General features: G+C 58.2%; 226 protein-coding genes, 2 tRNA genes, 1 rRNA gene, 1 pseudogene and 2 riboswitches (1 of these 232 cut by a window edge). Of the genes and pseudogenes, 102 read left to right on the top strand and 128 right to left on the bottom strand.

Annotated features, from left to right (window positions below; translation table 11 throughout):
- The 5 genes in view from JHC09_RS07340 to JHC09_RS07320 are tightly spaced (at most 60 nt apart) and all read left to right on the top strand, a layout consistent with a single transcriptional unit that may run on beyond the window.
- Positions 1-573: the 3' portion of an ABC transporter permease gene (locus tag JHC09_RS07340; protein ID WP_349236527.1), read on the top strand. It extends 432 nt beyond the left edge of the window; 573 of the gene's 1005 nt are visible here — the last part of the coding sequence; its start codon lies off the left edge, out of view; its stop codon occupies positions 571-573.
- Positions 570-1472, top strand: coding sequence for an ABC transporter permease (locus tag JHC09_RS07335; RefSeq protein WP_199531391.1), 903 nt, complete (start codon positions 570-572; stop codon positions 1470-1472). The genes JHC09_RS07340 and JHC09_RS07335 overlap by 4 nt, the downstream gene beginning before the upstream one ends.
- Positions 1472-2305 carry an ABC transporter ATP-binding protein gene (locus JHC09_RS07330; protein WP_199531390.1) on the top strand — a complete coding sequence of 278 codons (834 nt, stop codon included), beginning with the start codon at positions 1472-1474 and terminating at the stop codon, positions 2303-2305. The genes JHC09_RS07335 and JHC09_RS07330 overlap by 1 nt, the downstream gene beginning before the upstream one ends.
- On the top strand, positions 2302-3030 hold the full coding sequence (locus JHC09_RS07325; protein ID WP_169194598.1) for an ABC transporter ATP-binding protein: 729 nt from the start codon (positions 2302-2304) through the stop codon (positions 3028-3030). The genes JHC09_RS07330 and JHC09_RS07325 overlap by 4 nt, the downstream gene beginning before the upstream one ends.
- Positions 3031-3090: 60 nt before the next feature.
- A complete protein-coding gene (locus tag JHC09_RS07320) occupies positions 3091-3585 on the top strand; it encodes a GAF domain-containing protein (protein ID WP_169194597.1) in 495 nt (164 codons plus the stop codon).
- A 152-nt stretch (positions 3586-3737) separates the two neighbouring features.
- Here the strand turns inward: JHC09_RS07320 and putA are convergent, their stop codons facing one another.
- Positions 3738-7115: a bifunctional proline dehydrogenase/L-glutamate gamma-semialdehyde dehydrogenase PutA gene (gene putA, locus JHC09_RS07315; RefSeq protein WP_199531389.1), complete on the bottom strand. Its 3378-nt coding sequence runs from the start codon at positions 7113-7115 to the stop codon at positions 3738-3740.
- Positions 7116-7239: 124 nt separating this feature from the next.
- On the opposite strand from putA, the gene JHC09_RS07310 reads away from it, so the two are divergent.
- From JHC09_RS07310 to JHC09_RS07300, 3 genes are read left to right on the top strand one after another with little or no spacing between them, the layout of a single operon-like run.
- A complete protein-coding gene (locus JHC09_RS07310) occupies positions 7240-7707 on the top strand; it encodes an Lrp/AsnC ligand binding domain-containing protein (protein ID WP_199531388.1) in 468 nt (155 codons plus the stop codon).
- 49 nt (positions 7708-7756) lie between these two features.
- Positions 7757-8635, top strand: coding sequence for a hypothetical protein (locus tag JHC09_RS07305; RefSeq protein WP_199531387.1), 879 nt, complete (start codon positions 7757-7759; stop codon positions 8633-8635).
- Positions 8628-8990 carry a hypothetical protein gene (locus tag JHC09_RS07300; RefSeq protein ID WP_199531386.1) on the top strand — a complete coding sequence of 121 codons (363 nt, stop codon included), beginning with the start codon at positions 8628-8630 and terminating at the stop codon, positions 8988-8990. The genes JHC09_RS07305 and JHC09_RS07300 overlap by 8 nt, the downstream gene beginning before the upstream one ends.
- Here the strand turns inward: JHC09_RS07300 and JHC09_RS07295 are convergent.
- The 7 genes from JHC09_RS07295 to JHC09_RS07265 all read right to left on the bottom strand — a co-directional run bounded on the left by JHC09_RS07295 (position 8987) and on the right by JHC09_RS07265 (position 15863).
- The gene (locus JHC09_RS07295; RefSeq protein WP_199531385.1) at positions 8987-9934 is read right to left on the bottom strand and encodes a BadF/BadG/BcrA/BcrD ATPase family protein; all 948 of its coding nucleotides are present in this window, start codon (positions 9932-9934) and stop codon (positions 8987-8989) included. The two genes, JHC09_RS07300 and JHC09_RS07295, sit on opposite strands and share 4 nt — an antisense overlap.
- A complete protein-coding gene (locus JHC09_RS07290; RefSeq protein WP_199531384.1) occupies positions 9931-10596 on the bottom strand; it encodes an N-acetylmannosamine-6-phosphate 2-epimerase in 666 nt (221 codons plus the stop codon). Before JHC09_RS07290 ends, JHC09_RS07295 begins: the two co-directional genes overlap by 4 nt.
- Positions 10597-11472, bottom strand: a complete 876-nt coding sequence (locus JHC09_RS07285; protein WP_199531383.1) for a carbohydrate ABC transporter permease — start codon at positions 11470-11472, stop codon at positions 10597-10599. It abuts the gene before it with no gap.
- Positions 11469-12389 (bottom strand): sugar ABC transporter permease, encoded by a 921-nt coding sequence (locus tag JHC09_RS07280; protein WP_169194589.1) that lies wholly within the window; start codon positions 12387-12389, stop codon positions 11469-11471. Before JHC09_RS07280 ends, JHC09_RS07285 begins: the two co-directional genes overlap by 4 nt.
- Before the next feature lie 127 nt (positions 12390-12516).
- A complete protein-coding gene (locus JHC09_RS07275) occupies positions 12517-13758 on the bottom strand; it encodes an extracellular solute-binding protein (RefSeq protein WP_199531382.1) in 1242 nt (413 codons plus the stop codon).
- Between the two features lie 51 nt (positions 13759-13809).
- On the bottom strand, positions 13810-14871 hold the full coding sequence (locus tag JHC09_RS07270; RefSeq protein WP_199531381.1) for an ABC transporter ATP-binding protein: 1062 nt from the start codon (positions 14869-14871) through the stop codon (positions 13810-13812).
- 143 nt (positions 14872-15014) lie between these two features.
- On the bottom strand, positions 15015-15863 hold the full coding sequence (locus JHC09_RS07265) for a MurR/RpiR family transcriptional regulator (protein ID WP_199531380.1): 849 nt from the start codon (positions 15861-15863) through the stop codon (positions 15015-15017).
- 110 nt (positions 15864-15973) lie between these two features.
- On the opposite strand from JHC09_RS07265, the gene murQ reads away from it, so the two are divergent.
- From murQ to JHC09_RS07225, 8 genes are all read left to right on the top strand, one after another.
- Positions 15974-16900 carry an N-acetylmuramic acid 6-phosphate etherase gene (murQ, locus tag JHC09_RS07260; RefSeq protein ID WP_169194585.1) on the top strand — a complete coding sequence of 309 codons (927 nt, stop codon included), beginning with the start codon at positions 15974-15976 and terminating at the stop codon, positions 16898-16900.
- A gap of 1 nt (position 16901) precedes the next feature.
- Entirely contained in the window at positions 16902-17390 is a 489-nt protein-coding gene (locus tag JHC09_RS07255; protein ID WP_169194584.1) for a GNAT family N-acetyltransferase, read from the top strand.
- Positions 17391-17395: 5 nt separating this feature from the next.
- Positions 17396-18421 (top strand): glycoside hydrolase family 3 protein, encoded by a 1026-nt coding sequence (locus tag JHC09_RS07250; RefSeq protein WP_199531379.1) that lies wholly within the window; start codon positions 17396-17398, stop codon positions 18419-18421.
- A gap of 28 nt (positions 18422-18449) precedes the next feature.
- Positions 18450-20108 carry an ABC transporter substrate-binding protein gene (locus tag JHC09_RS07245; protein ID WP_199531378.1) on the top strand — a complete coding sequence of 553 codons (1659 nt, stop codon included), beginning with the start codon at positions 18450-18452 and terminating at the stop codon, positions 20106-20108.
- Positions 20109-20190: 82 nt separating this feature from the next.
- On the top strand, positions 20191-21168 hold the full coding sequence (locus tag JHC09_RS07240) for an ABC transporter permease (protein ID WP_199531377.1): 978 nt from the start codon (positions 20191-20193) through the stop codon (positions 21166-21168).
- Between the two features lie 3 nt (positions 21169-21171).
- A complete protein-coding gene (locus JHC09_RS07235; protein ID WP_199531376.1) occupies positions 21172-22059 on the top strand; it encodes an ABC transporter permease in 888 nt (295 codons plus the stop codon).
- Complete coding sequence (locus JHC09_RS07230; RefSeq protein ID WP_199531375.1) at positions 22056-22874, top strand: ABC transporter ATP-binding protein; 819 nt, start codon at positions 22056-22058, stop codon at positions 22872-22874. The genes JHC09_RS07235 and JHC09_RS07230 overlap by 4 nt, the downstream gene beginning before the upstream one ends.
- Positions 22871-23776 carry an ATP-binding cassette domain-containing protein gene (locus JHC09_RS07225; protein WP_199531374.1) on the top strand — a complete coding sequence of 302 codons (906 nt, stop codon included), beginning with the start codon at positions 22871-22873 and terminating at the stop codon, positions 23774-23776. The genes JHC09_RS07230 and JHC09_RS07225 overlap by 4 nt, the downstream gene beginning before the upstream one ends.
- Positions 23777-23778: 2 nt before the next feature.
- Here the strand turns inward: JHC09_RS07225 and JHC09_RS16890 are convergent, their stop codons facing one another.
- Complete coding sequence (locus JHC09_RS16890) at positions 23779-25014, bottom strand: O-antigen ligase family protein (RefSeq protein ID WP_199531373.1); 1236 nt, start codon at positions 25012-25014, stop codon at positions 23779-23781.
- A gap of 76 nt (positions 25015-25090) precedes the next feature.
- Positions 25091-25840: an SDR family oxidoreductase gene (locus JHC09_RS07215; RefSeq protein ID WP_199531372.1), complete on the bottom strand. Its 750-nt coding sequence runs from the start codon at positions 25838-25840 to the stop codon at positions 25091-25093.
- A gap of 348 nt (positions 25841-26188) precedes the next feature.
- Between JHC09_RS07215 and JHC09_RS07210 the strand changes: the two genes are divergently transcribed.
- Positions 26189-27238, top strand: coding sequence for a D-TA family PLP-dependent enzyme (locus tag JHC09_RS07210; protein WP_349236522.1), 1050 nt, complete (start codon positions 26189-26191; stop codon positions 27236-27238).
- Positions 27239-27241: 3 nt separating this feature from the next.
- Here JHC09_RS07210 and JHC09_RS07205 read toward each other — a convergent pair whose 3' ends face one another.
- Both JHC09_RS07205 and JHC09_RS07200 read right to left on the bottom strand, forming a co-directional pair.
- On the bottom strand, positions 27242-28018 hold the full coding sequence (locus tag JHC09_RS07205) for an SDR family oxidoreductase (protein WP_169194576.1): 777 nt from the start codon (positions 28016-28018) through the stop codon (positions 27242-27244).
- A gap of 20 nt (positions 28019-28038) precedes the next feature.
- Complete coding sequence (locus JHC09_RS07200) at positions 28039-28422, bottom strand: RidA family protein (protein WP_169194575.1); 384 nt, start codon at positions 28420-28422, stop codon at positions 28039-28041.
- 179 nt (positions 28423-28601) lie between these two features.
- Between JHC09_RS07200 and JHC09_RS07195 the strand changes: the two genes are divergently transcribed.
- Entirely contained in the window at positions 28602-30059 is a 1458-nt protein-coding gene (locus JHC09_RS07195) for a M81 family metallopeptidase (protein WP_199531371.1), read from the top strand.
- A 352-nt stretch (positions 30060-30411) separates the two neighbouring features.
- Here the strand turns inward: JHC09_RS07195 and JHC09_RS07190 are convergent, their stop codons facing one another.
- The 6 genes from JHC09_RS07190 to JHC09_RS07165 form a co-directional block, all read right to left on the bottom strand.
- Entirely contained in the window at positions 30412-31260 is an 849-nt protein-coding gene (locus JHC09_RS07190) for a MurR/RpiR family transcriptional regulator (protein ID WP_169194573.1), read from the bottom strand.
- A gap of 46 nt (positions 31261-31306) precedes the next feature.
- Positions 31307-32383, bottom strand: a complete 1077-nt coding sequence (gene ugpC, locus JHC09_RS07185; RefSeq protein ID WP_199531370.1) for a sn-glycerol-3-phosphate ABC transporter ATP-binding protein UgpC — start codon at positions 32381-32383, stop codon at positions 31307-31309.
- Between the two features lie 81 nt (positions 32384-32464).
- Complete coding sequence (locus JHC09_RS07180; protein ID WP_169194571.1) at positions 32465-33685, bottom strand: extracellular solute-binding protein; 1221 nt, start codon at positions 33683-33685, stop codon at positions 32465-32467.
- A 38-nt stretch (positions 33686-33723) separates the two neighbouring features.
- Positions 33724-34566, bottom strand: coding sequence for a carbohydrate ABC transporter permease (locus JHC09_RS07175; RefSeq protein ID WP_182395917.1), 843 nt, complete (start codon positions 34564-34566; stop codon positions 33724-33726).
- 89 nt (positions 34567-34655) lie between these two features.
- Positions 34656-35543: a sugar ABC transporter permease gene (locus JHC09_RS07170; RefSeq protein WP_169194570.1), complete on the bottom strand. Its 888-nt coding sequence runs from the start codon at positions 35541-35543 to the stop codon at positions 34656-34658.
- Positions 35544-35555: 12 nt separating this feature from the next.
- Complete coding sequence (locus JHC09_RS07165) at positions 35556-36710, bottom strand: Gfo/Idh/MocA family oxidoreductase (RefSeq protein ID WP_199531369.1); 1155 nt, start codon at positions 36708-36710, stop codon at positions 35556-35558.
- A gap of 355 nt (positions 36711-37065) precedes the next feature.
- Between JHC09_RS07165 and JHC09_RS07160 the strand changes: the two genes are divergently transcribed.
- Together JHC09_RS07160 and JHC09_RS07155 are read left to right on the top strand one after the other, a co-directional pair.
- Positions 37066-37554 (top strand): hypothetical protein, encoded by a 489-nt coding sequence (locus JHC09_RS07160; RefSeq protein WP_199531368.1) that lies wholly within the window; start codon positions 37066-37068, stop codon positions 37552-37554.
- 187 nt (positions 37555-37741) lie between these two features.
- Entirely contained in the window at positions 37742-39175 is a 1434-nt protein-coding gene (locus tag JHC09_RS07155; protein WP_199531367.1) for a M81 family metallopeptidase, read from the top strand.
- Here JHC09_RS07155 and JHC09_RS07150 read toward each other — a convergent pair.
- Positions 39172-39891: a copper homeostasis protein CutC gene (locus JHC09_RS07150; RefSeq protein WP_199531366.1), complete on the bottom strand. Its 720-nt coding sequence runs from the start codon at positions 39889-39891 to the stop codon at positions 39172-39174. The genes JHC09_RS07155 and JHC09_RS07150 overlap by 4 nt on opposite strands.
- Complete coding sequence (locus JHC09_RS07145; protein ID WP_199531365.1) at positions 39888-40802, bottom strand: ROK family protein; 915 nt, start codon at positions 40800-40802, stop codon at positions 39888-39890. The genes JHC09_RS07150 and JHC09_RS07145 overlap by 4 nt, the downstream gene beginning before the upstream one ends.
- A 364-nt stretch (positions 40803-41166) precedes the next feature.
- On the opposite strand from JHC09_RS07145, the gene ugpB reads away from it, so the two are divergent.
- The 5 genes from ugpB to JHC09_RS07120 all read left to right on the top strand — a co-directional run bounded on the left by ugpB (position 41167) and on the right by JHC09_RS07120 (position 46134).
- A complete protein-coding gene (gene ugpB / locus JHC09_RS07140) occupies positions 41167-42486 on the top strand; it encodes a sn-glycerol-3-phosphate ABC transporter substrate-binding protein UgpB (RefSeq protein ID WP_199531455.1) in 1320 nt (439 codons plus the stop codon).
- Between the two features lie 65 nt (positions 42487-42551).
- Entirely contained in the window at positions 42552-43436 is an 885-nt protein-coding gene (gene ugpA, locus JHC09_RS07135; protein ID WP_199531364.1) for a sn-glycerol-3-phosphate ABC transporter permease UgpA, read from the top strand.
- A gap of 9 nt (positions 43437-43445) precedes the next feature.
- A complete protein-coding gene (ugpE, locus tag JHC09_RS07130; RefSeq protein ID WP_199531363.1) occupies positions 43446-44285 on the top strand; it encodes a sn-glycerol-3-phosphate ABC transporter permease UgpE in 840 nt (279 codons plus the stop codon).
- 5 nt (positions 44286-44290) lie between these two features.
- Positions 44291-45388: a sn-glycerol-3-phosphate import ATP-binding protein UgpC gene (locus JHC09_RS07125; protein ID WP_199531362.1), complete on the top strand. Its 1098-nt coding sequence runs from the start codon at positions 44291-44293 to the stop codon at positions 45386-45388.
- Complete coding sequence (locus JHC09_RS07120) at positions 45388-46134, top strand: glycerophosphoryl diester phosphodiesterase (RefSeq protein WP_199531361.1); 747 nt, start codon at positions 45388-45390, stop codon at positions 46132-46134. Before JHC09_RS07125 ends, JHC09_RS07120 begins: the two co-directional genes overlap by 1 nt.
- Positions 46135-46189: 55 nt before the next feature.
- Here the strand turns inward: JHC09_RS07120 and JHC09_RS07115 are convergent, their stop codons facing one another.
- The 5 genes from JHC09_RS07115 to JHC09_RS07095 form a co-directional block, all read right to left on the bottom strand.
- A complete protein-coding gene (locus JHC09_RS07115) occupies positions 46190-46666 on the bottom strand; it encodes a GAF domain-containing protein (RefSeq protein ID WP_248305927.1) in 477 nt (158 codons plus the stop codon).
- 120 nt (positions 46667-46786) lie between these two features.
- Positions 46787-47329, bottom strand: a complete 543-nt coding sequence (locus JHC09_RS07110; RefSeq protein WP_169194559.1) for a biotin transporter BioY — start codon at positions 47327-47329, stop codon at positions 46787-46789.
- Positions 47330-47336: 7 nt separating this feature from the next.
- A complete protein-coding gene (locus tag JHC09_RS07105; RefSeq protein ID WP_199531359.1) occupies positions 47337-47993 on the bottom strand; it encodes an energy-coupling factor transporter transmembrane protein EcfT in 657 nt (218 codons plus the stop codon).
- On the bottom strand, positions 47990-48664 hold the full coding sequence (locus tag JHC09_RS07100; protein ID WP_199531358.1) for an energy-coupling factor ABC transporter ATP-binding protein: 675 nt from the start codon (positions 48662-48664) through the stop codon (positions 47990-47992). The genes JHC09_RS07105 and JHC09_RS07100 overlap by 4 nt, the downstream gene beginning before the upstream one ends.
- 67 nt (positions 48665-48731) lie before the next feature.
- On the bottom strand, positions 48732-49784 hold the full coding sequence (locus JHC09_RS07095) for a LacI family DNA-binding transcriptional regulator (protein WP_199531357.1): 1053 nt from the start codon (positions 49782-49784) through the stop codon (positions 48732-48734).
- Between the two features lie 91 nt (positions 49785-49875).
- On the opposite strand from JHC09_RS07095, the gene JHC09_RS07090 reads away from it, so the two are divergent.
- On the top strand, positions 49876-50343 hold the full coding sequence (locus tag JHC09_RS07090) for a hypothetical protein (protein WP_349236521.1): 468 nt from the start codon (positions 49876-49878) through the stop codon (positions 50341-50343).
- A 124-nt stretch (positions 50344-50467) separates the two neighbouring features.
- On the opposite strand, the gene JHC09_RS07085 is transcribed toward JHC09_RS07090, so the two are convergent.
- The 5 genes from JHC09_RS07085 to JHC09_RS07065 all read right to left on the bottom strand — a co-directional run bounded on the left by JHC09_RS07085 (position 50468) and on the right by JHC09_RS07065 (position 54087).
- Positions 50468-51169 carry an ABC transporter permease subunit gene (locus tag JHC09_RS07085; RefSeq protein WP_199531356.1) on the bottom strand — a complete coding sequence of 234 codons (702 nt, stop codon included), beginning with the start codon at positions 51167-51169 and terminating at the stop codon, positions 50468-50470.
- 3 nt (positions 51170-51172) lie between these two features.
- Positions 51173-51856, bottom strand: coding sequence for an ABC transporter permease subunit (locus JHC09_RS07080; protein ID WP_199531355.1), 684 nt, complete (start codon positions 51854-51856; stop codon positions 51173-51175).
- A gap of 6 nt (positions 51857-51862) precedes the next feature.
- The gene (locus tag JHC09_RS07075; protein ID WP_199531354.1) at positions 51863-52624 is read right to left on the bottom strand and encodes a transporter substrate-binding domain-containing protein; all 762 of its coding nucleotides are present in this window, start codon (positions 52622-52624) and stop codon (positions 51863-51865) included.
- A gap of 75 nt (positions 52625-52699) precedes the next feature.
- A complete protein-coding gene (locus JHC09_RS07070; RefSeq protein WP_199531353.1) occupies positions 52700-53467 on the bottom strand; it encodes an ATP-binding cassette domain-containing protein in 768 nt (255 codons plus the stop codon).
- A 26-nt stretch (positions 53468-53493) separates the two neighbouring features.
- On the bottom strand, positions 53494-54087 hold the full coding sequence (locus tag JHC09_RS07065) for an XRE family transcriptional regulator (protein ID WP_199531352.1): 594 nt from the start codon (positions 54085-54087) through the stop codon (positions 53494-53496).
- A 291-nt stretch (positions 54088-54378) separates the two neighbouring features.
- Here JHC09_RS07065 and JHC09_RS07060 point away from each other — a divergent pair, with 291 nt between their 5' ends.
- Both JHC09_RS07060 and JHC09_RS07055 read left to right on the top strand, forming a co-directional pair.
- Positions 54379-55287 carry an arginase family protein gene (locus JHC09_RS07060; protein WP_199531351.1) on the top strand — a complete coding sequence of 303 codons (909 nt, stop codon included), beginning with the start codon at positions 54379-54381 and terminating at the stop codon, positions 55285-55287.
- Between the two features lie 197 nt (positions 55288-55484).
- Positions 55485-57203 (top strand): ABC transporter ATP-binding protein, encoded by a 1719-nt coding sequence (locus JHC09_RS07055; protein ID WP_199531350.1) that lies wholly within the window; start codon positions 55485-55487, stop codon positions 57201-57203.
- 84 nt (positions 57204-57287) lie between these two features.
- Here the strand turns inward: JHC09_RS07055 and JHC09_RS07050 are convergent, their stop codons facing one another.
- The 14 genes from JHC09_RS07050 to JHC09_RS06985 form a co-directional block, all read right to left on the bottom strand.
- A complete protein-coding gene (locus tag JHC09_RS07050; protein ID WP_169194546.1) occupies positions 57288-58529 on the bottom strand; it encodes an NAD(P)/FAD-dependent oxidoreductase in 1242 nt (413 codons plus the stop codon).
- A gap of 134 nt (positions 58530-58663) precedes the next feature.
- Entirely contained in the window at positions 58664-59509 is an 846-nt protein-coding gene (locus JHC09_RS07045) for a nitrilase-related carbon-nitrogen hydrolase (protein ID WP_199531349.1), read from the bottom strand.
- Positions 59506-60201, bottom strand: a complete 696-nt coding sequence (locus tag JHC09_RS07040; RefSeq protein ID WP_199531348.1) for a DUF1028 domain-containing protein — start codon at positions 60199-60201, stop codon at positions 59506-59508. The genes JHC09_RS07045 and JHC09_RS07040 overlap by 4 nt, the downstream gene beginning before the upstream one ends.
- Positions 60201-61484, bottom strand: a complete 1284-nt coding sequence (locus JHC09_RS07035; RefSeq protein ID WP_199531347.1) for an FAD-binding oxidoreductase — start codon at positions 61482-61484, stop codon at positions 60201-60203. The genes JHC09_RS07040 and JHC09_RS07035 overlap by 1 nt, the downstream gene beginning before the upstream one ends.
- A 14-nt stretch (positions 61485-61498) precedes the next feature.
- A complete protein-coding gene (locus JHC09_RS07030; RefSeq protein WP_199531346.1) occupies positions 61499-61846 on the bottom strand; it encodes a RidA family protein in 348 nt (115 codons plus the stop codon).
- Between the two features lie 68 nt (positions 61847-61914).
- Positions 61915-62721: an ABC transporter permease gene (locus JHC09_RS07025; protein WP_169194541.1), complete on the bottom strand. Its 807-nt coding sequence runs from the start codon at positions 62719-62721 to the stop codon at positions 61915-61917.
- The gene (locus JHC09_RS07020) at positions 62721-63578 is read right to left on the bottom strand and encodes an ABC transporter permease (RefSeq protein ID WP_169194540.1); all 858 of its coding nucleotides are present in this window, start codon (positions 63576-63578) and stop codon (positions 62721-62723) included. Before JHC09_RS07020 ends, JHC09_RS07025 begins: the two co-directional genes overlap by 1 nt.
- Positions 63578-64657, bottom strand: coding sequence for an ABC transporter ATP-binding protein (locus tag JHC09_RS07015; protein ID WP_199531345.1), 1080 nt, complete (start codon positions 64655-64657; stop codon positions 63578-63580). Before JHC09_RS07015 ends, JHC09_RS07020 begins: the two co-directional genes overlap by 1 nt.
- Positions 64658-64963: 306 nt before the next feature.
- Positions 64964-65629, bottom strand: a complete 666-nt coding sequence (locus tag JHC09_RS07010) for a GntR family transcriptional regulator (protein WP_169194538.1) — start codon at positions 65627-65629, stop codon at positions 64964-64966.
- A gap of 87 nt (positions 65630-65716) precedes the next feature.
- The gene (locus JHC09_RS07005) at positions 65717-66901 is read right to left on the bottom strand and encodes a M20/M25/M40 family metallo-hydrolase (RefSeq protein ID WP_210338118.1); all 1185 of its coding nucleotides are present in this window, start codon (positions 66899-66901) and stop codon (positions 65717-65719) included.
- Between the two features lie 288 nt (positions 66902-67189).
- Positions 67190-68545 carry an amidase gene (locus JHC09_RS07000; RefSeq protein ID WP_199531343.1) on the bottom strand — a complete coding sequence of 452 codons (1356 nt, stop codon included), beginning with the start codon at positions 68543-68545 and terminating at the stop codon, positions 67190-67192.
- Positions 68546-68628: 83 nt separating this feature from the next.
- Positions 68629-69627: an extracellular solute-binding protein gene (locus JHC09_RS06995; RefSeq protein ID WP_169194535.1), complete on the bottom strand. Its 999-nt coding sequence runs from the start codon at positions 69625-69627 to the stop codon at positions 68629-68631.
- Positions 69628-70549: 922 nt separating this feature from the next.
- Positions 70550-71227: a sugar transferase gene (locus JHC09_RS06990; protein ID WP_199531453.1), complete on the bottom strand. Its 678-nt coding sequence runs from the start codon at positions 71225-71227 to the stop codon at positions 70550-70552.
- A gap of 339 nt (positions 71228-71566) precedes the next feature.
- Positions 71567-71641, bottom strand: a tRNA-Gln gene (locus JHC09_RS06985).
- Positions 71642-72177: 536 nt separating this feature from the next.
- Between JHC09_RS06985 and JHC09_RS06980 the strand changes: the two genes are divergently transcribed.
- Positions 72178-72681, top strand: a complete 504-nt coding sequence (locus tag JHC09_RS06980) for a hypothetical protein (protein WP_169196926.1) — start codon at positions 72178-72180, stop codon at positions 72679-72681.
- On the opposite strand, the gene JHC09_RS06975 is transcribed toward JHC09_RS06980, so the two are convergent.
- Complete coding sequence (locus JHC09_RS06975) at positions 72678-73310, bottom strand: biotin transporter BioY (protein WP_199531342.1); 633 nt, start codon at positions 73308-73310, stop codon at positions 72678-72680. The two genes, JHC09_RS06980 and JHC09_RS06975, sit on opposite strands and share 4 nt — an antisense overlap.
- A 100-nt stretch (positions 73311-73410) precedes the next feature.
- Between JHC09_RS06975 and JHC09_RS06970 the strand changes: the two genes are divergently transcribed.
- Positions 73411-74316, top strand: a complete 906-nt coding sequence (locus JHC09_RS06970) for an MBL fold metallo-hydrolase (protein ID WP_282567667.1) — start codon at positions 73411-73413, stop codon at positions 74314-74316.
- Here JHC09_RS06970 and aroC read toward each other — a convergent pair.
- Positions 74313-75428 (bottom strand): chorismate synthase, encoded by a 1116-nt coding sequence (gene aroC / locus JHC09_RS06965; protein WP_199531340.1) that lies wholly within the window; start codon positions 75426-75428, stop codon positions 74313-74315. The two genes, JHC09_RS06970 and aroC, sit on opposite strands and share 4 nt — an antisense overlap.
- 108 nt (positions 75429-75536) lie before the next feature.
- Positions 75537-76178 carry a histidine phosphatase family protein gene (locus JHC09_RS06960; protein ID WP_199531339.1) on the bottom strand — a complete coding sequence of 214 codons (642 nt, stop codon included), beginning with the start codon at positions 76176-76178 and terminating at the stop codon, positions 75537-75539.
- Positions 76179-76295: 117 nt separating this feature from the next.
- Between JHC09_RS06960 and JHC09_RS06955 the strand changes: the two genes are divergently transcribed.
- The 3 genes from JHC09_RS06955 (at position 76296) to JHC09_RS06945 (ending at position 78941) form a co-directional block, all read left to right on the top strand.
- Entirely contained in the window at positions 76296-77711 is a 1416-nt protein-coding gene (locus tag JHC09_RS06955) for an FAD-binding oxidoreductase (RefSeq protein WP_248308916.1), read from the top strand.
- A gap of 157 nt (positions 77712-77868) precedes the next feature.
- Entirely contained in the window at positions 77869-78300 is a 432-nt protein-coding gene (locus tag JHC09_RS06950; RefSeq protein ID WP_248308915.1) for a DapH/DapD/GlmU-related protein, read from the top strand.
- Between the two features lie 80 nt (positions 78301-78380).
- The gene (locus JHC09_RS06945) at positions 78381-78941 is read left to right on the top strand and encodes a hemerythrin domain-containing protein (protein WP_182394868.1); all 561 of its coding nucleotides are present in this window, start codon (positions 78381-78383) and stop codon (positions 78939-78941) included.
- On the opposite strand, the gene JHC09_RS06940 is transcribed toward JHC09_RS06945, so the two are convergent.
- Positions 78942-79697 carry an SOS response-associated peptidase gene (locus JHC09_RS06940; protein ID WP_199531337.1) on the bottom strand — a complete coding sequence of 252 codons (756 nt, stop codon included), beginning with the start codon at positions 79695-79697 and terminating at the stop codon, positions 78942-78944. It abuts the gene before it with no gap.
- A gap of 67 nt (positions 79698-79764) precedes the next feature.
- Here JHC09_RS06940 and JHC09_RS06935 point away from each other — a divergent pair, with 67 nt between their 5' ends.
- The 5 genes from JHC09_RS06935 (at position 79765) to JHC09_RS06915 (ending at position 83298) form a co-directional block, all read left to right on the top strand.
- Complete coding sequence (locus JHC09_RS06935) at positions 79765-80166, top strand: NUDIX domain-containing protein (protein ID WP_169196919.1); 402 nt, start codon at positions 79765-79767, stop codon at positions 80164-80166.
- Between the two features lie 68 nt (positions 80167-80234).
- Positions 80235-80582, top strand: a complete 348-nt coding sequence (locus JHC09_RS06930) for a TIGR02301 family protein (RefSeq protein ID WP_182394865.1) — start codon at positions 80235-80237, stop codon at positions 80580-80582.
- 84 nt (positions 80583-80666) lie between these two features.
- Positions 80667-80945, top strand: coding sequence for a hypothetical protein (locus tag JHC09_RS06925; RefSeq protein ID WP_169196917.1), 279 nt, complete (start codon positions 80667-80669; stop codon positions 80943-80945).
- 772 nt (positions 80946-81717) lie between these two features.
- On the top strand, positions 81718-82356 hold the full coding sequence (locus tag JHC09_RS06920; RefSeq protein ID WP_199531336.1) for a dihydrofolate reductase family protein: 639 nt from the start codon (positions 81718-81720) through the stop codon (positions 82354-82356).
- A 390-nt stretch (positions 82357-82746) separates the two neighbouring features.
- A complete protein-coding gene (locus tag JHC09_RS06915; RefSeq protein ID WP_199531335.1) occupies positions 82747-83298 on the top strand; it encodes a hypothetical protein in 552 nt (183 codons plus the stop codon).
- Between the two features lie 249 nt (positions 83299-83547).
- Here the strand turns inward: JHC09_RS06915 and JHC09_RS06910 are convergent, their stop codons facing one another.
- Positions 83548-84876, bottom strand: coding sequence for a dihydroorotase (locus tag JHC09_RS06910; protein WP_199531334.1), 1329 nt, complete (start codon positions 84874-84876; stop codon positions 83548-83550).
- Positions 84877-84949: 73 nt separating this feature from the next.
- Between JHC09_RS06910 and JHC09_RS06905 the strand changes: the two genes are divergently transcribed.
- The 3 genes from JHC09_RS06905 to JHC09_RS06895 all read left to right on the top strand — a co-directional run bounded on the left by JHC09_RS06905 (position 84950) and on the right by JHC09_RS06895 (position 87213).
- On the top strand, positions 84950-85777 hold the full coding sequence (locus JHC09_RS06905; protein ID WP_199531333.1) for a folate-binding protein YgfZ: 828 nt from the start codon (positions 84950-84952) through the stop codon (positions 85775-85777).
- A 203-nt stretch (positions 85778-85980) separates the two neighbouring features.
- A complete protein-coding gene (locus tag JHC09_RS06900) occupies positions 85981-86595 on the top strand; it encodes an HD family hydrolase (RefSeq protein WP_169195917.1) in 615 nt (204 codons plus the stop codon).
- A gap of 114 nt (positions 86596-86709) precedes the next feature.
- Positions 86710-87213, top strand: coding sequence for a hypothetical protein (locus JHC09_RS06895; RefSeq protein ID WP_199531332.1), 504 nt, complete (start codon positions 86710-86712; stop codon positions 87211-87213).
- On the opposite strand, the pseudogene JHC09_RS16885 reads toward JHC09_RS06895, so the two are convergent.
- From JHC09_RS16885 to JHC09_RS06880, 3 genes and pseudogenes are all read right to left on the bottom strand, one after another.
- Positions 87210-87623 (bottom strand): annotated as a pseudogene (locus JHC09_RS16885) (cell wall hydrolase); the annotation flags it as partial. The gene JHC09_RS06895 and the pseudogene JHC09_RS16885 overlap by 4 nt on opposite strands.
- Positions 87624-88472: 849 nt before the next feature.
- On the bottom strand, positions 88473-89027 hold the full coding sequence (locus JHC09_RS06885; protein WP_169195914.1) for a hypothetical protein: 555 nt from the start codon (positions 89025-89027) through the stop codon (positions 88473-88475).
- Positions 89028-89110: 83 nt separating this feature from the next.
- Complete coding sequence (locus JHC09_RS06880) at positions 89111-91399, bottom strand: putative PEP-binding protein (protein ID WP_199531331.1); 2289 nt, start codon at positions 91397-91399, stop codon at positions 89111-89113.
- Positions 91400-91498: 99 nt separating this feature from the next.
- Between JHC09_RS06880 and ispH the strand changes: the two genes are divergently transcribed.
- Genes ispH through rnhA form a run of 3 tightly spaced genes read left to right on the top strand, consistent with a single transcriptional unit; the run spans position 91499 to position 93429 of the window.
- Positions 91499-92470 carry a 4-hydroxy-3-methylbut-2-enyl diphosphate reductase gene (gene ispH, locus JHC09_RS06875; RefSeq protein ID WP_199531330.1) on the top strand — a complete coding sequence of 324 codons (972 nt, stop codon included), beginning with the start codon at positions 91499-91501 and terminating at the stop codon, positions 92468-92470.
- Complete coding sequence (locus JHC09_RS06870; RefSeq protein WP_199531329.1) at positions 92467-92985, top strand: GNAT family N-acetyltransferase; 519 nt, start codon at positions 92467-92469, stop codon at positions 92983-92985. The genes ispH and JHC09_RS06870 overlap by 4 nt, the downstream gene beginning before the upstream one ends.
- 3 nt (positions 92986-92988) lie before the next feature.
- Complete coding sequence (gene rnhA, locus JHC09_RS06865; protein ID WP_169195910.1) at positions 92989-93429, top strand: ribonuclease HI; 441 nt, start codon at positions 92989-92991, stop codon at positions 93427-93429.
- 250 nt (positions 93430-93679) lie between these two features.
- On the opposite strand, the gene JHC09_RS06860 is transcribed toward rnhA, so the two are convergent.
- From JHC09_RS06860 to JHC09_RS06845, 4 genes are all read right to left on the bottom strand, one after another.
- A complete protein-coding gene (locus JHC09_RS06860; protein ID WP_199531328.1) occupies positions 93680-94669 on the bottom strand; it encodes a DUF808 domain-containing protein in 990 nt (329 codons plus the stop codon).
- Positions 94670-94847: 178 nt separating this feature from the next.
- On the bottom strand, positions 94848-96872 hold the full coding sequence (gene glyS / locus JHC09_RS06855) for a glycine--tRNA ligase subunit beta (protein WP_199531327.1): 2025 nt from the start codon (positions 96870-96872) through the stop codon (positions 94848-94850).
- A 63-nt stretch (positions 96873-96935) separates the two neighbouring features.
- Positions 96936-98837 carry a DUF2207 domain-containing protein gene (locus JHC09_RS06850; protein ID WP_199531326.1) on the bottom strand — a complete coding sequence of 634 codons (1902 nt, stop codon included), beginning with the start codon at positions 98835-98837 and terminating at the stop codon, positions 96936-96938.
- Positions 98838-98842: 5 nt separating this feature from the next.
- Complete coding sequence (locus JHC09_RS06845; protein ID WP_199531325.1) at positions 98843-99397, bottom strand: LemA family protein; 555 nt, start codon at positions 99395-99397, stop codon at positions 98843-98845.
- A 305-nt stretch (positions 99398-99702) separates the two neighbouring features.
- Between JHC09_RS06845 and rnk the strand changes: the two genes are divergently transcribed.
- Both rnk and JHC09_RS06835 read left to right on the top strand, forming a co-directional pair.
- Positions 99703-100110 (top strand): nucleoside diphosphate kinase regulator, encoded by a 408-nt coding sequence (gene rnk / locus JHC09_RS06840; protein WP_199531324.1) that lies wholly within the window; start codon positions 99703-99705, stop codon positions 100108-100110.
- A 198-nt stretch (positions 100111-100308) separates the two neighbouring features.
- The gene (locus JHC09_RS06835) at positions 100309-101055 is read left to right on the top strand and encodes a hypothetical protein (protein WP_199531323.1); all 747 of its coding nucleotides are present in this window, start codon (positions 100309-100311) and stop codon (positions 101053-101055) included.
- A 60-nt stretch (positions 101056-101115) separates the two neighbouring features.
- On the opposite strand, the gene JHC09_RS06830 is transcribed toward JHC09_RS06835, so the two are convergent.
- Positions 101116-102039 (bottom strand): glycine--tRNA ligase subunit alpha, encoded by a 924-nt coding sequence (locus JHC09_RS06830; RefSeq protein ID WP_199531322.1) that lies wholly within the window; start codon positions 102037-102039, stop codon positions 101116-101118.
- A 116-nt stretch (positions 102040-102155) separates the two neighbouring features.
- Here JHC09_RS06830 and JHC09_RS06825 point away from each other — a divergent pair, with 116 nt between their 5' ends.
- Positions 102156-102899: a hypothetical protein gene (locus JHC09_RS06825; RefSeq protein WP_169195902.1), complete on the top strand. Its 744-nt coding sequence runs from the start codon at positions 102156-102158 to the stop codon at positions 102897-102899.
- Here JHC09_RS06825 and JHC09_RS06820 read toward each other — a convergent pair whose 3' ends face one another.
- Genes JHC09_RS06820 through JHC09_RS06810 form a run of 3 tightly spaced genes read right to left on the bottom strand, consistent with a single transcriptional unit; the run spans position 102900 to position 104677 of the window.
- Positions 102900-103124, bottom strand: coding sequence for a hypothetical protein (locus JHC09_RS06820; RefSeq protein WP_169195901.1), 225 nt, complete (start codon positions 103122-103124; stop codon positions 102900-102902).
- Between the two features lie 3 nt (positions 103125-103127).
- Positions 103128-103970: a S49 family peptidase gene (locus tag JHC09_RS06815; protein WP_199531321.1), complete on the bottom strand. Its 843-nt coding sequence runs from the start codon at positions 103968-103970 to the stop codon at positions 103128-103130.
- A 47-nt stretch (positions 103971-104017) separates the two neighbouring features.
- Positions 104018-104677, bottom strand: a complete 660-nt coding sequence (locus JHC09_RS06810) for a methyltransferase (RefSeq protein ID WP_199531320.1) — start codon at positions 104675-104677, stop codon at positions 104018-104020.
- 252 nt (positions 104678-104929) lie between these two features.
- Here JHC09_RS06810 and JHC09_RS06805 point away from each other — a divergent pair, with 252 nt between their 5' ends.
- Positions 104930-105907 (top strand): polyprenyl synthetase family protein, encoded by a 978-nt coding sequence (locus JHC09_RS06805; protein WP_169195936.1) that lies wholly within the window; start codon positions 104930-104932, stop codon positions 105905-105907.
- A 42-nt stretch (positions 105908-105949) separates the two neighbouring features.
- Here JHC09_RS06805 and JHC09_RS06800 read toward each other — a convergent pair whose 3' ends face one another.
- The 3 genes from JHC09_RS06800 to JHC09_RS06790 all read right to left on the bottom strand — a co-directional run bounded on the left by JHC09_RS06800 (position 105950) and on the right by JHC09_RS06790 (position 110306).
- Positions 105950-106828 carry a 4-(cytidine 5'-diphospho)-2-C-methyl-D-erythritol kinase gene (locus tag JHC09_RS06800; protein WP_199531319.1) on the bottom strand — a complete coding sequence of 293 codons (879 nt, stop codon included), beginning with the start codon at positions 106826-106828 and terminating at the stop codon, positions 105950-105952.
- A gap of 10 nt (positions 106829-106838) precedes the next feature.
- The gene (locus JHC09_RS17170; RefSeq protein WP_199531318.1) at positions 106839-108566 is read right to left on the bottom strand and encodes a tetratricopeptide repeat protein; all 1728 of its coding nucleotides are present in this window, start codon (positions 108564-108566) and stop codon (positions 106839-106841) included.
- 96 nt (positions 108567-108662) lie between these two features.
- A complete protein-coding gene (locus tag JHC09_RS06790) occupies positions 108663-110306 on the bottom strand; it encodes an electron transfer flavoprotein-ubiquinone oxidoreductase (protein ID WP_199531317.1) in 1644 nt (547 codons plus the stop codon).
- 67 nt (positions 110307-110373) lie between these two features.
- Here JHC09_RS06790 and JHC09_RS06785 point away from each other — a divergent pair, with 67 nt between their 5' ends.
- From JHC09_RS06785 to moaB, 3 genes are read left to right on the top strand one after another with little or no spacing between them, the layout of a single operon-like run.
- Positions 110374-111192: a uracil-DNA glycosylase gene (locus JHC09_RS06785; protein ID WP_199531316.1), complete on the top strand. Its 819-nt coding sequence runs from the start codon at positions 110374-110376 to the stop codon at positions 111190-111192.
- Between the two features lie 47 nt (positions 111193-111239).
- Entirely contained in the window at positions 111240-112625 is a 1386-nt protein-coding gene (locus JHC09_RS06780; RefSeq protein ID WP_349236520.1) for an MFS transporter, read from the top strand.
- Positions 112603-113139: a molybdenum cofactor biosynthesis protein B gene (moaB, locus tag JHC09_RS06775; RefSeq protein WP_199531315.1), complete on the top strand. Its 537-nt coding sequence runs from the start codon at positions 112603-112605 to the stop codon at positions 113137-113139. Before JHC09_RS06780 ends, moaB begins: the two co-directional genes overlap by 23 nt.
- A 43-nt stretch (positions 113140-113182) precedes the next feature.
- Here moaB and JHC09_RS06770 read toward each other — a convergent pair whose 3' ends face one another.
- Positions 113183-114688 carry an MDR family MFS transporter gene (locus JHC09_RS06770; RefSeq protein WP_169195893.1) on the bottom strand — a complete coding sequence of 502 codons (1506 nt, stop codon included), beginning with the start codon at positions 114686-114688 and terminating at the stop codon, positions 113183-113185.
- A 353-nt stretch (positions 114689-115041) separates the two neighbouring features.
- Between JHC09_RS06770 and JHC09_RS06765 the strand changes: the two genes are divergently transcribed.
- Entirely contained in the window at positions 115042-116190 is a 1149-nt protein-coding gene (locus JHC09_RS06765) for a PA0069 family radical SAM protein (RefSeq protein ID WP_199531314.1), read from the top strand.
- Here JHC09_RS06765 and JHC09_RS06760 read toward each other — a convergent pair.
- Positions 116187-116864, bottom strand: coding sequence for an HAD-IA family hydrolase (locus JHC09_RS06760; RefSeq protein ID WP_182394838.1), 678 nt, complete (start codon positions 116862-116864; stop codon positions 116187-116189). The genes JHC09_RS06765 and JHC09_RS06760 overlap by 4 nt on opposite strands.
- A gap of 61 nt (positions 116865-116925) precedes the next feature.
- Entirely contained in the window at positions 116926-117507 is a 582-nt protein-coding gene (locus JHC09_RS06755) for a hypothetical protein (protein ID WP_199531313.1), read from the bottom strand.
- Positions 117508-117683: 176 nt separating this feature from the next.
- Here JHC09_RS06755 and JHC09_RS06750 point away from each other — a divergent pair, with 176 nt between their 5' ends.
- From JHC09_RS06750 to JHC09_RS06740, 3 genes are all read left to right on the top strand, one after another.
- The gene (locus tag JHC09_RS06750; RefSeq protein ID WP_211200587.1) at positions 117684-118292 is read left to right on the top strand and encodes a ribonuclease HII; all 609 of its coding nucleotides are present in this window, start codon (positions 117684-117686) and stop codon (positions 118290-118292) included.
- A gap of 160 nt (positions 118293-118452) precedes the next feature.
- Positions 118453-119511, top strand: a complete 1059-nt coding sequence (locus tag JHC09_RS06745) for a site-specific DNA-methyltransferase (protein ID WP_248306034.1) — start codon at positions 118453-118455, stop codon at positions 119509-119511.
- Between the two features lie 80 nt (positions 119512-119591).
- Positions 119592-120083 carry a GNAT family N-acetyltransferase gene (locus JHC09_RS06740; protein ID WP_199531310.1) on the top strand — a complete coding sequence of 164 codons (492 nt, stop codon included), beginning with the start codon at positions 119592-119594 and terminating at the stop codon, positions 120081-120083.
- Here JHC09_RS06740 and JHC09_RS06735 read toward each other — a convergent pair.
- Positions 120080-121117: an A/G-specific adenine glycosylase gene (locus tag JHC09_RS06735; protein ID WP_199531451.1), complete on the bottom strand. Its 1038-nt coding sequence runs from the start codon at positions 121115-121117 to the stop codon at positions 120080-120082. The genes JHC09_RS06740 and JHC09_RS06735 overlap by 4 nt on opposite strands.
- A 118-nt stretch (positions 121118-121235) precedes the next feature.
- Here JHC09_RS06735 and JHC09_RS06730 point away from each other — a divergent pair, with 118 nt between their 5' ends.
- From JHC09_RS06730 to gcvPB, 12 genes are all read left to right on the top strand, one after another.
- On the top strand, positions 121236-121751 hold the full coding sequence (locus JHC09_RS06730) for a DciA family protein (RefSeq protein WP_199531309.1): 516 nt from the start codon (positions 121236-121238) through the stop codon (positions 121749-121751).
- An 86-nt stretch (positions 121752-121837) separates the two neighbouring features.
- Entirely contained in the window at positions 121838-122512 is a 675-nt protein-coding gene (locus JHC09_RS06725; protein ID WP_169195886.1) for a thioredoxin domain-containing protein, read from the top strand.
- Positions 122513-122599: 87 nt separating this feature from the next.
- Entirely contained in the window at positions 122600-126055 is a 3456-nt protein-coding gene (locus tag JHC09_RS06720; protein ID WP_199531308.1) for an AAA family ATPase, read from the top strand.
- 223 nt (positions 126056-126278) lie between these two features.
- Complete coding sequence (locus JHC09_RS06715; protein ID WP_169195884.1) at positions 126279-126671, top strand: AtpZ/AtpI family protein; 393 nt, start codon at positions 126279-126281, stop codon at positions 126669-126671.
- Positions 126672-126679: 8 nt separating this feature from the next.
- Positions 126680-127450: a F0F1 ATP synthase subunit A gene (locus JHC09_RS06710; RefSeq protein ID WP_169195883.1), complete on the top strand. Its 771-nt coding sequence runs from the start codon at positions 126680-126682 to the stop codon at positions 127448-127450.
- 64 nt (positions 127451-127514) lie between these two features.
- Positions 127515-127742 carry a F0F1 ATP synthase subunit C gene (locus JHC09_RS06705; protein ID WP_169195882.1) on the top strand — a complete coding sequence of 76 codons (228 nt, stop codon included), beginning with the start codon at positions 127515-127517 and terminating at the stop codon, positions 127740-127742.
- Positions 127743-127843: 101 nt separating this feature from the next.
- The gene (locus JHC09_RS06700) at positions 127844-128440 is read left to right on the top strand and encodes a F0F1 ATP synthase subunit B (RefSeq protein WP_199531307.1); all 597 of its coding nucleotides are present in this window, start codon (positions 127844-127846) and stop codon (positions 128438-128440) included.
- A gap of 5 nt (positions 128441-128445) precedes the next feature.
- Positions 128446-128934, top strand: coding sequence for an ATP F0F1 synthase subunit B (locus tag JHC09_RS06695; RefSeq protein WP_169195880.1), 489 nt, complete (start codon positions 128446-128448; stop codon positions 128932-128934).
- A 268-nt stretch (positions 128935-129202) separates the two neighbouring features.
- Positions 129203-129290, top strand: a riboswitch (glycine riboswitch).
- Positions 129291-129386: riboswitch (glycine riboswitch) on the top strand.
- Between the two features lie 50 nt (positions 129387-129436).
- On the top strand, positions 129437-130600 hold the full coding sequence (gene gcvT, locus JHC09_RS06690; RefSeq protein ID WP_199531306.1) for a glycine cleavage system aminomethyltransferase GcvT: 1164 nt from the start codon (positions 129437-129439) through the stop codon (positions 130598-130600).
- Between the two features lie 8 nt (positions 130601-130608).
- Positions 130609-130974, top strand: a complete 366-nt coding sequence (gcvH, locus tag JHC09_RS06685) for a glycine cleavage system protein GcvH (RefSeq protein ID WP_169195878.1) — start codon at positions 130609-130611, stop codon at positions 130972-130974.
- Positions 130975-130982: 8 nt separating this feature from the next.
- The gene (gcvPA, locus tag JHC09_RS06680; RefSeq protein WP_199531305.1) at positions 130983-132326 is read left to right on the top strand and encodes an aminomethyl-transferring glycine dehydrogenase subunit GcvPA; all 1344 of its coding nucleotides are present in this window, start codon (positions 130983-130985) and stop codon (positions 132324-132326) included.
- The gene (gcvPB, locus tag JHC09_RS06675) at positions 132323-133867 is read left to right on the top strand and encodes an aminomethyl-transferring glycine dehydrogenase subunit GcvPB (protein ID WP_199531304.1); all 1545 of its coding nucleotides are present in this window, start codon (positions 132323-132325) and stop codon (positions 133865-133867) included. Before gcvPA ends, gcvPB begins: the two co-directional genes overlap by 4 nt.
- Before the next feature lie 82 nt (positions 133868-133949).
- On the opposite strand, the gene JHC09_RS06670 is transcribed toward gcvPB, so the two are convergent.
- The 3 genes from JHC09_RS06670 to JHC09_RS06660 form a co-directional block, all read right to left on the bottom strand.
- Entirely contained in the window at positions 133950-134534 is a 585-nt protein-coding gene (locus tag JHC09_RS06670) for a hypothetical protein (protein ID WP_182394833.1), read from the bottom strand.
- Positions 134535-134554: 20 nt separating this feature from the next.
- Positions 134555-135043, bottom strand: coding sequence for a peroxiredoxin (locus tag JHC09_RS06665; RefSeq protein WP_199531303.1), 489 nt, complete (start codon positions 135041-135043; stop codon positions 134555-134557).
- Positions 135044-135156: 113 nt separating this feature from the next.
- A complete protein-coding gene (locus JHC09_RS06660; RefSeq protein ID WP_282567666.1) occupies positions 135157-135963 on the bottom strand; it encodes a protein-disulfide reductase DsbD domain-containing protein in 807 nt (268 codons plus the stop codon).
- A 116-nt stretch (positions 135964-136079) separates the two neighbouring features.
- Here JHC09_RS06660 and JHC09_RS06655 point away from each other — a divergent pair, with 116 nt between their 5' ends.
- On the top strand, positions 136080-136655 hold the full coding sequence (locus tag JHC09_RS06655; protein WP_169195872.1) for a YqgE/AlgH family protein: 576 nt from the start codon (positions 136080-136082) through the stop codon (positions 136653-136655).
- Positions 136656-136671: 16 nt separating this feature from the next.
- Here the strand turns inward: JHC09_RS06655 and JHC09_RS06650 are convergent, their stop codons facing one another.
- From JHC09_RS06650 to coxB, 11 genes are all read right to left on the bottom strand, one after another.
- The gene (locus tag JHC09_RS06650; RefSeq protein ID WP_199531301.1) at positions 136672-139551 is read right to left on the bottom strand and encodes an EAL domain-containing protein; all 2880 of its coding nucleotides are present in this window, start codon (positions 139549-139551) and stop codon (positions 136672-136674) included.
- Positions 139552-139723: 172 nt separating this feature from the next.
- Positions 139724-140344: a GNAT family protein gene (locus tag JHC09_RS06645; protein WP_199531300.1), complete on the bottom strand. Its 621-nt coding sequence runs from the start codon at positions 140342-140344 to the stop codon at positions 139724-139726.
- A gap of 5 nt (positions 140345-140349) precedes the next feature.
- A complete protein-coding gene (locus JHC09_RS06640) occupies positions 140350-141612 on the bottom strand; it encodes a pitrilysin family protein (protein ID WP_169195869.1) in 1263 nt (420 codons plus the stop codon).
- Between the two features lie 41 nt (positions 141613-141653).
- Positions 141654-143048, bottom strand: a complete 1395-nt coding sequence (gene thrC / locus JHC09_RS06635) for a threonine synthase (protein ID WP_199531299.1) — start codon at positions 143046-143048, stop codon at positions 141654-141656.
- A gap of 78 nt (positions 143049-143126) precedes the next feature.
- Positions 143127-143906: an SURF1 family protein gene (locus tag JHC09_RS06630; RefSeq protein ID WP_199531298.1), complete on the bottom strand. Its 780-nt coding sequence runs from the start codon at positions 143904-143906 to the stop codon at positions 143127-143129.
- Between the two features lie 63 nt (positions 143907-143969).
- Positions 143970-144806 (bottom strand): cytochrome c oxidase subunit 3, encoded by an 837-nt coding sequence (locus tag JHC09_RS06625; RefSeq protein ID WP_199531297.1) that lies wholly within the window; start codon positions 144804-144806, stop codon positions 143970-143972.
- Positions 144807-144808: 2 nt separating this feature from the next.
- Positions 144809-145372 carry a cytochrome c oxidase assembly protein gene (locus JHC09_RS06620; RefSeq protein WP_199531296.1) on the bottom strand — a complete coding sequence of 188 codons (564 nt, stop codon included), beginning with the start codon at positions 145370-145372 and terminating at the stop codon, positions 144809-144811.
- The gene (locus JHC09_RS06615; RefSeq protein ID WP_169195864.1) at positions 145372-145557 is read right to left on the bottom strand and encodes a hypothetical protein; all 186 of its coding nucleotides are present in this window, start codon (positions 145555-145557) and stop codon (positions 145372-145374) included. The genes JHC09_RS06620 and JHC09_RS06615 overlap by 1 nt, the downstream gene beginning before the upstream one ends.
- A gap of 2 nt (positions 145558-145559) precedes the next feature.
- Positions 145560-146453, bottom strand: coding sequence for a heme o synthase (locus JHC09_RS06610; RefSeq protein ID WP_169195932.1), 894 nt, complete (start codon positions 146451-146453; stop codon positions 145560-145562).
- Between the two features lie 101 nt (positions 146454-146554).
- Positions 146555-148249, bottom strand: a complete 1695-nt coding sequence (ctaD, locus tag JHC09_RS06605) for a cytochrome c oxidase subunit I (RefSeq protein ID WP_169195863.1) — start codon at positions 148247-148249, stop codon at positions 146555-146557.
- Between the two features lie 23 nt (positions 148250-148272).
- Complete coding sequence (gene coxB / locus JHC09_RS06600) at positions 148273-149130, bottom strand: cytochrome c oxidase subunit II (protein ID WP_248308925.1); 858 nt, start codon at positions 149128-149130, stop codon at positions 148273-148275.
- Between the two features lie 426 nt (positions 149131-149556).
- Here coxB and JHC09_RS06595 point away from each other — a divergent pair, with 426 nt between their 5' ends.
- Positions 149557-150009, top strand: a complete 453-nt coding sequence (locus JHC09_RS06595; RefSeq protein ID WP_182395898.1) for an invasion associated locus B family protein — start codon at positions 149557-149559, stop codon at positions 150007-150009.
- Positions 150010-150220: 211 nt separating this feature from the next.
- Here the strand turns inward: JHC09_RS06595 and JHC09_RS06590 are convergent, their stop codons facing one another.
- On the bottom strand, positions 150221-150484 hold the full coding sequence (locus tag JHC09_RS06590) for a DUF1127 domain-containing protein (protein WP_199531295.1): 264 nt from the start codon (positions 150482-150484) through the stop codon (positions 150221-150223).
- A gap of 151 nt (positions 150485-150635) precedes the next feature.
- Between JHC09_RS06590 and JHC09_RS06585 the strand changes: the two genes are divergently transcribed.
- The 4 genes from JHC09_RS06585 to JHC09_RS06570 are packed head-to-tail and all read left to right on the top strand — an operon-like array spanning position 150636 to position 154601.
- Positions 150636-151523, top strand: coding sequence for a LysR family transcriptional regulator (locus JHC09_RS06585; RefSeq protein WP_199531294.1), 888 nt, complete (start codon positions 150636-150638; stop codon positions 151521-151523).
- 39 nt (positions 151524-151562) lie between these two features.
- Complete coding sequence (gene xseA / locus JHC09_RS06580) at positions 151563-153176, top strand: exodeoxyribonuclease VII large subunit (RefSeq protein WP_199531293.1); 1614 nt, start codon at positions 151563-151565, stop codon at positions 153174-153176.
- A gap of 47 nt (positions 153177-153223) precedes the next feature.
- Positions 153224-153445: a DUF2093 domain-containing protein gene (locus JHC09_RS06575; RefSeq protein WP_169195858.1), complete on the top strand. Its 222-nt coding sequence runs from the start codon at positions 153224-153226 to the stop codon at positions 153443-153445.
- Complete coding sequence (locus tag JHC09_RS06570; protein ID WP_210338116.1) at positions 153396-154601, top strand: hypothetical protein; 1206 nt, start codon at positions 153396-153398, stop codon at positions 154599-154601. Before JHC09_RS06575 ends, JHC09_RS06570 begins: the two co-directional genes overlap by 50 nt.
- Before the next feature lie 3 nt (positions 154602-154604).
- Here JHC09_RS06570 and JHC09_RS06565 read toward each other — a convergent pair whose 3' ends face one another.
- A complete protein-coding gene (locus JHC09_RS06565; RefSeq protein ID WP_169195856.1) occupies positions 154605-154844 on the bottom strand; it encodes a DUF4170 domain-containing protein in 240 nt (79 codons plus the stop codon).
- A 12-nt stretch (positions 154845-154856) separates the two neighbouring features.
- Entirely contained in the window at positions 154857-155696 is an 840-nt protein-coding gene (locus tag JHC09_RS06560) for a 3'(2'),5'-bisphosphate nucleotidase CysQ (protein ID WP_169195855.1), read from the bottom strand.
- A gap of 255 nt (positions 155697-155951) precedes the next feature.
- Here JHC09_RS06560 and JHC09_RS06555 point away from each other — a divergent pair, with 255 nt between their 5' ends.
- On the top strand, positions 155952-156464 hold the full coding sequence (locus JHC09_RS06555; RefSeq protein ID WP_199531291.1) for a DUF6101 family protein: 513 nt from the start codon (positions 155952-155954) through the stop codon (positions 156462-156464).
- 170 nt (positions 156465-156634) lie between these two features.
- On the opposite strand, the gene ubiA is transcribed toward JHC09_RS06555, so the two are convergent.
- The 3 genes from ubiA to mutL all read right to left on the bottom strand — a co-directional run bounded on the left by ubiA (position 156635) and on the right by mutL (position 161325).
- A complete protein-coding gene (gene ubiA / locus JHC09_RS06550; RefSeq protein WP_199531290.1) occupies positions 156635-157561 on the bottom strand; it encodes a 4-hydroxybenzoate octaprenyltransferase in 927 nt (308 codons plus the stop codon).
- Positions 157562-157702: 141 nt separating this feature from the next.
- Positions 157703-159250 carry a VOC family protein gene (locus tag JHC09_RS06545; protein ID WP_199531289.1) on the bottom strand — a complete coding sequence of 516 codons (1548 nt, stop codon included), beginning with the start codon at positions 159248-159250 and terminating at the stop codon, positions 157703-157705.
- A 170-nt stretch (positions 159251-159420) separates the two neighbouring features.
- The gene (mutL, locus tag JHC09_RS06540) at positions 159421-161325 is read right to left on the bottom strand and encodes a DNA mismatch repair endonuclease MutL (protein WP_199531288.1); all 1905 of its coding nucleotides are present in this window, start codon (positions 161323-161325) and stop codon (positions 159421-159423) included.
- Between the two features lie 245 nt (positions 161326-161570).
- On the opposite strand from mutL, the gene JHC09_RS06535 reads away from it, so the two are divergent.
- From JHC09_RS06535 to JHC09_RS06525, 3 genes are all read left to right on the top strand, one after another.
- Positions 161571-163172 (top strand): alpha/beta-hydrolase family protein, encoded by a 1602-nt coding sequence (locus JHC09_RS06535; RefSeq protein WP_248308914.1) that lies wholly within the window; start codon positions 161571-161573, stop codon positions 163170-163172.
- Positions 163173-163192: 20 nt separating this feature from the next.
- A complete protein-coding gene (locus tag JHC09_RS06530; protein WP_169195930.1) occupies positions 163193-163627 on the top strand; it encodes a nucleoside deaminase in 435 nt (144 codons plus the stop codon).
- Between the two features lie 118 nt (positions 163628-163745).
- Positions 163746-164714: an NAD(P)-dependent alcohol dehydrogenase gene (locus JHC09_RS06525; RefSeq protein WP_199531286.1), complete on the top strand. Its 969-nt coding sequence runs from the start codon at positions 163746-163748 to the stop codon at positions 164712-164714.
- Position 164715: 1 nt separating this feature from the next.
- Here the strand turns inward: JHC09_RS06525 and JHC09_RS06520 are convergent, their stop codons facing one another.
- From JHC09_RS06520 to JHC09_RS06480, 9 genes are all read right to left on the bottom strand, one after another.
- Entirely contained in the window at positions 164716-165597 is an 882-nt protein-coding gene (locus tag JHC09_RS06520) for a patatin-like phospholipase family protein (protein ID WP_199531285.1), read from the bottom strand.
- Between the two features lie 142 nt (positions 165598-165739).
- A complete protein-coding gene (purD, locus tag JHC09_RS06515; RefSeq protein ID WP_199531284.1) occupies positions 165740-167014 on the bottom strand; it encodes a phosphoribosylamine--glycine ligase in 1275 nt (424 codons plus the stop codon).
- A 64-nt stretch (positions 167015-167078) separates the two neighbouring features.
- Positions 167079-168446, bottom strand: coding sequence for a glutamate--cysteine ligase (locus JHC09_RS06510; RefSeq protein WP_169195846.1), 1368 nt, complete (start codon positions 168444-168446; stop codon positions 167079-167081).
- Positions 168447-168518: 72 nt separating this feature from the next.
- On the bottom strand, positions 168519-169268 hold the full coding sequence (locus JHC09_RS06505; RefSeq protein ID WP_169195845.1) for a 16S rRNA (uracil(1498)-N(3))-methyltransferase: 750 nt from the start codon (positions 169266-169268) through the stop codon (positions 168519-168521).
- A 163-nt stretch (positions 169269-169431) separates the two neighbouring features.
- Positions 169432-169968: a spermidine N1-acetyltransferase gene (speG, locus tag JHC09_RS06500; protein ID WP_199531283.1), complete on the bottom strand. Its 537-nt coding sequence runs from the start codon at positions 169966-169968 to the stop codon at positions 169432-169434.
- Positions 169969-170276: 308 nt separating this feature from the next.
- A complete protein-coding gene (gene edd, locus JHC09_RS06495) occupies positions 170277-172091 on the bottom strand; it encodes a phosphogluconate dehydratase (RefSeq protein WP_199531282.1) in 1815 nt (604 codons plus the stop codon).
- 121 nt (positions 172092-172212) lie between these two features.
- Positions 172213-172908 carry a 6-phosphogluconolactonase gene (pgl, locus tag JHC09_RS06490; protein WP_248308913.1) on the bottom strand — a complete coding sequence of 232 codons (696 nt, stop codon included), beginning with the start codon at positions 172906-172908 and terminating at the stop codon, positions 172213-172215.
- Position 172909: 1 nt separating this feature from the next.
- Positions 172910-174391 carry a glucose-6-phosphate dehydrogenase gene (zwf, locus tag JHC09_RS06485; RefSeq protein WP_199531280.1) on the bottom strand — a complete coding sequence of 494 codons (1482 nt, stop codon included), beginning with the start codon at positions 174389-174391 and terminating at the stop codon, positions 172910-172912.
- 11 nt (positions 174392-174402) lie between these two features.
- Positions 174403-175344 carry a BadF/BadG/BcrA/BcrD ATPase family protein gene (locus JHC09_RS06480; RefSeq protein ID WP_199531279.1) on the bottom strand — a complete coding sequence of 314 codons (942 nt, stop codon included), beginning with the start codon at positions 175342-175344 and terminating at the stop codon, positions 174403-174405.
- Between the two features lie 280 nt (positions 175345-175624).
- Here JHC09_RS06480 and JHC09_RS06475 point away from each other — a divergent pair, with 280 nt between their 5' ends.
- The 4 genes from JHC09_RS06475 (at position 175625) to JHC09_RS06460 (ending at position 178098) form a co-directional block, all read left to right on the top strand.
- A complete protein-coding gene (locus tag JHC09_RS06475) occupies positions 175625-176140 on the top strand; it encodes a bifunctional adenosylcobinamide kinase/adenosylcobinamide-phosphate guanylyltransferase (protein ID WP_248306024.1) in 516 nt (171 codons plus the stop codon).
- Between the two features lie 203 nt (positions 176141-176343).
- Positions 176344-177240 (top strand): cation diffusion facilitator family transporter, encoded by an 897-nt coding sequence (locus tag JHC09_RS06470; RefSeq protein ID WP_199531278.1) that lies wholly within the window; start codon positions 176344-176346, stop codon positions 177238-177240.
- A gap of 80 nt (positions 177241-177320) precedes the next feature.
- Complete coding sequence (locus JHC09_RS06465) at positions 177321-177656, top strand: DUF4282 domain-containing protein (protein ID WP_169195839.1); 336 nt, start codon at positions 177321-177323, stop codon at positions 177654-177656.
- On the top strand, positions 177574-178098 hold the full coding sequence (locus JHC09_RS06460; RefSeq protein WP_199531277.1) for a hypothetical protein: 525 nt from the start codon (positions 177574-177576) through the stop codon (positions 178096-178098). Before JHC09_RS06465 ends, JHC09_RS06460 begins: the two co-directional genes overlap by 83 nt.
- On the opposite strand, the gene JHC09_RS06455 is transcribed toward JHC09_RS06460, so the two are convergent.
- From JHC09_RS06455 to JHC09_RS06445, 3 genes are all read right to left on the bottom strand, one after another.
- The gene (locus tag JHC09_RS06455) at positions 178079-178507 is read right to left on the bottom strand and encodes a hypothetical protein (protein WP_199531276.1); all 429 of its coding nucleotides are present in this window, start codon (positions 178505-178507) and stop codon (positions 178079-178081) included. The genes JHC09_RS06460 and JHC09_RS06455 overlap by 20 nt on opposite strands.
- Positions 178508-178512: 5 nt before the next feature.
- Positions 178513-178731, bottom strand: a complete 219-nt coding sequence (locus JHC09_RS06450; RefSeq protein WP_169195836.1) for an alkylphosphonate utilization protein — start codon at positions 178729-178731, stop codon at positions 178513-178515.
- Positions 178732-178846: 115 nt separating this feature from the next.
- A complete protein-coding gene (locus JHC09_RS06445) occupies positions 178847-179536 on the bottom strand; it encodes a hypothetical protein (protein WP_199531275.1) in 690 nt (229 codons plus the stop codon).
- A gap of 2 nt (positions 179537-179538) precedes the next feature.
- Between JHC09_RS06445 and JHC09_RS06440 the strand changes: the two genes are divergently transcribed.
- Entirely contained in the window at positions 179539-179889 is a 351-nt protein-coding gene (locus tag JHC09_RS06440) for a DUF2164 domain-containing protein (protein ID WP_349236519.1), read from the top strand.
- Between the two features lie 111 nt (positions 179890-180000).
- Complete coding sequence (locus JHC09_RS06435) at positions 180001-180357, top strand: DMT family protein (protein ID WP_282567665.1); 357 nt, start codon at positions 180001-180003, stop codon at positions 180355-180357.
- Between the two features lie 16 nt (positions 180358-180373).
- Here the strand turns inward: JHC09_RS06435 and JHC09_RS06430 are convergent, their stop codons facing one another.
- Both JHC09_RS06430 and JHC09_RS06425 read right to left on the bottom strand, forming a co-directional pair.
- Positions 180374-181555, bottom strand: coding sequence for a hypothetical protein (locus tag JHC09_RS06430; RefSeq protein WP_199531274.1), 1182 nt, complete (start codon positions 181553-181555; stop codon positions 180374-180376).
- Positions 181556-181679: 124 nt separating this feature from the next.
- A complete protein-coding gene (locus JHC09_RS06425; RefSeq protein WP_199531273.1) occupies positions 181680-182657 on the bottom strand; it encodes a zinc ABC transporter substrate-binding protein in 978 nt (325 codons plus the stop codon).
- Positions 182658-182824: 167 nt separating this feature from the next.
- Here JHC09_RS06425 and znuC point away from each other — a divergent pair, with 167 nt between their 5' ends.
- From znuC to JHC09_RS06405, 4 genes are all read left to right on the top strand, one after another.
- Complete coding sequence (znuC, locus tag JHC09_RS06420) at positions 182825-183613, top strand: zinc ABC transporter ATP-binding protein ZnuC (protein ID WP_199531448.1); 789 nt, start codon at positions 182825-182827, stop codon at positions 183611-183613.
- Between the two features lie 89 nt (positions 183614-183702).
- Entirely contained in the window at positions 183703-184521 is an 819-nt protein-coding gene (locus tag JHC09_RS06415; protein WP_199531272.1) for a metal ABC transporter permease, read from the top strand.
- Positions 184511-184921, top strand: coding sequence for a Fur family transcriptional regulator (locus tag JHC09_RS06410; protein WP_199531271.1), 411 nt, complete (start codon positions 184511-184513; stop codon positions 184919-184921). Before JHC09_RS06415 ends, JHC09_RS06410 begins: the two co-directional genes overlap by 11 nt.
- 94 nt (positions 184922-185015) lie before the next feature.
- The gene (locus JHC09_RS06405) at positions 185016-185666 is read left to right on the top strand and encodes an outer membrane beta-barrel protein (protein ID WP_199531270.1); all 651 of its coding nucleotides are present in this window, start codon (positions 185016-185018) and stop codon (positions 185664-185666) included.
- A 31-nt stretch (positions 185667-185697) separates the two neighbouring features.
- Here the strand turns inward: JHC09_RS06405 and rsmD are convergent, their stop codons facing one another.
- The 8 genes from rsmD to JHC09_RS06365 form a co-directional block, all read right to left on the bottom strand.
- A complete protein-coding gene (gene rsmD, locus JHC09_RS06400) occupies positions 185698-186261 on the bottom strand; it encodes a 16S rRNA (guanine(966)-N(2))-methyltransferase RsmD (RefSeq protein ID WP_169195828.1) in 564 nt (187 codons plus the stop codon).
- A 97-nt stretch (positions 186262-186358) separates the two neighbouring features.
- The gene (locus JHC09_RS06395; protein ID WP_199531269.1) at positions 186359-188311 is read right to left on the bottom strand and encodes a pseudouridine synthase; all 1953 of its coding nucleotides are present in this window, start codon (positions 188309-188311) and stop codon (positions 186359-186361) included.
- A 128-nt stretch (positions 188312-188439) separates the two neighbouring features.
- The gene (locus JHC09_RS06390) at positions 188440-189153 is read right to left on the bottom strand and encodes a hypothetical protein (RefSeq protein ID WP_199531268.1); all 714 of its coding nucleotides are present in this window, start codon (positions 189151-189153) and stop codon (positions 188440-188442) included.
- A gap of 74 nt (positions 189154-189227) precedes the next feature.
- Entirely contained in the window at positions 189228-189788 is a 561-nt protein-coding gene (gene lspA, locus JHC09_RS06385; RefSeq protein ID WP_248308912.1) for a signal peptidase II, read from the bottom strand.
- Between the two features lie 159 nt (positions 189789-189947).
- Complete coding sequence (gene ileS / locus JHC09_RS06380) at positions 189948-192872, bottom strand: isoleucine--tRNA ligase (RefSeq protein ID WP_199531267.1); 2925 nt, start codon at positions 192870-192872, stop codon at positions 189948-189950.
- A 156-nt stretch (positions 192873-193028) separates the two neighbouring features.
- Positions 193029-194000, bottom strand: coding sequence for a bifunctional riboflavin kinase/FAD synthetase (locus JHC09_RS06375; RefSeq protein ID WP_169195823.1), 972 nt, complete (start codon positions 193998-194000; stop codon positions 193029-193031).
- Between the two features lie 4 nt (positions 194001-194004).
- Complete coding sequence (locus JHC09_RS06370) at positions 194005-194871, bottom strand: TIGR01459 family HAD-type hydrolase (RefSeq protein ID WP_199531266.1); 867 nt, start codon at positions 194869-194871, stop codon at positions 194005-194007.
- An 80-nt stretch (positions 194872-194951) separates the two neighbouring features.
- A complete protein-coding gene (locus JHC09_RS06365) occupies positions 194952-196166 on the bottom strand; it encodes an EAL domain-containing protein (protein ID WP_199531265.1) in 1215 nt (404 codons plus the stop codon).
- Positions 196167-196344: 178 nt separating this feature from the next.
- Between JHC09_RS06365 and JHC09_RS06360 the strand changes: the two genes are divergently transcribed.
- Positions 196345-197778: a sigma-54 dependent transcriptional regulator gene (locus tag JHC09_RS06360; protein WP_248306552.1), complete on the top strand. Its 1434-nt coding sequence runs from the start codon at positions 196345-196347 to the stop codon at positions 197776-197778.
- 84 nt (positions 197779-197862) lie between these two features.
- On the opposite strand, the gene JHC09_RS06355 is transcribed toward JHC09_RS06360, so the two are convergent.
- From JHC09_RS06355 to JHC09_RS06340, 4 genes are all read right to left on the bottom strand, one after another.
- Positions 197863-198264 carry a hypothetical protein gene (locus tag JHC09_RS06355; RefSeq protein WP_199531264.1) on the bottom strand — a complete coding sequence of 134 codons (402 nt, stop codon included), beginning with the start codon at positions 198262-198264 and terminating at the stop codon, positions 197863-197865.
- A gap of 4 nt (positions 198265-198268) precedes the next feature.
- The gene (locus tag JHC09_RS06350; RefSeq protein WP_199531263.1) at positions 198269-199234 is read right to left on the bottom strand and encodes a DMT family transporter; all 966 of its coding nucleotides are present in this window, start codon (positions 199232-199234) and stop codon (positions 198269-198271) included.
- Between the two features lie 20 nt (positions 199235-199254).
- The gene (locus JHC09_RS06345; protein ID WP_169195818.1) at positions 199255-199446 is read right to left on the bottom strand and encodes a hypothetical protein; all 192 of its coding nucleotides are present in this window, start codon (positions 199444-199446) and stop codon (positions 199255-199257) included.
- A 105-nt stretch (positions 199447-199551) separates the two neighbouring features.
- Positions 199552-199911, bottom strand: a complete 360-nt coding sequence (locus tag JHC09_RS06340; protein ID WP_199531262.1) for a DUF427 domain-containing protein — start codon at positions 199909-199911, stop codon at positions 199552-199554.
- Positions 199912-200097: 186 nt separating this feature from the next.
- On the opposite strand from JHC09_RS06340, the gene groES reads away from it, so the two are divergent.
- The 3 genes from groES (at position 200098) to JHC09_RS06325 (ending at position 202528) form a co-directional block, all read left to right on the top strand.
- Positions 200098-200388 (top strand): co-chaperone GroES, encoded by a 291-nt coding sequence (groES, locus tag JHC09_RS06335; protein WP_169195816.1) that lies wholly within the window; start codon positions 200098-200100, stop codon positions 200386-200388.
- A gap of 58 nt (positions 200389-200446) precedes the next feature.
- Positions 200447-202087 (top strand): chaperonin GroEL, encoded by a 1641-nt coding sequence (gene groL / locus JHC09_RS06330; protein WP_169195815.1) that lies wholly within the window; start codon positions 200447-200449, stop codon positions 202085-202087.
- Positions 202088-202294: 207 nt separating this feature from the next.
- Positions 202295-202528, top strand: coding sequence for a BrnA antitoxin family protein (locus JHC09_RS06325; protein WP_169195814.1), 234 nt, complete (start codon positions 202295-202297; stop codon positions 202526-202528).
- Here JHC09_RS06325 and JHC09_RS06320 read toward each other — a convergent pair.
- Positions 202525-203274 (bottom strand): TSUP family transporter, encoded by a 750-nt coding sequence (locus JHC09_RS06320; RefSeq protein ID WP_199531261.1) that lies wholly within the window; start codon positions 203272-203274, stop codon positions 202525-202527. The two genes, JHC09_RS06325 and JHC09_RS06320, sit on opposite strands and share 4 nt — an antisense overlap.
- 66 nt (positions 203275-203340) lie before the next feature.
- Here JHC09_RS06320 and JHC09_RS06315 point away from each other — a divergent pair, with 66 nt between their 5' ends.
- Both JHC09_RS06315 and JHC09_RS06310 read left to right on the top strand, forming a co-directional pair.
- Positions 203341-204288, top strand: a complete 948-nt coding sequence (locus tag JHC09_RS06315) for a glycosyltransferase (protein WP_169195812.1) — start codon at positions 203341-203343, stop codon at positions 204286-204288.
- A complete protein-coding gene (locus tag JHC09_RS06310) occupies positions 204285-204680 on the top strand; it encodes a GtrA family protein (RefSeq protein ID WP_199531260.1) in 396 nt (131 codons plus the stop codon). Before JHC09_RS06315 ends, JHC09_RS06310 begins: the two co-directional genes overlap by 4 nt.
- On the opposite strand, the gene JHC09_RS06305 is transcribed toward JHC09_RS06310, so the two are convergent.
- From JHC09_RS06305 to JHC09_RS06285, 5 genes are all read right to left on the bottom strand, one after another.
- Positions 204677-204841: a hypothetical protein gene (locus JHC09_RS06305; protein WP_199531259.1), complete on the bottom strand. Its 165-nt coding sequence runs from the start codon at positions 204839-204841 to the stop codon at positions 204677-204679. The two genes, JHC09_RS06310 and JHC09_RS06305, sit on opposite strands and share 4 nt — an antisense overlap.
- A gap of 2 nt (positions 204842-204843) precedes the next feature.
- A complete protein-coding gene (gene hisG / locus JHC09_RS06300) occupies positions 204844-205536 on the bottom strand; it encodes an ATP phosphoribosyltransferase (protein ID WP_199531258.1) in 693 nt (230 codons plus the stop codon).
- Entirely contained in the window at positions 205533-206597 is a 1065-nt protein-coding gene (locus tag JHC09_RS06295; RefSeq protein ID WP_199531257.1) for an ATP phosphoribosyltransferase regulatory subunit, read from the bottom strand. Before JHC09_RS06295 ends, hisG begins: the two co-directional genes overlap by 4 nt.
- A gap of 112 nt (positions 206598-206709) precedes the next feature.
- Positions 206710-208206: a histidine--tRNA ligase gene (gene hisS, locus JHC09_RS06290; RefSeq protein WP_169195807.1), complete on the bottom strand. Its 1497-nt coding sequence runs from the start codon at positions 208204-208206 to the stop codon at positions 206710-206712.
- Between the two features lie 167 nt (positions 208207-208373).
- Positions 208374-208637, bottom strand: a complete 264-nt coding sequence (locus tag JHC09_RS06285) for a hypothetical protein (protein ID WP_199531256.1) — start codon at positions 208635-208637, stop codon at positions 208374-208376.
- Between the two features lie 501 nt (positions 208638-209138).
- Here JHC09_RS06285 and JHC09_RS06280 point away from each other — a divergent pair.
- Positions 209139-211001, top strand: coding sequence for a pilus assembly protein (locus JHC09_RS06280; protein WP_169195805.1), 1863 nt, complete (start codon positions 209139-209141; stop codon positions 210999-211001).
- 134 nt (positions 211002-211135) lie between these two features.
- A complete protein-coding gene (gene rpsU / locus JHC09_RS06275) occupies positions 211136-211393 on the top strand; it encodes a 30S ribosomal protein S21 (RefSeq protein WP_169195804.1) in 258 nt (85 codons plus the stop codon).
- Positions 211394-211468: 75 nt separating this feature from the next.
- Here the strand turns inward: rpsU and JHC09_RS06270 are convergent, their stop codons facing one another.
- Both JHC09_RS06270 and JHC09_RS06265 read right to left on the bottom strand, forming a co-directional pair.
- Entirely contained in the window at positions 211469-211726 is a 258-nt protein-coding gene (locus tag JHC09_RS06270; RefSeq protein ID WP_199368606.1) for a hypothetical protein, read from the bottom strand.
- A gap of 365 nt (positions 211727-212091) precedes the next feature.
- Positions 212092-212168, bottom strand: a tRNA-His gene (locus JHC09_RS06265).
- Between the two features lie 305 nt (positions 212169-212473).
- On the opposite strand from JHC09_RS06265, the gene JHC09_RS06260 reads away from it, so the two are divergent.
- The 5 genes from JHC09_RS06260 (at position 212474) to JHC09_RS06240 (ending at position 220292) form a co-directional block, all read left to right on the top strand.
- The gene (locus tag JHC09_RS06260; protein WP_199531255.1) at positions 212474-215269 is read left to right on the top strand and encodes an ATP-binding protein; all 2796 of its coding nucleotides are present in this window, start codon (positions 212474-212476) and stop codon (positions 215267-215269) included.
- 132 nt (positions 215270-215401) lie between these two features.
- Positions 215402-216877, top strand: a complete 1476-nt coding sequence (locus JHC09_RS06255) for an ABC transporter substrate-binding protein (protein WP_199531254.1) — start codon at positions 215402-215404, stop codon at positions 216875-216877.
- A 75-nt stretch (positions 216878-216952) separates the two neighbouring features.
- The gene (locus tag JHC09_RS06250; protein WP_199531253.1) at positions 216953-217900 is read left to right on the top strand and encodes an ABC transporter permease; all 948 of its coding nucleotides are present in this window, start codon (positions 216953-216955) and stop codon (positions 217898-217900) included.
- A complete protein-coding gene (locus tag JHC09_RS06245) occupies positions 217897-218724 on the top strand; it encodes an ABC transporter permease (protein ID WP_199531252.1) in 828 nt (275 codons plus the stop codon). Before JHC09_RS06250 ends, JHC09_RS06245 begins: the two co-directional genes overlap by 4 nt.
- A gap of 2 nt (positions 218725-218726) precedes the next feature.
- Complete coding sequence (locus JHC09_RS06240; protein WP_199531251.1) at positions 218727-220292, top strand: ABC transporter ATP-binding protein; 1566 nt, start codon at positions 218727-218729, stop codon at positions 220290-220292.
- On the opposite strand, the gene JHC09_RS06235 is transcribed toward JHC09_RS06240, so the two are convergent.
- From JHC09_RS06235 to JHC09_RS06215, 5 genes are all read right to left on the bottom strand, one after another.
- Positions 220289-221602, bottom strand: a complete 1314-nt coding sequence (locus JHC09_RS06235) for a GH1 family beta-glucosidase (protein WP_199531250.1) — start codon at positions 221600-221602, stop codon at positions 220289-220291. The genes JHC09_RS06240 and JHC09_RS06235 overlap by 4 nt on opposite strands.
- A gap of 145 nt (positions 221603-221747) precedes the next feature.
- Positions 221748-222806 carry an Mrp/NBP35 family ATP-binding protein gene (locus JHC09_RS06230; protein ID WP_199531249.1) on the bottom strand — a complete coding sequence of 353 codons (1059 nt, stop codon included), beginning with the start codon at positions 222804-222806 and terminating at the stop codon, positions 221748-221750.
- Positions 222807-222888: 82 nt separating this feature from the next.
- Positions 222889-224073 carry an amino acid aminotransferase gene (locus JHC09_RS06225; RefSeq protein WP_199531248.1) on the bottom strand — a complete coding sequence of 395 codons (1185 nt, stop codon included), beginning with the start codon at positions 224071-224073 and terminating at the stop codon, positions 222889-222891.
- Between the two features lie 96 nt (positions 224074-224169).
- Positions 224170-225096 carry an electron transfer flavoprotein subunit alpha/FixB family protein gene (locus JHC09_RS06220; RefSeq protein WP_199531247.1) on the bottom strand — a complete coding sequence of 309 codons (927 nt, stop codon included), beginning with the start codon at positions 225094-225096 and terminating at the stop codon, positions 224170-224172.
- Positions 225096-225854 (bottom strand): electron transfer flavoprotein subunit beta/FixA family protein, encoded by a 759-nt coding sequence (locus tag JHC09_RS06215; protein WP_199531246.1) that lies wholly within the window; start codon positions 225852-225854, stop codon positions 225096-225098. Before JHC09_RS06215 ends, JHC09_RS06220 begins: the two co-directional genes overlap by 1 nt.
- Before the next feature lie 247 nt (positions 225855-226101).
- Here JHC09_RS06215 and JHC09_RS06210 point away from each other — a divergent pair, with 247 nt between their 5' ends.
- Positions 226102-227271 carry a M20 aminoacylase family protein gene (locus JHC09_RS06210; protein ID WP_199531245.1) on the top strand — a complete coding sequence of 390 codons (1170 nt, stop codon included), beginning with the start codon at positions 226102-226104 and terminating at the stop codon, positions 227269-227271.
- Positions 227272-227374: 103 nt separating this feature from the next.
- The gene (locus JHC09_RS06205; protein WP_199531244.1) at positions 227375-228445 is read left to right on the top strand and encodes an AbrB family transcriptional regulator; all 1071 of its coding nucleotides are present in this window, start codon (positions 227375-227377) and stop codon (positions 228443-228445) included.
- A gap of 48 nt (positions 228446-228493) precedes the next feature.
- On the opposite strand, the gene JHC09_RS06200 is transcribed toward JHC09_RS06205, so the two are convergent.
- Both JHC09_RS06200 and rrf read right to left on the bottom strand, forming a co-directional pair.
- The gene (locus JHC09_RS06200) at positions 228494-230158 is read right to left on the bottom strand and encodes an alpha-glucosidase family protein (RefSeq protein WP_349236518.1); all 1665 of its coding nucleotides are present in this window, start codon (positions 230156-230158) and stop codon (positions 228494-228496) included.
- Between the two features lie 416 nt (positions 230159-230574).
- Positions 230575-230686 (bottom strand): 5S ribosomal RNA (gene rrf / locus JHC09_RS06195); the annotation flags it as partial.

The raw sequence follows: 230686 nt of genomic DNA, 5'->3' as shown, positions 1-230686 counted from the left end.
TGGCTCGGTCTCGTCGGCCTCGCCTTGTTCTACGCTCACCTGAAGTGGGTTGGCGGTCCGGGCCGATTGGACATTTTCTATGATGGTCTAGTGCCCCCGATCACTGGCATGATCCTGATCGATAGCGTCATCTCCGGCGATTTCGACATCTTCTGGAATGCGGTTTCTCACCTCATTCTCCCGGCGTCTGTCCTCGGCTTCTTCTCGCTTGCTTACATCGCCCGCATGACGCGTTCCTTCATGCTCGATCAGCTAAGCCAGGAGTTTGTCACCACGGCTCGCGTCAAAGGTGTGCCGGAGCGCGTCGTCATCTGGCGCCATGCGTTCAAGCCCATTCTCGTGCCGCTGATTACTGTTATTGGTCTGTCCTATGCGGGTCTGCTTGAAGGCTCGGTGATGATCGAAACCGTGTTCTCCTGGCCCGGCATTGGTAACTATCTGACCTCTGCACTGCTCAACGCCGACATGAATGCTGTGCTGGGGTCTACCCTTGTCATCGGCGCCGTGTTCATCGTCATCAACAAAGTTTCGGACGTGCTTTATCGCGTCCTCGATCCGAGGGCCCGTTCATGACCACTCGTGATTGGCTACTTGCCGATTCCCCGACTTCGAAGCTTCAGGCCAATGTGGGTCGCGCCTATCGCGTCTTCACCGCTCTGCTGCGCAATCCCCTCTCGGTTCTGGGTGGTGTGATCATTCTGGTGCTGCTGTTTACCGCAGCTTTTGCGCCATGGATTGCCCCCTATTCGCCAACCGGCCAAAACCTTGGCAATCGTCTTCTGCCGCCTTCGGGTGACCACTGGATGGGCACCGATGAGCTTGGGCGCGATATCTTCTCGCGCGTCGTCTATGGCTCGCAGATTACCCTCACCATCGTCATGCTGGTGGCGCTGATCTCGGCTCCACTCGGTCTCTTGATCGGCGCCATTGCTGGCTACTTCGGCGGCTGGGTCGACAAAATCCTCATGGGCTTCACCGACATCTTCCTGTCGCTCCCTAAGCTCATCTTGGCTTTGGCCTTCGTGGCGGCGCTTGGCCCTGGCATCAACAATGCCATTATTGCCATCGCCATCACTGCTTGGCCGGCCTATGCCCGTATCGCGCGCGCTGAAACTCTCACCATTCGCAATGCCGAATACATCTCGGCAGTCCGCCTATCCGGTGGTGGTCCATTCCGTGTGATCGTCAAGCACATCCTGCCGCTTTGCACCTCGTCGATGATCGTTCGCGTCACCCTCGACATGGCAGGCGTCATCCTTACCGCTGCCGGTCTTGGCTTTATCGGCCTTGGCGCACAGCCGCCGCTGCCAGAATGGGGCGCGATGATTTCGCGTGGCCGTACCTTCATTCTCGATCAGTGGTGGGTCGCTACCATGCCGGGCTTCGCCATCATCATCGTCTCCTTGGGCTTCTGCTTCCTCGGCGATGGTCTGCGCGACGTGCTTGACCCCAAGAGCGAGGGCAAGAGCTAATGGATACTCTTCTCAAAGTTGAAAACCTGCGCGTCAGCTTCCCAACCAATACCGGTCGCGTCGAAGTGGTGAAGGGCTTGTCCTTCAACCTGGGTCGCGAACGGCTGGGCATCGTGGGCGAAAGTGGTTCGGGCAAGTCGATGACGGGCCGCTCCATCCTCAAGCTGATCCGCAAGCCCGGTCAGGTCACTGCCGACAAGCTTGAGTTTGATGGCATCGACCTCATGGCCCAGTCCGACAAGCAGATGCGCGCCATTCGTGGCGCCCGCATTTCCATGGTCATGCAGGACCCAAAGTTCTCGCTCAATCCAGTCATGACCGTAGGCGATCAGATCGCTGAAGCTCTGGTCACACACCAGAAGCTACCGCGTAAGGATGTTCACGCACGCATTATCGAAATGCTGCATGCTGTCCGTATCAACGATCCAGAACATGTCGCTAAGCTTTACCCGCACGAAGTCTCGGGCGGCATGGGCCAGCGCATCATGATCGCCATGATGCTGATCCCCAAGCCTGAACTGCTGATTGCGGACGAACCAACCTCGGCGCTCGACGTTTCGGTGCAGGCTCAGGTGCTCGACATCATCGACGACCTTGTCACCAGCAAGGGCATGGGCTTGATCCTAATCAGCCACGACCTCAACCTCGTTAGCCGCTATTGCGACCGCATCCTTGTGATGAACTCGGGCCAGGTTGTTGAAGAATGCGTCGCCAGCGAACTGCACAATGCCAAGCATCCGTATACGCGAAGCCTTCTGGCCGCCATGCCGGTGCTCAACGAAACCCGTGACGAACTTCCTGTGCTCGACCGCACACTATGGGCTGGCACATGACCGCGATTGAACTCAAAAACCTCGACATTTCCTATGGCGACAGCAAAGTCGTACATGGGGTGAACCTCTCCATTCCTGAGGGCGAAAGCTTTGCCCTCGTCGGTGAAAGTGGCTCGGGAAAATCCACGATTTTGCGCGCCATTGCTGGTCTTGCACCAGAATGGACTGGCGAGATTTCGGTGCTCGGCAAGCCGCGCAGCCACAGCATTGACCGCAGCGTTTCGCGTCAGGTCCAGATGGTGTTTCAGGACCCCTATGGGTCGCTGCATCCGCGCAAGACCATTGACGATGTGCTCACTGAGCCTTTGGCCATTCACGGTATAGGCAATCGCGATGAGCGCGTTGAAGAAACCTTGCGCAATGTCGGTCTCGACAAGCGTTTCCGTTTCCGCTTCCCGCACCAGCTTTCGGGTGGTCAGCGCCAGCGTGTTGCTATTGCGCGCGCTTTGATGCTCGAACCCAAAGTCATGCTGCTCGATGAGCCGACCTCGGCGCTGGACGTTTCCGTTCAGGCCGAAATTCTCAATTTGCTCAAGCGCCTCCGTAAGGAACAGGGCCTCACCTATCTCATGGTGACGCACAATCTGCCGGTGGTGAGCTTCCTCTGCGACCGCCTTGCGGTCATGCAGAAGGGTCGGATTGTCGAGATTGCTGACGTCGCAGATCTTAAGCGCGGCGAGCTCAAAGAACCCTACTCGCGCGAATTGATGGCCGCTAACCACTAGGCGCGACCATTGGCCTTTCCCTGCCCTGCTCCAGGGCGCATCTCAGGACTATTTTGAGACATGACTGACCATACTAAAGCTCTTGTGGCCTTCGACGCCGCTATTGCCAAGGCAACCACTGCCGACGACGCCTTCTCGGCTCTGCAGACGTTGGTGCGTGACGTTGTTGGCGCAAAGCTCTTCACCGTCATGCTGGTCGACTGGGACCTCGAGGTCTCCCGCCGCGCCTATACCAGCCACCCGGAAACCTATCCAACTTCTGGCACCAAGCCGCTTAACTATGGTCCGTGGTTCGACATCGTCCATGGCAAGCGTGAATGCTATGTCGCCAACACCATCGAAGACATCGCCAAGGTTCTGTTCGACCACGAAACCATCAACGCGCTGGGCTGCCAGTCGGTGGTGAACTATCCGGTTATCGTCAAGGACAAGCTCATCGGCACCATGAACATGCTCGATGTTGAGGGTCACTTCACTCCTGAGAAGGTTGAAACCATCCGCAACGTACTCGGCACCCCAGCCAAGCTCGCTGTACTGGTCGCCACCACGCTCTAAGGCCTTAGGCACACAAAGTTTGAAGCGCTCCCTTGGGGGCGCTTTTTTGTGCCTGCCATCCATAAGAACGTCGTCAAGGCTGCTCCACACACCAAAAGGCCCTCCCGTGGGTCAACACAGGAGGGCCTCGCAGGTCGAAACCTGAAGCGCGTTTAGACGGCCGCAGAAGCCATCAAGGTCGCATTGCCACCAGCAGCAGTGGTGTCGATGCAGACATGACGCTCATGCTGCAAGCGCACGATATCCTGCGGGCCTGTGAGCAGCGGGGTAATCACGCCTTGTCGCTTAGCCAAATCCTGACGGATCGTACGCAGCGTGTCGGCGTCACCGAACCAAGCGATTGCGTCGAAATGCTCGCCGCAAGCACGCCAGTCTTTTTCGGTCTTGTCGGCAAAGAACACGCAGCCAGTTGCTTCTGCCATTGCCTTTTGCGCCGCAATGTCGGCGTCCGTTGGTCCAAGACCGAGGAAGACACCACGCGGGAAGACATGCAGCGTATTGGTTTCACCGGTCGGACCAGGCAACTCGATCGCGGCCGTCTGCAATGCACCCGCACCCTTGGTGAAGCGTGGCAGATAGTTCGGGCCACCCGCCTTGGGGCCTGTGCCCGAGAAGCCTTCGCCGCCAAATGGCTGGCTACCAACAACTGCACCGATCTGATTGCGATTGACGTAGATATTGCCGCAATGAACCTGTTCGGCAATCGACTTCACGCGGGTCGAGATACGGGTGTGCAGTACAAAGGTCAGGCCATAGCCCGATGCATTGATCGCTTCGATGACCTTGGGTAGGCCCTCGGCCTTGAAGGTGGCGACATGTAGCACGGGGCCGAAGATTTCTTCTGGCATGTCTTCGATACCGTTGACCTTCAGAATGGTCGGAGCCACGAAAGTCCCGCCCGCAGGAGCCTTCATCTGGTGGAAGATATTGGCCGTGCGCTCGGTCACATAAGCATCAATCTTGGCCTTTGCGGCAGCGTCGATGACCGGGCCAACGTCATTGGCAATGTCCCAGGTATTGCCCAGACGCAGCTCATCCATCGCCCCCTTGATCATGGAGATGGTCTTGTCCGCACAGTCTTCCTGAACGTAGAGAATGCGCAGGGCCGAGCACCGCTGACCAGCCGACTGGAAGGCCGAAGCGAGGATGTCGCGCACCGCCTGTTCGGTTAGCGCCGTGGTGTCCACAACCATAGCGTTGAGACCACCGGTTTCCGCGATAAGCGGCGCGGATGGATCGAGGTACTCCGCCATCGAGCTTTCGATGCGCTTGGCTGTTGGCAGCGAGCCAGTGAAGGCAACACCCTTCACATCTGGGTTGGAGGTCAGAGCCGCACCCACGTCCGGACCACCCGGCAGCAATTGCAGAGCATCAACCGGAATACCCGCGAGACGCATCAGCTCAACCGCACGGTAAGCCACCAGCGGGGTTTGCGGCGCAGGCTTTGCTAGAACCGGATTACCGGCGACGAGAGCTGCCGCGATCTGGCCGGTGAAAATGGCCAGCGGGAAGTTCCAGGGCGAAATCGCCACGAACGGACCACGGGCTTCGCCGCTCAGGTTTTTCGCTTCCGCTGCGTAATAGTGGAGGAAATCGACTGCTTCACGCACTTCCGCGATCGCGTCATTCCAGCTCTTGCCGGCTTCACGGGTGAGCAGGGCAAAGAATTCTGCCGTATTGGCCTCAAACAGTTCTGCCGCACGGGTCAGCGCCGCAGCGCGATCTGCGACCGGCACCTGTGCCCAGTTGGACTTAGCGGCATAGGTCGCCGCTTCCGCCACTTGCTCCGGTGTCGCGTCAATCACTGTGCCAACCACATCGCTGTGGTCTGCAGGGTTAATCACTGGCTTTGCAGCGGTGTCCGCGCGGCTCATCGCGCCATAAGGGGCCGCCACCCACTGATGGGTGCGGAATGCTTCGCGTGCTGCATCGAGCTGACCGAAAGCTATTGGGTCGGTCAGGTCATAGCCACGGGAATTAGCGCGGTTGGGGAAGATATCTCCCGGCATTGGGATCGCTGCATTGTGCAGTTGGTCGCCGAGCGCTTCGAGCTTAGCAATCGGGTCTTCGGCAACGGTCGTCGCTGGAATGTCCTTGTCGGCGATCTGATAGACGAACGAGCCATTGGCACCGTTTTCGAGCAGACGGCGAACGAGATAGGCGAGCAGGTCTTTGTGTGGGCCGACTGGTGCGTAAATACGCGAGGTCGTCTGGTGCTGCTGGCGCACGACTTCATGGAGCTGATCACCCATGCCATGCAGACGCTGCAATTCCCAAGTGTCGGTGCTGCGACCAGCTGCCTGCGCTAGGTGTAGAATAGCGGCAACGGTGTGTGCGTTATGGCCCGCAAACTGCGGATAGATGTTCTTGGAGGCAAACAGCTTCCGCGCTGCAGCCATATAGCTGACGTCCGTAGCGGCCTTGCGCGTGAACACGGGATAGCCTTCAAGGCCCATCACCTGCGCGCGCTTGATTTCGGCGTCCCAATAGGCGCCCTTAACGAGGCGGACCATGATACGGCGACCAAGGCGTTCGGCGAGCGCATCGAGCCAGTCAATGGCAGGCAGTACGCGCTTGCCATAGGCCTGCACGACAATGCCGAAACCATCCCAGCCCGCCAGTTCTGGAGTTTCCAGAACAGCTTCGATGACGTCGAGCGACAGATCGAGACGATCCGCTTCCTCCGCGTCGATGTTGAAGCTCATGTTAGCCTTCGCAGCGACAATGGCGAGCTTACGGGTCGCATCGACGAGTTCGGTCATTACGCGGTCGCGCTGCGCCACTTCGTAACGCGCATGCAGCGCTGAAAGCTTGACCGAAATACCCGGATTGTCGCGAACTGAACCGTGGACACAGTGAGGGGCCAGCGAGGTGATCGCATGCATATAAGCATCGAAATAGCGCTTGGCGTCCTCCGCGGTGCGGGCCGCCTCGCCCAGCATGTCGTAGCTATAGCGATAGCCCAGAGCGTCTGGCTTCTTAGCATTGGAAATCGCTTCGTCAATCGAACGGGCGAAGACGAACTGACCACCAAGAATACGCATCGCCTGCTGCACGGCAGTACGGATCACCGGTTCGCCCAGACGTGCTACAACACGGTGGATGACATTGGTTGGGCCAACTTCTGGCTGACCGAGAACCTGCGAGGTAAGATTTAGCGCCCAAGAGGAGAAATTGACGAGGTTGCTTTCCGACGCCCCAAAGTGGCTCGCCCAGTTCGCGCCGCCAATCTTGTCTTGGATCAGCGCGTCAACGGTTTCATTGTCCGGCACGCGCAACAGCGCCTCTGCCATGGACATGAGCGCCAGGCCTTCTTCAGTGTCGAGACCATATTCGGAGAGGAAGCTCTCCATCAGGCCAAGCTTGGCGCCGCTGCGCACCGCTTCCACCAGTTCTACCGCGCGGGCCGAAATCGCCTTGCGATCTTCCGTGGTAAATTCGGTGGCAGTGATCAGTGAGCGGACGAGGCTGGACTCGTCAGCGTAAATGCGTTCGTGCAGAGCGCGACGGGCGTCAGAAGCGGAAACCATGGGGCGAGACCCTAATAAGAAATCCGGATGATATTGCCAGAACGCGAATAGGCGATTTCACTGATGATATGGATTTTTCGCGACATACGTGCGATTGTTTAGCCGCACTGCAGGACAATCACCCATGAAAGATGCCATCAATAGTCCAATCGACCAGATCGATCGTAAGATCTTGGACGAATTGAGCAAAGACGGCCGTATCAGCGTGACTGAGCTGAGCCGCCGGGTGAACCTTTCGAAGACGCCGTGTCAGGCCCGAATTAAACGGCTCGAAGACCAAGGCTATATCCTAGGCTATCGCGCGGTGATCGATCCTAAACGCCTCGGTCTGCCACACGTTGCCTTTGTCGAAGTCAAACTTAGCGATACGCGCAAGGCGGCGCTCGAAGCCTTTAACAAAGCTGTCCGCGCCCTGCCTGAGGTCGAACAGGCCCATATGATCGCCTCAAGCTTTGATTATCTGCTCAAAGTCCGAACTAAGGACATAGCCGCATACCGCGAAGTTCTGGGCGAAAAGCTCTCGGCGCTTCCGCATGTGGCGCAAACCTCCACCCATGTCTCGATGGAAGCGGTCAAAGACGACGCGGAGTGAATGTACTGTCGCAGTAGTGTTGGCCGAATAAGCTTGCTATGACGCGCCCATGGCCATTAGCGAACTTATCACCAGCCCAGAAGATGCACGCCAACGTGGCGCCTATCCGAGCATTTTCAAACCCTTGGTCACGACCGAAGGGCTGCTGTTCCGCCTGCCCATTTCCAGCCGCGTACTTACGCCAGTACAGCTCTCAAAGCTCAGCGAGATTTTGCTCCCCCTAGGCGCCGCCCGCGTTGGCATCTGTTCGCGCGGCACTTTAGAGGTTTCCAGCATCTCGCCAGAGGTTTTCACCCCCGCTATACGCGATGCAATTGTGGCAACCGCCGAGGTCGAACCAGCATTCTTCGTCGACCATAGTCCCCTATTCGGGCTCGACCCAACTGAAGACCCAGCCACTGCCCGTCTCGTCACACTTTTAAAAGAGCGCACTGCGCCTCTCGCCGCCCGCCTCGGCAATACGGTTCACCTCATCGTTGATGGCAGGGGTGCCATCACACTCGATGGTCTCGATGCAGATGTGTGCGTGACGGCACAAGGTAATGATCTCTGGGCCGTCACCATTGGCGGCGGCAAACCGCAAACCGTCGATTTCGATACTGCGGTGTCGACAACTCTGGCTCTTCTCAGCGCCCTCGCCGCACTCGGCCCCGAGGCCTGCGCCAGCGATCTCTTCGTGCCATATTCCAACAAGACAGCGTCTACAAAGTCTCCGCGCTTGGGTCGCATTGGCCTGCTCGGCGGAGGCACCAGCTTTGCGCTGAGCCTTCCCAAAGACGGTCTGCCGGCATCCGCGCTACAAAAGCTCGCCCAAGCGGCCAGCTCGGCATATGTCCCTGCCCTTCGTCTCGCGCCTCATTCTGTGCTGATGATCGACAGCGCTAGCGATGCAATCATTGCTTCTGCCCGGGAGTCGGGTCTTGTTTGAACACGCGGCCGCAAAGCTCAAGTGGGACCTGGATGAGGTGAAAACCTTGGATCTCCGCGACCAAGATGTAGAAACAGCCCTCAGCGCGGTCGCACCGGGCACGCGCCTGATCCTTGCCCTTGGCGAGAGCAGCGATAGCCAAAAGCTCGCAGCACTTCTCACCGCCAATGGCTATGGCCGTTCGATCCTCACCATTATCGAAAACCTCGGCCAGGGCGACGAGCAATTGCGCTCGCAAATGGCCGAGTTCTTTATGCTCGCTGATGTCGGCCGAAATGCCATTTGCGCCGTCAGCGTTGTCGCCGTGCCGCAAGGTGCACCAATAAGCACTGCCACGCCGGGGCCTTGGGGCTAACCGAGCGTCGGCTTATGCGTTAGCGTCGCTTTCCACGCAGCTTCACCACTTGACTGCAGCCGCGCCGCCGTCAAAGCCGCATTGGTCTCAAGACGCGTGACATCGGAACCGCGCAGTGAGGCGCGGATGGTGTCGAAAATGATCGGGTGCAGATTAAGTACGCCGCCGATATAGCCCACCGGCTTAGTGCCGACCCGCGAAATAAGCGCCTCGCCCAAAGCGGCAAGTTCTTGCCCAGCTCGCACGAGAATACCCCGTGCAATCTCATCGCCCTCATCGGCCGCCCGCACCACGCCGACGGCCAATTGGCCAATCCGGCCACGGTCCCCAGCATAGACAAAGCTGCGAACAAACTCCCAGCCCTGCCCGCCTACAAGCTCGAACATGTGTTTACCAAGCGGGCTCGCTTCAGCCGTAGGACCGAGCCGGTCGATCTGGCGATAGAGCGCATCAAGCGCACGTAGTGCAATCCAGCTGCCCGACCCGCCATCATCGATGAGGATGCCTCGGCCACCAACGCGAATATTGGGTGCGTCACCTGCCGCAATATGCACCCCAATCGAGCCGGTGCCGGCAGAGATGAGGTGCCCCTCACCCGGCGCGAAAGCACCCATATAGGCCAGCACAATATCGTCGATCAGCACTATAGCGTCGCTGGGCAGCGCAAAAATGCCAGAGACCAGCACCAGCATATCGTCGCGCACTGCCGAGCCAAAGCCGGTCATACCGACCGTCAGCGACTGAACCGCATATCCAGCAGCCAACACCTCGGCAGCGATAGCTTCAAAGGCGGCCGTGATCCGTAGCTTTTCAGCTGGGTTGAACAGATGCGCCGTTGCACCGGAAGTTTTGCCCTGCGCTACTTCAACACCGGTTTCATTCACGGCAACCCAGCGGCTTGCCGTGCCGCCAATATCAAGCCCGAGGTGCACCGCAGTGCTCATTTGGGGACGCCTTGGGAAACAAAGGCTCGGGTAATTTCGCGCGGATTGGTAATCATGGTGCCGACAACAACTGCGTGAGCGCCAGCGCTAAAGGCGCGCTGAACGAGGTCAGGTGTGTTGTAGCGCCCCTCGGCAATCACCGGAAGCGTTTGCTGGGCCGCTAATGTTTCGAGCAGCAGATAGTCTGGCTCAGTTGGCTTAGGCTGGGTGTATTCGGTGTAACCAGAAAGCGTGGTGGCGAGATAAGTCGCCCCCCAATCTGCGGCTTTCAGTCCCTCATCCACCGTGGAAATATCGGCAAAGACCTCGGCACCTAACTCGTCCCGAATTCGACGGATGAGAACACTAGGATGTTCGCCATGACGCGGGCGCTCGGTACAATCGAGCGCCACCACCTCCGCCCCTGCCGCAACGATAGCCGCAGCGGCCTCGAAGTTAGGAGTGATGTAGACCGGGCGGTCGTCTGCAAACACTTTGTGAATGCCGATCACCGGCAGACCCGCAGCTTTGACAGCCGCAATATCGGCCGGGCCATTGGCTCGCACCGCGACAGCACCACCGTCGCGAGCAGCAAGCGCCATAGCGCCCATGAAGTGAGGCCCGTGAAGCGGATTATCCGCACGCGCCTGGCAAGAAACGATGAGGCCTTTTGGTAGGTGCACTTATTTAACCGCGCCTGAAGTCATGCCAGCGATGAACTGCTTGGACAGAATGATGTAGATCAGAATGATCGGCGCAGCGGAGAGAGTCAGCCCCGCAAAGAGCACGCCCCAATCGGTCGTGTACTCGCCCATAAAGGTGGTGAGACCCTGCGGCAGGGTTTTCAGATCGTCATTCTGGATAAAGACCAGCGGGAAGAAGAAGTCATTCCAGATTGGCACGACGTTCTGAATGGCAGCGATCACCATTGCCGGACGCACCAGAGGCAGCATGATCGACCACATGATCCGCGCTTCCGATGCGCCATCCATACGGGCGGCGTCTTCCAGCTCATTGGGCAGAGTACGGATGAAGCCGGTCATTATGAAAATTGTCGTCGGCAGGCCCATCGCCGTATAGACGAAGATCAGTGAGAGCTGATTGTTGAGGATCTGCAGATCACGCAAAAGCATGAAAAGCGGAATGATCGCTAGCTTCAGCGGCAGGGTCAGACCCGCGAGGAAAAACATCAGAATAAAGGTCAAGCCTTTGAACTGATAACGCCCCAGCGCATAAGCGGCCATAGTGCCGAGCGTCAGAATCAGCGCCATGGACGAGCCGGTGACGATGAACGAGTTCATCAGATAGCGCAGGAAATTGGTCTGCGTCCAAATCTTCATAAAGTTGGCGATCTGCCCAAAGTCCGGCAGAGCATAAGGCGACTTGAAGATTTCCGGCGTCGTCTTAAACGCCGAAAAGACCATGATGACGATCGGCCCGAGCATGATGATGGTGTTGGCGATCAGAATGACCTGCAACAGACCATCACGCCCCAAGGTGCCGAGCAGGCCCTTACGCTGATAGAATTTGTTATCGGCAGCAGCGGAAGCAGAGGTCATATCTGGATCTCACGAGCGCGCAGGCGGGTGGTGATGACAGCAGCCACGACCGCAATAAAGACGAAGATGAGCACAGCCAGCGCACTGCCAAGGCCAAAGTCCTGTTGACCGGCAGAGACGTTGCCGAAGGCGGTTCGGTAGAAGTAGAGGCCGAGCACGTCCGAGGAACCGAACGGCGACCCATCAAGGCCTGCCATGATGTAGGGCAGCTCGAACCAGTTGAATGCGCCCACGAAGAGCAAGGTGAAAACGATTGTCGCGGATGGCGCGACCAGCGGCCACACGACCTTGGTGATCTTCACCCATTCGCTCTCGGTTTCCATGCGGACGGCGTCAAGGATTTCGCCCGGAATGCGCTGCATGCCCGCAAGGAAGACGAGCGTTGGGAAACCAACCATATGCCATGCCTGCGCGACAATGATCGACCACAGGGCCGTGCCCGACTGGCCGAGCCAGGGTTGTGCCAACCAGCCCAATCCTACCGACTTCAGCGTCAAATTCACCACGCCGAACATTGGATGGTAGAAGAGCTTGAAGAGGTAAGCCACGATAATGGTCGAGAGCACCACGGGCAGGAAGACGGCGATCCGGTGGAAGCGGGCGCCGGGCAGTTCACGCCATAGCGCATAGGCGAGGATGAAGCCCAAGCCGTTCTGCAGCACCATCAGCGCGAAGAATACTATGACGTTGTTCTTGAAGGCATTCATTGTCCAGCTGCGGTAAGGCTCGACGAAGAGCACCGTGTGGAAGTTCTCAAGACCAACGAAGTCGCCGCGCTTCAGCCCCTGCCAATCAAAGAAGGAATAGGCGAAGGCGGACAGAATTGGATAGACGATAAAGAGCGCCACGAAAGCCAGCGGCGGCACAATCAGCATGGTGATCCAGAGACCGCGACCGGTCATACGGAGTTGAGGCATTTTGGTGCTCGCTTGGGCTTAATAGTCAGGCTCTATGCGCTGGCCTTGCCTCCCCCGACCAGCGGGAGAGGAAGGGCAGGTGCATGCCGATGCACCGAGGCACAGCCTCGGTGCGAGGGATCAAGAGTTACTTCTTGAACGGTTCATACCAAGCAGCCAGACCGGTGGTGAGCGCTTCACCAATAGCTTCCGGAGTGGTTTCGCCCGAGAACAGCTTCTGCATTTCGCCCTGGATCAGGACCGAACCCGAAGGTTCGCCAAAGCGGAAGTGTGCCAGCATCAGGTAAGGAATCGAGTTCTGGTTAAGCTCGTTGATTTCAGCCAGATCTTCGGTTTCGAACTTCACGCCTGGAACAGCCGAAAGGGTCTTCAGCTCATCAGCCATAGCCTGACCGAATTCGGTCGAAGCGAGGTAGTTGAGGAACTTGAAGGATGCTTCCTTGTTCTTGCCAGCTTCGTTGATGGCATAGCCACCGTCGAAGTAAATGGCGACGAGCTTTTCGTCGTCAGCGGCCTTGCCCGGAGCGGCGAACATGCCGGTCTGGATGTCTGGGTTCATGGTCTTGAAGGTCGAGAGTTCATACGAACCACCGACGAACATTGCCGCCATGCCCGAAGCGAAGAGCTGCTGCATCGACGGATAGTCGAGACCGATGAAGCCTTCTGGGAAGTAATCCTTAGCGAGGGCTGCGATATCGCCGAGCGCGCCAGTGAAGCGTGGATCGTTGAAATCGGTAGTACCAGCGACCAGCTCGTCATAGAAAGCGCGACCGAACAGGGTCGAACCAAGACCGAATGTGACGGTTTCGTTCTGCCAAGCAGTTGCGGTGCCGTTGGCGAATGGAATAACACCAGCGTCCTTGAGCTTTTGCGAAGCGGCAATCAGCTCTTCCCAAGTGGTCGGCTCAGCAATGCCGTGCTGGTCGAAGATCGCCTTGTTGTAGATGACGAGCTGGGTCTGCGATGCGAATGGGATCGCATACAGAGTGCCGTCAGCGCGCATCGATTCAGCCTTGAGAGCGGCTGGATTGAAGTTGGCAATCGCAGGAACGTTCTCAACGGTCAGCGGCTCAAGATAGCCACCTACGGCGAGGTTTTCGAGGCCACCATAGGCACGAACCTGAGCAATATCAGGACCGGTGCCGCCAGCCAGAGCGGTGGCGAGAATGGTGTTGTAGTTCGTTGCTTCGAAAGTTTCGAACTTGACGGTGATGCCTGGGTTGGCTGCTTCGAAGGTCTTGATAAAGCCTTCGTACGCAGCCTTGTCTTCCTGACGCCACGACCAGAAGCTGAGTTCCTGAGCGAAAGATGGGGCAGCAATCAACATGGCGGCAAGTGCCGAACCGATGCGGAGCATATTGGTCTTCATGAGTTTTCCCTCCTCTTGAAATTGACCTACTGAAAATTCTGTGGTCGGGGGCTAGAGCCTCCGACCATCCTCGGCAGAAAACAGATGTGCAGAACCGGCTACAACCGAAACAGTCACGGCGGTGTCAGGTTCGTACAGGTCATCCGGGCCAGTGCGGGCAGCCAGAAGCGTGCCATCAGCTAGGCGGACATAAACATAGGCGTTGTCGCCTAGGTATTCGGTGTAAACCACGTGGGCAGCAAAGCCTCCCGAGGTGATATCGCGGCTGAGAGTAACTGCGTCAGAGCGCAGGCCCAACTTGAATGTATTGCCCTCTGGCAGCGCTCCAACGAAGACGGAACCGCCATTGCCGGCAAGCTCAAGCTTATCCCCGTCCCGCACAACATCCACTAAGGTCATGCGCGGGGAACCGATAAAGGTCGCAACGAAGGTATTGGCTGGAGTTTCATATAGCTCGCGCGGGGAGCCGACTTGTTCGATACGACCGGCGTTCATGACCACGATCTTATCGGCGAGCGTCATCGCTTCAACCTGATCGTGGGTCACGTAAATCATTGTGCCGCCAATCTGGCGATGTAGACGAGCGATCTCGAGGCGAACTTCGGAGCGCAGCGCCGCGTCAAGGTTAGAAAGTGGCTCATCGAGCAGGAAGACGCTTGGCTTACGCACCAAGGCGCGACCAATAGCGACGCGCTGACGCTGACCACCCGAGAGTTCGCGCGGCCTACGCTTCAAGAGCGGCTCAAGGCGCAGCATGCGGGCAGCTTCAGCAATACGGCTTTCGACTTCTTCTTTGCTTAGCCCCATGAGGCGCGCGCCAAAGGCCATGTTCTCGTAAACATCCATATGCGGGTAGAGCGCATAGGACTGGAACACCATGGCGATGCCGCGCTTGGACGGGGGCACGTCATTCATCAACTGACCGTTGAGATAGAAGTCGCCACCGGTGAGCGGATCGAGACCAGCGATCAAACGCAGGAGTGTCGACTTACCGCAGCCTGAGGGGCCAACAAAGACGACAAATTCTTTGTCGCCAATTTCAAGATCGACGCCATGCAAGACGTCAACGCTTCGGAAGCTTTTCTTGATGCCACGTAGCGAAAGTTGAGCCACGTTAAATCTCCCCTACACCTCAGAAAGACTTCCCGGGTCTTTCAACGTCCTACTTAGGACATGTGATCTTGGAATAGTAAATTCCACAAACCCACATGTGTCAAGAATATAAAATTACAACTCAGACGACGAATTCCGACAGTTCAGACTTTAAGGATCGTCACGGCTGACTCGCTGCCCAGAATGTAATCGGTCGATCCTGGCTGGCGGCGTAACAGCAGGATGAAAAGCATATCTGTGAGAATGAATTGGGCGTCGCGCGAGGTTATCGCTGACGAGCGCACGCGTTCTTCATCACCCACCGTAAAGAGGTGAATATCGGCCAGATCGATCAGTGGGTTCGGCTGCAGGCCGGTCACCGAAATGACCGTTGCACCGCGTTTCTTGGCAACTTCCGCCGTGCGCAGTGTTTCCAAGCTACGGCCGGAATGGGATAGCGCCACAAAGACATCGTCCTTTGTGAGATTGGCCGCGTTCACAAGCTGAATATGGGTGTCGTTGTCGAGCATAACGACACGTCCAAGCTTCATCAGCTTGTAAGAAAAGTCCCGCGCCACAAGGGAGGACGCGCCAACACCGCTGAGTTGAATGCGGTTGGCGCCATGCAAAGCCTCAAGCGCCAAATCAATGGTTTGCTCGGAGTTTGCGGCTGTGGTTTCACGCATAGACAGAAGCTTAGAGCCGATCAGCTTCTGCAAAATAGTCATGTAGTTATCGGCAGAATCGATCGAACCGTGGATGACGCCACCGGGCGCCTGCCATTCCATCGCCTTGGCTTTGTTCACCGCCAACTTGAGCTGCTGATAACCGGAATAGCCGAGCTTCTGGCTGAACTTGACGACCGCCGATTGGCTACGCCCCGTTGCCTCCGCTAAGCCTGAAGAGGATAGCGCCAACATCTGTTCAGGCTGGTCTATAATGAATTGTGCGATCTGCCGATCAGCCTGCGTTAACGTGTCCAAATGGGCACTTAACAACCTGAGAACTGACATGCTCGCTCCCCACGATCATCGTTTCCACATATGGAATACATAATTCCAAGTTTGATTGACAGCCGGAATATTCGCTCCTAGCATCAAATCAATCCATGAGTGAAGGCACGATGTCCAAAAGCACCCTAATTGCAGAACTTGAGCACCTCGTGTCGGAAGCTCGCAATCCGGAAACCATGCAGATCGACTTGATGTCGACCGAGCAGATTCTTGCCGCGATGAACGCGCAGGACGCAAAGGTTGCGGAAGCTGTACGACACGAACTCCCACAGATCGCCCAAGCCGTTGATCGCATTGTTGATGCGTTCCGCAAGGGCGGGCGCCTGATCTATATGGGCGCAGGCACTTCGGGCCGTCTTGGTGTTCTCGACGCCTCTGAATGTCCACCAACCTTCGGCGTGCCGGACACTATGGTGGTTGGCATTATCGCGGGTGGTGACACTGCCCTGCGTTATCCCATCGAAGGCGCGGAAGACGATCGCAGCGAAGGTCAGCGCGATCTCGTTCGTGTGAACGCCACTGCCAATGATGTTGTAGTCGGCATCGCCGTCAGCGGCCGTACCCCTTATGTCATCGGCGCGCTGGATTATGCCAAGTCGCTCGGTGCCGTAACCGTTTCGCTCACCTGCAATCCGAATTCGCCAATCGCCAACATGGCTGACATCGCGATCTCGCCGCTGGTTGGCCCAGAATCATTGACCGGTTCGACCCGTCTCAAGTCGGGCACCGCGCAGAAGCTCGTGCTCAACATGCTGACAACCGCCAGCATGATCCGTATCGGCAAGTCCTATGAAAACCTCATGGTCGACGTGTCAGTGAGCAATGAAAAGCTGGCCGCCCGTGCGGTGCGCATCATCGGTGAAGTGACCGGCCTCGATACTGCCGAAGCTGAAATTTATCTCGACCGTTCAGGCAATAACGTTAAGCTCGCTATTCTCATGGCCCTTACTGGCCTCGATAAGGATGCGGCGACAACTGCTCTGACAAGTGCAGATGGCTTCCTTCGTCGCGCTGTCAGCGAGAACAAGGCGGACTGAAATGGACCTTCTGGTCAACCTCTATAGTCGCAAACTAGAAGAGCTTGGCGAGCGCACTACGGGTGTGGAGGCGACCATTCGGGTCGCCCTGCCCCCGGAAATGCATATTATTCAGAATTGGGTGCGTGAGCATTTTTCTGAATACTGGGTCAGTGAACTGACAGTGGCCATGGCGCATCAGCCGCCAGGGTGCCTCGTAGCTATTGTTGACGGCAAGCTCGTCGGCTTTGCTTGCTACGATGCGACCGCCAAGGGCTTTTTTGGGCCAACCGGCGTTGACGAAAGCCAGCGCGGCAAAGGCATTGGCCTCGCGCTATTCCATCGCACACTCGTCGCCATGAAAGCCCAAGGCTACGCCTATGCGGTGATTGGCTCGGCTGGACCGATCGATTTCTATAAAAATGCGGTAGGCGCCCTACCCATCCCCTCTGACAACGAAGACATTTACCAAGGGCTGCTTCGGATTAAGAAGCCGCTCGTCGAGGACTAGTATCTATGTCGACCTCAACTCCACTCGCACTTTTCGTTGGCATGCCCAGCCCTGAGTTGTCGGAAAATGAGGTCGCGTTTTTCAAAGATGCCAACCCGTTTGGCCTGTTTCTGTTCAAGCGCAATGTACAGAACAATGACCAGGTTCGCCGCCTCGTCGCCCAGTTCCGCGAAGCTGTTGGGCGCGACAATGCTCCGGTCTATATCGATCAGGAAGGCGGGCGCGTGCAGCGCCTCGACAATGGCAACTGGCCCCTATTCCGCCCGCTTGGTCATTTCGGCCAGTTGGCAAAAATAGATTTGGACCTTGCCAAGCATGCGCTGCGTCAATCCCATCTTGCGATGGGCTCGATGATGAGTGAAATGCATATCGGCTCCGGAACGGCCCCCGTGGTCGACCTCGCCCGCGCCGGAACGCACGCCATCATTTCCTCACGCACGTTCAGCTCCGATCCGGAAATGGTCGCCACTCTTGGGCGCGTTGCCATCGATGCCCTGCTCGAAACTGGCTCTATGCCGATCATGAAACATGTCCCCGGCTATGGCCGTGTTGAGGTCGATCCACACCACGATCTTCCCGTGGTGCATGCCGATGTGGCCGATCTCATGGGTACAGACTTCCTGCCCTTCATGCGCCTCAAGGACACGCCTTGGGCCATGGTCGCGCATCTGATTTTCACCAAGATTGACCCAGAGCTACCGGCGTCAATCTCGCCGAAAGTCTGTGATCTCATCCGCAATACTCTCGGCTATGACGGCGTTCTGACCACCGACTGCCTCACCATGGACGCCCTCTCGGGCACATGGGACAGTCGCGTCACTGCCGCGCTCAATGCCGGTTACGATATCGCCCTTCACAGTCAGGGCGACCTTTCTCAAAGCGAAGCTGCATGCAAAGCTGCTCGTCCGTTGAGCGAGGTAAGTCTGAAGCGCATTGCTCGCGCCGAAGCCAGACTGGGGACTACTCGCGTGGACGTACAAGCGCTCCATGCCGAGGTTGAAGAAATTTTCAGGGAGAGTGGCATCGCCTAAAGCGAGCCGCCAAACAAGGAGACTGAAAATGAAGAAGCTCATGCTTCTCGCGGCAACGTCCGCAGCAGTGTTGACCATGGCTGCGCCTGCTTTTGCGCAGAACGTGCTGACCATCTCGTCGGAACAGACGACAACCTTTGTTCGCAACTTCAATCCATTCGGTCAGACATCTGCCCGCTTCACCACGCTCCACTTCATGTATGAGCCGTTGGTGGTGTTTAATCGCCTTAACGGCAACGAGCCGCACTTCCGTCTTGCCGAAAGCTTTGAGCTGGCTGACGATCTGATGTCGATAACCTTCACCTTGCGTGAAGGCCTCAAGTGGTCGGACGGTGAAGCCCTCACTGCTGACGACATCATCTTCACCTATGACTATATCGCCAAGTTCCCGGCTCTCGATTTTATATCGGTCACCCAGCAGCTGAACTCGGTTGAAAAGGTCGATGATCGCACCGTTCGCTTCAACCTCAAGGAAGCCAACTCGCTGATCGCCAACACCATCGTCGACATGCCGATCGTGCCAGAACACATCTGGGCATCTATTGAAGATCCGGTGACCTTCGCCAATGAAACCCCCGTGGCTTCCGGTCCAATGACCGAAATCACCCGTTTCACCCCGAACGTCTACGAACAGTGCCGTAACCCGCACTATTGGGACAATGACAACCTTGCCGTTGACTGCCTGCGCATGCCGCAGCTGGCCGACAACCCGCAGGTTCTCGCGGCTCTCGCTGAAGGGTCGCTCGACTGGGCAACCAGCTTCATACCGGACATCGACAACACCTTTGTTGCCAAGGACCCGGAACACCACAAATATTGGTTCACCCCATCGAGCCTCGTCTCGCTGCAAATGAGCCAGGTGTCGCCGGACGAGAACGCTCGTAAGGCTTACACCGACGTCAACTTCCGTCGTGCGCTGAGCATGATCATTGACCGTCAGACCATTGTCGACATCGCTGGCTATGGCTACCCGCTGGTCAATGGCGATCCATCGGGCCTAGGCGAACTCTATGCTTCCTTCGGCAATCCCGAAGTGAAGGCACAGTTCGGCCAGTATGGCGAATTCAACTATGAGGCTGGCGTCGCTCTTCTGGACGAAGCTGGTTATGTCGACGCCGACAAGGATGGCTTCCGTGACAATCCGGATGGCTCCAAGCTCGAAATCGACTTCATGGTTCCAAACGGTTGGACCGACTGGATCGATGCCGTGCAGATCTCTATGGAGACCATGCAGCAGGCTGGCCTCAACGTGAAAATGAGCACGCCAGAAGCCGCAGTGTGGACCTCGGCGCTGATCTCGGGTGAATACTCGATGACGCTGAACGCGCTGGCTTCTGCCGCTGATCCGTACTTCCCATACATCCGTTCGTACAACCCGGACGATTTCGGCAAGTCGCGCTTCACCGCGCCACACTGGTCGAGCGAAGAAGTGTCCAAGCTCCTGTCTGAATACAAGCAGAGCAAGGACCCGTCTGCGCGTAAGACTGCGATGGACAAGATTCAGCTGATCATCGCTGAAGCCCTGCCAATCGTGCCGCTCTACAACAGCCCGTCGTTCTACGAATACAACACCAAGCGCTTCACGGGTTGGGCAGATGCCGAAAATCCGAAGTACTCGCCTGTTGTCTCGAACGCCAATCCGGCGCGTGTTCTGCAGCTGCTCGACCTCGACCCCGTCGCTCAGTAATCACCACTAAAAGGGAGGGCGTTGAACAACGCTCTCCCCACCCCGCGGCGGTACGCGCGGGACAGAGAAGGGATTACAGCTGATGGCTTTCCTGCTTCGGCGCCTCGCATTCTATTTCGCCGCCTTTATCGTTGCTGCGACAATCAATTTCTTCCTGCCGCGCCTTATGCCCGGCGATCCTATCCAGATCATGTTTGCGAGCGCGGGTTCTGAACTCAGCCTCGAAAATCTGAACGCTCTGAAGCTGACATTTGGCTTCATCGATGCGCCGATTGGCGAGCAATATCTGGCCTATCTCAAGAGCGTGTTCACCGGCGATCTCGGCCGCTCAATCAAGTTCTTCCCCCTGCCCGTGACCGAGCTGCTGATGCGCGCTCTGGTCTGGACGCTTGGGCTAATGGGCCTCGCCACCATTTTGTCGTTCGCGCTGGGCACTTTCCTCGGCGTTATGGCCGCCTGGCGTCGTGGCACGATATTCGACTCCTTTGTGTCCCTGCTGGCGATTTTCGCCAGCTCGGTTCCGGCCGTTGTGGTGTCGCTGGTGATGCTGTTCATCTTTGGCTACACGCTCACGTGGTTCCCCAATGGCTATGCTGCAGACCCTATGCTCGATCCCGCCTTCAGCGGCGAGTATATCTGGAGCGTCATTCGGCACGGAACGCTGCCGCTGCTGACCATGCTGTTTGTCATGACCGGCGGCTTCGCCGTGACCATGCGCAACAATATGATCAATCTGCTCGGTGAAGATTACATCGTCATGGGTCGCGCAAAGGGCCTGTCCGACAATCGCGTCATGATCTGGTACGCGGCGCGTAACGCGCTCCTGCCGACCGTGTCGAGCCTTGCCATTGCGCTCGGGACTGTGCTCGGTGGCGCGCTGGTGGTGGAGGTGGTGTTCAACTACCCCGGCCTCGGCAACACGCTCTACCAAGCAATTCTGGCTCGCGACTATCCTGTCATCCAAGGGCAGTTGCTGATCATGACCGCCGCAATGCTGGTCTCCAATTTTGTCGTCGATCTGAGCTATGTCCTGCTCGATCCGCGCTTGAAGAAGGCGTAAGTCATGGACCTGCTCAACCAACTCAAACACAACAAGAAAGCCGTGATTGGGCTTTCGCTGCTGTTTCTGATCATCCTTGTCGCGATCTTTGCGCCGTTCCTGACGGAATACAGCCCAACCCAGCGCGTTGGCCGTCCGCACCAGCCGCCTTCTGCGGACCACTGGCTGGGCACAACCCGCCTTGGGCATGACGTGTTCACCCGCCTGATCTATGGCGCCCGCGTTTCGCTCGCCGTGGGCTTTGGCGCGGGTCTGCTCATCACCGTAATCGGCACCGTTCTGGGCATTGTTGCGGGATATAAAGGCGGTGTGGTCGATGAAGTGATCAACTTCTTCACCAACATGGTCCTCGTCGTCCCGAACCTGCCACTGCTGCTGGTTCTGGCCGCCTTCATTGGCCAGGCGAGCCCACTGGTTATCGCGCTCATCCTAGGCTTCACCTCTTGGGCCTGGGGCGTGCGCGTCACCCGTTCGGAAACCCTTTCCATTCGCCAACGCGACTACGTCAAATCTGCCGAAATGCTCGGCGAACCGGCATGGCGTATCATGGCGCTCGAGATATTCCCGAACCTGATCTCCATTGTTGGCATCAACTTCATCGGCTCGGTTATTTACGCCGTCATCACCGAAGCAACCCTCGAATTCCTCGGCCTTGGCGATCCGAATACCGTCTCTTGGGGCATCATGTTGTTCAACGCGCAGAACGCTTCAGCGCTCTCGGTTGGCGCGTGGTGGGATCTGCTGTCGCCCTGCTTTGCTCTGGCAGTGCTTGGCCTCAGCTTGGCGCTCATTAACTTCGCCATCGACGAGATCGCCAATCCGCGTCTGCGCACCGGGGGCATGCTGACACGTTGGACCAAAATGGTCCGTCTTGGAGAGGGCAAGCTATGACCGATCCCGTCCTCTCAGTTCGCAACCTAAACATCGACTATATCGGCGCGGACAAGAATTTCAGCGCCGTGAAAGACGTCAGCTTCGACATCGCACCGGGCGAGTTTTTTGGCCTCGCTGGCGAGTCCGGCTGCGGCAAGAGCACGATCGCTTTTGCCATTAGCCGTCTGCACCGTCCCCCGGCCCTGATCCGTAAGGGCAGTGAGATTATCGTTGGCGGCCGCGATGTGCTGCAGCTCAACGACAAGGAGCTAAAAAGCTTCCGTTGGCGCGAAGTGGCCATGGTGTTCCAGAGCGCGATGAACTCGCTCAATCCGGTTTTGACCATCGCAGACCAGTTCTACGATGTGCTGAAAACTCACACCAAGGTCACCCGCGTCGAAGCCCATGAGCGGGCAGCAGAACTGTTGAAGTTGGTCGACATCTCGCCGGATCGTCTCGACGCATACCCGCACCAATGTTCGGGCGGCATGCGCCAACGTATTGTTATTGCTATCTGCCTGTCGCTCAATCCAAAGCTGCTGATCATGGATGAGCCAACGACAGCGCTCGACGTGGTGGTGCAGCGCGAAATCCTCCAGCGCATCGACGTGCTACGCAAACGCTTGGGCTTCTCCGTCCTGTTCATCACCCATGACCTGGGTCTGATGGTGCAGGTCAGCGATCGCATTGGCATTATGCTCAATGGCGAGATGGTCGAATGCAACGACAGCCAGACGATCTATAATTCGCCCCAGCACGACTACGCCAAGAAACTCTGGGCCTCGATGCCCAAGCTCCATGGCGAGCAAATCCGCCCGGAGGCATCGGCATGAGCCAGTCACCCGTTCTCGCCCTCGACAATGTCTCAAAAGTCTTCGGTCGGGCCACCAATCCGGTCTATGCCGCACGCTCGGTCAGCTTTGGCCTTCATGCCGGTCGCACCCTCGCCCTGGTGGGCGAAAGCGGCTCCGGCAAGACCACGGCTGCACGCCTCATCATGCGAGAGTATACGCCAGACGAGGGCCAGTTGATGTTCAATGGTCAGCCGCTCGGCAAGGCCAATACCAAGGCCCTCAAAGACTATCGCGCTTCGGTGCAGATGGTGTTTCAGGACCCATTCTCGTCGCTGAACCCAACGCATACGATTTTCTATCATCTCGAACGCCCGCTCAAACTGCATCAGAAGCAGCTCAATAAGGCGCAGCGCCAAGAGAAGGTCGAAGAGCTGCTGCGGCGCGTCCGCCTCGACCCCGAACTGGTGATGAAGAAGTATCCGCACGAGCTTTCGGGCGGTCAGCGTCAGCGTATTTCGATTGCCCGCGCCTTGGCAGTGAACCCCAAGGTCATCGTCGCGGATGAGCCAACGTCTATGCTCGACGTATCAGTGCGTCTCGGCGTTCTGAACCTACTTAACGATATGAAAAAGAACGATAATCTCGCTCTTCTTTATATCACCCACGACATCGCCACTGCCCGTTTTGTGGCCGAGGACATCATGGTGATGTACGCAGGGCAGATTGTTGAATGGGGCGCAACGGACAGCGTGCTGACCAATCCGCAGCACCCCTATACCCGCCTCTTGTTGGCGGCAGTGCCGGACCCGGACCGACGTTTCGATGCGGCGCAACCAGGTGAGCTAGAGCAGATCGAAGACATTCGTCGTCGCTCTGCCTTGCCCCAAGTTAACATTCACCAGATTGCCGGGAACCACTTCATCCGCCCGATGGCGGAGTGAGTTTAGGAACGCGCGGGGGAAACCTCGCGCGTTGCTTGTTCGGCGAGGATCGCCGTCAGCACGCAGATCAGTGCGTAGTAATTGGTGAGGGTTAGAATGCCGAACATGGCATTAGTCAGCCCCATTACGAAATATCCCGAAACCATCATGAGTGCATATGCAATGAGTGCAGGACCTTGAGTGGTCATGCGGACACGCCAGGCTTCTGCAATTGGGGCCAGCATAAGAAGTGCGAAGGCAACAAGACCGACGACACCCGCGCTGGCGAGGAAGTCAATAATGTCGTTATGGAGATGCGGAACCGGGGCATAGGGGATATCGCCAAAGCGTTCTGCCGCACCCTGGAAATTGAGCGGACCATGACCAAAGATCGGGCGCTCAAGAAAGGCGCCCCAACCACCGATGATCATCTGAACGCGCTCATAATTCTGCGACCCGGGCGGGACACCATTGGCAAGCATGGTTTGAACATCAACTAGTATGCGCTGAATTCCAGAAACCTGTGTGCCACCAAAGGCTATTCCGGCAACTCCCATTACGAACACAGCGGCGGCGCTGATGAATACTGCACGTCGAGGTAGCACGTTGAGCGCGCCAGCCGCGATGTATCCAGTTGCGAGCATTGCGGGGATGGTGATGATGGCACCGCGCGAACCCGACATGAGCACCGCGACGCAACCAAAAACAGTTCCACCCAGATAAAACCAGCGTCGACGATCAGCCCGCAGCAAAACTGCCACTATCGGGATAAAACCCACGAGCAAGGCAACATCGGCAAAGTGGATTGGATTTGCGACACTCTCCCCCGCACGAATTGTACCCGTGTGAAGATAATCAGAAATAGTTACCACCATTGCAGCGGCTGCGCCCATAGTCGCCAACACCGCCGGCCAAGTGAGGTGCCAACGCTCGGACTGCACTTTTTGGGCTGCAATCGCCAATGGAAAAATGGTCAGGATGGGCGCGAAATAAATCAGGCCGATCAAACCATCGATGGAGCCGTGACCAAAACCATAGGCGATGGCGATCAGCGCAAACGCTACCAATGGCATCCAGATAACGGGTCTGTGCCATTCGCTGGCAAGCTTGGGCAGAGTGAGGAGCAGCGCCAGTCCACTGATGCTGAGATAGGCGATATTGCCCACTTCCGGATTGAAGGGAGCAACAAAGAGCATTGCTGCTAGCGCCAAAAGGAGCAGTATAAAGCTCGGGTTCAACATCACACTCCTACTAGCCACTTTAACGCTCCTGCCCTTGGCACAAGTTTGGCCGTTGGTATAGGGCGAGCGGCCGTTCGTACATGTGGTCTGTGGATCAGCCACGCCCTACGAATGGCATTGTAGTGGCCATTACGGTCATGGTGAGTACATTTGCGTCTAGGGGCAAATTTGCCATGTAGCTCACGGCCTTAGCGACGTGTTCGACGTCCATTGTTGGCTCAACCATGGTCTGGCCATTGGGCTGTAAAATGCCGGTGGTCATGGCTTTGGTCATGTCGGTCTGGGCGTTGCCGATATCGATTTGGCCAACCGCAATGTTGAAGGCGCGACCGTCTAGCGAGGAAGCCTTGGTCAGGCCGGAAATCGCATGTTTTGTAGCGGTATAGGGCGAGGAGTTCGGGCGGGGCGTTGTGGCTGAGATGGAGCCATTGTTGATGATCCGGCCGCCCTGTGGGGACTGCGCTTTGAACTGCTTAAAGGCGAACTGGGTGCAGAAAAATGCCCCGTCTAGGTTAGCCGAAACGACATTGTGCCACTGTTCTTTTGTCAAATCTTCCAATGGGATAGGTGGCGCGCCCATGCCGGCGTTGTTGACCAGAAGATCAAGCTGGCCCCAATGGGTGATGACGGTTTGGAAGGCCGCTTCGACGGCGTCACGGTCGCCGATGTCGACTGGTACGGAGAGAGTCTGCTGGCCACTCGGGTCGAGTTCGTGCGCGGCATCGTCTAGGACGGCCAGGCGGCGGCCGAACAGGGCGACGGAAAAACCATCTGCGAGCAAGGACTTAACGATTGCCTTGCCGATCCCTGTTCCGCCACCAGTGACGATTGCAACCTTGGTCATGACGCCCTCCCGTTTTCGCTCAAAGCCATATTCCACGGTTCCGGTTTTGTGTCTCTAGTCTTGTAACCCTTGGGCGTTTGAGTGGCATTTGGCTGGCATTTATGGGCCTGTGGGTGGGCCTTCACTTGGCACTTTGGTGCATTTTTGGGGCCATCGCGTCGCATTCACATCGCAGCGCCGTTTCAGTGTAATTGAACGGCGCTCCGGGTGGAAAATGAACGGCCCATTTTCAAGAATCCAAGACGGAATGAAAATCGGCACAACCCGCACTATTGTGTTGTTTGAGGCTGACGGCACACCCAAGGCAGGTTAGTTTTGGCCAACCCAAGTTCATGCTGAGAGTGTATCGTGCTCACTATTGAAACGCCGACCCCCGTTGTCGATCTCGACCGTGTTGATGCCAATCTGACCAAGATGCAGGCTTATGCCGATGCGCACGGGTTGAAACTGCGCCCGCATATTAAGACGCATAAGATCGTACAGCTGGCGAAACGCCAATTGGAGCTCGGCGCTGTCGGCATCACCTGCCAGAAATTGCAGGAAGCCGAAGTGATGGCGGATGCGGGGATCACCGATATTCTGATCTCCTATCCGCAGATCGGGTCGTTTAAAGCAGCACGCCTGGCTGAACTGGCAAAGCGCGCGGACATGACCGTCGCCGTTGATAGTGTCGAGGGCATTGAGACCGCCGCTGCTGCTGCCGAGGTCGCGGGAAAGCCGATCAAGATTCTCGTTGAGTTCGATAGCGGCATGAAGCGCACGGGCGTGCAGACCGTGGAACAGGCCACGGCTTTGGCGGTCGCGGTTGCGGCGGAGAAGAACCTTGTTCTCGAAGGTCTCATGACCTACCCGACCACGGAGCAGACCGCGCCCTTCGTGGCGGAGGCTAAAAAGCAGTTCGCGGACAAGGGCCTTGAAATTCGCACGGTCTCGAGCGGCGGCACGCCGAGCGCTTTCCAGACCCACAAGAGCGCGGGCGTGACCGAATTACGCGTCGGCACGTATATTTTCAATGACCGCATGATGATGGAAGTGGGCGCGGCAACGCTTGAAGACACCGCTTTGCATCTTTACGCGACAGTCGTCAGCCGCCCGACGGAAGACCGCGCGATTATCGATGCTGGCAGCAAGACGTTCACCAGCGACATGGCAGGCGGCAATGCCAAGGGGCATGGCTTGGTGCTGGGCTACCCTGACGCGATTATTGAACGCATTAGCGAAGAGCATGGGATGCTCGACGTTTCGGCTTGCGCGACAAAACCGGTGGTTGGCGAAGTGCTGGAAATTGTACCGAACCACGTCTGTCCGGTTGTGAACCTGCATGACCGCCTCACGATTGTGCAAGGCGGCCAGGTGATTGGTGAGTGGAAGGTGGATGCACGAGGGCTGACGCGCTAAGCGTCAGCGACCGCGCAGGACCTCATCCACAAAGCGCAGATTGCCTGCGGTTAGACCGGCGTCGACAGGAATGGTGACGCCGGTGACGCCCGATGCAGCATCGGAAATCAGGAACAGCGCGGCATTAGCCACTTCGGTTGGGCTGACCATGCGGCCCAAAGGATAGTGCGGCAGCACATTGTCCAGAAGCGTACCATCGGCCGCGAGGCGATGATCCCAAGCCGGAGTGCGAACGGAACCGGGGGCAACGGTGTTGGCGCGCACATTCTTCTCGCCATATTCAACAGCAATGCCCTTGGCATAGGCAACAAGGCCAGCCTTCGCCGCCGAATAAGCCGGGTTGCCGTAATGGCCTAGTGCGTTGACCGAGGTGACAAAGACAATGCTGCCCTTGTTGGCCGAGGCCATGGCTTCGGTGATCGGGTCAACCAGCGCATAAGCGCCGTTGAGATTGATCGCCATCTCGCTGGCCCAGACATCATCATTGAGATGACCGAAGTGTTCAGCGCGGGTGAAGCCTGCATTGGCGACCACGCCATCAAGCGGGCCGTTGGCTTCCAGATAGGCGGAGATGGCGGCGCGCGTGGCTTTGGCATCGGCCTGATCGAACAGGACCGAACCTGCAATTGGCAGGCCCTCTAGATCTGCGGCGGTGCGGTCTGCACCGATGACCTTGGCACCAGCATCGGCAAAAACCTGCACCAGCGTGCGGCCAATGCCGCCACCAGCGCCAGAAATCAGAACGGTTTTGCCATCAAGGCGAAACGGCGATTGGGACATGGGAGACGTCTCGGTTTAACTTATGGGCCTTTATAGGCGATGCAGTCGATTTCGACCTTGCAGTCGACCATCATGTGGCTCTGAACGGCGGAGCGCGCTGGCGGGTGTTCGCCAAAATAGCTCTTGTAAACCGCGTTAAAGCTCCAGAAGTCGCGCGGGTCATCGAGCCAGACGCCACACTTGACGACATGCTCAAGGCCGTAGCCCGCTTCTTCGAGGATCGCGATGAGGTTCTTGATGGTCAGATGGGTCTGTTCGACAATCCCATGCCCAACAATTTCGCCATCTTTCATCGACACTTGGCCAGAGACAAAGAGGAAGCCATTGGCTTCAACAGCGCGGGCAAATGGCAAGTTTTGGCCACCAGCGCCTGCTTTCTCGGCTCCATAACGCTTGATCGGCATTCTGCACCTCCAAAACACGGGTTTTATGTAACGGAATTTCGTTATTGAAGGCAGCATAACGGCAATTTCGCATCTGCGGCGATAAAATCGAACTCAGAATGTAAATTTCTTACGTGATCAGCGCAAAAACATGGTGTAGCGTTTGAGGACCTCAGCGCGACCAAAGTTTGGATAGAAAATTGCGCCTCTTCACTGCGGCCCTAGCGACCGAAACAAACACTTTTTCTCCCATCGCCGTCGATAAGCGCGCTTTCGAAGCATCACTTTATGCAAAACCGGGTGAGCACCCGGCGACGCCTACACTGTGCAGCGCACCGATCACTGTTGGCCGTGAAGTGTGTGCGCGCGAAGGCTGGACGCTGATTGAGGGCTCGGCCAGTTGGGCAGACCCAGCTGGCATGGTGGCGCGCGCCACCTACGAAGAACTGCGCGACGAAATTCTGGAGCAGATCAAAGTTGCCCTGCCGCTCGACGGTCTGGTGCTTGGCCTCCACGGCGCGATGGTGGCGCAGGGCTATGACGACCCGGAAGGCGATTTCCTCTTCCGTGTGCGCGAAATCGTTGGGCCAGACGTGCTGATCTGCGCCGAGCTTGATCCGCATAGCCACCTCACCGCCAAGCGTGCGGCGCAGGCCAATTTCTTCGTCTACTTCAAAGAATTCCCGCACACTGATTTCGTTGATCGCGCGCGAGACCTTTGGGACATCGCGGTGAAGGCGCTCAAGGGCGAAGTCACGCCCCATATGAGCATTTTCGATTGCCGCATGATCGATGTGTTCCCAACCTCAAAGCAGCCGATGCGCGGCATTGTTGACCGCATGATGGAGATGGAAAAGACCATTCCGGGTCTGCTCTCGCTCTCGGTGGTGCATGGTTTTATGGCTGGCGACGTTCCGGAAATGGGCACCAAGGTTGTCGCCATCACCGACAATAATCCTGCCCTCGGCGCAGAACTGACCGAAAAGATCGGCCGCGAACTGTTCGATCTGCGGGGCACATTTATGGTGGCGCAGGTGGATGAGAAGACTGCGGTCGATCAGGCGCTGGCAGCGACCGCGTTTCCGGTGGTGATTGCCGACGTTTGGGACAATCCGGGTGGTGGCACTTCGGGCGACGCGACTGTGCTCTTGGAAGAATTCATAGCGCGTGGCGCAACTGGGCTCGCAGTCGGCACGATCTGGGACCCGATTGCGGTGCAGATTTGCTTTGCGGCTGGCGAAGGCGCGGAAATCCCGCTGCGCTTTGGCGCGAAGTCGGCGCCGTTTACCGGCAGTCCGGTGGATCGCACGGTGCTGGTGAAAAAGCTGGTGCGCAATGCCGAGATGAAGTTTGGCGATAGCCTGGCGCCGTTTGGCGATAGCGTGTGGATCCAGTTCGATGGGATCGATGTGATCCTCAACTCAACCCGTGCGCAGAGCTTTGATCCGAGCCTTTATTCGGTGATGGGGATTGATCCGACCCAGCAGAAGTATCTGCTGATCAAGTCGACCAATCATTTCTACGACAGTTTTTCAAAAATCGCGTCGCAGATCATTTATTGCTCGGCAGGCAAGCCCTATCCGAACAAGCCAGCGGAGACCAACTACCGCAAGGCACGCAAGGATATTTGGCCAATGGTGGCCAATCCTTGGGCGTAAGCAGAAGTTTTATTGAGTTGAGAAGCGGGGTTTTGGCCCCGCTTTTTTTGTTTTTGGGGGGAGTTCTCGGGGATGGGAAGGCCCCCTCACCCGGCCCTCTGGGCCGACCTCTCCCCCAGAGGGAGAGGTGAAGAGGTGTGCTCGCGTGGCGCCGGCATGGGCTGGCTTGGCGGACGATCTGGTTCGTCGCGGGCACGGTCTGGATCACCCGATCAAATCGGGTGATGACGGGGTGGAGGGGTGTGGGGAAAGTTGTGGGGGCTGAAGGCCCCCTCACCCGGCCTGCGGCCGACCTCTCCCCCAGAGGGAGAGGTAAGAAAGGGAGAGGTGAGAAAGAGACGGGTAAGGAGCGTTAGTCGCCTAGCGGTTGGGCGTCGTCGCCGTCGCGGTGGATGACCAACTGGTGCTTAATGCGGCGCATGCTGACGACGGCTTGCGGGCCGAGGCGGGCGGCGACGGTCTGGGAGAGAATGTCGAGCACGGCCAGGAAGGAGTAGCGGCTCGGCGTGGGGCGGAGAATGTCCTGATTTTCACGCCAGGTTACAGGCACGAAAATGTCGGCCTGCGCGGCCATGGGGGAATTGGCACGGGTGAGCACTACGCAGGTCGCGCCGTATTCCTTGGCCACCGAGATCGCATTGACCAGCGGCATGTTATTGCCCGAGAGCGAAAAGGCGACGACCACGCTTTCCGCTGGAGCGGAGGCAGCCCGCATCATCTGCATTTGATGGTCAACCGAGGATGCCACCTTAAGACCCAGCCGGAAGAAGCGGGCTTCGGTTTCCGTGGCCAGCATGGAGGAGGCGCCGCCAGAGCCAAAGGTCATGACGAAACTGGCCCGCACGATGGCTTCGGCCGCGCTATCGATGGCATCGAAATCGCAGGTCTCGAAGGTGTCGTACACCGTCGATTGAATGCCGTTGATGACGCCCTGGGCGATTTCGCGCACGCTGGATGGACCAGACGAGGGCGCAAAATAGCGCTGACCGACGAAGCGGGACTGTGCCAGACGGACTTTAAAATCGGCGTAGCTGTCGCAGCCGAGGCGGCGGCAGAAACGTGTCACCGTTGGCGGCGACACGTCAGCTTGGGCGGCCAAGTCCACGATGGACATTTTGAGAGCGCCATCGACGTCTGCAAGAACGATATCCGTCAACACGCGCTCTGAGCGTGTGAAGCTATCCTTCTCGGTCTGTAGCATTCCCACTAGGTCCAGCATGAACTTACCCCGCTAATGTCGTAGCGGCTTAGTACACAGCCAGACCGTTGGCGTCGAACAGGTGAACCTGTGCCAAATCGAAGCCCTGTGTAACCTTCTGCCCATCGGCCAAGTTCGGATTGCCTTCGAAGAGGCCGATGAAGTTCTCACCAGCAGGCAGGGTCGAATAGGTAATCGAGTGAATGCCAAGCTGTTCGACAATGCTCGGAGTGACTTCGATTTTGAAATCGCCGCCGTTGAGCTTGAGGTGTTCAGGACGAATGCCCAGGGTCACCTGCTGGCCAACAATAGCGGTGCTGGTGCGCGGCAGACCGATGGTGCCCAGAGCACCTAGGTCGACCTGAGCGGTCGTGCCATCAGCCGAAGTCACCTTGCCGGTGATGAAGTTCATCTTGGGCGAGCCAATGAAGCCAGCCACGAAGAGATTGTCAGGCTTGTGGTACAGCTCGAGCGGGGAGCCGACCTGAGCAATATTGCCGTGATCAAGGACGACGATCTTGTCGGCCATGGTCATGGCTTCAACCTGATCGTGGGTCACGTAGATCATGGTCGAGCCGAGGCGCTTATGCAGCTCCATAAGCTCGATACGCATTTCCGAACGAAGCGCTGCGTCAAGGTTGGAGAGCGGTTCGTCGAAGAGGAAAATCTTAGGCTGGCGGACGATCGCGCGACCGATCGCAACGCGCTGGCGCTGACCACCAGACAACTGGCCCGGACGGTGCTGCAAACGGCTTTCCAGCTGGAGCACCTTGGCGGCGGCGGCGATGCGCTTGTCGACTTCGGCCTGCGGCAGTTTTTCAACGCGCAGCGGGAAGGCGATGTTTTCATACACCGACATATGCGGGTAGAGCGCATAGGACTGGAACACCATGGCAATGCCACGCTGAACCGGGGGAAGATCGTTGACGGGCTTACCGCCAATTTCGATGGAGCCCGAGGTGACGTCCTCTAGGCCCGCAATCATGCGGAGGAGCGTGGACTTGCCGCAACCAGATGGGCCGACGAAGACCACGAATTCGCCTTCGGCGACGTCCAGATCAATGCCTTTAATGATGCGTGCTTCATTAAAGGACTTTTCGAGGTTTTTGAGGCTCAACTGCGACATGGTTGTCGGCTCCCGACGGCATTATTCTCTCTTGGGTGCCGCCGCCCCGGTTGGCAGGGCGGCGACTAGGTCGGACAGACCTTACTTGTACTGCTCGAGTTCGCCGGCAGCCTTTTCGAGGGCCGCAGCTGGCTCAGCAGCGCCGGTGACAACCGACTGAACCAATTCGATCATGACGTTCTGCAGGCCGATGTAGTCAGCAAACAGAGGCTCTGGACCACCAAACTCGATACCGTCGAGGAATGGCTTCCAGTATGGCTTGGCAGCAACCATTTCGTCGGTCTGTGGCTGGAGTGGACGCAGTGGGGTCAGACCCTGAGCCATTTCAGCTGCGAACTGGCGTTCGCCGTCGGTGAGGAACTTGGCAAGGCTGATAGCCTGTTCTTCAACACCGGTGCCCTTGAAGATTGCGAGAGCGTCGGTGATCAGGAGCGTGCCTGGACCCTGTGCATCTGGACCACGTGGAAGGTCAGCAACACCCCAGTTCATGCCAGCTTCGGTCGCCAGGTTTGCAGCACCTGGGGACGCTTCGATCATGGCAACGCCACCATCGAGCCAGATCGCGCGAACTTCGTTCTGTTCGTAAGCGGTTGGGCCTTCTTCCGAGTAAGGAACGATTGCCTTGATCGCTTCGAGAGCGGCCAGAACCTGTGGCGAGTTCAGGGTGATGTTGCCTTCAGCATCGATCACCGAACCATTGTTGGTGTAAACCCAGTGGAGGAACTGGTGCATGGTGTTGTCGAAGGTCTTGGCGACCAGACCATAGCCAGCAGCGTCGGTCTTTTCGGTGATCTGCTTAGCGAAAGCGATCTTTTCTTCCCAAGTCTTCGGTGGGGTTTCTGGATCGAGGCCAGCTGCGGTGAACAGGTCCTTGTTCCAGTAGAAAGCCTTGGTCGAGAACGCGACTGGAACGCCCCACTGGGTGCCGTCGAAGGTTACGGTGTCCGGTACGTAGTTGTAGTAGGACGCCTTTTCTTCTTCAGTCATTGGGACTTCGACGATGAGGTCGTTGTCAGCAAACTGCTTGAGAGCGCGCGAACCGACGTAAGCCATAGCAACTGGGGTACCAGCAGCAGCAAGCGTGGTTACCTTGTCCTGGCACTGGCCCCAGCCAACGATTTCAGGAACGATCTTGAAGCCTGGGTTGGCAGCTTCCCACTCAGCGAAGCTTTCAGCATAGCCTTCAGTGAGTTCGTCACCGCAGTTGATGAAAGTGATTTCTTTGTCCTGCGCATAGGCAGCGGGTGTGGCAACGGCCACAGCCAGCAGGGATGCAGCAAGCAAACCAGAGGTCTTCAGCATTATTAGTCTCCCTTAAAAATGGGCCCCTTCGCCCATAGTTACTGTTTCACGGCACCAGCTGTGAGGCCGGCGACGAGATATCGCTGCAGGAACACGATGACGATCATGACCGGCAGAATTCCGATGAAGGACGCAGCCATCAACTCGTTCCAGATGACTTCCTGCTTGCCGAAGAAGGCGAAGAGGCCAACCGGCAGCGGCATGAATTCGGTCTTGGAGTTGAAGGTCAGCGCGAAGATGAACTGCTGCGCATAAGCACCGATGAAGGTCATGATGGCGACCACAACAATGCCCGGCATAGCCAATGGCAGGATGACGCGACGCAGGGTGTAGAGACGGCTCGCGCCATCGACCCATGCAGCTTCGTCCAGCTCCTTGGGAATACGCATCATATAGGTGCGCAGCAGCCAGATGGAGGACGGGATGAGGAAGGCCGCACCCGGCACAATCATCGCCCAGTAGGTGTTCAGAAGGCCCAGGCCGCGCATCAGACGGAACAGCGGGATGAGCAGAACTGCACCCGAGAACATGTTCACGGCCAAGAACGCGCCCAGCAGCATTGCCGACCCGGTGAACGGGAAGCGGGCAAAGGCATAGGCCGCAGGCACCACCACCGCGATCACCACAATGGTGACGACTGTGGAGATAAAGAACGAGTTGAAGATGTGCATGCCCAAGGCCGGCACAGACTTCCACATGGTGAAGTAGGCGTCGAACGAGCCGTTCTTCGGGATGAAGCTATAGGGCGTCGAGAACAGCTGCGAGAGTGGCTTGAGCGAGACCAGGAACCCTTCAATGAAGGGCGCCAGGACGAAGAACAAGAACACAGCAATACCAGCGTAGAGCGACGCGATTTCGTACCATTTGTAACGGTCGATCATCGGCTTTGAAGAGCGAAGTTTTACACGCTTTGGCTTGACGGTTGCAGGGCTGTCGACAGCCGCGACTTCGGTGGTGCGAGCGACGTCACTCATTTGGCTTCTCCCTGCTGGAGCTTACGAACGGCACGGAAGTAGACGAGGCAGAAGGCAATCACGAAGATAGAGATCACCACAGCACGCGCTGCGCCTTCGCCGTATTTGCGGCTACCAATTGCAGTCTTGTAGGTGTCGATGATCATCGTGGTCGTCGAGTTAGACGGACCGCCCTGCGTCAAGATCCAGATGATGTCGAACGAATTGAAGGTTGCGATCAGCGACAGCAAGCTCATGGTGATGATCGCAGGGATCATCATTGGAACGGTGATGCGGCGGAAGCGATAGAAGCGCCCTGCCCCGTCGGTCCAGGCAGCCTCATAGAGGTCCTTCGGTATCGACTGCATTGCCGCGAGGAAATAGATGGTGACCATCGGTACACCGATCCAAACGTCGGTGACGATTGTTGCCCAGAATGCTGTGTCGCCATAAGCGAGGAAGGCAATCGGACCATTGGTCAGGCCGAAGTTCTGCAGCAGACCGGAGATCATGCCGAACTGGCCGTTATACATCCAACCCCACATAAAGATGCCGATCGACATGGGAACAACCCAAGGCGGCATGGTGAGGATACGGAATAAGGTCTGGCCCGGGATGGCGGCGTTCAAAAGTACCGCGCCAAACATGCCGACGATCATCTTGATGGACACCGAGAAGAAGGTCCAGATGAAGGTACGGATGATGACTTCAGTGAAATTGCCCGCACCAAAGATGCGCTGGTAGTTGGCCCAGCCGACCCAATCATAACTCGCCTTCAACGATGCGTTCGTGAAGGAAAGGACAATCGTGTCTACCAGCGGGTAAGCCACGATCGTTAAAATGTAGATCAACGCCGGGGCCAGCAGTGCCAGAGCGAAGAGGGTTGCGCTGCGGGTACTGGTCATATGGCGTTCTCCTTACGCGTCGTTGCCGAGAGCGGCGTCGAAACGACGCCAGATCGGGGCCATATCGACCACGGTTTTAGTATTCATCGCTTCGTCCATGCACAAAGCGACCAAGCCTGCTTCAAGAGCGTCAGTCACCGAAACCGGGAGCGGCGCGCCTTCCAAGCAATGCTTGAGAATGTCTACTGCCATCTGCTCATCGGCACCGTAGTGCGAGGAGAGGTCAGAGACGATGTATTCCTTGTCGATGAGGCGCTCAGAGGTGCGCGCATCGGTGACCTGGAAGTAATTGCGGACGAAATCACCTTCAGCCATGCCCTTGGCGCCAATGACGGCGAAATGACGGAAGTCATGGGGCACGTTGAGGTTGGTGTGGAAGCTCAGGGCTGCGCCATTTTCGTATTGAACAATAGCGGCCTGATAGTCGATGAGATCACCATCACTATCGAAAACACTGTCGCCAGCTTCCCAGCCGGAAGGCTTGCGGTAGTAGACCTCAAGATCGTTGATGCCAGCGTTCTGCGGAGCGTTTTCCGGGGTGAAGCTGCGACGGCCGCCAAAGCTGGAGACGTAGCGCGCACGGCACCCCATGACACCATTATAGAGATCAATGTCATGGCAGCATTTTTCGAGCATGAAGCCGCCAGCATATTTGCCGTGACGACGCCAATCGCGCATGAAGAAGCCACCGTGATAGGGCGGAATATGTTCGGACGCTTCGATGGACGCAATATTGCCCAGCTGGCCTTCGGCCTGCGCACGGCGGAGGTCGACATAAAGGGGCGCATAGCGCAGCACCAGACCAACCATGACATTGTCTGAGCCGTACTGAGCAATCAGCTCAGCCAGCGCCATTGTGTCTTCGACCGAGGTCACCACTGGCTTTTCAGAGAAAATTTTCATTCCGCGCTCGAGACCGATGCGGATGTAGTCGAGATGGGTGTGATTGGGCGATCCAATCATCAGCAGGTCCAGATTGCCCTGATCGATCAGGTCTTCGATGCTGTCGTAGGCCTGGCCGACGTTGACGCCATGTTCTTGTGTATAGGGAAGGCCCGCAGGAGCAGGGTCCACATATCCGACGATCTCAAATTCGGACGAAGCCAGAGTGAATACTCTGGAGAGATAACCCAGCCGATAACCGAGGCCGACGATACCTACGCGCATACTTTGAATTCCCTACCCTGATCGTTCTCCGGTCAGCCCCTCAGCCCACCAGATTTGTGTAAACGATTTTCAAGACTAGTCAGCGAGGGTAAGGATTGTCAACTGGGTTTACGGTTGAAAATAATACCAATCTGAACCGCCCGGAATTCCGCCAGTTGTGCTTGTATAACTGCAACTTAGCCTAAGAATTAGGCGCGTTGCTCACACAATCCTTGTAGACAAGAAACAAATGCGGAGGCACAGTCATGCGATTGGCATCATCCTAACCCTTTCAGAGGGAACAGGTATCCTGTCGATGACTGAAAATTTTTAACAGAGAAGACGCACGTCCCTCAACCGCTATGGCAAGAGTATAATGTCCCTGTCGCAGAACCCATTTCCCAACGATCCTGATCGCAGTGCAATCTGGACCATGCTGGTTCCGCGCGATATCGAGGCCTATGTTAAGGCCGATTGGTCGATGGTGGAAGACGACTTCGTCACCACTGATTTCTTCGGCGTCAACGGGAATGGCAAGGACAATCCAGACGGCTGGACGATCAGCTATCCGACCCTTGAGCTTTATCGTGATGAATGGCTTCGGCAGGCGCGCGAAGGTCAGTCGGTTGTTTATGCCGAAGACCAAGAAGCCGGTATTCACCGCGCCACCAGCCTGACTGAAATTGAAATCAGCGGCGAGCGGGCGATCGCACACAAGAAGTTTGATGGCGAGATCAAGCGCGCGGATGGTGGGGTTGATCGCCTCAATTGGCAGACCGTCTATTTCTGCCGCAAAGTCGAAGGCCAGTGGAAGCTCACAGGTTTTGTTGGCTACCTGCCCTATCCAATGGGCAAGCCGGTTTAATCAGCGCACTCCAATCGTTCCGCTCGGCGCTCACGGCATGAGCGCGGGACGCCGAGCCACTGAAAGTAAACCACACACAATTGTTCGGCATCGCCTTTTGCCCTGCCGTTCTTCATCATCAGCCTCATTCTGACGAGGCGCTTTGAGAAGCGCTCGACAGTGCATTCTACCCAAGGGAGGAAAAGCCATGCGTATTGCTGTTGCGGGCCTGCACATCGAATGCAGCACTTATAATCCGGTTCTGAACCGGCAGGCCGACTTCCGCACGCTGAAGGGCCCGGCCATGCTCAAGGATATCTATTTTGATTTCCTGACGCATTTCCCGGCTGAGTTCGTCACCATTTTCCACGCCCGCGCCATTGCTGGCGGCCCTGTCGCCCGCGACACCTATGAAACATGGAAGGCGGAAATCCTTGAGGGGATCAAGGCTGCGCTGCCCGTCGACGGCGTTTACCTGCCAATGCATGGGGCGATGTTCGTTGAGGGCATGTTCGACGCCGAGGGCGATTTCATCGCTGCGGTGCGTGAGGTGGTCGGGCCGGATGTGCTGATTTCTGCAAGCTATGATTTGCATGGCAATGTCAGCCAGAAGATCATCGACAATCTCGACATGTTTTCGACCTATCGCACCGCCCCGCATATCGACGTGCAGGACACCATGCGCCGGGCGGTGACCATGCTGGTGCGGGCGCTGCGGACGGGCGTAAAACCTGTGCTGGGTTGGGTAAAGGTCCCGGTTTTGCTGCCGGGGGAACGCAGCTCGACGCAGGATGAGCCGGCGCGCACCTTCTACACCACTATCCACGAGACCGAAGAGCCGATGGGCATTTGGGACGCATCGTTCCAAGTGGGCTATGTGTGGGCGGACGAGCCGCGTTCGACCGCTTGTGCGATTGTGACGGGCACGGATAAGGCGGCGCTGGAAGTGGCGGCGAAATCGCTGGCGCAGAAATACTGGGACCTGCGCGAGCAGTTCGTCTTCGGCATGGAGGTGGGCTCGATTGAGGAATGCGTGGCCAAGGCCATCGCCAGCCCCACGGCCCCGGTTGTTCTGGCCGAATCTGGTGACAATCCAACTGGTGGCGGCGTATCCGATCGCGCTGAAGTTTTGGCCGAACTGATCAAGCAGAACGCACAAGGCGTCATTTTTGCTGGCATCACCGATAAGGCTGCGACGGAAGCCGCTTATGCGGCAGGGGTGGGCGCGAGTGTGCAATTGCATATCGGCGCGAGCCTTGACCCGGCGAGCACGCCCGTTGATGTCGAGGCCAAGGTTAAGTTCCTGCTCGAAACCGAAGACGCCAAGCTGCGCGAAGCTGTGGTGACCATCGGTGGGATCGATCTGGTGGTGACCATCCGCCGTCGTCCGTTCCACAACATCATCGACTTCAGCAAGCTTGAGCTTGATCCGAAGACGGCAAAGATTGTGGTGGTGAAGTCGGGCTATCTCTCGCCAGAGCTTGGCCCTATCGCCAACCCCGGCATCATGGCGCTGTCGCCGGGTGTGGTGGATCAGTTCGTAGAACGCACCGAGCGCAAGCATACGCCGCGCCCGACCTATCCGTTCGACAAGAATTTCGACTATACGCCAGAAATGAAGTGGTCTCAGCGCGCTCTTTAGTGCGCTGAGAGGACGGCTCGAAGTTCGAGCACTTTATCGCGGGAGGTGACGCGGCGGTTGGGGCTGACAAAGCCCAAGCGCTTCGCGCCTTCCGTGTCCTCTGCCGGAGCGCGCTCCGAGCACGAGGCGTGGACAACCGACACCGGCACACGGTTGAGAATGCGACGGGCATTGAGCGAGGACACGCCTGAACCCGGCATAATGGTGATCCGGCCCTTGGCGGCTTCGTGCATCTTGGCGATGTCTTCAATGCCAGCCTCTGCAGAAAGCTGACGCCCTGACGTCAAAATCGTATCGAAGCCGAGCGCAATGGCCTGTTCGACGGCTTCTTGAACATCGGGCACGAGATCGACGCAGCGATGCAGTGTGCGGGGGGTGTCACCCGCCATCTGGCAGAGGATTTCGAGGCGGCGCATATCGAGCGCGCCACTGGGCAGGCTGGCGCCCAAGACAACACCAAGCTTATTGGTCCGGGCGGTTTCGATATCGCTGATCATAATGGCCAGCTCGTAATCGTCGAAGACGAAGTCTCCGGCGCGGGGGCGCACCATCATGCGGACGGGGATCGGCGTGCTCGATGCCAGTTTTGCCAAGCCAGCAAAGGGCGTGAGGCCGCCATATTCGAGCGACGAGCAGAGTTCGATGCGGTCAGCGCCGCCCTCAACTGCCGCTTGAATGCCCGAGAGGCTATCAACGCAAACTTCTAGCAAGGTCATACCACGCCCTCCGAATAGGCCAAGCTTGCAGCGCCGATGAGGCCTGCATCGACAGTCAGTTGGGCTGGAACGATGAGTGGTCGGTCAAGCTTGCGCAGAATGCGCGGGCGAACGGCGGCGTCAAGCGCTGCCACTAGCTCGGGACTATTCCCCAGGCCACCGCCGACGGGGATAATGTCGGGGCCAAGCACGTTCACCAGCAAGGCGAGCGGGGCCGCGAGGAGCTCGGTGTAAAGCGTCATGGTCTGGGTTGATGTTGCATCGCCCTGCCCCCATGCGGAGACAATGTCGAGGCTCGAGAGGGTTTGGCCATGGATTTGCGCATGAAGGCGCTCCAAACCACGAGCGCCGCCGATGGTGTCGGTGCAACCAAGCTGGCCACAACCGCACGCCATATGCGCAATTTTGTGCGGCCAAGCCTGAGTTTCAGTTTGGACGATGGTGGCGTGGCCCCATTCGCCCGAAAACCCGCCAGCACCGCGGATGAGACGTCCATCGGCAACAATGCCGCCACCGACGCCCGTGCCAAGGATGACGCCGAAGACGACGTTAAAGCCCTTGCCCGCGCCCGCATGGGCTTCGGCCAAGGCGAAACAGTCTGCATCATTGCCGACGATGACTGGGCGAGACAGCTTGGAGCTGAGATCTGGCCCGAGGGCACGACCGTTGATGCACGGGATATTGGCGACCGTGGCGACATTGGTTGCAGGGTCAACGACGCCAGCAATGGAAATGGCGATGGCTGAACCAGTGGGTGCGCCGCCTTGGGCGATGAGTGCCGCGATGGCATCGGCAAAGGCGTCAAAGTCGTGCGCTGGTGTGGCGACGCGACCGAGCGAGACAATGTCTGTCGCACTGTGGGCAACTGCGGCCTTAATCGTGGTGCCGCCAATATCGAAACAGGTGATCATGAGAGGCTGGCGACTTCCCTATAAGGCACGGCCGATGCTTACGGCGTGTGACATGGGTTTGCCTGCGCCGCAAGAGTCCGCAGCGTAATCCAGACCACCGCGGCGTCCGGCACCCCATATTCGATCACAAACACAGCTGCGACGGATGGTTGTGCACTGTCATGGTAACGTCACCAAAGCTTCAAGGAAGCGTCAAGCAGCATCGTTAGAGGAGCCATGCCCGCAGAAAACGTCGGCGGGTACGACACCAAATTCGGTGAGCTGAAACGGAAAAATCCGCAGCTCAAATGTCGTTCACGAAATCCAGTCTGGCGGGACTTGGGTCGATGCTGACCTGTCCTATGGGAGACAGAAGATGAAGACGATGAACCGCGCGGCACTTGCCGCTATCACCCTTGCCCTGAGCACCTCGGTTGCCTTTGCGCAGACCGAACTCAACTGGTGGCACTCCATGGGTGGCGAACTGGGCGAACGCGTGGAAGCGCTTGCTGCAGACTTCAACGCCAGCCAAAGCGAATTTAAGGTCGTTCCGTCCTATCGTGGCGAATACGAAGAATCCATGATCAGCACCATCGCCGCCTTCCGCGCTGGCGAGCAGCCGCATCTGGTGCAGGTTTACGAAGTTGGCACTGGCACCATGATGGCTGCCAAGGGCGCTGTTCTGCCCGTTTACGAACTGATGGCAGCACATGGCTCGAACTTCGATCCATCGGCGTTCCTGCCAGTCGTGACCGGCTATTACACCGACACCGAAGGCAATATGCTTTCGATGCCGTTCAACTCCTCCACCCCAATTCTCTATTACAACAAGACCGCTTTCGAGAAGGCTGGGCTTGATCCAAACGTCGCGCCAAAGACCTGGGCCGATATCGAAAACTTCGGCAAGAAGATCGTTGAATCGGGCGCTGCCACGTGCGGTACGGCCATCAGCTATTCGGCCACCTGGATCGGCACCGAAAACCTCTCGTCGCTGCACAACGTGCCATACGGCTCGCTGGAGAACGGCTTTGGTGGTCTCGGCACCGAACTGACATTCAACCACGACCTCTCCGTTCGCCTCTGGGAAAAGCTGGCTGAATGGCAGAAGACCGGCATCTACCAGTATGGTGGTACCAGCGGCGGTTCGGACAATGCGCCACGCTTCTACGCTGGCGAATGCGCGATCTTCATGGGTTCCTCGGCTTCCCGCGCTGGCGTTCTCGCCAATGCCAAGGACTTTGAAGTTGGCTTCGGCATGCTGCCATACTTTGACGACGTCGACGGCGCACCGCAGAACTCCATCATTGGTGGCGCAACTCTGTGGACCCTGGCTGGTCACGAAGACGCTGAATACAAGGGCGTAGCGCAGTTCCTGAACTACCTCTCTTCGGCTGAAGTTCAGGCCAAGTTCCACCAGGAAACAGGTTACCTGCCTGTTACTCAGGCGGCTTATGAGCTGACCAAGAGCCAGGGCTACTACGACGCAAACCCAGGTTCGGACATCGCTATCCAGCAGATCAACCTCAACCCACCGACTGAAAACTCGAAGGGCGTTCGCTTCGGCAACATGCCGCAGATCCGTACCGTGATCGACGAAGAGTTCCAGGCCGTTCTCAATGGCTCGAAGTCTGCCAAGGAAGCGCTTGATAGCGCCGTTGCCCGCGGCAACGACATCCTTCGCGAATTTGAAGCTGCCAATCAGTAAGCAGTCTTAATCCGGAAGGGCCGGCGAAAACCGGCCCTTTCTTTGTTTTGCGGATACGGCGGACGATGGAAACAAAACGTACGACATTCCCGAATAAGGGCCTGCCATTTTTGATGGTCGCCCCACAGTTGATCATCACGCTGGTGTTCTTCATCTGGCCGGCGGCACAGGCCGTCAAATCTTCTTTCGAACGCGCAGACCCATTTGGGCTTTCGACCAAGTTCGTCGGTTTAGCGCATTATGCGCGCCTGTTTAGCGACCCGCTCTACCTGGCCTCTATCGGCCGCACGGCGCTGTTTGCAGCATCGGTTACGGCAATTTCGATGGGCTTTGCGCTGATCCTGGCAATTGCCGTCAGCCGCGTTATCCGTTCGGCACAGACCTACACCACGCTGCTGGTCTGGCCCTATGCTGTGGCCCCCGTGGTTGCGGGCATTCTGTGGTGGTTCCTGTTCAACAACGCCACCGGCATTCTTCCCTATTTCATGCGCTATGTGGGGATTGATTGGGATTCTGCACTCAACGGCGATCACGCCATGACCTTGGTGATCATCGCTGCCAGCTGGAAGCAGATTTCTTACAATTTCCTGTTCTTCGTGGCTGGCATGCAGTCGGTTCCACACGCGCTTACCGAAGCTGCGGCGATTGATGGTGCGAGCCCATGGAAGCGGTTCTGGACCATTATCTTCCCGCTGCTCTCGCCGACCACGTTCTTCCTCTTCATCGTCAACATCAACTACGTGATGTTCGACACTTTCGCGATCATCGCGTCGACCACTGAAGGCGGGCCAAACCAGGCCACCAACACGCTGGTCTACAAAGTATACGCCGACGGCTTCATCGGTCTCAACCTGGGCTCCTCTTCAGCGCAGTCCGTGGTCCTGATGCTCTTCGTTATTGTCCTCACCTTCGTGCAGTTCCGCTACGTGGAACGCCGCGTGCAGTACTAAGGCCCACTCATGGTCGAAAACCGTCCATTTCTCACCATCCTCACGCACCTCGTTTTGGTGCTGGGGGTGCTGATCATCGCCTTTCCTGTCTATGTCGCGCTCATCGCGTCGACCCACGACGAGGCCACGCTGAACATTGCAGCGCCTTTGCTGCCAGGCGGGCATTTGTGGGATAATCTGGTCACTGTCTGGACCTATGATCCACCGGGCCTGCCGCCATTCTGGACCATGGTCTGGAACTCCACGATGATGGCTTTCATCATCATGGTGGGCAAGGTGGTGATCTCGATCATCTCCGCCTATGCCATCGTCTACTTCAAGTTCCCCTTCCGCGTACTCGCCTTCTGGCTGATCTTCGTCACGCTGATGTTGCCGGTCGAAGTGCGCATCATTCCGACCTATGAAGTGGTGGCAAACCTTGGCCTGCTCAACAGCTATGCGGGCCTGACCATTCCACTGATCGCGTCGGCAACAGCGACCTTCCTGTTCCGTCAGTTCTTCATGACGGTGCCTGACGAATTGATGGAAGCTGCACGCGTCGATGGCGCAGGGCCGATCAAGTTCTTCATCGATATTCTGCTGCCGCTCTCGCGCACCAATATCGCGGCGCTCTGCATCATCCTCTTCATCTACGGCTGGGTGCAGTATCTCTGGCCCCTGCTCGTCACCACACGCGAAGAGCATTTCACCCTGATGATGGGCGTTAAACAAATGGCTGGGGCGCAGGAAGTCGACCCACAGTGGAACCTCATCATCACCGCGGCCGTGCTGGCCATGCTTCCCCCCGTCCTCATTGTTATTTTCATGCAGCGCCTGTTCGTTAAGGGCCTCGTGGACACGGAGAAATAATCGAAATGGCTGGTATTGAGCTCAAAGAAGTTCGTAAGGTCTATCCGGGCAATGTCGCCGCAATCCACGGCGTCGATCTCTCGATCAAAGACGGCGAGATGGTTGTTCTCGTCGGCCCATCAGGGTGCGGAAAGTCCACTCTCTTGCGCATGATCGCAGGTCTTGAAGGCATCACCTCAGGCACCATCTCGATTGATAATCAGGTGGTGAACCAGAAAGAGCCCGCCGAGCGCGACATCGCTATGGTGTTCCAGAATTACGCGCTCTATCCGCATATGAGTGTGCGTCAGAACCTCGAATACGGCCTCAAGAACCGCAAAACTCCGCGTGACGAAATCGACCGTCGCGTGGCCGAGGCAGCACGTATTCTGGAAATCACGCCGTTCCTCGATCGCAAGCCGCGTCAGCTTTCGGGCGGTCAGCGCCAGCGCGTCGCAATGGGCCGCGCCATCGTGCGTCAGCCTAAGGCGTTTCTGTTTGACGAACCACTGTCGAACCTTGACGCCAAGCTGCGCGGTCAAATGCGCATCGAAATCCGTCGTCTGCAGCGTTCGCTCAAAACCACCAGCGTCTATGTCACCCACGATCAGCTCGAAGCGATGACCCTCGCAGACCAGCTCGTAGTGATGAACGGTGGCCGGATCGAACAGGTGGGCACGCCGACTGCGATCTACGACCGCCCTGCATCGCTGTTTGTTGCCAGCTTTATCGGCTCTCCGCCGATGAATTTGATCTCGACGAGCGCGCTGAACTCGTTCTCGGCGCTGCGTGCCTTCCCTGAGGGGACGGACATTTTGGGCATTCGCCCCGATGTCTTGACGCTCGAACGCCCGACTGAGGCGCATTTGAGTTTTGACGTGGTCGCTGAGCTGATGGAGCCCATTGGCGGCGAAAGCCATTTGCACCTCAAACTCAAGCACTCTGAGCAGTCGATCATTCTCACAATTGCAGGCCGTCCGGCTATCGCCGAGGGTACGAGCATGACCGTGTTCGCCCGCACCGCCGATATTCACCCCTATAGCTCTGCCACAGGTCGCCGTACCGACGACGCACCAGCCACGCAGACGCAGTCGTCCCATTCCGCTCAAGTTGAGATTGCCTAATGACCAATACGCTTCCAACCGGCCCCATTCGCGAAGAAGTTCAGGCCCACCGCGGCTCGTCGGCACTCGCGCCGGAAAACACCATCGCGGCCTTTCGTCGTGCCGCAGAAGATGGGGCGAAGTGGGTTGAACTCGACGTCGCCCTCAATGCCGACGGCACGCTGATCGTCATCCACGACGATACTGTCGATCGCACGACCAATGGCACCGGAAATCTCGGTGCCCTAAGCACTGCAGACATCGAAACCCTCGATGGTGGCAGCTGGTTTGGGGCTGAGTTCGCGGGCGAAAAGATCCCGACGCTGGATGAGGTGATCGTGGCGCTGGGTGAGTTTGGTCTCAACATCAATGTCGAGATCAAGCAGCACCCGCATCACCAATCGGTGGAGCAGCTCACCTCGGCTGTTGCCGCAGCGCTCGCTAAGCGTCCGGCACACATGCAGATCATGATCTCGAGCTTTGATCCTGATTGCCTCAAGGGCATGCATAAGCTGATGCCAGAACTGGAACTGGCCATGCTCTGGGGCCGCATTCCGGATGATTGGGAAGCGCTGCTCGCCGCTATTCCGGCGACCACCATCCATGCCCATTTCAAGGGGCTCAGCATTGGGCTCTTGGAACAGACCTCGGCCAAGGGCATCAAGGTTCGTGCCTGGACGAGCAATGACACGGTGGAGCTTGCCAGTTTCTGGCGCGCGGGCCTTACCGGGGTGATCACCGACGATCCGCGGATCTATCTCAAGTAAACAAAAAGGGCGGGTGTTGCGACACCCGCCCTTTTTATTTGATCTCGACGCGCTCTTAGGAAAGCACGAGGACGACGGCTGCTGCGGCGCTCAGCGCATAGGCCTTGGCCACCACGTCTGGGGTGAAGTGGCCTTCGACGTTGAGCATGTTGAGCGTGCCAATAGTGGTGCCAGCGACAACGATCGGCAGGTTCAGCATGGACTTGGCGTTACGCGCGAACAGGGCTTCATGCTCAGGGAGCAAAGACGCCACTTCGTCAGCAGAATTGAGCACCAGCGCTTCGCGCTTTTCGATCAGGGTCTGCTCCCAGATGCTATCGCCGATCTCATCGACACCTGGCGCTGGATAGAGGTCCTGCGTGTCGGAATAGGCGCGGTACATCAGGCCTTCTTCGTGGTCCAAGGCCAGAATGGTGAAGATGGTGGTGCCGACCAAAGTGTTGGCAAGCGCATGGAGCGCAGCATAGGCCACTTCCGGCTGGTTTTCAGGCTCCGCCATGGCAGCGGCGAAAATGGCGTGGGGATCGGTCATGGTGGTCAAGGGAGTGTCTTTCAGAATATGCGCCAGAGCGCAGGTGGCTTTGCCGGATCGCTCTGGCAAAGCCTTTGTCTTTGAACGGGGTTTAGCCCGTAGTCGTCACCGAGGACAAGATTAGCGAGCGGTAATAAGCGGGTAGGACTGCTTGACGGTGAGCGCAACGGCGGCTGCAACACCGGCTTTGAGCAGATCGCCGGGCACGTAAATGGCCATCGCCATCAGCGCCTTATCGAGGCCAATGCCAGCCACTGCGGCCATCCACGGCGTGCCGATTGCATAGCTGAGGACAACGCCGCCGAGCACGCAGAACACGAATAAGTTGAGGAAATTGAGCTTGCCCCACGCGCGTTCGGTGAGGAAGCCAATGAGGAAGGCGACCGGGATCCAGCTGAGGAAGAACCCACCCGTTGGGCTGGCCAAGACGCCCAAGCCACCGCGACCGCCCGAAAGCAGTGGCAGGCCGATACAGACCAGAACTGTGAACAGCACCAGCGACAGCGCGCCCCGCTTGGCGCCCAGAATAGAGCCCGCCAGCATGGCCCCCATGGCCTGCGCCGTGATCGGCACGCCGATGGGCAAAGCAATGGGCGGAATGATGCCAAGGGCAGCAACGATAGCGGCAAAGAGGGCGATATAGGCGAGATCTCGAGTGTTCATGGTCTTCCTATGGCTTGGGAGGGGGCCGCAGGCGCGAAAACAGATCTTTCGGGCTCTTGGCATCGTCCGGATCAAATGACCGGGCTTCAATGGCGTCACCGATCTCGGTTGCCATTTTGAGGGTCCGAACCAGAAGCGGCACCACAAGCGCAAGCACGTTGCGCTCAAGGCCACGGGCGCGTTGGGCCTCGCGCACCTCTTCGAGTTGTTCGGCAATCAGGGGGATGAAACGCAGGGCCAGCGAGATGGTGAGGCCAATCTTGGTGGGGCTAATGCCCAGATAGGCGAGCGGGCGCACGGCCCAGCTTATGGCCTCGATCATGGCACTGACCTTGGTGGTGATGGACACCAAAGCGGCGAGCAAAACGAGCGCCGACAAGCGCAAGGCGACCGAGAGCGCCGACACCGGCTCAACGGTGAACCATTGGACGGCGAGCAGAATAAGGATGATCGGCAGGACGGGACGGATTTGCTGCCAAGCCAGGTTTAAATCGAGCCTGGCGAGACGGAACAGAAGCAGCGCTGTGACCACAGTCGCGAGCTGTAGCCAGATGTTGGGTGTGAGCACCAAAGCGGTGCTGACAAGGGCCAGCGCGAGGAGTTTTACGCCTGGGGGGAGCGCATGAAGGAGGGATTGCTGATGGACGTAGACCCCAACGCTCACGCCATCATCTCCTCATAGCGCGGGATGATCTCACGCGGGGTGCCGTCGAGTACCACCCTGCCCGCTTCAAAGGCGATCATGCGATCAAAATCGGCCAGAAGGTCAAGATCGTGCGAGACGACAATGGTTTGCTGGGGGAGCTCGGCGATGAAGCGGGAGATGAGGCGTTTGTTGCGCAGATCGAGCGCTGTGGTCGGCTCGTCAAAGACGATGATCTCGGGCTCCATGATCAGCACGGAGGCGATGGCCAGCATCTGCTTTTGCCCGCCACTGAGCAAATGCGCCGAGCGATTGCGCAGTTCGCCTAGGCCGTAGCGATCGAGCGCCGCATCAACGCGCGCTGTGACCTCGTGCTTGGGCAGCTTGAGGTTTTTCAAGCCGAAGGCGAGATCTTCCTCCACCATGGGAAAGACGATCTGATTGTCGGGATTTTGGAAGACGAAGCCGACGCGGCGGCGTATGGCTTTGCTGTCTTTGGCCGTCGATAGACCGTCGAGTGTGACGGTGCCGTCTGTGGGGACAACGAGGCCATTGAGCAGACGTGAGAAAGTGCTTTTGCCCGACCCGTTGCTGCCAACGATGGCGATGCGCTTTTCCGATAAAGTAAGGTTCACATCCGACAGCACGGCGACGTCGCCAAAGCGGTGTGAGACCGAGCGCAATTCGATCAATCTCGTTCCTCGACTAACCGCGCCTCCAGTGCGCGGCCATAGGAATAGGCGGGATGTGATGCAGTAATCAAGCCGAGGGAAGGCTTTTAACAGACTGTGCCAACAGAGCGGCGTTATCAAAGCTGCCTGAGGATTGACGGATAAAAAGCCGGGGCTCCAGCACGACGCTTGCCATTTGGTCAGCGCCCGCCGTTTTTGCCATGCATACAAGTTCTACCGCCTTTGCGCCCATAGCATCGGCGGGCATGTCGACGGACGTCAGGGATGGGCGGACGAATTCGGAGGTGTGGTAATTGTCAAAGCCAACCACCGCCATGTCGCTGGGCACGCGCAAGCCCGCGTCGGCCAAAGCAGCCATAGCCCCCAGAGCTTGGCGGTCGGTGGCGGCGAGAATGGCCGTTGCTGTGGTTTTCTCGGCCACGAGTTTGGTGACAGCGCGATAGGCCTGGGCTTCGTCGAATACGCCTTCGATGACCTCGCCTGTTGCCCCTTCGCCCTCGGCGAGGCGCTCTTGGAACCCTGCGAGCCGATCTCGGAAATCGGGCCACTCATTGTTGCTGGTGAGGAAAATAATGTGGCGATTGCCTCGCGACACCAGATGATCGGTCGCCTCATAGCTGGCGCGGCGATTATCGACGGTGACGGTTATGTAGCCCGTGTTCGGTTGCTGGCCCACAATCACTGCTGGAATGCCGAGTTGATCTGGCGTGCGGCGCAGCGGGCCGTCTTTGGCGCCAGAGCAGATAATCATGCCGTCGAGCTGTCGCGCCAGAAATTGATCAATGGCCTTTTCGCGCCGTTCGTCACTCGCCCCAACGATAGTGAGCAAGATGGACAGCCCGGCTTTGGTCGCCTCGCCTTCAATGCCCGCGAGCATTTTGGCGTAATATGCGTTCAGCACTGGCATAGCCACGCCAATGGTGTCGGTGCGCGACGTGGCGAAGGTTTTGGCCAAGAGATTGGGGACGTAGCCCAAGGCTTCGGCAGTCACCAAAACGCGCTGTCGGGCCTCTTCTGACACCGGGTATTCGGCCTTGGCGAGGACGCGCGACACGGTCGCCACCGACACTCCCGCCGCTTTGGCAACGTCCCGAATTCCGATCTTTTTGCGCGTATCCATTGGCGCACAACACCAGAGATGGCGTTATCTGGCAATGTCAGTGGCGTGTGGATTTTGCGGTTTCAATCGCTCTTGGGCTTAGGGCAAGCCGGTGCGGCTTGACGGCACCAAGCGCAGCGCTGAAAAGCGCGGGACGTTAAGTGTTTACGCGAGCACCGCTATGAGCCATTTCGAGCCCAGTTTCCCCCTGAATTTTATCACCCAACGTCCGCGGGAAGATGGCTGCGGCGGGGTGGTGTTGCAAATGCTGACAGAACGGCCCTTTGACGAGATCATGGCTCGCATCGGCTGGGGCGAGAATGATCTGCGCCGCTCGACCTGGGACGATCTCATCCACATCTTGGGCGAAGACGGTTGGCAGTTCGGCACGCCGGTCGAATGCACGCGCTGGGATGAGGTTCGGGGCATTGCAATCGTCCACGTCCATGACGATCACTTCATGCTCTATGATGCCGAAAATGGGGTTTTCTACGACCCGTTTGAGTTCGAAGGCCCGCAGGCGACCAGCAAGCGGATCCCCATGCGCTATTTGACCGTGGCCCGCCCGGCCGCTGCTTGAGCAATCGCTCAGGCTAAAAAGAATGGAGCAGGAGGCAAGGGGCAGCCTCCTGCTCTAGGGGTTCGACAGTGCTCCGGAAAGCACCCACTTCGAACCTGACTGTTGCGCAACCTTTGGGGCGCTCTTAGCGCGCCGACTGTTGATCGCGACGGAGATAGCTGGCCCAACGTCGTTCGGCGAAGCGGAAGATGCCAACGAGCACGAGGGACAGGACGAGGTAAATGACGCCGATGGCGACATAGGGCTCAAGCATAACGTAGCGGTTGAGCGAGATATTGCGCGCTACACCGGTCAACTCGAGCAGAGTAACCGTGGATGCGAGCGAGGTCGCATGCATCATCAAAATGGTTTCATTGCCATAGAGCTGCAGCGAACGTGTCAGCATGGCCGGCAGCAAAATGTGTCGCGTCATGGCGAGCGGGCGCATGCCGAAAGATTTTGCGGCTTCAATTTCACCAACCGGAATGTGGCGCAGGCTGCCTGCGAAAATCTCGGTGGTATAGGCGGTCGTGTTCAGCACGAAGGCGAGGATCACGCAGATCAGCGGGCTGGACAGCCACGGCCAGAGGACGCTCTCGCGCACCAGATCGAACTGGGCCAGCCCATAATAAATCAGGAACAGCTGCACCAAGAGCGGGGTGCCACGGAAAAGCAGCGTGTAGCCCGCAACGGCGCCCGAAACATATCGATTGGCGGAATTGCGCGCTAAGGCGAGCGGCACTGTGGCGACGAATGCCAAAGCCAGTGACGCAATGGTGAGGAAAATCGTGAGCTGCGCACCCTGCGCGAAGAAGCCGAGATTGTCCCAGATGAGCTGAAAATTCATGGCTTATGCTCGCTTCTGACCAATGTCGGCACGCTTGGCAATGGAGCGGAGCACCAGAAGGGATAGCGCCGCGATCGTGAGATAGAAAGCGCAGGCGACAAGGTAGAAGGTGAAGGGCTGGCGGGTCGCCTCAGCCGCGCCTTTGACGCGGAACATGATATCCTGCAGGCCGATCAGCGAGATCAGAGCCGTCGCCTTAAACAGCACGAGCCAATTGTTGGTGAAGCCCGGAATGGCGAGGCGCACCATCTGCGGCAGAACAATTGAACGCCAGATTTTGAACGGCCCCATGCCGAAGGCTCGCCCGGCCTCGATCTGGCCTTCTGGGATGTTCAGAATCGCCCCGCGGAAGGTTTCGGTCATGTAAGCACCGGAGACCACGCCAAGCGTGACGGCACCGGCCACAAAAGAGTCGAACTCAATATAGGTGCGAATGCCAAGGCTCTTGGCGATCATCATCAGGAGCGCGGGCAGGCTGTAGTAGATGAGCAGCATCAGAACGAGGTCTGGAATGCCGCGCACGATGGTGGTGTAAACTTCTGCCGCGCCTCGCAGAGCCGCGTTGGAGGAGAGCTTGCACAGGGCAAAGCTCATGCCCAGGACTACAGAGATGACAAGCGCAACCAACGCCACCTGAATGGTGACGAGGCCTGCTGCCAGTACAGTGACAATGTAGTCCTGGATCACTTAGGCTTACTCTACCGTGAGGTACTTGGTTTCGATGGCAGCGAGCGTGCCATCGGCAACGACCTTGGCCAGACCTTCATTGATTTTGGCGAGAAGCTCGGTGTTGTCTGGCGCGAGCGCAATCGCAACGCCTTCGCCGAACTCAGGGGCATCGGCACCGGTGTAGGATGGCCCAACCAGCTCAAAGCCTGCGCCGCTTTCGTCCTTGAGGAAGGATGCGATGATCTGGGCTTCGTAGCTCATATGCAGGTCTGCACGACCAGCGGTGAGTTCGAGGTAAGGGGCCGAGCCGCCGTCATAGCGAACGATGTTCGCCGATGGGAAAGTCTTGGAGACGAAGGCATCCATTGGAGTGCCGGTCTGAACCGCAACGGTCTTGCCTGCAAGGCCAGCATCGGAAATGTCGAGGCCTGCACCCTCTTTCGCGACAAAGCGGAAGGTTGGACGCGAGTAGATATCGGAGAAGGCAAAGGTCTTGCGACGCTCGTCGGTGACGGTGAGCGAGGAGATCAGCGCGTCATACTTGCCAGCCAGAAGACCTGGAAACATGCCATCCCAAGCGGCATTGATGATGTTGCAATCAAGCGCTGCAGCTTCACAAATCGCTTCCATCAGATCGATGTCAAAACCGACCAGCGCACCGGTCGAGTCGATCGATTCAAAGGGTGGGAAGGTCGCATCGGTGGCAATGGTGACCTGCTGGGCCATAGCACCGCTGGCAAAGGCGAACGCGCTAGCAGCGACAACGGTAAAGAGGGACTTCTTCATTCTGGATGTCCTTGTATTTGTCCGGCGTATCTGTCCGCACAGCGGAGGCGCGTTGACCGGTAACGCGCCGTGTTCCTAAAACCGTCCGGCCACAAATTGCTTGAGCCGCTCGCTTTCAGGGTCACCAAAAACCTTTTCTGGATGCCCCTGCTCTTCGATCACGCCCTGATGGAGGAAGAGCACTTGGCTTGAGACTTTGCGGGCGAAGGCCATTTCGTGGGTGACCACAACCATGGTGCGCCCCTCTTCGGCCAGGTCCTGCATGACCCGCAGCACTTCCCCGACCAATTCGGGATCAAGCGCCGATGTCGGCTCATCAAACAGCATCACTTCGGGGTTCATGCAGAGCGCCCGCGCTATCGCGACGCGCTGCTGCTGACCGCCAGACAGCTGGACGGGATGACGATCATGGAACTGATCGCCAAGGCCAACCTTGGCCAAGTTGAGCCGGGCGCGTTCAATGGCTTCGGCTTTGCTGAGGCCGAAGACATGCATAGGCGCGGCGATACAATTGTGCATGACCGTCATATGTTGCCAGAGGCAGAAATTCTGGAACACCATGGCAAGGCGCGCGCGAATGCGTTGCAGCTGGGCGCTATCAGCGGCCTTCAAATTCCCGGTCTTGCGGTCCGCGACAGTCTTGAGCACCTCGCCATCGAGCGCGATTTCGCCGCGCGTGGGTTGCTCGAGAAAATTGACGCAGCGCAGTAGCGTGCTCTTGCCCGAGCCGCTCGAGCCAATGATGGAGACGACTTCTCCGGCCGCAGCGGAAAAGCTCACACCATTGAGAACGTCAACATCGCCGTAGCGTTTATGAATGTTGGCGACAGCCAGCTTCGTCATAGAGTGTATCCGTGGTGTCCCGAAGATTACGCTGGCGGCGGCACAATGACCCAAAGGGCCGTGCAGGTTTCAGTCTTGGACGGGTTTTCCCAAGTGTGTGGGATAGTGGGCGGGAAGGTCAGCGTATCGCCGGGGAGGAGAAGATATTCCTCGCTGCCGATGACGATGCGCAATTGACCGGTTTGGACATGCACCAGATCCGCAGCGGCCTTGAGCGCATAAGGCTCTTGGCCAGAACCGCCGCCAGGCTCAATCACCGAATAGAGCGCCATCAAATGCTCATTGCTCGCGCCGCTGACCAGATACTCGCGCATTTTCTCGCCGCCAAGGCTGATCGGCACGCCAGCGCCCTTGGGCACATAGCTCGTCGCGGGGGGCTCGAAGATTTCGCCGGGCTTGACGCCGATCACGTCGCAAACACGTAGCAGTGTGGCGACCGAGGCTTGCACTTCGTCGCGTTCAAAGCGGGAAATGAAGGATTTCGTGACGCCAGCGCGCTGGGCGACGTCATCAATCGTCAGGCCCTTGGACTTGCGGAACGCACGAAGGCGGCTGCCGACGCGAACATCAGCGGCATCCGTCGATGGAGGGACGTCATTTTCTGTGTTTTCGTCGCTCATCACGCACCAAAAAGGTTTACCCTGACGAACCTTATAGGTTCACCCTGCATTCGAACAATGTGCATGAAAAGCGTGCAAACGCACAAACAAGCCGCATATTCAGCCAAGTAAGGCCGCAAAAGCCTTGATCTTGTCAAGCTTTCAGAGCAAAAAAGTTTCGTAATACGAAACCTCTCAGCCTCAAATTGTCGCTGAGTGATCCTGTGCGAGCTTCGTTCACCCTGCGAACCGCGAACCAAGCAGGCATGGCCATCTGGTCCTGCGCCTGAGTGTATACACAAGAGTATCAGAATGAGTGATCAGAATTTGCGCGGCTTCGATCTTTGGGGCGCCCCGTTTGATGGCGAAGCATCCCTCGGTTGGCCGGGTTCGCGCTATGCCCCAGCAAAGGTTCGCGAGGCGGCGCGCTGGATCAATATGCGCATTCAGGATGGTCGCATCTTCCGGCTCGAAACCAATCAGATTGAAACTGTTGGTGATAATCTGCTCGTCGACCGTGGCGACATTCAGGTCGCTCATGCGGATACGGAAACGACATTCAACCGCGTGAGCGAAGCAGTTGCCGGTTCTATCCGCAACAAGCGCGTGCCGATTGTCATTGGCGGCGATGACAGCTTGCTGTTCCCGGTCGTCAGAGGCGTTCACGAGGCCCTACCGGGTCGTATCGGTATCATTCACTTTGACGCGCACCTCGACCTTATGGACGAAAGCGATGCGCAGGGCCGTTTGAGCCAGTCGAGCGGCATGCGCCGTTCGCTTGAGCTCGACCGCATTCAGGCCGCGGACTGCATTCAGGTGTGCGAGCGCCACTTCAACTTTCCATCCTCCGGGCAGTTCAAGTTTGACCACGGGCTGGCTCACATCTCTGCCCGCCAAGTCCTCAAGCAGGGCGTCGACGCCACGCTTGAGCAGGTGTTCAAGCAGGTTGAAGGCGCTGATCACCTGTATCTGTCGTTTGACATTGATGCGATCGACCCAGCCTTCGCGCCGGGCGCAGGGGCGCATGAACCGGGCGGCATCACGTCGGCTTGGGGCCTTGAGTTTGTCGAACGCCTCGCGCCCTATTGCTCGGCAATGGCCATCACCGAGGTCAACCCGTTGATGGACGTCAAGGACATGACATCGACGCTGGCGGCGTACCTTGCCTTCACCTTCGCCGTCGCAGGCAGCAAGGCCGCAGCACCAGGCCCTCGCCGCTAAAATTATGAAGCCGCATTGCTTTGCAGTGCGGCTTTTCCGTCGTGTTGCGGCGTTTGACGCTCAAGTGCTATTGGTGCTTGAAGATTGTCGCACGACTCGAAGTGGCCCCACATACTCTTTGCGGGCCACAGTCGTGCCGTCGCACTTGGAAACCGATGCCCCCAAAAGCCACTAGCCGCTCCAGTATCAGACAGGAGTTGATCAGCGTCCTGAGCTTTTTGAGCCCACGCCGCCGTGTTCAGCTCGTCCTGGTCTTTCTCCTCTCACTCGTGGGCGCTGTTGCGGAAATGGCGACGCTTGGGGCCATTATTCCCTTTCTCGCCATTCTGACAGGCGGCAGCGAACAGTGTAGCGCTCTCAGCGTGGTGTGTGGTCTCAGCCCAACCCAAATATCCTTCGGTTTTGCTGCGATTATCGCAACCGCCACCCTGTTGCGATTGCTCTTGGTGTGGGTCAGCACGCGCTTTGCCTATGCGGTCGGTGCTGACCTCGGCTACGAGGTCTATAACCGCGCCCTGCATCAGCCTTATCGCTTCCACGTCGCGCGTAATTCCAGTGAAATCATTGCCGCGATTAGCCGCGTCAATCTGCTGATTACCAATGTTCTATCCCCGATCATGCAAGGCATGGTGGCCTTGATCATCTGCATTGGGATCATTGCTGCCCTGATCACGGTTGACGTCACGACGGCGCTTATCGCGGCGGTGTCGATTGGGCTTTTTTATGTGGTGGTGACGAAGACCACGCGAAAACTGCTGGAGGCCAATAGCCGGATCGAAGCGGAAGCGGAAACGCAACGCGTCAAAATCCTGCAAGAAGGACTGGGCGGCATTCGCGACATTCTGCTCGATGGGACGCAGGGGATGTATACCAAGCGTTTCCGCACCGCGACGTTCCGGCAACGCACCGCTCTAGCGACGAACCTTTTCATCCGCAGCACCCCTCGATACCTCATCGAAGGCGCGGGCATGCTGGTTATGGTCGGCCTTGCGTGGTGGATCCAGAGCACGCAGGGGCTCGAAGTGGCTCTCCCTACATTGGGGGCACTGGCCTTGGGCGCACAGCGCATGCTGCCGCAGCTGCAAGTGGCCTATCTCGCCTGGTCGTCGCTGAGCGCCAGCAAAGCCATTGTTTCGGACGTCGTTGCGTTTCTCAACTTGCCCATGCCATCCGCTTCCGCATTGACCGTGGCAGAAGCCGCTATTTCTGCTTCGCCTTCACAGCCGGTGGTTGTCCTCGACAAAGTTGGGTTCGCCTATAAGTCGGATGGCGCGGCTATTCTGCGTGATATTGCCCTTATCGTTCCGCACGGGTCGCGCATTGGCTTTATCGGCAAAACTGGCAGTGGCAAGAGTACGCTGATCGACGTGATCATGGGCCTCCTGCCCCCGACGAGCGGCGAAATCCGCGTTGGAGGCCAGGTGCTGAATGACAGCAATCGTCGCGCGTGGCAGTCACGCATCGCGCATGTGCCACAGTCCATTTACCTAACGGACGCTTCGATTGCGGAAAACATCGCCTTTGGCAGTGAGCACCATCAGATCGACATGGCTCGTGTCATCGCAGCGGCCCAACGCGCGCAAATCGATAGTTATGTTCAGCAATTGCCGGAAGGCTATGACACGCACGTGGGCGAACGCGGGGTCCGGCTATCTGGAGGCCAGCGTCAACGCATTGGTCTGGCGCGTGCGTTCTACAAAAATGCTGACGTACTGGTTTTGGATGAGGCGACCAGCGCGCTTGACGATGCGACCGAAACGCTGGTGATGAATGCAATTGCTGCCATCGATGGCGACATCACCGTTCTCATTATCGCGCACCGCCTGACAACGCTGAAGAACTGCGACGTCATCGTGCGCTTGGAGAAAGGGCAGATCGTCCGCCAAGGCACTTATGCTGAGGTTATTGGTAACTAAACGCGCGACCCGCTGCCGACGCGCCCCCCCCCACAAAAAACATCCCGGCACCATGTGGCGCCGGGATGAGAATGTTCCGAAGTCTTAGACGTTATACTTGTCGTGGTACTTCTGCATCATGGCGATGTAGTCACCGACATACTTGGCATCGTACCAAACGCCGAAGAGGAAGCTCGAACGGCGACGGGTCTGGAACGGCAGGCCGAGGAAGTAGATGCCTGGCTGCTTGCCAACACCCATGTCGTGGATTGGCGTGCCGTCTTCTTCAAAGGTATCAACCTGGAGCCAGCTGTAGTCACGCTTGAAGCCCGACGCCCAGATGATCGAGGTGATGCCGGCTTCTGCCAGATCGAGCTCAAGGATTGGGTTGGTTTCATATTCCGTGGTCGGCAGCAGGTTACGGGCTTCCGGATATTCTGGAAGATCGAGACCATTGTTCTCGATGTAAGCGTCGATGACGTTCAGGGTATCGAGGTAGCTGTTGTTGCCGAACTCGATGTTGTCAGCGAGATCGTTGGAGAAGGTCAGCTTACCGTTTTCGTAGCTGGCGGTACGACCGACGAGCACTGCGCCCTTGGAGGCGAGCAGGCGGTAGTCGATTGGCATCTTGGTGTGGACGCCCGAGATGGCGAGCGCAATGTTGCGCTTCACATCGCGATTGACGGTGTCCCAACGGCCAAGAACGCCAGTCCAGTATGCGCCTTCACGATCACGGTAGAAGCGTGGCGGACGGATGTGGCGACCGATGGAGTGGTAAACCTTGCGGCCCGCGGCAACGAGTTCTTCAGCGATCTGACCACCCGACGCGCCCGCGCCAACCACCAGCACTGCGCCTTCTGGCAGCTGGTCTGGGTTGCGGTAGTTGACCGAGTGGATCTGCATGACTGGCGCGTCTTCTGGCACCATCTTTGGATAGACTGGGGTCTGGAAAGCGCCAGTTGCGGCAACAACGTTGATGGCTTCGTATTCACCATCGGAGGTGACGACGTGGTAGCCCTGCTTCTTGTGGAGCTTGGTGACCGAGATCACCGAAACGCCAGTGCGGATCGGCGCGTTGTTCCGCTCTGCATGCTCGACGAGGTATTCAACGAGCTTGTCCTTGGGGGTGAAGACGTCCTGTGGAACGCTCTCGATCTTGCTGCTCGGCAGACGGTCATGCCAAGCCGGGCCGTTTGCGCGCAGCGAGTCCCAGCGAGCAGTGCGCCAGCTTTCAGCGACGCGGCCCTTTTCCAGAACCACGTGGCTAATGCCAAGATTGGTCAGGTGCTCGCTCATCGAAATGCCAGCCTGGCCGCCGCCGACGACGATCGTGTTTACCTTTTCCATTGTATCTCAAGACCTTTTTTGCTGGGCACTAGCCCCAATTGTTTCAGGCTTCGGGAGAAGCAGACGCAAAAGCTCTCCCATGCACCGAGCCGTGGGGCTCGGTGGCGCAATGATTGTGAGTGGCTGTCGACCGCTTAGTTGGCGGGGGTAACCGTTTCGCCGACGAGACGACGCTGACGGATCACCGGGATGCCTTTTCGCAGCTTTTCCACCTGTTCCATGTCGAGGGTGGCAGTCAGCGTTTCCGGGCCGTGACCCGCACGCTTGAGCACAGTGCCCCAAGCGTCAACGATGACCGAGTGGCCGTAAGAGCTCTTGGTTTCGCCATCGACGACAACCGAACCACCGAGACCGCAGGCGATGAGATGGCACTGGGTCTCAACCGCACGGGCGCGGGCGAAGAGTTCCCAATGCGCTTCACCGGTGATCATGGTGTAAGCGGCTGGAAGCGTGATGATCTGAGCGCCCTTGAGGCGCAGAGCACGGAACAGCTCGGGGAAGCGGCCGTCAAAGCAGATGGCCGTACCGAAGGTGACGCCATCAAATTCCCAAGTGACAATGTCATTGCCGGGCTTGATGTAGTCGGACTCGCGGAAAGGACCATTGCCGAGATCGTCAATGTCAAAGAGGTGGATCTTGCGGTATTCCGCCAGCACTTCACCGTCGCGGCCAAAGACCACGGTGACGTTCTCGACGCGCTCTTCGCCTTCGACCTTGGCCAGAATGGTGCCAGCCTGAACCGACACTTTGTGGCGCTTCGCAAAGGCCTGAGCCATGCGATAAGCGGGAGTTTCTGCGAGCGGCTGAGCCAGCGCCACAGCACTCTTTTGATCGAGGCCGTAATAGCTGAAATACTCAGGCAGGACGAGGAAATCAGGCTTTTCAGCTGCCTGCATTGCCGCTTCCATCGCTGCTTCTGCTGCCGGAACTGTCTCCTCAGGAGACAGGCCCATGACTGTTTGGATTGCAGCTACTTTCATGCCTGCGCCCCTTCCTTAGCCAGAATGTCCAATGAGTTTGTGGCGCGACCACCGATATCGGGGTTGAGCACACGTTCGACGAAATTAGCCTGTTGGGGCGCATAAGCGTCCCAGAGGCGGCGCAGATCGGTCAAAGGCTCGGCCGATTTATCAACGCGCAGATCAACCACGCAGAAGTCATCATGTTCAGAGACGCGGAGCGCCGCCGAACCGAGTGGGAAGACTTCGCCGCCAGCGGCAAGGCCAGCGTCGAGAGCGGCGAGCAGACGCTCAGCAATCGGCTTATCGCTGGCCGCTTCCGCCGCCGCGATCATGGCTGCAGTAACGGTGTCGTTGCGCAGGATATTGCCGACCGCGACCATGCCCGGACCGAAAGCCTTGGCATGGATTGGTTCCTGATGGCTGCCCTGACGCGCTGCGGTATTGCCATTGCGATCAACAATCGCCAGCTCACGCCACTCAATGCCTGGTGCTGTGGCAACAGCGTCGAGAGCTTCTTGAGCGGAGAGGCCTGCACGCAGATAGCGAAGGGCCATGATGCCCAAACGCGGATCGGTGCGGTGCTGGGTGATAACGGCACCTGCGTCGTGATTGACGAACAGGCAGCGCGCGCCCATGGCCATCGACGAAGTGGTGCCAGCAATGCCGAAGTGACCGGTTTGTGGGCAACGAAGTGCGATAGAGAAGGTCATTAGCTGAGCCTGAACAATGCACGCGATGGGGAGAACGGCGTGATATCCACGCTGGTCTTTTCACCCATCAGGACTTCGGAAACGAGCTTGCCGGTGATGCCGCCGAGCGTCAGACCGAGGTGGCCGTGGCCGCAGGCGTAGACAATGCGCGGGTCCTTCTTGGATGGACCAATGAAGGGCATGCTGTCTGGGGTCGACGGGCGGAAGCCCATCCACGTGTCCTGACGCTCGCCGAGGGCGGGCACCATTTTACGCGCTTTGTCTTCCAGCACTTTGAGGCGCGATGGGTTTGGCTTCTTATCCAGACCGCCCAGATCCACAGTACCGGCGGCGCGGATCTGATGAGACAGAGGCGTGAGGAAGAAGGCATCCGAGAGATACATCAGCGGATGGTTGATCAGCCCTTCGGTGTTGTTGAAGGCAACATGATAACCGCGCTCGGTATTCATATTGAGACGATCGCCGACTGTCTTGGAGATGGCACGGGACCATGCACCAGCGGAAACCACGAGGCGCTGCGCCACGACGGTTTCAGAGCCGGCCTCGACGCGGACGCCATCAGCGGTGCTGGTGATGTTGCCAGCCTTGGCCTGAACAAAACGACCACCACGCTTGATGACGTTCTGCGCCAGACCGCGGCAATATTCTTCTGGGCTGTCGATAATGTAGCAGCCCGGGAAAATGGTGCCCCCGACATAGCCCGGCGCCAAGTTTGGCTCCATGCCTGCGATGTCGTCGCGGGTCAGATAAGTCGCTTCAACACCTTCAGCGCGACGGCGTTCGTTCGACTTCTTGGCACGCGCCGCTTCTGCTTCAGAGCGGTAGAGGTGGATTGAACCCTTGCCCTTAACGAAGCGGACATTGCCCACTTCATCCATGAGCGGGGCATTGCCATCTTCAAGCACGCGCATCAGCGAGCTCAGAGCGCTGATGATGCCATCCTGACGGCTCCGCAGCGAGGCCGAGAGGAAGGCTGTCAGCCAAGGCGCAAGATCGAGAAGGTCGCGCCAATATAGGGTCAGCGGACCATCATGACGCAGCAGCATGCTCGGGACATCACGCAGAATGCCCGGCGAAGCCGATGGAAAAATGCCCGATGGTGCCACGGTCGACGCATTGCCGAACGAGGCTGCATTGCGGAAAGACACACCCGGAAGCGGTGGCGTTGGGTCGATGACGGTGACGTCACAGCCCTTGCGCAGGAGCCACAGCGCGGTGGAGAGACCCACCACGCCGCCGCCGATAACCGCAACCGTCAGCTTGCTGCTGTCGTTTACTTGCATTTGGGAAAGACCCCTTAGATCGCAGCGGTTACGATGACTTCAACATCGTAGCCTTCAGCAGCGGGCGGGCAGACGCCTGCAGCGCGCGAAGGCTGGTTCTCTGGGTCGACCCATTCTTCCCAAGCGATATTCATCGCGTCGAAATGCTTCTGGTCGGAGATCCAGACTTCTGCGCGCAGTATCTTGGACTTGTCGGTGCCAGCTTCGGCCAGCCACTTGTCGACCTTCTGCAGGCAGAGGCGGGTCTGGTCTTCGATGCTGTCACCCTTGTTGCCGCACATGCCAGCGACATAGGCGATGCCGTTGTGGATGGAGACCATGGAGGTGCGCTTTAGGCGCTCGATGCGGACGATTTCAGTCATTTCAATTCACCGTATACTGGCCCTGAGGGCCGCAAATTAGATTTCGTTTCGAGGAGAGTGCTGCGCCGTTAGAGGCGCAGGCTCTTCTGGAAGCCCATGGCTTTTTCGAGGATGGCCACAATGACAACCGACATGACGACCAAGGCAGTTGCCATTGCCGCGACGGTCGGATCATCGAAGTCCTTGATGTACTGGTAGGCTGCGACCGGGAGGACCTTGGTGTTGTCGTTTGAAAGGAACACGGCGATCGAGAAGTTATCGAGCGCTTCCACGAAAACGAAAACCGAGGCTGCCAGAATGCCGGACTTGAGCTGGGGCAGTACGATCGAGAAGAAGGTGCGGATCGGACCAGCGCCCAAGTTTCGCGCTGCTTCTTCGATGCGCGGATCAAGACCGAGCAAGTTTGCCGACAGGGCGCGGATGGAGAATGGCAGAGCCAGCACAAGCATGCCCAGGCAAAGACCGAACAAGCCGATTTTGTAGCCAGCAGCCGAGAGCAGCGACAGCAAGGACACGCCTGTCACCACGCCCGGGATGATCAGCGGGGAAAGGATGATCTGCTGGATCAAAGCCTTGCCCTTAAACTCGGTACGGACCAGCGCATAGCTGGCCGGGATGCCGATAACCAAGCTCAACGGGGTGACGATGAGCGCCATCAAGAACGAGTTCTTCGCTGCGCCCATGAACATGGGCGAGTTATAGAAATTGTAGTGCCATTCCAGAGAGAAGCCCTGAGGCGGCCACTGGAAATAGCGGGTGGCGCTGAACGAATGCAGCACAACGAACACTACGGGCAGCAGCAGGAAAGCGGTCGAAACAATCGCCAGCAAGGTGACGACGATGCCGTACTTGCCTTCGAGATCACGCCTAAACATTAGGATACCGCCTTCTCAATTTTCTTGGACACAAAGGTCATCAGCCAGATCGATGCAAAAGCACCAACAAGGAAGATCACTGCGGTCGCAGCTGCGTAGGGAATGTCGTATTCGACAAACATGCGGTCGTAGATCTGGTTAGCGATCATGCGAACCTTGCCGCCACCGAGAACCATCGGGAACAGGAAGGAGGCGAGTGCGATCGAATAGGCCAGAACCAGTGTCACCATCAGGCCAGGCAACAGCATTGGCATGGTGATGCGCCAGAAGGTAACGATACGGTTGGCCCCGAGGCTTCGCGCTGCTTCTTCGACCGACGTGTTGAGATTGCGTACGGCACCGATCAGGGTGAACACCGCAAACGGCAGCAGATAGTGGGCAATCGAGATGCCAACGCCGGTCCAATTATAAAGGAAGCGGATCGGTGCATCGATTATGCCGAGGCTCGTCAGACCAAGATTGATCAGCCCCTTGTTGCCAAGGAGAATGAGCCATGAATAGGCGCGAGTGACACCGCCGGACAGGAAGGTCACGGCGATGGCCAGCATAATCAAAGTACCGACCCACTCTCGCTTCGCCCGCACGATGACCATAGCCATAGGAACGGCCACAGCGACTGTGATGAGCGAAATAACGAAAGACGCCCAGAGCGTGGTGAGCAAGACAGCCTGGTTCGACCCAGACGACAGCACGCGCCAGTAATTTTCAAGCGTAATGGCACCAGCGAACTGGGTGCCAGGAGGCCCCTTGAGGAAAAGGCTGCTCAGAGCGAAATAGCCGTAAGCTGCGACGATGAAGAGACCAATCACCAGCGCAGGGGAAATCAGGTATTTGCTGCGGTCGTTTTTGCTTTCCATCAGTCCCTCAGCAAAATGGTGTGGGCTGGGTCGAGCAGGAGCTTTACGGCCTGGCCGACAGCAAAGCGTGCAGAATTGCTTGTGCGAGGCGCGTTGGCTTCGATCTTATGACCACCGACTTCGCAGTGATAAACGATGCGTTCGCCAAGCTCATGAGCCGAGTTGATGACGGACACGAGGCCCATACGCGCATCGTCCTGTGCCACGAGTTCGATGTGCGATGGACGGATCGAGATCTTGCAATCAGAGCCGACTGGCTTGGCTTCAGTGGTTGGAACGACAACCTTCTGGCCGCCAAGCTCGATGACCACTTCACCCTCTGACTTCGAGACGACCTTACTTGGGAAGATGTTTGGCACGCCGAGGAAGCGCGCAACAAATTCGGTCTGAGGACGGTCATAGAGCGCGATTGGGGTATCGAGCTGTTCGATGCAGCCGCCGTTCATGACAGCGATGTAATCGGACAGATAGAGCGCTTCGTCCTGATCGTGGGTCACGAGGATCGAGGTGATGCCCAGCTTGCGCTGCAGATCGCGCAATTCGGCCTGCAGGCCTTCACGCAGGTGGCGGTCGAGCGCACCCAGCGGCTCATCGAGCAGCAGCAGCTTTGGCTTGATGACGACGGCGCGCGCCAGCGCGACGCGCTGCTGCTGGCCACCAGAAAGCTGGCTCGGATAGCGGTCGGCGAGATGGGTGAGCTGAACCATTTCGAGCACGTCACGAACGCGAACGGCCTGCTCGTCTTTGGATACGCCACGCATCTTGAGGCCAAAGGCGATATTGGACTCGACGGTCATATGCGGGAACAGGGCATAGTTCTGGAAGACCATGCCGATGTCGCGGAAGTTCGGCTCAACGCGACTGATGTCCTGACCGTCGACGAGGATTTCGCCCGACGTTACATTTAAGAAGCCCGCAACCATGCGAAGCACGGTGCTCTTGCCGCAGCCCGAAGGGCCCAGAAGGGTAAGCAGCGAGCCACTGGGCACGTTGAGATCGAGGTTACGCACCGCTTCAAAGTTGCTGTACCGCTTGGTCAACTGCCTCAGTTGCAAGGTACTGCTTTTTAGAGTTTCCATAGCCGCCGGTTCCGTCAGAAGTGTAGGGGGGTGCGTCCGGGCGATTGCGGCGCCCGAGCACAGAGTTCATTTCGCCTCACGAGAGGCAGAGCGGATGCGATTTTGTCGGAAGATCCAGAATTGACCGGTCTCACTATGGGTGAGACCGCTTTGGTCAATTCCTATTCAGCGATGCGGCGGCGGCGGCAAAGCCGCCTGCTGTGAGTACTTGCCGGGCGAGGCCTCAGACACGACCCTTATCTTATCCGGCAGTTTTCACCGCCGACGACAGCACCAGATATGCTGTCGGGATAAATCAGTCGTCGTTTATTGAGGTCCGAGAGGCATGACGAAACCGCGCATCAAATGCGCGCGCATCACTTTCTCAGCTTCATCAGCGTCCCGCACTCGGATGGCCGCGAGCAATTGCCTGTGCTCGTCGATTGCCCCAAGTGTGTTCTCACGGCTCAAAGCCGCGATATTGGTTTCGCTCATGAAAAACCCGGCGTAATTTTCAATGGCGTTCTGCAATTCAGCAACGCCGCACGCATCGTAAATCCTCCGATGGAACGCAGTGTTGTTACGCACGCGTTCGGTTCTCGCTTCTTCAGGCAAGGCCACGGCCAGTTCGATAGACGCCTCAAGAAACGCAAAATCGCTTTCACCCAACAGAGGGACTGCAAGTCGCGTTGCGTATCCCTCCAAGGCAATGCGGATTGCCCGAATACCTTCAAGTGCCGTTTTGACATTGGCCACGACCACCCCGGATGATGTCCGCTCCAGCAGACGATTACCGAGAAGTCGCGTGAAGGCTTCGCGCAGCGGGGTACGGCTCACACCGAGCCGCTGCGCCATTTCCACCTCGCGGAGACGCTGGCCGGGCTCCAAACGCCCGTCCAGGATCAGCGACCGCAAGAGTTCATAGACCACATCGGCTGAACTCACCGCCGACAGCCGGCGTCCCACCAGCTCGTCAAGTGCATCCACAGTCATGCAATATACCCCCGTATCTTCGCTATGATGCTGTCTAACCGCCACCACCATCACGCGACAGGGGGCATTCGAGCTTGTGGCTCGAACTTACCCTTTAACTGCTCCCTGCCCGTTCTTCCACAACTCAGAGATGAGCGTAGCAAAGACGGCACCGCGGCCAGCAATTGCGCTCACCACGATTGTTTCGTCGCGCGAGCAGATATCGTTGCAGATTGGACCCATGCCATCGATGGTTGGCACGCCAAGTGCACCACAGAAGCTCGCATCCGAACCGCCCGAGATATTGGTCAGCTCAAAGCAAGGCGCATCGATCTCGCGGGACGCGGCTTCAACGATTTGGTAAAGCGCAGCGGACTCTGCCGAACGCGCCCATGCAGGACGTGTCCAACCACCCTTGAGTTCAACCGAAACACGATCGGTTGCCACAGAGGCAACGAGACGCTCAACTTCTGCCTGAAGCGCCTGTGCAGCTTCTGGAGTGCGCGCACGCATATCAACGTGCAGCTTAGCGTGGCCTGGAATAACCTGACGCGCATCACCACCCTGGAAGATACCAACGTTGACGATGGTGCCATTTTCGAGATTGGTCAGCGCTTCAATCTGCGGCACCAGCTGAGCCAGCGGACGGATTGCCGATGCACCCTTGAGGTAGTTCGCTGCAGCGTGAGCGGTCTGCCCCTTGGCTTCAACATAGAACGCACCAACGGCACCGCGCGAGGTGAAGTAACCGCCACCCGGACGGCCTGGCTCAAGGGTAAGAACCCAATCAGCCCGCTGTGCATGCTCTTCAATCCAGCCACGCGAAAGCGGGCTACCCAGCTCTTCGTCGCTGACGACGAGGAACTTGATCTCAGCAAAATCTGCGAAACCGGCAGTGGTCGCCACATCGATAGCGTTGAGTGCCAGAACGAGGCCACCACGCATATCACCTACGCCTGGCCCCTCAGCCAGATCGCCCTTGATGGCAAATGGCCAAGATTCAAGCGTGCCACGCGGCCAAACTGTGTCGGCGTGACCAAGGATCATCAAGCGACCCTGACCAGTGCCCTTGCGAACTGCCCACAAGCGATCACCGCGTTCCGGGACCTGCTCATAGTTCAGCTCAAAACCCTGACTCTTGAGGCGTTCGCCGATCCACTGCGACGTGCGCGTTACGCCTTCTACGTCGTAGGACCCAGCTTCAACACCAACGAGCTCGGCGATGTCCGCCAGCATCGTATCGAGTCTAGCCGCAAAAATTTCGCGGAATTCAGTAGCGACACCCATCGTCATTCCCTTCCTGTATACATGGATACAAGCATACAAAACAGCGCGTTGCAAGAGTGGACAGAAGGGCTTCGACATGGCCGGGCACTGCCCTTAAAGCCGCTCGACCCGCGAGATATGTTCAAGCAGACGTTCAAATTTCACCGAAATTCCAAGGACTTTGGCGCACAGACGCGCGCTGTGCTGGCCCCGCATGCGTTCCTCCCAGCCGGATGCAGCGTGGAAAATTATGCTCCGACTGGCGAAACATGGTGATCGGCGCGAATTTGACCCAAGAATCAAGCATTAGAACGATCAGCTCAAAAGCGCCGGCAGCACGCCGCGCTGAAGCTCGGCACCGATATTCAAAAGCGCGAAATCGCTATGCATCGGCCCCATCAACTGGAGGCCGATCGGACACCCACGTCGATCGACCTGCACCGGCAAAGCGAGTGCAGGCAGGCCCGACACATTGGCGGGAGCCGTGAACCGAAGCGGATTATCAACACCCGCATTTGGCGCGCCTAGGGGATTGTCCAGCACCGGCGCGACGGCCGCATGGATTGGCAAAGCCAGACAATCCATCTCGCCCATGAATGCTTGCCAAGTCACCGAAATTTCCACCTGACGCGTCTTATCGCACTCATGTTGTTCGCTCGTGACAGCAGCGCCCTGCCCAGCCAAAGCAGCGAGAGCGGAGCCATACTCATCTCGCTTGGACGGGTAAGTCTCGGCATGACCTAGCGCCACTTCCCTAGCGCAGAGGCGCGACCACACTTCATAAATGTCAGGCGTGTCCGGCAATTTGCATGAAACCAGCACCATACCGGCCATCGACGCAGCATCCAGCATGCGGCGATAGGCAGAGGTAACCTCAGCGTCCAGACAGCCATCCAGAAGCTCTGCGCTATAGCCCAAACGCAAACCTTCGAGGCTGGCCGCCGGAACCTCGTCGCTACACCCAACCATTGCCTTGAGCATCAGAGCGCAGCCCTCGGCTGTCGTCGCCATGGGGCCGACATGGTCAAGGCTCGGCGCCATGGCGCAAACGCCTTCAACGCTAACCAAACCCCGGCTCGGCTTTAAACCGGTGAGGCCGCAATAGGCCGATGGGAAGCGGATGGAACCACCGGTATCACTGCCGACTGCACCCGCCGCAAGCGCTGCTGCAACGGCCACGCCGGAACCAGAGGAGGATGAGCCAACTCGAAAATGTTCACCCCAAGGGTTCTTCGGCACAGGCATAAGCGGGTGATGCGTCGAGCACGCACCCTCGGCCATAGCGAGCTTACCCAGAAGCACTGCGCCTGCTTGCAAAAGCTGGGAGACAACTGCCGCATTGCGGTGCGTTTGCCGATTGCGGTGAATGGCCATGCCATTTGAAGTCGGAGCGAAGTCCGTCTCACACAGATCCTTGACCGCGATTGGCACGCCGTGCAGCGCGCCGAGAATGCGTCCTTCCCGATAGGCTGCATCGCATGCGGCTGCCTGTTTGAGCGCCACGTCTCCCGTTACACAGATATAGGCCGCATATTGGGTATCGAGCACCTTAATGCGCTCTAAATAGGCCCGCGTGAGATCAACAGATGACACCTTTCCCTTGGCGAGGGCCGCAGCGATTTCCGGAAGGGGGCGAGTAAGAAGGTCGGCGAGCAGAGAAGCGTTTTGCATGAGGCAGCAGCTAAACGGGGGATATAAAAAAGATCAGGTGGCGAACCACCTGATCTATCGCAACACCTAAATGTCTTTAGGGATTAGCGGGCGATTTCGTCAAAGCGCACAGTCCAGTCGCTGACGTTTTCGTTGACGAGGCGGCCGTCCATAACAAAGCCGTCGCCATCAGCTGGGAGGGCTGCTGCGAGCTCTTCAGGAAGGGCAACATTCTTGTTCACAGGCGCCATGTTGACGCGAGCCAGCATTTCTTCCTGGGCACCCTTAGAGATGATGTAGTTGACGAACTGCGCAGCTTCGTCCTGGCTGTCGCCCTTGGTCATCATCATAACGTCGAAGTACATCGGCGCCGGCTTTGGCGCGACCATCTTCATGTTGAGGCCTTCCTTGGCGATCGCGTTCATGTGCGAGCTCTGGCCGATAAGGATCGAGCCTTCACCCTGAACGATCGACTGACGAGCCTGCGAGTCCGAAGAATAATAGAGCGAAACGTTCTCGTTCAGGTTCTTGAGAGCTTCAAAGCCAGCATCGAAATTGTCGATGGTGCCGCCGTTGATCTGGTTTGCAACCATCAGCAACGAGCCCGAATAGATCGACATCGCTGGTGCGATGATCTGGCTCTTATATTCTGGCTTCCAGAGATCTTCCCAAGAGGTCGGTGGCACGGTCACGACGTCAGCGTCATAAACGATGCCCATTGGGTAGTAATAAATACCAACCCAATCATCAGAGATCGCACCCTGGATCAGTTCACCACTGTTGGTCAGCTTGTCCTTCGGGATCTTGACGAAGAGTTCCTGGTCCTGGCCCGCTTCGCTGGCGATGGTGTTGGTTGCAAACCACACGTCAACCGACGGGTTAGCGCGCTCTGCCTGCAGCTTGACGAGACCCTCACCCGACGAAGACTGGGTGACCGCATTGACCTTAATGCCGGTTTCCGCTTCGAACTGCTGCGAAATGGCCTTGAGGCCATTTTCCCAGGTCGAGCCCCAGATCTGGATGGTGATTTCTTTGTCTTGGGCGAAGGCAGGCGCAGCAGCCAAAACGAAAGCAGAAGAGAGAAGAAGGGTCTTGATATTCACGATAGTCTCACATTCTCTATATTGAAACACACCGCTCAGCACCCTGCCCGGAAGCAGCAGAACAGATACGATGTAAAAATCGGATCGAGACGAGTGGTTCAACTCGCAGAGTGCGTGGCCCGTTGCCTAGCCATGACCGGGCGATGCAACCCAGCATCGTCCAGCAGGTCGTCAGTGTTTCCCTCCACCTCTGACCCAAACACACCTCCACAAGTATCACCGGTCAAAAATCCAGCCCTGACCAACTGGCAATAGACGCTGACGACAAACCGTCGCTGCTACTGCTGTTGGTCGAACAAATTCCGTGACGAGACTCAGGGGTTCCCTCCATTTGTGCACACACGGATACCTGTATACAACGTGTACGCTGGGATACTTGCATACATTTGCTGAGCACAGCAAGAGACTCCCATGGGGGGGATGCGAAAAAATTCACCCACCACGCTTTCCGACTATTCGTTAGGCAGATGACACCCGCATTTCGCCGGGCTTAGCAGCATTTTGCACAGCCAAGGCAGCGCAGCGGGAACACAAGTTCATTCGTAGCCACTGACAATCCCGTGATGAAGCGGCGGCGTCAGCGCGGCTATGCTTACAATCACTTGGGAACTAGCAGGCGTCAAAATTAGAATTTTTCACGCCCTATGACCGACAAGAGTTTTATGAAGACCGCAAGATTTAGAGGAACTATACCGCTTCCCATCGTGCGCCCAGAAAATGCGGGACATCAGTGCCGGATCCATGCCGAGAGCATGGAATGAGAACTTTCAACGTTTACAAGTTGCGATCTGGATTCGTCGACGATCAACCAAATGAAAGCTTTGGAAGACGAGTGTGCAGTCAGATCGATCGATGAACCGCCCAATCCACAGGCCTTAGCCAGCCTCGATTTGCGAGGACCGAGCCACTCGGGTGGCTGACTTCATGGGCCTCGGCCGAGGCGAACGACTTCCTGCCAGATGGTCCACAACAGGATCTCAATATCAAGCAGGACGGAGTAGTTGGCGATATAGGCAAGGTCGTGATCTACTCGTGCCTTTGCAGATTGCCGCGTCTCTACGACGCCGCGAAGCCCATTCACTTGCGCCCATCCGGTCAGCCCCGGCTTCATCCTGTGACGCAGGGAATAGTACGGAACCACCTCGTCGTAGCGATTTTCGCCGACAAGCATTCCAGGCACGTGGGGGCGTGGCCCCACGAGGCTCATGTCGCCCAAGATGATGTTAATCAGTTGGGGAAGTTCGTCAATTGACGTGCGACGAAAAACGGCCCCGACTGGTGTAAGCCGTGGATCACCAGCGGTGACTGCATTGACCCCACTGAGATCGGACACTGCCCAATGGAGTGTCCGGAATTTGTACATCCGGAACATCTCGCCGTTTAGCCCTTCACGATTTTGAGTAAAGAGTATGGGGCCTGACGATGTCGCCTTAATAAGTGTGGCGATGAAAAGCATCACCGGGCTTAACGCCAAAAGTGCAGCAATACTCAGCATGACGTCTGCTGCTCTCTTTACTTTAAGCAGAGCGGGCGTTGCCTTGGCCGGGGCCGGAAGAAGCGGTTTCCCGTTATCGAAATGAAGCGGAAGGCCATGCCGCATCGACCTCAAAGCTTGGGCCGCCATCAGGTTAGCAGCTCTGGCAGCATAGTCATGAACACCTCCATCGCACGAGCGTCGAGCGGCGCCACAGGAGCGCGCGCTTGGACCACGTCGTTGGCGCCAAGGTTCAGCCGGAATATAGAAAGTTTCAAGTGGGGAGCGAAATGGGACGGCAAGCGCCGTTGCCAATGATAGACCGCGCCGCGGCGGTAGAGGTGGGGTCCTCGAACCATGTGGTACAGCTAAGTCGCAACGCTAAGATTCGGGACCTCAGTGGCCGTCCGTCAAAACCGGAAAAGGCCTTAAATCAATGGGCTATTGTATGTAAACCCATTGAAATGGCTGGGGTGCTAGGATTCGAACCTAGGAATGCCGGTACCAAAAACCGGTGCCTTACCACTTGGCGACACCCCAACGTGAGGTGGTGTCTACACGAGTTATTTGTGCTTCGCAACATCATGAAATCGGTGATGAAAAGTTCTCAACGACTTGATCGCGCCCAGATACTAAGTCTCTAACGCGCAAAGTTCGGGTCGTAGCGTTTCGCCTGCAGCGGAAGCCTTAGCCACCCGCTATCGCCACGACCAGCTACACGGGTGTTCGGCGCCAAGAGCGGACTTGTTAGAGCTGCTTCTTGGGCTTCACTCCCCTAGAACCCTTGGGAAATCAATCGCTTCGATTTGCGGGTCCTGTTGCGAGACCCAATAACTTTGGGCGAGCGGAGTAGGTCACGGGCATGCCTGGCGGCCTACGGGCAGCATGAGCGGATGAGATCGGTACATGTTTATTCAGCGTCGCCGCACGCAGAATTGCCAACGGAGAATGACGCTGCGCACGCGCATAGTGATGGTGAATTTTCTCTTACGTGCCGCGCGCAAATGCGGTCAGCCGAAAAATACTTTGATCAACCTTCGCTCGCTAAGGTGGCGCCATTGGGATGAGGTATTGTCATGTACTATTTTCCGAATATTGATGAGCGCACAGGCGTCGAGTTCATATATTCCGGCATTCAGGCGCATAACGAACCCGTGCAGCACGAAGGCTTTGTGGTCTACGAAAGTGTCACCCTCGAAGATAATGCAGTGCTCCGTAATGTGAGAGTGGACAGCGCCATCGACCCGCTCTTTCGGCGCTCTGTAGTCGATCCCAATGCCATCTATGTCGTCAAGAAATTGATCGACGGTTGGGTCGTCTACGCCATTGAAACCGAAGGTCAGCTCAGCACTGGTCGGCTCACCAATTTCGTGCGCCGGCGTCTAGTCGCTGCCACTTTGATCGCCTTACTCGCGGCTCTCGTGCCGCTGGCGAGTAGTGCTGGCGGAGAGATTGGCCTGACACTGATGAGTGCGGTAGCCTTGCTGAGCCTCTTGAGTGCGATACACTTTAAGCAACTGGGCGAGGTCTTGCGTTCGGCTTCGGTGCTGCGCAAGTCACGCAGTCTCGACATCGTTTAGAGGCTTGGTTCGCCGCTTGGTGCAATGAACAGCGCCCAGACGCCGCTTGCGCAGAGGGCCGCCAGCGCCATCTTGAGCACGTCCCAAATGATGAACGGCTGCACGGCTTTGCTGAAAGCGGACGCAAATACATTGGTCTGATCGACCCATTGCGCGCCAGACATAATGACAAGCCATGCAAAGCCAAAGACAAACATCAGCAAATTGCCCAGCATCATGCCGGTGAAGAGCAGAAATGGACGCTGGGTGGCACCACGATCAGCGACATAACCGACGATGGCAGCCTGCGCCAGAAAGCCGATGAGAAAGCCGCTCGTTGGCCCGTTCATATAGTTGAGCGATCCTCCCCCGGCGAAAACAGGCACGCCCAATGCGCCTGCGAGCAGATAGACCGCGACGGTCGCAACGCCAATTCTGGCGCCCCCCACAGCGGCCAGAAGAGCGACGGCGAAACTCTGTAACGTCACCGGAACGGGCCACGCGAAACCACTCATTCTGGCTGATAGCGCGATCAGAACAGCGCCGACCAAAATCGCGGCTAGCGAAAAGGCCCATCGCGCGCCTTGGCCAGGCGGCAGCACAGCCCCGAGCAAGGTATTGAAAACCACGCCATTTTTCACGGTAGGCATTAGAGCTGTCATGCCGTAACTTCCACTTCACGGTGGCATTCGCGTGCACAGAATATCTGCAAAAACAGAGAAATCGATATAAACGGCCTAGTGTGATCCGATGCAAGCCTTAGCTTTTAACACCCAATTTAGCGCCGATACCGGTCGTTCGATAGTTGTACACCCAAGCGTTACCAGAGTTACTGCACCGAACGCTTCCGCATACACATTTACCGGCACTAATAGTTTCTTGATTGGCAAAGAAAGACTGGCTTTGGTCGATCCAGGACCAGAGGACGCGGCGCATTATCAAGCGCTGGAGCGCGCGATCGCAGGACGTTCCGTAGACGCAATTATACTGACCCACACCCACCGCGATCACAGCGCTGCCGCTCCCTATTGGCGTCAGCGGTTGAGCGCCCCGCTGTGGTCGAATGGACCCCATCGTCTTTCGCGTCCACTCCGGCGATTTGAACTGAACCCAATTGCACCGTCAGGTGATTTCACCCTCGCCCCAGACCGCTTTCTGCAAGACGGTGACCTTGTCATGGCAGGAGACGTCGAGATCGTGGTGCACACCACGCCGGGCCACTGCGCCAATCATTTGGCCTTTGGCATTGCGGGCACCGACACCATTCTCACTGGCGATCATGTCATGGGTTGGAATTCAACCCTGGTGTCGACGCCCGATGGGTCGATGGCGGACTATTTCAGCTCGCTCGATAAGCTGATCGCCCTGCCCTATCGTCGCTATCTGCCCGCACATGGGGGCGAGATTGAAATTGGGCCGGACTATGCCCGCGCGCTCAAAGCGCATCGTGAAATGCGCAATAGCCAAGTGGTTGCGGCCGTTGAGGGTGGGGCTCGGACAATCGGGCAAGTGGTGGCCCAAATCTATCCCACGCAGCCGCCGAAAGTGCGTATGGCGGCACGCATGACCATTGCTGCCCATGTCGAGTATTTGGCGGAGCGCGGCGCGATTAAAGCGCGCCACACTCTCTTTGGAACGAGGCTGTCGCCCGCTTAATTGCGGTCAAAACCGACAGCGCCTTCGCGGCCGGTTTGGCCACGGTGGCGGAGCATATGGTCAGCGAGAACCAGCGCCATCATCGCTTCGCCCACTGGGACAGCGCGAATGCCAACGCAAGGGTCGTGCCGGCCCTTGGTGATGATGTCGGTGTTTTCGTTCTGCGTGTTGACCGTCTGGCGTGGGGTCAGGATCGAGGACGTCGGTTTCACGGCAAAGCGGCAAACGATCGGGTCGCCGTTGGAAATGCCGCCCAAAATGCCGCCAGCGTGGTTGGAGAGGAAGTAAGGCCTACCCTCGCCCGCGCGCATTTGATCAGCGTTTTCAACGCCAGTGAGGGATGCAGCATCAAAACCGTCGCCGATTTCGACGGCTTTTACAGCATTGATGCTCATCATGGCCGAGGCGAGGTCGGCGGAGAGCTTGCCGTAGATTGGGGCCCCCCAGCCGGCGGGAACGCCTTCGGCGACAACTTCAATGACGGCGCCGACGGAATTGCCGTCCTTGCGCAGACCATCAAGATATTCAGCCCAGAAGGTGGCAGCCTTAGCGTCGGCGCAGAAGAAGGGGTTCTGGTCGACCTGTGCCCAATCGAAATTGTTGTAGTCGATCTTGTGCGGGCCGATCTGGACGAGGCTGGCGCGGATGGTAATGCCCTGCAAGACCTGACGAGCGACAGCGCCAGCAGCCACACGCGCTGCGGTTTCGCGCGCGGACGTGCGGCCACCACCGCGATAATCGCGAATGCCGTATTTCTGGTCGTAGGTATAGTCAGCGTGGCCCGGGCGATATTTGTCGCGGATGTCGCCATAATCTTTCGAGCGCTGATCAGTGTTTTCGATCATCAGGGAGATCGAGGTGCCAGTAGTGCGCGGCCCGTCGGTGCGTTCGTCTTCGAACACGCCGGAGAGGATTTTCACCTCATCGGCCTCGCGGCGCTGGGTAGTGAACTTGGATTGGCCGGGTTTACGGCGGTCCAGATCGCGCTGGATGATTTCCGGTGTCAGGGTGATGCCGGGCGGGCAACCATCGACCACCACGCCCAAAGCGGGTCCGTGGCTTTCGCCCCAAGTGGTGAAACGGAAAAGATGGCCGAAAGTGTTGAACGACATGCGTAGTCCCCGTGGTCAGGGCTGTTCTAGGCAGGGCTAGGCCGGAGGGCAAGGGCAAAGCGCGCGTCAGACGTTGAACCCGCCGCGCGTTTGAACAGTCAAATAGGCTTAGACGTCGACGGCGGACCAAGTGTCCTCAGCCGAGAACAGCTCCATTTTGCCGCCAGCGAAGTGGGCGATTACGCCCTGCGGAGGCGGCCAATTGAGCACTTCCTTGCGGTCGGCACCGGCAATGAGATGACGCAGAACCCGCAGCACGCCGCCATGGGCGACGACAATCGCATGGGGGGTAACGTCATTGGCGAAATCGAGCAGGCGGGCTGCAACATCGTCGTAGTTCTCGCCGTTTTCGGGGCGGAACTCCCAATAGCTGGCGTCGCGTTCCCCCGGCGCATAGGCGGCAAACTTCTGCGCGACGTCGTCATGCAGCAGGCCTTCGAACGCGCCAAAGGATATTTCAATCAAACGCTTATCATGAATGACGGGCGGCAGCGCGACATCAAAAGCGGTGCGCATGCGATCCATGGTTTCGGAGGCACGGCCTAGGGGGGAGGCGAACCACTGAACCTGGGTCGGATCGACCCCATCGCGCTCCAACATGTCGCGCAGCAGAATGCCATTAGCATTGGCCTGCAACTTGCCGGTTTCGTTGAGTGGAATATCGCGGCTACCCTGATAGCGGCGCTCGCGGTTCCACGAGGTTTCACCATGGCGGGCGAAGTAGAAATCCGGCCAATTCGGGGCGGTCATGGCAAATCACGCTTTAGATGCGTGTCCTTATCTGGAGTCGTATGCAAGGTTGTGGCACATGCTTGCTGTAAGGGGCAAGTTCACCGAACCCCAGAACGGTCCACAAAAGAGGCCCAATTGACCCTCAGCGCTCGTGAAATTTCCGCCCAATTGTCTGCCCTTGTTTCGAGTGATGCCGTTATCACTGACACGAACGACATGGGGGCCTATCTCAAGGAGCCGCGCAAGCGTTTCCACCAGAGCGCGGCAGCTGTGGTCATTCCGCCGGACGTGGCGGCTGTGCAAGCCATTTTGCGCTGGGCCAATGAGAACCGCGTGGCGATTATCCCGCAGGGGGGAAACACCGGCCTCGTGGGGGCGCAGGTGCCGCTTTATGGGCACGAGGTTATCCTCTCCACCGCCAAGCTCAATCGCATCCGGTCGGTGGATACTGCTGCGGGCGTGATGGTGGCTGAAAGCGGTGTCATTCTCGAAAATGCCCATGAGGCCGCCGACGCGGTGAGCTCCATGTTTCCGCTCTGGCTGGCCTCACAAGGCTCGGCGCGGATAGGTGGCGTGCTCTCGTCCAATGCGGGCGGCGTCAATGTGCTTGCCTATGGCAATGCGCGCGAATTGACGATGGGCGTTGAAGCGGTGCTGGCGGATGGGCGGCTCTATCAAGGCCTCAATGCGCTCAAAAAAGACAACACCGGCTATGACTTAAAGGATTTGCTGGTTGGCGCGGAGGGGACGCTGGGCATTATCACGGCCGCGAGCCTCAAGATTTTCCCAAAGCCGGAAGATCACGAAACGGCGCTGGTCAACGTCGTCGATCCGCAAGCGGCCTTGGTGCTGTTCCAACTGATGCGCGAGCGTCTGGGCAGTCGCCTCAATGCGTTTGAGCTGATCCCCCATATCGGGCTTGAGATCCAAATGCGTCACGGCATGTTGGATGCAGACCCAACAGCAAGCCATTCGCCTTGGTATGCGCTAGTGGAAGTCACCCGCATGGCTGGAACGGAACCGGGGGCGCTGCAGTCGGCGCTGGAGGCCGCGTTTGAGCGCGAGATGATTTCTGACGCTGCGCTCGCCACCTCTCTGGCAGATCGTAATCGCATGTGGGATTTCCGCGAGCAGATGAGCGAGTGCCAATCCAAGGAAGGCGCTTCAATCAAGCATGACGTTTCGGTGCCCATTGCTGCCGTTCCAGCGCTGATCCGCGAAGGCATTGCTGCCGCTGAGAAATTTGCGCCCGGCATTCGCCCGGTACCGTTTGGCCATCTTGGCGATGGCAATATTCACTTCAATTTCTCAATGCCTGTCGGCGCAGACCCAAAAGCCTTTATGGCCCAATATGATGAGGCCATGCATGGGATCATCTATGAGGTGGTGTTGCGCCACGGGGGCTCTGTTTCGGCAGAGCACGGGATTGGTCAGCTCAAGGTGGATCTGCTCAAGCAGGTGAAAGACCCGGTGGCGCTGGAGATGATGCGGGCGATCAAAACCGCCTTGGACCCCAATGGAATTTTGAACCCGGGCAAGGTGCTGGGATAGACCTCGCCCACAATCCGCTTGCGCTGCGCCAGATATTGCTGGAGCAATGGATGAGGCGGTTGAGGGGGCTCGATTGGCAGGTGTGGTTGGGCGACATTTGCGGCGTGCCGGGATTTGGGCGCTGAACTGCATTGCCAATTTTTTCCCTGATGGAGCCATGGGTTATCCGTTTCGCCGGTGGCTTTGGCGTGCTGTCGGGGTCAAGCTCGGGCGCAATGTTCGGCTTGAGACACAGGTCGCCATCTTGGGGACGAAGCTGTCCATCGGCGCCGATAGCTATGTGACGCGCCGGTGTTATTTTGATCTGACCGGACAGGTGAGCATTGGCGAACGGGTGACGGTTGGGCACGGCACGAGTTTTATCACGGCACAGCACGCCATAGGCCCGGCCGAAAAGCGCTGCGGGGTGGTTAAGCCGCTCCCGATAAGCGTTGGCGATGGCGTGTGGATCGGGGCAAATGTGACGATCTTACCAGGCGTTAGCATTGGTGCCGGGGCTGTGGTGGCCGCCGGGTCGGTGGTGACAGAGTCCGTGACAGAAGATACGCTGGTCGGCGGCGTTCCCGCCAAGCTCATCCGTCGCTTGTGAGGCGCCAGTGACTTTGATGTGCCTTGGTATGGGAAATGTTTGTTCTTGAATATGGTCTTAGCGGACTGCACATCTGAGCAATGTTACTCAAAGATATCCAATTCCTCGACGACGCAACGCGTCCTCCTGTTCCCGTTATTGAAGGCGTGACGCCTGACCAGCGGGAAGCGGGGAACCACTTGCGCGATATTCATGATTATTTGCGCCAGCACCTGAGCACGCTGGGGCAATTGATCGAGCGTGCTTCCGCGGGCGAGGTCGCGGCTTCTGAAGTGCGTGATGCAGTCGATAGCTTGCCCATCACAGCAAACTATAGGCGCTTTGGGAATGTTTGTGGGCAGTATTGCCACCTCATTCACAAGCACCACACCATTGAAGATCAAGCGCTTTTTCCGGCGCTGGCGACCCGCAGCCCAGCTTTGAAGGCTGTGGTGGAGCGCTTGGAAGCCGAGCATGTGACCGTGCACCATCTGCTTGAGCTGATGATCACCAAGATCATGAGCCTCTCGGATGAGCCAACACGCGCTCATTTCGATGACGCGGTTGAAGTGTTCCGCGCCTTTGAAAAACTGCTGTTGAGCCACTTCAAATATGAAGAGGACAGCATCATCGATGCACTGGGCTATTATGGGATCTTGTAACTAGAACAAGTCCATCTGCCCCGAACCACCGCCGCCGCCCGCAGCTTTTTTGCGGGAGCGCGGCGCTGGCGGCTCAGGCTCGCTCAGCGTGATCGGCTCAATTAGCCCCGGATCATCATCGCGCGCAGAATTTACGCGGGTCGACACCGGGTGGAATTTTAGCAGACCATCTGCGAGCGGGGATAACATTTGTGTGGCTTCACCCGCCCGCACTTCGCGCGTGTTCAACCAAAGGTCCTGCTGGGCTTCATCCAAAAGGATCGCGGGCATGCGATGGTGGATCTCTGCGAGCTGCGGATTTGCCGGGACGGTGATGGTCGCGACACTATCAATCTCTTCGCCATTGGGTCCTGACCAAGTGGCAAAAAGCCCCGCAAGAGCAAGCGGTTGGCCATCTGTGCGCGTAATGTAGTAGGGCTGCTTTTTCTTATCGGGCCCGGTGTGCCACTCGTAATAGCCAGAGGCCGGAACGATACAGCGGCCATGCTTGAGCGGATCGCGAAAAGCGGGCTTATCGGCAATGCCTTCAGCCCGCGCATTGACCAACAAAGAAAACTCGCGCGGGTCTTTGACCCAACCGGGTACCAGACCCCAACGGGCAAAATGTCCCTCACGACGACCACCCGTTTCCCAAATAGAAACAATGGGCTGTGTTGGTGCGATGTTGTAGCGCGGTACAGTCTCGATACTGTTCAGTAGTTTGAACAGTTCAGCCATCATTTCAGGCGGCAGGGTAGAGGCGTATCGTCCGCACATGAGGGTCTCCTTTACCTGCTTGAGTTAGTGTCTCTCGCAAGAAATCGCAAATCTGGTCTTTTCTCACATGAACGATCGTCCAAACGCAGCCAGCGTAGCCCTCGTGCGCGGCGGCAAAGTCCTGCTGATCAAGCGCGCACACGCGCCCTATCAGCACCTGTGGACTTTTCCCGGGGGGCGCCTCGACCCCAATGAAACTATTGAGCAATGTGCAATTCGCGAGCTGCAAGAAGAACTTGGCGTGACCATACGATTTCCGCGCCATGTGATGACGCAGCACTTGGGGCAGAATGAAGCCTATCGCCTGGCAATTTTCACCACGGTCGACTTCTCCGGAACCATCACGCCCTCGGACGAGGTGACGGACTACAAATGGGCCGATCCCGGAATGATGCTGGCGCTGCGCACAACGGCCGGGCTCAATGGAATCATCCAAGAATGTTTTAGAAATTTGGGCCAGGTTTGGTAAGGTAGGGCATGCGCAGTTTGCCCCGAACCAGACCTGTTTTTGTTGCGAAAAGCCCAAGGACTTTCGCCTTGGCCGCTTTGGCAGTGTTCGGCTTTGCCACACCGGTTCTGGCCATTGATCCACCCTATCAGCGGCAAATGGAGCGCCTGTCCGAGGTGATGGGATCACTCTATTACCTTGCCCCGCTTTGCAAAATTGGCAGCGAAGACTGGCGACTGCAGATGTCGGAGCTGATCGAGTTGGATGAGCCCGATGATGATCGGCGGCAACGCCTGGCCGGCGCATTTAATAACGGGGTTACGGCATATTCGCGCACCCACAAGCAGTGCACGGCCTCGTCGCGCGAAGCGCATTCGCGCTTAACCGTTGAGGCTGAACGAATTGCACGGGACATCCATACCCGTTACGCTGAGTGAAGAAATTTACAATTCCTTATATCGTGTTAACCCTTGGGTCACATCTTACGCGCCACGGGCGAAAACTCGTGTTATAGCGCGAGCATGAGCACTCCGAAGTCAATTTTCGCCCCATCGGCCGACACCAACACTTTCGACCGCAACCAAGCGGAAAGTCAGATCGCTTTGGAGTATCTGGCCGAGGCTTGGAACAGCGCTGAAGAAGATGGTGTTGAAACCATCGCTCTGGCACATGCCTCGCTTTTTGCCGCTCTCGCGACATTTGTGAAGCTGCATGGCGACGATGCTGCTGCGGTTTTGGTCGAGCAATTGCCGAACCGCTTGCGCAATGGCGAATACAATCTCGAGCGCGTGCTGCAATAGGCCTATTTGTGGCTTTTGGCTGGCACTTATGGGCGTCCTGATGGGCGCGGCATAGGCATATCGGGGCGCTTTTGGGCGCAAAGATTCAGTGATTTCAGACGTGTAGCACCGTCGCGCGGGTGAGAACCGGCGCGGCGTTTTGCTGTTTGGGGGATTGGGCGGAGTATAGCGTGTTTTGGGGTGTGGGGGGAAAGAGCGGATGGCGACTTCGCCCGATGCGGCGATACCCCATGGCGGAGGTAGGTAACCCCCACCCCGGCCCTCCCCTCAAGGGGGAGGGAGAAAAAGGGGCCAGTGCGCAAAGGGGAGGAGTAGAGAGGTGCCCCGGCGCACTCGCAAGGAGAAGGCGGAAGCCCCCACCCGGCCTCCCCCGCGAGCGGGGGAGGAGAAGAGAGGCCCACCCTAGTCCTCGCCGCCCGGGGGAGGGAGAAGAAGGGGCCAGTGTGGAAGGGGGGGCGGGAGAAGGGAGGTTCCCCCGGCGCACGCGCAATAAAAAGGCAGAAAAGCCCCCACCCGACCTCCCCCGCGAGCGGGGGAGGAGTAGAGAGGTCTACGCCGCAAGGGGGCGGAGAAGGCCCCCTCACCCGACGCTGCGCGTCGACCTCTCCCCCTAGGGGCGAGGTAAAGGGCGTGCGTGGCCGCTTAGGGGCAACAATATTTCGCGGTGTGATGGCAGTTTAGAGGGCAGCTTCCAGAGCCAGAGACAATCCTCTCTATTCCTCAGGAAAACTGCGCATTAGCGTTGCTCTTGTTGTCGCTATGGGAGCTGAGCATGCGCATTGTTCTTTTGAACTTTCTTTCGCTCGATGGTGTCTATCAGGGGCCGGGCTCTCCGGACGAAGATCGGACGGACGGGTTCGAGCGCGGTGGTTGGCTCGTTCCCTTTGTCGACGCCGCATTTGAGCGGGCGATTGAGACTTGGGCCGCATCGGCCACAGGGTTTCTCTTCGGGCGACGGACCTATCAGGAGTTCGGCGCGGTGTGGCCAACGATAACCGACACCAATGATCTCAACGCCAAGCGGCTCAACACGCTGCCGAAGTATGTGGCGTCGTCTCCGGGGATCGAGACTAACTGGGGGCCAGCGACCGTTTTGGCGGGCAATGTTGAGGCGGCTGTGGCGGAGCTGAAGCAAAGTGGCGAGGGCGAACTACAGATCCACGGCAGTGGACGCCTTGGGCGCTCGCTGGTGGCGGCGAACCTCGTTGATGAGATGCGACTGACTATTGCGCCGGTGATCGTTGGCCAAGGGCGTAAGCTCTTTGGCGACACCAGCGCGCCGCGCGGATTTGAGCTGGTGGAGCAGAAGCAAACGCCATCGGGCCTGCTGCTGGCGCGGTTCGTGCAGAGCGGTGACGCTGGTGTGGGGACTTATGTGAGGGGTGAGACGAATGTGGGGCTTGGGGGATAGGGTGGCCTAGGCGAGGCTGCTGCAGCCGGGAGACTGTAGGAGAGCACCCCCACCCCGGCCTCCCCTCAAGGGGGAGGAGAAGAAGGGGCCTGTCCGCAAAGGGGGAGGGAGAAGGAAGGGCCCGTGTACAAGGGGGAGCGAATGTGGAAGAGCCCCCACCCGGCCTCCCCCGCGAGCGGGGGAGGAGTAGTCGCTGACTCGCCGCAGCGGCGATAGTAATACCGCGCAACACAGCAGTAATTTATAAAGTCGACTTCATCAGAATACTGACTCAGAATGCAAAAATACTTCTGACAAATTAATATCGAAACTTGTACACACTGCACGGACTGTTTGTTTAAATCAGTATGCAATGATCATCTCATCTAACCTCCAACGGACGAGAAAATCATGCGTATACTCGTTGTTGCCCTAGCGAGTTCGATAGCGATGGTAACGCCCTCGCCAGCGCAAAGTACATATGTCGCGTTTATTCCCGAGATGCATGTGAGTGAGGATGTTTCTTGGCTCCCTGATGCCGTGCAGCATAAGCGGGATGCGCTGATCCGCGCCGCCGTCAGCGGCGACCCAAAGCAGATTGCGGGTGTCGTGGCGGCGCAGAAAACGCCTGCTCAGTTTCCCTCTCTGTCCAAGGATGTGGAGGTGGCCCTTCGCGAGAATTCCAAGGACGACGGCGGACGGCAAATTCTGGGCATGATGCGCGATCTGCTCGACCTACCCTTTGCCATTATCCCCACCAGCGCGACGACAAATCTCTATGTCTGGCCCTATCTCCAGCATGTCGACTTTTCCCAGGCAACGCCACGCGTGACGGTTGACGCTTATCGCGTGCTGTCGCCGCAGGAATACGAGAGCGCTGTCGATTTTGGGGGCTGGACGGGATGGCGCGTGGTGATCGACGAGGACGGCAACCTCGTGGAATTTATGGTTGGGGGTGGCTGATTTTCTCGGTCGGAGAGCGGTAAGAAAAGCCCCCACCCCGGCCCTCACCTCAAGGGGGAGGGAGAAGAAGGGGTACTCTGCAAGTGGGAGCGAGTAGGGAAGAGCCCCCACCCAGCCTCCCCCGCGAGCGGGGGAGGAGTAGTGAGGTCTACGCCGCAAGGGGGAGGAGAAGGCCCCCTCACCCGGCCTGCGGCCGACCTCTCCCCGTAGGGGCGAGGTAAGAAAGGCGAGAGAGAGGAGAGTGCTTGGCTAGCCCTGTGGAAGAGCTTCGAGGAAGCGCATGGGTTGGCCGATGGAGGGGGTGGTGAGTACACCCTGCCACATGACCTTGTGACCGCGCACGATGGTGCCGACCGGCCAGCCGGTGACGGAGACGCCATCATAGGGTGTCCAGCCAACGCGGGAGGCGATCCATTCGTTAGTGATGGTCTCGCGGCGCTTCATGTCGACGATGGTGAAGTCAGCATCATAACCCACCGCAATGCGGCCCTTGTTAGCAATGCCGAACAGGCGGTTCGGGCCGTGGCTGGTGAGGTCGACAAAACGCTGGAGGCTCAGCTTACCGTTGTTGACGTGGTCGAGCATGGTTGGGACCAGGGTCTGAACGCCGGTCATGCCGGAGTGGCTGGCCGGGTAAGCATGGTCTTTTTCTTCGCGCGCGTGCGGAGCGTGATCGGAGCCCAAAACGTCGACAACGCCGTTTTCAACGCCAGCCCAAATGCCCGCGCGGTGTTCCGCGTCACGGATTGGCGGGTTCATCTGCACGTAGGTGCCGAGCTTAGTGTAGGCGGTTTCGTCCAAGGTCAGGTGGTGTGGGGTTGCTTCGACGCTGGCCACATCCTTGTGGTCGGCGAGGTAGACCATTTCTTCCTTGGTCGAGATGTGCAGCACGTGGATGCGCTTGCCCACCTTGCGGGCAATGTTGACGAGGCGCGTGGTGCAGCTCATCGCCACTTCTGGCGAGCGCCAGACGGGGTGCGAGGACGGATCGCCTTCCACGCGAAGATGCTTGCGCTCTTCGAGCATATATTCGTCTTCCGAGTGGAAGGCGGCGCGGCGGGAGATGGCGCGCAAAATGGCTTCAACGCCATCATCGTCCTGTACGAGTAGGGAGCCGGTTGAGGAGCCCATGAAGACCTTGATGCCGGCGCAGCCGGGGAGCTTTTCGAGCGTGGCGAGTTCGCCGACGTTCTCGTGGGTGCCGCCAATGTAGAATGCGAAATCGCAGTGCATGCGATTGGTGCCCGCCGCGATCTTGGCGTCGAAGGTTTCCTTGGAGATGGTCAGCGGATTGGTGTTCGGCATTTCGAACACGCCGGTAACGCCACCCATGACTGCGGCGCGCGAGCCGGTTTCGAGATCTTCCTTATGGGTCAGGCCTGGCTCACGGAAGTGAACCTGCGTGTCGATGACGCCGGGGAGAATATGGAGGCCCTTGCAGTCGACGGTTTCTGCCGCGTCGCCCGAGATGGTGCCGATGGCGACAATGCGACCGTTTTTGACGGCGATGTCTGCCTGTCCCTCACCATCGTGATTGACCACAGTCGCGTTCTTGAAAATCGTGTCGTACTGCGCCATGTCTCAAGTCCCATATTTATGTGGTCAGCCGTTAGCTGACATATGCGACCCCCGCTCCCGGAGGCAAGGGATCATGACAATTCATCACCGCGCAGATCGTGCCGTTTTTCGTTTTTCAGGCCCGGACGCGCATCGCCTCCTCAATGATGTGCTGACGGGGCATATTCCGAGCGAGGCGGGGTTGGCGGCTTGGTTCGCCCTACTCTCGCCGCAGGGCAAGATTTTGGCGGAGGGACTAGCGGGCTGGGCCGAAGATGGCATCTGGGTGGATGTGCATGAGAGCGTCGGCGACGATTTTTTCAAGCGCATGCGCATGTATAAGCTGCGGGCGAATTTGGAGATTTCGGATTTGCGCGCCTCACACAGTGTGGGGTTTTCAGCAGATGCTGTGGAGGGCGCCGTGTGCCACGGCGACCGGTTTGGACCGATCCAGATTGGGTTCCGGGTGATCGACACTGCTGAGGCTGCTGCGGAGTGGGATCAGAACGACACGCCGTACCACGCGGCGCGGATTGCCAATGGCGTGTTGCTGCAGGGCAATGATTTTGCCGCCAATGACGCTTTTGCTCACGATGTCGGCATGGACATGCTCGACGGGATCGACTTCGTCAAAGGGTGCTATGTGGGGCAGGAAGTTGTCTCGCGCATGAAGCATCGCGGAACGGCGCGGCGGCGTCCGGTGATTGTGTCTGGTGTGACTGGTGTTGCGGGCGATGCCGTGGTGGCGTCGGGGCGTGACGCAGGAACACTTGGGCAGGTGGTCGATGGGCGCGCTGTGGCAATTGTTCGGCTCGATCGGGTGAGCGATGTCGGTGCGGTGACGGTCAATGGTGCGCCGGTCACGGTGAGCTTGCCCGGCTGGGCGAGCTATGGCTTTGGGGATGTGGCGGCAGAGGAGTGAGGAGGCTTTTGGCCTCGGAAAGAACCCCCACCTAGCCTCCCCCGCAAGCGAGGGAGGGATTGGGCTGGTGCGTCGGGCGACAAGCTGCACTGCCGCGATCTCTAGGTGAAGTGCCCTCCCGTAGCGGCGAGGAAGAGAGATTGTGATCGAATCGAGTGGTTCTCTGCTAGGAAACGGTACGGATCACAGGGCGGGGGCGAGAGATGGCACGCACGGAAGTTCGCGCTTGGCAGCGGATGTTGTCGGGGCGCAGGCTCGATCTGTTGGACCCTTCGCCGCTTGATGTGGAACTCTCTGACATTGCCCATGGCCTCGCGCGAGTGGCGCGCTGGAATGGACAGACTGTCGGTGATTACCCGTTTTCGGTCGCCCAGCATTCCGTGTTGGTCTTGGAGCTGTTCCGGACCGCCAACCCGGAGGCGAGCCCGCAGCAGCAGTTGCAATGCCTGCTGCATGACGCACCCGAATATGTGATGGGCGATATTATCTCGCCGTTCAAAGCGGCGATGGGCGGCAACTACAAGGCGGTCGAAGATCGGCTGATGTCAGCGATCTTTCTACGCTTCTCTTTGCCGGCGACCATGAATGCCACGCTTAAGAAGCAGGTCAAAAAGGCGGACGTGGAAGCGGCCTATTTTGAGGCGACCTATCTCGCCGGTTTTGATTCCGCCGAGGCCGAAAAACTTTTTGGCTCACCCACACTTGCGGCATTCGAAGTCGATGATTTCGAACGGCTCATCCGGCCCTGGCCGACACAGCAGGCGCACAAGCAGCTCATGCAAGTGTTTGAAACTATTAGCGCCCAGATTTCCGGCTAGTTTTCCGACCTCTAAAAATTAACTAAGTTTTAAGAGAGTGTTCGCTCGACCGCGCCTATATGGTTACTACTTCGTTAACAATGCGTTTCGAAGTGAGACAGGCGAGGGGCGGAGATGGATAGTCAGGTACGCCATGTGGCGATTGGGGTGGCCGTTGGGATTGCTCTATCGGTCGGCTTTGCCGTCGCCGGTCCCGGTCCTGTGCTTGATGTATTGCCCGAAGGCTCGCCGACCGGCTTCGACACCAGCCGGCTGGTGAAATTTGACGACCGGCACTACGAGATCGATTACGACGCGAGCGTCAGCACCGATGTGCTGAAATCGACCACGATCCGGAAGATCGAGGGCGGACGTGTAAGCTATGTGAGCATTGGCACCACGAGCACAGGCACCTATTCGAGCGACGCCCTGACCTCAAAGCACATCCAGTATCCGGGCATTGCCGTGCGCGAGGTGACGGAGGATGGCAATGCGATAGCAGGCTGGAAGAGCGGCTATTGGATTGGGCTGAACTCGCTCAATGCGAGATCAATCCTGACCGTGCGCAATGGCGATCTCAAGGTGCGGACGGACGGGACGCGCACGTGTATCACGAGCGCGACCATCAGACTGTGTTAGCCGAACAGCCAACCCTTCTTGAACTTATAGAAGTGGTGGAGGCCGATCTGCGTTAGCTTTTCCATGCGCGGTGCCCAAGCGGGACGCACATAGCTGGCGTGATAGTGGGTCGCCGAGCCAACTTCGGTGAGATAGAGCTCACCGGAAACAACCTTTTGGGCGACCTCTTCGGCCGTTGCCCATGGTTGGCGTTCGGTGACGGTATCGGGGATACCATCGCAGGCAAAGGAGAACTGGCAGGCATTGCGCTTGTGCTGGTTCTGGAAGACCACGCCGCAAATCGTATTGGGATAGCGATGGTCTTTAACGCGATTGAGCACGACCTGTGCGACCGCAACCTGACCGCGATAGACTTCGCCACGGGCTTCGAAATAGACAGCCGTCGCCAGGCACCACATCTCCTTGTCGGACACATCGGCCATTGGCGTGCCCTGAAGCTGGGTGACCGTGGCTGGCGCTGTTGCGCGGGCATAGGCCAACTGCGTCGGCATGGCCTCGGGCATCGGAATGCTGCCCTGAACGGTCGCACCTTCAACACTTGGCGCTATGCCAGCAATCGCATCGAGTGCTGCGGCAGCGCTGGGGTGTAGCCCTGCGACGGCAACGCGGGGCGGCTCGGGCATAGTGACTTCAGCGACGACATTGACGGGCGAGTGATCGATGGAGGTACCGCGCAGAGAGGCAATCTCGGTGCGCGCCTTTTCGAACATTTCGTTGATGGCGGTCATGTCGATTTCTTGACGGACGCGCGTGACTTTCTCCGCGCGATTGGGGCCGGTGAAGAAATCGGTCTGGAAGAGGTGGTCAACAGAACCGGTGATGATCGGATCGACGCCATTATAGGTCAGGCTGGCGAGCTCTTCATCAATCGTGGGGGCGGTATTTGGCAGTTTGGGCGCATCGGCGGTTGGAGCAAGCGCGCCGCCAATCAAGCCAACATAGGCCAGTGACGCAAAAGCGCTCAGGGCCAAGCCTTTGGCAAATGGACGTCCACGGCTAACCGCGCTGACCGGGCGTGCAGACGCCTCAGGCCGGTGGGAAAGGGCCATAAATGATACTCAACGCTACGCAACAAACTGGAACGGGCAGCCAAACTCAAACTGCCGACGTCCAGATGATGTCTTATTAAGGTTAGCGCGGAGTAAATACGCAGAGAGACGATGACGTGGCCATTGTGTGACCAAGTTATGGTTCACGCGATTGTAGGCTGCGACAAAATAAACGCCGACATGCGATTAGATGAGTTTAGGTAACGTAAGTTACTGAGTGCAACCAGCGATTACCGGCGCAACATCTTGAGCAAAATTTGCAACTTTGAATCGCACATTGAGAGAACGACTGCTGGCCGGGGTCACACGAACAGTTAAGTTCTGGGCGCCACGCAAGCCATCGATGAAGGTGCGCACGTCAGCACTATTGCTAATCAGCACCTGTGTATTGGTCGGATCGACCTGCAAAGTTTGCGAGCGAGCGCGTTCCAGATCGGGCTGGAAGGTCATGCCGACATCGCGGCCGAGGGAGGACATGGTGTTGCCCGCAAAGCGGAAGGCCACACCCAAATTGCCAGCTTCGCAGCTGACGATGATCTCGGCATGAGCGCGGCCAGAAGGGCGCGCGGGGATCATTTGCTCGGATTGTAGAGTGAAGCTGGAGACGGCTGCTGCATCGGTATCGGCGCGAAACAGGCCATCATAGCAAGCGAGGCGTTGGTCATTGGCCGGGATGGCAGCGCAAGAGGCGCCAGACTGGGCATAAGCAGGTGCGGCGAAGGCAAGGCCAAACGAAAGTGCTAGAAATCCAAACAGTCGTCGCACGAGGTCACGTCCACTTCCATAGTCAGCATCTGTTACGCAGTAAGAGGTAACAGATAACAATATGGGGTGGCGACCCGTGTTTGTTAAGCGCTGGTCTGCGCTAAAGCCAAACGGGCGATTGGGACGCGGTAGGGCGAGCAGGACACATAATTGACACCGAGCCCGGCAAAGAACTGCAGCGAGATGGGATCGCCTGCGTGTTCCCCGCAAATACCGATCTTGAGGCGCGGATTGACCGCCCTGCCCCGCTCGATCGCAATCTGGATCATTTCGCCAACGCCCTTTTCGTCGATATTGACGAAGGGATCGCGCGCATAAACGCCCTTGCGCTGGTAAGCGGCCAAGAAGGCAGGCGCGTCGTCGCGGGAGATGCCGAAAGTGGTCTGGGTCAGATCATTGGTGCCAAAGGAAATGAAATCGACCATTGAGGCGATGTCCCCGGCGCGCAGGCAGGCGCGTGGCAGCTCAATCATTGTCCCGAAGGAAAAGCGCACGCGATCTGAGCGCGACAGGCCGGAGTTTTCGAGAATGGCCATGGTGCGTTCGCGAACCCAAGCCACTTCCGTCGCCGTCGAGACGAAGGGCACCATCAGCTCGACCTGCACTGGCTCGGCCTGAGTTTCGCTGGCAGCGCGTGCGCCCGCGAGAACAGCCTGAACCTGCATTTGCAAAAGATCTGGATAGGTAATGGCCAAGCGGACGCCGCGATGGCCCAGCATGGGGTTGATCTCGGCGATGCGCTCGAGACGCATGCGCAAGGCGCGGACCGAGAAGCCAAGCGAGGCCGCGGTTTCTTCGATCTCTTCATCGGTGCGCGGCAGGAATTCGTGCAGCGGCGGATCAAACAGACGCACCGTGACCGGCAGGCCATGCATGGCAGAAAACAGCGCGGAATAATCGCCCGTCTGATAATCAATCAGCCCGGCAATGGCCTTGGAGCGCGCGTCTTCGTCTTCTGAGAGAATGACGCGACGCAGCGCGACCATGCGCTCGGGCGAGAAGAACATGTGTTCGGAGCGGGCCAGACCAATGCCTTCGGCGCCAAAACTCAGCGCTGTTTGCGCGGATTCGACAGTTTCCACATTGGTGCGGACGGCGATGGTGCGGGAGGCATCAGACCAACCGAGGAGACGCCCAATCGCGCCGCCAATTTGGGGCTGGGCCAGCGGGAGCGTGCCGACATAGACCTTGCCATCGGTGCCATCGATGGTCAGGCGATCACCAGCGCGGAATTCGCGGTCGCCAATGTGGCAGACCATTTCGGCAACATTGACCGACAGCGTGCGGAGGCCCGCAACGCATGGCTTGCCAGTGATGCGGGCGATAACGCCAGCATGGCTCGACATGCCCCCACGAGCGGTGAGAATGCCGGTTGCAGCCTTCATGCCTTCGATGTCGGCGGGGCCGGTTTCGTTGACGACGAGAATGCAATGTTTGCCGCGGGCGCGCAGGCGCGCAGCGTCTTCGGCATTAAAGGTGATAATGCCGCTGGCAGCGCCCGGCGCTACGCCCAAGCCGGTGGCGATGGGGGCAACATCGTGGGTGAGTTTGATGCGCGGATGGAGCACGAGCCCGAGGCGGCTCGGATCGACACGCGAGACGGCGTTTTGTGGCGTCCAGACTTTGCGCTCGACGCGATCCACGGCAGCGGTGAGTTCGGCCGCTGGCGACGCCTCGATGGGGCGGGCGGACAAAAAGCGCACCTGGCCCTTATGCACCGCGACAGCACAGGTCATATGGCGACCCGCTTTCGCGTCGAGCAGGGAAACCAGCGCGGCGACACTTTCGGGCAAGCGCGGCAGAGGATGGCCGTTGACCGGGGCAGGCCCGATGACGCCCGTTGCGGCATTGCGGGTGAGGAATTGTTCGATCTCGCCTTCAGCATAGGCCTGCACAAGAACGATCTGTCGACTGCGATCAACATCAGAGCGTGCGCCAGTCCAGCCGCGTCCGGTCGGGCCGTAGCTTTCAAACGCTTCCTTGATGGCGCGGGCCAATGGGCGGTTTGGGTCTACCGAATCTTCGGGCGCGGAGGGGGCGGCAATGCCGGTTTTGGCGGGCATGAGACCGCCATTGTGGAGGACAGCCGAGGTGCGGACGACCAAGACGGGGGGCTTTCCGTCCTTTTCAACCAACTTGAACAGGCAGGCGACCCAATGGGTGCGCAGGCGGCTGTCCCGGCGGGAGCGTTCGGCCTGCAATTCATCCCAAGCGGCGCGGGTGATGGCAATCGTTGGGACTGTGGGGAAGCCTGCTTCACCGACGCGGAAAATCCAGCGCGCCTTGCCTGTCAGCAATTTTAGCTGAGCAGCTCCAAGGTTCGCCTTCCCCAGCGCCGGGGCAATCGCAAACATTTCCTGCGCCAAACTCAAGAGAAGGCTCCTCGCCACGCGTCTAACACATATGGCGCATGCCTGCCGCGGCTGCAACAGCACTTGACTTGCCAACGCGCTGAAAGCATCTCATCGGGTATGGATAAAAGGCCGCACCTCGATATCACCCTCTGTGCTCCGCGTGGTTTCTGCGCGGGCGTGGATCGCGCAATTCAGATTGTAGAGCTGGCGCTGCAGAAATACGGCGCGCCGGTCTACGTTCGCCATGCCATCGTACACAATAAGTATGTCGTGGCAGGGCTTGAGGAAAAGGGCGCGATTTTCGTCGAAGAACTCGATGAGATTCCAGAAACCGACGCGCCGGTCGTCTTCTCCGCGCATGGCGTTCCGAAATCGGTTCCGGCTGACGCCAAAGCGCGCAACATGTTTTACCTCGACGCGACCTGCCCGCTTGTCTCGAAGGTTCATGTCGAAGCGACGCGACACTTTGAAGAAGGTCACGAGATCGTGCTCATCGGCCACGCTGGCCATCCCGAAGTGGTTGGAACCATGGGCCAGCTGCCGCCGGGCAGCGTGACACTGATCGAGACGGTCAGTGATGTCGGCGGTTTTGAGCCGAAAGATCCTTCGACGCTGGCATTTGTGACGCAGACAACGCTGTCGGTCGATGATACGCGCGAAATCGTAGAGGCGCTGCGCGCCCGCTTCCCGATGATCAACGGGCCGCACAAGGAAGACATTTGCTACGCGACCACCAATCGGCAGGAGTCGATCAAGGCTGTGGCCCCAACGGTGGAAGCGATGATCGTAGTGGGCTCGCCCCATTCGTCGAACTCGCAGCGTCTGGTGGAAGTGGCCAAGCGCGCAGGCTGCAAGCATGCCGTTCTGGTGGACCGCGCCAGCGAGATTGACTGGTCGATCTATGGCAATATTAAATCGCTGGGTGTGAGCGCGGGCGCTTCGGCACCGGAGAGCCTCGTCGAAGAAGTAATCGACGCTTTCGCAGCGCGCTACGACGTCAAGGTGAAGACCACCACGACGGCGGAAGAAAACATCGCCTTCAACATTCCCAAAGTGCTTCGTAACTTGGAAACGGCAGCTGGAAAATGAGTGATCTCGATCTGTTCGAAACCGATAGGCTGATCCTTTCAGGCTGGAGGTTCGATCAGGTCGATGACCTTGTTCGATTGCATGGTTCGGAACGCGCTACACGCTATCTGACGACGCGAGGCGTGCCCTATACGCGCGCCCAGTGCGAAGAAGCAGTCGCGAGCTGGATAGAGCTGTTTGAGACCCGCCAGCTCGGCAAGCTGCGGGTCCGGCGGAAATCAGACGGCGTGATGGTGGGTCGGGCAGGCTTTGGCATTTACCCAACCACCGGGGAAGCCGAGATCGGCTACACGCTTTACGAAGAGTTCTGGGGACAGGGGTTTGCCAAGGAAGCTGCCGCTGGCCTGCGCGATTGGTTCTTTGCTAACGACAAGGGTGCGCATTTCATCGGCATGGCCCATGTCGATAACGCGCCATCGCGTGCTGTCTTGGAGAAGATCGGCATGCAGAAGACCCATCAAGCCGTCGACGTTTACGGCCTGCCCTGCCAATTCCATATATTGAAGCGCCCATAGCCCATGTCTGACGCAGTTATTATTCATACCGACGGTGCGTGCTCGGGAAATCCCGGCCCCGGCGGCTGGGGCGCTATTTTGCAGCTCGGGGAGCACCGCAAGGAGCTCAAGGGCGGCGAGCAGCTGACCACCAACAACAAGATGGAGCTCACCGCCGCCATTGAAGCGCTCAATGCGCTCAAGCGTCCGTGCAAGGTTGAACTGCACACCGACAGCCAATACGTCAAAAATGGCGTGCAGAGCTGGATGCATGGCTGGAAGCGCAACGGCTGGAAGACCGCCGACAAAAAGCCGGTCAAGAACGTCGAACTCTGGCAGGCGCTAGATGAGGCGACCAAGCGTCACGACATCGAATGGTTTTGGGTGAAGGGTCACGCAGGGCACGCGCTCAACGAACGCGCCGATGAGCTGGCCCGCGAAGGCATGGCGCCGTTTAAGCGGTAGAGTTTTTGGGGGATTGTTCCCCCACCCCAGCGGCGCTACGGCCTACCTTTGTTACCCTCCCCGCAAGGGGAGGGAGTGGGGCCGTATTGGGGAAAATTGGGTGCGCTGCAGGTAGCGGCAAGGCCCCCTCACCCGGCCTTTGGTCGACCTCTCCCCAGAGGGAGAGGTAAGAAAGGGCAGTGCCCGGGGGATTTTTGGTCCCTTCAACCGACGCGAGGCGTCGACCTCTCCCCGAAGGGAGAGGTAAGGGTTAGGCGGTTTTGGTGCGGTTTGGGAGGAGGCCTTTGATGGCCTTCAGGATCGGGCTGATGACATAGCTGACGACTGGGATCATCAGTGCGCCGACGGCGAGGCCGATGAAGAAGTCGATGAAGGCGGTCACGAACCAGCTGGCGACACCGGCGATGGATGGCAGGAGCGCAGCGCCCCAGGCAGCAGCGTCCTTGACCATGTGTTCAATGCCAGAAACGCCAAAGCCAGCCAGGCCGTGGACGATGATGCTACCGCCAACCCAGGTCATGGCCGCAGTGCCGACAATGCTCAGGACGTGCATGAAGTGCGGCATGGCCACAACGATACCGCGACCAAAGGCGCGACCGGTGTGGGTTTTGGCTTTCTGAGACAGGAACAGGCCAAAATCATCGGCCTTCACGATCAAAGCAACCGTACCATAGATGGCGACGGTGATCCCCGCACCGGCGACGGCGAGAATGCCTGCGCGGTACCAGAAGTTTTCAACGTCAATTGACGAGAGAACAATGGTCATGATTTCAGCCGAGAGGATGAAATCGGTCTTGATCGCACCAGCAACGCGCTGTTCTTCGAGCGAGGTCGGGTCAACCGCTGTGTGCTCGATGGAAGCTTCGTGCTTTTCGGCCTCATGCGGCGCGAACATGTGGAAGACCTTTTCAGCGCCTTCATAGCAAAGGTAAGCGCCGCCGATCATGAGGAGCGGGGTGATCATCCACGGCAGGAAATAAGACAGGATGAGCGCCGCTGGCAGCAAGAATAGCATCTTGTTCTTGAGCGAGCCCCAAGCGATGCGGCCGACGATGGGCAGTTCGCGCTTGGCTTCAAAGCCCTTAACGTAGCTAGGGGTGACGGCCGCGTCGTCGATGACCGCGCCAGCAGCTTTGACGCTGGCCTTCATGGCCTGACTGGCAACGTCATCCAGAGACGCAGCCGCAACTTTCGCTAGTGCTGCCACGTCATCGAGCAGTGCAAGTAGGCCAACACTCATTGAAATTCTCCGAGAACTTTATCGCAGGGATAACGCGCACCGCACGGCATCGTGCCACGGGGGAAAGGATTTTTGTTGGAAGGTAGCGTGAGAAAGTGCAGAGCCCTCGGGTCAAGCCCGAGGGTGACGACCGGGGGAATGGCGGGCTGACGGCAGGAACCGTCAACCCGACTAAGAATTAGCCAGCAACTTTGCCGAAGTCGGCGACGAGACGCATGGTGTCGCGCAGACGGGCCAGAAGGTTGAGGCGGTTCTCGCGGACGGACGCATCGGCGTCGTTGACGAGCACGGCTTCAAAGAAGGCATCAACCGGAGCGCGCAAGGTGGCGAGTTCAGCCATTGCGCCCTTGTAATCGTCCTGAGCAACCTTGGCAGAAACAGCGGCGCTGACGGTTTCGACCGCCGAGGCGAGAGCTGTTTCTTCGGCGCCCTTCAAGGCTGAAGCGTTGACCGCACCAGCATAGGACTTGCCGTCCTTTTTCTCTTCGGCGGCGAGAATGTTAGCGGCACGCTTGTAGCCCGCGAGAAGGTTCTTGCCGTCGTCAGACGAGAGCAGTTCTGTGAGCGCTTCAGCGCGCTGGGTGATCTGCAAAATATCGTTGCTGTCAGCAGAGATGACGGCGTCGACGAGATCGTGGCGTGCGCCAGCATCGCGGAGCGAGACTTTGAGGCGATCATGGAAGAAGCCGAGGAGATCGGCGTCGACCTTGAGCGGGAATTTCAGGTTGTTTTCGGTGATGATGCGGATGACGCCGAGCGCGGCACGGCGCAGAGCGAACGGGTCGCGCGAGCCGGTTGGCTTTTCATCGATAGACCAGAAACCAGAAAGCACGTTGAGCTTGTCGGCCAGAGCGACAGCAATCGAAACCGGTTCGGATGGCACGCGGTCGGACGGACCAACCGGCTTGTAGTGCATTTCGACCGCGGTCGCGATTTCGGCCTTTTCGCCCTGAGCGGCAGCATAGTAGCGGCCCATCAGACCCTGAAGTTCAGGGAATTCGCCGACCATGGCGGTGACGAGATCGGCCTTGGCGAGGAGAGCCGCGCGCTTGGTCGCTTCGACATCAGCACCAACTTGCGGCGCGATTTCGGCAGCGAGCGCAACGAGGCGATCAACCATTTCCTTCTGCGTGCCGAGCTTGGCGTGGAAGACCATGTCTTCCAGCTTCGGCAGGCCATTTTCGAGCGGATTGGCCAGATCGTTTTCGTAGAAGAAGGCAGCGTCGGAGAGACGGGCGCGGATCACGCGCTCATTGCCCGCAACGATAGTGGCGCCACCGTCGGTTGGGATCTGGTTGGAGGTGATGATGAAGTTCGGAGCCAGCTTGCCCGACGCATCACGAATGCAGAAGCATTTTTGATTGGCGCGGATGGTGGCGATGATCACCTCTTCCGGCACCTTCAAGAAGGCAGGATCGAACGAGCCCATCATGACATTTGGCCATTCGACAAGACCGGCGACTTCCTCAAGCAGGCCTTCGTCGTGAATGACGGAAAGGCCCTGCGCAAAGGCGAGGTTGTCGGCGTCGGTCTTGATGATGTCCTTGCGGCGGTCGATGTCGAGCACAACCTTGGCGCGCTCAAGAGACATGACGTAATCTTCAAAACGGCGCACGCGGATCGCTTCAGGCGCGAGGAAGCGGTGACCAAAAGTGGTCTGGCCCGCTTCAATGCCAGCGACGGTGAATGGAATAACGACCGGCTCGTCGTTTTCGGTGCCGAAGGTGGCAGTGATGGCGCGCAGTGGACGCACCCACTGGAAGGTGCCCGAGCCCCAGCGCATGGACTTGGCCCAACCGAAATCAGCAATCACCTTTGGCAGAACCTGCGACAGCAGCTCGACGGAATCGGCACCGGGCTTTTCGATAATGGCGATGTAGAAATCGCCCTTTTTCGGATCCGACTGAACAGTGGCCTCGTCAATGGACGACAGGCCTGCTGCGCGCAGGAAACCATCAATAGCGGGCTGCGGGGCGCCGACCTTGGGGCCCTTCTTTTCTTCGCGCGTATCGGGCGAGCGGGCCGGAAGGCCAGCAATGGTGAGCGCCAGACGACGCGGGGTTACGAAGGCTTGCGCGCCCTCATAGACCAGTCCTGCATCAACCAAGGCATTGGTGACAGACTTCTTCAGGTCCTCAGCCGCGCGACGCTGGAAGCGGGCGGGAATTTCCTCGGAGAAGATTTCAAGCAGAAGTTCGGGCATGGTCGGAAACCGCGATTGGTAAGGCAGGCAGGGGGACTGATTATCGTGGCAAAGCGGGGCTGTCTACCAGCCTCCGCCTCCGCCACCGCCACCGCCCCCACCAGAAAAGCCCCCACCAGAGGAGCCGGAAGAGCTGGCCTGCACCGGTTGGGAGGCGACCATGGCTGCAGCCATGCCTGCAGAAGCTGCAGAAATCGCGTTGGAAACGGAGCTGGACGAGAAGTTTTTGCCGCCAGAATACCAGCCTGGAGCGTAGCTGGAGCCGCGCTCTGGATCGGGCGAAATCCGCGTCATTTCCGCTTCAAAATGCTCGGACCACGGCTTTTCTACGCCTAAAGCAATGGCATAGGGCAGAATGCGCTCAAAGCGTTCAACGCTCATTGGCGGCTCAGCATCAATATTGAGTCGGTTCTTTTCGGCGGTTTCGAGATAGAGTTTGAAGCCGTCGATCTGATCCATGACCTTGCGGCCCTGAACTGTGGGCGCGCGCATGAGAATGGTGAAAATGATCGAAATCAGCACCATGGAAGCTGCGGCAATAAAAGCGCTGTCCAAGGGGAAATCTGTGAACATGTCGGCAAAGCCAGTGCCAGCATTGGCAATGAATATTCCGCCCCAGACCACAAGAATGATGCGGCCGATCCAATTGCCCTTGATCAGAACATTGAACAGCATGGCGCTGATGAAGGTGGCGAAGATGCCGATTACCCCAGCCAGCACCAGCCATTCGATTTCGATAATGTCGAACAAGACCATGGCGCCGAGCATGAGCGCGGTGAGCGCATAGCTTACGAGCGCAAAGCCGAAATTGGCCTTGAACCACTTATCGCGATTTTCGAGGGTGATGGCGTTGACGAAAGCACCCTTGGTCTCGCCGATTTCAGAGCCGTTTGCCTGATCAAAAGTCACTGTGCCCTTTTTGGTGAAATAATCAAAAAGGATTCGCTCGCCTGAAGGCAGGGCTTCGTCGGGCTTGCGGCCCGTATTGGTGACAACCAGCTTTTTGCTGGTGTTGTCGATTTTCACGAGACCCTTGACCCCAAGGCTGAAAATGCCTGCGGTCATGGCCTTCCAACCGTCACCGGCAAAACCCCAGTGGTTCACATAATGGGTCAAGGCAGGCGAGAAGCCTTCGGGCGGGTAGAACAGCGGAATGATCGTGCCTTTGGCCGGATCCCGCCCAACCCGCAGCCATGCGGTGAAATTGTAGAGCAGCAGCAGCACGACGCCGCCGATGCTGAGGAGGACGTCGCGATTGTCGGAGATGTTTTGCCACAGAGCATCAGTGCCTTGCGGATAGCTGACAATGCCCTTTTGGAAGGAGATGGCAAAGGTTAGCCCCTCACCCGGCCCAAGCACGCGATTGGACTTGATGATCGCGGCATTATCACCCCGACGGGAAATGGTGACGTTTTGCTCGCTGGAGCCGGCGTCGCCAGTGTAGCCAACGGCATTCTGGATGATGGCCCCATCGGGCAGACGGACGCGCGCTTCAGCGGAGAGGATCGGGAAGATCCAGTAATTGCCCGTTGCGTTCCAATAGAGCTCGTCACCATCGGCGCTGGGGCGGGCCATGCGCGGCATGGTGTAGGTGATAGTATAGCTGTGTAAGCCACGCGCCACAAAGGCCTCGGAATCGCCGATCCAGATGCGGCGGAAATCACCCATGCGCTCAACGCGGAATGGTTCGTCGGAGCCATTGCGGGTGACGGCCTCAACCTCCAGCCCAATGCGGATTTTGCTGCCATCGTCACTGCGCATGGTGACGGGAATATCGCGGTAAATACCGCGGCGAATTTCGAGCCCTTCTGCATTGACCACAAGCGTTTCCGTGACATGCACGGAGCCGTCGGTGGCTAGGGTGACATCGGCAATCAGCGAGCGAATTTCTTCGCGCGCCGACGCGGACGTGACCAGCAGAGCAGTCAGAATGACAGCGGAGAAAAAGCGCAGAAGGGCCGACATAGATCTTAGAACTTCACAGTAGGGACAGCGCGCTCGGCTTCGTTTTCGAGTTCGAAATACTCTGCCATTCCAAACTTGAAGGTGTTCGCAACGACGTTGGACGGGAAGCTTTCGACCTGAATGTTATAATCGCGCACAGCGCCGTTGTAATAGCGACGAGCCATCTGGATTTCGTCCTCGGTCTTTTGCAGCGCGGACTGGAATTCGAGGAACGTCGTATTGGCTTTAAGGTCCGGATAGGCCTCGGCAATGGCCAGCAGGCGACCAAGGGCAGAGCTCAGCTCGCCTTCCGCCTGAGCGCGGGCTTCTGGGCCTGAGGCGGCGACAGAAGTGGCCTTAGCGCGGGCGTTGATCACCGCGTCGAGCGTTTCCTTCTCATGGGCCATATAGCCCTTTACGGTTTCCATGAGATTGGGGATGAGATCGGTGCGGCGCTTGAGTTGGACATCAATGCCCGACCAGCCTTCGCGCACCATCTGCCGCTTGGAAACGAGGCTGTTGTAAATGGTGATCGCATAGACCGCAGCAATCGCGACAATGCCTAAAATGACCCATTCCATGGGCGAACTCCTCAAGAAAATTGGCCGGAGACTGGCAGGTCACAGGTCTGTTTGCAACATGCTACGGCGCGGTTGGACTTGACTTATTCTGCCCAACACCTAGCTTAAACACTATGAGTATGAGCCCGATCCATCGCTGCACCATCCTTGTCGAAGGATAGATGCCCTAGGCATGCCCGCGCCGGAGCCTGCTTAGGGCTCTAGGCACTTCGTCTCCCGGCACATCTCATTTTCAGTTTTTTCAACGGCCCGATGCTGCGCAGGATTTTGCGCGGCCGGACTATGCTCTCGGGGAGGTCGCCATAATGACCGAAATCCGTCGCGACTTGTCGCCTGCAATCGTGATCAGCAAGGCTGACCACACCAAGCTTTATGAACTCGCGCTGGCTGGGCTTGACCGCATGCCGGACGTGGCAGAGCGCTTGCTCACCGAACTCGACCGCGCCCGCGTAGTCGAGGATAAGAAGATTTCGGCGGAAGTGGCCCAGATGGGCAGCCGCGTGACCTATCAGACCAATTCGGGGCAAGAGCAGACTGTGACGCTGGCCTACCCGGCTGATGCGGACATTGAACAGGGCAAGATTTCGGTGATGACGCCAGTGGGCGCGGCGCTGATCGGGCTTAAAACCGGCCAAGCGATCACCTGGCACGACCGCAGCGGCAAGCGGCAGTTGTTGACGGTGGTTGCGGTTCTCGCGCCACAGCCCGCCTAAGCTCAGCAGAGGCTCCGTAAACTCGGACAGAATTGACGGAGCCGATCGCTAATCCGAGGAGAACAGCCCCAATCAAACTACTATTGTTCCAATAAATTTTATTTTGGTTCAGAAATGAAAGCTACGATTTGCTTGCTGCGCGGCTGAGGGGGCACGACCGCAAGGTGCGTATCCTCATGCCTCGGGTATCCATACTTCATGGCCCTCCGCATTTTCTTACACGCCATAAGAATGCTCTTGGCACATTTCCGTGTCGCCTTACAAATCTCGGCAGCGCTCTATATCGGATCGCTGATTATTTACGGCATTGGAGCTTACGTCGCACTCCAAATGATAGCATCCGGCGGCAGAGGAGCGGCCTCTTGGCTGGCTATCATTACAGTGGTGCTTCCGAGCCTGATCTATGTGTGGATAGCCGTCGCATGGCATCGGTTTGTGCTTACCGACGAGGTGCCGCATTCAGCCGTACCGACGCCCCCCCGTGATAGATTGCTGGCATACGCCGGCCGAGGCCTTCTGCTGTTGCTTTTGTTGGGCATATTTTCGGTCGGCATCGCCCTAGCGACCATGCTCGTTTCAACAGCCACTAATCCCAGCCAATGGGCACTGGTACCGCTGATCGTTGTCGCAGTGGTGCTGATTGCGCTGATTACAAGTCGTCTCTCACCAGTCTTTCCCGCAACTGCCATTGGCCAGCCCATTAGCTTTGGCCAAGTATGGGAAGCTACTAGCGGTGCCACTGGCACATTACTGCTCGTCACCCTCATCACGGCAATAGCCGCGTTCATCATCGACTTACCCAGCGCACTTCTGGTGCATCTGCCCGGCGGGGCGTTCTTAAATTTAGTGTGGGGCGCAATTGCCTCATGGATCAAGATGATGGTCGGGATAAGCATCCTCACGACAGTCTATGGCGTGTATATCGAGAAACGCACTATCGACTGAGGCACGATAACAGCCGGTGTGATGAGCACCGGCCATTTTAACTTGATCCGTTGAAACCGCTTACTCTGCGCCGCCGCCGGCGGTTTGGAGCCAGGCTTCGCCGCAGGCCTTGGCCAGTTCGCGGATGCGCAGGATGTAGCTCTGGCGCTCGGTGACCGAGATCACGCCGCGGGCGTCGAGCATGTTGAAATTGTGCGAGGCTTTGACGACCTGCTCATAGGCCGGAATCGCCATGGTCTGGCGGTTGCCATCCGCGCCCTTGGCAAGGATCGCCTTGCACTCACGCTCTGCGTCTTCGAAGTGACGGAAGAGCATGTCGGTGTCGGCAGCTTCAAAGTTGTACTTCGAGGCCTCCTGCTCGTTCTGCAGGAAAACGTCGCCATAGGTGACTTTTTCGTCGCCTTCGCGGCCGTTGAAGTTGAGGTCGTAAACGTTCTCAACGCCCTGCACATACATGGCGAGGCGTTCAAGACCATAGGTGATTTCGCCCGGAACCGGGGAGCACTCAAAGCCAGCGACCTGCTGGAAATAGGTGAACTGGGAAACTTCCATGCCGTCGCACCAGCATTCCCAACCAAGGCCCCAAGCGCCCAGCGTTGGGCTTTCCCAATCGTCTTCAACAAAGCGAATGTCGTGGACCGAAGCGTCAAGGCCGATGGCAGCCAGCGAGTCGAGGTAGAGCTGCTGGATGTTTTCCGGCGACGGCTTCAAAATCACCTGGAACTGGTAATAGTGCTGCAGACGGTTCGGGTTCTCGCCATAACGACCATCGGTTGGACGACGCGAAGGCTGAACGTAAGCGGCCTTCCACGGCTTAGGGCCGAGCGCGCGCAAGGTGGTCGCCGTGTGGAAAGTACCAGCGCCCATCTGCATGTCATATGGCTGCAAAATCACGCAGCCATGCGACGCCCAGAAGTTCTGGAGGGTCAGGATAAGTCCCTGGAAAGAGTTCTTAGGGTCCAAATGGGCGGGGCGAGAGGTCATGTCTGGGTCCGTCTGCTAGTGCGGCGGAAACTATTGATGGCAAGGGAGCCGGTCAAGCGGTGAAGCAGGAGTCAGTGTCGCTCTTGAACCACTTGCGTAGACATTTGAGGGGGTAGATGCGCGATATTGAAATTTTGGAGGCGCTGGGAGCCGAAAGCATCATCATGCTGGGGCAAGGCGGCGAGGCAAAAGTCTACGCTCTCGGGGCTGACCGGGTGGCTCGGCTGCATCGAGCGGACGCCCGGTTGGAGGACGCACTACGGCGGCAAAAGCTGCTTGCGGTCATTGGCCAGAGCCAGTTGCCGTTTCAGACCCCTACCGTCTGTGACATTCGAGAAATAGGTGGCGTGGTTGTAAGCATCGAGCCGCGCCTGCTCGGGTCTCCGACCCATATCGCCCTACAAGCTGCGACGGGAGACGTACGCCGCGCCACTCTTCAGGCCTATCTCAATGGGGCTCTGGAGCTCGCAAGGGTGGACAGCCGCGAACTGTCAAACTTGGGCCTACCACAGGTGTCGGCCGAGATTGCTGGCGCTCACACAGCCGGACTGGTGCATGTCGATTACGCACTCACCAACACTCTGAACCAACATGGAGCGCTGACCGCCGTGTTGGACTTTGGGCCGTCGACCATGATCGGCGATATACGCTTTAATGCCTGGGCGGCAGTGGCCTATCTCGATGCCGAGCTCTCACCCTGCCTCACCGACGAAGATCGCGCCTTGGCGCAGGGCTGGCTCGACGATCACCAGCTTAGCGCGGGTTTTGGCGAGGCAAAGCGATGGTTGGCCCAATACTGGTCCTTTGCCACGGACGATCATGCGCTGATGGCGTGGTGTCAGCGCGTTCTTGCCCGCTAATTACCGCTGATCGTCTTTGCCTTTGGGGCGGTAGGTGCCGTCGCGGTCTTGTTCGAGTTCGATCACATCGGGACGGCTGCGCTCGGCCTTGTCGCGCTCGCGACGGAGCTGCTTGGCGCGTTCGGCGTCGCCATTGATCTTGCCCGACCAATCCTTCCAGATACGGCGCACACCGAGATAAATGACCACGGCCAGAAAGGTGAACAGCAGAATGCGGAGGAGCATGGCTTAAAGTCCAAAGCGCGACCAGTGGGCGCGGTCATTTAGGGAAGTGGAGAGTTCTTCGACAAGGGTGCCGGTGGAAAGACCGAAGCGCGGCATGGCGAACATCGGCTTTTTGGGTGCGATGATTTTTAGCTCAACCTTGGGGCCGAAGCGCTCGCGCAGGGTTGCGTAAATGTCGCCAATACCATCAACGAGGCCCAATTCGACACCGCGCAGGCCCGTCCACCATTCACCGGTGAAGAGCGTATCGTCGTCGGCCTTAAGCTTGGCGCCGCGATAGGCTTTGACGTGATCGATAAAGACCTGATGGATTTCCAGTTCGACCGATTTGATGCGCTCAACGTCTTCTGCCTTTTGCGGCATGAAGGGATCGAGGGTGGATTTGTTGCGGCCAGCGGTGTGGACGCGGCGTTCAATGCCCAGCTTGTTGATGGCTTCAACGAAGCCAAAGCCGGACATGATGACCCCGATTGAGCCGACAATGGAGGACGGATCGACGAAGATTTCGTCACCAGCGACGGCGATAAAGTAGCCACCGGAGGCGGCAATATCTTCAACGAAGACCAAAACCGGCTTTTTGTGCTGATCGGCCAGTTCGCGGATACGCTTGGAAATCAGGCGACTTTGGACCGGTGATCCGCCGGGGGAATTGATGATGATGGCCACGGCAGGCGCGGACTTCATCGTAAAGGCGCGCTGCAGGAGCGGCTCGACGCCGGCGATGTTCAAACGACCGGGACGGGACTCGGCGGCAATGGTGCCGTGCAGACGAACGACAGGCACGACTGGGTTGCGCTTGAGAAACTTCGCAAACCAATTTCGCTTTCGATCATCTGCTTTTGTCATGCGTGTGCCCCTACTGTTCGACCTTATTTATGGTGCGTAAGGCCCGATTACCAGTCGAAGGGCCCATGCCCCATAAGGATTGCGGAAAATTCTTGGCTAAACTCATTGCCTTGATCGCCGTGAAGATAATGCGTGGCGTGGAGCGTGAGTGGCGCGCGCGAACCTTTGCGCCCGCGAATAAGAACGCGTGAGGCAGGCTGGCCGGGGCGCGGCGCAAGGGGCAGAATTTCGATAGCACCAAAGCGCTGATCGAAGGCGGCGATGAGAGCCGCAAGACCTGTCGCAGGATAAACAAAGATCGCGAGGCCCGAGGCCCGCGCGGCACCGGCTGCAGCCTTGCCCCAGAGTTCCAGCTCAGAATGGGCCATGTGTCGTGCGCCTTGCCGGTAGGCACCCGATGCAGCCGTGCCACGCCCTGCGTCAAAATAGGGCGGGTTGGCGATAACACAATCAAAGGCGTTTTCGGGGAAACCTGCGTCGCGGCGCGCTGTGGGTGAAGTGATATCGGCAGTGATGACCCGAGCGCGCTCGGCAAAGCCGTTCTCGCGGATATTGGCCTCCGCAATCAGGGCAATATCCGAATCGCGTTCGGCTAGAGTGAGTTGATCGGTGCGATCAAGGCTCATGGCAACGAGCCCGGCTGTGCCGACACCAGCCCCCAAATCGAGGAGATGCCCTGTGTGCTGAGGGACGGAGGCGCCAAGCAAAACGCTGTCTAGCCCGGCCCTAAAGCCTTTTTGAGGTTGAGACAGAGTGAGGCGTCCACCCAAAAAGGCGTCGCGCGTTAGTGTTTGATGTTTTACAAAGTCGGTGGGCTGGTCTAGGGACATCGCATCCGGATGGCTTACTTCGCGTTATCCTATATGGGAGTGCGCGACAGTCTCAACCCGATTTGCCACCAAGGCGACAAGGACTTTACGACGGTGTCGGTTCTGCCCCAGACCAAAGAAGCGCCAGCGATGAACCCGGTTGAACGGCTTATGGCCGCGACCGCTGACGATATGGCCCTCGTTAACGAGATGATTTTGTCTCGCGCACACTCCCATGTGGACATGGTGCCCGAGTTGGCCCGCTACCTCATCGACAGTGGCGGCAAACGCTTGCGCCCCATGTTGACGGTCGCAGCCTCAATTCTGTTTGGGCGGAAAACGCCTTATGCGGTGAATTTCGCTGCGGCAGTTGAGTTCATGCACAATGCCACGCTGTTGCATGACGACGTGGTGGACGAGAGCGACATGCGTCGCGGCAAGCCTGCGGCCCGCATGGTGTGGGGCAATAAGGCTTCCATTCTTGTCGGTGACTTCCTGCTTGGGCAGGCCTTCATGATGATGGTGGAAACCAACAATATTGAAGCGCTTGGCGTGCTGTCCTCGGCTTCTGCGATTATGGCGGAAGGCGAAGTGTTCCAGCTCTCCAAGACTGGCGACCTGACGACCACGCCGGAAGACTATGCGGCCGTGATCCGCGCCAAGACAGCTGTGCTGTTTGAAGCAGCGTGCGAAGTGGGTGCATTGTCTGGTGGTGCCGATCAGGCTGGGCGTGATGCGCTCAAGCTTTATGGGCTTGAATTGGGCAACGCTTTCCAGCTCGTTGACGATGCGCTGGACTATGGTGGGCAGGCCGCCTCGCTCGGCAAGAACGTCGGCGACGATCTGCGCGAAGGCAAGATGACGCTGCCGGTTATTCTGGCGCTGCAATCGGCGACCGAAAGCGAACGTGCGCTCATTGCGTCGGCGCTGGGCAATATGGATGCGAGTGATTTGGAAGTGGCGCAGGTTGTGGCGATCTTCAATCGCTATGACACGCTGACCAAGACTCTCGAAAAAGCTCAAGCGCATGCGCAGGCGGCTATCGCAGCTCTCGACGCCCTGCCCGACAGCGAGATGAAGACCATTTTGGCCGACGTTGTCGTGCATTCGATTGGCCGCGCGGCCTAAGCGCGGATCAAGTTTTCCGAAAAGATTTGAGCCAAGCGGCGATTAGCTGCTTGGCTGCAGAAGTGGCGCTGCAGCGACCCAATAATCGGTGTGCAGGCGGCCCATTTCGGCCGCGGCTTCATGCGCCTGCCCCTCGGCGCCAAAGAGCGCAAAGCAGGTTGCACCCGATCCTGACATGCGGGCGAGAATACAGCCGTGCGTTTCCGCTAGCTCATCCACCAAAATACCAATTTCGGGCACGAGCTTGACCGCGGGCGGCTCAAGATCGTTGCGCGTTTCTGCCAGCCAAAGGCCCAATTGCGCCGGGCGCGTGAGCACCTCGGGTAGTTGAGGTAAGGGATAATTGTCGTGGCTGCGCAGGCGACGGAATACGTCTGCCGTCACAACGCCGATCAGTGGATTGACGAGCACGATGTAGAGCTTGGGGAAATCTGGCAAGGGCGAAAGGATTTCGCCAATGCCACGCGCAACGAGTGGGCGCGACACGAGGCAACACGGGACATCAGCGCCCAGTGTTGTCGCGAGGTCCATCAACTCGCCCATGGGCGGGTGCTCAGGCGCGATATCAAGCAGAATGCGCAGCGCGGCGGCAGCGTCGGCCGAGCCACCGCCGATGCCAGAAGCGACCGGCAGGTTTTTGGTGAGGTGAAGCTTTAGCCCCTGCGGGGCGAGGTGGGGCCAGCGATTGCGGAAAGCCGCAACCGCCTTGAGCACAAGATTGGATGGTCCTGCATCAAGCCCCGCGGCAAAGGGGCCACTGATGGTCAGACTATCCGCTTCGGCAAGCTCACCATCGAGGTCGTCCCCCACGCCCGCGAAGACGATCAGGCTTTCCAGCTCATGATAGCCGTCTTCACGCCGACGGGTGATGTGCAGCGCAAGATTGATCTTGGCTGGGGCATCCTGCTGATAAACGACCATCAACGCGCGCTTACTTGGTTTCGTTCGCTGGGGTCAGGCCATCAGCCAGTTTCGGGTCCACGCGTTTTGTGACAACGCCAATATCGTCCACCGATTTGGCAATCGTCCACTGGAAGCGCGCTTCGTTCTTGCGGCCAATTTTCCAGTAAGCGTCACCGAGGTGATCGTTGATTTCTGGATCGTTGGGCAGGAGCATAACCGAGCGTTCGAGTGTTTCCACCGCTTCATCGAGACGTCCGAGCTTGTAGAAGGCCCAGCCCAAGGAATCGATGATGTAGCCATCCTGCGGTTGCTGCTCGACGGCCTTCTCGATCATGCCCAGAGCGCGATCAAGATGCATATCCATGTCGATCCAGGAATAGCCGAGGTAGTTGAGGACCTGCGGCTGGTCGGGATTAAGCTCGAGGGCGCGGAGGAAATCAGCTTCGGCCTTCGGCCATTCCTTGGCGCGTTCATAGGCAATGCCGCGAACATAATAATAGCGCCAATCGGAGGCCTGCTCGCCACCGGTGATGTCGAGCGCCTTAGTGTAAGCGTCTGCCGCTTCGAGGTACTGCTCGTCGGTCCGCAGGAGATCACCCAGCGCCGCGACCGCTTCGATGTCCTCAGGATTGATGGCGACGATATTGGTGAGACGACGAATGGCTTCCTCGCGGTCGCCCATATTGTCGAGGTTCTGAGCAATGCGCACGACGGCAGTCGGCTTCATTGCAGAAGTTGCTGGGATCGCGTCGTAAATGACGTTGGCATCTTCATGCTGACCGGCGACGTCGAGAATCTGCCCCACCGCCAGTGAAATCACATCGGCAGATGGATCGAGATATGTGCCCAAGCGCATGAACAGAAGGGCGAGGTCGAAGCTGCGATCACGGGTCAGGGCAATGCCAATGCCATGGAACATTTCGGCGGCGCCGATCTGCACATTGGTGGCAAAGGCCCCTGGCTTACGCTGTTGATCGACGGCTTCGCGGACGCTGGTGATGAGCGGATGCGAAATGCCTTGCGCTTCATATTCATCGAGCACGTCTGTGGCTTCGTCAAAGCGACCATTGTTCGCCAGCAGGCGCGCGTAAACTTCGGCGATGCGCGCAACATAGGGCTCAACATCATAGGCGCGCTCAGCCAGCTGGAGAGCAAGCTTTTGATTGCCGGAGGTTTCGGCCATCAATGCGCGATGGAAAACGAGAAAGTCTTCCAGCCCGCTTTCGCCGAGATCCTTCATCAGCGTGTCGGCTTCAGCGCCCTTGTTGTCGCCAACCAGGGCCCAAGCGCGCAGGATATAAGCGGTGATGCCCGAAAAACTGCCGGGGGTAACATTCTCAAGCTGACGTTCAACCGAGCTATACCGACGCTCTTTGAGGGCTTCGGTGGCAACAATCAGCTTGGCCAAATCATTGTTGCGATCGAGCTCAAGCGAGCGGCGCGCCGTTGAGGCGGCTTTGCCGATCTGGCCATCAGCAGCGAGCGCAATAAAGGCGCGCTCCACCAGCATGTTGTTGTCCCAATCAGCCTCAGCCGCGTCCTGATAAAAGCGGGCGGCGTCTTCAGTGCTCAGTTCGGCGAGCGACTGATTACCAGCCAGATAGGCGCCGGACACCGAAGGGCGTACGAGATTGATGATATTGCGCGCGACGTTTGAAAGATCAAAGCTTGTTTGCGCTGCAATCGGCGATGCCAAGAGCGCGACGGATGCAGTGACAATCAGGCGTTTCGCCCAACGATGCGATAGGAAATTCACTGTTCTGAACTCTCCGTTGGCCACAATGGCAGCATTGGCGGCAAAGATTGTCCGTTTTAGGACTGCGCCGCAAGGGCAGCTGTACCCCAAGAAAAATTACATACCGCTATAGTTTGGACCGCTGCCACCCTCAGGTGGGACCCATGTGATGTTCTGGGCAGGATCTTTGATATCGCAGGTTTTGCAATGCACGCAGTTAGCGGCATGAATGCGGAACACCGGCGCGCCACCATCTTCGCTCATCTCATAAACGCCAGCAGGGCAATAGAGCGGCGCGGGCTCACCGAATTTGGGCAGGTTTTCGCGGACGGGAATGGTTGGGTCGGCCAGCCTGAGGTGGACAGGCTGGTCTTCGTCATGAGCGAGATTTGCCAGAAACACCGACGAGCTGCGGTCAAAGGTGATTTTGCCATCGGGGCGCGGATAGGTTTTGCCGGGGCCCGATTTGCGCTTGAGCTTTTCGGCGTCGCGCGTTGGCACGCCCGCCAGCTTGAGCGGGGAGGCCTTGAAAATGGTTGAGAACCAAAGATCGGTGCCGATCGCCAGCGAACCAAAGATGGTGCCGAGCTTGCTCCAAAGGGGTTTGGCATTGGCAACGCCTTGCAGTTCTTTGGCGATACCGGTGCGCATGATCGACTTGCCGAAATCCTCGATCCGATCATGGGCGCGCCCAGAGGCGACCGCAGCGCCGACCGCGTCGGCGGCACCAATACCGGAGAGAATGGCATTGTGAATGGCTTTCAAGCGCGGGGCATTCATGAAACCGGCCGCACAGCCGATGAGGCCACCGCCGGGGAAAGCAAGGCTCGGGATAGATTGCCAGCCACCGGCCGCAATAGTGCGGGCGCCGTAGGATAGACGCTCGCCGCCCTCTAGGAGGCTGGCGATGGAGGGGTGGGTTTTAAAAGCCTGGAACTCGTCAAAGGGCGAAAGGCTGGGGTCGGCGTAGTCGAGATAGGTGACGTGGCCGACATAGAGCTTGTTGTCTTCGGCGTGATAGACAAAGCCACCGCCATTGGTGTCATTGCCCAGCGGGAAGCCGAGGTAATGATCCACCCTGCCCGGCTGATGTTTATCCGGCGACACCTGCCAAACTTCCTTGATGCCGAGGCCATAGTGCTGTGGGATTTTCGCGAGGTCAAAATCGGCGATCACGTGTTTGGCGAGCGAGCCGCGCGCGCCTTCCGCAATGAGCGTATATTTGGCTTCGAGCGCTATGCCTTCGGCAAAACCATCCTTGGGGTTGCCGTCACGGGCGCGCCCAAGGTCGCCGGTGATGATGCCACGCACCGGGCCGTTTTCTGATTGCAACACGTCGACCGCAGCGGTCATCGGGAAGATATCGACGCCCAATTCCATGGCCTGCTCGCCTAGCCATTGCACTAAGCGGCCAAGGCTGATGATCACGCCATCCTTGGTTTTGAGTTGCGGCGGCACGAGTGCGTGCGGGAGCGGGAAATCACCGGTTTTTGTCAGGAAATGGTAGGAATCGCTGGTCACATCGGGGCCGACGGGCGCGCCTTTGAGCCGCCAGTCGGGGATCAGCGCGTCGAGGCCGACCGGATCCATGACGGCTCCGGAAATAATGTGTCCACCGATTTCGGCGGCTTTTTCCACCACGGTCACGGCAATGTCAGGGAAACGCTGTTTGAGGCGAATTGCAGCGGCAAGCCCGGAAGGACCGGCCCCGACAATCAGCACATCTGTGGACAGTATCTCTCTATTGCCGGCTTCAGCCATGTGGATTCTACCTTTGGGGCCCGCGCGCGACTGTTCGCACCCGTTGGGGTGTGACATAACAGGGGCAATGTCTCAAGATCAGCAACTCAACAACGACGAATTGCTCTCGGTTCTCGAATGGTATCGAGCAGCCGGGGTCGACCTCGCCGTGGGTGAGGACGCAATTGATCGGTTTGCGCAGAAGACACAACAGGCTGCCGCGCCGCGCGCTGCTGTACAGTCTATGCAACAGGCGTCCCAGCCTGCAGCCCCGCCACCGCTGGCGGGACCAATCGGTGGCGACCCGGGTGAAGCCCAAAGATTGGCCGCAGAAGCCCCAACCTTAGAGGCGCTTAAGACAACCCTCGAAAGCTATGACGGGTGTGGCCTCAAATTTCGCGCCACACAATTGGTGTTCGGCGAGGGCAATCCTGAGGCCAAGATCGTTATTATCGGCGATCCTCCGGGGGCAGATGAAGACCGTGAAGGGCGTCCATTTGCGGGGCGAACTGCAGATTTGCTGACGCGGATGCTCGCCTCCATCGGGCTCGATTGGGACAGCGTTTATGCGCTCAACACCATTCCGTGGCGTCCGCCCGGTAATCGCGCGCCGACGCCCGAAGAGCTTTCTTTGTGCCTGCCCTTCCTGCACCGCCATGTTGAGCTGATCGGGCCGCGCCTCGTGATGACTATGGGCCAGATGGCGACGCAGACTGTGTTCCAGTCCACGAGCAGCATCATCAAGATGCGCGGCAAGTGGCAGGATGTGAGCATTGGCAGCCATTGTGTGCCAGCGATTGCTACGCTGCCGCCCGGCTATCTGTTGCGCAACCCGGCTGCCAAGCAGCAGGCTTGGCGCGACCTCTTAAGTTTCAGATCAAGAATGGCAGAATTGTCTCTGCCTTAAGTCTGTGTTCGTACTTGCTCAAAGATAATCCCCGGACTGTTCGCGGTGTGTCGCGTTACGGTCATATTGGACTGGTTGAAGACCAGAATAATTTAGCGGGTACGTTTTGCGGCATGGCTTCCGTCATTAAAATTTACGCCCTGTTCCTCGGCTCGGCACTCCTGATGTTCGGCGGCGGCCTGCAGGGGCTTTTGCTTTCCGTCCGTGGCGCAGAAGAAGGCTTCTCACTGTTTTCGCTCGGTCTGATCGGCACGGGCTGGTCGATAGGCTTTGTGGCTGGCTCTATCTTCGTGCCCTTTGTGGTGCGCAAGGTCGGGCATATTCGCGCCTTTTCGGTGATGGCGGCGATCGGCACTATCACGATCCTTCTCAATCTCTTGATGATCAACGATGTCAGCTGGATCGTGTTGCGCGCGCTCTCTGGCTTCTGTTTTGCCGGCGCGGCAATGATCGTCGAGAGCTGGCTCAATGAAGTGGCTGACAATCGCAGCCGCGGCACCATCTTCTCGATCTACACCACCATCAATATGACCGCCTCGACCATGGGCCAATTGGCCATGTCGGTGACGGGCACTGCGGGCTATATCCCCTTCATTATCGGCGCGATCAGCTTTATCTGCGCGGTTTTGCCAACCGCCATGACGTCGAGCCCACAGCCGCGTCCTCTGACCTCGGCCAAGCTCGACCTGCCCCTGTTGATCAAGACATCGCCGGTAGCGGCTGTTGCCGCGCTCTGCTGTGGCATGGCCAATGGTGCGTTCGGCACGCTCGCGCCGGTCTACGGCTTTGAGCAGGGAATGGACGCGAGCGGTATTGCGCTGCTGTTTGCCATTGCTGCTATTGCTGGCGCTATCGGACAGATCCCCTTTGGACGCTTGTCCGATAAGATCGACCGCCGCAAGGTTATGGCAGGCCTCGGTTTTGGCGCAGCTGCCGTGGGGCTGCTGGTTGTCCTCTTTAACCCTGGGCCCGGCTTCCTGATGTTCGCGCTATTTGGCCTTTATGGGCTGGCGGCGAACCCGCTCTACCCGATCTCTGTGGCCCATGCGAACGACTTTGCTGTCGATGGCCAATTCGCCAAGGTGGCGGGTGGCATGTTGCTGATCCACGGGATCGGCCTTGCCATTGGCCCGACGGCTGCGTCGATCCTGATGGGGCAAATTGCGCCGATGGCGCTGTTTATGGTGACGGCAACCTTCCACGCGCTGGTCGCCACTTTTGCACTGCTGCGTATGCGCGCCCGCAAATCGAAAGATGCGTCGGAACGCGCGCCATTCAAACCAATGGGGACTGAGACGCCAGAAACGGTGAATCTTGATCCGCGCAGCGACATCGAGGCGTCGCAGGATTTTTCTGTTGCGAGCGAAGAAGCTGTGCCAGAGGAACTGCGGAACACGAATGGAGACGGCTATGTTCAAGGCAGCAAGGTTTGACGATCGGGCGTTTCGTCCCCTTACCATAGCGGTCGTGGCGGTTTCCGATACGCGTACTCTGGAAACTGACACTGGCGGCGCGCTGCTCAAATCGCTGCTCGAAGCGGATGGCCACACCTGCTTTGAGCGCGCGGTGGTGCGCGACGACATTCAAAAGATCCGCGCCGTGGTGCAGGGCTTTGTCGCCAACCCCGATGTTGACGTGGTGCTGACCACGGGCGGCACCGGGTTTTCGGGGCGCGATGTGACCCCAGAGGCCATCGAGCCTTTGTTCGATAAGCGCATGGAGGGGTTCTCCGTGCTCTTTCACCAATATTCGGCCACCACAGTGGGGACGAGCTCGATCCAATCGCGTGCGACTGCGGGATTGATTGGCGAGACCTTTGTGTTCTGCCTACCGGGCTCGCGCGGCGCCTGTCGCGATGCGTGGGAAGGTATTCTCACCCACCAGCTCGATTACCGGCATAAGCCGTGTAATTTCGTCGAGCTGATGCCCCGGCTTTCTGAACGATAACAGCATAAAAAAACGGCGCCTGAGGGCGCCGTTTCGTTTTTCATTAGTGGCCAGCGAAACCTTCGCCCGGACCTTCGCCTTCCGGCTTTTTAACAAACCAAGCGGCAATCAGCATCAGCACGGTGGCAATGCCACCGCAGATGAAGCTGGCCCGAACGCCTGCGGCCATAGCTTCTACTGGGGCAATGCCCTCAGCCATTTGTGCGGCAGAGGTCAGGCTCATCAGCGCCACGAAGAGCGCGATACCTGCGGCACCAGCAACCTGCTGCACCGAGCTCAGGGTCGCACTGGCGTGCGAATAGAGCGGCTTGGGAACAGAACCCATGGCGGCGGTGAACATTGGGGTGAAGACGAACGCCAGGCCGATGCTCATGATGATGTGGGCGGCGACAACCAGCCAGACCGGGGTATCGGTACCGACGAAGCTGAAGAACCACATGACAGCGGAAACGGCGAAGACACCCGGCACCATCAGCGGACGCGGGCCGTATTGGTCATAGAGGCGACCAACGAGCGGCGCGAGAACGCCCATGATCAGACCACCGGGCAGCATGAGCATGCCGGTCTGCAGCGTATCAAGACCGAGAACCTGCTGGGTGTAGAGCGGCAGCATGATCGAGGACCCGAGCAGCGCCACCATCGCCAAAGAGGCGGTGACCAGCGAGACAGAGTAATTGCCGTGGGTCAGAACGCGCAGATCAAGCAGAGCCTTGTCGGACTTCTGCAGCTGGATCTGGCGCCAGACGAAAATGGCCATAGCGACAACGCCGACGACCACAGGAACCCAAGCCGGCATCGACGCGCCCTGCTCGGCGGCGTGTTCAACACTGCCGCCATGACCGCCGCCGCCTAAGCTCGAGAGACCGAAGACCAGACCACCGAAACCGAGCGCCGACAGGATCACCGAGATGACGTCGAGCGGGGTCTTGCGCGGTTCGGAAACGTTCTGAACCTTGAGGTAGCCGACGACCAGCGTAACAATCGCAATCGGCAGGGTGAAGTAGAACATATAGCGCCAAGCGAAGTGGGCGAGGATGAAACCACCAATGGTCGGGCCAATGGCAGGCGCCACCGACATAACGATGGAGATATTGCCCATAACTTTGCCGCGGCCATTTGCTGGAACCAGCGACATAACGGTGGTCATCAGCAGCGGCATCATGATCGCGGTGCCAACGGCCTGCACGACACGACCAACAATCAGCAGCTCAATGCCGGGCGCAATCGCACAGATCAGAGTGCCGACCGAAAAAATCGAGATCGACGCCGTGAAAATCGGACGCGTGTGGAAGCGCTGGAGCAAATAGCCGGTGATCGGGATCACGATGGCCATAGTCAGCAAAAATGCTGTCGTCAGCCACTGGGCAGAACCAGCCGTGATGTTGAGATCAATCATGAGCTGCGGAATGGCAACGCTCATGATGGTCTCGTTCAAGAACATGACAAAGGCCGACACCAGCAAAAGGGCTATGACCAGATTATTGCGCGCCGCATCTTCCGGCTGGTGTGGCGCAGCCTTAACGGCTCCGTCCATCGTCGCTTGCGACATCGTATTACCTCAAAAAATAAGCGCAAACAGAACCGACGACGGGAGGCCGCTCTGGTTCAGTTGCGATGCAGTGTCTAATTTCGGTGTCAGGTCATGTCAGTAGGATGACACTAGGGCATCCAACGCGCCTTGGGCGTCTTGGAGAACTGCGAGTGAGCAAGACAGAGCCAAGTTCTCTATGCCCCTTGCCTCCCTTCGTAAAGTCTTGAAGTGCATGGCAGCCTTGACCACATGACGCACAAAGGCACCTCGCGGAACTTATTTGTTCTTGTTACGTTCTCCTAATTAACCTAATGAGAAGATGTCGGCTGAAGAGCGCGATTCTTCCGTCGGGTTTGAGCTGGAGACACCAGATGGCGCTTTATCAGGCCCCCTCTTTCGAAGCATTGGAACGTCTTAGCCGCAGCAGGGATGCAGACCTGACGCGCCGCGAACTGGTCAACCCGGATCGTATTCGCGGGCGCGGTGCGCAGTCCAATGCCAGTGGCCGATTTGAAGCGTTCCAGCGCGAAAGTTTTGACGATGGTTGGGACAATGTAGAGCCCATGCCGGTGTTCGAAACGGTGGAACACACCGAACGCGCCAAATCGATCATCACCAGCAATGACAGTCCCGATATCGCCTTTGAGCGCTCGATCAATGCTTATCGCGGTTGCGAGCATGGATGCTCTTATTGCTTTGCGCGACCAAGCCACGCCTATCTCGGGCATTCAGCCGGGATTGATTTTGAGCGCGATATTTATGTGAAGACCAATGCGGTCGAGACGCTCAAGGCCGAGTTCGCCGCCAAGAATTATCGTCCAAAGCCAATTGCCATGGGCACCAACACCGACCCCTATCAGCCAGCCGAGCGCAAGCACCAGCTGACCCGTGGGATTTTGGAGGTGATGCTGGAGACCAAGCATCCGGTGATGATCACCACAAAATCGGCTCTTATTCTGCGCGATCTCGATCTCTTGGAAGAACTGGCCAAGCTTGGTCTGGCCAAAGTTGCCATTTCGGTGACGTCGATGGATCACAAGCTGAGCCGCAAGATGGAGCCTCGCGCTTCCTCGCCTGCCCGTCGTCTTGAGGCCATAAAGGGGTTGAGTGAGGCCGGGGTACCGACCGCAATTTTTGCGTCGCCTATGATCCCGGCGATCAATGATATGGAATTGGAGCGCATTCTTGATGCGGGCAAAACGCAAGGGGCGATCAGCGCACAGATGATCCTGCTGCGTCTGCCGGGCGAGGTGCGCGATGTGTTCCGCGAATGGCTGTTGCGCCATTTCCCCGATCGCGTACGGCATGTGCTTTCGCTGGTGCGCGACACGCGCGCGGGCAAAGACTATGACTCGCGCTTTGGCACGCGCATGACCGGCGAAGGCCCCTATGCCACGCTGCTGAGCCAGCGTTTTGAAAAGGCCCGGGAGCGCTATGGGCTCGACGCCAAGCTGCCACCACTGCGCAATGATCTTTTCGTGGCGCCCAAGCTCGAAACCAATCAGCTGAGCCTTTTCTAAGCGGCTAGCACTTTTGATTTGATCAGATCGAGCACGGCGGGATTGGTGTAGTCAGGCGTGGCAAGGGTCGCGCCTGCTTTGCGCAGTTCGCTTTCGGAAATGCCGGTGGCGAGGCCAATTGTGGTAATGCCTGCACCTGTGGCCGAGGCTATGCCGGTGCGAGAGTCCTCGAATGCGACGCTGTTGGCCGCCACCGCGTTGAGGTGGCTAAGGCCTGTCAGGTAAGGCAGTGGGTGCGGCTTACCCTGCGCCAGATCATCGGCTGAGATGATGTGAGAAAAATACGACCGCGCTTTGATGCCATCGATGATGAGGTCGGCATTGGCCATTGGGGCATTGGTAACAGCGGCCATGGGAATGGCGTGACTGCGTGCCCATTCGAGTAGATCCATCAAGCCCGCGAGCGGCTCAATCGAAGTCGCGACCAATTCGCGGAACAGCGCTTCCTTGCCGTCGAGAATTTGCTTACGGCGCTCGAGGCTTTCGCCGGGAATGAAATGGGCAGCGATGGCTTCATTGGCGAAGCCTTGAATATGTTTGGCGTAGATCTCGTGGTCAATGACATGCCCATAAGGGCCAAACACCTGATTGAAAGCCGCGAGATGGATCGGATCGCTCTCCATCAAAGTGCCATCAATATCAAACAGTAAGCCAGCGCCGAGATTAAGGGTCATATCCAAGCCTTCAATTGCGGGGCTCGGTTAGCACATGGCAACAGAGGCGTCACCTCTGGACTTAGTATTGGGCGACCTTGCGCGCGTGCGTAGACATAAAGTCCAGCGAAGCCAGAACGCCCTGTGTCGAAAGGCGCGTTTCGACCGGTCGTATTTGACCCACGACCGGCACCGAGAGGATGAGAGCGTTGCGCTCCTTCATGTGTTCCAGAACCGTCGCAGAGAGCGCTTCATCCGAGATAAAGAACTGATTGATGGTGTTGTCTCGGATTTCCAACGAAGTACCCATCTTCAGCGCAATCGGCGGGAGGTTGGTGAACTTGAGCTGTATGGGTCGCGACTGGTCATAGCTCAGCTTGTCGGCAGCGACGGTGATGGCGATATCGGTCGCGCCATCTAAGCGGTTGAGCACCATTGTCAGCTTATAGACGGGCAGGTTTGCCGAATTCATCTCTTGGCTGGCAGTGCTGGCAAAGCACGAGTAGCCGTACCAAGAGTTCGCTTCTTCATCGATGAAATTGGGACAGGCAGCGAGCCAATCGCGATTGTATTCGCGATACTCGCCCGACGAATGCTGAAACGGCTGAGCGGCGGCTGAGACGCAAAACAGCAATGGGACAAGAGCGAAACCAGATCGACGCACGTGAACTCCTCTCCTTTGCTCCTCAACCAGACTCTTGTATCAACCTGCTGGGCTTGCCGATACCAACAATCGGCTTGGTTTGAGGTATCCCTATGGCAAAGCGAAAAGATCTTCACACAGCTTCAGCAGATATTTTCACCGCCCCCGTTGCCGGGCCGGACTTTAGCCATGAGGCCATGTTGCTCGATCGCGGCGCACTCTACGTCGCCGGTGTCGATGAAGCGGGACGCGGCCCCCTTGCAGGGCCTGTGGTGGTTGCGGCTGTTCGCTTGGACCCCAACCGCATCCCGCAAGGGCTCAACGACAGTAAGAAGCTGACCGAGGCAAAGCGCGAGGCGCTTTATGAAGAGATCATGGCCTGCGCCGACGTCGCTATCGTGAGCGCGCCGCCGACGGACATTGAAACCCTTAACATTCGTGGGGCGACGCTTGCGGCTATGGCCAAGGCCGTTGCAGCCCTCCCGCAAAAGGCCGACCGAGCGCTTATCGATGGGCGCGATGTGCCACCGGCCCTGCCCTGTCCCGGAATTGCTCTGGTCGGTGGTGACGGGCGCAGCGTGTCAATTGCGGCTGCGTCTATTGTCGCCAAGGTCACGCGCGACCGCATGTGTGCCATTATGGATGCTGACGCGCCCCATTTTGGCTTTTCCGGCCACAAGGGATATGGCACTGCCGCGCATATGAAGGCCTTGAAATTAAACGGCCCATGTCGCCACCACCGCAGTGAATTCGCCCCAATAGCGGCCCTGCTGGCGGCAGGTAATGCGAGAGAATTGGAGAATTAACTCCTCGCTAACCCATTAAGAACGCTCCATTAACTTCAGCACGCTATAACGGGCTTGTTAGTATTGCGTTAGGGTTAAGAGCATGTTGAGTACCGCGCGTGCGGTCGCCAAGACCGATGCGGAAAGGGAGACTTCACGTCTTCCGATCGATACTGTCCTTATGGGCGATTGCATCGACCATATGAACAGCTTGCCGGCCGGCTCTATCGATCTCATTTTCGCAGATCCCCCATACAATTTGCAGCTGGAACAGGGCCTCACCCGCCCGGACCAGAGCAAAGTCGACGCCGTCGATGACGATTGGGACAAGTTTGAAAGCTTCGCCCATTACGATGAGTTCACACGCGCTTGGATGGCTGCTGCCCGCCGCGTTTTGAAGCCCGATGGGGCGATGTGGGTCATCGGCTCCTATCACAACATTTTCCGCGTTGGCACGGCATTGCAGGACCTTGGGTTCTGGATGATGAACGACATCGTTTGGCGCAAGGCCAATCCGATGCCGAACTTCCGTGGCACACGCTTTACCAATGCGCATGAGACGCTGATCTGGGCTGCCAAAAGCCAGAAGAGCCGCGTCACCTTCAACTATGAAGCCATGAAGCTGGCCAATGACGACACGCAGATGCGGTCGGACTGGCTCTTCCCGATCTGCACCGGCAATGAGCGCCTCAAGGGTGAAGACGACAGCAAGCTGCATCCGACGCAGAAGCCGGAAGCGCTGCTGTTCCGCATCCTGAACGCGACCACTAAGCCAGGCGATATTGTGCTCGATCCATTCTTCGGCACCGGCACCACTGGCGCCGTCGCCCGCAAATTGGGTCGTCACTTTATTGGGATCGACCGCGAAGAAAATTACATCAAGGGTGCACGTGAGCGTATCGCCGCCATTCGCCCAGGTGTTTTCGAAGCGCTGCAACAGATTAAGCCAAAGCGCAAAGAAACGCGCATTCCATTCGGTTCCTTGGTTGAACAGGGACTAATTGAAGTCGGCGCTGAACTTTTTGATAGCCAACGACGTTTCACTGCCATGGTTCGTGCAGACGGCTCACTCGTCTCAGGCCACCATCAGGGTTCGATCCACAAGGTCGGCGCTCTGGTGACTGGAGCTGAGTCATGCAACGGGTGGACTTTCTGGCACCACGAACAGAACGGCGCTGTCGCCCCGATTGATAGTCTTCGGGAAGGCATCCGCCAACAACTCGACCGACTTTCTGCCTGAGGTTGACCTCCAAAGCATTCGTCAGGCTACTATATGGCCGCTGGTTCGCCAGCGGCCTTTTTGTTGCTGGGGGATGAGACATGGTGGTCACTATTCGCGCCATCACCTTGGGTGATGCTGCGGGGTATAATGCTGTGGTGGGCGCTGTGGCACGGGAGCAGAAATATCTGCGGATGACCGATGCGCCGCCCATCGAACGCACCCGAAACTTCGTCGCCCACAATATTGAAAGGCGGAACCCACATTTGGTTGCGGTAAACCAAGATGTGGTCATCGGCTGGTGCGATATCTGCCGCGAACCCGATATGGCAAGGCATGTCGGCAGCCTCGGCATGGGCGTCATGAGTGGTTTTCGGGGGAGAGGCGTTGGGAGCGCGCTCATGAAATCGGCACTCGCAGCGGCAAAAGAAGAAGGCTTCAAGCGGATTGAGCTTGAGGTATATGCCAGCAATACGAAGGCCATTGCCCTTTATGAGCGCTTCGGATTTCAGCGTGAGGGATTAAGGCGCAAGGCCGTGTGCATTCAGAACGCTTGGTACGATGTAGTCCCAATGGGCTTGCTGTGGTTTTAGACGGCGTACTCAAAGCCTGCAGCTGCCAGAACTTTGCGGAAAAGCGTCGGCAGGGCCTCGCCCTTGAGCGCCTGAGGCTCTGCCCACCAGCCTTCGGAGAGTGCATCGCTTGGCACCACGGCAGACCAAACCTCCAGCTCCAGCCGGAAGTGGGTGAAGACATGGACGATTTGCCCGCGCGGGCGCCAATCGGCGGAGACAGGGTATAGCGGCTCGCCCAGACTATCGCCCCAAACAGACGTCGGCACTTCGGTCATGCTGGCGAGAAGGCCCTTGCTCGGACGAGTACGCAGATAAACATCGCCTGCGCTATCGAGCATGACAAAAGCATGGCCCTTGCGGACAGGCTTTTCGACTTTGACCGGTTTGACGGGATAGGCCAGCGGCTGCCCCTCTTGGCGGGCTTCGCACCCATCATGCAAAGGACAAATCAGGCAGGATGCAGTGCGGGGAGCGCAAATCGTGGCCCCCAAATCCATCATGGCCTGGGCAAAATCGCCAGCGCGCGAGGGAACAGCAAGCTGCAAGGCAGAGCGAAGCTCGGGTTTGGCGTCGCGGACCGGTATATCTAGGGCGTAGTAACGAGCCAGGACGCGGTCGAGATTGCCATCGAGCACGGCGATCTCTTCATCAAAGCAAATGGCAGCGATCGCCGCGCTAGTGTAGGCGCCGATGCCGGGTAGACTCTGGAGAGCAATGGAGGTTTGCGGAAATGTGCCGCTATGCTCGGCGACCACCGCGACCGCACAGGCGTGAAGATTTCGCGCCCGGGCGTAATATCCCAAGCCCGCCCATTCGCGCAGCACGCTGTCGAGCGGGGCTGCCGCCAGATCATGCACGCTTGGCCAAAGGCTGATGAAGCGGGTGAAATAGGCTTTTACCGCTGCAACAGTTGTCTGCTGCAGCATGACCTCGCTGAGCCAGATCCGGTAGGGATCCGGTTTTATCCCCTGTTTGCGCGCCTCAGGCGAAACGCGCCAAGGCAGATCGCGCGCATGAGCGTCGTACCAGCGCAGAACGCCGTCTGAATCGATGGGGTGCGGGGCAGAAAGGGGCATAAGGTGACCTATGCCGGGCACAGTTTTCTGGCAAGCCCCGCAGCATTACCGCGAATTCACTTGTCTGGGTGCCGTCCGTGACCATATTTGGGGCATGGCAGACAAACTACCCGAATATAAGCGGCGCAATAGGGCGACCTCGGTGGCCGACGCTCTGTCGGGCGCGCTCGACCCCGTGCTGCGCAAGCGCGGCTTTGCCGGTCGGGATATTCTTACCCAGTGGCGCAATATCGCGCCGCGCCCCTTTGACGAAACAACCCAGCCACACAAGCTGAGCTGGCCCAAAATTGCCAATAGCGCTGAAGGCGCTACTCTTTATATCCGCTGCGCGCCGGGCACTGCATTGTTTGCCCAGCATGAGGCGGCCAACATCGCCAAGGCGGTGAACCTTTATTTTGGATATGTACTGGTGGACCAAGTGCGCCTTTCGGCCGAACCGTTCATCGCCAATTCAGGTCCAAAGACCGATAAGGCCTATGTTCCAAGCCCACAAAGCTTGGAAAAAGTAGGCAAGTTGACTGAGACAATCGAAGACGACAGCTTGCGTCAGTCGCTCACAACCCTTGGCCTAGCGCTCGCACGCAGGGCTGAAACGAAACGGAAAACATAGGCGATCAACGCCTGTTGATGTCAAAGCCCTCTTGCCGACACTTTTCTCCAGTGTAGTGTCCGCAAAATTGGAATTAGGAGCTAAACGTGAAGTTCAATCGCCGCGATACACTCATTCTTGCAGCTGCCGCGTCGGCGGTAAGCGTTGCTGGCATTTCCGCAGCACAGGCTGCTGATGGTGATATGGTCGATGTTGCCAAGCTTATGGCTCCTGCTGGCGACATTGCTGACAAGTTCGAAGGCAATGCCGACGCACCTGTCACCGTGATTGAATATGCATCGCCAACTTGCCCGCACTGTGCGGCGTTCCATAACAACGTTTATGGCCCGTTCAAGGAACAGTATATCGAAACTGGCAAGGTGAAGTTCATCGTGCGTCCGTTTGCGCGTAACGCAATCGACGCGGCCATCTTCCTGCTCGCTGAAGCTGCTGGCGAAGACAACTACCACAATGTCATCGCGACCTACTTCAAGACCATGAACGAATGGAGCATGTCGGATAAGCCACGCGACGCGATCTACGCTGTCGCGCTGCAGTTGGGCTTCACCGAAGAGAGCTTCAACGCTGCTCTGACGAATCAGGCTATCTTCACTGGTATCGAAGCGCAGCGCGAACAAGCAGTGAATGAGTTTGGCCTTTCCGGGACCCCGACCTTCTACGTCAACGGCAAGACGCTTTCTGGCGGTAAGTCGCTCGAACAGCTGGCTGAAGCCATCGACCCGCTGGTTCCTGCCGACTTCGTCGCTCCAGCGGCGCAGTAATTCTGCCCTGTCTGAGCAATTTAGCGCAGACATAAGATTTGAGAGGGTGCGCATAGCGCGCCCTCTTTTGCGTTGCCGCGCGCCCTCATGAAATTTCAGCGGCTCAAGCTTCACGGCTTTAAATCCTTCCCCGATGAAAGCGTGCTCGTCATGGAGCCGGGCCTGACAGGCATTGTCGGCCCCAATGGCTGCGGGAAATCGAACCTCGTCGAAGCGATGCGCTGGGTGATGGGCGAAAGCTCATACAAGGCCATGCGCGCCTCGGGCATGGACGACGTTATCTTTTCGGGCTCGGGCAATCGCTCGGCGCGCAATTCGGCCGAAGTGACGCTGGTGCTGGATAATACCGACCGCAGCGCGCCAGCAGCGCTGAACTCAGCCGATGTTTTGGAAGTAACGCGCCGGATTGAGCGGGAAGCCGGCTCTGTCTATCGGGTGAACGGGAAAGAAGTGCGGGCACGTGACGTGCAGATGCTGTTCGCTGACGCCTCCACGGGTGCGCACTCTCCTTCTATGGTGCGGCAGGGACAGATCGGCGAACTTATCTCGGCCAAACCGACGGCGCGACGGGCGCTGCTTGAAGAAGCGGCGGGGATTTCGGGCCTGCATTCGCGGCGCCGTGAGGCGGAAATCCGGCTTCGCGCGGCGGAAACCAACCTTGAGCGCGTTGACGATGTGGTCGCACAGATCGAAAGCCAGCTTGAAACCCTCAAACGGCAGGCGCGACTTGCCACGCGGTATCGCGCCCTATCAGGGGATATTCGGCGCACAGAGGCGACACTCTTTCATATCCGCTGGGTTGCGGCGCGCGTCGCCGAGAAAGAAACTGAAGCAGCGCAGGCGGTGCTTATTCGTCAACTGGCGGATGCCACCCACGCCGAACACCAGGCCCAAAAGGCCGCAGAACTGGCCGAAGCCGCAGTTGCCCCGCTGCGGGAGCGGGAAGCTGTGACCGGAGCGGTACTGCAACGCTATACGATTTTAGCAGAGCAATTGGCCGAAGAAGCACGGCGCATGAGCCAGCGGCGTGTTGAGCTACAAAACCGGCTGCAGCAGATCGCAGCCGATGGGCAACGTGAGCGGACGCTGGTTGCGGAATGCGAAGCAGCGATAGACGCCTATAATAATGAGCGCGCTGATCTCGAATATGAAATTGAAGGATCGCAGGACGAGAGCGTAACCGCCCGCCAAGAGGCTGAGTTGGCGCAAGCCGCGGTCACGCAAGCGGACGCTGCGGCTCGGCAGGCAACCGAAGCCTTGGCGCAGTTGCGCGCTATGCGCAGCCAAACGCAGCGCAATGCGCAAGAGGCTATGACGCGCAAACGCAGCCTCGCCCAGCAATTGGCCGAGCTGGAAAGCGACTATCAGCGTGTGATCGATGCACTCAACGCGGACCAGACCGTTTCAGCACGACGCGATATTTTAGAGGGTGCGCAAGAGGCAGCCGAAATCGCCGAGGCCAATGCACTGGAGGCCGAAGCCAAGGTTCACCTCGCGCAAGAAAAGCTCGATGGGGCGCGACCACGCCTACGCGAGCTGGAAACGCTGGTGACGAGCCTTGAGGCGGAAGCGGCGACGCTCAATAAAATGCTGGTGACAGGCACGGGGGCGTGGCCCGCTATCGTCGATGAGCTGCAGGTTGAGCCGGGGTATGAAACAGCGCTGGGCGCGGCATTGGGCGATGATCTCGAAGCTTCATCGGACAGTGATGCGCCGATCCATTGGTCCCCGGCCCTAGACCGCAGTGAAGATCCGAACCTGCCGCAAGGGGCAGAGCCCTTGTCGCGCTATGTTTCGGGCACGCCGCAACTCAAGCGTCGTCTTGACCAGATTGGTCTTATTGATGCGGCAGACGGGCCAAGCCTGATGAAAGCACTTAAACCCGGGCAGCGACTGGTGACCCTTGAAGGGGCTGTTTGGCGCTGGGATGGTTTGATTGCGGCAGCTGATGCACCGAGCGCAGCCGCACTTCGTCTGGCGCAAAAGAACCGACTGCTTGAGCTGGATGAAGACATCATTCGCGCCAAGGGCGAACGCAATGCGTGGAAGCGTGAGGTCGATGCTCACGCGACAGCGCTTGACGTTGCACGGGGTAGCGAACGGCATTGCCGGGAAGCGTGGCGCACTGCGCAACACGCTATCGCCACGGCGCAGACTGAACTCGACAAAGCCCAGCGCGCTCTTTCCGATCTCACCACTCGCAAATCGACGCTGGAAGATGCAAAACTCCGCGTGGCGAGCAGTGTGGGTGACGCGGAAATGGCCGAACAGGCCGCGCTCGACGCTTTGGCAGATCTGGCAGACGAAGACGCGATGGCTGCGGCGGCACAGGCGACACAAAGCCATGTCGTTGTTTTGCGCGAAAAAGCCGATGCGGCGCGCCTACACCTCAATACGCTCGAATCAACCAAGCGCCTGCGTACGACGCGCCTTGAGCAGTTGACGCGAGACATGGCCTCCTGGCAGCGGCGCCTCGATGGCGCGCGCAATCAATTGGCGACACTTGATGACCGCACCGCCGATGTGCAGGACCAACTCGCCGATATGGCAGATTCGCCGGACGGGTTCGACGAACGCAAAGCCCAACTCGATGAGCAAATCGACATCGCCAGCGAGGATCATCAAGCCGCCGTCGAACGATTGAATAATGCACAAAACGCGTGGCGGGAGACCGACCGAGCGGTCAAAGCCGCAAATGATGCTCTCAATAATGTCCGCATTGAGCTTACCCGCGTTGAAGAGCGGCTCAAGGGGATCATCAGCCAGCGCCTGCAGATTGAGCGGCAGACCGAAGAGAACCTCGGTATTCCGGCAAGCCGCACGCTGGAAGCCTCAGGCATTCGGCCGGAAGAAGCGCTGCCCGCGGAACAACCCACCGAACAGAAGCTTGAGCGGCTCAAGGCCGAACGCGAGCGTTTGGGTGGAGTGAACTTATCGGCAGAGAAAGAAGCCGAGGAGATTCAGGAAAAGCTCGACACCATGGTGCGAGACCGCGACGATATTATTGAGGCGATCGCCAAACTGCGTGTGGCCATCGGCAATCTCAATCGCGAAGGGCGCGCGCGGCTCAATGAAGCCTTCGGCAAGGTCAATGCGCATTTCCAAGAGCTCTTCACCACGCTGTTCGGCGGCGGCACGGCGGAGCTGACCTTTGTGGAAAGCGATGACCCGCTCGAAGCAGGTCTCGAAATTATTGCCCGACCACCGGGTAAGAAGCCTCAAACCATGACACTTCTCTCTGGGGGTGAGCAGGCGCTGACAGCAATGAGCCTAATTTTTGCGGTGTTTCTGACCAACCCCGCCCCCATCTGCGTGCTCGACGAAGTGGATGCGCCACTCGATGACGCCAATGTCGAGCGATTCTGCAATTTGCTCGACTCGATGCGACACCGGACCCAAACTCGCTTTATGGTGATTACCCATAATCCAATAACCATGGCACGGATGGATCGGCTTTTCGGGGTCACGATGTCAGAACGCGGGGTCAGCCAGCTCGTTTCTGTCGATCTGCAAACCGCGGAAAGCTACCTAGAGACCGCCTAGGCTCTCGGTAATTCTTAAGAATCTTCACGTGCCGCCACCACTTCGCCACTCTTGCGCGCAGGACAGCATGCCGCACCCCTCAAACATTCAAAATTCAGGCGCGACAACAATAACTTACACAGTCGCAGCGCGCCTTGACACGTTTCGGGGCCACCACTATGTTGCGCGCGACTTAAAGGGCGACCGGAAATCCTCCGGAAAAGCCGACTATAGGGAGTTGCGGATGAACATACCTCCGGACGACCAAGGTCAGCCGAAAAGTGCCCGCGACGCGACGCGCGATCTTGCATCACGCATCGCTTCGGCCAAGAAGGAGCGCGATCTAGCGAACGGTAACGTTGCTGGTGGCGCTTCAGCAGATGCGAATGGAATGGCCCGCGGTATGCGCATGGGCTCCGAGTTCGTAGCGGCAATTTTGGTGGGAGCCGTAATGGGTTATCTCATCGACCTTGGTTTAGGAACGACGCCTTGGGCCATGATCATTTTGTTGATCGTAGGCTTTGCAGCAGGCGTCAAAAATGTCGTTCGTACAGCGAACGAAATGAATGCCGCTTCGACGGTTGGGACCAATGAAGGCCCTGCTGACGCGAAGCGCGACGATAAAGATGACGCTTAGAGGGCTCCATGGCCGGTACTGACCCGATCCACCAGTTTGTCATCACCGATCTGATTCCGATTCATGTCGGAGATGAGGCCGCTGGTACCGCACTGAATCTCTCGTTCACCAATTCGGCCCTATTTATGGCCGTTACGGTGGTGATCCTGACTGGTTTCATGGTTCTCTCCTCATCGCGTGCGGCGATGGTACCAAACCGGTTCCAGATGGCCGGCGAACTTCTATATAGTTTCGTCGCCAATATGTTGCGAAGTTCAGCGGGCACGGAAGGCATGAAGTTCTTCCCGTTCGTATTCTCGCTCTTTGGTTTCGTGCTCGTGGGTAACCTCCTCGGCATGTTCCCATACTTCTTCACCACAACCTCCCACATCATCGTTACTGCCGCTTTGGCGTTCCTCGTGATCGGTGTTGTGATCGTGTACGGTTTCTTCCGTCACGGCTTTAAGTTCCTCAAGCTGTTCGTACCGTCGGGTGTTCCCGGCTACGTTCTGCCGATTGTGGTGCCGATCGAGATCATTTCGTTCCTCTCGCGCCCAATCAGCCTTTCGGTTCGTTTGTTCGGCAATATCCTTGCCGGCCACATCACCCTGAAGGTTTTCTCTGGTTTCGTAGTTAGCCTTGGTGCCCTTGGCGCTCTCGGCTGGCTGGGTGCACTGCTGCCGCTCATCATGACGGTTGCAATCACAGCACTCGAACTCCTCGTCGCAGTCGTGCAGGCCTATGTGTTTGCAGTTCTGACTTCGATGTACCTCAACGACGCGGTTCACCCATCACACTAAGACGTTGAGTCTCTCAAACGGCGGCTTTTCGCCGGTAAACTTTGACCCTCGAAAGGACAAACAAATGGACGTTGAAGCCGCAAAGATGATCGGCGCCGGTATCGCAACCCTGGGTATGGCTGGTGCCGCCCTCGGCGTGTCGAACATCTTCTCGAACTTCCTCTCGGGCGCACTGCGCAACCCGTCTGCTGCTCCAAGCCAGACCGGTAACCTGATTTTCGGTATGGCTATGACCGAAGCACTGGGCATCTTCTCGTTCCTGGTCGCTCTGATCCTGCTGTTCGTTGCTTAATTAGCAACTTTAAGCGATCAATTCCGCAGCCGGATATTTTGTCCGGCTGCGCTTTATCTGGCCTCACGCCGGATGACCGGAATTAACGGGACACCGACCAGATGGTAACGCAAGCCTACGCTCAAGAAGCGGCAACGCCGACCGACGACACCGCGGTCCACGCTGACCACTCAGACACTCATGCAACTGTTTCGCATGGTGACGGTCACTCAGACGTGTTCCCGCCATTCGATCCGGCTACCTTCCCCAGCCAGTTGCTCTGGCTCGCAATCTGTTTCGCAGCGCTCTACATCCTGATGAGCAAGCTGGCACTCCCGAAGGTCGGCAAGACCATCGAGACACGCCAGGCGACGATCGCAGCGGACCTCGCTGCTGCCGACGCTGACCGTCAGAAGACCGACGCTGCAATCGCATCGTATGAAAAGGCACTTGCCGAAGCCAAGTCTAAGGCTCAGGCGATCGCTGCCCAGACACGCGACGCAATCAATGCCGACATCACTGCAAAGCGTACCGCTGCAGAAGCCGAACTGACCGCCAAGGTCACAGAAGCTGAAGCGCGTATCGCAGCGACCAAGGCTGCCGCACTCACTAACGTTGATGAAATTGCTGCCGACACCGCACAGGCTGTCGTTGGCCAGATCGTTGGCGACGTTTCTGCCGACAGCATTCGCGCTGCCGTTGCTAAGGTGAAGGGTTAATCGCCATGCCATACTGGATGGACAATAGCTTTTTCGCCCTCGTAGGCCTCGTGATCTTCATTGGCCTGCTGGTTTACCTCGGCCTGCCACGCATCATCGGCGGCATGCTCGATAAGCAGATCGCCAAGATCGAAACCGATCTGTCGGAAGCCAAGCGCCTCCGCCAGGACGCAGCTGCCCTGCTCGTTGAATACGAACAGAAGCGTATTGCTGCTGAGAAGGACGCTCAGGACATCATCGCTTCGGCTCAGGAAGAAGCGAACCGTCTGACTGTTGAAGCTAAGGCTTCGCTGGAAGAGCTCGTCACCCGCCGCACCAAGGCTGTGGAAGACAAGATCGCCCAGGCAGAATCGCAGGCAATCGCGGAAGTCCGCGCACGCTCTGCAGATCTGGCAGTAGAAGCTGCCCGCGTTGTGCTCTCCGATGAAATGAACCGCAATGGCGGCAAGATCATCGACGCAGCTATCGCGGACGTGAGCACCAAGCTCAACTAAGTCTGATACTAGACAAACGAATTTAAAGGCGGGCAGCAATGTCCGCCTTTTTTGTTTTGACGCTTGGGTGAGGAATACCCCCTCCTGGCCTCCCCCCTAAAAAGGGGAGCGATTGGACCGAGTGCGCGCAAAGGCTGCCACGAGCACCGGAATGCCCCTCCTCCGTCGTTCAGGCGAGGTTGGGTGGGGCACTTACCAGCCACACCTCGCGATCCGGACCAAAAACGACCATGCCGAATTGACGCAGGCGCAAAACTCGCGCATGGTCCGGGCAACTGCGGGAGAGACTGGCAACTGCCAGCGCCGAAGGAGCAACCGCCCCGGAAACTCTCAGGCAAACGGACCGCAGTTAAACGAACACTCTGGAAAGCGAATTGGCCGAGCCAATTCCACCGAAGGAGCAACTGGCGCTCAGCCAGGAAATCTCTCAGGGCAAGGACAGAGGGGGCACGCACTCCGCGACAGCGGAGGACATCGTGCTGACCTCTAACCCGAGTTGTTCATGGCATCTTCAGGCCCAGAAGACCTACATCAGACCCCGCTTTACGAAAAACACGTCGCTGCGAGCGGCCGCATCGTCCCGTTCGGGGGCTATGCCCTGCCCGTGCAATATCCCAGTGGGATAATGAACGAGCACAAGTGGACCCGCGACAATGCCGGCCTGTTCGACGTCAGCCATATGGGACCGAGCTTTGTCCGTCTCAATGCGCCAAGCGGTGACGCCGAAGCCGATCACGCTGCAATTTCCGCTCTAATTGAACCTCTCATTTGCGGGGATATTGCCAGTCTCAAACCCGGCCAAATCCGCTATTCGCTCCTGCTTAATGAACAGGGCGGCATTATCGACGATCTGATGATCGCCCGGTCCCCTGATGAGGCCGGTGTGCTTTATGTGGTGGTCAACGCCGGGACCAAGGATAGCGACTTCGCGCTGATCGAGAAGGCACTGGGCGACAGCGCCAAACTTGTTCGTGCGGACCACGACAACGCCCTTCTCGCGCTGCAAGGCCCTGAAGCGGTAAACGTTATTGCCGGTCTTATCCCGGGCGCGGTCCAACTTGGGTTTATGACCCACGCCAATTTGAGCTGGAACACAATTCCGGTGACCACCGCCCGCGCTGGATATACGGGCGAAGATGGTTTTGAAATTCTCCTCCCCGCAGCGCATGCCGAAGATTTCTGGGATGCCCTTCTCACCGATGATCGGGTGAAGCCAATCGGTCTTGGTGCTCGGGACAGCCTACGCCTCGAAGCTGGCCTGCCGCTTTATGGGCATGACCTCAACGAAACGATCTCCCCCATCGAAGCAGGCTTAGGCTTTGCCGTATCGAAGCGCCGCCGGGAGGCCGCAGATTTTCCGGGTTCGCATCGCATTCTGGCAGAGCGCGATGGCCAGCTGAGCCGCAAACGCGTTGGCATGATCATCGAGGGCGCCCCTGCGCGCGAAGGCGCTGAAATTACCGATAGCGCTGGCACTGTCATCGGCGTCGTCACCAGTGGCGGCTTTGCGCCATCGCTGAACAAGGCCATCGCTCTTGGCTTTGTCAGCCCAGAACACGCCGCCATCGGCAGCAAATTGCAAGTTGTCGTCCGCAACCGAGCGCAAGCCGCCGAAGTTGTTGAGACGCCATTCGTCCCACACCGTTATTTCCGCAAATCGATCTGAGGCCCCAGATGACCACCAAGTTTACCCAAGACCACGAATATATTCGCGTTGAAGGCACCACGGGCGTTGTCGGCATCACGCCATACGCTCAAGACGCGCTTGGCGACATTGTTTTCGTCGAGCTGCCAAGCGTCGGCAAAGTCCTCAAGAAGGGCGATGAAGCAGCCGTGGTTGAATCGGTCAAAGCGGCATCGGAAATCTACGCTCCAGTTGCGGGCACCGTTACCGAAGTCAATGAAGCGCTGAGCGGCGAGCCAGGCTTGATCAACACCGATCCGGAAAATGCCGGTTGGATCTACAAGATCGAGATCGCCGATGCCGGCGAGCTGGATGGCTTGCTCGATGCCGCTGCCTACGCAGATATGACGAAGTAAGACCCTCGATGCGATATCTTCCCCACTCTGCCCACGAACGTGCCGACATGCTCGGCACCATTGGCGCGGCCAATGTTGAGGCGCTGTTCAGCGCCGTGCCAAACTCCGCACTCAAGAGTTTCACCCTTGATCTGCCAGCCCATAGTCCTGAGTTCCTGGTTGAAGCGCATATGCGGGCGCTGGCGAACAAGAACCATGCTGCAGGCAATGGACCATTCTTCGTTGGCGCTGGCGCTTACCGGCACCATATTCCAGCGACCGTGGACCACCTTATCCAGCGTTCAGAATGGCTGACGGCCTATACGCCTTATCAGCCGGAAATCTCGCAGGGCACATTGCAGATGCTCTTCGAGTTCCAGACGCAGGTGGCCAAAATCACCGGCATGGATGTGGCCAACGCCTCGCTCTATGACGGCTCGACCGGAACAGCCGAAGCGGTGCTGATGGCGCGCCGCATCACCCGCAAAAACCGCGTTCTGCTCTCGGGCGGCCTCCATCCGCATTATCGCGATGTGGTAAAAGCCTATCTCAAGGATGATCCCAATCTCGTCTGCCTCTCCCCCTCCCCCGAGGGACAGGGAGACATTCTGGAGCAGATCGACGGCAACACTGCCGCCATCGTCATCCAGACCCCGGATTTCTATGGTCACCTGCGCAATCTTAAAGCCGCAGCGGACGCCGCACACGCCGTTGGGGCGCTGCTCATTGTGGTTGTCACTGAAGTCGTGTCCTTGGGCCTTCTCGAGGCTCCTGGTGCGCTTGGGGCAGACATTGTTGTGTGCGAGGGCCAATCGATTGGCAACGCGCTGAACTTTGGTGGACCTTATCTCGGGCTGATGGCCTGCAAGAAGGAATACATCCGGCAAATGCCGGGACGCTTGTGCGGTGAAACGGTTGATGCCGACGGCAACCGCGGATTTGTGCTGACCCTTTCGACGCGCGAGCAGCATATCCGCCGCGAGAAGGCGACGAGCAATATCTGCACCAACTCGGGGCTCTGTGCCCTCGCCTTCTCTATCCACATGGCACTGCTCGGCGAAGCGGGCTTTGTGCGCCTCGCGCGGCTCAACCACGCGAACGCCATCAAGCTTGCCGACGCACTGGCTCGCGTTACGGGCGTCAGCGTTTTGAACAAAACGTTCTTTAATGAAATGACCATCCGCACGGGCAAGCCTGCCGATCAGGTGGTGGAAGCGCTGGCGCGCAAGGGCATTTTGGCTGGGGTTCCGGCAAGCCGCCTGCTGCCAAACGATCCAGAGGTTGAAAACCTCATTATCCTCGCTGCAACCGAGCTGACAACGGAGAGCGATATTGCAGCCCTGACAGCGGCGCTTTCGGAGGTATTGGCATGAGCATGAATACGCAAGGCCGCCCGACGGGAGTGGGCACTGCCAGTACCGGCGCTTCAGGTTCGGCGCTGCTGCCCGACGAGCCGCTGCTGTTTGAAATTGGCGATACCGAACATTCCGGCGTTGATCTGCCTGATGTTGAAATCACCACTGCGCGTCTGGGTGGGTTTGAACGCAAAACCAAGCTCGACCTCGCGGGACTGACTGAACCGGAAGCCATGCGCCATTATGTGCGCCTGTCGCGGCTCAATCACTCGATCGATAGCGGCATGTATCCGCTCGGCTCGTGCACAATGAAGCACAATCCGCGGTTGAACGAAAAAACCGCACGCTTGCCGGGCTTTTCAGACATTCACCCGCTGCAACCTGTCTCGACGGTTCAGGGCGCGCTGGAACTAATGAATGAGCTCAGCCACTGGCTGATGACCTTGACCAATACGGCAGCGGTCGCGCTATCGCCCAAGGCGGGTGCGCATGGCGAACTCCTGGGCATGATGGCCATCAAGGCTGCGCAGGACGCCAAGGGGGAAAGCCACCGGACCGTCGTTCTGGTTCCGGAAAGCGCGCATGGCACCAATCCGGCCACGGCGGCCTTCCTAGGCTATACGGTTAAGCCAGTGCCAGCCAAGGCAGACGGGACCGTAGACGTGGAAGCGGTGAAGGCTGCGATTACGCCAGACGTCGCCGCGATCATGCTGACCAACCCCAATACCTGCGGGCTGTTCGAGCCGCAGGTGATCGAGATCGCCAAGGCGATCCACGATGCAGGGGCATATTTCTACTGCGATGGCGCGAACTTTAACGCCATTATGGGTGTGGTGCGTCCGGGCGATCTTGGCATCGACGCCATGCACATCAACCTGCACAAGACCTTCTCGACGCCACATGGCGGGGGCGGACCGGGCGCAGGTCCTGTGGTTCTGTCCGAAGCGCTGGCGCCTTTCGCGCCTGTGCCGTTTGTCCGCAAGGGCGCTCAGGGGCTGGAACTGGTCGAGCATGTCGAGAGCCAAGCTCTGGGCCGCGTAACGGCCTTCCACGGGCAGATGGGCATGTATGTGCGGGCGCTGACCTATATGCTCAGCCACGGCGCTGACGGGCTGGCGCAGGCGGCAGAAGACGCAGTGCTCAACGCGAACTACGTCAAGGCGCGGCTTCAGCATCTGTTCTCGGTTCCGTTCCCGGATTATCCGACGATGCACGAAGCCCTGTTTGACGACAGCTTCCTCAAGGACACCGGCGTCACCACGCTCGATTTTGCCAAGGCACTGATCGACGAGGGCTTCCACCCAATGACCATGTACTTCCCTCTGGTTGTGCACGGGGCGATGTTGATCGAGCCGACAGAAAGCGAAAGCAAGCAGACCTTGGACCGCTTCTGCGATGTCATGGCGGAGCTGGCGACCGAGGCAAAATCTGGCAATGCCGCTCGGTTCACCGGCGCACCTATGAAGGCACCGCGTCGACGCCTCGATGAAACGCGTGCAGCGCGTCAGCCGATCCTCAAGTGGGAACGAGCAGCCGAAATGCCAAAGGCCGCTGAATAAAGAAAAGGCCCGGAGCGATCCGGGCCTTTTTATATGATGTCAGAAGCTCCTGCCCGTCGCGCGGAGCGCATAGGCGAAGCTCTTAGCCTCGTGGGTCGAAGCCAACCCAGATGGTGATGCTTTCGCCGCCCAAATACGGGATCTTGACGTTTTCGACGACCTTGACGAATTCCGACATTTGGGCCGGAGGCGTCAGGGCCACTGGTACGTTGTATTTTTCTGAGAAGATCGCCTGACCGTCACGCTCGACCGCAAAACGGATTGGTGCGTTGACCGAGGTCTGCTTGCCGGAAGGACCGAGCAGAATACGGCCGCTGACGCCCATGTTGACAGTGATCTGACCGTTAGACACCACGCAGTTGCGCGTCGCCTGGTCAATCACGCCCTGATACTGAAGCGCGCGGGCGTCGCCGGTGCGACCGCCGCCATAAAAATACATGGCCTCGCCGCCGAGACGGACCTTAATGGCAGGGCATTCCGTAGCGATGACTGGCAAGGCGTTGGTCTGTGCGCTGGCAACGGCAATTGGCGCTGCTGTCGCGTTTTGTAGGCCAGCATTGGACGACGAGCCGCCACCGAACATGCTGCCCATCGAGCAGCCAGCCAGAAGCGTAGCAAAGCCAAGTGCGGAGCCAATGCGGAGCGTGGAGACTAGGGAGTTCATCATCTAAAGCTGTCTCCAGAAGCTCAGGCTGCGTTGAGCGCAGTTAAAATAGCCGGAGCACCGCTGGCATTAACGCCAGGCGCATCCTCGACAAACACGGCATCAACGACACCATCACGAATAATCATAGCGGCACGTGCATAGCGATGACCCATGCCAAAGGCGCTGAAATCGCGATCAAACCCAAGAGCGCTGGCAAAATCCGCATTGCCATCGGCGATAAAGGTAATTTCATTGAGCGCGTTGGACGCTTCGGCCCAAGCCTTCATGACATGAGCATCATTGGCTGCGGCGCAAACAATCTTGGTCACACCGGCAGCGCGAAGCTTTTCAGCATTGGCAAGGAAGCCGGGCAGATGATTGACGTGGCAGGTTGGGGTAAACGCACCGGGGACAGAGAACAGAACAACCAAGCCTTCGCCGAGCGCTGCAGCGCTATCGACATCGGTGGTGCCTTCTGCCGTTACCAACTTGATCCCAACTGAAGGGATCGGATTGCCGCGTTCAATCATCGTTGGATTGGCCCCTATTTGGCGGATACGCCGCCCTACCTCAAATACTACTCATCCGATATGCGCTTCTAGGATCACAAGCAAGTCAAAGGCTGCAACAACAGCATGCAGCATTAGTCGGTGGCTGGCTCAATCATCCCGCGAACCGCATAGGCTCCCTGATCGGTCATGAATGTGATCTCCACAGTCTGACCTTCCAAGTCACTATTGTCGGTTTTGCTCAATATGGGAAGCAGGACTAGGGGCTCCCCAAGGCTTTTTTGCGGCGCGCCAAATACTGGACCGGAGGGGCCCGTGTCGATGATGACGCTGTCCGGATCGATTTCTGCTGAGAGGTCGCGAACCCAGACGCTCTTGCCATCTGCGTTCAAACCCAATGCCCCATAGGCAGGACTGTCTTGATCCCACGCGATTGGGACATCTGCCAAGGCCTGCTTCAGGCGTGAAGCATTGGCGCGGTCAGCTTGATGCGTATTAAGGTCGAGCTCAAAACTAACTTGCGCGGGAATGCAAATTTCTTCGCAGATACCGAGAACGGCATCGAGCTTGAGTGTGCCTGACGGGTCCGACACAGCCACCTCAAAGGGGAGGATGACGTCACCGTGATACACATAATCGAGAAGGCTGCCGATGCGTTTGCGCTCTGGATAGGGCCAGTGGACGGCGACGTCCGTAACCCCCTCACTTTTCAGAAAATCAAACTGCGCGGCAAAACCCGCCTGCCCCGGAACGCGCCAATAGGTGTTCGTGGTCGGCGGCATTTTCAGCTCTAAACCGGCCCAAGTCTTACCCTCAGAATCAACATTCCCATCGCTAATGAGACGCACTTCAACCGCGGGCGCGATCTCGACCCAAGGGGTCTCTGCGCCAATAACTGGCGCGGCTGACAGTAAAAAAATGAGGGAAACAATTGAGCGCATGACCCATTGGAGCACAGATAACATGGAAAAACAAAGGCATGATGTAAGCGAGCATGTTGAGCAGTTTAGCGTATGCCGCGCTTGGCACTCAGGCTCTAGCATTCTAGAATAGTCATATGAATTCGCTCGAAGGTCACTTCCTCATCGCCATGCCTGACATGGACGATGAAAATTTTACGGAAAGCGTCATCTTCGTCGTCGGACACGGCGACGAGGGCGCGATGGGGCTCGTGGTCAACCAACCACTTGAGACCATGACCTTTGCTGATGTGCTCGACGAATTGGACCTGAGCGCCCCGCAATCGACCAAGCGCCTGCCAGATTCAAACGGCGAGCGCATTGTCCTGCGTGGCGGGCCGGTCGAAAAAGGACGCGGGTTTGTGCTGCACACCGGCGATTACACCAGCGGCAATACCTATAAGGTGAACGATGGCGTTGGGCTGACCGCGACCTTGGATGTGATGCGCGCCATGGCCTATGGCCCGGCTCCGCAGCGCTCGCTGTTTGCTCTGGGGTGTTGCGGCTGGAGCCCCGGCCAATTGGAAGATGAAATCGCCGCCAATGGCTGGCTGACCATTCCCTATGACCGAGCGCTGCTATTCGATGTCCCACCAGAAAAGCGCTATCAGCACGCGCTTGATAGCCTGCGGATCACGCCCGCCTCGCTAAGCTCAGCCGTCGGGCACGGCTAAGGCGACAAACTCGGGCTTAGCGCCCGAGTTGTGCTGAGAGTTTCTTACCCAGTTCAACGCCACTGATAGCGCCCGAGAACGCAAAGCCCTGCGCATAGCGGCAGTTGAGCTGGCGCAAACGCTCGATCTCGTCCAGCGTCTCGACGCCTTCAGCGATCACCATCAAATCAAGATCAGTCGCCATGCTGACGATGGCGCGGATGATCGGCGCCTGCGTGTTGGCAATGCCGGAATCCGTGCCCAAGCGGATAAAGTTTGCTGGGATTTTGATGGTGTCGATTGGGAAGCGGTGCAGATAGCTAAACGAGGAATGCCCCGTACCGAAATCATCGAGCGCGATGCCAAGTCCCAGATTGCGCAGCGCTTCGAGCATGAAGGCAGAGTGCTCAGGATTGGTCATCACCTGACTTTCGGTGATTTCGAGCTTGAGGTAGTTCGCCAAGTCGCGATCTTGCGCCAAGAGGCTGCGCATATCGTTGAGGATATTGTCGTTGGCAAGCTGGGACGGCGAGAGATTGACCGAGATGAAGAAATTCTCGGGCAGGCCAATCGTCGTCATCCACTCCCGAGCTTGCGCCGCAGCCTGTTCAAAGGCGAGGCGGCCCAGACGGCTGATCTGCCCTGAACGCTCGGCCAGAGGCACGAACTCATCGGGCGTGACAATGCCACGGGTTGGATGGTTCCAGCGCATGAGCGCTTCACACCCCGCCAGCTGGCCTGAATGTATGTCCATGATCGGCTGGAACTGAACCTGCAACTCACCCAGCTTGAGACCGCGTTCGAGATCTTCCTCGCTGGCCTTGTTGTAGGAGGCAATGGAGCGGGCCGAAGCGCGATAGGCTTCGATACGATCGCCGCCCAGACGCTTGGCATAATACATCGCCAGTTCGGCGTCGCGAAGCACATCCTGAGGCGTGGATGGGTTGCTGTCGTAGATGGTGACGCCAATAGAGGCGGTCAGCATCAGGTCACGATCACCAAAGTTGAAAGGCTGCTTGAGCGCCTTACGGATCTGCTCAGCCGTTTCAGCGATTTTTGCAGCCGCCTGTTCTGACGCCAAGATGACGGCGAACTGATCACCGGTCACGCGGGCAAGCGTATCAAGCGGACGCATCAGACGGGAGATACGGCGCGAAATGGCCAGCAGCACCGAGTCGGCGGCAGAATGGCCAATGCGCTCCTCAAGCTCCATGAACCGATCGATGTCGATAAGGAACACGGCCGGCTTGATCCCACCCGGCGCGCGGGCACGGACAAGTGCGCGATCCAGGCGATCCAAAAACAGCTGACGGTTTGGCAGGCCAGTCAGGCTATCGTGCACAGCGTCATGCAAGAGACGTTCGCGCGCAGCACGATCTTCGGTGACATCCTGCAACGTACCGACGATCCGATTGACCTGGCCGTCGCCACCCAGAACGGGCTTCACGCGCATACGGAAGGTGCGGAAATTGCCATCGTGACCGGCAATCCGCATATCGGCGGAAACCTTGCCGCGACGCAGCTCAACCAGCGTATCGAATGCGGTACGGAAGCGATCGCGGTCTTCGGGATGCACACGGTCGAGCCAGCGCTTGATGGCGCCGCGCAGCGCACCGCGCTTTTCGCCGAGGCGCGTCGCCAGTTCATCACTGACGGTGACACGGTCGCGCTCGATATTCCAATCAAAAACGAAGTCGCCCGAACCCGTGAGGGCGAGCGCACGGCGCTCCACTTCGGACAGGGTGCCAATGGTCACCTGACCTTCAGAGAAGGCGTGTTGGACCGCCGTAAAGCCCAAGAGCATGACAATGAGCACCAAGCCGCCAGCGACGGCTGGCTGGGCAATGTCATTGGTCACTTGACCCGAGATAACGAGCCAAGAATAGAACAGCAGGGCAATAAAGATGATCCACGTGGGGACCAGCAGGACAGCGCGGTCATAGCCGCGCAAAGCCAGCATCAGGATCAGGAAGAAGCCCGAAACGCCGAGCATGGCCAGAACCACACGCGCAATGGTTGCGGCAATGGCGGGCTGGAAGAAGGCGAAGGCAAAGAGAGCCAGAAACAGCGCGGCGAGCCCCATTGCCAGATGGACGAAGCGCAGATGCCAGCGGTGTAGATTGAGATAGATAAACAAGAACCCGGCAAGGGTTGTCGCTAAGAGCGCCTCCGCCGCCGCACGCCACGGTTGAACGCCATCAGCAGGCAGGTTGAGGATGCGCCCCAGAATGCCAAAATCGATCAGCAGGTAGATCAATACTGCCCATGCAAAAGCGGCAGTGACCGGGAATACGCCGCGCCCCTTGACCACGAACATGATGGTGAGAAACACCGCTGCGAGCGAGGCAACGCCGAGAACAACGCCACGGAACAGGGTGAAGGAGTTCACATAATCGCGGTAGGCATTCGGCTCCCAGAGGTACAGTTCTGGAAGGCTGCCGCCGCTCAGCTCGGCGATCACGGTCATGGTGGCGCCCGGGTCGAGCGTCACTTCAAACACATCCGCTTCCGGGTCTACGACGCGTTCAGGGCGAATGCCTGAGCTTGGCGTGACGGTGGTGATACGGCTTTGCCCCAAATCTGGTGTCAGGACGCCAGAATCAGGCAGGCGGTAATATGGGGAAACCAGTAGGCGTTCGATCTGCTGATCGCTGTCGTTGCGCAAGGCGAACAAGGCAAAGCTTGGATTGGTGCCCAGCTCGTTGGCCAACACCTCAATGCGCCGGATGATGCCGCTGCTGTCCGGCGCGGTCGAAAGCTGCACACGGCCATCCTGACCGGGAACAATCTCGACAACATCAGACAAATTCACAGCCTTCACGTCCTCGGGGACGGAAATGACTTCAAAACCTTGCGCTGGCGCTAGGCTAAACAGAGCGAGCGCGAACACGGTCGCGAGTGCAAACAGATGACGCATTAGAGGCAGTTAAATCCTGCGCTAGGCTTCATTATGGCAACGGTCGCAGATCGTGAAAACAATCTCTGACACAGCTTGGTCGGTTCATCCTCCAGAGGATCGATTAACTTGGTAAGGGAGAAACCATGACGCGACAAGCTTCTGACATTGTTGCGAGGAAGCAACATGTGGATCAGACGTATCGCTGCGTTGATTTTTGCCAAGACAACATCATCCAGCGCTCGCGCGAAAGCCCCATTAAAATATGGTCTGCCCAACGCCCATCGATCTGCAAATAGTGGTCGGCAAACCCCTCTTCCTTGAAACCATTCTTTTCGAGAACACGGCGGGAAGCGCGGTTGTTCGGAATAAAGGCCGCGTGGAGGCGGTGTAAATCCAACGTCTCAAAGGCGAAGGGAATGAGGAGTGAGACGGCCCGACTCATAATCCCCTGCCCGGCGTAGCGTTGCCCCATCCAATAGCCAAGATTGGCGAACTGAGCGGCACGTCGGCGGATGTTGGAGAGCGTCACGCCGCCAACGAGGACATCCTTTTGTCCATCGTGGAGGAAAACGAAGAAGGTATAGTCCGTGCCTTCTTCCGCCTCGATGCGCGCGCGTTTGACGCGATGGGCATAGATGCGACGCGCCAAATCCTTTTCAGACCAGCGCGGTTCATAGGGACGGAGGAAATCATAGCTTTGCCGACGCAGCGTTGCCCACTGATCGTAGTCGCGCATAGCGGGCAAGCGGAGGGTGATGTCTCCGGCCTTTAACACAACCAGCGATGCTGGAGATGACCAAGGCCAGAGCATGATGATTACCGCTTTAGGGTTTCGCCAATGGTTTGAACGTCGGCCAGATGATCAATCGGACCGATGCCGGCCAGTGTGGGGACACCGGTGGTGAAGATTTGCTCAGCCACTTCCCGCACGCGCGCCGCAGTGATGCGGTTGATGCGTTCCACTGTTTCAGCCATCGGGATCGTGCGGCCCCAAAGGATCTGCTGACGGGCCAACTGGCCAGCGCGGGCCGATGGGCTTTCGAGCGACATGAGGAGCCCGGCGCGAATCTGATTGCGGACGCGCATCACTTCTTCATCGGTGATGGTCTCGGTGGCACGACGAAGCTCATCGAGCACGACGGGGATCAACTCGGGCACTTCTTCTTCGCCGGTTGCTGCTGCAACGCCGAAGACGCCGCTATCGGCGAAGGCCCAGTGGAAGGCATAGACCGAATAGCAAAGGCCACGCTTTTCACGCACCTCTTGGAAGAGGCGCGAGCTCATGCCGCCGCCGAGAATGGAAGCGAGCACTTGCGAGGCGTAGAACCCATCAGAATTATAGGCGCGGCCCTGGAAGCCCAGAACGATATGCGCCTGCTCGTGATCCGAGGAGACACGCGCTTCCCCGCCCTGATATTCGGCGCGCTGCGGCGCTGGAGCACCATTTGGCGTCAAATCAGCAAAGCGGCTGCGCGCGACTTCAACAAGGCCATCGTGATCGACATTGCCAGCTGCGGCCAGAACCATGTGGTCGCCCACATAGTTGCGGCGCATGTATTTGTGGACGGTGTCTGCGGAGAATTCCCGGACCGATTCCGCAGTGCCCAAAATGGTGCGCCCAATCGGCTGATTGGGGAACGCGGCCTGCTGGAACATGTCGAAGACATAGTCGTCGGGATTGTCGCGGGCAGCGCCAATCTCCTGAACAATCACCTGCTTTTCGCGCGCGAGTTCGTCTTCATCGAACTTGGAGTTCTGCAGAATGTCGGAGAGGATGTCGGCAGCGAGAACGACGTCGTCCTTGAGCACGCGAGCGAAATAGCCTGTGTGTTCAATGGAAGTCGCAGCATTGAGATCGCCGCCCACATTTTCAATTGCTTCCGCAATTTCGAGCGCCGTGCGGGTGTGCGTCCCCTTGAAAGCCATATGCTCCAAGAGGTGCGAGACACCATGCTCAGTTTTGCGCTCGGAGCGCGCACCGGCGCGAACCCAAACTCCCAGAGAAGCGCTTTCCAGATGCGGCATGTCGTCGGTCAACACCACCATGCCGTTATCAAGAGTAGTCGATTTTACGCTCACACTGGTCCTCCTGAGCCTTCAGCCGAAGCTGTAGCCCCTTGTTAGTTCGCGCGGCTACGAGCGCCGATAAAATCTTCGATCAATTGTTGATCATTCGCAAGGACAGTAAGCCGTTCTTCACGATCGTAAAGATCCGCCAACCAAGATGGAAGCGGAGGATTGATGCCGGATGCGGCTTCAACTGCTGCCGGGAACTTGGCGGGGTGCGCAGTCGAGAGCGAAATCATCGGCACTTCAGACTTTGGCTGCGCCTGTGCCACGCCAACGGCGACCGCCGTGTGAGGGTCGAGAAGATAAGCACTCTGGGCTTGCGTGTCCGCGATAACCTTGCTGGTTTCCGCTTCGCCGGTGGTCCCGGCTGCAAAGTCCTTGCGGATGGCCGCAATGGCATTTGCTGGAAGATCGAACCCACCCGACTGCTTCAACCCTGCCATCATCCGCGATACGCCTTCGGCATCGCGTCCGGCGCTTTCAAACAGCAAACGCTCAAAGTTCGATGAAATCTGAATATCCATCGATGGCGAGATGGTCGGCGCAACGCCGTTCATCTCATAGCGACCGGTATCCAGGGTGCGACGCAGAATGTCGTTGGCATTGGTGGCGATGATCAGTTTTTCGATCGGCAGGCCCATCTGCTTGGCGCAGTAGCCTGCAAAGACGTCGCCGAAATTACCGGTCGGGACCGTGAAACTCACCTTGCGATGCGGCGCGCCAATCGCGACAGCCGAGGTGAAGTAATAGACGATCTGCGCAACAATGCGGCCCCAATTGATCGAGTTGACGCCCGACAGGCGCACGCGATCGCGGAAAGCATGGTTGTTGAACATGGCTTTGACGGCGTCCTGACAATCGTCAAAGGTGCCTTCAAGCGCGATATTGTGAACGTTGGAATCGAGCACGGTCGTCATCTGACGACGCTGAACTTCCGACGTACGCCCCTTGGGGTGCAGGATGAAGATGTCAGTGGTGTCGCGGCCACGGAAGGCTTCAATAGCCGCTGACCCCGTGTCGCCTGAAGTGGCGCCGACAATGGTTGCCCGCAGGCCGCGTTCGGCCAAGATATGGTCCATGATGCGGCTGAGGAACTGCATCGCCACATCCTTGAAGGCCAAGGTCGGGCCGTGGAACAGCTCGAGGACGAAGTGGCCGGGCTCAAGTTCTACGAGCGGCGCCACCGAAGGATGGCGGAAAGTGGCGTAAGCTTCATCGATGATGCGCTTTAGGGTCTCGGCTGGGATTTCATCGCTAGTGAAGCGAGAGATCACTGCATAAGCGACCTCCGCATAAGGCTTACCAGCAAAGCTCGCAATTTCCGCATGAGTGAACTGCGGCCAAGTTTGCGGCACATAAAGACCACCGTCCGAAGCAAGACCTGCGAGAACGGCATCGGAGAAACCAAGCGCCGGCGCCTGGCCGCGCGTAGAAACAAACTGCATCGAGGGAAAGCGCCCTTTTAGAATTGCTGCAACCTAGTCAAAGCCGACGAGAGCTGCAAGCTTTCGCCGCAGTCAAAGTCAGACTTCTCTTCGTGCCTGTCGCCAGAGCCAATAGCCCAGCATGAGAACAGCGATGATGGCGAAACCATACCAAGTCATGGAATAGCCAAGGTGATTATTGGTGAAGGTGACTTTCGTCTCGCCAGCCTGTGGGAGAACACCGGGTTCACCCGCCAGCATATCAACGTAGAACGGCGCCAGTGGAGCCAGGGCAGGATCAACCATTGCCCCCATGCGGGCGATGTTGCGAACCCATTCGACCCTGTCTGAGGTATTGGGTTCTGGGGTCATCCAGCCAAGCTGTTCATCCTGACGCCAGAGGCCAACAATCGTGATCGTTTCCGGATCATCGCCGTGCAGGTCGCCAAGGGCCGCTTGTTCCTGAAATTCTTGTGGAACGTAGCCACGGTTGACGAAGACCGTGCCACCATCGACCAGCTCAAACGGGGTGACGACCCAATAGCCTGGCCCCTTGTAAGGACCACGGGGATCGGTGAGGCTGGTGAAGACAGTTATGGTCTGGGTGTAGCGGAATGTGCCGGTTAGGCTGACCGGGGTAAAATTCCAGTCATCGGGCTCAAGCTGCGCCCACTGGTCGACGCTCGGTACGGGGACTGGCTCCGCATCCAAACGCTGATCGACAGCTGCGATCAACGCCTCCTTCTCAGCCAAGCGGTCCATCTGCCAGCCGCCCAAGAACACGCATGTGCCCGCAAGGGCGAGCATGATCGCGGCGAACAAATAGTCGGTCCATTTCAAACCGCGGCGCTTTGGCAAATCAGCTGAGGGCGATGGCATCGTCATTCTCCAACAAAAAAGGGCGCAGCAATGCCGCGCCCCTATTCATGTCTAAGCCGAGGCTTAGTGGCTCAGGGCAACGCCCCATGCACCCCAGATATAGATGGTGGCGAAGAGGAACAGCCAAACAACGTCCACGAAGTGCCAATACCAAGCAGCGAACTCGAAACCGAGGTGACGCTGTGGGGTGAAGTGGCCCTTCATTGCGCGAAGGAGGCACACGGCCAGGAAGATCGTACCAACGATCACGTGGAAACCATGCAGACCGGTCGCAGCCACGAAGGTGGAACCGTACATGTTGCCAGTGAACGAGAAGCCAGCATGGCTGTATTCAAGGTACTGAACGTAGGTGAAAACAAGGCCGAGAGCGACAGTGAGTGCAAGACCCCACTTGAGACCCTTGCGATCACCTTCCAGCAGCGCATGGTGTGCCCAGGTCACGGTGGTGCCCGAGGTCAGCAGCAGGAGAGTGTTGAAGAGTGGCAGGTGGAACGGATCGAAGAGTTCGATGCCAGTTGGTGGCCAATGACCGCCGGTTGCCGCAACACGAGCGTACTGTTCAATATCATCGTAACGGAAGAAACCGTCGAAATATGCCCAGAAGACACCGGCAAAAACCATGACTTCCGAAGCAATGAACAGGATCATGCCATAGCGGTGGTGCATAACCACGACTGGGGTATGATCAACGCCGTTCTCGGCTTCCTTAACAACGTCGCTCCACCATGCGTACATGGTGTAGAGCACACCGGCGGTGCCGATGGCGAAGACCCATGGGGTCCAATTCTGCATCCAGAAGATCGCGCCTACCGCCATAATGAAGATTGCGGCGGACATGACGAACGGCCAGGGACTGGGTTCGACCATGTGATATTCATGGTTCTTTTCTATGGCGGCCATGTTCAGCTTCCCTCACTGTCTGAAGCGTAGAAGGTATACGAGAGTGTGATCTCTTTTATCGTGGCGAGTTCGTGGTTCTCGTCCAGATCGGGATCAACGAAAAATACGATGGGCATTTCCACGGTTTCGCCCGGCTGCAGTGTCTGCTCATTGAAGCAGAAGCACTGGATCTTATTGAAATAGATACCAGCTTTATCCGGAGCCACATTGAACACGGCCATGCCGGTCGTGGGCTTATCGGAATTGTTGGTCGCTACGTAATTCACAGTACGAACCTGACCGATCTGGTCGGTCGAGATCGGCGCAGCTTTCACGGTCCATGGCAGAGCACGATCAACATTGACGTCGAAGCGCGTGCTCATGGCGCGGTCGATAACACCCTTGGGGTTACCGTCGGCATTTTGTGTCGTGCCACCATAACCAGTGACCTGGCAGAACAGCTGGTAAAGCGGAACAGAAGCAAAAGCCAGACCCACCATGCCGATAGCAAGCGACGCAAGAACAATACCTGTGCGCTTATTCTTCGGATTCTGGGGAGCGTGACTTAGACCTGCAACGTCAGCCATTACAGCGCCCGATCAAAGATTGCAGGACCAAACTTGACGATGGTCAGCACGTAGAAGGTGATGCAGAACATGGCCAAGGCCAGCGCCAGCGCCCAAGAGCGACGGGCCCGCTGCTTGCGGAATGCGAGCATCTGTTCTTCGGTCAAATCGTTTGGCGCAAGCTTTGCGCCTACTAATTTGCTCATGGTTATAGGACTCCCATGCGCAGAGCAAAATTATCGACGAGCAGGGCCAAGAAGAGGATGGCCAGATAGCTCAACGAATAGGTGAAGAGACCACGGGCACGTTTGCGCATTTCAACGCTTTCGTTTGCCAGCAGCAGACGGGTGGCGTGCCAAACAAAGCCAACAGCCACAACAGACGCAACCACACCGTAAATCCAGCTCGAGAACCCGAGAAGGATTGGCGCAACGCTCGAGAGCGCCAGTAGCAGCGAATAGACAAAAATCTGAACGCGGGTGGATTTTTCACCAGCAACGTTTGGCATCATGGGAACGCCAGCCGCGCCGTAGTCACCCTGCTTGTAGAGCGCCAGCGCCCAGAAATGCGGAGGGGTCCACAGGAAGATGATGAGGAACAGCGAGAAGCTGACCCAAGAGACGTCACCGGTCACGGCAGCCCAGCCAACCATTGGCGGGAAGGCACCAGCGGCGCCGCCAATAACGATGTTCTGCGGCGTCGTGCGCTTGAGCCACATCGTGTAGACGACGACATAAAAGAAAATGGTGAAGGCGAGGAAGGCTCCAGCGAACCAATTGGTCGCGAGCGTCAGCAACATCACCGAGAAAACGGACAACACCACACCGAAGGTGAGCGCATCATTGCGCTGCATACGGCCGGCTGGAATAGGACGATTAACGGTACGGCTCATGATGGCGTCGATATCGCTATCGTACCACATGTTGAGCGCACCAGAGGCACCTGCGCCAATGGCGATACAGGCAATGGCGATCAGCCCCACTACGGGATGGATCGAGCCTGGAGCAACCAGCATGCCCACCAGACCAACAAATACGACGAGCGACATTACGCGCGGCTTCAGCAGCGAGATATAGTCCTCTACGCGTGCTCCGCCCGCCATCACGGTCGAATTTGTATTGTTGTCGATATAGGCCACAGGACTTTCCTTTAGAGCGGACCGCGTCGTAACGCGGCCCGCAGAGTTCTAATTATGCCGAACGCTTAGTGAGCGTCTTTGCTGTCAATGCGTGGCAGGGTCGAGAACTGGTGGAACGGCGGTGGGGAGGACAGGGTCCATTCCAGGGTCGTTGCACCATCACCCCACGGATTATCACCAGCTGGGCGCTTCTTACGGGCAGCTTCCCACATTGCGTAGAAGAAGATGACCATAGCGACGAAGGTGATGTAGTAGCCGATCGAGGAGACACGGTTCCACAGAGCATAAGCATCCGGATAGTCGACATAACGACGCGGCATGCCAGCAAGGCCGAGGAAGTGCTGCGGGAAGAAGATCAGGTTCACACCAACGAACATCACCCAGAAGTGCAGCTTGCCAAGGAACTCGGAGTACATGTGGCCGAACATCTTGGGGTACCAGTAGTACCAGCCAGCGAAGATCGAGAACACAGCACCCAGCGACAGCACGTAGTGGAAGTGAGCAACCACATAGTAGGTGTCGTGCAGAGCACGGTCAGCAGCAGCGTTCGACAGCACCACGCCGGTTACACCACCAACGGTGAACAGGAAGATGAAGCCAATTGCCCAGAGCATCGGGGTACGGAAGGTGATCGAGCCACCCCACATTGTCGCGATCCACGAGAAGATCTTAACACCCGTCGGAACCGCAATAACCATGGTTGCAGCAACGAAGTAACGCTGTACGTCGAGGCTGAGACCGGTGGTGTACATGTGGTGAGCCCACACAACGAAACCAACGAAGCCGATAGCAACCATAGCATAAGCCATTGCCATGTAGCCAAAGACTGGCTTGCGGCTGAAGGTTGCCACGATGTGGCTGATGATGCCGAAGCCCGGCAAGATCATGATGTAAACTTCAGGGTGACCGAAGAACCAGAACAGGTGCTGGTACAGGACCGGATCACCACCGCCTTCAGGCGAGAAGAACGAGGTGCCGAAGTTACGATCGGTAAGCATCATGGTGATCGCGCCAGCAAGAACTGGAAGCGCGAGCAGCAGCAGGAACGCTGTCACGAGAACCGACCAAGCGAACAGTGGCATCTTGTGCAGGGTCATGCCCGGTGCACGCATGTTCAGGATGGTGGTGATCAGGTTGATCGCGCCAAGGATCGAGGAGATACCAGCAACGTGCAGTGAGAAGATCACGAAGTCAGTTGCAGGACCTGGGTGACCCGAGGTTGCCAGTGGTGGGTAAGCAGTCCAACCGCCACCGAAGCCCATTGCGCCCGATGGACCTTCGAAGAACATCGAAAGAACAGTGAGCAGCAGCGCTGGAGGCAGGAGCCAGAAAGCGATGTTGTTGATACGCGGGAACGCGGTATCCGGCGCACCGATCATCAGCGGAGCGAAATAGTTGGCAAAGCCACCCATGGTCGCAGGCATAACGGTGAAGAACACCATGATCAGAGCGTGCGCGGAAACGAACACGTTGAACATGTGCTTACCAGCATCAAGGGCAGCATCGCCATCAACGCCGTAGGCCATTGCAGCCATACCGTGGAAGATCTGAATGCCAGGCTCTTGCAGTTCGACGCGCATTGCGCCCGAAAGCAGGCCACCGACAACACCAGCAAAGATCGAGAAGATCAAATACATGATCCCGATGTCTTTGTGGTTCGTCGAGTAGACCCAACGGCGCCAGCCGGTCGGGGTGTGATGGTCATGCGAGGCATGATCATGCCCGGTCGCATTGGCCTCGAGGTGAGCAGTATTTGCCATGTGTGTTTCCTCTGACCCCTAAATTACAGTGCCGGCAGAAGTGCTACAGAAGCACCGTAGTCACGGCTTTCGGCGAATGCCTTAATGAAGGTGTCGAATTGTTCTGCGGTCACAACGCGCACGCCGATTGGCATGTAAGCATGATCCTTACCGCACAGTTCGCGGCACTGACCATAGAACATACCAGTTTCACGAGCATTGAACCAAGTTTCGTTCAGGCGACCCGGAACAGCATCCATAAGAACGCCGAAGGACGGAACTGCCCAAGCATGGATCACACCCGATGGGCTTGCAGTGACCTGCAGACGAACGGTTGCACCAACTGGCACGATCAGGTTGTTATCAACAGCAAGCAGACGTGGTTGACCTTCCTGAAGGTCGGCATCGCGAACCATGTTCGAGTCAAAGCCAACGCCCTGATCGACATATTCGTAATTCCAGTACCACTGCTCACCCGAAACCTTGACGGTCAGCGACGCAGCTGGAACTTCGACTTCACCCATGGAGAAGACGTTCGCACCAAGATACTTACGCTCGCCATCTGGCGTGGTCATCTGATCAGAGAGAACGCCGAAAGACGGGATCGCAATGATCACGAGAATCAAGACCGGTAGAACGGTCCAAACGATTTCGATGAGCGTGTTGTGCGTGAAGCGCGCAGGAACCGGATTTGACTTTGCGTTGAAACGCAGAGCCACGATTATCAAAAGCGCAAGCACGAAGAGAACGATCAGCGTGATCGTCCACATCAGCACACCGTCGTGGAATGCTGTGATTGAGTCCATGATCGGAGTCACGGAACCCTGGAGATTAAACTGGCCTGGGGCGGGCTGCCCCGTGCCGAGCTCCTGGGCACCCGACACCGCTGGCAGAAGTGCCATTGCGGCCGCGGAAACGGCACCCATCTTTTTAAAGAACTGCCCGGTCACCATATACCCCCTTGTCGACATGTTCTGGCGGCTATCACCGAGAATGAGGGGGTTTGAATAGCGGCATAGCTAACGCCGCCCCGACTCAACCTCGGAGCGAAATACTCTGGAAAGACCGTAAATCATATAGCCGCACGAGAGTCTATTGCGGCCACACTCAACTCTCGTGCGGCAAAAGGTGCCGACAGGACACCCTTTCGCCTCATACTCGCCTTGTTTGACCGTAAAAAAGAGCCGGAATACGGGGCTTTGGTTGACACCGCCGAGGCTTTTTCGGCAACTGTGCACGTTGGGAAATCAATCCCGATTCTCAGGAGAGGTAATAGAGTGTTGATCTGGGCAAAACGGATTGGTCTCCTGAGCGCGGCCCTCGCCGCCATGAGCGTTTCACCAGCGCTGTCGCAAGGCACCATTCGTGCCGAACATGGCGACTGGCAGCTGAGCTGTGACACCCCACCAGGGGCGACCGCTGAACAATGTGCCATCATTCAGAATGTCTTGGCTGAAGATCAGCCCAACGTTGGCCTGTCGGTTATCGTCTTAAAGACCGCTGACGGAGAAGCCCGTTTGCTGCGCGTTCTGGCGCCTCTCGGCGTGCTCCTGCCGAATGGCCTGGGCCTTAACGTTGACGGCACGGACATGGGCCGCGTCGCATTCGTGCGCTGCTTGCCGAACGGCTGCATCGCTGAAGTTGAGCTGGACGACGAATTGATCTCGACGCTGTCAGAAGGCAGCGAAGCAATTTTCGTCGTGTTCAAAACCCCTGAAGAAGGCGTGGGCATTCCGGTGTCCTTGGCCGGCTTTAAGGACGGGTTTGCAGCTCTTCCCTAAGAGACTGATTTAAAACTGTGAATTGAGCGCGTTGCAGACCTCTGCAGCGCGCTTTTTGTATTCCCGGACAAAAAATGCCGGGTCCTCGAAAGGATACCCGGCAAGTTGTCAGGAAACGGGACTGGAGGACCAGTCCTTTCGTAGGCCGGGATGAGGCAATCACCCAGACCAACGTCGTGAGCAGATCCAAGGACCTGCTAATCTCGTTTGGCTACATCTGCGCGCTACGAGCGCGGGCAGCGTTCAACACCATTGCTGGCGTGCGCGCGCCAGTGGCCTGATGCGCATCAGTAATATCTGACCTGCTGATCCCTAGATCACGCAACAGATGTGGTTCGAGCTCAGATAGCGCACGCAGGGCCACGCCGCGACGGCGATTGGCTGCGGCATTTTTGATCCAGCGCACGAGAATGCGGACGGGATTGTATGACGAGCCAGCCGTGACTGACTGCTCGCCGGGGAGCGAGAGAGCCATCTAAAGTCTCCAATTGCGAAAGGGTGCCGCCGGTCGGGAGATGGCGGCCGTCGCTGAAATGCGCCGATGTGATGGAGATAGAAGCTAGACAGTCATTCGTCCAACAAATAGATTTCATTTTTGTGATCAATATTTGTGATGGAAAGCAATCATGGCTTCCCCGCTCGACCTCGATCAGCTGCAAAGCTTTTGTGCCATTGCCGACTGTGGAAGTTTTACCGAGGCGGCGCGCCGGGTGAACAAGACACAATCTGCTGTATCCATGCAGATTAAGCGGCTCGAAGAGCGCCTCGGCCACCCGCTGCTCACGCGCGACGGCCGCACCGTCACAATGACCCATCACGGGGAAATTCTCTATGAGCGGGCGCGCAAAATGCTGCGCACCAATGCTGAAATCCTTGATCAATTCAACGATGCGGACCTTGCAGGTTCGATCCGCTTCGGCGTGCCGGACGATTATGCGGTGCGCCTGCTGCCGGTAATTCTCTCAAGTTTTCAGCGCACCCACCCCAAGATCGCGGTTGATGTGGCCTGCATGGCCTCGGAAGAGCTGATCGCTGGCCTCAAGGCGGGCCGCTATGACCTTATTGTGTTCACCCAAGGCACGCAGCAGAACTTTGGCGAGCTGTTCCGCACCGAGAAAATGTTCTGGGTGGCGAGCCACGGCGGCCGCGCCATGGCCAGCGAACCTATCGCAATCGCCTCCGGGCCATCGTTTTGCCGGTGGCGCAAGGACGCCTTGGCGGCGCTCGATCGATCGAACATCGATTATCGCATCGCCTATACCTCTTCTAACGCCACAGCGATCAGCTCGGCGGTTCTTTCCGATCTGGCCATCGGCTTTCTGCCGGAAAGCGCTTTGCAGCCGGGTATGCGGGTGGTTGGCGAGGCGCAGGGCCTGCCGCACCTTGGCGATGCTCAGATCGCCCTGCTGCGTGCCTCCCACGCCTATGGCGGGATCTATGACGCGCTGGCCAAGCATATTGTGCAATCCATGGGTAATCTTGATCAGCCACAAAGCTTGAACGCCGCCGAGTAGCGGCTTGACGATCCGCACTCTTTTATCGCACCAGAGGACATGTCTCAGGTTCTGACCAATGCATCCGAGTTTACCGTCACCGAGATCGCCCACGCGGTAAAGCGGTCGGTCGAGGACGAGTTCGGTCATGTCCGCGTCCGCGGTGAAATCTCCGGCTTCCGGGGCCAACATTCCTCGGGCCACGCCTATTTCACCCTTAAGGATGAAGGCGCGACGATTGACGCTGTGATCTGGAAAGGAAGCTTTTCCAAGCTCAGCTTCAAGCCACAAGAAGGGCTTGAGATTATCGCGACGGGTCGCCTGACGACCTTCCCGCGTTCGTCTAAGTATCAGATCGTTATCGAGAATATCGAACCGGCTGGTGCTGGGGCGCTGATGGCGCTCTTGGAAGAACGCCGCAAAAAGCTTTTGGCAGAAGGGCTGTTCGCGCGCGAGCGCAAGCGTCCCCTGCCCTATCTGCCGCGCGTTATCGGGGTGATCACATCACCGACCGGCGCGGTTATCCGCGATATTTTGCACCGCCTCGATGACCGCTTCCCCAGCCATGTGCTGGTGTGGCCCGTGCGCGTTCAGGGGGAAACCAGCGCGCCAGAAGTTGTCAATGCGATTGAAGGGTTTAACGCCCTCGTTCCAGGCGGCGCTATCCCAAGGCCAGATCTGCTCATCGTCGCCCGTGGGGGCGGCTCGATTGAAGACCTTTGGGGCTTTAACGAGGAAGCGGTTGTGCGCGCGGTCGCGGGCTCCGACATTCCCGTTATTACCGCTGTCGGCCACGAAACCGATACGACACTTGTCGACTATGCCTCGGACATGCGGGCGCCCACGCCAACGGCTGCGGCGGAAGCCGCTGTGCCGGTTCGGGCTGAACTGATTGCCTATGTTGATGACCACGGCGGGCGGCAGCGGCAGTCCGCGCGGCGCATGTTGCTCTCGCTCAAGGATCGCCTCCGCGCCGCCTCGGCGGGGCTGCCACGCGCCAGTGATTTGATCTCAAACCAGCGACAGTCGCTGGATCTGGCATCGAGCCAACTCTCTGGCGCACTTCGACATTTCGTGCAGTCGCGTCGCATGGCCTTTGGCACAGCGTCGGGGGCATTGCAGCCGCGCATTATTCGCCAACGCCATAGCGAACTGAGCGATCGCCTCAAAAACCTGGGCCGCCACGCAGAAGGCGGATTGATGAAATCGGTTGAGCGCGCACGCCTCACCTATGATCCGCGCGCGCGGCGATTGCCAGAGGCAGCGCGAACCGCATTTGAGCGCAAACACACCGCTCTCGCGCGGGTTTTGCCACGCCTATCACCACAGCCTTTGCGGGCCGACCTAAGACAGGCTCAGAGCCTTCTCGCCCCGTTGGAGAAGCGCCTCGACGTGACCGCTGCGCAACTGACCCAAGGCCGCCGCCAGCAGGTCGAGCAGCTGACCAAGCTGCTGGAAACATTGAGCTATCGGAATGTCTTGGCGCGTGGCTATGCCTTGGTGCAAGATGAGGCCGGGCAGATTGTGACCAGCAAATCTGGGGCTAAACCTGGGGATAGTCTCAAGCTCACTTTCGTTGATGGCGATTTGAACGCTACGGTTTCCGGCGCGCCACCAGCGAAACGCAAACCATCGCGTAATCCTGATGGGGGCGGGCAGGAAAGCCTCTTTTGAGGCTCCGGTGAATTGGCTATAGGACAGCACACGGCTAGGAGGTCGACATGAACATCTTCGAAAAAGGCTTCACGCCGAGCGAAGCGACCCTGCTTTATGGTGATGGCGACTATAAGCTTATTAAATCAGGCACTTTCGTGCGCTGCGCCATAACCGGCAAGACCATTCCGCTCGACGAATTGCACTATTGGAGCGTTGATCGGCAGGAAGCTTATGCCGATGCGGCAGCGGCCACTGAGGCGTTTGAACGTTTCGGCCGAGGCAATTGAGTTGAGCGAGGCAGCGACGCGTCAGCGCTTCCTCATCATCTCAAACGGGCATGGCGAAGACGCTATTGCCGCGCAGGTGATTTCCCAGTTTCCCTCCTCGATTGAGGCGGATGCTTATCCGATGATTGGCAGCGGCAAGGCCTATGATGGCATCTGCCGCGTCGTTGGCCCACGCGCCTCTCTGGCCTCTGAAGGGTGGCGCAACGTGAAGGGCTCGCTGCGCCGCGATATCGTCAACGGCGGTCTGCTCACTGTCCCACCAGCATTGAAATTCCTGCGAAAAATGCGCGGGAACTATGATCGCGTCATCGTGGTCGGAGACATGGTGGGCGTGCTGGCTGGCCTCGTGACCGGCTATCGCGACCTCGTCTATATCGACGTTTATAAAACGGGCGCGGCGCGGCTCTATTCGGGCCTTGAACGCAAAGCCATAGCCAAGGCCTGTAGCCTCGTGTTCTGCCGCGCCGAAAACCTTGCGGCGATGTTGCGCGAGGATGGCGTTAATGCCTCCGCTCCCGGCAATCTGATGATGGATACCATTCCGCACGGATCCTATGACGCGGCGTCGCGTCGACGCAGCGCTTTGGCGGTGACCCTGCTGCCCGGCAGCCGCGCCCTCACCGCTGAAAGTTTTGCGCTGCAAATCAACGGCTTGCGGCAGGTTGTGCCGGAGCTGATGCCGGATATTTTCCTCGCTGTTGCCGGTAGTGTGCAGATTGACGAACTGGCAAAAGCGGCCGGTCTGCAACGCTCGCATCACTTGAGCTCGGAGCCCGATGATCTCGGGCAACTGACCGATGGTGACATCACGGTGCATATGGCGCGTGGCCGCGCGATGGGCAATCTCTTGGACACGTCGGACTTTGTTCTGAGCCAGGCGGGGACTGCCACGATCCAATCGCTGGGCCTAGGCAAGCCTGCGATTACCTTTATCAATCAAAGGGATCGTCGCTCACGCTTTGAAGACGAGCAGAAGCTTTTCGGCGATGCCCGTCTTGTGGTGGACGCCGATGTAGATCAACTCGGCTCGGCCATTATCCGGCTGATCGGCAACCCAGAGTTGCGGATGCGTCTCGGTGCCATTGGCCAAAACAATATTGGCGGCCAAGGAGCCCTGACCGCCATATTAAATTCACTTGGAATTTCAAAGACTTAGCTCTTACTGACCAGTTTGCTCTGGGTTGAGCAGGCGGTGCAGGTGAACGATGAAATAGCGCGTCTGAGCGCTATCAACGGTCATCTGTGCCTTCTGCTTCCAAACCGCATAGGCAGCGGCGTAATTGGGATATACGCCAACAATATCCACCTTATCGAGATCGGTGAAGGTCACGCCCTCGAGGCTCGATAGTTCGCCACCAATAACGAGGTGGAGGAGTTGCTGATCCGGTGTAGCAGCCATTCTATTCTCGATTCAGGTTGGTTGTTGGTCAGTTTCGCAACCCTGCGGTTCTGGACAACCATAAACCTTGATCAGGGCAGCGTGGATAACTGGTTTTAGGCTGATGTCCGAGAGGGCCGCAAGAGCCCCGTGACGCACATCTCGTTTGTTAAATTGGGGGTAGCCAAGGCAGACATCGGCAAAATCCATCCCCGCTTCGCTCAAGATCAGCGCCGCGGCGGCAATATCCCAATCTTGCGATCCGCGGCGCGACACAGCGGCGTCGAGGCGTCCGGTGGCAACCTGCACAAGGCGGTAGGCCAAGGATGGATAGGCGGGGCCGCGCGTGTAATCGAGGCCAGTGGCTTGAATTTCTTGATGAACTGCACCCGGCGCAGGGATCATCGGCAAAGCGCCAGCACGGCGGCTGCGCTGCAATGGGCGGGCGTTCATTCGCGCGCCACCGCCCTTAACAGCGTCATACATTTCGTCGAGCGCCGGGGCATAGACGACGCCGGCGACAGGAACGCCGTGTTCCACCACCGCAATGGAAATGGTCCAATATTCCTCGCCGCGCAGGAAAGCGCGTGTGCCATCAATGGGATCAACCACAAAGCAGCGGGCGCTATCGAGACGGCTAGGATTGTCGACGGTTTCCTCAGAGAGCCAGCCGTAGTCGGGGCGCGCCTGCAACAGGTTCGCGGCCAAGAAGCGGTCGACCATTATGTCGGCTTCGCTGACTGGGGAGGAGTTCTCCTTAGTCCAAGTCTTTATATCACGACGGAAAAAGCTGGACGCAATGAGGCCCGCTGCGACCGCAGTGGAGCGGAGCAGCTCCAGATCATCACTGTAACTTCTGGAATAAGCCGGCATGGTTGCGGGGGTTTTAGGCCCGTTCCCGCCTGAGGACAAGTGCGCTCAAGGCAAGGGGGGGAAACAGTAGAGTAAACGCTCTGCCAATGGGCGCAGTTAACGGGTCATGACTCGGTGTTACGTCCTGCTAACCCTTCGGAAAAGCAAGATAAACTTAACCCAACCGATTAAGGGCCTAGGTAATCATCGGCGCTAAGTTGGGGGCATAACGGAGCACAAAAAAACAAGCTCTCGAAGTTACAGGAAGGCAGAAAAATGGTTTTTGGCGTTGCGATGGAAGGCTCCTCAGTTCAGCTCACCTTCACCCGTTCGGCACTCGCTGGGCAGCGTTTTGAAGGCGCAAACGACAACGGCCACCGCGAACCGGTGAAAACCGTTACCGTCCGCAAGCAGCTTGAGCAGAGCGGCGTCGCCATTAAGGTGAAAGTCCCCGTGACTGAGTTTGTTGGTGTTGCTGTTGCCACCAAAATCTCGGACGAAGGCAGGCTCACCAGCGTGATCGAGCTGGTTCACGCAGACCATGAACTGAACTACAAAGTCTTTGAAGAAGAAGGCAATTTGAACGTCGTTGCCGAGTGGCAGAACTGGGGCAAGAAGCTCCGCCTGCCGCTGTTCATCAAGGCTGGCGATGGCTCTTACTTGCCATACACGCAGCAGGTTGATGGCGTCATGGTCGGCCAGACTGCGCCGCGTCGTCGCCTTGCCGCTGACGCCGCCCGCCGCCCGCGTTTCCTCAACCGCCGTCAGACCGGCCAGCTTGAGGCTTAAGAAGACCTCCATACCCATGCAGACCTATAGAAAAGGGTCAGTCGGTGGTGCGACTGACCCTTTTGTGCATTTTGGTGGGGCCTTTTATGGGCCTCAATGGGCCTATGTGTGGCACCTTGCCGGCACATAATGGCTTGGGGAATGGCCGCGCTTAGGCCGATAGGGGCGCGTTACCACACCCACTCGGCGAGCAGCGCCAGTGAAATAACAATGCCGACATAGTGGTTATTCTGAAACCGAACGAGCGGGTTATCGGCCTTGGACGCGTCGAGCGTATAAAGCTGCCACGCCATTAGCCCCGCGCCGATGAGCGCGATGACGGCGAAGATCACCCCTGCCCCGGCCGTAACCGCAGCGGCGATCCAGAAAACAAAGGCGCCAACGTAGAGCGTGGCGACCGCAGGGCCGACATTAGCACCGAATAGGCGGGCCGTGGATTTAACGCCAACCAGCGCATCGTCCTCAACATCTTGCAGGGCGTAGATGGTGTCATAGCCGATGACCCAGAGAATCGTGCCCGCATACATCAGGATCGGTGCCCAAGTGAGCCCGCCGATCTGGCTCGAAAAGCCCACGAGTGCGCCATAGGAGAAGGCGAGGCCCAAAAAGGCCTGCGGCCACCAGGTGACGCGCTTCATAAAGGGATAGATGGCGACCAGAACCAGTGAGAAAACGCAGGCCCAAACGGTGAAGCGATTGAACTGGAAAAGGATAACAGCAGAAATCAAAGTCTGCGCCACGAGGAAAATCAGCGCTTGTTTGGCGGTGACCTGTCCCGAGGGAATCGGGCGCGAACGGGTGCGGGCAACCTTATCGTCGATGTCGCGATCGACGATGTCGTTAAAGGTGCAGCCCGCGCCGCGCATCAGGGCAGCACCAATCAGCATGAGAATGGCGGCGAACCAATCGAAGCCGCGCTCGGGCTGATAGACAGCGGCGAGGCCCAGCCCCCAAACGCAGGGCCAGAACAAAAGCCAAATACCGATGGGGCGATCCCAACGCGCCAAGCGACCATAGGGTTTTACGGGTTCGGGCGCGTATTGATCGAGCCAATTGTTTTTCTTGGCGTCGGCAACAGTGCCAGGTGAAACAGCCATGATGACCCCTGCGAATATGGTTAGCGGAGTATTAAGGGGCTGGGCCGGTTGAGGGAAGAGGGTGTTTAGGACGGGGTGTGGATTGGGGAGAGTTCTGCCGCAACCCTCTGGGTTGACCCGAGGGTTGCGGGGTTAAGCCTGTTAAGCGGCGGTGTTGGAGAGCCAAGTGCTAATGGCTGGCGCGTCTTCGGGGCCCAGGTCATGACCGCTGTTGACGGTCTTTACGGTCACTTGCGCGCCGCGGTCCATCATAACGCTTGCCAGTTTTTCGCCCTGTGCGCGGAAAGCGTCGGTCTCACCCAAGACAATCAACACAGAACCACCAGCCAAATCACCGTCTGGCAACTCTGAGAGCACCATGACCGGGCGGATGAGAACCGCGCGCTGCACAAGGCCGGGGTGGAGCAGCATGGCCGAGCTTAAAAGATTGGCGCCATTGGAATAGCCCAAAGCCACAAAGTGCTTATCATCAAAGGCATAGGCCTTTTTGGCTTCTTCAAAAAAGGCTTCGAGAGCGCCGGATTCAAAGCGCACGTCCTGCTGATCGAAGATCGAGGGACCAAAGCTGCGGAACCAACGTTGCACGCCGCTTTCCGTGCTGCGACCGCGAATGCCAAGCAGCGTCGCTTCGGGGGCGGCGCGATGGGCCAAAGGCATCAGGTCAGCTTCATTACCACCCGTGCCATGCATTAGGGCGATGGCCATGCCATCGGCATTTTCAGGGGTAAAAATACGGTGGGTGTAGATGAGGTCCCGATAGACCACGCGGTCTTCGCCCGGCAGACCAAACTGGGGCAGCATGACCTTCACCCCTTCCGGATCACTGGTGTCAGGCGGCACAAACAGCGTTCGGCCAAGCTTTTCAAGGCTCTCGTCGGTGGTAAAGCCGGGACCGTCGCTGGCCATTTCGATCAGTGTTCCGCCCGGCTCGCGCACATAGAGCGAGGTGAAATAATTGCGGTCATGGACATTGGTGATGCTGGAATTGAGCTTGCGCAGCTCCTTTTCCACCGCGAGCACTTCGTCGGCATCGACAGCGCGGACCGCGACGTGATCAGCGGTTCCAGCACCCGCGACGCCGGGCCAGAAACCAGAGGCGTCACGAATGTCGAGCACATCGCCAATGTCGGAGGTCATGCGCACGATGGGGCCTTCGCGCCCGGCAGTCTTGAAGCCGAAATACTGGCTCATGAAGGCAGTGGTTTCTTCCTGAACGTCGGAGAGCATGGTGACGCCACGAATGCGGCGCACCGCGTGTTCGCCCGGAATGTCGCCAACAGGCATGTCGAGAGCGGGCAGATCGGCGCTGACCAGTTTCACCATTACCCCATCCGGATCGCGCATGCGCAGAACCGTTTCGCCGAATTCCTGGCCAGTGCCTTCAACTTTGACGCCAAACAAGAGCGCGCGCTCGATCCAGAAGCCGATTGAGCCTTGCGACACGGCAAGTGCCATTTCGCTCACCTGCCCCGCGCCAGCCTGGCCCTTGGAGCCGCCTTCCCAAGCCAGGAAGGTGATCAACGAGCCGGGATTGGCGGCATAATCGCCGTAAAAGAGATGGAGCTGGGTGGCATCTTCATATCCGCCCGTACGCTTCACCAGCCTGAGCCCGAGGAAACCGACATAAAAATCCACATTGGGCTGTATGGCGGCGGTGATCAGGGTGACGTGGTGAATGCCTGAAGTCATGCGCGGCTCCTAAATGTCCTACAGCGATAACGATAAAGGCTGAATGATAGATGCATCAATTCAGCGGCGGGCGGGGAGCACCTAATATTGGGGCAGGAAGTATAAAGCCCTCGGGTCGAGCCCGAGGGTGACGGCTGGTGGGTTGGAACGGTTCAGCGGCCGTACGCTTCTTATCGGCTGCGGCCGAAGAGGCGTTCGATGTCGTTTTTCTTGAGTTCGACATAGGTCGGACGACCGTGGATGCACTGGCCAGAGTGTGGGGTCGCTTCCATGTCGCGCAGAAGAGCGTTCATTTCATCGACGCGCAAGCGACGCCCGGAGCGTACCGAGCCGTGGCAGGCCATGCGGGCGATGATCTCTTCCATGCGGTCGGTGAGAGCGGCTGTGCTCTCCCATTCAGCGAGGCCATCGGCCAGATCTTGCACCAGCCCATGCACGTCCGAATTGCCCAAAATGGCGGGCGTTTCGCGCACGGCAATGGCCCTTGGGCCGAAGCGGTCGAGGTAAAGGCCGAATTTCTCGAGCTGTTCGGAGACCTCCTCAAGGCGCTGGCAGTCTTCCTCGGGCAGTTCGACGATGACCGGGATAAGTTGGGCTTGGCTCGCCACAGGGCCAGACGCCATTTGCGCTTTGAAGCGCTCATAAACGAGGCGTTCGTGCGCCGCGTGCTGATCGACCAGCAAGAGGCCGGTGTCGTTCTGAGCGATGATGTAATTGTCAAACATCTGCGCCCGCGCGGTGCCGAGCGGAAATTCCTGCGCAGGTGGGGCTTCGGCGACAACGGTTTCAACCCGCGCGCTGGGGGCGGTGAAGCCGGAGAGAGCGCCGGGCTTGCCATCATAATTGAGCGGGGCGCGACCATCGTCCTTGCGGAAGAAGGAGCCGCCGGTGGCCGCATAAGTATAGGCTGGGGAGCGGCCTGCGCCGAAGCCGGGGCTGGCATAATTGGTGGGGCGCGCGCCAAAATCCAAGGCGGGCATGGCGGGCGCAGCAAGACCGTCGCCCAGCGCATTGGGTGCGGAGAGTTCGGGAGCGGTGAACGCGCCCAAAATATCGTCGGCAACGCTGGAGGAGGCTTTAAAGCCCGCTGCGGCAAGCGCCGCGCCAATGCCATTGATGACGGCGCTGCGTACTGCGCCTTGATCGCGGAAGCGCAGCTCGGCTTTGGCGGGGTGGACGTTGACATCCACCTCACCGGGATCAATGGCGATGTAGAGGGCGATAACCGGGAAGCGATCGCGGAAGACATAGTCGGCGAAAGCGGCGCGCACGGCTCCCACCAGGACCTTGTCCTTCACCGAACGACCGTTGACGAAGTAGAATTGGGAGAGCGAATTGGCGCGCGTATAGGTCGGCAGACCGGCCATGCCAGCAACGACCACACCATGGCGAGCCGAAGCCAGTTGCACAGCGTTTTCAACGAAATCGGCGCCCATCACCTGACTGAGACGCCCCGCGAGTGCACCTTCGCCGGAAAGGGCTGGCCAGTTCAGCGTCTGACGATCTGCGCCTTCAAGGATGAAATGGATTTCGGGATTGGCCATGGCCAGCCGCTTCATCACATCGGTGATGGCAGCGGTTTCTGACCGGGCAGTTTTGAGGAATTTGCGACGGGCTGGGACATTGGCGAAAATGTCCTTCACCTCGATCACCGTGCCACGGTTCATCGCCTTGGGCACAGGGCCGCTGCGTCGACCGTTATCGACGACGATTTCAAGCCCACTTTCGGCATCAGCCGGGCGCGAGGCCACAGAGAGGCGCGCGATGGAGCCGATGGAGGCCAGCGCTTCACCGCGAAAGCCCATGGTGCAGATATCGTCGAGATCGTCACTCGCCAGCTTTGAGGTGGCATGCCGCTCGACCGACAGCATCAGATCGGCCTTGTCCATGCCATGACCATCATCGGTGATGCGGATGAGGTCCATGCCGCCATTGGCGGTAGTGACAGTGATGCGGCGCGAACCAGCGTCGATGGAGTTTTCAACCAACTCCTTCACAACGCTTGCAGGGCGTTCGACCACCTCACCGGCGGCGATACGATTGATGAGGTCTTCGGGTAGCTGGCGAATGGACAAGAGCGATTCTCCTTGGCCCAATTATAGGGGAGCCAGACCCGGCTGCCGACCCCTGCTGGGCCCCCTCACCTATCGATGTTCACGACGTCTGCCACTTCAGCATTGACCCCAGCATCGTCTCGGGTTCTGCTAGCCCTATGAGCAATGGGCTGCGTCGGGCGTTCACGGACTGGGGGCGCCGGTTAAATAGTTTTTGGGATGCGCTGGCAGTCCACCTGTCTCCGCCCGGCATGTTGGTCGGCGCGATGTTTTTTGCCGCCTCACTGACACCATCACTGCTGCCGCGATCCGAAGTTGCGCAAGGCGTGCTGTCGGGGGCGTGTTTTGCCGTTGGCTATGGCTTTGGCAATCTCATTCATTGGTTCTGGGGCTTTCTGGGGCTGCGAGTGCCGCCCGGCCGGATCACCCGTGTTTTGGGTATTACCGCTGCGCTGGGGTGCATCGCGCTGGTGCTGATCGCACTCTATTGGACGACCGGCTGGCAGAACTCGGTCCGCGCCGTCATGGGCCTGCCGGAGGTGGACGAATATCAGCCCCTCATCATCGCCCTCGTCGCAGCGCCCGTATCCATCGCCTTTCTGGTGGTTGGAAAAGCATTGGTCACACTCATTCGTCTGGTCTGGTCCTGGCTGATGCCGCACATGCCACGGCGGGTGGCCTTGGTCATGTCGATTACGCTCGTCGGTCTGGTCGTGACCTTGCTGTTCAACAATCTGGTTTGGCGCGCTGCCTTGCGCGGTGCCGAGCGATTTTATGAGCAGCTCGACGCGGTGATTTCGACCGATGCTGCGCCCCCCGCAGAGTGGCATCAGACGGGGTCCCCGCAGTCGCTGATTGAATGGGAAACCATTGGTCGCGACAGTCGTCGCTATCTCTTGGATCACAAGAGCGCCAAGGACATCACGCAAGTGACCGGCCGGCCAGCGATTGAACCACTGCGCACCTATGTCGGTCTGCGGTCAGCGCCCAATGTTGAGGCGCGGGTGCAATTGGCACTCGACGAGCTCAAGCGCATTGGGGCCTTTGACCGCGCCGCTTTGGTCCTTGCTATGCCGGTGGGAACGGGCTGGGTTGACCCTGCCGCGATTGATACGTTGGAGTATCTTTTCCACGGCGACGTCGCGACGGTTGCTGTGCAATATTCCTACCTCGCCAGCGTGCTCTCGCTGCTGATTGAGCCCGAATATGGCGCGGAAACGGCCAGTGCATTGTTTAGTGCCGTCTATCAATATTGGACGACGCTGCCGAAAGACTCTCGGCCCAAGCTCTATCTGCACGGGCTGAGCCTTGGCGCAATCGCCTCGCAAAACGCCACGACTGTTTATGATGTTTTGGGCGACCCGTTTGATGGTGCGCTGTGGGCGGGACCACCGTTTTCGAGCCCGATCTGGAAGCATGCCACCGACTTCCGCCTCGCGGGGACACCGCAGTGGCTGCCAAAGTTTGGCAATAGCTCGGCCGTGCGCTTCATGAACCAATCGCGCCCCGAAGACTGGGACGATACGCCATGGGGGCCGATGCGGATTGTGTTCCTGCAATACGCCTCCGATCCGATTGTGTTCTTCAATTTTGACACCGATTGGACGCGGCCTGATTGGCTGAGCCAACCCACCGGACCCGATGTTTCCCCTGCGTTGAACTGGTATCCGATCGTCACCTTCCTACAGCTGGCGGTGGATGCGGCTCTGGCGCAAACTGCGCCCGTGGGGTACGGACACGTTTATTCGCCGCATGACTACATTGACGCCTGGGTGGCGGTCACCGATCCGCCGGGATGGGACGCCCAGTCCATCAATGCGCTCAAAGCGGCGATCAATATTGACGATTATCACCCGAGCAATCAGTGACTGAGACGACCTTAAAACCTATGGAGCTTGCTCTGTCGCTGGCCGAAGAGGCTGCAGCACTGGGGGAAGCGCCTGTCGGTGCGGTGGTTGTCGAGGGGACGCGCATTCTGGCTGCAGAACGCAATCGCATGCAGGCGCTGAAGGACCCAACAGCCCATGCCGAGTTTCTGGCCATTCGCACGGCCCTGGCTGTTCGCGGCACGGGGCGGCTCGATGGATGCGATCTCTATGTGACGCTGGAACCCTGCGCCATGTGCGCCGGGGCAATCGCCCACGCCCGGGTGCGGCGCGTCTATTATGCGGCAGAGGACGTAAAGGCCGGTGCTGTCGAAAACGGCGTACGCCTCTTTGATCAGCCGACCTGCCACCATCGGCCGGAAGTTATTTCGGGCCTATCGGCGGAGCGCGCAGAAAATATGTTGATAAGCTTCTTTCGAAAACTACGTACTTCGTAATTGAATCATCGCGTTAGGCTGCGAGCACTGCTTTTTGGCAGTAAATTCTGATTTCAAGCCGGAAAATATAGAATTAGACTAGCGACACAATCCCAAGACATTTTGAGGGTGGTGCGGTGTGAAGGCATATGTCGCGCGTCGATACGGCGGGCCGAATGTTCTGAGCCTTGAGGACGTTGCCAAACCAGAACCGGCCTCGCACGAGGTTTTGGTGCGCATCGTCGCCAGCTCCGTCAACTCGGGAGATGTTCGGGTACGCGGCTTTGATATCCCCAAAGGGATGCGCACGATGGCCCGGCTCGCCTTAGGCTGGTCCGGCCCCCGTCAGCCGATCATGGGCACTGAATTTTCAGGCGTTGTTGAGGCCGTGGGGGCAGAGGTCAGCCGCTTTCAGGTGGGGGACCGTGTGTTCGGTTTCCCCGGTGGCAAGATGGGCGCTCATGCCGAGTTCATCGCTATGCCCGCCAATGGCCGTATCGCCAAGCTCCCCGCTGGTCTGAGTTTTGAACAAGGCGCGGCCCTGTGCTTTGGCGGCTCAACAGCGCTGCACTTTTTGCGTCAGGCCAAGCTCCGCCCCGGCGAAAGCATTCTGATTATTGGGGCAACGGGCACTGTTGGCCACGCCTTGGCGCAATTGGCCCAGCATCGTGGCGCGCGTGTGAGCGCTGTGACCAGTACGGGCAATGTCGAGCTGCTCAGTGAGCGGAAATTCGACCGGGTGATCGACTATAAAACGACCCCGCTCGCCAGTCTTAATCTGGGGTTTGATATTATCGCGGACTGCGCTGATGCCTTGGATTTCAAGTCCGCGCAGCGTTTGCTCAAGCCTAAGGGGCGCTATTTGTCCGTCGCGGGTACGCTCAAGGAAATGCTCGCCGCGCTTGTCCCCGGCCCTCACGGCACCAAGATGATCGCAGGGCCTGCGGCGGAGCGCGTGGAAGACATTTCCCTTCTCGCCGAGCTTGCAGAAAAGGGACATTTTGCGCCCCTCATCGACACCATAATCCCGTTCCCGCAATTGCCCGATGCGCATGCGCGGGCGCAATCCAAGCAGAAGCGCGGAACAGTTGTGGTGCTGCACCAATAGGTTATGAGCGCGGAGCGGGTTGTGCCGCCTCCAAGCGACCCTGAATATAGTCTTCGATGCGCTGGGCCAGCAGCCGCTTGAAGCGGTCCTTTTCGCCTTCGACGCTGGCCAGAATATCCTTCACCCGCCAATATTCCATCGCGCCAAAGCTGGCGACCTTGGGACGGATATACATGTCTGGCGGATAGGCGGCGATCATATGAGCAGTGAGCGAATGCATCATGATCGAGGCTGAGCCAAACCACATATCAATCGCGCCAAAATCGGTGCGATTGAGCCCTTCGGATGGATCACCGACGACATCAATGCCGATGGTGAAGTCGCTATCCAGATCGACTTGGTCGAGCGGCAGAGGATTGACCACGCCGCCATCCACCAACATATGTCCGGCATGCAGCACCGGCTTGAAGAGGCTTGGGATGGCAATCGATCCGGCAATTGCGGGTTGTAAGAGGCCCTGGGCAAACACCACTTGGTGCCAGCTGCGAAAATCCGTGGCGACGACGCGCAGGGGGATTTTCAGCTCATGAAAGCTTGTCGGAAAATGCTCGGGCAAGAAAGCTTCGACGACGTGCATGCCGTCGAGCTGGGTGGGAATGCCTTGTTTGAAGAGGCTCCCCAATCCGCGCACCTGGGTTGACCACAGGCGCCCAGCGATGATCCGCATGGTTCCCAAGACCTTGATGGAATGATCGCGCAGCTCTTGCCCGGTCATTCCCGAAGCCCAGCCAGCGCCGATGAGCGCGCCAATGGAGGTGCCCGCGATGACACTGGGTTTGAGCCCAAGCTCATCCATCGCCTCGATATAAGGAATATGCGTTAGCCCACGGGCCGAACCACCGCCGAGCGCAATGCCAATGCGTGGGCCACCAGAAAACACCATTTGGCTCCGCTCCTTCTCTCCGGCGCGCAGAGCTTGGGCGTAAGCCAATCCTCGAAGGTGACGAGGTGTGAGGTCAGAACCCGTCTGCGCTCGGTTCGTGTCCGAACGCGCCGAGCTTACTGAGGGCGGGTTGAGAAAGGGTTCAGTTGCCCTCGCGGGCAATCTCACGCCAGCCAATGTCGCGGCGGGCGAAGCCTTCTGGCCAAGAAATGGCATCCACACCGGCATATGCACGCTTCTGCGCCTCGCTCACCGTACCACCGAGAGCGGTGACATTGAGCACACGCCCCCCATTGGCCAATAAACGGGTGCCATCGCGCTTTGTTCCGGCGTGGAAGACCATCAAATTGTCAGTGTTGAGCCCTTCTGCGCCAAAGATCTCGCTGCCCTTGTCATAGTCGCCGGGATAGCCCTTGGTCGCCATGATCACAGTCAGCGCATATTGGTCGTGCCACTCGACATCCTTGCCGGCCAGCGTGCCGGTGGCGACAGCGTAGAGCAGCGGAACAATGTCGCTCTTCATCCGCATCATCAGCACTTGCGTTTCTGGATCGCCAAAGCGCGCGTTGTATTCGACAAGCTTGGGACCATCGGCTGTGAGCATCAGCCCGGCATAGAGCACACCAGCATAGGGCGTGCCGCGCTGAGCCATGCCGCGCACGGTCGGCTCGATGATGGTTTTCATGACCTCGTCGTAGACTTCGCGGGTCATGACGGGCGCTGGCGAATAAGCGCCCATGCCACCCGTGTTCGGGCCAACATCGCCATCAAAGGCGCGCTTGTGATCCTGCGCCGTGGTCAGCGGCAAGATCGCGTCCCCGTCGCAGAGAACAAAGAGGCTGACCTCTTCGCCTTCCATAAAGTCTTCGATGACGACGCTTGCGCCCGATGCGCCAAAGGCGCCGGAGAAGCAATCAATGACGGCTTCCTCAGCATCTTCCACATTCATGGCGACAGTGACGCCCTTGCCAGCGGCCAGGCCATCAGCCTTGATCACAATGGGCGCGCCAGCGGTGTAGAGATAGGCCAGCGCGCTGGCTTCATCTTCAAAGCGGGCATAGCCAGCGGTGGGAATATCGAACTCGTCGCAAAGGCCTTTGGTAAAACCCTTAGAGCCTTCGAGCTGGCCCGCTTCTTTCGAGGGGCAGAAGCAGGCGATCCCCGCGGCGCGCACATCGTCGCCGAGACCGGCGACCACTTGTGCGTCGGGGCCGACGACGACGAAATCAATGTTTTGGTCTTTGGCCGCAGCGATCACTGCGGCATGGTCGGTGACGTCGATGGAAAGATTGGTCGCGACGCCATCTGTGCCGCCATTGCCCGGCGCAACAAAGACCGCCTCGACCTGTGGCGACTGCGCGATCTTCCAAGCGAGCGCATGTTCACGACCACCGGAACCAATGACCAAAACGCGCATGCTCGCCTCCATCGCTAATGTATGGAGGCGTATGGACGAGACGGAGCTTTAGGGCAAGAGCTTCCTAAAGCTCAGCGGCTTTGAAGATGGGGGTGATGTCGCCGTTCCATTCGTTGTGGAAGCGATCGAGCCACACTTCGGCCGGGCTCTTGCCGCTGCGTACGGTTTCTTCGAGCGGGGCAATGTGGATGCTTTCGTCTTCGCCCTTGGCGTTGAGACGATTGCGGCGCGCTAGCCCTGCCGAAGCGATGCCCACAGCCTGCGCTGCGATATCGAACAGGGTTGAGCGATCAAACGGCGTGTTCAGCCCCAGACGCGGGACTTCGGAGCGCAGATATTCGCGCTCTTCATGCGTCCAGTTTTTGACCAGCTCCCACGCGGCTTCGAGCGAGGTTTCGTCATACAGCAGGCCCGTCCAGAAGGCGGAGAGCGCCACCACATGGCGTTCGTCGCCCATGTCAGCGCCGCGCATTTCGAGGAACTGCTTCATCCGCACTTCGGGGAAAATGGTGGAGAGGTGATCTTCCCAATCGCCAATGGTTGGCTTTTCGCCCGGCAGCTGCGGCAGCGCGCCATCGAGAAAAGCGCGGAAGCTTTCGCCCGCAACATTGATGTATTTGCCGTCGCGAATGACGAAGTACATCGGGACGTCGAGCGCATAGTCGGCATATTGCTCGAACCCAAAGCCTTCTTCAAAGGCGAAGGGGAGCATGCCGGTACGGTCATTATCGGTGTTGAGCCAGATGTGGCTGCGGAAGCTGAGGAAGCCACTATCCTTGCCATCGACGAAGGGCGAATTGGCAAAGAGCGCGGTTGCAATCGGCTGCAGCGCAACCGAGACGCGCAGCTTTTTGACCATGTCGGCTTCACTGGAGAAATCGAGATTAGTCTGCACGGTGGCCGAGCGGTACATCATCGATGTCCCAAGCGTGCCCGTGCGGCCCATATAGTCGGTCATGATGCCATAGCGCGACTTTGGCATGGCCTTGATCTGCTCGACGGACCACAGTGGGGTTACGCCGAGGCCGAGGAAGTGAATGCCCAGCTCACCGGCCACCTTTTTGGAAATGGCCATGTGTTGCGCCAGTTCATCGGCGGTCTGGTGAATGGTTTCGAGTGGCGCACCCGACAGCTCAAACTGACCACCCGGCTCAAGCGACACGCCGCCAGCGCCAGCGGTATTGCTCAGGCCAATGGCGTTTTCGCCATCATAGAAGGGCGTCCAGCCGGTTTCCTTGGCCACGCCCTCAAGCAGAGCCTTGATCCCGCGGTCACCGGCGTAAGGGACCGAATCCAGCGGATTGGTGTAGAAGACGTGCTTTTCGTGCTCGGTGCCAATGCGCCACTGATCTGCGGGTTTGCACCCGCGCGACATTGCCTCGATGAGGTCGTTACGCGATTCAATCAGCGGAGTGGTTTTGGCGCCGGCCATATAGTCCTCGAAGCTTGCAACCATAAAGTGCGCGGCGAACATAACCACCGCAAGGCGGAAAGCAATCGCCTTTTATCGCCAATCACCGATGGTCGCTTGGATAACCGCCATTGCAGCCACCGCCGCCGTATCCGCGCGCAGGATGCGAGGACCTAGGCTAATCGGCCTAACATATTCTAATGAGCGCAGTTTTTCGCGCTCTGCGTCCGAGAACCCACCCTCCGGACCGACGATCAGGCCAAATTTTTGGCCTGCAATATTTGTCAGTTGCTGAACAGGGGAAGACGATGCTTCGCCCTCATCGGCAAAAATCAGAATGCGGTCGCCGTGTACCTCGCCCCAAGTTTCGATCAGTCGCGTCAACGTCACTTCAGGCGCAATTTCAGGCACATTGAGAACCTCGCATTGCTCGGCAGCTTCAATGGCATTGGCGGAAAGGCGTTCCATCTTCAGGCGATGGACTTGCGTATATTCGGTCATCACCGGCTGGATGGTGCTCGCGCCCATCTCCACCGCTTTTTGGATGACATAATCGAGACGCTCATTTTTGAGCGGCGCGAAGCCATACCAGAAGTCGGTTGCTGGGGACTGCGGGGCGATCTGCTCGACGGTTTGCAGGATCACATGCTTTTTTGAATCGGATGTGAGACGGCAAAGCCAAGCGCCGTCGCGACCGTTAAAGAGCACCACCTCGTCGCCCACGGATTTGCGCAGGACAGCCGCGAGGTAAAGGGACTGATCCTTGTTCATCTCGACGCTAGCACCAAGCGTTAGATCGTTGGCGACAAACACGCGCTGCAATTGTGCAAATGACCGGGGCATAGTCTTACTCTCTCAACTCTGCCCCACATATCCGCGCTCCCCGACTGGGGTGCAAGAGCTGATCGGCACCTTTGATGGTCCAATCGTCGCGAGTGGGCTTGCGGGGTTTGGTCGCCCCACCCCGCCCGCCACGTCTGGGGAAAGAGAAGGGATGGGGTGTGCACTAGGCCTTTTCTGGGGCTAGGCGCTTGAGGTGATAGCCTTGGAATAGGCACATGCGTAGGACGGTTCGGTATTCACCGTGCACGAAAAATTCGTCTTTCAACTCGCCCTCGATGATGAAGCCGAGTTTTTGATAGATGTGCAGCGCGCGGGCGTTGTCCTTGTCGACGACAAGATAGAGCTTGTGCAGGTTTAGGACCGCAAAGCCGTATTCGAGCGCGGCGCGAGCCGCTTTTCCCGCATAGCCTTTGCCCTGATGATCGGGCGCGACGATGATCTGGAATTCGGCGCGGCGATGAATGTGGTTGATTTCCACCAACTCTACGAGCCCGACGGGCGTACCCGCGTCTTCGGCGACAAAACGGCGTTCAGTTTGATCGTGGATGTGGTCTTCGTAAAGACCCAGCAGCTCGTCAAAAGTTTCAAACGGCTCTTCAAACCAATAGCGCATGACGGTGGCATTGTTGTCGAGGCTGTGCACGAAGCGCAGGTCCTCGCGTTCCAGTGGGCGCAGGCGAAAGCTATCGAGGGCAGACATGAAGGCTCCAAAACTGATTTGGAGGGGAACGATTTGGGGGCGGGTTTTGATCCGGGGGGCGTTACCGCCACCTAACTTCCAGCTGGTAGGGGGAGGGATGGGATCCAGTGTGCGGCCGCTGCGAAGCACCGTAGGGACGCAGTAAATAGAGAGCTGATCGAGGGATGCAATCACCCCACCCCGGCCCTCCCCCTCAAGGGGAGGGAGAAGAAGGTTACTTACCTGAGGAGGCGATTTTGGTGCCAAAGGGAAAGGCACAAAAAAGGCCCCGGTGGGGGCCTTTTTTTTATTCGTGGCAAGAATCTGACTTAGCTGAAGACCGATGCGCCGTGGTCGGCGGCGCCGACGAGGGCGCGGAAGCCGGCAAACAGTTCGCGGCCGGTGCCCCAGTGTTCATTAGTCAGGTCTTCGGATGCCGAAGGACGCGCATCGAATTCGGCTTGGTCGCCAAGGAAGGTCAGCGTGCCGGCTTCGGCGTCGAGGCGGATCAAATCGCCGTCGCGGATTTTGGCAATCGGACCACCCTGCATAGCTTCTGGGGTCATGTGGATGGCCGCAGGGACCTTGCCCGAGGCACCGGACATGCGGCCATCTGTGACGAGCGCAACCTTGAAGCCGCGATCCTGAAGGATGGCGAGGGCTGGGGTGAGCTTATGAAGCTCGGGCATGCCCATGGCCTTAGGCCCGGAGAAGCGAACGACGGCGATCACGTCGCCGGTCAGCTCGCCAGCCTTGAACGCGTCCTGCATGGCCTGCTGGCCGTGGAAGACGCGCGCGCGGGCTTCGACAATGCGGTGCTCTGGCTTGACGGCCGACACCTTGATGACGGAACGACCGAGATTGCCGGTGAGGAGTTTTAGACCACCAGAGGTCTGGAATGGGGTTTTGACCGAGGTCAGAACCTTTGGCAGCGCGCTTTCATCGGGAGCGGGCGTGTGGGCTAGCTTGTCTTCGATGAGCTTGGCTTCAACGCCATAGCCCGAAAGGCCTGTGCCCCAGACGGTTTTGACGTCTTCGTGCAGATAGCCATCCGAGAGCAGTTCCTTGATGAGGAAGCCCATGCCGCCAGCAGCATTAAAATGGTTCACGTCGGCCACGCCATTTGGATAGACGCGCGCCAGAAGCGGGGTCGCATCCGAAAGGTCGCTCATATCGTCCCAAGTGACCTTCAGACCGGCAGCGGCAGCAATGGCGATGATGTGCATGGTGTGGTTGGTCGAACCACCGGTCGCATGCAGGCCAACCATAGCGTTGACGATGGCCTTCTCATCGACGATGTGACCGATTGGCGTGTAATTATTGCCCTGATCGGTGAGCGAGATGGCGCGGCGCGTCGCTTCGCGGGTCAGCGCATCGCGCAGCGGCGTACCGGGATTGATGAAGCTTGCGCCTGGCAGGTGCAGGCCCATGATTTCCATGAGCATCTGGTTTGAGTTCGCCGTGCCGTAGAAGGTGCAGGTGCCTGCCGAGTGGTAGGACTTGCTTTCAGCTTCCAACAGCTCCGCGCGGCCAACCTTGCCTTCCATGAAGAGTTGACGCACGCGGCTCTTGTCTTCATTGGGCAGGCCCGATGGCATGGGGCCAGCAGGAACGAACACGGCGGGCAAGTGACCGAAGGTCAGTGCGCCGATCATGAGGCCGGGAACGATCTTGTCGCAAATGCCGAGATAGACGGCGGCGTCGAACATATTGTGCGAGAGCGCAATAGCAGTCGACATAGCGATGACGTCTCGCGAGAAGAGCGAGAGGTCCATGCCAGCGTAACCCTGAGTGACGCCGTCACACATGGCCGGAACGCCACCGGCAACTTGTGCAGTTGCGCCGATTTCGCGGGCCGCTTCTTTGATGATGTCTGGGTAAAATTGGTAAGGCTGATGGGCACTCAGCATATCATTGTAGCTGGTGACGATGCCCAAATTGAGTGTCTTGCTGCCCGCTAGAGCTGCTTTTTCTGCCGGAGTACAGGCGGCAAAAGCATGTGCGAGGTTGCCACAACCGAGATGGGCACGGTGGACGGATGTCTCACGCTGCGCTTCAAGGCGGTTGAGGTATTCCCGGCGCGAATCACGGCTGCGCGCGGCAATACGGTCGGTCACGTCCTGGATAGCCTGACGGACACTCATTTGGATCTCCATAGCTCGCAAGGACGCGCCAAAGGGGGGCCGCTGGCGCGGATGGGCCTTGCATCAAAAGACTGGCAGCCTCAAACGGCCAGAGCGGTCGATTGGGGACCGCTCCAGGAGTTTATGGACACCAGTAAACAGAGAGTGGCGCGCCGGAGCGCAGCACAGCCCGGACTGGCATATCGGCCACCGGACCATCGGCCAGCGCAGCCTCAAGCACGTCAGCCTTTTCCTGCCCTTCAATGTGCAGATAGAGGCCATCGGTCTTGAGCAGACGCGGCAGAGTAAAGGTAATGCGGCTTTCGCCTGCGCCCGGAGCGCGGATCGAGAGGGTTGGGCCCTCTTGGGTCAGCGCTGCGTCGAGCGTGTCGCCGCCAGGGAAGAAGCTGGCGGTGTGACCGTCGCTCCCCATGCCCAGAATGACGGCGGCAAAAGTGTCTGGCAGCGAAGACAACAGAGCGTTGGTCTTGGCGACCTGCGCATCTGTCGGCTCATCGCCACCAGAATAAAGCGGCAAGAAACGAGCGACCGCCGCCGGGCCCTGCAGCATCTTCTCGTTGACGAGAAGCGCGTTGGAGCGATCGGAGGTTTCATCAACCCAGCGTTCGTCAACCAAGGTGACGGTGACCTTGTCCCATTCGATGTCTTTGGTCTTGCCCAAAACCTGGAAGAACTTTCCAGGCGTTGAGCCACCGGAGACAGCGATTGCCGCACTGCCACGGGTGGCAATGGACTGGCGAATGCGGTCAGCCACCGCCTCGGCCAATTCTTTGGCCAAGGTGGGCTTATCGGCGAAGCTGCGACGGTCGATAGTCAAGTTAGTTCGTTCCTTCGTACCAAGTGCGGCCATCGCGCTCGATCAGCGCGACTGCACCAGTTGGGCCCCAAGTGCCCGCTGTATAAGTTTGTGGTGCGTCTGGCGAACGTTCCCAGCCTTCGCGGATCGGGTCAACCCATGACCACGCCGCTTCCAGCTCGTCACGACGCATGAAGAGGGTCTGGCTGCCACGGATCACATCCATCAGCAGACGCTCGTATGCCTCAGGCGTACGCTCGGAGAAGGTTTCAGCAAAGGAAAGGTTCAATGGCACTTCGCGCAGACGCATGCCGCCCGGACCTGGGTCCTTGATCATCATCATCAGCTTGACGCCTTCATCAGGCTGCAGGCGGATGATCAGCTTATTGGCCTTCGGCGCGCCTTCGGCGTGATCAAAGATCGAGTGCGGGATCGGCTTGAACTGGATGGCGATTTCCGAAACGCGTTCAGCCATGCGCTTACCGGTGCGCAGGTAGAACGGTACGCCAGCCCAGCGCCAGTTGTCGATTTCGGCCTTGAGCGCCACGAAAGTCTCGGTGCGGCTGCCCTTCTTTTCTTCTGGCAGCTCGTCCTGATAGGACGCGACCTTGGCAGTCTCCGAAGAAACGCCACGATACTGACCGCGCACGGTCTTGGTCGCCACTTCACCATTGGTGATTGGACGCAGCGCGCGCAGAACCTTGAGCTTTTCGTCACGCAGGGCGTTGGCATCGTCGGATGCTGGTGGCTCCATGGCCACAAGGCAGAGCAGCTGCAGCATGTGGTTTTGGATCATGTCGCGCAGGGCGCCAGATTCGTCATAATAACCACGGGTGCCCGCACCAACGCTTTCCGCGACGGTGAGCTGGACGTGGTCGATATGGGCCGAGTTCCAGATTGGCTCAAACAGGGTGTTGGCGAAACGCAGAGCCAAAAGGTTCTGGACGGTTTCCTTACCGAGATAGTGGTCGATGCGGTACACCTGATCTTCGTGGAAGATCTTGGCGACGCCGTCATTGATCTTCTTGGACGATTCCAGATCGTGGCCGAGCGGCTTTTCAATCACAACGCGGGAGTCGCGGCGGTAAAGCTTCTTTGCCTTGAGATACTCAGCGATGGGCTCAAACAGATCCGGCGCTACGGCCAGATAGAAGGCACGAACAATGTTGGCGTCATCGCGCAGAGCAGCGCCGAGATCGCCTGACTCGTCAGGCTTGGAGGCATCGACCGGCACATAGGTGCAGATCGAGACGAAGCGCTCGATTGTGGCTTCGTCCTGATAATCTTTTTCCACAAAAGTATGGAGCGCTTCGCGCACCAGTTTCTGGAATTCGGCTTCAGAGAGCTTGGAACGCGACGCGCCAATGATGCGGCTCGTCTCGTCAAACTGACCATCTTTAAAACGGTGATAGAGCGCCGGAACAAGCTTGCGCTTGGTCAGGTCGCCGGTTGCACCGAACACGACATAATCAAAGGGCTGCACTGGAATAATTCGACTGGACAACGGACTAGCCCCTATTTAGCGGCGAAATTCTGTTTGGCGAGGATTACCGCACCATGCAGAGGTTCGTACTTCGGTAAGGCGACAAAGTCACCATAGCGCTCTTGCAGGCGGGGGAACAAACGCTGCCCCAAGCCGCCCACAATGGCCATAACCTGCGCGCCATGGGATTTGAACCAATTAACGTAGGTATCGATATAGCTGAGCTCTATGGCCAGAAGCTTGAGGGCAACTGGATCATTTTGCTCAAGATGGTCGAAGAACAAAGGCATGAGTTTACCGTATTCGGCCGGAGCGCGACCGATGAGGGCATCGTCGCACCCTTCCGAACCGTCACGGCTGAGGAGCTGTAAACCCATCTCTGTTGCGAACGACCAAGTCATGATCGACTGGTTTGAGCCGCCGAGCGCTGCAGTGACGGCTGCGGTGAGCGGAGAACCCTCAACCAAGCCGTCATTGGCCTCGACAGTGTAACGCACGAGTTCCCGTCCGAGAATCGCACCCGACATCTGGTCGCCGATTGGAAAACCCCAACCGCCGGCCTGATAGCGCGTGCCAGCAACCAAGGACATGGCTGCCGAACCGGTGCCGATGATCACCACACCACCTTCTGTGCCACCAAGGGCGCCAGCATGGGCGATATCAATATCGTCATAAACCTTTACGCCTGCGAAGGGCCACGCACGAGCCGCGAAAGCTTCGCGTGCGCTATCCATGCGACCACCGGCCATGCCGAAGCAGGCATAGGTATTGGCTGTTTCAGCGTAATCTAAACCGGCGGCTGCGAATACATCGCGCGTGCCATCGAGAATAGCGCGATATGCAGGCTCGCCGCCATCGATCTGGAGGTTGGAACGACCGTTTTTAACCTCAGCCAAAACTTCGAGGTTTTCGTTCGCTAATCTGACACGGCAATTGGTACCGCCGCCATCGACGCCAAGGTAGTAACGCGCCACGAATGGGACTCCGTCTATGGACTGGGATCTGCGATCGAGAATCCGGGAGGAGCTGACCGCATTGGTCCCAATGCTAGGGCCTGTTTTCGGGGCGGACCATAATGCGAAAGCCGCTAAGACGAAAGTAGCATTCAGGATAAAATGCGTCTCTTCCGCAGGGTGTTTTCAAACCATTATGCTCCTGAGGGAACAGATGGTGCGGAGCGTGAGTTGGAGAAGGGGACATCGACGCTTCGGCGCAACGACCGCCCGCAAGGAAAATCCGATGGAAAGACACTGCTTGGTACTGGGCGGCGCGCGATCCGGCAAGACCGGTTTTGCAGAGCGGCTAACCCTGAGAAACGGCACAACACCGGCCTATCTGGTCACTACCGCGCAGCGCGACAGCGACATGCGTGAGCGGATCGCCGCGCATCAGTTGGGCGGCATGCGGTACACGGTGATTGAGGAGCCGATTGAGCTGTGCCATGCGCTGATTAAAGCGTCGAAAAACCATGATGTAATTTTTGTGGACTGCGTGACGCTGTGGATCAGCAATATGCTGAAACTGAATAATGACGTTGCCAATGCGGTGAGCGAGCTGTGTGCCACGCTGGTCGAACTCAAGGGCACGAAGGTGATCCTGGTTTCCGATGAAGTGGGGCAAGGTGTTGAGCCCGACACTGCCATGGCGCGCACGTTCCGCGACTTGGCAGGCTCGGCCCACCAAAGGCTCGCCGAAGTGTGCGAGGACGTCTATTTCGTCGTCGCCGGCATGCCTATGACAATCAAAGGCAAGCCTGCCGGATTAAGCTGAAGCGTCCAGCGCCAGGATTTTTTGTGGACGCAAGAGCTGTGGATTGGGTGCAAGCTTGGGAAACACCCTTGTCGATCAATGGCTTGCCGCCTGTGGCACTTTGCTCAGAATGCTTCTGAAAATCGTTTGCAAATTCAAGCACTTGCTGATCAGGCATGGGCGGCGTAAGGCAGGTTTTTACCAGCCGCAAGGAAGCTTTGCCCATGGCGATCACCAACACGACACTGGCTATAGCGTCGACCAGCCTGGTTGTTGGGGTTCTCGTTCTGGGCCTGAAAGTCTGGGCTTGGTGGGTGACTGGCTCGGTGGCGCTGTATTCGGACGCGCTTGAATCGACGGTCAATGTAGTGACGGCCATTGTGGCGCTGATCGCGGTGCGTCTGGCGCAGCGTCCGGCCAATGCCAACATGCCCTATGGCTACCACAAGGCCGAGTACTTCTCAGCGGTGATCGTGGGCGTGATGATCATTGTCGCGGCCATATTGATTCTGCGCGAAGCTGTGCTGGGTTTCCTCAACCCGGAAATGCCCGAAGCACCAACGCTCGGTTTGGCGATCAGTGCGGGTGCGACGGTGATCAATGTCGTGTGGGCAATGGTATTGCTCCGCCATGGTCGTCAGGCGCGCTCGCCTGCCATTGAAGCCGATGGCAAGCATTTGATGACGGACGTGGTGTCGACCATCGGCGTGCTGATTGGCCTGGCGCTGGTTTATGCGACCGGCGTTGCGCAGCTCGACTCCATTCTTGCAGCCCTTGTGGCGCTCAACATCATCTGGTCCGGGTGGGGTGTGATCAAAGATAGCGTTGGCGGGCTGATGGACGTTGCCGTGCCTGCAGAAACGCAGAAGATTATTCGCGAGGCCATCGCGTGCACGGCAAACGGCGCGCTAGAAGCCCATGATGTCCGCACGCGACAGGCGGGAAAGATTACCTTTATCGACTTCCACCTTGTGGTGCCGGGCGCGATGACGGTGGATGCGGCGCATGAGATTTGCGACCGGATTGAAGCCAGGCTTAAAGAGCTGGTCAAAGACTGCCAGATCACCATTCACGTTGAGCCAGAAGACAAGGCCAAGCACGCTGGCATCGTGGTCCTGTAAATAAGACCTACGGCAATTTACTGAGGCTTATTGTTTCCAAACTAGTCTTCCTGAGGATCTGCTCTCAGGAGGACGGGGTATTGCGATCAATCCTTTCGCTGAACAGCTACATCGCCCCCAAGCTTCTGCGTATCGTCTATTGGATCGGACTTATCTGCATTGGTGTGTTTGCGCTGGCCGGGATTTATAACGCGCTGACCTACACGGGTGACTTGCGCCTCAGCACACCGCAGACTGGTTTTGTGTCTTTGGTCATTGTGATCTTTCTGACCATAGCGGCAACCATCATTTGGCGGCTTGCGGTCGAGCTCATCTTAGTGGTCTTCTCAATTCATGACCTGCTTCGAGACATTCGCAACCAAGTCGCGCCCAACCCTCAGCCTGTCTACAATCGGCGGAGCACTGATCCTCGCTAGTTTTGGGGCCACCCCTGCCCTCGGCCAATTTTGGGGGCAGTATCAAAACCCCAGCTTTCACTATGCCATCGACATACCACCGGGCTTTGAGAGCAGTCGTGCGAATGAAGACGGTACGGGGGCGATTTACTATCGGCTGGATGCCGAACAGGTGCTCTCGCTCTGGGCCGGGGAAAACGCGTTAGGCATTGAGGCAGTGGCCGAGGCTCAAGCGCAGGAGTTGGAAGCACAGGGGTGGGTTCTGGGGATGAACACCAGCACCCCAGACTGGTCCGCCCTCACCGCGCAACGCGACCACCGCATCAGCATCGAGCGGATCATTGAGCTGTGCGAGCCGGGGCAGTATGCGGGTTTCCGCATGGAATTCCACATTCGGGACTTAGCGTCGATCGAGCCAGTGATTGAAGGCCTGACGCGCTCGTTTAGGCCTGAGGGCTGTTAGCGCGCCACGGTGAGGTGGTGAACAGCAGGGCCAAGGCACCCGACAAGCCAACCCGCAAAATCTCGGGAGCGCTAAAGAGGGTTTCCCCGCCGACCGATAATAGGATCAGGTAGACGCCAAGCATGCTGGTCACAAAGCCAATGCCTATGGCCGCACCGCAGCGGGTCGCCGCGAATTTGAGGCGCGGTTCAAGGCGCAAATAGACCAAAGCCGCAAGGATGGCCGGAAGCACCCCAAAGAGGAAACCGAAGACCATAAACATGAAGATGACCGGCCCGAGATATTCGAGCTCAGGCAAGCCCTCGACGACGACGTTCAGCGCCAGCATCGAGAGCCCACCGATGATCGGGCCGAGCAGGATGATAGAGAGCAAACGCCGACTTTGCCCATCGACCGACCACTTCGACATAAGCTCTAGGCCTTCTTGAGGAACTCAGTACGCAGGACCAAGCCTTTGACCTTTTCGACATTGCATTCGATCAGATCGGTGTCTTCGGTGAGACGGATATTCTTGCACATGGTGCCACGCTTGAGCGTTACCGAAGTCCCCTTGACCTTGAGATCTTTGATCAGCGTGACGCTATCGCCGTCATTGAGCTGGGTGCCATTGGAGTCGCGGGTAATTTCAGTCACGGTGTCGTCCTAAATTCAATAAGGAGCTCCCTTTCTTAAAAGAGAGCCCAGCAGACAGTCTCACCACCTTGCACAGATCGGCTACGGGGCCAAGGGCCGCAGATCAGTCGCGGTGCTATTCCTCAACTGGCTCGCCTTCGTCAAAACCATCATAGCCTTCTGGATATTGGTAACCCATGCCGGCGGTCTGCACTTTAACGCCGACTTTGGCGACGAGGGGATCATCGGAGGTTACGGTGACGTCGCCCGAAATCGTCGTGACATCGACGTCCGGTTCTTCCACCGTTGGCGCAAAGCGGATCATCGGCACACAGGGCGCTTCGGTGTTCCAAAGCTTTCCGCCATCGTGCAGGAAGACATAGCCGCCATAGTCCCACCAAAAGCCCGCAAAGCTAACAGGCTCGCCATTGAGTGCTGCCACTTCAGCGGCCGTTTGCCCAACGTAGAGACCTTCGGGGGTAGCCAGCGTCGGCGGCAGGTCGACATAGCTGACGAAACGCGTGTTGGCCTCGTCGAACCATTGGAAGGCAATTTTGCGATCGGGATCGTCGCCATAAACCAAAGTGCCGAAAACAGGCACGCCTTCGACACTATCGACCTCTACACGCGCCTCGACGTTTTCAGCGCCGAAGTGCGAGATGATCATGTCGACGGTCACGTCAGGGCCAAATACGCCTTCGCATTGCACGCGTTCTGGCGCGGTGTGTGGCGCTGGGGAGGATTTATCCTTGGTTTTTGCAAAGGCAACGGGCGACAAAGCCAAGGACGATATGATTAGGGTAGAGATAGCCAGGCGGGTCAGCATGAGTGTTTATCCTCCTCCCAGAACTTGAATATGCGCATGCATCAAAACGCATCGCAGACAACACCTTGCCAGATGAACGCAAGCTGAAGGCTCCGACAATGAAACCCATCAAATTCGAACGCGACGAAATGAAAATTATCGTTGCGGAAGTTCAAGATTATTTCCAGAACGAACTCGATAGCAATATCGGCTCCATTCCTGCCGAATTGCTGGTTCAATTCTTCGCCGAAAAGATTGGGGCGCATTATTATAATCGCGGTCTGCATGACGCTCAGGCGCTGGTGCGCAAGAAGATCGACGACGTGAGCGACGAGATTTTCTCGCTGGAAAAGACAACCCGCACGCGCCGCTAGGTGACCGGCATGTCTGTTGCGACACCCTTAGCGGGACGCAACAGAACCCCTGTGCAGTTGGCCAGATACTGATATGAGAGTGCACCACTTCAGCTGATTTTGGAGGAAGCCTTGGGCTTCAACTTTGCCACGCTTGCGCCGATTGGCCTCTTGCTTGCGTCCAATGTCTTTATGACCTTCGCTTGGTATGGACACCTCAAATTCCCCCACGCAGCGATGTGGGTGGTGGTGTTGGCGAGCTGGGCGATTGCCTTCTTCGAATATTGGCTTGCGGTTCCGGCCAATCGCATGGGCTATGGCACGTTCTCCGCCGCCGAGTTGAAGACCATTCAAGAGGTCATTTCACTCTCGGTATTCGTGCTGTTCGCCGTGTTCTATCTCGGTGAGAAATTGACCTGGAACCACGGCATTGGCTTTGCGCTGATCGCGCTCGGGGCCTTCTTCATTTTCAAGGGGCCGCTGAAATAGCGACCCCTTTCTGTGCCTAGTGGTCGGCGGTGACGCCGCCGACAACAGCAATGGAACTGGGCGCACCACCAAGCTCAATCGACCCGGTCACGGCAAAGCTTTTGAGATCGAGCTTGTGGATTTTCCCTTTGGCAGGATCGGTGACCAGCAAGTCATCGCCCGCATAGGCAAGCCGCGGCATCGGCGTGCCGTGGCCGCCATCGGTGGCGTAAGGCTCGGTCACCTTGGCTGTGCGCAACAACGCGCCACGCACACTATCAAGCTCCAGCACCGAACCATCGGCGAGCAATAGATAGGCGAAGCGCGAGTTTTCGCCGTTCAGAACAAAATGAACCCGGGTGTCTGGGAGGCTGACGAGGCGAATTGGCGTTTCGGCCTCGGGCTCAATAATGGCCACATGCTTGGGACCGTAATTGCCGAGGAAATAGTCGAGGTTCTTGCCGGCCAAAAGGGTCCCTACCCGCCCTTCGGGCAGGTCGGTGAAGGGAAGAAGCGTAAAGTCCGGCTTATCCCCATTGGCAATCAGCACCCCATCTGAACACCCAAAGGCGATGACGTCTCCTGACGAGACTTCCCCGTGAACATCGGCGCACAGCTCCGTCGCACCGACAATCTCGCCACGGGCGTCAAAGACATTAAAGCCGCTCGGCAATTTGCCATCTTCGGAGACCGGCTTCGTGACAATGGCGCCACCGTTAAAGGGAACGGCAACGCCGTGGTGGGGCTTGCCACTGTCGAGCTCCACTGACTCGTATGTTCCCTTTTGCCAGAGCGTTGCATCGGAGAGCTGCACCTTGCCGCTTTCGTCAAAAAAGATGGCAAGCTTGCCATCATGTTCGACGAAATGGGCGGGCTTTTGGCCTTCCGCTTGCGGGGCCAAGAGAGCGGGATCACCTAGTTTGAGGTCGGCATGATCGCCGTGGTCTTCAACGGTCAGGCCGGTCGAAATGGCTTGGACCTGATTGGCTTTGCCCTGGACAGCGAAAACGGCGTGCCTTCCCTTAGCAGCATAGAGCGTTGCCGGAGCAGCAAGCTTATAGGTCGCGATGGTTTTGTCACTTTCCAGATCAATGACAGAGACATCGGCGCTAGCACTGTCGGCAACAAAGGCCCGCCAAACTGAATGGGTGTCCTCGGCGTAGGCGAGAGGAACATTGGCCGAGGATAAGAGGAGAGCAGCAAGCAAGGCGACGCGCATGGGAATATCCTTGATATGTTAGAACGTTACATTTCGAGAGATGAGAGGCGTGCGAAGACGGGCGTCTGGACGACGCCGAGACCGCCTGCGGGTGCAGGCGGAATTGGGTGAAGGGGGAGAGTTGTTAGGTCAGGCAGTCCACAAGGCCGGTGGCAATGGAGCGGAGCATTGCAGGATAGAGGTCTGGCCCTTCGGACAGTGCGGAGCCTTCAGGATCCAGCACACCAGACTTGGCGGCAGAGCCCTCAACAATGACGCGCACCACTGCGGGCTCGAAATTGGGTTCGGCAAAGACGCAGGTTGCGCCAAGCTGGGCGACCTTTTGGCGAAGCTCATCGATGCGGGCCGCGCCGGGGGCAACGTCTGGCGAGACGGTGACCGTGCCCGCGAGGGTGAGATCAAAACGCTGTTCGAAATACTGATAGGCGTCATGGAAGACGACGAAAGGTTTTCCGGAAATTGGGGCCAGCTGCGTCGCGAGTTCGACCGTTAGCGCCTCCAGCGCGGCACGGGTGGTTTGCGCATTGGCCACATAGGTTGCCGCATTGTCCGGATCGGCCGCGACCAATGTTGTTTCGATGTAGTCGACCATGAGGATTGCATTTTGGGGGTCTAGCCAGAAATGCAGATCCTCTCCGCCATGCGTGCCATGATCGTGCGCGTGATCATGCGCATGCGCATCCTCATGGGCATGAGCCGCGTGCTCTTCAGCAGTTTCGCTCGCATGATCGTGGTCATGCGCCTCAAAGGCTCCGCCTTCGCGCATGGGCAGAAGCTGCAGGCCGGGTGTATCGGCGAAGGCGACAATTTGGGCCTTGGTGGACAGCGTTTTGAGGGCATCAGCCAAGAACAGCTCAAAGCCATTGCCAGTCCAGAAGACGATATCAGCGCTCTCAAGCGCTGCCGCGTCGGATGGGCGGAGCGAATAGGTGTGCGGGGAAGCTGCGCCTTTGACGATCAAGATTGGTGCGGCGACATCGCCCATAACTGCAGTGACCAGCGAATGGATGGGCTTGGTGGAGGCAACGACATTGGGCGCAGCCAAAACTGTGCCGGTGAGCAGCATGGTCGCGAACGCGGCGAGGGAGAGCAGCTTGGTCATCTGTATGCCTTCAGGGTAATGTTATGTTATTACGCTTGCGGCGATGTTATGCTATAACGTAAAGCTAAGCGTCAAGAGCGTGGGTTAGAGAAACTTGCTTCCCACCGATCACGTTCGCAGCCTGCCCTGCAGCCCCCGGGCCAAGTGAGTTTAAGTTGAACAAGATTATGGACAGCGCCAGCACACGCGAAAAGCTCATCACGCTCACCAATGCCGGCGTGCGCAAAGGCGCGCGGGTGCTGGTGGAAGGCGTTGATCTGTCGATTGCGCGGGGCGAGATTTTGACCCTGATTGGCCCCAATGGCTCAGGCAAGAGCACCACGGCCAAAATGGTGACGGGTGTTCTGAAGCCAAGCATGGGCGAGGTTTCGCGAAAACCGGGGCTGACCATTGGCTATGTGCCACAAAAGCTGGCAATCGACTGGACCTTACCACTGACCGTCGAGCGTTTGATGACGCTGACCGGAACATTCGCCAAGGATGACATCATCCGTGCGCTCGACGCCGTTGGGGCCAAGCGCTTGCTGGGCGCGGCCGTGCAGGAGCTGTCGGGTGGGGAGTTTCAACGCGTGCTGTTCGCTCGCGCTATGATCCGCAAGCCTGATCTACTGGTGCTCGACGAGCCTGTGCAGGGCGTCGATTTTTCGGGCGAAGTGGCGCTCTATCAGTTGATCCGTGAAATACGGGATACGACTGGCGCAGGCATTTTGATGATCAGCCACGATCTGCACGTGGTAATGGCGGAGACCGATACGGTCATATGCCTCAATGGCCATGTGTGCTGTCGCGGCACGCCCAATGCGGTGAAGCGCGACCCCAATTATCTCAAGCTCTTTGGTGAGCGCGCCGCTTCGGCACTGGCGATTTATGAGCATCACCACGATCATGAGCATCACGATGACGGCTGCGTGGTTGGAGCAAAGCATGACCACGAGCATGGGCATAGCCATGAGTGACATCGTGATGAGGTTCCCCCACCCTCAGTCCCTCCCCGCAAGGGGGAGGGAGGCAGAGTTGCGTATGTTGCTAGGATCGAAGACTAAAAATGTTTGGTGATTTCTTTTCTCGAGCACTAATCGCAGGGATTGGGCTTGCCGCGGTGACAGGGCCTCTGGGGTGCTTCGTCATTTGGCGGCGCATGAGCTACTTTGGCGACACCATGGCGCATTCGGCGCTGCTCGGCGTCGCCCTGGCCATGCTGCTCTCGGTGAATGTGACGCTCGGTGTCTTTGTGGTGGCGGCAATGGTGGCGGGGGCCCTCTTGGTCTTGCAGCGTCAAAACACGCTTTCCGTGGATGCGCTGCTCGGGATTTTGAGCCACGCAACGCTGGCGGTTGGCCTTGTGCTCGTGGGTTTTTTGACCACGGTGCGCATCGATCTGATGGGCTTCCTGTTCGGGGATATTTTGGCTGTCTCGGTGGATGACATCATCATCATCTATGCCGGTGGCGTAGCGATCCTACTTATGCTGATCCTCAATTGGCGGCCCCTGCTCGCCTCCACGGTCAGCCCAGAGCTGGCCGAGGCTGAAGGTCTGCGCCCGGAAGTGAGCCGGGTCATTCTGATGTTGTTGATGGCCTGCGTGATCGCCATTTCCATGAAGCTGGTCGGCGTTTTGCTGATCACCTCGCTGCTCATTATTCCAGCGGCAACGGCGCGACGGTTGAGTGCGACGCCGGAAATGATGGCGCTCGTCGCTTCAGGCTTGGGCATGATTGCCGTGGTTGGCGGGCTCTTCGGCTCGCGCACTTGGGACACGGCCTCAGGTCCATCGATTGTAGTGATGGCGCTGGTGCTGTTTTTGCTGTCACTATTGGTCCCGGCTGGACGGCTTTTCGGGAGGAAAGAACACAATGGCGCATAGTCACGAGATTCCCACGGACCTGACCCGAAATCAGGAACTGGTGCTGGGCGCGCTCAACACCTCCCCTGCCCCACTTTCAGCCTATGACATTCTCGATCGCTTGCGCATCGAGGGTATTAAGGCGCCCCTGCAAATTTATCGCGCTCTCGACAAGCTGGTGGAGCGCGGACTGGCGCATCGGCTGGAGTCGCTCAACGCATTCGTCGCCTGCGCTGACGCGCATTGTCACCGCAAGGGGCTGATTGCTTTTGCGATTTGCGAGGACTGCGGAAAGGTTGATGAATTTGCGGATGCAGTAATCGAAGAGCGTTTGGGCGGCTGGGCGCAGTCTACCGGGTTTAAGGTGGAGCGCACGACCATGGAAATTCGCGGCAAGTGCCAAAGTTGTTTAGAAAATTGATGCTGAAGATGAACTTCAACATTATGCAACACTTCTGCGTTTGACATCGTCGGACTTCCCCCCCAAAAAAACCACAGATTTTAGTGGTTAAATTATGAACAAACTGATTCTATTCGTCGTATTGGCTGCGGGAACTGCAGGGCCCACTTGGGCGCAAGATAATCATGATTGGTCTGGCTTCTATGCTGGTGTGAGTGGCGTTTACACAACAAGCCAAAACGACAAATCTTTCGTGACCAGCCCAGACAGAGTCCGCAATAGCTTTGGCATGGAAGGGGCTATGCTCGGTGTACAGGCCGGCTACCTCACTAACTTCGAAAATTTTGTACTCGGGGTTGAAGGCAGCGTTCTCTTCGGCAAGCTCAACGGCAATGACAACCATAACGGTAGCTCTTACGAAGAGATGACCGTCAATAACTTGGCGTCCTTGACGGCCCGCTTCGGCTACGCTTTCGATAGCGTCTTGCTCTATGGCAAAGTGGGTGTCAGCACCGGTTCAGTAAACATGCTGACATATGAAAGCCATCTACCGGACACTGATCGCGAATCGATGACCTCCCAATATGTCGGTCCAACAATTGGCGCTGGCGTCGACGTGGCGCTGAATGACAATATTTCCGTGAGAGCCGAGTATAATCTGCACTTCCTTGGCCGCAAAGAGCACCCTTGGGCGTACTGGTCAGATGCGATTTACAAGATCGACAAGACCCAAGATGTCCGCATCGGGATCAATTACAAGTTCTAAAAAAAGCCGCCCACGGGCGGCTTTTTCAGTTTTATGTCCGAACTCCAAAACTCAGGAAGCGGACAGCGGCAGCGCCGTATTCGCGGGTGTCTTCCAGCTCAAAGCCTGCCGGAATGGTGACTTCGGCATCAGCAGATTCTTCCCAAACGATCAGCGCGCCAGGGGCGAGCCAGCCGTTAGCGGCAATCTCAATGAGCGCCTTTTCACCCAGAGACTGGCTGTAGGGCGGATCAAGGAAGACGAGGTCGAACTGGCCAAAGGTGCCGGGTGTGCCCAGAGCCGTGGCGTCGCGGCGCAGGAGCTTGGTGATGCCCGCCACGCCAAAATCCTGAATGTGATCGCGGATCAAGCCGCGCCCTTCAGCACCGGTTTCAACGAAAGTGCAGTGGGCGGCGCCACGCGAGAGGGCTTCAAGGCCGAGAGCGCCCGTGCCTGCGAACAGGTCGAGCACGCGCTTTTCAACGAGCACTGGTCCCAGACGCGAACCTAGAATGTTGAAGATCGACTCGCGAGCGCGATCCGAGGTGGGGCGGATGCTGTCGTCGGATGGGGAATTGAGCTGCTTGCCCCGGAATTTGCCGGCAACGATGCGCATGGTTTTTATCTCCACCGATCTAGGCGCTTAAGCGGCCATTCGGTTTGCAATACAGATAGACAAGCCCCCGCTTTCGCGGGGGCTAAAGGTTTGCTGATTAGCCGCGTGGCTTACGCGGACCGGTCGGACGAGGACCGCCCGAAGATGGACGCGAGTTCGACGGACGACCGCCGGCGGGACGTGCACCACCTGGCTTGCCGCCGAATGGCTTCGCGCCAAACGGCTTTGCACCGAAGGGCTTACGGTCACCAAATGGCTTGTCGCCACGCGCTGGACGATCCGAACGCTGCGGACGATCACCGTAATCGCGCTGTGGGCGATCATTCGATGGACGGTCCGAACGCTGTGGGCGATCAGCAAAACCGCGTGCTGGACGCTCGCCAGATGGACGCTCTGAGCGTTGTGGACGATCACCGAAGCTACGCGCTGGACGGTCACCCGATGGGCGTTCTGAACGCTGTGGGCGATCACCAAATGGACGATCCGAGCGCTGTGGACGATCACCGAAGCCGCGTGCTGGACGCTCGCCCGATGGACGCTCTGAACGCTGTGGGCGGTCGCCGAACGGACGATCCGAACGCTGCGGACGATCACCGAAGCTGCGTGCTGGACGCTCACCCGATGGACGCTCAGAGCGCTGTGGACGATCACCAAAATCGCGCTTTGGACGGTCGCCAAATGGACGATCCGAACGCTGTGGGCGATCACCGAAATCACGCTTTGGACGGTCGCCGAATGGCTTGTCGCCACGTGGCGCACGATCACCAAACGGCTTGTCGCCACGTGGCGCACGATCACCAAACGGCTTGTCACCGCGTGGAGCGCGATCACCATACGGCTTGTCACCGCGTGGAGCGCGATCACCATATGGCTTGTCGCCGCGTGGAGCGCGATCACCAAATGGCTTGTCGCCGCGTGGAGCACGATCACCATATGGCTTGTCGCCACGTGGAGCACGATCACCAAATGGCTTGTCACCGCGTGGAGCGCGATCACCACGGTCTTCGCGTGGTGCGCCGCTGCCGAAGCTGCGCGCTGGCTGATCATCACGATCAAAGCGCGCGCGTTCCTGAGCGCGTGGTTCGTAGGCTTCTGGTGCGCGACCGTCGTCGTCAAAGTGTACCTTGCGGGTACGGCCTGTCGGACGATCTTCATCGCGGCTGCCAAAACGCGGCGGGGCGCCACGGGCAGGATTTGGACGGGCATGGTCACGGTCACGCGGGGAGCGGACGCGATAGGTCTCGTCGCGAACTGGCGGCACGTACTCTGGCATTTCGCTTTCGAAATCGACACCAGCCGATTCAGCAAGCTTCTTGCCGAGCTGATCGCGCAGCATGCGGGACTTGACCATTTCGACGCCGCCTTCGGCCAGATCGCCGAGCTGGAACGGGCCATAGGAGACGCGGATCAGACGGTTCACTTCGAGACCGAGCGAGCCAAGAACGTTCTTAACTTCGCGGTTCTTGCCTTCACGCAGACCAAGAACCATCCAGACGTTGTGGCCCTGTTCGCGTTCGAGCGTTGCTGTGATCGGACCGTATTGGATGCCGTCGACAGTGATACCGTGCTTGAGGGCATCAAGCTGCGCCTGAGTGACGTGGCCATAAGCCCGCACGCGGTAGCGACGCAGCCAACCGGTAGCTGGCAGCTCGAGGACGCGCTTGAGGCCACCGTCGTTGGTCAGCAGCAGCAGACCTTCGGTGTTGATGTCGAGACGGCCAACAGTGAGGACGCGCGGCAGACCCATGCGGTCAAGCGCTTCAAAGATCGTTGGGCGACCTTCGGGGTCCTTTTCGGTGACAACGAGGCCGGCAGGCTTGTTGTAGAGCCAAACGCGTGTGCCCTGGCGGGCAGCGAGTGGCAGGCCATCGACTTCGATCTTGTCGCGGCTGGTGACGTTAAAGGCCGGGGTAATGACCTTCTTACCGTTCACCGAAATACGGCCATCGGCAATCCAGCCTTCAGCGTCACGGCGGGAGCAGAGGCCGGCGCGGGCGATGACCTTGGCTAGACGGTCAGCGGCTTCGGGTTGTTTAGGAGTGTCGCTCATAGCGGACTTTCAAAACATGCGGGACCCATAATGCCTATGCAGGGGCTTAGGCGGGCGGCGCGGAAAAAAGGGAAAGCGGCCGGATAAATCCGACCGCTAAATTCGGTTTGGCGTGATGCCCGCTACGCTTAGAGCTTTGTCTCGTTAGAGGTCAGTCCAAGGCTTGGGCCAGAGTTCGACGAACTCGAGGATGGCGGTAGTGCCACAGCGCCGCTGCGCTCGATAGCGCGGCGAACGTCGGCCGGGCAGCGCGAGTCGCGCAAGGAGACGATCTCGCCAGCTGGCGTGCGGCACACAAGTTGAGCATCACCCACACGCGTAAAATACTCGGCAGGTGGCAGGTAAAGCGGACGGTTGTTCGACGCGGTAACAGCCATATTGTTCTGCTTCATACGAGCAGTGAGCTGGCGTGCCTCGTCCTCGGTCAGAGCACGACCGCTGAGCGTACGCATGTCGACAACACGCGCATTGCGAAGACGAGTAATGTCGTCCTGCGTCATGTTGCTGGTGTCGATACGAACAGTGTTGCTGTCCTTGGGAAGCTGAGCAACAGCAGTCGCCTGCTGCGGCGCAGGCAGAGCACCGCCGGAACGCGGCAGGGCCAGAGGCGCACGCGCATTCGTCAGATCTTCCTTGGGCGCATCGCCCGGAATGAGGCCGACGCCTCGTGCGGTCTGATTGAGAACGTCGCGTTCAAACGTGCCGAAATCAGAGAGGGCGTTGGTGCCTTCCATGGTCGTGCATGCGCTCAGCGCCAGCGCCGCGACAAGCCCAAATGCAACGAGTCGAACTCGTGCAGCAGCGGAAACAGCAGAAACCTGCCCTGTCAAACCAGTACGCATGCAACGTCCCTTACGATCTTGGCGTGCTTATAACGCATAATATTGGCTAAAGCCAGATTTTGGCACGAGCGTGATCATGTTGTTTTGGCAGAATTTCGGCCAAAGCCGAACATATCCAAAAACAGCAAGATCACGCCGAACGTAATCGCGACATCAGCGATGTTGAAAATATAGAAGGACCAATTGCCCCAATAGAAGTGGAAGAAATCTGCCACCGCACCATAAATCAGGCGATCAAGCGCATTGGACAGCGCCCCGCCGATGCAGAAGGCCAAGCCCACGCGAACGAGAAAATCGCTCGTGCGCAGCCACCAGACAGACAGAGCCGCCACCGCCACAAGCATAATGGCGCCCAAAGCCCAGACCGGCAGGCCATCGAGAAGGCCATAGGAGATGCCGGTGTTCCAGACCAAAACGTAGTCGAAGAAATTGGTGACTGGGACAATCTCGCCGCCGCGCCAGCCGGTCATTTCAATGGGGCGATAGCCGAACGGGATTTGCGTGCACAGCGCCTGACCGAAGGCATAGCACTCATGGGCGATGTGATAGCCCTTTTGTGCACGATCAATCCCGAACACAATAACGGCAGCCATCAGGGAGGCGAGAACCGAGGGGTTGCGAAACGAGCTATGCATCCAAAACTCCGTTTAACGCCCCAAGGGGATCACCCCAATGTGAGCAAAGACTGCGCTGCGCCCATCAAAGCTCCGCTTGCGCAGGGATGATAGGCATTTTGCTCAGAAAGGCAAAAATCCTCCCCTCAAGTGAGGGAGGGATTGAAGCGGGAGAAAGACTTATAGACCTGCTGCTGCGCGTTCACGCAGAGCCTGCGCATCGCGGGCACTGACGTCTGGATAGTCTGCATCCGAACCAACGTCGGGCAGAACCTTCCACGAGCGCGCGCAACGCGTGCCTTCAGCAAGGCCCGGCACAACAGAGATACCGGCCACATCGTCCAGACGGAAGGCTTCAACAGGGCCTTCGTTTTGCAGAACCTTAATCGCCGAGGTGATGGCGATTTCAGCAAGGTCCTGACCTTCGAGCGCAACGGTGTAGCGAGCGTCCGAAACATAAACCACCGGAGCCGCTTCAAGCGACGAACCGATCCGCTTTTCGCGGCGTTCGATTTCGAGCGCACCGGTCACGACGCGGCGAACCGAGCGGATGAGGTTCCACTTTTCGGCCAGCGTGTCGTCCTGCCACTCTGCCGGGATTTCCGGGAAGAGACGCAGGTGAACCGAACTCGCGGCGCCTGGGTGACGCTCGAGCCAGCACTCTTCCATGGTGAAGACAAGGATCGGAGCGAGCCAAGCCGTCAGCGCATTGAACAGGTGATCAAGAACGGTCAGCGCCGAACGACGCTTAATGGACGAGATCGGATCGCAGTAGAGCGTGTCCTTGCGGATGTCGAAGTAGAACGCCGAAAGCTCGATGTTCATGAAGTTCGACAGAAGCGTCACGACCTTGCGGTAGTCGTATTCCTTGTAGGCTGCGCGCACGCCAGCATCGAGCTGGGCGAGACGGTGCAGCATGAGGCGTTCGAGCTCTGGCATATCCTTGGCGTCGACAACGTCGTCCGCCTTGAAGTGCGCCAGATTGCCCAAGAGCCAACGCAGGGTGTTGCGCAGCTTGCGGTAGCTGTCGACCGAGGTCTGGATGATTTCCTTACCGAGGCGCAGGTCTTCCGTGTAATCGGAGGATGCTACCCACAGGCGCAGGATATCAGCGCCGAACTGCTTGATGATGTCCTGTGGCGCAACGGTGTTGCCCAGGGACTTCGACATTTTCTTGCCTTCGCCGTCCATGGTGAAACCATGGGTCAGCACGCTATCATATGGCGCGTGGCCATTGGTGGCGCAGCTTTCGAGCAGGGACGAGTGGAACCAACCGCGGTGCTGATCCGAGCCTTCGAGATACATCGAGGCCGGGAACTTCAGATGCGGCCACTTCTGCTTGTTGCGCAGAACGAAGGCATGGGTCGTGCCGCTATCGAACCAAACGTCAAGGACGTCCTTGATCATCTCGTAGTCGTCAGCGTTATACGCGTCGCCGAGGTACTGCTGGGCAGCGCCATCAAAGTACCAAGCGTCAGCGCCCTTTTCTTCAAAGGACTGCGCGATGCGTTCGTTGACGAGTTCGTCACGAAGGATTTCACCAGTGGCCTTATTGACGAAGACGGTAATCGGAACGCCCCAAGCGCGCTGGCGCGACAGAACCCAATCAGGGCGATCGGCGATCATGGCGCGCAGACGATTCTGGCCCGTTGCAGGGTAGAACTTGGTCGCATCGATGGCGTTGATTGCACGCGACCGTAGGGTGTCGCCTGCCTTGCCGTCGAACTCACGGTCCATATAGACGAACCACTGCGGGGTGTTGCGGTAGATCACCGGCTTCTTGGAACGCCAAGAGTGCGGATACTGGTGCTTGACGCGGCCACGGGCCATCATCGCGCCAGCTTCAGCCAGAGCGGTGATAACGCGATTGTTGGCGTCGCCCTTCTTGCCGTTGTCGTCGATGACGCGCGCGCCATCAAAGCCCGGTGCGTCCTTGGTGTAGAAACCACCATCGTCGACAACATAAGGAATTGCCGGGTCGATGCCACGATCCTGAAGAAGGCGGGTCGATTCCATCCAGATGCCAAAGTCATCAAGACCATGGCCTGGAGCGGTGTGCACGAAGCCGGTACCAGCGTCGTCGGTGACGTGTTCGCCATCAAGGAGAGCCACGTCGAAGGTGTAGCCGCCAGCATAGCCGCGCAGCGGGTGCGCCACGGTGATGGCGCTCAGCTCTTCAGCGGTGACGGTTGCGCGCTTTTCAAAAGCGGAAACCTTGGCCTTGGCCATGACTTCGCCAACGAGCTTGTCAGCGATGATCAGCTTTTCGCCGACCTTGGCCCAGTTTTCTTCCGGCGCGTCGGTGATCTCATAGAGACCGTAGGCGATACGGTTCGAGAACGAGATCGCGCGGTTGGCCGGGATGGTCCACGGGGTCGTGGTCCAGATGACAACCTTGGCGTCCTGATGCGCACCGGCGATCACAGGGAACTTCACCCAGATGGTGTCGCTCTCGTAATCAGCATATTCGATTTCGGCTTCAGCGAGCGCGGTGCGCTCAACCACCGACCACATCACCGGCTTGGAGCCGCGATAGAGCTGGCCGGACATGGAAACCTTCATCAGCTCGCGCGCGATCTGGGCTTCTGCGTCAAAGCTCATGGTCAGGTATGGGTTGTCCCATTCACCCAAAACGCCGAGGCGCTTGAACTCTTCGCGCTGGATGTCGACCCAGCCTTCAGCAAAGGCGCGGCATTCCTGACGGAATTCGACAACCGGAACTTCGTTTTTGTCTTTGCCCTTGGCGCGGTACTGCTCTTCGATCTTCCATTCGATCGGCAGGCCGTGACAGTCCCAACCCGGCACGTAAGCCGCGTTGAAGCCAAGCATCTGCATCGAACGGGAGACCATATCTTTCAGCGTCTTGTTGAGCGCGTGACCGATATGGATGTTGCCGTTGGCGTATGGAGGGCCATCATGCAGCGTGAAATAGGGGCGATCCTTCGCCTGTTCGCGCTGCTTGGCGTAAATGTCCATGTCTTCCCAGCGCTTGAGCCAGTCTGGCTCACGCTGGGGCAGCCCGGCGCGCATTGGGAAATTGGTTTCCGGCAGGAACAGCGTGGCCGAATAATCGGTTTCGGTCGCGCCTTGTGCGGTATCGTTCATGGATCGGCAATCGGGGTTTTTGGAAGAATTGCGGGGGTTGTAGCAAGGCAAGGCCGCTGGGGCAAAGGTTGATTTGCGTCCCTAGGGCAGAGTTCGCACCGGCCGGGCACTTCTGTGGCCGATGCGCGTCTTGTCTTTAGCGCTTGTATTGGGCGCTTAGCCGAAAAAGCCGAGCTGACGATCAACCTCGGACAGGGGCTGGGTCTCAGCGATAATCTGTCGCGCCTTGCGGGAGTCTCGATCCATCGCGGTGATCAGCTCATCGAGGCCAGAAAAGACTTCTTGGCCGCGAATGTGTCCCACCAGCGCAACCTCCAAGGTCTGCCCATAAATATCTTCGTTGAAATCGAAGAGATGGGTTTCAAACGGAGGGAGCTGATTGTTGAACATCGGCTTGCCAAAGGCCGCAACGCCGTCGAACAGACGATCGCCTAGGCGCGCGCGAACGGCATAAACGCCCTGTGCCAACTGGAAGCCTGTCGGCGTCATGGTATTGGCAGTTGGGTAGCCGAGCTCGCGGCCACGCTGATCGCCCTGCACCACACAGCCTTCAAAGAACCAATGATAGCCCAGAAGACGGTTGGCGGCGGTGACGGCACCTTCTGATAGCGCTGCGCGAATACGCGAGGATGAGATTGGCTCATCACCCTCATCCATCAGATCAAGCTGTTCGACGGCAAAGCCAAGGCGCGCACCGGCGGCAGCGAGGAAGGCTGGCGTGCCCCGACGCTGGCGACCGAAGTGGAAATCTGCGCCGACGATAACGCCTTTAACACCGAGCTGTTCGACCAGAATGGTCGAGACAAAGTCTTCTGCCTCAATCTGGGAAAACGGCTTATCGAAGGGCAGAATGACAATGCCATCCAAGCCCAAGGCTTGCGCCAAGCGCGCTTTCGCCTCGCCATTGGTGAGGCGGAACAGATAGGGCAAGGGCGCAAAAACGTCGCGCGGATGCGGCTCGAAGGTGAGCAAAAAGGCAGGAACGCCAGCCTCTGCCGCCCGCTCGCGCAATTTGGCGATGATGGTTTGATGGCCGCGATGCAGGCCATCAAAATTGCCAATGGCGAAGTAAGCGCCGCGCGCCGCCTCGGGAAAACCGCTTAAGCTGGAAAGACGGGTAAAGCTCACCGGATCACCAGGTCAATCGAGGAAGATAACCAGCAGTGCGGGCACGGCTTGGCTCCAGGAGATCGGCAATGGCCTGTGGATCAGGATTGCCGAATGCGTCGAGCTCAGCGGCGTGGATAGAGCCGGTGATGAACAGCAGGTCAATGCCGAACTGGGCCGCACCCGTCGCGTCGGTACGCACGCTATCGCCAATAGCGATGACACGAGACTTATCAAGCGCAGCGCCATTGGCCTTTTCGGCCAAGCGCAAAGCTTCGTCATAGATCGGGGCGTAGGGCTTGCCAGCCATGTAGACCATGCCGCCCATGGCCGAATAGAGATCGCCCAAAGCGCCGCCGCAATAGATGATCTTTTCGCCGTGCTCGACGACACGATCAGGGTTGGCGACGATCATTGGTAGCTTACGTGCCAACCAGCCCTGTGCGCGTTCGCGGTACATTTCCGGGGTATCATCGTCATCATCGAGATCGGTGACGATAACGACGTCTGCCTCGGCGGTGTCGGTGCGGGTAAGGTCAAAACCTTCGTAGAGCGCATCATCCTTGGCTTCGGGGCCAACGTGATGAATGTTTTTGCCCTTGTACTTGGCAATCATCGAGCGGGTTGCGTCGCCTGAGGAGACGATATCGTCATAAGCTTCACGCGGAACGCCGAGCTCGTCCAGCATTTCGATGATGGGCGCAGAAGGGCGCGGCGCATTGGTGATGAGCACGACACGGCCTCCACCCTTGCGGAAATTGACCAAGGCCTCAACGGCCTCGGGGAAGGCATGAATGCCGTTATGAATGACGCCCCAAACATCGCTCAGAACCGCATCATAGCGACTCGAAATCTCGGAAAGACCGGTAATATTGGGCAGGGACGAGGTCATAATTTGCCTTGATCGTGGCGGGGGTGTTGAGCCCTATGTGGCACTTTCTCCGCCAGGATCAAGCAAAAACTCGGAGAAGATCACACGGCTCGGCTGGCACGCCCTGCCGAGAGGGTCAGGTCGGAGCGAATTGGCCCGGCCTTTGCCAGATGATCGCCCTGCACCAGGACAATGTCATTGTCCAAGAGTTCGACGATCTGACGCTCGCTCACCACGCCTGTTGCCACCAACATGATCTCGTGACGGGCCAGATAGGCCGCGACGTCGTTGAGGTGGAAATCGGTGTAGGTCTGTGGGTTCTCAATGAACTGGGAAGCGTCGATACGCACCGAGCTCACCCCCATGTCGGCCATGGCCGCCACATCAACGCGCAGAGAGCGCAGGTTGGCGACGCTATAGGTCACGCCCTTGCGGGCAAACGCTGCCACAAAGCCGCGCTCGCGGGCATCGAGGTCGAACCAATCCGCCTCCGCAAAGAGGAAGGTGATCGCTTCGGCCACTTCGCGGTGACCTTCAAGCGTGACCAGCAGCTGCTCTGCCGATGTGTCATCGAGCGAAGCACGGGAGAGTGGGACGTTGATTTTGGCGAGGGGGCCGCCATTGCGCGAACGACGTGCAATGGTCAGGGCCTCAACAAGGCCAGCATACTCAATCTGACGCAGGACATCGTCACCCTTGCGACGCGGCATGAAATCCGCGGGAACGGCGATAGCATCTTTCTCCATCACCAAGCGCGGGGTGAGGTCAAACAGAGCAGCGCGACGCTGCGGCAGGCGCAACACTGGCTGGATGTGGTGAACCAAACGGTTCTCCTTGAGCGCCGTGCGCACGAGGTCCGCCGGAATAATGGGTTCAGATTCTTTGATCGCAGGAGCGGGCGGCGGGGTGCCAATGGTGTCGTAAGCGGGCATGGGCTGCGCCTTGGTGACACGCTCTTCCATGTCGGAAACGGCCTCGGCGACCTGACGGATGACAGTCCCCAAAACTGATATATCAGCCTCGACGGTATCGAGGCGCTGACCGGGGTTTAAATCGGTCAAGGTATTGATTCGCTGCCCCAGTACGGCACCGGCTTGCGCGTCGGTCGACAGCAGGCGCGACAATTCTTGAATAGCGCGCTCAAGGCGGCGTTCGGTGCGGACGCGCAGGGAGCGCTCAACAGCAAGCAGGCAGACGCAAGCGAATACAATCGCAGCGATAATGGCATTGGCCGGAGTGAAGGTCAGAGCGAAATATGCCAGACCGCCGACGCAGGCCGAGGCGAGTGCGATAAAAATATAAATCAGTGCTTGCACGAGTGCCCCGTTAACCTTCGGTCGCCGCTGTTAGGATTCGACAACAGAGTCTTAACATCCCATCAGCGACGGCAAAAGCACGACGCTATGCCACACCAACGGAATCTTTACCCTAATCAGGAACAATCAGCGGCAACAAAAACGATCCGGCTGCGGACGAAAACGGGTTTCGAGCGTAATGACAAGCATGACCACGGGTTGCGACCACGCACTGTGCGGCCGGCTTTTGCTGATCGACCGCGACGCGGAAGGCGCAAGTCGCTTAGGAAGCGCGTTGAGAACCGCCCTCTTGGTGAGCCCCAAAGTCAGCGTGGTCGATTGCGGAAAAGCAGCCAACGACCTGCTTCGCCAAATGTCGTTCGACATTATCCTTGCCGATCTTGCGAGCCTTACAGACCTTTCAGCCAGTGCCGAGGACGCAATGGCGCGCCTTGTCCGCTTGGCGGAAGGGGCCCTGATCGTCGCGCTTGCCGACAGCGGTTCGGTGAGCGGGGCACTAGCCGCCATGCGTGCCGGCGCTCACGATTATGTTTCCAAACCGACCAATGGGGAAACACTGGCGGCGCGCATTGGCGAATTGGCCCAGCGTCATGGCCGCCCCAAGGCGCTTGGCATGGAAACCAGCGTCGAGAGCGGGGTCGCCGACTACGGTGGATTTGTCGGCGTCTCAAGCGCAATGCAGTATCTTTACGAGCAGATCGGGCGCGTGGCGACGTCGTCAGCACCTGTGTTCATCACGGGCGAAAGCGGCACCGGCAAAGACGTCTGCGCCGAAGCGCTGCACCAGAAAGGGCCGCGGAGCGGCAAGCCGATTGTGGCAATCAACTGCGCCGCTATTCCGCGCGATTTGATGGAAAGCGAGCTTTTCGGCGTCGTGCGGGGAGCCTTTACGGGGGCGCATGAAGATCGCAAGGGGGCAGCAGAACTCGCCGATGGCGGCACGCTGTTCCTCGACGAAATCGGCGAAATGGACCTTTCGCTCCAAGCCAAGCTTTTGCGCTTCCTGCAGACCGGCGTGATTTCGCGTGTTGGCGAAACGGCCACACGTAAGGTCGATGTGCGCGTGGTTTGCGCCACAAATCGAAATCCGATGCAGATGATTGCCGAGCGCAAATTCCGCGAAGATCTCTTCTATCGCCTCCACGTTCTGCCTATCCATTTGCCGCCCCTGCGCCAGCGCCCGAGTGACATCATGGTATTGGCGCGGCATTTCCTGGCGCGCTATGCGCGAGAAGAGAACAAGGTTTTTGGTGGTTTCACCCTCGATGCCGCACAGCAACTGGCCGGTGGAGACTGGCCGGGCAATGTGCGCCAGCTTCAAAACATGATCCGCCGGATCGTGGTGATGTTCGATGGTGGCGACATTACCGGACGAATGCTCGCGACGGCCGATATTGAAGCGCGCGCTGTATCACCGTCTGCAGTGGAATCGCCGCGCGCCGATGGTCGCCGCACTGTGCAGCCCATGTGGCAGCAAGAGCAGCGCATTATCGAAGACGCAGTGGCCATATTTGGCGGCAATATCTCGCTAGCGGCAGCAGCACTCGAGATCAGCCCGTCAACGATCTACCGCAAGCGTCAGAACTGGGCGGAAATGGCAGCTGCGGGCTAACGCCCCTGCCCTTTCGCGATCACCACAAAACAAAAGGCCCCCGACAAAATCGGGGGCCTTTGTTATTTCGAATGTTGGTTTGGCTTAGAGGCCGAATGCGACGACCGATACGAGGCCGAGTACAACAGCAGACAGTGGAGCCATGACGGTGCGCTCTGCCTTGCTCTTGGAATTGAGCTTGGTCAGCATGAAGTAGAGAACAACTGCTGCAAAACCCCACATCGCCACAACCAGGCCTGTGTCAGGAACATAGGTGCTGTGGATCTCTTCGCTGAAAACACCAACGGTGGTGAGTGCGGCGTAGCTCACAGCTGCCGAGACAACGATGGCGATGAGGCTGAGAATACGCTGACCACCTTCGAGGCGCTTGTTCTGGCCGCCGAATACGTACTGGCCAAGTGGTGCGCCGAGGATGAGTGCGAGCTGGAAGAGGGAGAAAACGGCCAGGATGACCGTGAGGGTAACTGCTGAAGGTGCGCTGTGCATTTTCTTAAGGAGTACTAGCTTCTTTCGCGCGACGCCGGTCGAGGCCGAGCCAACGTTCGCGCAGGATTACGGCAATGCCGGAGGCGACGATGATGATCGCACCGATGATCATGGTGATCGTCGGTACATCTGAAAAGAGTAGATAACCGATAATGATCGTCAGGAGGAGTGAGACATATTCGAACGGTGCAATAACCGACATGTCTGCGTAACGGTAGCAGGATGTCAGGAGGAGCTGCCCTAACCCACCAAAAAATCCTGCACCAATCAGAAGTGCCGCCAACTCAGGCGTTGGCATGACCCAGCCAAAGGGCAAGGTGACGAGGCTCAGGACGCTCGCGCTGACAAAGAAATAGGTGACGATGGTTTCAGTGCGCTCGGTTTGAACGAGTTTTCGCACCTGCAACATGGCGAAAGCGGAAAGAATTGCCGCTCCCAAGGCCGCTAACGCGCCGATTGTCTCGGCAGAATCAGCGCCAGCCTCGCCGCTAAAAATGGTCAGGCGTGGCCACAGAATGATGACGACCCCCACCAGACCGATAATCACCGTCGTCCAGCGGAAAATATAGACGCGCTCGTGCAGCAGAATGGCCGAGAGGATGACAATGACCAGCGGGGAGGCATAACCAATGGCCGTGGCCTCTGGCAAGGGCAGCCGGGTCAGCGCGAAAAAGCCAAGCGCCATCGAACACACGCCGATGAGCCCGCGCAACACATGCCCAAAGGGGCGCGATGTTTTGAAAGCAGTGGAGAGCCGGCCCCGCAGCGCAAGAAACGCGAGGACCGGCACGAGTGCGAAAAAGCTACGGAAGAACACCATTTCCCCGGCGGGGATGGTGTCAGCAGCCTTTAACATGGTCGCCATGACCACGAAGCAGCATACGGACAGGATTTTAAGGAAAATGCCTCGGAGAGGTCCGGCCACGCCGCCTAGTTCGGCGGTGCTGGAATTTCGAGGCGAGAGATCCACATTATCTCCTGTCGGCGGGCTTACTTGCCAGCCGCTTCCAGCTTTTCCTTAGCAATACGGGCAGTTGCGAAAGCCTTGTGCTCAGGACCGACGGCAGAGCCAGTCTTGAGGGCCTTGCCTTCCGCATCCTGGACTTCCCAGTGCCAGTTGGTGTTTGCGCCAACGCCGCCGACGCGGCGCAGTTTGATCTGAAGTGTCGATTGTTCGCTCATATGCGTCTTATGGCCTTGAATGATTGGAAGGGAAAGAGGGGGAGTTGGGCATTTCCATGATCTGGTGCCACGAAATGCGGATTTGCCTGTGCCAGTAGCCGTATCCTAGCCCCCTGTCACCTGAATAGAGATGCGATCGCCGCCAAAGGTGATCAAATCGCGCAGCTCAGCGTAATCACCCTCGGCATAGGGGTAGTACCAGGCCAAATCTTCGCCATCGGCGGTGAGCGTCTTTATATTGTAGTAATGCGCTTCGCCGAGCCCATCCTCCTGCCGCTTGGTATCAGACGCTTCCAAGATCGAGGGGTGAACATCCTCAATGGGGAAGTAGTAGCGCGTCTCACGCCCCGGCTGTTCGAGCTTTAGCGCTTTGGAAGTGCTCGCGATTTCGTCGCCGTCAAAAAAGATATGAACGCGGCTTGAGACGGGGCTTATGGTCCGGCCCTGTGTGTTGAGTGTGGACATGGGGCTATCCTTATTTTCCACGTTTGTCATGACGCTCTAACGCACGAGAAAAAACTTAGGTTCACGTCCCTTGACTCCACTTGGAGGGCGTTCCTATATCCAGTGCAGCATTGTTAGCACTCAGATGTATCGAGTGCTAACAGCGCACAAAATTGCATTCAGAAATGATGCCAAGAGGATATTACCATGGGCTTTCGTCCCCTGCATGACCGCGTAGTCGTCCGTCGCGTTGACAGTGAAGAAAAGACCAAGGGCGGGATCATCATTCCAGATACCGCCAAGGAAAAGCCGTCTGAAGGTATCGTCGTTGCTGTGGGCCCAGGTGCTCGCGACGACGCTGGCAAGACCGTTGCCCTCGACGTAAAGGCAGGCGATCGCGTGCTTTTCGGCAAGTGGAGCGGCACCGAAGTTAAGGTCGACGGCGAAGACCTGATCATCATGAAGGAAAGCGACATCATGGGCGTGATCGAGGCTTAATTGCCTCTCCGCTTTTAACTGTCTCTCCCATTAATTAGAATTCTTAAGGAGCCACACCATGGCCGCTAAAGAAGTAAAGTTCTCCGCCGAAGCTCGCGAAAAGATGCTCCGTGGCGTCAACATTCTCGCCAACGCTGTTAAGGTCACTCTCGGTCCAAAGGGCCGTAACGTTGTGATCGAAAAGTCCTTCGGCGCTCCACGCATCACCAAGGACGGTGTGTCGGTTGCTAAGGAAATCGAACTTGAAGACAAGTTCGAAAACCTCGGCGCACAGCTGCTGCGTTCGGTCGCTTCCAAGACCAATGACGTTGCTGGCGACGGCACCACCACTGCAACCGTTCTCGGCCAGGCAATTGTTGTCGAAGGCGTGAAGGCTGTTGCTGCTGGCTTCAACCCAATGGATCTCAAGCGCGGTATCGACATGGCAGTTGCCGAAGTCGTCGCTTCGCTCAAGGCATCGTCCAAGAAGATCACTTCCTCTTCGGAAGTTGCTCAGGTCGGCACCATCTCGGCTAACGGTGAATCGTCCATCGGCGACATGATCGCTGAAGCGATGCAGAAGGTTGGTAACGAAGGCGTTATCACCGTCGAAGAAGCCAAGACCGCTGAAACCGAACTTGATGTCGTTGAAGGCATGCAGTTCGACCGTGGGTACCTCTCGCCATACTTCGTGACCAACGCAGAAAAGATGACTGCGGTTCTCGAAGATCCAGTGATCCTGCTGCACGAAAAGAAGCTCTCGAACCTGCAGGCTATCCTGCCGATCCTCGAAAGCGTTGTTCAGTCCCAGCGTCCACTGCTGATCATTGCAGAAGACATCGAAGGCGAAGCACTCGCGACCCTCGTTGTGAACCGTCTGCGTGGCGGCCTCAAGGTTGCAGCTGTTAAGGCTCCAGGCTTCGGCGATCGTCGTAAGGCAATGCTCGAAGACATCGCGATCCTGACCGGCGGTCAGGTCATCTCGGAAGACCTCGGCATCAAGCTCGAAAACGTGACCATCGACATGCTCGGCACTGCCAAGCGCGTTGAAATCACCAAGGAAAACACCACAATCGTTGATGGTGCTGGTACCCAGGAAGACATCCAGGGTCGCGTTGGCCAGATCAAGGCGCAGATCGAAGAAACCACTTCGGACTACGACCGTGAAAAGCTGCAGGAACGTCTTGCTAAGCTTGCTGGTGGCGTTGCTGTCATCCGCGTTGGCGGCTCGACCGAAGTTGAAGTTAAGGAACGCAAGGACCGCGTTGACGACGCTCTGAACGCAACCCGCGCTGCGGTTGAAGAAGGCATCGTACCAGGCGGCGGCGTTGCTCTGCTGCGCGCTTCGAACTCGATCACCGTTAAGGGTGCGAACGCTGACCAGGAAGCTGGTATCGCTATCGTTCGTCGCGCTCTTCAGGCTCCAGTTCGCACCATTGCGAACAATGCTGGCGCTGAAGGTTCGGTCGTTGTTGCTCGTATCCTCGAAAACAACGCAGTATCGTTCGGCTACAACGCTGCGACCGACGAATACGGCGATCTGGTTGCCCTCGGCGTTATCGACCCAGTTAAGGTCGTTCGCACCGCGCTTCAGGACGCAGCTTCGGTTGCATCGCTCCTGATCACCACCGAGGCTATCATCGTTGAAGCCCCTAAGGCTGACGCTCCGGCAATGCCAGGCGGCGGCGGCATGGGCGGCATGGGCGGCATGGACTTCTAGTAGTCCAAACGCCCATCACTTTGGGTGTTCGGGCCGGCAAGCCGGCCCGAAATGGCGGCATGGACTTCTAGTAGTCCAAACGCTCAGACCAACCGGTCTAAAGCTAAACGGGAAAGGCGTCGTGGAAACACGGCGCCTTTTCTTTTGACCAATTGAGACGGGACGACCCAGCGCGTGTAGAATGCGCTGACACAAGGACCCATACATATGCGACCACCAAGACGCGCCAGCGCCCTCGATACGGCTGAAGCGGCCTTCAAGGCGGCGACCAGCAAGCCAAGCACAGAGGCTCCTGCAGCGCGTGTCCACGCGCCACCCGAAGGCAAAGAGCTCGTGAGCCTAAAGCTCGACCGGGCTGTGTTGGAACATTTTCAGGATGACGGCCCCGGCTGGCAGGACCGTATCAACGCTGCGCTGCGTTCGGCTGCTGGCCTCGATTAAGGCCAGAACAGCAGTTTGACGGCCATCGCAATCGAGACGACGACGACCAAGGGGCGGATCAGCGTTGCGCCGAACTTAATGCCGGTGCGCGCGCCAACATAGCCGCCGATGATCTGACCAATTGCCATAGCAATGGCGAACGGCCAGACAACATGGCCCTGCGGGATGAAGATCACGAGCGCTGCCAGGTTGGACGTGCAGTTGAGGATTTTGGTGTGGCCTGTGGCACGGGTAAGTCCGAGGCCGAACAGGACCACAAAGCCAATCGAGAAGAACGAACCTGTACCGGGACCAAAAATCCCATCGTAAAAGCCGATCAGGAAACCCATGACCGGGATGAAGATGTGCTCGGGCAGGCGCGCGACACGATCGGCATCGGAGAGTTTTGGCGCGAATAAGAAGTAGAGCGCAATCGCAATGAGCGCCACCGGCACGGCGACGGTGAGGAAGGTTACGTCGATAGAGGCGACAGTGAAAGCGCCCAGCATCGAGCCCAAAAACGTCAGCACCACCGCAGGCAGCAGCTTCTTGATATCGACAAAGCCGCGACGCCAATAGGTGAGGCCCGCCATGCCAGTGCCGATAATGGACTGCATTTTATTGGTCGCCAGCGCCGCAACAGGGGAAATGCCGGTCGCCATAATGGCAGGCAGCGCAATCATCCCCCCGCCCCCGGCAATCGCATCGACAAAACCTGCCAACATGCCCACACCCATTAGGGCAAGAAGAAGCAAGGGATCGAGCATAGGATCGTTACACTTTTTTTGATGATGTGCCGGTAAGATGGCCACGTTTCCGGGGGGAGATTACGCGTGACCAAGCTTTATCGGGGCAACCATGTAGCGGTTATCCTGCCATGTTACAACGAGGCTAACATCATCGCCGACGTGGTAGCGGCATTTCGCGCTGCCTTACCGGAAGCCAGCATCTACGTTTTTGACAATGCCTCCACCGATCACACGGCGGAGATTGCCGCGGCTGCGGGGGCCATCGTCCGGCATGTGCCCTATCGTGGAAAAGGCAATGTGGTGCGCAGGCAGTTCGCCGATGTCGATGCGGACGTTTATGTCATGGCAGATGGCGATGGCACATATGACGCTAGCCAGAGCCAATTCATGGTCGACCAACTCCTCGACCAGGGGCTAGACCTCGTTGTTGGTACACGCCAGCCGATTGGCGATGGGCAGGAATATCGTCCGGGGCACGTCCTTGGAAATCGACTGCTGACAGGCACGGTGGCCCGCATTTTTGGGAGTGGATTTACCGATATGCTCTCGGGCTATCGCGTTCTCTCGCGCCGGTTCGTCAAATCTTTCCCGGCGCTCTCCCAAGGCTTTGAGATCGAGACAGAGCTAACCATTCACGCACTCGAGCTCCGCGCACCCTATAGCGAAGTGCCGACGGCCTATGGCAGCCGCATTGAGGGCTCGACGAGCAAGCTCAGCACCTATCGCGACGGGCTGCGTATTTTGGAAATGATCGTGCGCCTTTACGCTCGCGAACGCCCGCGACAGCTTTACCTCTGCACCGGGGCGATCATCGCGATTATCTCGATGCTGCTGGCCGTGCCCATCATCATTGAATACCTAGACACCGGGCTGGTGCCACGCTTCCCCACCGCAATCCTTGCTGGATTTGGCGTGTTGTGTGGGGTTGTTTTGGGCGCGACCGCGGTGATCCTCGACAGCGTAGTCACCGGTCGCCGAGAAACCAAGAGACTGCGATACCTTGAAATGCGTGCACCGCAGGCCCTGCAATGAGCGCGGTTCGGCGGCTCGTGCCCTTCGCCTTCGCTGGCGGACTGGCCTTTGTAGTGGATGCAGGAGTGTTGGTTTTAACAGCGCCCTACATCGGACCGTTCTGGGGAAGAGCGCTGTCGTTCCTCGCCGGTGTTGGCACCACATGGGTGATCAACCGCAATGTCACGTTTAAAGATCGCGGGACTGGGGTCAGCAAGGGCGAAGAGTTTTTGCGCTATCTGACGGCCATGTTGCCGGGCGCGGGGATGAACTGGCTCGCCTATGGCATAGTTGCCAGTATTGTTCCCCATACCAGCCTCGGCCTAACGCTGGCTGTTGCGGCGGGCAGCATTGCCGGGCTCGGGATCAACTTCCTTGCCGCCGATAAGCTGATTTATAAGAAACCGCGTTAAGGCTGAGGCTCGCTTGGCGCTTCAGCAGGCGCAACATCAGCAGGTGGCGCGTCAGGCGCCGCCACAGGGGCTTTTTTCCGATCTTTTTGCGGGTACCAACCCGCATAAAGAATGGCGCTGACACCAATCAAAACGACGAGCAAAATCAGCGCCAGTTCCATGATCAGTTCCCGAGCTTGTTGAGAAGGTCGCTCAAAATCGCCTTGCGTTCCACATCCCAAGGAGCGGTCTTCGAGACGATGAGATTGGCTTCACTCTTGAGCATGACGCCGTCTTCCAGAACACGCAAGCCATTGGCGACAAGCGTCGAACCGGTCGAGGTGATGTCCACGACGATGTCGGCGACGCCCGCTGCGGGAGCCGCTTCGGTGGCGCCGAGGCTTTCGACGATGCGGTATTCAGCAATTCCCGCGCGTTCAAAATGCTGGCGCGTGATGGTGATGTACTTGGTGGCAATCCGCATCCAGCGCTTGTGGCGCGAACGGAAGTCGGAAGCGACGTCGGCCAAATCGTGGAAATGGGTCACGTCGATCCAGGATTCCGGGACAGCGACAACAACGTCGGCATGCCCAAATTCCAGATCGCGCACGAACTCAACCGATGCGGGACCGGCTTCGCTGGTTTCGTGGATCAGATCGCGCCCGGTCACACCGAGGTCGATATTGCCACGGATCAGCTCGCGCGCAATTTCGGAGGCCGGATAGAAGCGCACGGTGATATCCGGCATGCCCTCAATGGCGCCAAGATAGGAGCGTGCACCTCCCGGACGGGTGATCGTCAAACCGCGCTGGGCAAACCACTCGCGGGTCAGTTCTTCGAGACGGCCCTTGGAGGGAACGGCAAGAGTAAGGGTCATTTTGGCCACTCCGCTTCAAGACGGTCGACCCACAAGGCGCAGCCCGATGCTGCGATTGGGGCGGTCGCGCCGAGGCGTTCGAGAAGGCGATCGTATTGGCCGCCGGAGGCAAGGACGGTATCGCCCTGCCCGCGCATCTCAAAAACGATGCCGGTGTAGTAATCGAGGCGCGGCGAGAAGCTGGCGTCAAAGGTGACACGTGCTTCGCCCAAACCATCGAGATGACGGCGGATCGCACGGACAGGCGCGCCAAGGAAAAGCTTATGCTTTTCGCCCAAGGCTTCGATTTCGCGCAGCGCGGTCAGCACGTCGCCCTTGATAGCAAGATAGGTACGCAGCAAGGCAATTGTTGCGGCAGGCACATGTTCCGTATCAAGCGTTTGCTGGGCCAGATACCGATCAGCAATTTCTTCTGGCGTGCGGCCTTCGGTGAGGCTGAGACCGGCCGAAACCATGCGCGCGGTGACGTCTTCAATCAGCGCATCGCGTTCCACCACAGCGCTGCTGGTGCTGTCGCCGCTCTGCTCAAGGCGAGAGAGCAGACGCTCCATCGCTTCTTGGTGGCCGAAACGGTGACGAATGCGGCTGCGCCAGGCGGCGGGCATATCGGCCTGCGCGAGCAATGCCTCAAATAGACCAACACCCCCAAGGCGCACTTCGGGGCTGACGCCATAAAGGCGCAGTGCCGCGCGGGCAAAGGTGAGCACCTGATCGAGCGCGATATCGCCGTCTGGCTGAGCAAGGAGTTCAACACCGGCCTGCTCGAATTCGGCGGGGCCGGTTTCGCGCTGGCGGAAGATCGGGCCGAGATAGGAGAAGGCTGCCGGTTCGCGGGTGCCGTTGGCGATATAGTCGGCAACGATGGGCAGGGTAAAATCGGGGCGCAGGCAATATTCTGCGCCGGTCACGTCGGTGGTGAGCAGCAGGCGACGACCAAACTCTTCGCCTGCAAGATCGAAATATGGATCTGCCTTCAACAGCAGCGGCGGGGTGGCGCGATAGCCGCCCTGCGCTTCAACCAGCGCTTCGAGTTGGGAACGACGATAGGCGGCGTTTGTCATTGGAGACCGCTCACGAGCTGAAGAAGAAAGTTAGCCCCCCTCACCCGGCGCTGCGCGCCGACCTCTCCCCGTTGGGGAGAGGACAGAAGGCGTTCGTTGGCGGCTCCGAGCATCATTGTTCGCTCAAGAGCTTCTGGATAGCAGAGACAAGGTCTTCACGCTTGATTTCGAACTGGCCCGGGCGGGCAGCTTTCCATTCAGCGTTGTCTGTGATGCCTTCTGCGGCTTGCTTGCCAGCAACCAGATCCTTGATCTGCAAGATGCCCTGTTCGCGTTCCATCGAGCCTTCGATGATCACGGCCGGGGCATTGCGCTTATCGGCATAGGCGACCTGCTTGCCGAAGTTCTTGGTGTTGCCCAAGAACATTTCAGCGCGAATGCCAGCGTTGCGCAGCTCGGCGACCATGGCCTGGTAGCCAGCCATCTGGTCCTTATCCATGACCAGAACCACAACTGGGCCAGCAGGCTCGGTGGTGGCAAGATTGCCCGTGAGTTTGAGCGCATTGGCAAGGCGCGAGACGCCGATGGAGAAGCCTGTCGCCGGAACCGGCTCACGACGGAAGCGCGAGACCAGACCATCGTAACGACCACCGCCGCCGACAGAACCAAAGACCACGTCCTGGCCCTTCTCGTTCTGCACCTTGAAGGTCAGTTCAACCTCAAAGACAGCGCCGGTGTAATATTCAAGTCCACGCACGACCGATGGGTCGAGAATGACACGACCGCCAAAGCCAGCGGCGTTAACGAGGCCGAAGATCGACGCCAGTTCCTGAACGCCAGCCAAGCCCGCTTCCGAGCCACCGATCAGACCTGCGAGGGTGTTGATGGTGGAGATAACATGCTCGTTGGAGCCCTTTTCAACGCCGTCAGCAGGAATACCGCTGTCGATATAGCCCATGATGGGATCGATCTGCTCAGCAGACAGGCCCGCGCCCTTGGTGAAGTCACCCGACTCGTCCTTACGGCCCGCGCCGAGGAGGAGTTTGACGCCCTCAGGGCCGAACTTATCGAGCTTATCGATAGCGCGCAAAACGGTGAGCTTTTGCTCGTCCGTGGTAACGCCTGCTGTGGCCAGCACGCCGTCGAGAACCTTACGGTTATTGACGCGCACAATGTACTGGCCCTGAAGGCCCAGCGCATCCATGACGTCAGCCATCATCATGCACATTTCGGCGTCCGCTTCCGGACCACCGGCGCCAACAGTGTCGGCGTCAAACTGCATGAACTGACGGAAACGACCCGGACCGGGCTTTTCATTGCGGAATACATAACCCTGACGGTAGGACCGATAGGGCTTTGGCAGGGTTTCAAAATTCTCGGCGAAATAGCGAGCGAGCGGTGCCGTGAGATCGTAGCGCAGGCTCATCCACTGTTCGTCGTCGTCCTGCAGCGAGAACACGCCCGCGTTTGGACGGTCGGTGTCGGGCAAAAACTTGCCGAGCGTATCGGTGTATTCAAACAGCGGGGTTTCGACCGGGTCAAAACCATAGCGTTCGTACACGGCCTTGATCTTGCCGATCATGGCGCCAACGGCAGCGATATCGCCGGGAGTACGATCTTCGAAACCACGTGGGAGACGTGGCGTGATGAGCTTGGTCTTTTCGGACATGCTTTTAAAACCTGCGGAAAGTCGGCTTGTTCCTAGACGATAGGCCGGGGGGAGACAACAGGGGAGGACAATTGGCACTTGGAGAAAATGATCCAAATGCCCTCCCCGACTCTGATTGGTGTTTGGTGTGAGCGTTAGGCGGCCGGTGGTCCGACCGCCTTATGATCTCAAACCGAGCCCCTATTGGGGGGATGCAGGCGGTAGGCGTGCAGGTCTACGCCCAACCATTGAGAGCTCAAGTGGTCTTCCGGCGGCAGACCCACGTCTGCACGCAGGTAATGTGGGACCTCAGGATAGTTTTGCTTCTGCTCAGCCCAAGCACTGATCGCGGCAACTAAAACCGCTATCAGGCCGCGCTGGCGCACTGCATCAGCGATTGAGAATTCCAGCTTCATGATGATTGGAGGCTGGGAAACGGAGGCAATAGACATAGTGATCTTCCGAAGCGTTTTACGCTTCGGCCCTCATTGGATTGAATGAAGCGCTGGAGACCAAAGGGGCGCAAAGCGACCCGGTTTCAGCGCGCAAGAGATGTGAAAGTTGAGATATCCGCGGTCAGCATGTGACCTAGGCGACTGGCGAGATTAGACGAGCCAGCTGCGATGGAGACCAAACGAGAAATGGCGATGGAACATTACAGTCATGTTTCGCCTCCTCAGTTTGGCGTTACGGATGACGAATGGATAAGTCACGATCCGGTGTAAGGCAATCCATCTCGACACGATCTACTTAGATCATCGCCACGTGTTGCTTTGATACAACGCCAGACGATTTGCTTTACCGCAGAGTAACCAGTTCGTTTGACCTAAAATTTTCGTTTCAGATCGATACTGTAGCCAACACATGAGGTCATAGGCTGGTTGGCGTTACAGCGCAAAAGCGCGCGCAAACCGACCTTTTCTTTGGTGACAAAGATCAGGAGACGTAGGGTTATGCTGCAATTTTGCCGACTGCTACAGCGCTTTCGCCGCGATGACAGCGGCGTCTTTGCAGTTGTATTTGGCATTATGGCAGTTGTCTTGGTGGCCATGGGCGGCGCAGTCGTGGACTACGTGACCCTTGAGCAAGCCCGAACCCGCTCGCAAACGGCACTCGACGCGGCCACACTGGCCCTCCAGCCGTCGATCAACGATCCAGCCGAAACCGACGAGACTATCCGCGCAAAGGCCGAGGCACTGGTGCTGGAGCGGCTCGGTACCCAAGGTATCCAAAAAGCCAAGATAGATACCGTGGTGGTCAACCGCGACAAGGGCGAGCTGATGCTCTCTGGCAGCTTTGCCGTCGAAACCATTTTCGTCAAACTTGTCGGCGTCGACCTGCTCTACGCGACAATAACCTCGCAAGCCACCAAAGGCATCGCCAATGTCGAAGTGTCGATCGCGCTGGATGTCACCGGCTCAATGAGCATCACGCTCCCTTCAGGCGCAACGCGCCTAAAGACTTTGAAAGACGCAACTCACTCGCTCGTCGACACAATCTTGGCGCTCAATAGAACCGGAAACTATGCCAAGGTGGCGCTAGTACCTTATGCGCAGTCGGTCAATGTTGCCCCCTATGAAGAGGCTATCAGAGGCCCGATACGTCCGCGGCGGGACATTCAAACCATTTCATGGACAGCGACCGGCTACCAAGCCATCACGAATATTTCGACCGCCAATCCTGCAGTGTTCACCTCATCCCGGCACGGGCTCAGGGTGAATGATTATGTCTATGTGCGCGACACCGGCGTCAGCAAATTCGATACGCAAAGACTCCGCGTCTCGAGCGTTTCGACAGACACTTTCACCTTGGACGTTAGCGGAGGTATCAACTCTGTTGTTGCCAACAAGGGAAGCTTTGCCAAATGCCGCCGCTCGGACTGCATGGCTGTGTTCACCTCGCCGGGGCATGGCTACGCCGAGGGCGAAGAGATATGGGTCCAAGACGTCGCTGGACTGACCAGCTACAACAACCGAAAACACATCATCAGCGCTGTAACCGCCAATAGTTTCGTCATTACGGGCACTGCCCCCAATCGAAACCAAACCCATCAAGCCAACACCGGGCGCTTTTGGTGTCGTTGGCAGACCGAGAGTGTCGGCTGCGTCGAATTCGAATTTACCGACATCGGGTACACTCGACGCGTGCAGCAAATCAGCACTTGCGCCACTGAGCGGGCCCGAAACGCCGCTACAGATAACCCGCCTAGCACGACATTTATGGGCCGCAACTATCCCTATATCGATCCAGACCCAGACTATAGCAACGTGTGTAGCTCGAGCAAGATCGTGCCATTGACCACGAGCAAGGCAACGCTCACCTCAGCGATAAACGGCCTGACAGCAGGTGGATCAACCTCTGGGAGCACAGGCATATTGTGGAGCTGGAATATGCTCGCACCAAGTTTTGGTTACGTCTGGCCAACGAGCGCACCTGCCCCGTATCATCAACGACACCTGATGAAGGCCGCCATCATCATGACCGATGGTGAATTCAACACGGTTCACTGCAATGGTGTCGTTTCAGGGATCAGCAGCACCGGCGGCAGCGGGAATGCCGAAAGAATCAATTGCGCGTCCCCCAACGGCGGCCCTTACAAGCAAGCCAGTGACTACTGTACGGCAATGAAAAACAACACGGGCATACAGGTCTACACAGTCGGCTTTGGAATCACCAAAGGATCACCAGCAGCGATCGCACTTGAAAATTGCGCGTCGAGCCTGGCAAACCATTTCCTCGCTGACAATGCCGCATCGTTGAACGACGCATTCGATCAAATCGCCCGCCAAATCACCGCTTTGAGGCTTACACGGTGATTTGAGTGCACGAGAAGTGTGATTCTTGTGCTGACTCCATTTGGTCATTTCGAGAAATGCTGATAAGGCGTCTTCCCAGAAGCACCAAGCTCACTGCCTGCTCGTCAGGCAACACACCACGTTAGGATAGATTTTTGCAGGTACAGGTTCGCGACAACAATGTCGATCAAGCCCTCCGCGTTCTGAAGAAGCGTCTTCAGCGTGAAGGCATTTTCCGTGAAATGAAGCTCCGCAACTATTTCGAGAAGCCTTCTGAGAAGCGCGTTCGCGAAAAGGGTGAAGCTGTTCGCCGCGCTCGCAAGAATGCTCGCAAGCAGGCAATCCGTGAAGGTCTGATTGCAGCACCAAAGCGCCCAGTGCGCGCTGGCGCTCCAGGCCGTACGGCTAACTAAAAAAATAGCCCGCCCTGTCCGCATCAGCTGACAGGGCAGGCTCTATTCCGAAGCGATTCGGTTTAAACGTGGTCTTTACAGGCCGCGTATTTTTTTGCCTGCAATCAGCAGATCCTGATGCATCTTGGCAATTTGAGCCGGGCCGAAGCTCTGGCCATCCACTTTGAGCAAAGCACCACGCAGGTGCACAGGCGCGGCCTGCTCCATAGCGAAGCGCACCGCATTGCCGGAATTGCGGAAGTGACGCGGGCCCTGTGCCTTTGCCGCTGCGAGATCAGACCCCAAGAACAATTGACCGGGGGTATTCAAAATATTGGTTTTCATCATCTTCATCATCATGTCGTACGGCCAACAAAGCCGGCGTGGACGCGCTATGAGCGCCGTCCGCAGCTAAGTGTCGGCAGGATAGGGAAAGTGTGCGCTGCGGGCCCCAATGGCCGCGATAACCACGCAAAGCCTCAAAAGCTTGGCTTACGAACCGAACTATAAGAGGGGTGAAAGAGTTGCAGACCACTCGCGAAGGCCGAATTGCCGGAGAGTGGAACCTGACAGGTAGAAATGTAACCAGTCGATACAACACGACGGTTACGTAGGAATGATCGAGCGATTGTTCAAGAGATAGTCGGGAAACAATCGATCAGCGAAGCCGTATAACACGTTTCGCGCGCCCACCATACATCATTGTTATGATTTGGGGGTGGTACCACCTCTCGGGATCGAACCGAGGACCTCTAGATCCACAATCTAGCGCTCTAACCAACTGAGCTAAGGCGGCACACCGTCTGGGGAAGTGCTAAGCATTTCCCTCAACTTGGGCGGAACATACGGTCAGATTTTGCATCTGACAAGCACCGATTTTTAGCTGTGGACAGCGTGTCGCAATGTGCCCGGTTTCCGGCCCTCGTGACCAATAATTAGGGATCGGCACTTAACCATGCGGATAGAACAAAGATGTGATCTTGCGTGTCTGACTGGATTCGTTGTGGTGAGCACGTTATTGAAGTTTCATTAAGTATGCCCAAATCTTGTCCCGAAATGAGACAAGGGTTTAGGCGCTAAGGGATCGGACCGATACGGCCCATGAACGACAGCTGGACGACATTGCCGAATGCGGATCGCGTGCTTGCGCATGCTTCGGATTCGCGACCGTCATGGCTATGGTCTGGTGATGGGCAAACGCTGTTGTGGCACAACGCTGCCGCCGAGCTGTTTTTGGCGAAAGTGAAAAAAAGCGGTCTAAAGCGCACCCCCTTGGCCAAACCGATTAAGGGTCAGGTTCAGCGCACGATCCGCCTGGGGTCACAGGGCCGCACCAGTCTGGCGCGCATTCAGTTTCTAGCGGGTGAAAAGCCGACCTCTTCGACATGCGCGACCACGCCCCTCGCTTGGGAAAACGACGAGAGCGTGCTGCTCATCGTTGCCGTTGATCCGATTTCCGAAGAGGTTTTTGAGGCAGCGGGCGTTCTTCAGTTCGCCCAAGCTGCTGCTGAAGCCGAGCAACACGCCGTCGATACCGCGCAGACAGCTGAGGCTCCTGAGGCTCCTGAGGCTCCTGAGGCTCCTGAGGCTCCTGAGGCTCCTGAGGCTCCTGAGGCTCCTGAGGCTCCTGAGGCTCCTGAGGCTGAAACACGCGCCGACGAGCCGCAAGCGCAATCGAGCGACGCTCCACTCGAAATTGACCCTGAGGGGCTAGAGGCCGAAGACGCGTCGCTAGAACACGCCCTGCTGCCGATCGAGGCTGACCACACATATTTGCGTGAGCTGGAAAGCTGGCAGGAAACCGACGCTGAAGCGGTTTATGAACCAGCGCCGCTCCCGGACCTCGACCCCAGTATTGATGAGCCTGCACACTGGCAGGAGGCGCTAGATGCTGATTCCGCGCCTGTGCAAGTCACAGAGCCAGTTCAGCAAGCAACAAAGGTCGCACGTCGTCTCAGCGATCTGGTGGCCAAATTGTCCGAGGGCGATACGCTGTTTGCCCCGCTTACTGAGCGCGACGACACGCCTCCAGCGGTAACACAGCCCGCAGCAGTCACGGACACCTCCTCCACCATCCTCCAACTCGTCCCCGAAGACGAAGCTGTCGAGGCTGTCGAGGCTGTCGAGGCTGTCGAGGCTGTCGAGGAGCCACCCGAGTCGCCAAAACTGTTCAAGATCGTTGGTCGAGGGTTCGTCACGAACGATAAGCCGCGTGGCCCTTCGGAAACGGCGCGATTTGTGCTGAACAGCGAGGGCAACGGGCCTATCGAGAAGACAGAGAACGACACAGACCACGAGCCCGTTGCGGAACCTGTGCCGGACCTGGAAACGGTCGAGCGCGTCTCGCGCTACAATTTCGATGAACTCTCGCGCATTCTCAATGATCGCGTCGGTGGCTTGCCATCGCACGAAAATAAGGCCCGCCAGCCCCATGTGCCGCAGGTTGCGGGCTCTGGCGCGCTGATCAATCTTGGCGGCGAAACGCTGGTGCTGAACCGTTTGCCACTGGGCATTCTCGTGTTCCGCGACCAGCAGATTCTGTTTGCGAACCGCGCCATCACCGCAATGGTGGCCTATGAGAGCGTCGACGCTCTGCGTCAGGCTGGGCTCGGCGCTCTTTTCCCCTCGTTTGGCGGCGAAGACCGGCAGGCCGGCCCGATCAATCACCTCGTGCAGCGCGACGGCACTCTGGTGCCGGTCACCGCGCGCCTACAGTCTATCTCTTGGCAAGGCCGCCCCGCGCTTATGCTGTCTGCCAGCACGTCCGAAGTGCGCACCAGCCACGAAGATGCGGTGCGAGACTTTGCGCGCAGCTACGCTGATTTGCGCCAGGACGGCTATATCGAGGCGAACCGCTCCGGCGTGATCAGCGATGCCAATGATACGGCCACGCAAACGCTGGGTAGTGGCAAAGCGATTCTGGGCCGTCTGCTCTCCAGCATTGTGGCCGATGAGGACGCCCCAGCCCTCCGCCGCTTCATGGAGCGCCCTGCCCGTTTTGCTGAATCGGCTCGTCCATGCCTTGCCCTGCGTATGCGCGATGGCAAAGCCGACCTCTTGCTGTTCGCGCTCGGACAGGCAGGCATAATTTCGGGCTATTTTGGATTTGTGCGGAAGCGCGAAACCATGCCCGTCCGCACCAATTCTAGCGATGTAGATCCCGCTCTTCTGGGCCGTATCAGCCGTGGCGTTCGCCGTCCACTCAACACCATTATTGGTTTTTCCGACATCATGCGCACCAAGAGTTTTGGTGAACTGGATGATGATCGCTATGCCGGTTTTGCCGACGATATCGCGCGAGCCGGACAAGAAATTGCGGCGCTCGTCGATGAACTCGATGACTACTCGCGCTTGCGTGACGGGCGGTACATGCCGCAACGCGCGACTCTTGATTTGACGAGCCTTCTTGAAAGCTGCGTGATCCGCATTCGCGAGCAAGCCAGCACCGCGCGTGTCATCGTGCGCAACGCGATCTCGGAACAACTCCCCCGCGTCACCGCCGATAGAGCATCGCTGGCGCAGGCCGTGCTGAACCTTCTCGCCAGTGCAATCGACCAGACGCCCAAAGGCGGCGCAGTGGTGATTTCGGCGCATCGTCTGGACGATGGGGCTATCGCCATTCAGGTGCGCGACAGCTCGGCCCGAACCGTTGATCTGACGGAACGTTTCGTGGTCTTCCGCGATGGTCTGGACCGCGATGGCAAGAGCCTTGCCCCCGTCCGCTCAAGCGTTGGCCTCGCGCTGACCCGCTCGCTTTTGGCGGTCAATACAGTGACACTGACCGTTGATCCGGCAGGCAGCGATGGCATGTTGTTCAGCCTGCGCATCCCTTCTGACCTGATCGACGATCGACCACTCGTCATCGACAGCGAAACGCCATTCTCTCCGCAAGCTTAAGCCGAGTGCATAGCGCCTTTGCGGCGCCCACATAGGCGAAAAGTTTGACAGACAGGGGCGATGCGTGCGCAAAGCGTTTTGCCTATACATATCTCTGCCGAGACGTGGACAGTTCGGCCTCAGGAGACACCCATGACGATGACCAAATCCCTAGCGCTGGCCACCGCCGGCCTGATCTTGGCCACCACCGCCGCTTTGGCGCAACCGAGCGAGCTCAAGCTCGGCGTCGTATTGGAGCCACCAGCGCTCGACCCGACCGCAGGCACGGCTGAAGCCATCGACATCGTTGTGTTCCAGAACGTGTTTGAGGCGCTTGTGCGCATCGAACAGGATGGATCTGTGTCCCCCGGTCTGGCCAAGAGCTGGACCGTCTCCGAGGACGGCAAGTCCTACACCTTCGTGCTCAACGAAGGCGTGACCTTCCATGACGGCACGAGCTTTGACGCTGAAGACGTGAAGTTCACCTTTGATCGGATCTTGGCTGACGACAGCGTCAACGCACAGAAGGCGCTGTATCAGGTTATCGACAGCGTCAACGTGATTGATCCGCTCACCGTCGAGTTCACGCTCAAGCGTCAGGATGGCCTGTTTCTCTTCAACATTGGTCGTGGCGACGCTGTGATCGTTGCGCCCGAAAGCGCCGAGAACAATGCGAACGAACCGATCGGGACCGGTCCGCTGCATTTCGTGCAGTGGGATCGCGGCAGCCGCGTGGTTCTGGAAGCCAATGGCGCCTATTGGGGCAAGCCCTTGGCGCTCACCAAGGTGACCTATCGCTTTATCGGCGATACCGCGACCATGACCAATGCGCTCTTGGCAGGCGACATCGACGGCACCAATAATTTTGGTGCGGAGGCGCTGGCGATTTTTGAGAACAATCCGCAGTTCAAGATTGTCACCGGCACCACGGAAGGCGAGACCATTCTCTCGACCAACAACCAGCGTGACCCCTTCACCCATCTCAAGGTCCGTCAGGCGATGGCCCATGCCATCAATCGTGACGAGCTGGTGGCAGCCACCTATGGTTATGGCACGCCGATTGGCACCCATTTCGCGCCACACCACGCCGACTATCTCGACCTGACCGAGACCTATCCCTATGATTTGGAAAAGGCCAAGGCACTGCTCGCAGAAGCTGGCTTCCCCGATGGCTTCTCGGCAACGCTGAAGCTGCCACCGCCAGCTTATGCACGCACCTCCGGCCAGATCATCGCCAGCGAATTTGCCCAGATCGGCATCAAACTTGAGCTGATCAATATGGAATGGGCGCCTTGGCTGGAGGATGTGTTTGGCAACAAGGATTTCGACCTGACCATCATCAGCCATGTCGAGCCGTTCGATATTGGCATCTATGCCGACCCGAACTACTATTTCGGCTATGATAACCCGGAAGTTCAGGCCCTCAACGAGACGCTGAATGGCACAATCGATCCCGCCGAACGCAAGCGTATTGTGCAAGAGATCCAAACCATCATCGCCAAGGACGCCGTCAACGGTTACCTCTTTCAGCTGCCACAGACCGGCGTTTGGAACGCCAAGCTCGACGGCATGTGGCAAAACTCGCCGATTGAAGGCGTGGTGTTGCGCGACATTCACTGGACGGAATAAGCGACTGCTACAGGTCAGCCACAATTTTTCGATTTACGGCCTTCCCCGCAACCACGGGGAAGGTTTTTTGCTGTCGTGATCCTCTATCTCGCCCGCCGCATTGCCGGATTTGCCGCAACGCTCCTGATCGCAGCGCTGGTGATCTTTTTCCTGTTGAATCTGCTGCCCGGTGATCCGGCGCGCTTCATTCTGGGCATCAATGCGCGGGAAGAAACCGTCGCTGCGCTGCGCGCTCAAATGGGCCTTGATGCCCCCGCCTATCAGAGGTTTCTCACTTGGGTGTGGGGGATGATGAACGGCGATTTCGGCGTCTCGGCGACGCAGAAACAGCCGGTAATGCAGCTCATTGTTGAGCGACTGCAAGTGACCTTGCCGCTGACCGTTATCGCTATGATGGTCTCCGTCGTCATTGGCCTGCCCATTGGCATTTTGGCCGCGCAGAACCGCGGCAAGCCCGCCGACACGGCACTGATGATCGCTGCGCAAACGGGCGTCGCCATACCAAACTTCTGGTTCGGCATGTTACTGACGCTTTTTTTCTCAGTGTCGCTGCGCTGGCTGCCAACCGGGGGCTTTACGCCCTGGAGTGAGGATTTTGGCACGGCGGCGCGCGGCATGATCTTGCCCGGGCTCGCGCTTGCGCTACCACAAGCCTCCATTCTCGCACGCGTCATGCGCACGGCTCTGGTGGACATGGCGGGCCAAGATTTTATCCGCACGGCGCGCGCAAAGGGGCTCACCAAAAGCCAAGCGCTATGGCGGCATGGGGTGCGCAATGCCCTCTTGCCGGTGATGACCATCCTCGGGTTGCAGTTTGCTTTTCTCGTCGCTGGGACCATCATCGTCGAGAATGTTTTTTACCTTCCCGGACTCGGACGGCTGATCTTTACGGCGATTTCTGAGCGTGACCTCATCCTTGTGAGCGGGACGACAATGGTACTGGTTTTGGTGGTGAGCCTCACCATGCTGATCACCGATATTGCCTATGTGCTGATTGATCCGCGTTTGCGGGGGCACACATGAAACATATGCTTCGTCACCCCAGCCTCGTCATTGGCCTCAGCGCCGCGCTCGCGTTTGCGCTTTTGGGGCTGCTCTCGCTCATCTGGACGCCATACCCCATTGAGCAAATCGCCGTGTCACGTCGTTTCCAAGCCATGGGCGCCGAGCATTGGCTTGGTACCGATCAGCTTGGTCGCGACATGCTCTCGCTGATCATGAGTGGCACGCTGACGAGCTTTTCCGTAGCTGCCGTCGGCACACTCATTGGTCTCTGCATCGGTGTGCCGCTCGGCCTTGCAGCCGCGGCTTGGGGCGGCGCGGTTGAATGGCTGGTCTTACGGTTTTCCGACCTGACGTTCGCCTTTCCATCGGTGATTGTCGCCATTTTGATGACCACACTGATTGGGCCGGGCGAGATCAACGCGATGGTGGCCATTGGTATTTTCAACATACCCGTTTTTGCGCGTGTGGCACGCGGCGGTGCGCTCGCCGTCGCGACGCAGGATTTTGTGTCGGCCGCACGGCTCGCGGGCTTGGGCAATATCGCCATTTCGGCGCGACACCTGCTGCCCAACATCATGAGCCTGGTCATTGTGCAGGCGACCATTCAGCTCTCGCTCGGCATCCTCTCGGAAGCAGGGCTTTCCTACATTGGTCTTGGCACCCAACCGCCAGCGACCAGCCTCGGGCTGATGCTGCGCGACGCGCAGAGCCTCTTCCTCATTCAACCCATGCTGAGCATTATTCCAGGACTCACCATTGTGCTGATCGTCATTGCCCTCAACCTTGCTGGTGATGGGCTGCGCGATGCTATTGATCCGCGCTTGCGCCGTGAGGGGCTGTAACCATGGCGCTCATTGAGCTTGAAAATCTCACGATCCACTTTGGCTCCTACGCGGCAGTTGACGGCTTGAGCCTTTCGATTGCCAAGGGAGAGCGCTTCGGCATTATCGGGGAGAGTGGGTCTGGCAAATCGATGACGGCGATGGCCATTGCCGGCCTGTTGCCGGACCTTGCCAAACTCTCCGGTCGTATTCTGTTCGATGGCGCGCCGCTGCCGCAGAACGAGCAGGACATGGCGCGTCTGCGCGCGCAAAACATCGGCTTTGTTTTTCAAGAACCTATGACGGCGCTCAATCCGCTGATGAAGATCGGCAAACAGATTGAAGAAGCCCTTGTGCTCTCTGACGCACCAAAGCGCGGAGATACGGCCATTGCAGCGCTGCTCGACGAGGTCGGGCTTGAGGCCAAACACGCCGAGCGCTATCCGCACCAGCTTTCGGGCGGACAGCGCCAGCGCGCCATGATCGCTATGGCTTTGGCTGGCGAGCCGGAATTGCTGATTGCCGACGAACCAACCTCGGCGCTCGATGTGATCACGCAGCGCAAAGTGCTTGATCTGATCGCAGAGGTGAGCACGCGGCGGCAGATGACGCTTCTGTTCATCAGCCATGACATCAAGGCTGTGGCGGTGCTCTGCGAGCGCGTGGGCGTTATGCAGAAGGGCAAACTGGTCGAGATCGGCGCCACTGCCGATGTGATTGCCAATGCCAAGGACAGCTATACGCAAAAACTGCTCAAGGCGACGCGCATCGATCGCCTCACCGACGGGACATTTGTTGGCCCCGAGCCCCTTCTGAGCGTGGAAGCGGCGACGCGCGCATACGCACAGGGCGGACGCTTCTTCGGCCGCCAGGACCCGCTAAAAGCCGTTTCCGACGTCAGCTTTACTGTTGGGCGCGGCGAGTGCCTGGCGCTCGTTGGCCCGTCGGGCTGCGGCAAGACCACATTGGCACGCATGATCGTTGGTCTCGACAGCGCCACCTCGGGGCAGTTCGTGTTTGATGGAACGCGCTATCACGGCAAAGACCTGCCATCATCGCGCCGCGCCGACATTTCCTTGGTCTTCCAAGATCCCTTCGGGAGCTTTGATCCGCGCATGACCATCGGACAATCGCTTGGCGAGCCCCTGCCCTTGCGCGGTGCGCTCTCGCCACTTGACCGTCACGCGCGCCTTGTTGAGGCGATCAGCGCTGTTGGGCTCGATGCTAAAATGCTCGACCGCTACCCGCATGAATTTTCCGGCGGTCAGCGCCAACGCCTCGCCATTGCACGCGCCATGGTGACGCGACCAAAGCTTGTGGTGCTCGACGAACCGGTGTCGGCTCTCGACGTTTCCGTTCGCGGGGATATTTTGGCGCTGCTGGCAAAACTGCGCGCCGAGCATGGGTTGAGCTATCTCATCATCAGCCACGACCTCGACATGGTTGGCGCTATGGCCGATCGTGTGCTGGTGATGGAAAAGGGCCAAATCGTTGAAGAAGGCGTGCCGCAAAAGCTCTTCGCGCGGCCCCAGCACGCTCTGACGAAAGCGCTGGTGGCCGCACGATTGCCTGAGGTTTTCGCCGCTTAACGCGTGTTATGCAGCAAGCCTTGGAAGGCGCGGAAACTGGCCTTGGGCGTACGCTTTTGGGTTGCGTAATCGACATGCACGAGGCCAAAGCGCTTATTGTAGCCCTCCGCCCATTCGTAATTGTCGAGCAGTGACCAAGCGAAATAGCCACGCACATCGGCGCCTGCGGCCTGAGCCGTGCGCACGGCGTTGAGGTGATCTTCGTAATAGGTCACGCGGCGCGGATCATTGTCGCCTTCGACCTCGGCCATGCCGTTCTCGGTGATGTAGATCGGGATCTTGGTGTATTCGTCGGAGACGCGCACCAAGAGGTCGGTGAGACCCTGCGGGTAAATTTCCCAGCCAATATCGGTCTTTTCGAGCGGGCCTTTGACCTGCTCGGCTGGCACATTGGGGTTGGACGAGGCTTTGTAGAGCCCGCGCGTGTAGTAATTGATGCCGAGCCAATCGAGTGGACGCGAAACAACGCCCATATCGGCCTCATAGTTGGCTGGAAGATAAGGCGCGAGCCACTCGCGCAGCTCCTTGGGATATTCACCCTTGAAGACGCCGCCGAGATACCAGCGGTTGAACAGCGCATCGCCCATGTTGAAGGCGGCAAGGTCTTCGGGCTTGTCGGTGGCCGGTTCGGCCTTTTCCAAGTTCAGCACAATGCCGAGGTTTTTCGTGCCGGTGGCGCGTAGGGCGTCAATGGCGGTGCCGTGTGCGAAAAGCACATGATGCATAGCCCGTGCTGCAGCGCGTAAGTCGCGATAGCCGGGGGCGTGGGCACCAAGATAATGGCTGAGGAAAGCAACGCACCACGGCTCATTGATCGTGGCTGTGGCGTGTAGGCGATCACCGAATTTTTCTCCGATCAGTGTCGCGTAGTCGCCAAACCAATTGGCAATATCGCGGTTCATCCAACCGCCGCGATCCTGCAGGGTGGATGGCAGATCCCAGTGATAGAGCGTAGCGTATGGTTTGATGCCGCGTTCGAGCATGCCGTCGATGAGACGATCGTAAAAGTCGACGCCAGCCTGGTTTATCGCGCCAGTCCCTTCGGGAATGAGGCGCGGCCAAGAGAAGGAAAAGCGATAAGCGTCAAAGCCACCGTCTCGGATCAGATCGAGATCTTGCGGCCACAGTTCGTAGTGATTGCAGGCGTCGCGGCCGGTGTCACCATTGTGAACATTGCCAGCCGTCGCGGAAAAACTATCCCAAATAGAGGAGCCCCGGCCGTCTTTTTGGCCACCTTCAATCTGATAGGCGGCTGTCGCCACGCCAAAGGTGAAATTGGGACCGAAATCGTGACGATTGAACGAAAACATGGGCACTCCTCCTGCACTGGGGCAATCGGATAGCATTGGCGAAGCCCGTTATGCAATCGATATAAATGCGGTGTGCGAGTTGGTATGCCCCCACCTAACCTCCCCCGAATTCGGGGGAGGGATTGGGCTGGTGATGAGCGGGAGATCAGCGCAGCGTGGTGATCACTTTGCGCGCGATGGCGCGATAGGCTTGCGCTTCTGCGCCATCTGGTACTGCAACAACCGGAGGCGTGCCGGCGTCAGAATTTTCGCGGATCGACATGACCAAGGGAATCGCCCCGACAAAGGGAATGCCCATAGTTGCTGCGGCGCGTTCGGCCCCGCCAGAGCCAAAAATATCGTAGCGATTGCCGGTATCGGGAGCGATGAAATAGCTCATGTTTTCGATCAACCCGAGAACTGGCACCTGCATCTTGCCCAGCATGTCGATGGCCTTTTGCGCGTCGATGAGCGCCAAGTCCTGAGGCGTTGAGACAATCACCACACCATCGACAATAGTTTGCTGGAAGAGAGCTATGTGGATGTCGCCGGTGCCGGGCGGCAGGTCGATGACCAATACGTCGAGATCGCCCCAATCGGTTTCGCGCAGCAATTGGCGCAGCGCCGAGGTCGCCATTGGCCCGCGCCACACAACCGCCTGCCCTTCGACCAACATCGAGCCGATCGACATCACTTTTAAGCCATAGGCTTCGTGGGGCGTGAAAATGCCGTCATCGCGAATGGCGGGCTTGCCTTCAAGGCCGAGCAGTTTTGGCACGGAGGGGCCATAAAGGTCCGCGTCCAAAATGCCGACTTTTAGGCCTTCGGCGGCGAGCGAGAGAGCAAAGTTCACTGACGTGGTGGACTTGCCAACGCCCCCCTTGCCCGACCCAACGCAGATGATGCGCTTGATTCCATCGACCTTGGTTTTGCCCGGCGGGGTAGCCTTGCCATGCGAGAATTTTGCGACATTGGGCTTATCGCCCGTCACCGACACCAGAACCTTGCGCTCGCCACCAAGGGCTTGCGCGCGCTTGACCGCTTGCTCCCGCGTTGGCCCAAACGCAGCTTCCATGCCCGGCGCGACAGCAATCGCAAAAGCGATGGCGCTTGGCGTAACGATGATTTCGGAAAGCCCGGCATAGCTGGCGAGATCGCCGCCGCCGGGAATTTCGACCTCAGAAAGCGCGGCTTTAATGCGGGCGGCCAGTTCTACGTCAGCCATGGCGCTGCAATTCCTCGTTCTGGATCAAAAAATGATGCACCCACACAGAGGCGGGTGCATCAGCATACATCAGCTAAGACGCTTAGCGGCTAACGGCCAGAATAGCGTCAGCAAGTTCGCCCATCTTCGCTTCCGGCAGGCCGGCAACGTTGATGCGGCTGTCGCCAGTCATGTAGACGCCGTTTTCCTGCTTGAGCTTTTCGACCGCTTCATTGGTCAAGCCAAGCAGCGAGAACATGCCACGGTGGCTCGAGACGAAGTCGAAGTCCGTGCTGTTGGAGCGTTCGCGGATCGCTGCGGAAAGCTTTTCGCGCAGATAGATCATGCGATTGCGCATTTCGGTCAGCTCGGTTTCCCACTCGGCCCGCAGTGCGGCGTCGGTGAGAATGGTGCGTATGACTTCAGCGCCGTGATCAGGTGGCTGCGAATAGGCGCCGCGAACGACGTTGAGCATCTGCGAATTGGCAATATCGGCTTCAGCGGCATTGCGGGCAACCAAAATGGCCGCGCCAACGCGTTCCTTGTAGAGGCCAAAATTCTTCGAGCCCGAGAAGGCGAGAACCGCTTCTGGCACGGCAGCGATGACCTTACGAGTGCCATAGGCATCAGCTTCGATGCCATCGCCAAAGCCGAGATAGGCGAGATCGATAAATGGCAGTGCGCCAGTGCGGACGAGGCTATCAGCGACCTGATCCCACTGGGCCGGGGTCAGGTTTGCGCCAGTTGGGTTGTGGCAGCAGCCGTGCAGCAGCACAACATCGCCAGCCTTGAGGCCGTTGAGTGTCGCCAGCATCTCTTCGAACTTTACGCCACGCGTTTCAGTGTCGAAGTACGGATAGGTCTTGAGATCAAAACCGGCCTGCTTTGCCATTGGCACGTGGTTGGCCCAAGTTGGGTCAGACACATAGAACGAAGCACCCGGACGCGCGCGGGTGATCAGCTGCATCAGCACCCAGAGCGAACCTGTGCCGCCTGGCGTCTGCGCGATACGAACACGCGAGCGATCCAGGCCATCTTCAAAGATGAGATCGAGCACAGCGGCGCCAAAGCCCTTGTTGCCCGCGATGCCAAGGTAGGTTTTGGTTTTTTCGTTCGAAAGAATACGCTCTTCAGCTTTACGAACCGAAGTCATGACCGGGGTCACGCCCTTCTCGTCTTTGTAAACGCCTACGCCAAGATCAATCTTGGAGGAACGCTGGTCAGCGGCATATTCGCCCATGAGCGCAAGGATCTTGTCGCTCGGGGCCTGAGTAAGTGTTTCGAACATTGTGCTTCGTCCGGTGAAAAGGCACGGCCTTTATAGGCCGGGCCGGGATTTTTGCAATTGCAAGCTGGGCAAGAAGCGTTCGCCTCTCGCGCGGACTTAACCGCGCCGGGATACGCCAAGATTTTGCAGTTCTGCTGTGAGCTGGGGAACGATCTCGAAAAGATCACCAATCAGCGCCAGATCCGCGATTTTAACAATCGGGGCCTCTGGGTCCTTGTTGATCGCGATGATCTTCTTGGCCCCCTGGATACCTGCCAAATGCTGCAAGGCTCCAGAGATGCCGACGGCGATATAAATATCTGGAGCGATGATTTTTCCGGTTTGCCCCACCTGCCAATCATTGGGGGCGTAGCCCGCATCAACCGCCGCGCGAGTCGCGCCAACGGCGGCACCCAACACAGCGCCAAGATTTTCGATGAGCTTGAACCCCTCAGCCGATCCGACTGACACGCCACCACCAACGACGATTTGTGCCGTCGAAAGATCTGGCACGTCACTTTCGGTGCGGTGCTGCGCGATCAATCGGGCTGCTGCGGGGACAGTGGAAGAAAGGGTTTCGACAGGCGCCGAACCAGTTCCGGCGACAGGGCGGAAGGCAGAGGCCCGGACGGTGAGGACATGCTTTGCCTGACTGTCAGAAACCGTTTCGAGCGCATTGCCCGCATAGACCGGACGCACGAAGCGGCTTGCACCTTCAATAGCGATAATGTCGGTAACCGGTTGAATGTCGAGTTTTGCAGCGAGGCGCGGCATCACATCCTTGCCTACGCTCGAAGCGCTGGCGACGATGTAGTCGTAGTTAGGCGCGAGGCTTTCGAGCAGCGCAGCGATGGCTTTGGCCTCAAGCGGAACGGCCGCTGAAATCACCTTAGCGACACCCTGTAGAGCGGACGCTGCCGATGTTGCTGCAGGATCAAGCACCAATAGATCAACCGCGCCGAGTTGTGCGGCCGCGCCAACGACGCGAGCTGTTGCGGGGGAAAGCTGGGTGTTGTCGAGATCAGCGAGAACAAGAACGCTCATTAGATTGCCTCCAGCTCGTTGATATCTGCCGCGATAAGGGCGGCTAGCTCGGTTGCAGACGCAACACTTGTCCCGGCCACGCGCTCAGGAGGCGGTGTTGTTTTTTCCACGGTCAGGCGCGGGGTGAGGTCAACGCCGAATTCACTCACGGCGCGAACAGCGAGCGGCTTGGATCGCGCCTTCATGACCATCGGCAAAGCGGCATTGCGCGGGGTGTTGAGGCGTAGGTCAGCGGTGACAATGGCGGGCAGACTGATCGCGATCGTCTCGCGCCCATAATCCACTTCGCGGGTAACTTCCAAATCGCTGCCCGCAATTTTGATCTCGGATGCAAATGTCGCCTGCGGCCGATCAGTCAGCGCTGCCAACATTTGCCCAACGTGATTGCTGTCATCATCGACGGCCTGCTTGCCCAAAAGCACGAGGTCAGGCTGTTCTTCCTCGACGACCTTAGCCAGCAGCTTAGCAATGGTCAGCGTTTCCAATGCCTGATCGGTTTCGACCAGAATGCCGCGATGCGCGCCCATGGCGAGGGCGGTGAGGATGACGTCATTGGCAGGTTTGGGGCCGATGGAGACGATCACCACTTCAGTGGCGTGCCCAGCCTCCGCCAATTGCACAGCAGCTTCAACCGCGTGCTTACAGAACGGGTTCATCGACATGCGGACGCCCGTGGTTTCGACGCCCGTACCATCGGGGCGAACGCGAATGCGTACGTTGTGGTCAACCACACGTTTTACCGCGACGAGGATTTTCATGAGCTACTCCGTCATACCGGAGTTTCAATCGCAAAAATGGCTGGGGCGAGCAACCCAAAGCAAAGGAAATTTGGGCTAACACCGTCAGCTTTGTTGGAAAAGCAAACCGGTCTGTAAGCCTTTGTCGCCTCACCTACTCGGAAAGGCACAAAATACACTTGCACCAGCGCCGCCATGGCGCGCAAAAACTTGACGGCGAGGGACAGGACAGAGACACTGCCATGTCTTCCCCTGCTTTGGTTTGCCTATGCCTATCCTCAACCGCATTGCTGAATTCCATGACGAAATCACCGCTTGGCGCCGCGACCTGCACGCCCATCCGGAGATTTTGTTCGACGTTCATCGCACTGCGGGCATTGTCGCCGAAAAACTCAAGGAATTCGGCGCGGACGAGGTGGTCACAGGCGTTGGCCGGACGGGGGTTGTGGCCGTTATTAACGGGCGCACCAACACTTCGGGACGCTCGATTGGGCTGCGCGCAGATATGGATGCGCTGACGATTTTCGAAAAGACCAACGCGCCATATGCCTCCACCGTGGAGGGCAAGATGCACGCCTGTGGGCATGACGGTCACACCTCCATGCTGCTCGGCGCTGCAAAATATCTGGCAGAGACACGCAATTTTGATGGTCGTGTTGTGCTGATTTTCCAGCCAGCCGAAGAAGGTGGCGGCGGCGGCAAGGTCATGCTTGATGATGGGCTGCTCGAGCGCTTCCCCGTGGATGAATTCTACGGCATGCACAATTGGCCCGGACTGCCGCTCGGCCATTTCGCTATACGCACGGGCGGCATCATGGCCGCGACCGACCGGTTCTATATTACCATCAATGGCCAGGGTGGCCACGCGGCGCGTCCTCAGCAGACCATCGACCCGATCATCGTCGCGACCCAAATGGTCACCGCCTTGCAGTCTATCGTCTCCCGCAATTTGAGCCCGCTGGATAATGCGGTGCTCAGCGTCACCATGATCGAAGCGGGTGAAGCCGACAACGTCATTTCCAGCACCGCAAAAGTAACCGGTACAGTGCGGACGCTCGATGGAAAGGTCCAAGACTTCATTGAGCAGCGCCTCACCGAATTGGTTCCGCAATTTGCCCAGAGCTTTGGCGCGACAGCGACCATTCGGTATGCACGCGGCTACCCTGTCACGGTCAATACGGCCGATCAGACCGCCTTCGCTGCCGCCGTTGCGCGCGATGTCGTTGGCCCCGACCGGGTAAACGACGATTGCGAACCCTCAATGGGCGGAGAAGATTTCTCCTTCATGCTCAATGAGCGTCCCGGCGCTTACATCTTCATCGGCAATGGGGCGAGCAGCGAATTACACACCGACACTTACGACTTCAACGATGATGCCATTCCTGTCGGCGTGAGCTACTGGGCGCGGCTTATCGAAAAAGCCCTGCCCGTCCGCTAAGGATAGCGTTGATACACACCCAAACCGTCTCTTGTTTCCAAGAGGCGGTTTTTTTTGAAGCACCGCGCCACTGCCCCCGCGTTCGGCGTGTCTGAGAGCCCAGATGTCCGCAACAGCCTCATTGTCCGCCGCGCGAAGCGGGGTGCTCACACTTGCCACTCTGCTGATTGCCATTTTGGGCGGGGTCAGCGCCGAGCTCATCGGCTTTCCAGCAGGCTGGCTGATGGGCAGCGCAATCAGCGTCAGTATTGCGGCGATGCTCAAACTCCCGGTCACCGTGCCCGATTGGTTGCGAGACCTCATTTTTGTATTCATTGGCGTTTCTATGGGCGCCAGCGTCGCGCCCAATAGTTTGGAGTTGCTCGGACAATGGCCGGTGTCGCTGGCGGCGCTGGCGCTAGAGTTGATCATCATCGTGCTGGTCACTGGCTGGCTGCTGACCAAGCTTTTTAAGCTCGATGCGGGCACAGCCTATTTGAGCTCGTTTCCCGGCCACCTGTCCTTCGTTCTAGGGATTGCCGCAACCGGCATCGGCAATGCCCGACAAATCGTCATCATCCAGGTGATGCGCGTTCTATTCCTCACCATCGCAGTCCCCATCGGCGCGATGTTCCTGCCCGTGCAAGCGCCTGATCTGGCGGCCGCCAGAGATCCCCTTTCGATAGCCCAGATCTTGCTGCTCGCGCTGTGTTGCGCCCTCGTGGGCCTCGTTTTCGTGAAACTCAAAATCCCCGCAGGCATGGTGCTGGGTGCTATGGCAGCCGCAACAATCGCCAAGCTGGGCGGTGCCTACAGCCAGCCCCTGCCCGACCCACTCGTCGTCACCATCTTCATCCTCACCGGCGCCCTGATCGGCTCACGGTTTATCGGGATCACTTGGCTAGAATTTAAAGCCGCCGCGCTCGGTGGGGTTATCGCTACAGCCGTGATGTTGGTGATCGTCACCGCCATGGCCTATGGCGTCGCGCAATTGGTCGACATTCCCATGGCACAAATTTGGCTCGCCCTCTCGCCCGGTGCACTCGAAGGCGTCGGCGCTTTAGCGATCGCCATGGGCTATGACACCGCCTTCATCGCGGCGCATCACGTCATCCGTCTGCTGCTTTTGAGTTTCGCTATTCCAACCGTTGCCTTGTTCATTCGCCGTTTGGAGGCAAAAGAAAAGGGGCACTAATGCCCCCTCTCCCCGCTCGATGAGACAACCGCCTCTTGGCGGAGTAACTCACTCCGCCGCAACTGCAGGGGCTGGCGCTCGATAGGCCACCGAACCTTCGCCCGCAGGCACTAGCAAAACCGCCGTTCCGTTCGCCCCCAAATCAATCGCTGTGCCGCTCACAACCGCATTGTGACTAACAGGTTCTAGCGCCAAATAGACCCCTGCAAAGTCCACCGACCGCGCTTCCGGCGATAGGTTGAAGACGCAGATCACATCCTGATCCCCTGCCGAACGGCGGAAAGCAAGGACTGGCTCGTCGGTGTCAAAGAATGCGATATCACCCGTCAGCAGCGCCGGATGTGCCTTCCGCCACGCAATTAGCTTGCGGAAGAAATTGAGGGTCGAGCTTGGATCAGCGTTCTGAACGTCAACCGCAAGTTCCAAATGCGCGTGCTTAATCGGCAGCCATGGCGTTCCTGATGTGAACCCACCATGTGTTTTATGGGCCTGCCAGGGCATTGGCGTGCGGCAGCCGTCGCGCCCCTTATCACCAGGCCAGAAACGCTTACCACGCGGGTCGACCAGTTCTTCAAACCGAATATCAGCCTCAGGCAGGCCCAGTTCTTCGCCCTGATAAATGCCGACTGTGCCCTTGACGGTCATGACCAGAACCGCGGCCTGCCGGCTCAGATCCTCGCGCGACACAGCATGCTGGGCCCAACGGGTCATCGGGCGAATAACGTCGTGATTGGAGAGGCTCCAACACGGCCAACCCGTTTCGCCACCCGCAAAAAATGCTTCCAACTTCGAGCGGAAGTGTTCGGCCGTAAAGATGGGGCTGAGGAAATCGAAAGAATAGCACATGTGCAGCAGATCAGTGCCGGAGGTATAAGCCTTCATCAGCTCAACCCCACGCTCATCATCGCCCACCTCGCCGACCGAAGTCGCGCCGGGATATTCGTTCAGCAGCGCCCGCACGCGCTTCAACCAAGCGACATTGTCCAGTTGAGACTTATCAAAGTGGTGGGACTGCATGTCGTAAGGATTGGTGAGCGGCTGCCCATCGGGAGTCGGCAAGGCGGGGTTCGAGCGGAGCTTTGCGTCATGGAAATAGTAGTTCACCGTGTCGAGACGGAACCCATCTAATCCACGGTTGAGCCAGAACCGCATTGTATCCAACACCGCGTCTTGAACATCGGGGTTATGGAAGTTGAGGTCAGGCTGGGACGTCAGAAAATTGTGCAGGTAATACTGCTTACGCGCCGTATGCCATTCCCAGGACGACCCACCAAAAACCGAGAGCCAGTTATTTGGCGGGGAGCCATCTGGTTTGGCGTCGGCCCAGACATACCAGTCAGCCTTTGCGTTATCGCGTGAGAAAGCAGATTCCTTAAACCATGGGTGCTGATCAGAGGTGTGGCTCACCACCTGATCCATAATCACCTTGATCCCTAGGCTATGCGCCTTCCCGATCAACACGTCGAAATCTTCCAAGGTCCCAAACAGCGGGTCGACCTGCTTATAGTCAGACACGTCATAACCCATGTCCGCTTGCGGCGATTGGGTGATCGGCGACAGCCAAATGCAGTCAACACCGAGACTTGCGATATGATCGAGCCGGTCGATGATGCCGGGAAGATCGCCCATCCCATCGCCACTGCTATCCTCAAACGATCTGGGGTAGACCTGATAAATAACCCCGCCACGCCACCACTCAGTCATCGTCCGCATGCCTCATCTAAGCTGCGCCCAAAGCGCTTTGAATGCTTGCCACACTAATCTGTTCTCTGCGGTCTGTTAACTGCCCATCACGCAGCTGTGGTCGACGCGCGCGAGATGATTATTCGGCGCCAAAGATCCCAAAACCATTAGGCCATAAGAACTTATGGAACTTCATGACCATAGTCCTCTACCGCCCTTGCGGATGGAGCTTTGTGAATTATCGGAAGAACTCTTCTTACCTCGCCCCTAGGGGGAGAGGTCGGCCCTCTTGGGCCGGGTGAGGGGGCCTTTCGGCAAGCACCGCTCTAGACATGGAGCTCCGCCAGGTAGGGGTGACGAAGTCACAAACGCAAAAAGCCCCGCTGGTGAGCGGGGCTTTTGTATTTGGTTTAGATGATCGTAGAGAGATTTTATGTTTTTGGCAGACCTTGCAGTGACCTACTCTCCCAAGTCTTGAGACTTAGTACCATTGGCGCGGAGGAATTTGACGGTCGAGTTCGGGATGGGATCGGGTCTTGGGCTCCTCGCAAGAACCAC

Source organism: Devosia sp. MC532, from assembly GCF_016461625.1.
In the GTDB taxonomy this organism is placed as follows: domain Bacteria; phylum Pseudomonadota; class Alphaproteobacteria; order Rhizobiales; family Devosiaceae; genus Devosia.
The sequence above is the reverse complement of the archived record's forward strand: the minus strand, read 5'-3'. Positions and strand labels throughout refer to the sequence as shown.

Coding starts and splice junctions, on each gene's coding strand:
- JHC09_RS07335 (WP_199531391.1), top strand. CDS start 570: ATGACCACTCGTGATTGGCTACTTGCCGATTCCCCGACTTCGAAGCTT.
- JHC09_RS07330 (WP_199531390.1), top strand. CDS start 1,472: ATGGATACTCTTCTCAAAGTTGAAAACCTGCGCGTCAGCTTCCCAACC.
- JHC09_RS07325 (WP_169194598.1), top strand. CDS start 2,302: ATGACCGCGATTGAACTCAAAAACCTCGACATTTCCTATGGCGACAGC.
- JHC09_RS07320 (WP_169194597.1), top strand. CDS start 3,091: ATGACTGACCATACTAAAGCTCTTGTGGCCTTCGACGCCGCTATTGCC.
- putA (WP_199531389.1), bottom strand. CDS start 7,115: ATGGTTTCCGCTTCTGACGCCCGTCGCGCTCTGCACGAACGCATTTAC.
- JHC09_RS07310 (WP_199531388.1), top strand. CDS start 7,240: ATGAAAGATGCCATCAATAGTCCAATCGACCAGATCGATCGTAAGATC.
- JHC09_RS07305 (WP_199531387.1), top strand. CDS start 7,757: ATGGCCATTAGCGAACTTATCACCAGCCCAGAAGATGCACGCCAACGT.
- JHC09_RS07295 (WP_199531385.1), bottom strand. CDS start 9,934: ATGAGCACTGCGGTGCACCTCGGGCTTGATATTGGCGGCACGGCAAGC.
- JHC09_RS07285 (WP_199531383.1), bottom strand. CDS start 11,472: ATGACCTCTGCTTCCGCTGCTGCCGATAACAAATTCTATCAGCGTAAG.
- JHC09_RS07280 (WP_169194589.1), bottom strand. CDS start 12,389: ATGCCTCAACTCCGTATGACCGGTCGCGGTCTCTGGATCACCATGCTG.
- JHC09_RS07275 (WP_199531382.1), bottom strand. CDS start 13,758: ATGAAGACCAATATGCTCCGCATCGGTTCGGCACTTGCCGCCATGTTG.
- JHC09_RS07265 (WP_199531380.1), bottom strand. CDS start 15,863: ATGTCAGTTCTCAGGTTGTTAAGTGCCCATTTGGACACGTTAACGCAG.
- murQ (WP_169194585.1), top strand. CDS start 15,974: ATGTCCAAAAGCACCCTAATTGCAGAACTTGAGCACCTCGTGTCGGAA.
- JHC09_RS07255 (WP_169194584.1), top strand. CDS start 16,902: ATGGACCTTCTGGTCAACCTCTATAGTCGCAAACTAGAAGAGCTTGGC.
- JHC09_RS07250 (WP_199531379.1), top strand. CDS start 17,396: ATGTCGACCTCAACTCCACTCGCACTTTTCGTTGGCATGCCCAGCCCT.
- JHC09_RS07245 (WP_199531378.1), top strand. CDS start 18,450: ATGAAGAAGCTCATGCTTCTCGCGGCAACGTCCGCAGCAGTGTTGACC.
- JHC09_RS07240 (WP_199531377.1), top strand. CDS start 20,191: ATGGCTTTCCTGCTTCGGCGCCTCGCATTCTATTTCGCCGCCTTTATC.
- JHC09_RS07235 (WP_199531376.1), top strand. CDS start 21,172: ATGGACCTGCTCAACCAACTCAAACACAACAAGAAAGCCGTGATTGGG.
- JHC09_RS07230 (WP_199531375.1), top strand. CDS start 22,056: ATGACCGATCCCGTCCTCTCAGTTCGCAACCTAAACATCGACTATATC.
- JHC09_RS07225 (WP_199531374.1), top strand. CDS start 22,871: ATGAGCCAGTCACCCGTTCTCGCCCTCGACAATGTCTCAAAAGTCTTC.
- JHC09_RS07215 (WP_199531372.1), bottom strand. CDS start 25,840: ATGACCAAGGTTGCAATCGTCACTGGTGGCGGAACAGGGATCGGCAAG.
- JHC09_RS07205 (WP_169194576.1), bottom strand. CDS start 28,018: ATGTCCCAATCGCCGTTTCGCCTTGATGGCAAAACCGTTCTGATTTCT.
- JHC09_RS07200 (WP_169194575.1), bottom strand. CDS start 28,422: ATGCCGATCAAGCGTTATGGAGCCGAGAAAGCAGGCGCTGGTGGCCAA.
- JHC09_RS07190 (WP_169194573.1), bottom strand. CDS start 31,260: ATGCTACAGACCGAGAAGGATAGCTTCACACGCTCAGAGCGCGTGTTG.
- ugpC (WP_199531370.1), bottom strand. CDS start 32,383: ATGTCGCAGTTGAGCCTCAAAAACCTCGAAAAGTCCTTTAATGAAGCA.
- JHC09_RS07180 (WP_169194571.1), bottom strand. CDS start 33,685: ATGCTGAAGACCTCTGGTTTGCTTGCTGCATCCCTGCTGGCTGTGGCC.
- JHC09_RS07175 (WP_182395917.1), bottom strand. CDS start 34,566: ATGATCGACCGTTACAAATGGTACGAAATCGCGTCGCTCTACGCTGGT.
- JHC09_RS07170 (WP_169194570.1), bottom strand. CDS start 35,543: ATGACCAGTACCCGCAGCGCAACCCTCTTCGCTCTGGCACTGCTGGCC.
- JHC09_RS07165 (WP_199531369.1), bottom strand. CDS start 36,710: ATGCGCGTAGGTATCGTCGGCCTCGGTTATCGGCTGGGTTATCTCTCC.
- JHC09_RS07160 (WP_199531368.1), top strand. CDS start 37,066: ATGTCCCTGTCGCAGAACCCATTTCCCAACGATCCTGATCGCAGTGCA.
- JHC09_RS07155 (WP_199531367.1), top strand. CDS start 37,742: ATGCGTATTGCTGTTGCGGGCCTGCACATCGAATGCAGCACTTATAAT.
- JHC09_RS07150 (WP_199531366.1), bottom strand. CDS start 39,891: ATGACCTTGCTAGAAGTTTGCGTTGATAGCCTCTCGGGCATTCAAGCG.
- JHC09_RS07145 (WP_199531365.1), bottom strand. CDS start 40,802: ATGATCACCTGTTTCGATATTGGCGGCACCACGATTAAGGCCGCAGTT.
- ugpB (WP_199531455.1), top strand. CDS start 41,167: ATGAACCGCGCGGCACTTGCCGCTATCACCCTTGCCCTGAGCACCTCG.
- ugpA (WP_199531364.1), top strand. CDS start 42,552: ATGGAAACAAAACGTACGACATTCCCGAATAAGGGCCTGCCATTTTTG.
- ugpE (WP_199531363.1), top strand. CDS start 43,446: ATGGTCGAAAACCGTCCATTTCTCACCATCCTCACGCACCTCGTTTTG.
- JHC09_RS07125 (WP_199531362.1), top strand. CDS start 44,291: ATGGCTGGTATTGAGCTCAAAGAAGTTCGTAAGGTCTATCCGGGCAAT.
- JHC09_RS07120 (WP_199531361.1), top strand. CDS start 45,388: ATGACCAATACGCTTCCAACCGGCCCCATTCGCGAAGAAGTTCAGGCC.
- JHC09_RS07115 (WP_248305927.1), bottom strand. CDS start 46,666: ATGACCGATCCCCACGCCATTTTCGCCGCTGCCATGGCGGAGCCTGAA.
- JHC09_RS07110 (WP_169194559.1), bottom strand. CDS start 47,329: ATGAACACTCGAGATCTCGCCTATATCGCCCTCTTTGCCGCTATCGTT.
- JHC09_RS07095 (WP_199531357.1), bottom strand. CDS start 49,784: ATGGATACGCGCAAAAAGATCGGAATTCGGGACGTTGCCAAAGCGGCG.
- JHC09_RS07085 (WP_199531356.1), bottom strand. CDS start 51,169: ATGAATTTTCAGCTCATCTGGGACAATCTCGGCTTCTTCGCGCAGGGT.
- JHC09_RS07075 (WP_199531354.1), bottom strand. CDS start 52,624: ATGAAGAAGTCCCTCTTTACCGTTGTCGCTGCTAGCGCGTTCGCCTTT.
- JHC09_RS07070 (WP_199531353.1), bottom strand. CDS start 53,467: ATGACGAAGCTGGCTGTCGCCAACATTCATAAACGCTACGGCGATGTT.
- JHC09_RS07065 (WP_199531352.1), bottom strand. CDS start 54,087: ATGAGCGACGAAAACACAGAAAATGACGTCCCTCCATCGACGGATGCC.
- JHC09_RS07060 (WP_199531351.1), top strand. CDS start 54,379: ATGAGTGATCAGAATTTGCGCGGCTTCGATCTTTGGGGCGCCCCGTTT.
- JHC09_RS07050 (WP_169194546.1), bottom strand. CDS start 58,529: ATGGAAAAGGTAAACACGATCGTCGTCGGCGGCGGCCAGGCTGGCATT.
- JHC09_RS07045 (WP_199531349.1), bottom strand. CDS start 59,509: ATGAAAGTAGCTGCAATCCAAACAGTCATGGGCCTGTCTCCTGAGGAG.
- JHC09_RS07040 (WP_199531348.1), bottom strand. CDS start 60,201: ATGACCTTCTCTATCGCACTTCGTTGCCCACAAACCGGTCACTTCGGC.
- JHC09_RS07035 (WP_199531347.1), bottom strand. CDS start 61,484: ATGCAAGTAAACGACAGCAGCAAGCTGACGGTTGCGGTTATCGGCGGC.
- JHC09_RS07030 (WP_199531346.1), bottom strand. CDS start 61,846: ATGACTGAAATCGTCCGCATCGAGCGCCTAAAGCGCACCTCCATGGTC.
- JHC09_RS07025 (WP_169194541.1), bottom strand. CDS start 62,721: ATGTTTAGGCGTGATCTCGAAGGCAAGTACGGCATCGTCGTCACCTTG.
- JHC09_RS07020 (WP_169194540.1), bottom strand. CDS start 63,578: ATGGAAAGCAAAAACGACCGCAGCAAATACCTGATTTCCCCTGCGCTG.
- JHC09_RS07015 (WP_199531345.1), bottom strand. CDS start 64,657: ATGGAAACTCTAAAAAGCAGTACCTTGCAACTGAGGCAGTTGACCAAG.
- JHC09_RS07010 (WP_169194538.1), bottom strand. CDS start 65,629: ATGACTGTGGATGCACTTGACGAGCTGGTGGGACGCCGGCTGTCGGCG.
- JHC09_RS07005 (WP_210338118.1), bottom strand. CDS start 66,901: ATGACGATGGGTGTCGCTACTGAATTCCGCGAAATTTTTGCGGCTAGA.
- JHC09_RS07000 (WP_199531343.1), bottom strand. CDS start 68,545: ATGCAAAACGCTTCTCTGCTCGCCGACCTTCTTACTCGCCCCCTTCCG.
- JHC09_RS06990 (WP_199531453.1), bottom strand. CDS start 71,227: ATGCGGCATGGCCTTCCGCTTCATTTCGATAACGGGAAACCGCTTCTT.
- JHC09_RS06980 (WP_169196926.1), top strand. CDS start 72,178: ATGTACTATTTTCCGAATATTGATGAGCGCACAGGCGTCGAGTTCATA.
- JHC09_RS06975 (WP_199531342.1), bottom strand. CDS start 73,310: ATGCCTACCGTGAAAAATGGCGTGGTTTTCAATACCTTGCTCGGGGCT.
- JHC09_RS06970 (WP_282567667.1), top strand. CDS start 73,411: ATGCAAGCCTTAGCTTTTAACACCCAATTTAGCGCCGATACCGGTCGT.
- aroC (WP_199531340.1), bottom strand. CDS start 75,428: ATGTCGTTCAACACTTTCGGCCATCTTTTCCGTTTCACCACTTGGGGC.
- JHC09_RS06960 (WP_199531339.1), bottom strand. CDS start 76,178: ATGACCGCCCCGAATTGGCCGGATTTCTACTTCGCCCGCCATGGTGAA.
- JHC09_RS06950 (WP_248308915.1), top strand. CDS start 77,869: ATGGGTTATCCGTTTCGCCGGTGGCTTTGGCGTGCTGTCGGGGTCAAG.
- JHC09_RS06945 (WP_182394868.1), top strand. CDS start 78,381: ATGTTACTCAAAGATATCCAATTCCTCGACGACGCAACGCGTCCTCCT.
- JHC09_RS06940 (WP_199531337.1), bottom strand. CDS start 79,697: ATGTGCGGACGATACGCCTCTACCCTGCCGCCTGAAATGATGGCTGAA.
- JHC09_RS06935 (WP_169196919.1), top strand. CDS start 79,765: ATGAACGATCGTCCAAACGCAGCCAGCGTAGCCCTCGTGCGCGGCGGC.
- JHC09_RS06925 (WP_169196917.1), top strand. CDS start 80,667: ATGAGCACTCCGAAGTCAATTTTCGCCCCATCGGCCGACACCAACACT.
- JHC09_RS06920 (WP_199531336.1), top strand. CDS start 81,718: ATGCGCATTGTTCTTTTGAACTTTCTTTCGCTCGATGGTGTCTATCAG.
- JHC09_RS06915 (WP_199531335.1), top strand. CDS start 82,747: ATGCGTATACTCGTTGTTGCCCTAGCGAGTTCGATAGCGATGGTAACG.
- JHC09_RS06910 (WP_199531334.1), bottom strand. CDS start 84,876: ATGGCGCAGTACGACACGATTTTCAAGAACGCGACTGTGGTCAATCAC.
- JHC09_RS06905 (WP_199531333.1), top strand. CDS start 84,950: ATGACAATTCATCACCGCGCAGATCGTGCCGTTTTTCGTTTTTCAGGC.
- JHC09_RS06900 (WP_169195917.1), top strand. CDS start 85,981: ATGGCACGCACGGAAGTTCGCGCTTGGCAGCGGATGTTGTCGGGGCGC.
- JHC09_RS06895 (WP_199531332.1), top strand. CDS start 86,710: ATGGATAGTCAGGTACGCCATGTGGCGATTGGGGTGGCCGTTGGGATT.
- ispH (WP_199531330.1), top strand. CDS start 91,499: ATGGATAAAAGGCCGCACCTCGATATCACCCTCTGTGCTCCGCGTGGT.
- JHC09_RS06870 (WP_199531329.1), top strand. CDS start 92,467: ATGAGTGATCTCGATCTGTTCGAAACCGATAGGCTGATCCTTTCAGGC.
- rnhA (WP_169195910.1), top strand. CDS start 92,989: ATGTCTGACGCAGTTATTATTCATACCGACGGTGCGTGCTCGGGAAAT.
- JHC09_RS06860 (WP_199531328.1), bottom strand. CDS start 94,669: ATGAGTGTTGGCCTACTTGCACTGCTCGATGACGTGGCAGCACTAGCG.
- glyS (WP_199531327.1), bottom strand. CDS start 96,872: ATGCCCGAACTTCTGCTTGAAATCTTCTCCGAGGAAATTCCCGCCCGC.
- JHC09_RS06850 (WP_199531326.1), bottom strand. CDS start 98,837: ATGTCGGCCCTTCTGCGCTTTTTCTCCGCTGTCATTCTGACTGCTCTG.
- JHC09_RS06845 (WP_199531325.1), bottom strand. CDS start 99,397: ATGGAATGGGTCATTTTAGGCATTGTCGCGATTGCTGCGGTCTATGCG.
- rnk (WP_199531324.1), top strand. CDS start 99,703: ATGACCGAAATCCGTCGCGACTTGTCGCCTGCAATCGTGATCAGCAAG.
- JHC09_RS06835 (WP_199531323.1), top strand. CDS start 100,309: ATGGCCCTCCGCATTTTCTTACACGCCATAAGAATGCTCTTGGCACAT.
- JHC09_RS06830 (WP_199531322.1), bottom strand. CDS start 102,039: ATGACCTCTCGCCCCGCCCATTTGGACCCTAAGAACTCTTTCCAGGGA.
- JHC09_RS06825 (WP_169195902.1), top strand. CDS start 102,156: ATGCGCGATATTGAAATTTTGGAGGCGCTGGGAGCCGAAAGCATCATC.
- JHC09_RS06820 (WP_169195901.1), bottom strand. CDS start 103,124: ATGCTCCTCCGCATTCTGCTGTTCACCTTTCTGGCCGTGGTCATTTAT.
- JHC09_RS06815 (WP_199531321.1), bottom strand. CDS start 103,970: ATGACAAAAGCAGATGATCGAAAGCGAAATTGGTTTGCGAAGTTTCTC.
- JHC09_RS06805 (WP_169195936.1), top strand. CDS start 104,930: ATGAACCCGGTTGAACGGCTTATGGCCGCGACCGCTGACGATATGGCC.
- JHC09_RS06800 (WP_199531319.1), bottom strand. CDS start 106,828: ATGGTCGTTTATCAGCAGGATGCCCCAGCCAAGATCAATCTTGCGCTG.
- JHC09_RS06790 (WP_199531317.1), bottom strand. CDS start 110,306: ATGGCTGAAGCCGGCAATAGAGAGATACTGTCCACAGATGTGCTGATT.
- JHC09_RS06785 (WP_199531316.1), top strand. CDS start 110,374: ATGTCTCAAGATCAGCAACTCAACAACGACGAATTGCTCTCGGTTCTC.
- moaB (WP_199531315.1), top strand. CDS start 112,603: ATGTTCAAGGCAGCAAGGTTTGACGATCGGGCGTTTCGTCCCCTTACC.
- JHC09_RS06770 (WP_169195893.1), bottom strand. CDS start 114,688: ATGTCGCAAGCGACGATGGACGGAGCCGTTAAGGCTGCGCCACACCAG.
- JHC09_RS06765 (WP_199531314.1), top strand. CDS start 115,042: ATGGCGCTTTATCAGGCCCCCTCTTTCGAAGCATTGGAACGTCTTAGC.
- JHC09_RS06760 (WP_182394838.1), bottom strand. CDS start 116,864: ATGACCCTTAATCTCGGCGCTGGCTTACTGTTTGATATTGATGGCACT.
- JHC09_RS06750 (WP_211200587.1), top strand. CDS start 117,684: ATGTTGCTCGATCGCGGCGCACTCTACGTCGCCGGTGTCGATGAAGCG.
- JHC09_RS06745 (WP_248306034.1), top strand. CDS start 118,453: ATGGGCGATTGCATCGACCATATGAACAGCTTGCCGGCCGGCTCTATC.
- JHC09_RS06740 (WP_199531310.1), top strand. CDS start 119,592: ATGGTGGTCACTATTCGCGCCATCACCTTGGGTGATGCTGCGGGGTAT.
- JHC09_RS06730 (WP_199531309.1), top strand. CDS start 121,236: ATGGCAGACAAACTACCCGAATATAAGCGGCGCAATAGGGCGACCTCG.
- JHC09_RS06720 (WP_199531308.1), top strand. CDS start 122,600: ATGAAATTTCAGCGGCTCAAGCTTCACGGCTTTAAATCCTTCCCCGAT.
- JHC09_RS06715 (WP_169195884.1), top strand. CDS start 126,279: ATGAACATACCTCCGGACGACCAAGGTCAGCCGAAAAGTGCCCGCGAC.
- JHC09_RS06710 (WP_169195883.1), top strand. CDS start 126,680: ATGGCCGGTACTGACCCGATCCACCAGTTTGTCATCACCGATCTGATT.
- JHC09_RS06705 (WP_169195882.1), top strand. CDS start 127,515: ATGGACGTTGAAGCCGCAAAGATGATCGGCGCCGGTATCGCAACCCTG.
- JHC09_RS06700 (WP_199531307.1), top strand. CDS start 127,844: ATGGTAACGCAAGCCTACGCTCAAGAAGCGGCAACGCCGACCGACGAC.
- JHC09_RS06695 (WP_169195880.1), top strand. CDS start 128,446: ATGCCATACTGGATGGACAATAGCTTTTTCGCCCTCGTAGGCCTCGTG.
- gcvT (WP_199531306.1), top strand. CDS start 129,437: ATGGCATCTTCAGGCCCAGAAGACCTACATCAGACCCCGCTTTACGAA.
- gcvH (WP_169195878.1), top strand. CDS start 130,609: ATGACCACCAAGTTTACCCAAGACCACGAATATATTCGCGTTGAAGGC.
- gcvPA (WP_199531305.1), top strand. CDS start 130,983: ATGCGATATCTTCCCCACTCTGCCCACGAACGTGCCGACATGCTCGGC.
- gcvPB (WP_199531304.1), top strand. CDS start 132,323: ATGAGCATGAATACGCAAGGCCGCCCGACGGGAGTGGGCACTGCCAGT.
- JHC09_RS06670 (WP_182394833.1), bottom strand. CDS start 134,534: ATGATGAACTCCCTAGTCTCCACGCTCCGCATTGGCTCCGCACTTGGC.
- JHC09_RS06665 (WP_199531303.1), bottom strand. CDS start 135,043: ATGATTGAACGCGGCAATCCGATCCCTTCAGTTGGGATCAAGTTGGTA.
- JHC09_RS06660 (WP_282567666.1), bottom strand. CDS start 135,963: ATGCGCTCAATTGTTTCCCTCATTTTTTTACTGTCAGCCGCGCCAGTT.
- JHC09_RS06655 (WP_169195872.1), top strand. CDS start 136,080: ATGAATTCGCTCGAAGGTCACTTCCTCATCGCCATGCCTGACATGGAC.
- JHC09_RS06650 (WP_199531301.1), bottom strand. CDS start 139,551: ATGCGTCATCTGTTTGCACTCGCGACCGTGTTCGCGCTCGCTCTGTTT.
- JHC09_RS06645 (WP_199531300.1), bottom strand. CDS start 140,344: ATGCTCTGGCCTTGGTCATCTCCAGCATCGCTGGTTGTGTTAAAGGCC.
- thrC (WP_199531299.1), bottom strand. CDS start 143,048: ATGCAGTTTGTTTCTACGCGCGGCCAGGCGCCGGCGCTTGGTTTCTCC.
- JHC09_RS06630 (WP_199531298.1), bottom strand. CDS start 143,906: ATGCCATCGCCCTCAGCTGATTTGCCAAAGCGCCGCGGTTTGAAATGG.
- JHC09_RS06625 (WP_199531297.1), bottom strand. CDS start 144,806: ATGGCCGCCATAGAAAAGAACCATGAATATCACATGGTCGAACCCAGT.
- JHC09_RS06620 (WP_199531296.1), bottom strand. CDS start 145,372: ATGGCTGACGTTGCAGGTCTAAGTCACGCTCCCCAGAATCCGAAGAAT.
- JHC09_RS06615 (WP_169195864.1), bottom strand. CDS start 145,557: ATGAGCAAATTAGTAGGCGCAAAGCTTGCGCCAAACGATTTGACCGAA.
- JHC09_RS06610 (WP_169195932.1), bottom strand. CDS start 146,453: ATGGCGGGCGGAGCACGCGTAGAGGACTATATCTCGCTGCTGAAGCCG.
- ctaD (WP_169195863.1), bottom strand. CDS start 148,249: ATGGCAAATACTGCTCACCTCGAGGCCAATGCGACCGGGCATGATCAT.
- coxB (WP_248308925.1), bottom strand. CDS start 149,130: ATGGCACTTCTGCCAGCGGTGTCGGGTGCCCAGGAGCTCGGCACGGGG.
- JHC09_RS06595 (WP_182395898.1), top strand. CDS start 149,557: ATGAGCGTTTCACCAGCGCTGTCGCAAGGCACCATTCGTGCCGAACAT.
- JHC09_RS06590 (WP_199531295.1), bottom strand. CDS start 150,484: ATGGCTCTCTCGCTCCCCGGCGAGCAGTCAGTCACGGCTGGCTCGTCA.
- JHC09_RS06585 (WP_199531294.1), top strand. CDS start 150,636: ATGGCTTCCCCGCTCGACCTCGATCAGCTGCAAAGCTTTTGTGCCATT.
- xseA (WP_199531293.1), top strand. CDS start 151,563: ATGTCTCAGGTTCTGACCAATGCATCCGAGTTTACCGTCACCGAGATC.
- JHC09_RS06575 (WP_169195858.1), top strand. CDS start 153,224: ATGAACATCTTCGAAAAAGGCTTCACGCCGAGCGAAGCGACCCTGCTT.
- JHC09_RS06570 (WP_210338116.1), top strand. CDS start 153,396: ATGCGGCAGCGGCCACTGAGGCGTTTGAACGTTTCGGCCGAGGCAATT.
- JHC09_RS06565 (WP_169195856.1), bottom strand. CDS start 154,844: ATGGCTGCTACACCGGATCAGCAACTCCTCCACCTCGTTATTGGTGGC.
- JHC09_RS06560 (WP_169195855.1), bottom strand. CDS start 155,696: ATGCCGGCTTATTCCAGAAGTTACAGTGATGATCTGGAGCTGCTCCGC.
- JHC09_RS06555 (WP_199531291.1), top strand. CDS start 155,952: ATGGTTTTTGGCGTTGCGATGGAAGGCTCCTCAGTTCAGCTCACCTTC.
- ubiA (WP_199531290.1), bottom strand. CDS start 157,561: ATGGCTGTTTCACCTGGCACTGTTGCCGACGCCAAGAAAAACAATTGG.
- JHC09_RS06545 (WP_199531289.1), bottom strand. CDS start 159,250: ATGACTTCAGGCATTCACCACGTCACCCTGATCACCGCCGCCATACAG.
- JHC09_RS06535 (WP_248308914.1), top strand. CDS start 161,571: ATGTTTTTTGCCGCCTCACTGACACCATCACTGCTGCCGCGATCCGAA.
- JHC09_RS06530 (WP_169195930.1), top strand. CDS start 163,193: ATGGAGCTTGCTCTGTCGCTGGCCGAAGAGGCTGCAGCACTGGGGGAA.
- JHC09_RS06520 (WP_199531285.1), bottom strand. CDS start 165,597: ATGGTGTTTTCTGGTGGCCCACGCATTGGCATTGCGCTCGGCGGTGGT.
- purD (WP_199531284.1), bottom strand. CDS start 167,014: ATGCGCGTTTTGGTCATTGGTTCCGGTGGTCGTGAACATGCGCTCGCT.
- JHC09_RS06510 (WP_169195846.1), bottom strand. CDS start 168,446: ATGGCCGGCGCCAAAACCACTCCGCTGATTGAATCGCGTAACGACCTC.
- JHC09_RS06505 (WP_169195845.1), bottom strand. CDS start 169,268: ATGCCCCGGTCATTTGCACAATTGCAGCGCGTGTTTGTCGCCAACGAT.
- speG (WP_199531283.1), bottom strand. CDS start 169,968: ATGTCTGCCCTCGATAGCTTTCGCCTGCGCCCACTGGAACGCGAGGAC.
- edd (WP_199531282.1), bottom strand. CDS start 172,091: ATGAGTGTCCGTCAGGCTATCCAGGACGTGACCGACCGTATTGCCGCG.
- JHC09_RS06470 (WP_199531278.1), top strand. CDS start 176,344: ATGGCGATCACCAACACGACACTGGCTATAGCGTCGACCAGCCTGGTT.
- JHC09_RS06460 (WP_199531277.1), top strand. CDS start 177,574: ATGACCTGCTTCGAGACATTCGCAACCAAGTCGCGCCCAACCCTCAGC.
- JHC09_RS06455 (WP_199531276.1), bottom strand. CDS start 178,507: ATGTCGAAGTGGTCGGTCGATGGGCAAAGTCGGCGTTTGCTCTCTATC.
- JHC09_RS06445 (WP_199531275.1), bottom strand. CDS start 179,536: ATGCTGACCCGCCTGGCTATCTCTACCCTAATCATATCGTCCTTGGCT.
- JHC09_RS06430 (WP_199531274.1), bottom strand. CDS start 181,555: ATGCGCGTCGCCTTGCTTGCTGCTCTCCTCTTATCCTCGGCCAATGTT.
- JHC09_RS06425 (WP_199531273.1), bottom strand. CDS start 182,657: ATGACCAAGCTGCTCTCCCTCGCCGCGTTCGCGACCATGCTGCTCACC.
- znuC (WP_199531448.1), top strand. CDS start 182,825: ATGGACAGCGCCAGCACACGCGAAAAGCTCATCACGCTCACCAATGCC.
- JHC09_RS06415 (WP_199531272.1), top strand. CDS start 183,703: ATGTTTGGTGATTTCTTTTCTCGAGCACTAATCGCAGGGATTGGGCTT.
- JHC09_RS06410 (WP_199531271.1), top strand. CDS start 184,511: ATGGCGCATAGTCACGAGATTCCCACGGACCTGACCCGAAATCAGGAA.
- JHC09_RS06405 (WP_199531270.1), top strand. CDS start 185,016: ATGAACAAACTGATTCTATTCGTCGTATTGGCTGCGGGAACTGCAGGG.
- rsmD (WP_169195828.1), bottom strand. CDS start 186,261: ATGCGCATCGTTGCCGGCAAATTCCGGGGCAAGCAGCTCAATTCCCCA.
- JHC09_RS06395 (WP_199531269.1), bottom strand. CDS start 188,311: ATGAGCGACACTCCTAAACAACCCGAAGCCGCTGACCGTCTAGCCAAG.
- JHC09_RS06390 (WP_199531268.1), bottom strand. CDS start 189,153: ATGCGTACTGGTTTGACAGGGCAGGTTTCTGCTGTTTCCGCTGCTGCA.
- lspA (WP_248308912.1), bottom strand. CDS start 189,788: ATGCATAGCTCGTTTCGCAACCCCTCGGTTCTCGCCTCCCTGATGGCT.
- ileS (WP_199531267.1), bottom strand. CDS start 192,872: ATGAACGATACCGCACAAGGCGCGACCGAAACCGATTATTCGGCCACG.
- JHC09_RS06370 (WP_199531266.1), bottom strand. CDS start 194,871: ATGACCTCGTCCCTGCCCAATATTACCGGTCTTTCCGAGATTTCGAGT.
- JHC09_RS06360 (WP_248306552.1), top strand. CDS start 196,345: ATGACAAGCATGACCACGGGTTGCGACCACGCACTGTGCGGCCGGCTT.
- JHC09_RS06355 (WP_199531264.1), bottom strand. CDS start 198,264: ATGCACAGCGCACCTTCAGCAGTTACCCTCACGGTCATCCTGGCCGTT.
- JHC09_RS06345 (WP_169195818.1), bottom strand. CDS start 199,446: ATGAGCGAACAATCGACACTTCAGATCAAACTGCGCCGCGTCGGCGGC.
- JHC09_RS06340 (WP_199531262.1), bottom strand. CDS start 199,911: ATGTCCACACTCAACACACAGGGCCGGACCATAAGCCCCGTCTCAAGC.
- groES (WP_169195816.1), top strand. CDS start 200,098: ATGGGCTTTCGTCCCCTGCATGACCGCGTAGTCGTCCGTCGCGTTGAC.
- groL (WP_169195815.1), top strand. CDS start 200,447: ATGGCCGCTAAAGAAGTAAAGTTCTCCGCCGAAGCTCGCGAAAAGATG.
- JHC09_RS06325 (WP_169195814.1), top strand. CDS start 202,295: ATGCGACCACCAAGACGCGCCAGCGCCCTCGATACGGCTGAAGCGGCC.
- JHC09_RS06320 (WP_199531261.1), bottom strand. CDS start 203,274: ATGCTCGATCCCTTGCTTCTTCTTGCCCTAATGGGTGTGGGCATGTTG.
- JHC09_RS06310 (WP_199531260.1), top strand. CDS start 204,285: ATGAGCGCGGTTCGGCGGCTCGTGCCCTTCGCCTTCGCTGGCGGACTG.
- JHC09_RS06305 (WP_199531259.1), bottom strand. CDS start 204,841: ATGGAACTGGCGCTGATTTTGCTCGTCGTTTTGATTGGTGTCAGCGCC.
- hisG (WP_199531258.1), bottom strand. CDS start 205,536: ATGACCCTTACTCTTGCCGTTCCCTCCAAGGGCCGTCTCGAAGAACTG.
- JHC09_RS06295 (WP_199531257.1), bottom strand. CDS start 206,597: ATGACAAACGCCGCCTATCGTCGTTCCCAACTCGAAGCGCTGGTTGAA.
- hisS (WP_169195807.1), bottom strand. CDS start 208,206: ATGTCCGAAAAGACCAAGCTCATCACGCCACGTCTCCCACGTGGTTTC.
- JHC09_RS06285 (WP_199531256.1), bottom strand. CDS start 208,637: ATGTCTATTGCCTCCGTTTCCCAGCCTCCAATCATCATGAAGCTGGAA.
- JHC09_RS06280 (WP_169195805.1), top strand. CDS start 209,139: ATGCTGCAATTTTGCCGACTGCTACAGCGCTTTCGCCGCGATGACAGC.
- JHC09_RS06270 (WP_199368606.1), bottom strand. CDS start 211,726: ATGAAGATGATGAAAACCAATATTTTGAATACCCCCGGTCAATTGTTC.
- JHC09_RS06260 (WP_199531255.1), top strand. CDS start 212,474: ATGAACGACAGCTGGACGACATTGCCGAATGCGGATCGCGTGCTTGCG.
- JHC09_RS06255 (WP_199531254.1), top strand. CDS start 215,402: ATGACGATGACCAAATCCCTAGCGCTGGCCACCGCCGGCCTGATCTTG.
- JHC09_RS06245 (WP_199531252.1), top strand. CDS start 217,897: ATGAAACATATGCTTCGTCACCCCAGCCTCGTCATTGGCCTCAGCGCC.
- JHC09_RS06240 (WP_199531251.1), top strand. CDS start 218,727: ATGGCGCTCATTGAGCTTGAAAATCTCACGATCCACTTTGGCTCCTAC.
- JHC09_RS06235 (WP_199531250.1), bottom strand. CDS start 221,602: ATGTTTTCGTTCAATCGTCACGATTTCGGTCCCAATTTCACCTTTGGC.
- JHC09_RS06230 (WP_199531249.1), bottom strand. CDS start 222,806: ATGGCTGACGTAGAACTGGCCGCCCGCATTAAAGCCGCGCTTTCTGAG.
- JHC09_RS06225 (WP_199531248.1), bottom strand. CDS start 224,073: ATGTTCGAAACACTTACTCAGGCCCCGAGCGACAAGATCCTTGCGCTC.
- JHC09_RS06220 (WP_199531247.1), bottom strand. CDS start 225,096: ATGAGCGTTCTTGTTCTCGCTGATCTCGACAACACCCAGCTTTCCCCC.
- JHC09_RS06215 (WP_199531246.1), bottom strand. CDS start 225,854: ATGAAAATCCTCGTCGCGGTAAAACGTGTGGTTGACCACAACGTACGC.
- JHC09_RS06210 (WP_199531245.1), top strand. CDS start 226,102: ATGCCTATCCTCAACCGCATTGCTGAATTCCATGACGAAATCACCGCT.
- JHC09_RS06205 (WP_199531244.1), top strand. CDS start 227,375: ATGTCCGCAACAGCCTCATTGTCCGCCGCGCGAAGCGGGGTGCTCACA.
- JHC09_RS06200 (WP_349236518.1), bottom strand. CDS start 230,158: ATGCGGACGATGACTGAGTGGTGGCGTGGCGGGGTTATTTATCAGGTC.